This is a genomic window from Pseudoalteromonas sp. SG45-3, assembly GCF_014164075.1.
Taxonomy (GTDB): domain Bacteria; phylum Pseudomonadota; class Gammaproteobacteria; order Enterobacterales; family Alteromonadaceae; genus Pseudoalteromonas; species Pseudoalteromonas distincta.
Map to the genome: position 1 here is coordinate 13,179 of NZ_JACJEN010000007.1, position 220,639 is coordinate 233,817.

Annotated in this window: 190 protein-coding genes, 1 tRNA gene and 1 rRNA gene; 63 read left to right on the forward strand and 129 right to left on the reverse strand. The window is 38.4% G+C overall.

All coding sequences use genetic code 11. The annotated features are described in order from the left end of the window. Positions 1-111: 111 nt before the first annotated feature. The 21 genes from H5126_RS10070 to H5126_RS10170 all read right to left on the reverse strand — a co-directional run bounded on the left by H5126_RS10070 (position 112) and on the right by H5126_RS10170 (position 22,992). Positions 112-255 carry a hypothetical protein gene (locus H5126_RS10070; RefSeq protein ID WP_182720577.1) on the reverse strand — a complete coding sequence of 48 codons (144 nt, stop codon included), beginning with the start codon at positions 253-255 and terminating at the stop codon, positions 112-114. Between the two features lie 49 nt (positions 256-304). Next, positions 305-2,239, reverse strand: a complete 1,935-nt coding sequence (locus H5126_RS10075; protein WP_182720576.1) for a nucleoside-diphosphate sugar epimerase/dehydratase — start codon at positions 2,237-2,239, stop codon at positions 305-307. 170 nt (positions 2,240-2,409) lie between these two features. Then, entirely contained in the window at positions 2,410-3,588 is a 1,179-nt protein-coding gene (locus tag H5126_RS10080) for a DegT/DnrJ/EryC1/StrS aminotransferase family protein (protein WP_024596605.1), read from the reverse strand. A gap of 24 nt (positions 3,589-3,612) precedes the next feature. After that, complete coding sequence (locus tag H5126_RS10085) at positions 3,613-4,254, reverse strand: acetyltransferase (RefSeq protein WP_182712109.1); 642 nt, start codon at positions 4,252-4,254, stop codon at positions 3,613-3,615. Beyond that, positions 4,247-4,846 (reverse strand): sugar transferase, encoded by a 600-nt coding sequence (locus H5126_RS10090; protein WP_310735805.1) that lies wholly within the window; start codon positions 4,844-4,846, stop codon positions 4,247-4,249. The genes H5126_RS10085 and H5126_RS10090 overlap by 8 nt, the downstream gene beginning before the upstream one ends. Next, positions 4,839-6,065 carry a glycosyltransferase family 4 protein gene (locus H5126_RS10095; protein WP_182712111.1) on the reverse strand — a complete coding sequence of 409 codons (1,227 nt, stop codon included), beginning with the start codon at positions 6,063-6,065 and terminating at the stop codon, positions 4,839-4,841. Before H5126_RS10095 ends, H5126_RS10090 begins: the two co-directional genes overlap by 8 nt. Positions 6,066-6,090: 25 nt before the next feature. Continuing rightward, positions 6,091-6,930, reverse strand: a complete 840-nt coding sequence (locus tag H5126_RS10100; RefSeq protein ID WP_182720575.1) for a hypothetical protein — start codon at positions 6,928-6,930, stop codon at positions 6,091-6,093. 702 nt (positions 6,931-7,632) lie between these two features. Further along, a complete protein-coding gene (locus tag H5126_RS10105; RefSeq protein ID WP_310736032.1) occupies positions 7,633-7,902 on the reverse strand; it encodes a glycosyltransferase in 270 nt (89 codons plus the stop codon). 418 nt (positions 7,903-8,320) lie between these two features. Further along, a complete protein-coding gene (locus H5126_RS21720) occupies positions 8,321-8,494 on the reverse strand; it encodes a glycosyltransferase (RefSeq protein ID WP_182720588.1) in 174 nt (57 codons plus the stop codon). Between the two features lies 1 nt (position 8,495). Next, complete coding sequence (locus H5126_RS10115) at positions 8,496-9,632, reverse strand: glycosyltransferase (RefSeq protein WP_182758527.1); 1,137 nt, start codon at positions 9,630-9,632, stop codon at positions 8,496-8,498. Positions 9,633-9,644: 12 nt separating this feature from the next. Then, complete coding sequence (locus H5126_RS10120) at positions 9,645-10,778, reverse strand: O-antigen ligase family protein (RefSeq protein WP_182720572.1); 1,134 nt, start codon at positions 10,776-10,778, stop codon at positions 9,645-9,647. A 70-nt stretch (positions 10,779-10,848) separates the two neighbouring features. After that, a complete protein-coding gene (locus tag H5126_RS10125) occupies positions 10,849-12,261 on the reverse strand; it encodes a lipopolysaccharide biosynthesis protein (RefSeq protein ID WP_182720571.1) in 1,413 nt (470 codons plus the stop codon). Continuing rightward, positions 12,248-13,435 (reverse strand): glycosyltransferase, encoded by a 1,188-nt coding sequence (locus H5126_RS10130; protein WP_182720570.1) that lies wholly within the window; start codon positions 13,433-13,435, stop codon positions 12,248-12,250. The genes H5126_RS10125 and H5126_RS10130 overlap by 14 nt, the downstream gene beginning before the upstream one ends. A gap of 22 nt (positions 13,436-13,457) precedes the next feature. Then, positions 13,458-14,522, reverse strand: coding sequence for a DegT/DnrJ/EryC1/StrS aminotransferase family protein (locus H5126_RS10135; RefSeq protein WP_182720569.1), 1,065 nt, complete (start codon positions 14,520-14,522; stop codon positions 13,458-13,460). Between the two features lie 7 nt (positions 14,523-14,529). Beyond that, on the reverse strand, positions 14,530-15,111 hold the full coding sequence (locus H5126_RS10140) for an acyltransferase (RefSeq protein WP_182720568.1): 582 nt from the start codon (positions 15,109-15,111) through the stop codon (positions 14,530-14,532). A gap of 2 nt (positions 15,112-15,113) precedes the next feature. Then, positions 15,114-16,070 carry a Gfo/Idh/MocA family oxidoreductase gene (locus H5126_RS10145; RefSeq protein ID WP_182720567.1) on the reverse strand — a complete coding sequence of 319 codons (957 nt, stop codon included), beginning with the start codon at positions 16,068-16,070 and terminating at the stop codon, positions 15,114-15,116. A gap of 11 nt (positions 16,071-16,081) precedes the next feature. After that, positions 16,082-17,362, reverse strand: coding sequence for a Vi polysaccharide biosynthesis UDP-N-acetylglucosamine C-6 dehydrogenase TviB (gene tviB, locus H5126_RS10150; protein WP_310736031.1), 1,281 nt, complete (start codon positions 17,360-17,362; stop codon positions 16,082-16,084). A 40-nt stretch (positions 17,363-17,402) separates the two neighbouring features. Beyond that, on the reverse strand, positions 17,403-18,380 hold the full coding sequence (locus H5126_RS10155) for a Wzz/FepE/Etk N-terminal domain-containing protein (RefSeq protein ID WP_182720566.1): 978 nt from the start codon (positions 18,378-18,380) through the stop codon (positions 17,403-17,405). A 23-nt stretch (positions 18,381-18,403) separates the two neighbouring features. After that, positions 18,404-21,082 carry an SLBB domain-containing protein gene (locus tag H5126_RS10160; RefSeq protein WP_182720565.1) on the reverse strand — a complete coding sequence of 893 codons (2,679 nt, stop codon included), beginning with the start codon at positions 21,080-21,082 and terminating at the stop codon, positions 18,404-18,406. 122 nt (positions 21,083-21,204) lie between these two features. Beyond that, complete coding sequence (locus H5126_RS10165) at positions 21,205-21,987, reverse strand: YdiY family protein (protein WP_024596589.1); 783 nt, start codon at positions 21,985-21,987, stop codon at positions 21,205-21,207. Between the two features lie 186 nt (positions 21,988-22,173). Further along, complete coding sequence (locus H5126_RS10170; RefSeq protein WP_002958438.1) at positions 22,174-22,992, reverse strand: mechanosensitive ion channel family protein; 819 nt, start codon at positions 22,990-22,992, stop codon at positions 22,174-22,176. Positions 22,993-23,276: 284 nt separating this feature from the next. On the opposite strand from H5126_RS10170, the gene H5126_RS10175 reads away from it, so the two are divergent. From H5126_RS10175 to H5126_RS10205, 7 genes are all read left to right on the forward strand, one after another. After that, a tRNA-His gene (locus H5126_RS10175) sits at positions 23,277-23,352 on the forward strand. A gap of 569 nt (positions 23,353-23,921) precedes the next feature. Then, the gene (locus H5126_RS10180; RefSeq protein ID WP_182720564.1) at positions 23,922-25,247 is read left to right on the forward strand and encodes a surface lipoprotein assembly modifier; all 1,326 of its coding nucleotides are present in this window, start codon (positions 23,922-23,924) and stop codon (positions 25,245-25,247) included. A gap of 12 nt (positions 25,248-25,259) precedes the next feature. Then, positions 25,260-26,381: a FecR domain-containing protein gene (locus tag H5126_RS10185; protein ID WP_182720563.1), complete on the forward strand. Its 1,122-nt coding sequence runs from the start codon at positions 25,260-25,262 to the stop codon at positions 26,379-26,381. 39 nt (positions 26,382-26,420) lie between these two features. Then, positions 26,421-32,549 carry an S-layer family protein gene (locus H5126_RS10190; protein ID WP_182720562.1) on the forward strand — a complete coding sequence of 2,043 codons (6,129 nt, stop codon included), beginning with the start codon at positions 26,421-26,423 and terminating at the stop codon, positions 32,547-32,549. Between the two features lie 9 nt (positions 32,550-32,558). Further along, positions 32,559-33,392, forward strand: a complete 834-nt coding sequence (locus tag H5126_RS10195; RefSeq protein WP_182720561.1) for an MBL fold metallo-hydrolase — start codon at positions 32,559-32,561, stop codon at positions 33,390-33,392. 20 nt (positions 33,393-33,412) lie between these two features. Continuing rightward, positions 33,413-35,632 carry an adenylate/guanylate cyclase domain-containing protein gene (locus tag H5126_RS21640; protein ID WP_310736033.1) on the forward strand — a complete coding sequence of 740 codons (2,220 nt, stop codon included), beginning with the start codon at positions 33,413-33,415 and terminating at the stop codon, positions 35,630-35,632. After that, the gene (locus H5126_RS10205) at positions 35,604-37,265 is read left to right on the forward strand and encodes an HD domain-containing phosphohydrolase (RefSeq protein ID WP_182720560.1); all 1,662 of its coding nucleotides are present in this window, start codon (positions 35,604-35,606) and stop codon (positions 37,263-37,265) included. The genes H5126_RS21640 and H5126_RS10205 overlap by 29 nt, the downstream gene beginning before the upstream one ends. 288 nt (positions 37,266-37,553) lie before the next feature. Here H5126_RS10205 and H5126_RS10210 read toward each other — a convergent pair whose 3' ends face one another. The 13 genes from H5126_RS10210 to H5126_RS10270 form a co-directional block, all read right to left on the reverse strand. Next, entirely contained in the window at positions 37,554-38,981 is a 1,428-nt protein-coding gene (locus H5126_RS10210) for an NAD-dependent succinate-semialdehyde dehydrogenase (protein ID WP_182720559.1), read from the reverse strand. Between the two features lie 252 nt (positions 38,982-39,233). Continuing rightward, positions 39,234-39,572, reverse strand: a complete 339-nt coding sequence (gene fdx, locus H5126_RS10215) for an ISC system 2Fe-2S type ferredoxin (RefSeq protein ID WP_002958430.1) — start codon at positions 39,570-39,572, stop codon at positions 39,234-39,236. Positions 39,573-39,583: 11 nt separating this feature from the next. Continuing rightward, the gene (gene hscA / locus H5126_RS10220) at positions 39,584-41,446 is read right to left on the reverse strand and encodes a Fe-S protein assembly chaperone HscA (protein WP_002958429.1); all 1,863 of its coding nucleotides are present in this window, start codon (positions 41,444-41,446) and stop codon (positions 39,584-39,586) included. 41 nt (positions 41,447-41,487) lie between these two features. Then, positions 41,488-42,015, reverse strand: coding sequence for a co-chaperone HscB (gene hscB, locus H5126_RS10225; RefSeq protein WP_002958428.1), 528 nt, complete (start codon positions 42,013-42,015; stop codon positions 41,488-41,490). 82 nt (positions 42,016-42,097) lie between these two features. Continuing rightward, complete coding sequence (gene iscA, locus H5126_RS10230; RefSeq protein WP_002958427.1) at positions 42,098-42,421, reverse strand: iron-sulfur cluster assembly protein IscA; 324 nt, start codon at positions 42,419-42,421, stop codon at positions 42,098-42,100. A gap of 12 nt (positions 42,422-42,433) precedes the next feature. Continuing rightward, the gene (iscU, locus tag H5126_RS10235) at positions 42,434-42,817 is read right to left on the reverse strand and encodes a Fe-S cluster assembly scaffold IscU (RefSeq protein WP_002958426.1); all 384 of its coding nucleotides are present in this window, start codon (positions 42,815-42,817) and stop codon (positions 42,434-42,436) included. A 41-nt stretch (positions 42,818-42,858) separates the two neighbouring features. After that, positions 42,859-44,076, reverse strand: coding sequence for an IscS subfamily cysteine desulfurase (locus tag H5126_RS10240; RefSeq protein WP_182720558.1), 1,218 nt, complete (start codon positions 44,074-44,076; stop codon positions 42,859-42,861). A 24-nt stretch (positions 44,077-44,100) separates the two neighbouring features. Continuing rightward, positions 44,101-44,592, reverse strand: coding sequence for a Fe-S cluster assembly transcriptional regulator IscR (gene iscR / locus H5126_RS10245; RefSeq protein ID WP_007586371.1), 492 nt, complete (start codon positions 44,590-44,592; stop codon positions 44,101-44,103). Between the two features lie 237 nt (positions 44,593-44,829). Further along, positions 44,830-45,555, reverse strand: coding sequence for a tRNA (cytosine(32)/uridine(32)-2'-O)-methyltransferase TrmJ (gene trmJ / locus H5126_RS10250; protein WP_002958423.1), 726 nt, complete (start codon positions 45,553-45,555; stop codon positions 44,830-44,832). Between the two features lie 157 nt (positions 45,556-45,712). After that, entirely contained in the window at positions 45,713-46,468 is a 756-nt protein-coding gene (locus H5126_RS10255) for a class I SAM-dependent methyltransferase (RefSeq protein ID WP_010554084.1), read from the reverse strand. Positions 46,469-46,525: 57 nt separating this feature from the next. Next, positions 46,526-47,704: a response regulator transcription factor gene (locus H5126_RS10260; protein ID WP_182720557.1), complete on the reverse strand. Its 1,179-nt coding sequence runs from the start codon at positions 47,702-47,704 to the stop codon at positions 46,526-46,528. Positions 47,705-47,843: 139 nt separating this feature from the next. Beyond that, the gene (gene prlC, locus H5126_RS10265) at positions 47,844-49,883 is read right to left on the reverse strand and encodes an oligopeptidase A (RefSeq protein ID WP_182720203.1); all 2,040 of its coding nucleotides are present in this window, start codon (positions 49,881-49,883) and stop codon (positions 47,844-47,846) included. Positions 49,884-49,969: 86 nt separating this feature from the next. Beyond that, positions 49,970-50,644: a DUF2461 domain-containing protein gene (locus H5126_RS10270; protein ID WP_138488457.1), complete on the reverse strand. Its 675-nt coding sequence runs from the start codon at positions 50,642-50,644 to the stop codon at positions 49,970-49,972. Positions 50,645-50,722: 78 nt separating this feature from the next. On the opposite strand from H5126_RS10270, the gene gorA reads away from it, so the two are divergent. From gorA to H5126_RS10285, 3 genes are all read left to right on the forward strand, one after another. Further along, positions 50,723-52,084, forward strand: coding sequence for a glutathione-disulfide reductase (gene gorA / locus H5126_RS10275; RefSeq protein WP_039485720.1), 1,362 nt, complete (start codon positions 50,723-50,725; stop codon positions 52,082-52,084). Between the two features lie 265 nt (positions 52,085-52,349). Further along, positions 52,350-52,982 (forward strand): hypothetical protein, encoded by a 633-nt coding sequence (locus H5126_RS10280; protein WP_182720204.1) that lies wholly within the window; start codon positions 52,350-52,352, stop codon positions 52,980-52,982. Between the two features lie 107 nt (positions 52,983-53,089). Beyond that, complete coding sequence (locus H5126_RS10285; RefSeq protein WP_024597410.1) at positions 53,090-53,926, forward strand: mechanosensitive ion channel family protein; 837 nt, start codon at positions 53,090-53,092, stop codon at positions 53,924-53,926. A 153-nt stretch (positions 53,927-54,079) separates the two neighbouring features. On the opposite strand, the gene tldD is transcribed toward H5126_RS10285, so the two are convergent. The 25 genes from tldD to H5126_RS10410 all read right to left on the reverse strand — a co-directional run bounded on the left by tldD (position 54,080) and on the right by H5126_RS10410 (position 83,264). Next, on the reverse strand, positions 54,080-55,519 hold the full coding sequence (gene tldD / locus H5126_RS10290; RefSeq protein WP_182720205.1) for a metalloprotease TldD: 1,440 nt from the start codon (positions 55,517-55,519) through the stop codon (positions 54,080-54,082). After that, the gene (locus H5126_RS10295; protein WP_182720206.1) at positions 55,516-56,355 is read right to left on the reverse strand and encodes a carbon-nitrogen hydrolase family protein; all 840 of its coding nucleotides are present in this window, start codon (positions 56,353-56,355) and stop codon (positions 55,516-55,518) included. Before H5126_RS10295 ends, tldD begins: the two co-directional genes overlap by 4 nt. Then, the gene (locus H5126_RS10300; RefSeq protein ID WP_182720207.1) at positions 56,352-60,209 is read right to left on the reverse strand and encodes a YhdP family protein; all 3,858 of its coding nucleotides are present in this window, start codon (positions 60,207-60,209) and stop codon (positions 56,352-56,354) included. Before H5126_RS10300 ends, H5126_RS10295 begins: the two co-directional genes overlap by 4 nt. Next, positions 60,209-61,681, reverse strand: coding sequence for a ribonuclease G (gene rng / locus H5126_RS10305; protein ID WP_002958405.1), 1,473 nt, complete (start codon positions 61,679-61,681; stop codon positions 60,209-60,211). Before rng ends, H5126_RS10300 begins: the two co-directional genes overlap by 1 nt. Before the next feature lies 1 nt (position 61,682). After that, positions 61,683-62,252: a nucleoside triphosphate pyrophosphatase gene (locus H5126_RS10310; protein ID WP_182720208.1), complete on the reverse strand. Its 570-nt coding sequence runs from the start codon at positions 62,250-62,252 to the stop codon at positions 61,683-61,685. Continuing rightward, positions 62,252-62,731 (reverse strand): rod shape-determining protein MreD, encoded by a 480-nt coding sequence (mreD, locus tag H5126_RS10315; protein WP_002958403.1) that lies wholly within the window; start codon positions 62,729-62,731, stop codon positions 62,252-62,254. Before mreD ends, H5126_RS10310 begins: the two co-directional genes overlap by 1 nt. Continuing rightward, complete coding sequence (gene mreC / locus H5126_RS10320) at positions 62,724-63,566, reverse strand: rod shape-determining protein MreC (RefSeq protein WP_173400216.1); 843 nt, start codon at positions 63,564-63,566, stop codon at positions 62,724-62,726. Before mreC ends, mreD begins: the two co-directional genes overlap by 8 nt. Further along, on the reverse strand, positions 63,566-64,609 hold the full coding sequence (locus H5126_RS10325; protein WP_002958401.1) for a rod shape-determining protein: 1,044 nt from the start codon (positions 64,607-64,609) through the stop codon (positions 63,566-63,568). Before H5126_RS10325 ends, mreC begins: the two co-directional genes overlap by 1 nt. 133 nt (positions 64,610-64,742) lie before the next feature. Next, complete coding sequence (locus H5126_RS10330) at positions 64,743-66,791, reverse strand: formylglycine-generating enzyme family protein (RefSeq protein ID WP_182720209.1); 2,049 nt, start codon at positions 66,789-66,791, stop codon at positions 64,743-64,745. 121 nt (positions 66,792-66,912) lie between these two features. After that, positions 66,913-70,653: an H-type lectin domain-containing protein gene (locus tag H5126_RS10335; RefSeq protein WP_182720210.1), complete on the reverse strand. Its 3,741-nt coding sequence runs from the start codon at positions 70,651-70,653 to the stop codon at positions 66,913-66,915. After that, positions 70,650-71,141 carry an agglutinin biogenesis protein MshP gene (locus tag H5126_RS10340; RefSeq protein WP_182720211.1) on the reverse strand — a complete coding sequence of 164 codons (492 nt, stop codon included), beginning with the start codon at positions 71,139-71,141 and terminating at the stop codon, positions 70,650-70,652. The genes H5126_RS10335 and H5126_RS10340 overlap by 4 nt, the downstream gene beginning before the upstream one ends. After that, on the reverse strand, positions 71,131-71,970 hold the full coding sequence (locus tag H5126_RS10345; protein WP_121953561.1) for a type II secretion system protein J: 840 nt from the start codon (positions 71,968-71,970) through the stop codon (positions 71,131-71,133). The genes H5126_RS10340 and H5126_RS10345 overlap by 11 nt, the downstream gene beginning before the upstream one ends. Continuing rightward, a complete protein-coding gene (locus H5126_RS10350) occupies positions 71,970-72,509 on the reverse strand; it encodes a prepilin-type N-terminal cleavage/methylation domain-containing protein (RefSeq protein ID WP_182720212.1) in 540 nt (179 codons plus the stop codon). Before H5126_RS10350 ends, H5126_RS10345 begins: the two co-directional genes overlap by 1 nt. Continuing rightward, entirely contained in the window at positions 72,496-72,987 is a 492-nt protein-coding gene (locus tag H5126_RS10355; RefSeq protein WP_182694811.1) for a type II secretion system protein, read from the reverse strand. Before H5126_RS10355 ends, H5126_RS10350 begins: the two co-directional genes overlap by 14 nt. 8 nt (positions 72,988-72,995) lie before the next feature. After that, positions 72,996-73,538, reverse strand: a complete 543-nt coding sequence (locus tag H5126_RS10360) for a prepilin-type N-terminal cleavage/methylation domain-containing protein (RefSeq protein WP_182720213.1) — start codon at positions 73,536-73,538, stop codon at positions 72,996-72,998. Between the two features lie 22 nt (positions 73,539-73,560). Next, on the reverse strand, positions 73,561-74,145 hold the full coding sequence (locus H5126_RS10365; protein ID WP_182720214.1) for a prepilin-type N-terminal cleavage/methylation domain-containing protein: 585 nt from the start codon (positions 74,143-74,145) through the stop codon (positions 73,561-73,563). Positions 74,146-74,149: 4 nt separating this feature from the next. Further along, entirely contained in the window at positions 74,150-75,370 is a 1,221-nt protein-coding gene (locus tag H5126_RS10370; protein ID WP_024594535.1) for a type II secretion system F family protein, read from the reverse strand. Beyond that, a complete protein-coding gene (locus H5126_RS10375) occupies positions 75,357-77,084 on the reverse strand; it encodes a GspE/PulE family protein (protein WP_024594536.1) in 1,728 nt (575 codons plus the stop codon). The genes H5126_RS10370 and H5126_RS10375 overlap by 14 nt, the downstream gene beginning before the upstream one ends. Continuing rightward, positions 77,081-78,223, reverse strand: coding sequence for a tetratricopeptide repeat protein (locus H5126_RS10380; RefSeq protein WP_182720215.1), 1,143 nt, complete (start codon positions 78,221-78,223; stop codon positions 77,081-77,083). The genes H5126_RS10375 and H5126_RS10380 overlap by 4 nt, the downstream gene beginning before the upstream one ends. Beyond that, complete coding sequence (locus H5126_RS10385) at positions 78,220-79,122, reverse strand: ExeA family protein (RefSeq protein ID WP_024598054.1); 903 nt, start codon at positions 79,120-79,122, stop codon at positions 78,220-78,222. The genes H5126_RS10380 and H5126_RS10385 overlap by 4 nt, the downstream gene beginning before the upstream one ends. Before the next feature lie 2 nt (positions 79,123-79,124). Beyond that, a complete protein-coding gene (mshL, locus tag H5126_RS10390; RefSeq protein WP_182720229.1) occupies positions 79,125-80,783 on the reverse strand; it encodes a pilus (MSHA type) biogenesis protein MshL in 1,659 nt (552 codons plus the stop codon). After that, positions 80,767-81,093: an agglutinin biogenesis protein MshK gene (locus H5126_RS10395; RefSeq protein WP_182720216.1), complete on the reverse strand. Its 327-nt coding sequence runs from the start codon at positions 81,091-81,093 to the stop codon at positions 80,767-80,769. Before H5126_RS10395 ends, mshL begins: the two co-directional genes overlap by 17 nt. Beyond that, positions 81,071-81,748, reverse strand: coding sequence for a hypothetical protein (locus H5126_RS10400; protein ID WP_024598056.1), 678 nt, complete (start codon positions 81,746-81,748; stop codon positions 81,071-81,073). The genes H5126_RS10395 and H5126_RS10400 overlap by 23 nt, the downstream gene beginning before the upstream one ends. Continuing rightward, positions 81,745-82,344: a PilN domain-containing protein gene (locus tag H5126_RS10405; protein WP_024594795.1), complete on the reverse strand. Its 600-nt coding sequence runs from the start codon at positions 82,342-82,344 to the stop codon at positions 81,745-81,747. The genes H5126_RS10400 and H5126_RS10405 overlap by 4 nt, the downstream gene beginning before the upstream one ends. Beyond that, a complete protein-coding gene (locus tag H5126_RS10410; protein WP_165723724.1) occupies positions 82,341-83,264 on the reverse strand; it encodes an MSHA biogenesis protein MshI in 924 nt (307 codons plus the stop codon). The genes H5126_RS10405 and H5126_RS10410 overlap by 4 nt, the downstream gene beginning before the upstream one ends. 76 nt (positions 83,265-83,340) lie before the next feature. Between H5126_RS10410 and H5126_RS10415 the strand changes: the two genes are divergently transcribed. Further along, positions 83,341-84,249: a 1-aminocyclopropane-1-carboxylate deaminase/D-cysteine desulfhydrase gene (locus H5126_RS10415; protein WP_182720217.1), complete on the forward strand. Its 909-nt coding sequence runs from the start codon at positions 83,341-83,343 to the stop codon at positions 84,247-84,249. 3 nt (positions 84,250-84,252) lie between these two features. On the opposite strand, the gene H5126_RS10420 is transcribed toward H5126_RS10415, so the two are convergent. From H5126_RS10420 to H5126_RS10435, 4 genes are all read right to left on the reverse strand, one after another. Then, positions 84,253-85,941 (reverse strand): EAL domain-containing protein, encoded by a 1,689-nt coding sequence (locus tag H5126_RS10420; RefSeq protein WP_182758529.1) that lies wholly within the window; start codon positions 85,939-85,941, stop codon positions 84,253-84,255. A gap of 226 nt (positions 85,942-86,167) precedes the next feature. Beyond that, the gene (gene arsB, locus H5126_RS10425) at positions 86,168-87,184 is read right to left on the reverse strand and encodes an ACR3 family arsenite efflux transporter (protein ID WP_182720218.1); all 1,017 of its coding nucleotides are present in this window, start codon (positions 87,182-87,184) and stop codon (positions 86,168-86,170) included. 9 nt (positions 87,185-87,193) lie between these two features. Further along, complete coding sequence (arsH, locus tag H5126_RS10430; RefSeq protein ID WP_182720219.1) at positions 87,194-87,910, reverse strand: arsenical resistance protein ArsH; 717 nt, start codon at positions 87,908-87,910, stop codon at positions 87,194-87,196. Between the two features lie 184 nt (positions 87,911-88,094). Then, positions 88,095-90,824, reverse strand: coding sequence for a response regulator (locus H5126_RS10435; protein ID WP_182720220.1), 2,730 nt, complete (start codon positions 90,822-90,824; stop codon positions 88,095-88,097). A 1,046-nt stretch (positions 90,825-91,870) separates the two neighbouring features. Between H5126_RS10435 and H5126_RS10440 the strand changes: the two genes are divergently transcribed. Continuing rightward, on the forward strand, positions 91,871-92,062 hold the full coding sequence (locus H5126_RS10440) for a hypothetical protein (protein ID WP_154904223.1): 192 nt from the start codon (positions 91,871-91,873) through the stop codon (positions 92,060-92,062). A 13-nt stretch (positions 92,063-92,075) separates the two neighbouring features. On the opposite strand, the gene H5126_RS10445 is transcribed toward H5126_RS10440, so the two are convergent. After that, positions 92,076-92,714 carry a recombinase family protein gene (locus tag H5126_RS10445; RefSeq protein ID WP_370626178.1) on the reverse strand — a complete coding sequence of 213 codons (639 nt, stop codon included), beginning with the start codon at positions 92,712-92,714 and terminating at the stop codon, positions 92,076-92,078. Between the two features lie 618 nt (positions 92,715-93,332). Here H5126_RS10445 and H5126_RS10450 point away from each other — a divergent pair. The 6 genes from H5126_RS10450 (at position 93,333) to H5126_RS10475 (ending at position 96,930) form a co-directional block, all read left to right on the forward strand. Beyond that, a complete protein-coding gene (locus H5126_RS10450; protein ID WP_154904224.1) occupies positions 93,333-93,668 on the forward strand; it encodes a metalloregulator ArsR/SmtB family transcription factor in 336 nt (111 codons plus the stop codon). A 14-nt stretch (positions 93,669-93,682) separates the two neighbouring features. Next, positions 93,683-94,153 (forward strand): arsenate reductase ArsC, encoded by a 471-nt coding sequence (locus tag H5126_RS10455; protein WP_154904225.1) that lies wholly within the window; start codon positions 93,683-93,685, stop codon positions 94,151-94,153. A gap of 20 nt (positions 94,154-94,173) precedes the next feature. After that, positions 94,174-94,872 carry an arsenical resistance protein ArsH gene (gene arsH / locus H5126_RS10460; protein ID WP_370626179.1) on the forward strand — a complete coding sequence of 233 codons (699 nt, stop codon included), beginning with the start codon at positions 94,174-94,176 and terminating at the stop codon, positions 94,870-94,872. 10 nt (positions 94,873-94,882) lie between these two features. Then, complete coding sequence (arsB, locus tag H5126_RS10465; protein ID WP_154904227.1) at positions 94,883-95,899, forward strand: ACR3 family arsenite efflux transporter; 1,017 nt, start codon at positions 94,883-94,885, stop codon at positions 95,897-95,899. A 24-nt stretch (positions 95,900-95,923) separates the two neighbouring features. Then, positions 95,924-96,343, forward strand: a complete 420-nt coding sequence (locus tag H5126_RS10470) for an arsenate reductase family protein (protein ID WP_154904228.1) — start codon at positions 95,924-95,926, stop codon at positions 96,341-96,343. Between the two features lie 80 nt (positions 96,344-96,423). Beyond that, positions 96,424-96,930 carry a tyrosine-protein phosphatase gene (locus tag H5126_RS10475; protein ID WP_154904229.1) on the forward strand — a complete coding sequence of 169 codons (507 nt, stop codon included), beginning with the start codon at positions 96,424-96,426 and terminating at the stop codon, positions 96,928-96,930. A gap of 150 nt (positions 96,931-97,080) precedes the next feature. On the opposite strand, the gene H5126_RS21725 is transcribed toward H5126_RS10475, so the two are convergent. After that, a complete protein-coding gene (locus H5126_RS21725; RefSeq protein ID WP_154904230.1) occupies positions 97,081-97,182 on the reverse strand; it encodes a helix-turn-helix domain-containing protein in 102 nt (33 codons plus the stop codon). A gap of 172 nt (positions 97,183-97,354) precedes the next feature. On the opposite strand from H5126_RS21725, the gene H5126_RS10485 reads away from it, so the two are divergent. From H5126_RS10485 to arsJ, 5 genes are read left to right on the forward strand one after another with little or no spacing between them, the layout of a single operon-like run. Next, positions 97,355-98,173 carry a metalloregulator ArsR/SmtB family transcription factor gene (locus H5126_RS10485; protein ID WP_154904231.1) on the forward strand — a complete coding sequence of 273 codons (819 nt, stop codon included), beginning with the start codon at positions 97,355-97,357 and terminating at the stop codon, positions 98,171-98,173. Between the two features lie 12 nt (positions 98,174-98,185). Then, a complete protein-coding gene (locus tag H5126_RS10490; RefSeq protein ID WP_154904232.1) occupies positions 98,186-98,710 on the forward strand; it encodes a cation transporter in 525 nt (174 codons plus the stop codon). Between the two features lie 14 nt (positions 98,711-98,724). Continuing rightward, positions 98,725-99,213: a tyrosine-protein phosphatase gene (locus tag H5126_RS10495; RefSeq protein WP_154904233.1), complete on the forward strand. Its 489-nt coding sequence runs from the start codon at positions 98,725-98,727 to the stop codon at positions 99,211-99,213. A gap of 15 nt (positions 99,214-99,228) precedes the next feature. Further along, the gene (locus tag H5126_RS10500; RefSeq protein ID WP_182720221.1) at positions 99,229-100,239 is read left to right on the forward strand and encodes an ArsJ-associated glyceraldehyde-3-phosphate dehydrogenase; all 1,011 of its coding nucleotides are present in this window, start codon (positions 99,229-99,231) and stop codon (positions 100,237-100,239) included. Between the two features lie 2 nt (positions 100,240-100,241). Then, positions 100,242-101,462: an organoarsenical effux MFS transporter ArsJ gene (arsJ, locus tag H5126_RS10505; RefSeq protein WP_182720222.1), complete on the forward strand. Its 1,221-nt coding sequence runs from the start codon at positions 100,242-100,244 to the stop codon at positions 101,460-101,462. A gap of 76 nt (positions 101,463-101,538) precedes the next feature. On the opposite strand, the gene H5126_RS10510 is transcribed toward arsJ, so the two are convergent. From H5126_RS10510 to H5126_RS10550, 8 genes are all read right to left on the reverse strand, one after another. Beyond that, a complete protein-coding gene (locus H5126_RS10510; RefSeq protein WP_154904236.1) occupies positions 101,539-101,979 on the reverse strand; it encodes a MerR family transcriptional regulator in 441 nt (146 codons plus the stop codon). Between the two features lie 627 nt (positions 101,980-102,606). Further along, complete coding sequence (gene merA, locus H5126_RS10520) at positions 102,607-104,058, reverse strand: mercury(II) reductase (RefSeq protein ID WP_154904237.1); 1,452 nt, start codon at positions 104,056-104,058, stop codon at positions 102,607-102,609. 29 nt (positions 104,059-104,087) lie between these two features. After that, complete coding sequence (gene merC, locus H5126_RS10525; protein ID WP_154904238.1) at positions 104,088-104,507, reverse strand: organomercurial transporter MerC; 420 nt, start codon at positions 104,505-104,507, stop codon at positions 104,088-104,090. Positions 104,508-104,516: 9 nt separating this feature from the next. Beyond that, positions 104,517-104,792, reverse strand: a complete 276-nt coding sequence (merP, locus tag H5126_RS10530) for a mercury resistance system periplasmic binding protein MerP (protein WP_154904239.1) — start codon at positions 104,790-104,792, stop codon at positions 104,517-104,519. Positions 104,793-104,842: 50 nt separating this feature from the next. Next, entirely contained in the window at positions 104,843-105,190 is a 348-nt protein-coding gene (locus H5126_RS10535; protein WP_154904240.1) for a mercuric transporter MerT family protein, read from the reverse strand. A gap of 274 nt (positions 105,191-105,464) precedes the next feature. Next, positions 105,465-105,851: an Hg(II)-responsive transcriptional regulator gene (merR, locus tag H5126_RS10540; RefSeq protein ID WP_154904241.1), complete on the reverse strand. Its 387-nt coding sequence runs from the start codon at positions 105,849-105,851 to the stop codon at positions 105,465-105,467. A gap of 57 nt (positions 105,852-105,908) precedes the next feature. Next, the gene (locus H5126_RS10545) at positions 105,909-106,337 is read right to left on the reverse strand and encodes a Tn3 family transposase (protein WP_154904242.1); all 429 of its coding nucleotides are present in this window, start codon (positions 106,335-106,337) and stop codon (positions 105,909-105,911) included. 119 nt (positions 106,338-106,456) lie between these two features. Beyond that, on the reverse strand, positions 106,457-106,987 hold the full coding sequence (locus H5126_RS10550; RefSeq protein ID WP_154904243.1) for a hypothetical protein: 531 nt from the start codon (positions 106,985-106,987) through the stop codon (positions 106,457-106,459). A 110-nt stretch (positions 106,988-107,097) separates the two neighbouring features. Here H5126_RS10550 and H5126_RS10555 point away from each other — a divergent pair, with 110 nt between their 5' ends. Both H5126_RS10555 and H5126_RS10560 read left to right on the forward strand, forming a co-directional pair. Beyond that, positions 107,098-107,334 carry a helix-turn-helix domain-containing protein gene (locus tag H5126_RS10555; protein WP_154904244.1) on the forward strand — a complete coding sequence of 79 codons (237 nt, stop codon included), beginning with the start codon at positions 107,098-107,100 and terminating at the stop codon, positions 107,332-107,334. A gap of 45 nt (positions 107,335-107,379) precedes the next feature. Next, on the forward strand, positions 107,380-107,745 hold the full coding sequence (locus H5126_RS10560; protein WP_154904245.1) for an antitoxin Xre/MbcA/ParS toxin-binding domain-containing protein: 366 nt from the start codon (positions 107,380-107,382) through the stop codon (positions 107,743-107,745). 96 nt (positions 107,746-107,841) lie between these two features. Here the strand turns inward: H5126_RS10560 and H5126_RS10565 are convergent, their stop codons facing one another. Beyond that, positions 107,842-108,348 carry an excalibur calcium-binding domain-containing protein gene (locus tag H5126_RS10565; RefSeq protein ID WP_154904251.1) on the reverse strand — a complete coding sequence of 169 codons (507 nt, stop codon included), beginning with the start codon at positions 108,346-108,348 and terminating at the stop codon, positions 107,842-107,844. Between the two features lie 451 nt (positions 108,349-108,799). Here H5126_RS10565 and H5126_RS10570 point away from each other — a divergent pair, with 451 nt between their 5' ends. From H5126_RS10570 to H5126_RS10580, 3 genes are all read left to right on the forward strand, one after another. Next, positions 108,800-109,012 (forward strand): hypothetical protein, encoded by a 213-nt coding sequence (locus H5126_RS10570; RefSeq protein WP_154904246.1) that lies wholly within the window; start codon positions 108,800-108,802, stop codon positions 109,010-109,012. A 302-nt stretch (positions 109,013-109,314) separates the two neighbouring features. Then, positions 109,315-109,773 carry a DUF6932 family protein gene (locus H5126_RS10575; protein WP_154904247.1) on the forward strand — a complete coding sequence of 153 codons (459 nt, stop codon included), beginning with the start codon at positions 109,315-109,317 and terminating at the stop codon, positions 109,771-109,773. Then, entirely contained in the window at positions 109,770-110,693 is a 924-nt protein-coding gene (locus H5126_RS10580) for a hypothetical protein (RefSeq protein WP_154904248.1), read from the forward strand. Before H5126_RS10575 ends, H5126_RS10580 begins: the two co-directional genes overlap by 4 nt. Positions 110,694-111,008: 315 nt before the next feature. Here H5126_RS10580 and H5126_RS10585 read toward each other — a convergent pair whose 3' ends face one another. The 8 genes from H5126_RS10585 to H5126_RS10620 all read right to left on the reverse strand — a co-directional run bounded on the left by H5126_RS10585 (position 111,009) and on the right by H5126_RS10620 (position 121,155). Then, complete coding sequence (locus H5126_RS10585; RefSeq protein ID WP_182253881.1) at positions 111,009-113,213, reverse strand: AAA family ATPase; 2,205 nt, start codon at positions 113,211-113,213, stop codon at positions 111,009-111,011. After that, positions 113,210-113,731: a hypothetical protein gene (locus H5126_RS10590; RefSeq protein WP_154903937.1), complete on the reverse strand. Its 522-nt coding sequence runs from the start codon at positions 113,729-113,731 to the stop codon at positions 113,210-113,212. The genes H5126_RS10585 and H5126_RS10590 overlap by 4 nt, the downstream gene beginning before the upstream one ends. Continuing rightward, positions 113,731-114,141 carry a hypothetical protein gene (locus tag H5126_RS10595; protein ID WP_154903936.1) on the reverse strand — a complete coding sequence of 137 codons (411 nt, stop codon included), beginning with the start codon at positions 114,139-114,141 and terminating at the stop codon, positions 113,731-113,733. Before H5126_RS10595 ends, H5126_RS10590 begins: the two co-directional genes overlap by 1 nt. Then, positions 114,138-116,210, reverse strand: coding sequence for an integrase (locus H5126_RS10600; RefSeq protein WP_154903935.1), 2,073 nt, complete (start codon positions 116,208-116,210; stop codon positions 114,138-114,140). Before H5126_RS10600 ends, H5126_RS10595 begins: the two co-directional genes overlap by 4 nt. After that, positions 116,207-117,697: a site-specific integrase gene (locus tag H5126_RS10605; protein ID WP_154903934.1), complete on the reverse strand. Its 1,491-nt coding sequence runs from the start codon at positions 117,695-117,697 to the stop codon at positions 116,207-116,209. The genes H5126_RS10600 and H5126_RS10605 overlap by 4 nt, the downstream gene beginning before the upstream one ends. A gap of 18 nt (positions 117,698-117,715) precedes the next feature. Then, positions 117,716-118,903, reverse strand: a complete 1,188-nt coding sequence (locus H5126_RS10610) for a site-specific integrase (RefSeq protein WP_154903933.1) — start codon at positions 118,901-118,903, stop codon at positions 117,716-117,718. Positions 118,904-119,047: 144 nt separating this feature from the next. Beyond that, positions 119,048-119,767, reverse strand: a complete 720-nt coding sequence (ssb, locus tag H5126_RS10615) for a single-stranded DNA-binding protein (protein ID WP_182720223.1) — start codon at positions 119,765-119,767, stop codon at positions 119,048-119,050. A 20-nt stretch (positions 119,768-119,787) separates the two neighbouring features. Further along, a complete protein-coding gene (locus tag H5126_RS10620) occupies positions 119,788-121,155 on the reverse strand; it encodes an MFS transporter (protein WP_182720224.1) in 1,368 nt (455 codons plus the stop codon). Positions 121,156-121,317: 162 nt separating this feature from the next. Between H5126_RS10620 and uvrA the strand changes: the two genes are divergently transcribed. Beyond that, positions 121,318-124,143, forward strand: a complete 2,826-nt coding sequence (gene uvrA / locus H5126_RS10625) for an excinuclease ABC subunit UvrA (RefSeq protein ID WP_182720225.1) — start codon at positions 121,318-121,320, stop codon at positions 124,141-124,143. Between the two features lie 195 nt (positions 124,144-124,338). On the opposite strand, the gene H5126_RS10630 is transcribed toward uvrA, so the two are convergent. Beyond that, entirely contained in the window at positions 124,339-126,480 is a 2,142-nt protein-coding gene (locus H5126_RS10630; RefSeq protein ID WP_182720226.1) for a transcriptional regulator, read from the reverse strand. 282 nt (positions 126,481-126,762) lie between these two features. On the opposite strand from H5126_RS10630, the gene H5126_RS10635 reads away from it, so the two are divergent. Continuing rightward, entirely contained in the window at positions 126,763-127,128 is a 366-nt protein-coding gene (locus H5126_RS10635; protein ID WP_182692805.1) for a hypothetical protein, read from the forward strand. 36 nt (positions 127,129-127,164) lie between these two features. Further along, entirely contained in the window at positions 127,165-128,085 is a 921-nt protein-coding gene (locus tag H5126_RS10640) for a TraB/GumN family protein (protein ID WP_182712146.1), read from the forward strand. A gap of 114 nt (positions 128,086-128,199) precedes the next feature. On the opposite strand, the gene trpS is transcribed toward H5126_RS10640, so the two are convergent. Genes trpS through rpe form a run of 3 tightly spaced genes read right to left on the reverse strand, consistent with a single transcriptional unit; the run spans position 128,200 to position 130,585 of the window. Next, entirely contained in the window at positions 128,200-129,204 is a 1,005-nt protein-coding gene (gene trpS / locus H5126_RS10645; RefSeq protein WP_002958388.1) for a tryptophan--tRNA ligase, read from the reverse strand. A 32-nt stretch (positions 129,205-129,236) separates the two neighbouring features. Next, positions 129,237-129,902 carry a phosphoglycolate phosphatase gene (locus tag H5126_RS10650; protein WP_024595274.1) on the reverse strand — a complete coding sequence of 222 codons (666 nt, stop codon included), beginning with the start codon at positions 129,900-129,902 and terminating at the stop codon, positions 129,237-129,239. Beyond that, the gene (gene rpe, locus H5126_RS10655) at positions 129,902-130,585 is read right to left on the reverse strand and encodes a ribulose-phosphate 3-epimerase (RefSeq protein ID WP_002958386.1); all 684 of its coding nucleotides are present in this window, start codon (positions 130,583-130,585) and stop codon (positions 129,902-129,904) included. Before rpe ends, H5126_RS10650 begins: the two co-directional genes overlap by 1 nt. A 161-nt stretch (positions 130,586-130,746) precedes the next feature. Here rpe and H5126_RS10660 point away from each other — a divergent pair, with 161 nt between their 5' ends. Together H5126_RS10660 and H5126_RS10665 are read left to right on the forward strand one after the other, a co-directional pair. Then, entirely contained in the window at positions 130,747-131,043 is a 297-nt protein-coding gene (locus tag H5126_RS10660) for a hypothetical protein (RefSeq protein ID WP_024596024.1), read from the forward strand. A 3-nt stretch (positions 131,044-131,046) separates the two neighbouring features. After that, positions 131,047-131,232, forward strand: coding sequence for a DUF2970 domain-containing protein (locus tag H5126_RS10665; protein ID WP_002958384.1), 186 nt, complete (start codon positions 131,047-131,049; stop codon positions 131,230-131,232). On the opposite strand, the gene H5126_RS10670 is transcribed toward H5126_RS10665, so the two are convergent. The 9 genes from H5126_RS10670 to H5126_RS10710 form a co-directional block, all read right to left on the reverse strand. Then, a complete protein-coding gene (locus H5126_RS10670) occupies positions 131,189-132,046 on the reverse strand; it encodes a Dam family site-specific DNA-(adenine-N6)-methyltransferase (RefSeq protein WP_002958383.1) in 858 nt (285 codons plus the stop codon). The genes H5126_RS10665 and H5126_RS10670 overlap by 44 nt on opposite strands. A gap of 53 nt (positions 132,047-132,099) precedes the next feature. Next, positions 132,100-133,452 carry an SPOR domain-containing protein gene (locus tag H5126_RS10675; protein WP_024596025.1) on the reverse strand — a complete coding sequence of 451 codons (1,353 nt, stop codon included), beginning with the start codon at positions 133,450-133,452 and terminating at the stop codon, positions 132,100-132,102. Continuing rightward, on the reverse strand, positions 133,453-134,523 hold the full coding sequence (gene aroB / locus H5126_RS10680) for a 3-dehydroquinate synthase (RefSeq protein WP_024596026.1): 1,071 nt from the start codon (positions 134,521-134,523) through the stop codon (positions 133,453-133,455). It abuts the gene before it with no gap. A 27-nt stretch (positions 134,524-134,550) separates the two neighbouring features. Further along, positions 134,551-135,069 (reverse strand): shikimate kinase AroK, encoded by a 519-nt coding sequence (gene aroK, locus H5126_RS10685; RefSeq protein ID WP_004589350.1) that lies wholly within the window; start codon positions 135,067-135,069, stop codon positions 134,551-134,553. Between the two features lie 184 nt (positions 135,070-135,253). Continuing rightward, entirely contained in the window at positions 135,254-137,359 is a 2,106-nt protein-coding gene (locus H5126_RS10690; protein WP_024596027.1) for a type IV pilus secretin PilQ, read from the reverse strand. Next, positions 137,346-137,885, reverse strand: coding sequence for a pilus assembly protein PilP (locus H5126_RS10695; RefSeq protein WP_182720227.1), 540 nt, complete (start codon positions 137,883-137,885; stop codon positions 137,346-137,348). Before H5126_RS10695 ends, H5126_RS10690 begins: the two co-directional genes overlap by 14 nt. Further along, positions 137,882-138,487, reverse strand: coding sequence for a type 4a pilus biogenesis protein PilO (locus H5126_RS10700; protein ID WP_024596028.1), 606 nt, complete (start codon positions 138,485-138,487; stop codon positions 137,882-137,884). Before H5126_RS10700 ends, H5126_RS10695 begins: the two co-directional genes overlap by 4 nt. After that, positions 138,477-139,049: a PilN domain-containing protein gene (locus H5126_RS10705; RefSeq protein WP_002958376.1), complete on the reverse strand. Its 573-nt coding sequence runs from the start codon at positions 139,047-139,049 to the stop codon at positions 138,477-138,479. Before H5126_RS10705 ends, H5126_RS10700 begins: the two co-directional genes overlap by 11 nt. Next, positions 139,037-140,116, reverse strand: a complete 1,080-nt coding sequence (locus H5126_RS10710) for a pilus assembly protein PilM (protein ID WP_024596029.1) — start codon at positions 140,114-140,116, stop codon at positions 139,037-139,039. The genes H5126_RS10705 and H5126_RS10710 overlap by 13 nt, the downstream gene beginning before the upstream one ends. Before the next feature lie 130 nt (positions 140,117-140,246). Here H5126_RS10710 and H5126_RS10715 point away from each other — a divergent pair, with 130 nt between their 5' ends. After that, positions 140,247-142,739: a penicillin-binding protein 1A gene (locus H5126_RS10715; protein ID WP_182720228.1), complete on the forward strand. Its 2,493-nt coding sequence runs from the start codon at positions 140,247-140,249 to the stop codon at positions 142,737-142,739. Positions 142,740-142,803: 64 nt separating this feature from the next. On the opposite strand, the gene metL is transcribed toward H5126_RS10715, so the two are convergent. Continuing rightward, positions 142,804-145,149 (reverse strand): bifunctional aspartate kinase/homoserine dehydrogenase II, encoded by a 2,346-nt coding sequence (gene metL / locus H5126_RS10720; protein WP_182720963.1) that lies wholly within the window; start codon positions 145,147-145,149, stop codon positions 142,804-142,806. Between the two features lie 169 nt (positions 145,150-145,318). Beyond that, positions 145,319-146,566 (reverse strand): cystathionine gamma-synthase, encoded by a 1,248-nt coding sequence (gene metB / locus H5126_RS10725; protein WP_039485856.1) that lies wholly within the window; start codon positions 146,564-146,566, stop codon positions 145,319-145,321. 289 nt (positions 146,567-146,855) lie between these two features. Here metB and metJ point away from each other — a divergent pair, with 289 nt between their 5' ends. Then, positions 146,856-147,176: a met regulon transcriptional regulator MetJ gene (metJ, locus tag H5126_RS10730; RefSeq protein ID WP_002958371.1), complete on the forward strand. Its 321-nt coding sequence runs from the start codon at positions 146,856-146,858 to the stop codon at positions 147,174-147,176. Between the two features lie 64 nt (positions 147,177-147,240). Here the strand turns inward: metJ and H5126_RS10735 are convergent, their stop codons facing one another. Together H5126_RS10735 and rpmE are read right to left on the reverse strand one after the other, a co-directional pair. Continuing rightward, positions 147,241-148,482 carry a malic enzyme-like NAD(P)-binding protein gene (locus H5126_RS10735; protein ID WP_002958370.1) on the reverse strand — a complete coding sequence of 414 codons (1,242 nt, stop codon included), beginning with the start codon at positions 148,480-148,482 and terminating at the stop codon, positions 147,241-147,243. Positions 148,483-149,008: 526 nt separating this feature from the next. After that, on the reverse strand, positions 149,009-149,224 hold the full coding sequence (gene rpmE / locus H5126_RS10740; RefSeq protein WP_002958369.1) for a 50S ribosomal protein L31: 216 nt from the start codon (positions 149,222-149,224) through the stop codon (positions 149,009-149,011). A gap of 230 nt (positions 149,225-149,454) precedes the next feature. Between rpmE and priA the strand changes: the two genes are divergently transcribed. The 5 genes from priA (at position 149,455) to H5126_RS10765 (ending at position 154,565) form a co-directional block, all read left to right on the forward strand. Next, positions 149,455-151,641: a primosomal protein N' gene (priA, locus tag H5126_RS10745; protein WP_182720964.1), complete on the forward strand. Its 2,187-nt coding sequence runs from the start codon at positions 149,455-149,457 to the stop codon at positions 151,639-151,641. Positions 151,642-151,661: 20 nt separating this feature from the next. Next, positions 151,662-152,189, forward strand: coding sequence for an SPOR domain-containing protein (locus H5126_RS10750; RefSeq protein WP_024596311.1), 528 nt, complete (start codon positions 151,662-151,664; stop codon positions 152,187-152,189). Positions 152,190-152,269: 80 nt separating this feature from the next. After that, a complete protein-coding gene (gene hslV, locus H5126_RS10755; protein ID WP_002958366.1) occupies positions 152,270-152,788 on the forward strand; it encodes an ATP-dependent protease subunit HslV in 519 nt (172 codons plus the stop codon). An 11-nt stretch (positions 152,789-152,799) separates the two neighbouring features. Beyond that, positions 152,800-154,128: an HslU--HslV peptidase ATPase subunit gene (gene hslU, locus H5126_RS10760; protein ID WP_002958365.1), complete on the forward strand. Its 1,329-nt coding sequence runs from the start codon at positions 152,800-152,802 to the stop codon at positions 154,126-154,128. A gap of 62 nt (positions 154,129-154,190) precedes the next feature. Beyond that, on the forward strand, positions 154,191-154,565 hold the full coding sequence (locus H5126_RS10765) for a gamma-butyrobetaine hydroxylase-like domain-containing protein (RefSeq protein ID WP_002958364.1): 375 nt from the start codon (positions 154,191-154,193) through the stop codon (positions 154,563-154,565). Between the two features lie 29 nt (positions 154,566-154,594). Here the strand turns inward: H5126_RS10765 and H5126_RS10770 are convergent, their stop codons facing one another. The 3 genes from H5126_RS10770 to H5126_RS10780 all read right to left on the reverse strand — a co-directional run bounded on the left by H5126_RS10770 (position 154,595) and on the right by H5126_RS10780 (position 158,152). Then, on the reverse strand, positions 154,595-156,475 hold the full coding sequence (locus tag H5126_RS10770) for a methyl-accepting chemotaxis protein (protein ID WP_182720965.1): 1,881 nt from the start codon (positions 156,473-156,475) through the stop codon (positions 154,595-154,597). Between the two features lie 109 nt (positions 156,476-156,584). Next, positions 156,585-157,616, reverse strand: coding sequence for an MJ1255/VC2487 family glycosyltransferase (locus tag H5126_RS10775; RefSeq protein ID WP_182720966.1), 1,032 nt, complete (start codon positions 157,614-157,616; stop codon positions 156,585-156,587). Then, entirely contained in the window at positions 157,613-158,152 is a 540-nt protein-coding gene (locus H5126_RS10780; protein ID WP_024596307.1) for a phosphatase PAP2 family protein, read from the reverse strand. Before H5126_RS10780 ends, H5126_RS10775 begins: the two co-directional genes overlap by 4 nt. Before the next feature lie 201 nt (positions 158,153-158,353). Between H5126_RS10780 and rraA the strand changes: the two genes are divergently transcribed. Beyond that, positions 158,354-158,851: a ribonuclease E activity regulator RraA gene (rraA, locus tag H5126_RS10785; protein WP_002959955.1), complete on the forward strand. Its 498-nt coding sequence runs from the start codon at positions 158,354-158,356 to the stop codon at positions 158,849-158,851. Position 158,852: 1 nt separating this feature from the next. Beyond that, a complete protein-coding gene (locus H5126_RS10790; protein ID WP_165723716.1) occupies positions 158,853-159,902 on the forward strand; it encodes a formimidoylglutamase in 1,050 nt (349 codons plus the stop codon). Here H5126_RS10790 and H5126_RS10795 read toward each other — a convergent pair. Both H5126_RS10795 and hutI read right to left on the reverse strand, forming a co-directional pair. After that, entirely contained in the window at positions 159,899-161,563 is a 1,665-nt protein-coding gene (locus H5126_RS10795; RefSeq protein ID WP_182720974.1) for an EAL domain-containing protein, read from the reverse strand. The genes H5126_RS10790 and H5126_RS10795 overlap by 4 nt on opposite strands. Before the next feature lie 120 nt (positions 161,564-161,683). Then, on the reverse strand, positions 161,684-162,931 hold the full coding sequence (hutI, locus tag H5126_RS10800) for an imidazolonepropionase (protein ID WP_182696196.1): 1,248 nt from the start codon (positions 162,929-162,931) through the stop codon (positions 161,684-161,686). A 119-nt stretch (positions 162,932-163,050) separates the two neighbouring features. Here hutI and hutC point away from each other — a divergent pair, with 119 nt between their 5' ends. The 3 genes from hutC (at position 163,051) to hutH (ending at position 167,036) form a co-directional block, all read left to right on the forward strand. Next, positions 163,051-163,758 carry a histidine utilization repressor gene (gene hutC / locus H5126_RS10805; RefSeq protein ID WP_024596303.1) on the forward strand — a complete coding sequence of 236 codons (708 nt, stop codon included), beginning with the start codon at positions 163,051-163,053 and terminating at the stop codon, positions 163,756-163,758. 66 nt (positions 163,759-163,824) lie between these two features. Beyond that, positions 163,825-165,498: a urocanate hydratase gene (gene hutU, locus H5126_RS10810; protein ID WP_182720967.1), complete on the forward strand. Its 1,674-nt coding sequence runs from the start codon at positions 163,825-163,827 to the stop codon at positions 165,496-165,498. A gap of 2 nt (positions 165,499-165,500) precedes the next feature. Further along, entirely contained in the window at positions 165,501-167,036 is a 1,536-nt protein-coding gene (hutH, locus tag H5126_RS10815) for a histidine ammonia-lyase (protein WP_182197460.1), read from the forward strand. Here hutH and H5126_RS10820 read toward each other — a convergent pair. Then, positions 167,033-167,803 carry an NADP-binding protein gene (locus tag H5126_RS10820; protein ID WP_182720968.1) on the reverse strand — a complete coding sequence of 257 codons (771 nt, stop codon included), beginning with the start codon at positions 167,801-167,803 and terminating at the stop codon, positions 167,033-167,035. The genes hutH and H5126_RS10820 overlap by 4 nt on opposite strands. 116 nt (positions 167,804-167,919) lie before the next feature. On the opposite strand from H5126_RS10820, the gene H5126_RS10825 reads away from it, so the two are divergent. The 4 genes from H5126_RS10825 (at position 167,920) to H5126_RS10840 (ending at position 174,617) form a co-directional block, all read left to right on the forward strand. Then, on the forward strand, positions 167,920-169,947 hold the full coding sequence (locus tag H5126_RS10825; RefSeq protein WP_182720969.1) for a methyl-accepting chemotaxis protein: 2,028 nt from the start codon (positions 167,920-167,922) through the stop codon (positions 169,945-169,947). 371 nt (positions 169,948-170,318) lie between these two features. Continuing rightward, positions 170,319-173,027 carry a preprotein translocase subunit SecA gene (gene secA / locus H5126_RS10830; protein ID WP_182720970.1) on the forward strand — a complete coding sequence of 903 codons (2,709 nt, stop codon included), beginning with the start codon at positions 170,319-170,321 and terminating at the stop codon, positions 173,025-173,027. Between the two features lie 68 nt (positions 173,028-173,095). Further along, on the forward strand, positions 173,096-173,494 hold the full coding sequence (mutT, locus tag H5126_RS10835; protein ID WP_007377262.1) for an 8-oxo-dGTP diphosphatase MutT: 399 nt from the start codon (positions 173,096-173,098) through the stop codon (positions 173,492-173,494). Positions 173,495-173,516: 22 nt separating this feature from the next. Beyond that, positions 173,517-174,617 carry a phosphotransferase enzyme family protein gene (locus H5126_RS10840; RefSeq protein ID WP_182720971.1) on the forward strand — a complete coding sequence of 367 codons (1,101 nt, stop codon included), beginning with the start codon at positions 173,517-173,519 and terminating at the stop codon, positions 174,615-174,617. Positions 174,618-174,653: 36 nt separating this feature from the next. Here H5126_RS10840 and H5126_RS10845 read toward each other — a convergent pair whose 3' ends face one another. The 3 genes from H5126_RS10845 to pmbA form a co-directional block, all read right to left on the reverse strand. Then, positions 174,654-176,729, reverse strand: coding sequence for a M13 family metallopeptidase (locus tag H5126_RS10845; RefSeq protein ID WP_154903909.1), 2,076 nt, complete (start codon positions 176,727-176,729; stop codon positions 174,654-174,656). A gap of 422 nt (positions 176,730-177,151) precedes the next feature. Next, the gene (locus H5126_RS10850) at positions 177,152-177,631 is read right to left on the reverse strand and encodes a DUF721 domain-containing protein (RefSeq protein ID WP_002959934.1); all 480 of its coding nucleotides are present in this window, start codon (positions 177,629-177,631) and stop codon (positions 177,152-177,154) included. Between the two features lie 72 nt (positions 177,632-177,703). Beyond that, positions 177,704-179,053 (reverse strand): metalloprotease PmbA, encoded by a 1,350-nt coding sequence (gene pmbA / locus H5126_RS10855; protein ID WP_002959932.1) that lies wholly within the window; start codon positions 179,051-179,053, stop codon positions 177,704-177,706. A 144-nt stretch (positions 179,054-179,197) separates the two neighbouring features. Between pmbA and yjgA the strand changes: the two genes are divergently transcribed. Both yjgA and hemN read left to right on the forward strand, forming a co-directional pair. Continuing rightward, complete coding sequence (gene yjgA, locus H5126_RS10860; protein WP_002959930.1) at positions 179,198-179,731, forward strand: ribosome biogenesis factor YjgA; 534 nt, start codon at positions 179,198-179,200, stop codon at positions 179,729-179,731. Positions 179,732-179,854: 123 nt separating this feature from the next. Then, positions 179,855-181,228, forward strand: a complete 1,374-nt coding sequence (gene hemN, locus H5126_RS10865) for an oxygen-independent coproporphyrinogen III oxidase (protein WP_182720972.1) — start codon at positions 179,855-179,857, stop codon at positions 181,226-181,228. A 76-nt stretch (positions 181,229-181,304) separates the two neighbouring features. Here the strand turns inward: hemN and H5126_RS10870 are convergent, their stop codons facing one another. The 3 genes from H5126_RS10870 to H5126_RS10880 all read right to left on the reverse strand — a co-directional run bounded on the left by H5126_RS10870 (position 181,305) and on the right by H5126_RS10880 (position 183,803). Further along, positions 181,305-181,820, reverse strand: coding sequence for a DUF2489 domain-containing protein (locus H5126_RS10870; protein WP_182720973.1), 516 nt, complete (start codon positions 181,818-181,820; stop codon positions 181,305-181,307). A 12-nt stretch (positions 181,821-181,832) separates the two neighbouring features. Further along, on the reverse strand, positions 181,833-182,417 hold the full coding sequence (yihI, locus tag H5126_RS10875; RefSeq protein ID WP_002959924.1) for a Der GTPase-activating protein YihI: 585 nt from the start codon (positions 182,415-182,417) through the stop codon (positions 181,833-181,835). Between the two features lie 753 nt (positions 182,418-183,170). Continuing rightward, a complete protein-coding gene (locus H5126_RS10880) occupies positions 183,171-183,803 on the reverse strand; it encodes a cytochrome c (RefSeq protein ID WP_182682808.1) in 633 nt (210 codons plus the stop codon). 281 nt (positions 183,804-184,084) lie between these two features. Here H5126_RS10880 and yihA point away from each other — a divergent pair, with 281 nt between their 5' ends. Next, positions 184,085-184,753 (forward strand): ribosome biogenesis GTP-binding protein YihA/YsxC, encoded by a 669-nt coding sequence (yihA, locus tag H5126_RS10885; protein WP_007377272.1) that lies wholly within the window; start codon positions 184,085-184,087, stop codon positions 184,751-184,753. Between the two features lie 9 nt (positions 184,754-184,762). Here yihA and H5126_RS10890 read toward each other — a convergent pair whose 3' ends face one another. From H5126_RS10890 to polA, 3 genes are all read right to left on the reverse strand, one after another. Continuing rightward, positions 184,763-185,281 carry a DUF1285 domain-containing protein gene (locus tag H5126_RS10890; protein WP_182696383.1) on the reverse strand — a complete coding sequence of 173 codons (519 nt, stop codon included), beginning with the start codon at positions 185,279-185,281 and terminating at the stop codon, positions 184,763-184,765. After that, on the reverse strand, positions 185,278-185,865 hold the full coding sequence (locus tag H5126_RS10895; RefSeq protein ID WP_182721034.1) for a YceI family protein: 588 nt from the start codon (positions 185,863-185,865) through the stop codon (positions 185,278-185,280). The genes H5126_RS10890 and H5126_RS10895 overlap by 4 nt, the downstream gene beginning before the upstream one ends. A gap of 489 nt (positions 185,866-186,354) precedes the next feature. Next, entirely contained in the window at positions 186,355-189,090 is a 2,736-nt protein-coding gene (polA, locus tag H5126_RS10900) for a DNA polymerase I (RefSeq protein WP_138488411.1), read from the reverse strand. Between the two features lie 523 nt (positions 189,091-189,613). On the opposite strand from polA, the gene elbB reads away from it, so the two are divergent. The 3 genes from elbB (at position 189,614) to H5126_RS10915 (ending at position 193,619) form a co-directional block, all read left to right on the forward strand. Beyond that, complete coding sequence (gene elbB / locus H5126_RS10905; protein WP_182721033.1) at positions 189,614-190,261, forward strand: isoprenoid biosynthesis glyoxalase ElbB; 648 nt, start codon at positions 189,614-189,616, stop codon at positions 190,259-190,261. Between the two features lie 233 nt (positions 190,262-190,494). Further along, positions 190,495-190,890, forward strand: a complete 396-nt coding sequence (locus H5126_RS10910) for a cytochrome c5 family protein (RefSeq protein WP_182721032.1) — start codon at positions 190,495-190,497, stop codon at positions 190,888-190,890. A 164-nt stretch (positions 190,891-191,054) separates the two neighbouring features. Then, a complete protein-coding gene (locus tag H5126_RS10915; RefSeq protein ID WP_182721031.1) occupies positions 191,055-193,619 on the forward strand; it encodes a diguanylate cyclase domain-containing protein in 2,565 nt (854 codons plus the stop codon). 15 nt (positions 193,620-193,634) lie between these two features. On the opposite strand, the gene rep is transcribed toward H5126_RS10915, so the two are convergent. Then, a complete protein-coding gene (gene rep / locus H5126_RS10920) occupies positions 193,635-195,653 on the reverse strand; it encodes a DNA helicase Rep (protein WP_182721030.1) in 2,019 nt (672 codons plus the stop codon). A 161-nt stretch (positions 195,654-195,814) separates the two neighbouring features. On the opposite strand from rep, the gene H5126_RS10925 reads away from it, so the two are divergent. After that, complete coding sequence (locus H5126_RS10925; protein ID WP_002959905.1) at positions 195,815-196,078, forward strand: ubiquinone biosynthesis accessory factor UbiK; 264 nt, start codon at positions 195,815-195,817, stop codon at positions 196,076-196,078. Positions 196,079-196,295: 217 nt separating this feature from the next. Here the strand turns inward: H5126_RS10925 and H5126_RS10930 are convergent, their stop codons facing one another. The 8 genes from H5126_RS10930 to ilvG all read right to left on the reverse strand — a co-directional run bounded on the left by H5126_RS10930 (position 196,296) and on the right by ilvG (position 205,413). Beyond that, a complete protein-coding gene (locus tag H5126_RS10930) occupies positions 196,296-196,940 on the reverse strand; it encodes an NAD(P)H-binding protein (RefSeq protein ID WP_182721029.1) in 645 nt (214 codons plus the stop codon). 4 nt (positions 196,941-196,944) lie between these two features. Continuing rightward, positions 196,945-197,607 carry a carbonate dehydratase gene (can, locus tag H5126_RS10935; RefSeq protein ID WP_039485938.1) on the reverse strand — a complete coding sequence of 221 codons (663 nt, stop codon included), beginning with the start codon at positions 197,605-197,607 and terminating at the stop codon, positions 196,945-196,947. A 30-nt stretch (positions 197,608-197,637) separates the two neighbouring features. Next, entirely contained in the window at positions 197,638-198,813 is a 1,176-nt protein-coding gene (locus H5126_RS10940) for a methyltransferase (RefSeq protein WP_182721028.1), read from the reverse strand. A gap of 60 nt (positions 198,814-198,873) precedes the next feature. Continuing rightward, positions 198,874-199,908, reverse strand: coding sequence for an ABC transporter substrate-binding protein (locus H5126_RS10945; protein ID WP_182721027.1), 1,035 nt, complete (start codon positions 199,906-199,908; stop codon positions 198,874-198,876). Positions 199,909-200,005: 97 nt separating this feature from the next. Further along, complete coding sequence (gene ilvA, locus H5126_RS10950) at positions 200,006-201,559, reverse strand: threonine ammonia-lyase, biosynthetic (protein WP_039485942.1); 1,554 nt, start codon at positions 201,557-201,559, stop codon at positions 200,006-200,008. Between the two features lie 2 nt (positions 201,560-201,561). After that, positions 201,562-203,418, reverse strand: coding sequence for a dihydroxy-acid dehydratase (gene ilvD / locus H5126_RS10955; RefSeq protein WP_024596945.1), 1,857 nt, complete (start codon positions 203,416-203,418; stop codon positions 201,562-201,564). A 103-nt stretch (positions 203,419-203,521) separates the two neighbouring features. After that, positions 203,522-203,767 (reverse strand): acetolactate synthase 2 small subunit, encoded by a 246-nt coding sequence (gene ilvM, locus H5126_RS10960; RefSeq protein WP_002959893.1) that lies wholly within the window; start codon positions 203,765-203,767, stop codon positions 203,522-203,524. Continuing rightward, on the reverse strand, positions 203,764-205,413 hold the full coding sequence (ilvG, locus tag H5126_RS10965) for an acetolactate synthase 2 catalytic subunit (RefSeq protein WP_002959891.1): 1,650 nt from the start codon (positions 205,411-205,413) through the stop codon (positions 203,764-203,766). The genes ilvM and ilvG overlap by 4 nt, the downstream gene beginning before the upstream one ends. Positions 205,414-205,953: 540 nt before the next feature. On the opposite strand from ilvG, the gene H5126_RS10970 reads away from it, so the two are divergent. The 7 genes from H5126_RS10970 (at position 205,954) to H5126_RS11000 (ending at position 213,274) form a co-directional block, all read left to right on the forward strand. Continuing rightward, positions 205,954-207,624, forward strand: a complete 1,671-nt coding sequence (locus tag H5126_RS10970) for a phosphoethanolamine transferase (protein ID WP_182721026.1) — start codon at positions 205,954-205,956, stop codon at positions 207,622-207,624. Then, entirely contained in the window at positions 207,621-207,992 is a 372-nt protein-coding gene (locus H5126_RS10975) for a diacylglycerol kinase (protein WP_007582120.1), read from the forward strand. The genes H5126_RS10970 and H5126_RS10975 overlap by 4 nt, the downstream gene beginning before the upstream one ends. After that, positions 207,983-209,929 carry an LTA synthase family protein gene (locus H5126_RS10980; protein ID WP_182721025.1) on the forward strand — a complete coding sequence of 649 codons (1,947 nt, stop codon included), beginning with the start codon at positions 207,983-207,985 and terminating at the stop codon, positions 209,927-209,929. Before H5126_RS10975 ends, H5126_RS10980 begins: the two co-directional genes overlap by 10 nt. A gap of 63 nt (positions 209,930-209,992) precedes the next feature. Then, positions 209,993-210,667 (forward strand): response regulator transcription factor, encoded by a 675-nt coding sequence (locus tag H5126_RS10985; RefSeq protein WP_182721024.1) that lies wholly within the window; start codon positions 209,993-209,995, stop codon positions 210,665-210,667. Next, on the forward strand, positions 210,648-212,084 hold the full coding sequence (locus H5126_RS10990; protein ID WP_182721023.1) for a sensor histidine kinase KdpD: 1,437 nt from the start codon (positions 210,648-210,650) through the stop codon (positions 212,082-212,084). Before H5126_RS10985 ends, H5126_RS10990 begins: the two co-directional genes overlap by 20 nt. Positions 212,085-212,133: 49 nt before the next feature. After that, positions 212,134-213,012 (forward strand): TraB/GumN family protein, encoded by an 879-nt coding sequence (locus H5126_RS10995; protein WP_182672745.1) that lies wholly within the window; start codon positions 212,134-212,136, stop codon positions 213,010-213,012. Between the two features lie 70 nt (positions 213,013-213,082). Then, a complete protein-coding gene (locus H5126_RS11000; RefSeq protein WP_008166123.1) occupies positions 213,083-213,274 on the forward strand; it encodes a hypothetical protein in 192 nt (63 codons plus the stop codon). On the opposite strand, the gene H5126_RS11005 is transcribed toward H5126_RS11000, so the two are convergent. The 6 genes from H5126_RS11005 to rrf form a co-directional block, all read right to left on the reverse strand. Then, positions 213,264-214,676, reverse strand: coding sequence for an ATP-binding cassette domain-containing protein (locus H5126_RS11005; RefSeq protein WP_182721022.1), 1,413 nt, complete (start codon positions 214,674-214,676; stop codon positions 213,264-213,266). The two genes, H5126_RS11000 and H5126_RS11005, sit on opposite strands and share 11 nt — an antisense overlap. 76 nt (positions 214,677-214,752) lie before the next feature. Continuing rightward, the gene (locus H5126_RS11010; RefSeq protein ID WP_182721021.1) at positions 214,753-216,483 is read right to left on the reverse strand and encodes a response regulator; all 1,731 of its coding nucleotides are present in this window, start codon (positions 216,481-216,483) and stop codon (positions 214,753-214,755) included. 132 nt (positions 216,484-216,615) lie between these two features. Next, positions 216,616-218,949 (reverse strand): fatty acid cis/trans isomerase, encoded by a 2,334-nt coding sequence (locus H5126_RS11015; protein WP_182721020.1) that lies wholly within the window; start codon positions 218,947-218,949, stop codon positions 216,616-216,618. Then, entirely contained in the window at positions 218,946-219,311 is a 366-nt protein-coding gene (locus tag H5126_RS11020) for a hypothetical protein (RefSeq protein WP_002959878.1), read from the reverse strand. Before H5126_RS11020 ends, H5126_RS11015 begins: the two co-directional genes overlap by 4 nt. A gap of 88 nt (positions 219,312-219,399) precedes the next feature. Continuing rightward, the gene (locus H5126_RS11025) at positions 219,400-220,194 is read right to left on the reverse strand and encodes a VOC family protein (protein ID WP_182721019.1); all 795 of its coding nucleotides are present in this window, start codon (positions 220,192-220,194) and stop codon (positions 219,400-219,402) included. A 327-nt stretch (positions 220,195-220,521) separates the two neighbouring features. Continuing rightward, positions 220,522-220,636 (reverse strand): 5S ribosomal RNA (gene rrf, locus H5126_RS11030). Positions 220,637-220,639: the final 3 nt, after the last annotated feature.

The following is a 220,639-nucleotide window of genomic DNA, read 5'->3' on the forward strand; positions in this document are numbered from 1 at the left end:
GCGCCAGCAAGCAAGGCGCCTACATGGTCACTACACACCGAGGGGTAATCCACGTAGCAAGTTAATAAATATGTAAAAGCTGCGCTTTTAATGCGCCAGCAAGCAAGGCGCCTACATGGTCACTATACCGAGGATGAAAAATCCACGTAGGCGTGAAGCTTGCTCACGCAAGTTAATAAATACGTAAAGCTGCGCTTTTAGTGCGCCAGCAAGCAAGACGCTTACATGGTCACCATACACCGAGGGGTAATCCACGTAGGCATTTCATTCCCTAAAAACATCAAACTATTGAAATCTATTCGCTTTAGGAGCCACTTACGTTTGGTAAAACTGTAACATTCGTTTGATTATTAAATTTTTGTTTCCAGTTTAAATCACAAATACCGTCAGTTGGTGAAAAAGCAGTAGGTGCGGTTAAAAGTAATCTACGTATTTCTTGGTGATCGGTTTCGTCACAGGCTAATTTAAGCTTATCTAAAAATGGAGACAGTTCACTCCATGGCATTTTAATTTCTTGTGCACTTAGGATTCTTGGATGGTCGGTGCCAATAACGTTGTCTCCTATAAGGAGCTCTTCAAAAAGCTTTTCACCCGGGCGTAAACCTGTGCATTGTATTTCTATATCGCCATTTGGTCGTTTTGCGTGTTTAACTTCAAGCCCTGACAAGTGAACCATTTTAATAGCTAAATCTTTAATTTTAACAGGCTCACCCATATCGAGTACAAACACGTCACTTCCCACACCCATTGCGCCGGCTTGAATAACTAGCTGAGCTGCTTCTGGAATTGTCATAAAGTAGCGGGTTATGTCTTGGTGAGTTAGTGTTATTGGACCACCTGCTTTAATTTGCTTTCTAAACAGGGGTACAACAGATCCTGACGATCCTAAAACATTACCAAATCGAACCATGGTAAAACGTGTTGTGTCTTGGATTTCAGATAGCCCTTGCAATACTAATTCAGCCATGCGCTTAGTAGTACCCATTATATTTGTTGGGCGTACTGCTTTATCTGTTGATATAAGAACAAAAGTTTCTACCTTTGTATATATTGCCGCAGTTGCTAAGTTATACGTGCCGTAAACATTATTACGTACGCCTTCTACAACATTGTGTTCAACTAAAGGTACATGCTTATACGCTGCTGCATGGTAAACAGTTTGAACACTAAAAGTAGAAAATGTTGACTCAACTAATTTTTTATTTTGAATAGAGCCCAGTATTGGTAGTATTTCAATATTTAAGTCATTTTTTGCACAAAACTCTGATAGCTCTTTTTCAATTGCGTAAAGCGCGAACTCAGAAAGTTCGAATAACACTAATTTAGTCGGACTATTTTTTACTATTTGCCTACAAAGCTCAGAACCTATAGAGCCGCCGGCACCTGTAACCATAACAACTTTATCGGCTATATTTGCCGACATTAAATCTTGGCGAGGTTGAACTGAATCGCGGCCTAGCAGGTCGTCAATTTCAACATCTTTTACTTCATCAAGATTAGTTGTTCCTGCAACAATATCTGCCATACCGGGAACAGTCATAACTTGTAATTTAAATTTTTCTATTGCGTTAAGTACTTCTTTTCGACGACTGCGAGATGTACTTGGTAGTGCCAATAATATTTTATTTGCACACTTTTGCTTTGCAATTTCAGCAATTTGCGACGGTGCATGCACACAAATACCTTGAATTAACGATAAATGCTTTTTAGGGTCGTCGTCTATAAATGCGACTGGTGAGTATTCAGGGCCATTTGCTAAGGCAGTTGCTAATTGGCGGCCAGCAGAACCAGCCCCATAAATAATTACGCCTTCTTTGCGGCGCATAGTTATTTGGCCAACTACAGCTCGCACGGTTAGCCTTGCACCACCAACAAATAAAATACAAAAGCTGGCATAAATAAAAGGAACGGTGCGTGGTACTGGCGCACTAAGAAAAAAAGATAAAATAGTTAAATAAACAGTCGAAAGTACAACACCGGCAATAATGGCCCACATAGCCTGTGTGTTCATATAGCGCAGCACAGCTCTGTAGAGCCCAAGCTTTACAAAGCTTAATAAGCTAAGCGGCAATAATGCTGATAATAAAATCCAAGTATGTGTATTTTTTAAAACGACGGTGCTGTCTAGCCTTAATAAAAAAGCCAGCCAAAAAGCAACAATTATAAATACGCTATCGATGAGGAGAGAAATAATTCTTTTTTGAGGACGAGGTAAATTAACTAAAAATTTTAAAGACACAATACATTTCCCTGAAGCTAGCAGTAAGACTACTATTCTATTGATTACAATTTTACTACAAGATGAACAACTATTGCACTTAATAAATAAAGACTATATGTAAATATTTATATAGTCTTTATGTATTTGGTTATTTTTTGTTAGTAAACGTTATCGTTAGGTATATGTTTTTATTTTAAAGAAGCTAAAACAAGCACTTCGTTGATTATTTGAGCTGTTTTACCTATTTCGCTTTCAGTCAAAGTTGGATGGACCAAAAACATAATTGACGTTTCTCCTAATAGTACTGCATTAGGTAAACGTTTTTTAGGTCTCCAAGGGGTATCATCAAATGCTTTTTCAAGATAAACCTCTGCACAACTACCTTGGAGACACGGTACACCACGTTCCGTAATTTCGTTTACTATACGGTCGCGATCCCAATCATGAGCCAAACATTCTGGTTTTATAAACATATAGTGCTTATATTGAGCATGTTCGATATGTTCTGGTACATTAACTAATCTTATACACTCGAAATTCTCTGCTGCACTATCGAGCAATGTACTATATGCTTGGCGTTTTGCGGTCCAATCAGCCATACGCTTTAGCTGAATACGACCTATAGTAGCTTGCATTTCGGTCATACGCCAATTAGTGCCAAAGCTCTCATGTAGCCATCTAAAACCTGGTGGATGCTCTCTATTATAAATAGCATCAAAGCTTTTCCCGTGGTCTTTATAGCTCCACATGCTTGACCATAACTCTTTTGAGTTAGTCGTTACCATGCCGCCCTCGCCACCTGTGGTCATTATTTTATCTTGGCAGAAACTCCATGCACCTATGTGACCAATGCTTCCAACAGAACGACCTTTATATTTAGCACCGTGCGCTTGTGCACAGTCTTCAATTACATAAAAACCATGTTCTTTGCTGAGCGCCATTATTTCATCCATTTCCGCTGGCATACCTGCTAAATGAACAACAATAACTGCTTTAGTTTTTGATGTAAGTACTGCTTTTATAGATTCGGCGGTAATAGCTTGGCTATTCAGATCGACATCTGCAAATACAGGTGCTGCTCCTGATGTAACAATACTTGAAGCAGATGCTAAAAAGGTGCGTGGTGTAGTTATTACTTCATCACCAGCGCCGATGTTTAATGCCTTGAGTGCAAGATCAAGTGCTAATGTGCCATTACCTAACGCTATTGCGTATTTGCTGTCAGCCCAGCTTGCAAATTCTTTTTCAAATTCACGGCCTTCAGTACCCGTCCAATAATTTACTTTATTAGATAAAATAACACGGCTAACTGCATCGGCTTCTTCTTGTGTAAAGCTAGGCCATGGAGAGAATGGGGTATTTAACATGAAATTCCTATAAGATTTAAAAGCTTAACTATTTTCTGAAACTTTAATGCAGGGAGAGCCATAAGCAATTACACCTGATGGTATATCTTTAACAACCAAACTACCTGCACCAATTAATGTATTATCGCCAATATTAATAAGTTGTTTTACTTTACTTCCAATACCTACCCAACTACTACGCCCGACGTAAACTCCGCCAGCTAACGAAGTACCAGGACAAATATGGGTAAAGTCACCTATTTTACAATCATGCTCAATTATAGCTGAGGTATTAATTATACAGCCACGGCCTATTACTGCGAAAGCGTTAATAACAGCGTTGGCAGCTATAACAGATCCAGAATCTATTTGAGCATATTTACTTATAATTGCACTTGGGTGTATTAGGATAGGAAGTGTGTAGCCATTTTTGGCTAACGTTTTTATTTTTTCTTCTCGAGTATTATTGTGACCTATAGCAACAGCAACATTCATGTTGTTACTAGGTACATTCAGCAAATCTGAAAATGTACCTACAACAGACCAATGCTCTATATTTTTTTTATTAGGATAAGCATCATCATAAAAGCTAACACTAAAGCCTAGCTGCTCCGCAATATCAGCTATTATTTTACCGTGGCCGCTAGATCCTAAAATAGCCAGCGTTTTTAAAGCTGGCTTAGTCATTATTAGAACCTTTAAAAGGCTCAATAGTTACATGCCCATCAGCACTGATGCCCTCTCTTACAAAAACTTTTTTTACTGTTAACAGTAATATTTTTATATCGAGGAGGAAGCTTTGATTTTCTACATACCATACATCAAGCTTAAACTTTTCATCCCAGCCAATTGCATTACGACCATTTACTTGTGCCCAACCTGTTATACCAGGTCTTACATTATGGCGTTTAGCTTGTTCTGAGCTATACAGCGGTAAGTACTGCACTAGTAGTGGCCTTGGCCCAACTAAGCTCATGTCGCCTTTAATAACATTAAACAAGCCTGGTAGCTCGTCTAAACTGGTAGAACGTAAAAAAGCACCAAATTTAGTCATTCTCTCGTTATCTGGAAGCAGGTTACCGTGCTTATCTTTAGCATCGAGCATGCTTCTAAACTTCATCATTTTAAACACTTTACCGTTTAAGCCAGGGCGGTCTTGCGTAAACAAAATAGGTGAGCCCAATTTAAAACGAATAAATATAGCAACCACAAGTATTACTGGAAGTAAAATCAAAAATACAATTATTGAAACCGTTAAGTCAAAAAGATACTTAATCATTAATAGCATCCTGTAGCGTTTTTTCGACTCTTGTAGCCATCATGTCTCTAGAAAAATGTTCATAAGCTAGTGTTTTACAGCTATTCACGGCTGCTTCGTAATCAGATTTACTGTCAAGAAAGTCACTAATAAGCATACTAGATGCCTTGTAATCATCCGCCTCTAAAACTAAGCCACATTTGTGTTCTTTAATGAAGTCTTTTTGCCAACCACCGTAATTAATTGCGATGGGCGTTTTTGAAGCTAGTGCATCAAACAGCTTATTTGCAGAATTATGCCACATCTCTTTTACTGGACCGAATAATGACAAAGATAAGTCTGCGGCAGATAATAAACGAACTATTTCCGTTTTTGGTACTGGGTTAAGAAAGTATAGGTTTTTATTGTAAACACCTAGCGCTCTTGCTTCGCTTATTATCTTCTCTTTTTCCATCCCGTCTCCAATTGCAACAAAACATAAATTTGAATTTGAGTTCTGCGCAGCTTTTGCCAAGCCCACAATATAGCTCACATTATTAATTAAACCGAATGTACCCGTATATACAATAAGTTTTCTACCATTAACAAAACCTAACTTAGATTTTAAATAATCGATGCCAACATCTTCACTAACATCAAACAAACTCGTATCACAACTATTTGTAGCAAGGGTTACTTTGTCAGGTGAAATTCCATGCTTTATTATTCCATCACACATGCCTGGTGAAAGACCAATCAATCTAGTTGAATTTTTATAGGTATATTTTTCTAACCATGTTGCAAATTTTATTATTAATTTATTTTTTATCACGCCAGCAGCCACAGGCAATTCAGGCCAAAGATCACGCACCTCAAATACTAGAGGCCTTTTTTTGCACTTAGAGTAAATCACACCGGGTATTGCAATAGTTAAGGGTGTACTTGTAGCAAAAACCACATCGGCTTTGATAGAAAAAGATTTAACTGTTGAGCTTACTGAAAATCTAATAAATTTTAAAATTCGCTTAAAAAAACTATCTTTATTTGAATATGCTAGATGTAGAACGTGTAGTTTTATACCTTCAATATCTATAAGGTTCCAACCATGGTTTAGATTATAGTTTTCTGAAAAATAAGCCGAGCTAGTAATAAATGTAACATCATGACCACTTTTAACTAGTCGCTTGGCCATCTCATAAGATCGCGTTCCAGCATTTGACTCAGGCGTAGCAAAGTATTGATGTAGATATAATATTTTCAAAAAAACCTCAATTTATAATTTCATTTTAACGTTCAAAAGGTATATTAAAATATTTTAAACCTTTTTCTATTTGTATTGTATTTTTATTATCACCCACATTAATACTTTCAAGGCTGTCTGCATTGAAATAAAATACAGGAACAAAATGAATGCTTTCTTCTGATACTAACCTTGATGCAACTCCTTGCTCTAAACAGCATAACTTGTACCAGATATCGTCGGCTGTAGGGCAATAAGTCAAAAAAGCTTCTTGATCGAAAAAATGTTCATTTAATATTTTGATCGGATAACAAACACCTGAAACACCTGTGGGTAATATCCAATCTGACAGGTTATTCGACAATGGCCATTTTGAATAATCTAGTATTTTATTATCTGAATCAAACGATATAGTCTTGCCTCGGTAACATAAAACCTCATCATTACTCTCTTTAATATTATTTGAGAAGCCAGATAAGAAGTTTTTAGGGTAGAAAATATCATCGTCAACTGTTACTACAAAATTATAATCCTCGTAATCTTCAATCATATTGATACAAGATAATTTTTTATATGAGCGAATATTTTTTTCTACAACTTTTATCTCAAGTCCACGCGCTTCTAAACGAATTAAGCTCCTTGGCATTCCCTTAGTTGGGATGTCCTCTTCGCATAAAAAAAGAACAACTTTAGAAGCAGGCTCATCTTGATTAAATAAACTTTCGATAGTTAAATAAACTCGATTTACTCTTTTATTGTATGTAGTAAGAGACACTAAGAATTTGGAGTTGTTATCAGGCTGTCTTCTAACTACATTCGATAAACGATTAACTAAAAAATAATATATATTTTTAGTTAATGACAATATTAATTTTTTTATTCTCAAGCTAATACCTCTTTGCGTGATAATTTTTTAATAAAAGATAAATATAAATAAAATCAAAATATGTGAAAAATAAAACAGAATCTGTAGACGCCCTCAGCAGAAGGCCAAAAAATATGCATTTAAGTTCCAAAGGGGCGCGCATAATTAAGGCTATAATTAAATATATAATCGACATAACGCCTAAATTTGCATACAAGGAAATTAATGAGTTATGTGGTGCGTACTCACCTATAGCTAACGTTCCACAGTATTCACCATCAAATGCATTCACCCCAAAAGAAAATCTAAATAAATATTGCTTATATAACAATCAAGCACTAAATCTCTAGGTTCTATGCTCTAGCCCCTTCGAACCGCTGAATAATAGTTTCAATTAATATAATAACACTTAAAATACTTTATAATCTTTGCAATATTATTTTGCGCTTTCTGATAGTATTTACTACAATTTTAGTATCTATACTTAAATTTATATTCTTATCTAGCTCATCGCCAATAACATGAATTATATCATTAAGTTTAGATTGATATTGAAGAATATATAAGAGTAACCCATGGGCCTTATTGACCACAAAAAATTAGATTTTTCTTTATATTTTTTCATAAAAAATATTATTGAAAGATAATAGATACTATTTACTTTCAGTTTTATATAAATACAACCAAGGCATTTTTACTACTTTAAAACTGTCACATTATCTATTACAACCTCAGGTAAGCGCCAACATCTGAAACAACAACGGGTTTAGCTGCCTTACCTGCTTCAATAATAGCAATACCAAAACTTTCACTATCTAATCGACTCAAAGTAACATATACATCAAGCTTTAGAAGCACTTCAATGACCTTTGAGTGCTCCACAGGGCCAACAAATTTTGTTAATTTGTCAAAACCCTCTTTTTTTGCTAACAATTTCAGCTTATCGAGCTTTGGGCCTCCTCTTACTAATCTTAATTTCAATCTATTAGCTATTTCAGGAGACGTTTTTTAGCTGACAGACTAATAACGAAAATGCTTGTATAAATGTATCTATAGCGTACTTGCCAGCCATTGTTTTTACGTTACCTGCAACAATATTATCACTATGTGGCTCGATCTGCTGCTGTATGCACATTTTGTATCTCTGTGAATCGATATCAAGGAGTAATAAAATTTTCTTAGGTTTATTAAAAAACTGTTAGTTTGCACTGCCATACAATTAATTGTATAAGCAACTGAATCAAAGCAAATAATATTGCGCTTTACTAAGTATTAATGAAGTGATGAAGCATAGGGAAAGGCATATACATCACTCCCTCAAACCGACTATAACCAAGATTGATAACTTACAAGCCTTGCTGTCGTGCCATAGCCACTGCGTAATGCGCATTAACTAAATCGGGTTTAATTTCTACAAGTAATTTTTAACGGTTTGTATCACTAAAAAGTACAAAAAAGAACCTTGGTTTTTTAGTATATGGACAGTAATTCCTTGATAAATTGCTATAAGTAAAGGATGTTGTCTAATAACAAGAACCTCTACTCCGGCAGAATTTAAGCCATTTGCCCAGCGAACAGTATAAATACTAGAGGCTCTTGCTTATAAAACTACCTTCATTTTTTAAATCCTTTTGAACCTGTTTAGCACGCGCAACCCACGTATGCTGTTCAGCAACAGCATTCATCTCACCTTTTACTTTTACTAATTTTTGTCTATCGTTTACCAAATCAACAAAAAACTTAGTTAATGCTGAAGGTTTGTAATCAATAGCCCAACCTATTTTATTATTTTTGACAAAGTTCGCCGCTAAAGTACCGTTCGAAGCTAATATAGGTTTCCTGCTACCTAAATATTCATATAATTTCACAGGGGCGGCAAACTCCCAGTATTCATGAGGTTTTACAAAAACTGATACTATATCAGCCTGTTGCATCAACATTTTCATGTCTTCACCAACTTTGTGTACTATTTTTATATTATCGGTTAAAGCAGGATATGTATCCTTCACTGATAACCATTCATTTTCTCGAGTACAGATGGTTAAGATGATTTTTGGAAATTGTGATACGACTTTAAATAATAAATGCATTTGGTAATGCTCTGACATGCCGCCAACATAAAAAATATTTAATTTTTCATCTTCTGAACTACTTAGATTAGCATCAGCATCAAAATGATTATTACTATCACTCCCGGGTGGTAGAGCTTCAAAGATCTTGCCATTCACTATAGGTACATATTTCCCCATTTCAAGTGATGGCAAATAAAGCTTTGTTAGGTACTTATTGTAATTCTTTAAATCGTATTTATAAGCCAATTTTGCTGTTGCAATTTTTAATAAATTTAAATCGTTACCGTATCCTTCAAATGCCCAGTATATGTCCCTATAAAATAAACCAATCTTAATATTTTGCCTTTTACAGAATTTAAAAAAACCAAAGTCTAGCAATGGATTAAGTGGTAAGTGATATCGATCAGTTAAAATAGTGGGCATAGTAGAGCTCTCTGAGTAAACGAAATCGTACTCCAGCCCTTTTTCTATATTATTTTTTATTTTTTTTATACATTTTTTTCGCTCAGCACTATAACCAGTAACTAAATCAACCTTATAACCTAATGACTTAAAAGCGTTAAGCATCTTAATAGGCCTAATTCCACTTGCTGATGTTGCTTGATAATTTAGTGGTAGCGGATGATGAAATATCATATTTTTAGAGGTCATAAGGTTATTTACCTAACTTACTTTTTGAGTTGTATTTAGAGTTACTCTGTTTTTAGTATCAAAAAATGTCAGAGTAAAGAATAGAAAAAATATCAAGTTGCCCAGTACGCTAGATGAAATAACAGTAGAAACCATAGACAATATAAGCACGGATATTTTTCGGTTAGAAAACTTTGATAGATAAATAAATGCAATGGAAAATAAAAAAAGGCCAAACCAGCCAATCCAATACCCAAGCTCAACAATAATAGAATGAGGATTTTGGAACATAAGTGCAGGATTAAATTCTGCGCCTTTAGCAAACATGAAGTAGTTTCCAATTTCACCTGAGCCAATCCATAGGCTGTCAAAATTTTCAAAAAAATATAAATATGAATCTAGCCTAATTGACATTGAACCGTCTTTACTCAAACCTCCAGTAAGAACAAGATAAATGCTATCTATTCTGCTAATTAAACGCCCTAAAACACCATCACTGGCTGTGGAGAAATAATTATAAAAAAAAGCTAACAGCATACAAACCATAACTACATAGGTAATGTTTTTTAAATTATATCCTCGGCTAAAAATAAAAAATAAAAAGCCCAACATAAGTGCTGATCTGGAACCTGTTAAAAGTAATAGCAGTAAAGCAGAACCCCATACTAGCCGCTTTTTCCAAAGGGTAAAATTAGATTCAATACCAATAAACAAATAAACAATTAGTAAAACAACGCAAGCGAGATCGTTTGGGTTAATAAATGTACCTGTTATAGCAAAAAAAGCGCCATATTCTTCACTAACAGGAAGCCCGATACCAAACGTATATGTAGAAAACTGACCAAGGCATATAAGTACCTCAACAATCAAAAATATAATAATTAAGCTATATTTAAATTTTACTACGTTGAAGTCTTTGCTGTAATAATAGAGTCGGATAATTGATAATATTAAAAAAGGCAGAACTAGAATCACTAAAAAATGTGTAGTTAAAAACTTACCATTAAATGGCTTTAACACATAATAAAGAGCCGATATTATTGTGTAATTGAAGAAAAGGAGAACGCAAACCCAGTCAGTTACTTTGAGTTTAGTTTTCATTCTTATTTCTATAACAAATACTATGAACATCATTATTATTATAGGACCATATGCAATAGCCCCCATATTAAAAATGTATCCTAAGAAAGTTGATATAAAAATAGATACTATGAATACAACATATACATCGGTAACTCTAAGCAAATTTAATTACCACCTGTTCTAAAAGGGCTTTGCGCGATTGTTTAAAGAAAAACAGACCAAAAAACAAAAGTCCTCCCCAGATCAATAATATTTCTCTGCTTCCTCTCAAATATAGAGTGTTTAATATCGTAATAGATAGAATTAAGGTAATCGTTAAATAACTTTTTCCTGAAGGAATATTTCTCCAGACTCTTCTTGAAAGCTCTGTTCGGATAATATAGAAAAACCAAAACGATAAAGCTGTAGACACGGCTGCTCCAGCTGAACCGTAAATTGGAACTAAAAAATAATTTCCAACCCCATTAATAGTCATAGCTATTACGGAAGCAAACATAGCAAGATATGTCTTTCTAGCAATTGTAATTCCTACCGCCGTAGTCTCTGATAATGTATAGAACAATGGTCCAATCAAACATGTTGTAATTAAATATTCAACAGCATCGTACTCTTTTGGAAGTAATAGAGGTAACAACCAAGATAGCAGTCCCGATAAAACGACTATAAAGAAAATAGCTGCTAATAAATGCTCTGAGATCATGTCAATCTTGTTAAAACAAACGCTTTTTTCGCTTACCCATTTAAAAACAAGTGGAGCCCAAATAATATTAAATACACTTGAGAATACAGTGGCAACAGCTGCAATACTTATAGTTACCGAATATACACCTAACTCTGAAAACGTAGACAAAGCTCTAAGGGACAATTTATCCATAACATTTAACCCCCAAGCAGCCAGTCCTCCTATGACTAAAGGAAGACCAAAATATAAGAGTTTTTTTAGTTCTTCTATATCAATCACCTGACTAAATGACCTAAGCCACTCTGAGCGAGTGTTCCATGCAAACACAAAGAAAACTACAGCAATGGATAGGGAATGAGCGAGAATTAAACTATAAAAATTTGTTTTGAACCCAAGCCAAACAATACAAAGCATGAAGGTTAAAAAAGAAATTTTCGGTAATAATTGACTCATTGAATATGCAAGCGCGCGTTCTTGCATTCTCAATATTAGAGACAAAAAACGTGAACAAAAGGCAAGTACAAAACAGAGCAAACTGAGAATAGTTAGGTATTTATTATTTTCTTTATACAATAGGTTAGACAGCAATACTTCATCTGAAAAATACAGCCCAAAAGTACATATCAATAATAAAGTAAAACCTGGTAAAAACGAGGCCTTGAATAATCTTGATTTTACTTTAGATTCATGATATTCGCGAACATATGATTGATCTAACCCCAAACAGAAAAATAAAATAATAAAACTGGCGAAAACCTGTAACATACTTATCTTACCAATATCTTCAACAGGGTAAAACCAAGTAATAATAGGTAAGCTGACTAATCCTAATATTCCAGAACCTACAGGGCCGAGCAGATAACTCAATATCTTACTTTTCTTCATTATAGTCCAAGGCAACACTATAAATTTTATTTAGTGATTCAATTACAACGGCTTCACTGAATGAGGATTTACAATAGTCTTTAATTTTTTTTGCTTTAAAAGAGCTTTGGTTTTTATAAAGCTGAGACATTCCTTCAGCTAATGAATCTACTGAATTTTTATCTACTAAATAACCTACATCTGCATTTATTATAGACTCAGGACCACCGCATTTTGTAGCAACAACAGGTTTACCAAGCGCTAAAGCTTCAACTAGTACTACACCAAATGTCTCGTATTCACTGGATAATACAAATGCATTTGACGATGAGACATGTTTTAATACTTCATTTCTTGATAATTTCCCCAAGAATATTACTTGCTCAGATACACCTAATTTTAAAGCTAAATCAACTAAGTTATTATACTCAGGACCATTACCCCCAATGTATAATTTGATATTTTTCAGCTCAAAATGCACTTTAGCGAAGGCTTTAATTAAAATATCAACACGTTTATTCTTATTTAGAAAACAGACATTTATATATTTATAGTGCCCATCTGATTTAAGCGTAGGCAACTCATTTGCTAAAAAATTATTACTTACTATATTTGGGATATAAATCCACTTTTTTGAATTAAATGTTTCGTTTAACAATGATCTAAACTTTTGACTAACAGCAATACAAGCCTTAGCGTTGTTGACTACTTTGTCTAATTTTTCCACAGTTTGTGGTTTAACTGAGCCCCTTGCAAAAAAAGAGCTATGCTCAGTTAGCACATAAGGAATTTTATACTTTTTATTAATTGTATGAGCTAAAAGACCACCATTAATTAATGAATGAGCGTGAAGTATGTCTGGCTCCCCATGCTCAGACACGTAGCGTTTAAATAATTGCATACCTCTATAAAGCCAAAGCTTTGTAATCAAACGATTTAACCTTGGCGTGAAGTTAATAAAATTATTTCGGTAAACATTTACATTGTTATCATTCTCCTTACTTATCCCAGCATTACTCTCTTTATTTCGAAAAGAAAAAACTGAGTTTATCTGCGGAAATATGATTCCAACATCATGACCGTAGTCCTTTAAGGCGACTGCTTGCTCTCTGAAAAAGCTGCCACCAATATCTCCTTCATACCTTGGGTACCATGAAGGTATAACTAAAATATGTAGTTTTTTAAAATTGTCCATAATAACTAGACTCCAAACTTAATCATAAATAACCATGCATAGGTAAACTAAAAACTGTTTCAGCTAACCTTTCAGCGATAGGGAATTCAAAGTTTTGTTGGCCTAAATCATTAAATGCTGTTTGCTGGTGCATACAAGTACCATAATATATCATGGTGGGGACACCTTGAGCCTTATATTGAGCCATAGCCTCGTCGCGATTATCAGAAACCAATGTATATTGCGCCCAAGAGCTAATATAGCCCTCTGGTATTTGAGGTGTTTTAAATTTACCTGCTAATGTTTTTTCGTAGTTAACAGCGGCTTTATTACGATTTATAAGCTCATTCGGAAACTCTGCTAACTTCTCAAGTAATATTGCTGCTTGTATTGTATCTAATCGAGAGTTCATACCTATCCGGATATTGTCGTACTTATCACTACCTTTGCCGTGAACACGATAAGATTTAATCAATTCCGCATATTCGTCATTATTGGTAAATACAGCACCGCCATCTCCATAGCAGCCCAAAGGTTTAGCAGGAAAAAAGCTTGTTGTTGCTATATCACCAAAACTTCCTGCTTTTTTACTGTTAATACTCCCACCAAAACCCTGCGCTGCATCCTCAACTAATTTTAAATTATATTTGTTCGCAATTTTTTGAATTTCAAGATAATTAGCTGGTAAACCAAATAAATCTACAGCGATTATTGCTTTAGGCACTAGCTTACCTTCAGCTATAGTTGTTTGAATACGCCTTTCAAGATCAATAGGGCAAATATTGAAAGTCGCCTCGTCTGAGTCGACAAAAACAGGCGTAGCTCCTTCGTAAGCAATAACCTCTGCAGTCGCAAAGAAAGTAAAAGTAGGACAGAAAACTGCGTCGCCTTTCTCAATATTAAGCACCATCATGGCAAGCGTAAGAGCATCAGTACCGTTCGCACATGTTATTGCATGTTTTACACCTACATATTCTGCAAGTTTTTCTTCTAGCTCCTGTACTTCAGGACCCATAATGTATTTGCCATGATCTAATACACCCTGAATTCGTTTATCTATTTTTGTTTTTAAGTGCTTATACTGTGCAGCTAAATCTATGAATTGCATTTAGTAATTACTCGTTAATTAAACTCAGTGTTGAACCTGAAAGCTGGTATATATCACCTGTATGCTTACACTTTTCGGTACCAGTCCCCTTAACAGGTAACTGGAGCTGTTCGCCGTATTTACTGATCCACCCAATCTGTTTAGCTGGTACACCTACCATAAGAGCAAATGCTGCTACATTTTTATTTATAACAGCACCAGCACCAACTAACGAATATTCGCCAATAGTTACACCACAAACAATTGTACAGTTAGCGCCAAGTGTTGCGCCTTTTTTTACTAATGTATCGCGGTACTCAGTTTTTCGCTCAATAAACGATCTAGGGTTGTATACATTAGTAAAAACCATACTAGGACCGCAAAAAACATCATCCTCGATATAAATATTGTCGTAAATAGATACGTTATTTTGTACTTTTACATTATTACCAATAATAGCCTTATTGCCTACAAACACGTTTTGACCTAAAGAACACCCTTCACCTATTATCGCCCCACTACAAACGTGCACAAAATGCCAAACACGCGTGTTATTGCCTATTTTTGCCCCATTATCAACAATGGCGCTTTCATGCACGTGATAATCCATAACTATAAAACCTTAGCAAGTGATGGATGTGCTTTGTCGCCAGCTTCGACTACTAGCATTTCACGAATTTTTTCTACAGTTTCAATGGCAACTCTATTTTCATCAATACCAAAGCCGTTACCTGCTAATATATTTTGATAACTTTGAGTATGTAAATCAGTAAATCCACCTGAAAACTCAAGCTCCTCTGTATTAACCCCGTCATTAATTGTGATACTACGATAGGTAAGTTTTTCACCCTTAACTGCATTGTCAGGTAAGTTGTTAGCATCAATTGATAAAAACCACTTCACACGTGCACGCTCGTAAACAAGGTAACCACTAGACGTTTTTTCATCACGATAATGAACTTCATTGTGCTTTAGTTCACCAAAAATAAAATGTAGCATGTCGTAAAAATGCACACCAATATTTGTGGCTACACCGCCTGATTTGTGGTCAAATCCTTTCCAAGATTTCATATACCACTTCCCGCGCGAGGTCATATAGGTTAAATCTACATCAAATACTTTCTCTGCTGGCGCAGCGGCTACTTTTTCTTTTAAAGCAATGATTGAAGGATGCAACCTTAATTGAAGTATTGAGTTAACATTTGCTCCATACTTAGTTTCATATTCTTTGAGAATATCCATATCTTCTGAATGTAATACAAGAGGCTTTTCGCAAATGACATCAATACCATTTTTCAGTGCATATTTCATATGAGGTGTATGTAAATAATTAGGGCTGCAAATAGCTATGTAGTCTAGTTTTTGGCCCTTCATCGCACAATCTTCAACATACGCGGTAAAATCTTCAAACTCTGTAAAAAACTCAGCATCTGGGAAGTGGCTGTCCATGATCCCAACTGAATCATTAATATCCATTGCCACTAGAAGGTTATGACCAGTTTCTTTAATAGCTTTCAAATGACGAGGCGCTATATATCCTGATGCGCCTATAAGTGCAAAATTTTTCATCGTATTCCTTATTATAATCTTAGGTCAGAATCACTAGTTCCAAAAACATGTTTGACATCATATAAGACATGCTTTGCTTTCCCATACTTACGGACAGCTGCAGCCCCCATTTTTTTGAACTCACTGTGATCAACTGCTAAAACAATTCCATCATAATTATTTTCTTGTAGTGTGCTTATTAAATCAATACTATATTCATGCTTAACTTCATCAGAGTTAGCCCAGCTGTCGTAAACATCAACTGTCATATTAAAGTCTTTAAGCTCATTAACTATATCGATTATTTTAGTATTTCTGACGTCGGGGCAATCACCTTTAAAAGTAAAACCAAGCACGAGCACTTTTGCTTCATCAATATGTATTTTTTGACTTGATAGTTTTTTTACTAATTGAGTTGCAACATATTCACCCATACCATCATTTATTCTTCGACCAGCAAGTATAACTTCTGGGCGATATCCTACTTCTTGTGCTTTATGAGTTAAATAATATGGGTCTACACTAATGCAGTGCCCACCTACTAAACCAGGTTTAAACTTTAAAAAGTTCCACTTTGTGCCAGCTGCATTTAGTACCTCTTCTGTATCAATACCTAAGCGGTTAAATATTTTTGCAAATTCATTGATTATTGCAATATTCAAATCTCTTTGTGTATTTTCAATCACTTTCGCAGCTTCTGCTACTTTTATTGAACCAGCTAAATGAGTACCTGCGGTTATTATCGAGCTATATAGACTATTTACGAACTCACCAACTTCAGGCGTAGAACCGGAGGTGATTTTCATAATTTTAGTGAGGGTATTAACTTTATCACCCGGATTTATTCGCTCAGGAGAGTATCCTGCAAAAAAATCTTTATTAAATACCAAACCCGAAACTTTTTCGATAATAGGCAAACATACTTCTTCAGTCGCACCTGGATATACTGTAGATTCGTAAATAACAATGTCACCTTTTTGAACAAACTCTCCTAATAACTCTGATGCTTTTCGAAGTGGGATTAAATCTGGCGCATTGCTTTCATCTATAGGGGTAGGGACCGTTACAATATATACATTACAACTGGCTAATTCTTGCTTATTACAAGAGAAGTTTAGCCGTTTAATATTTTGAAGTTCTTTATCACTGACTTCTAGCGTAGCATCATGCCCTGCACTTAGCTCATCTACCCTTTTCTGGTTTATATCAAAACCTAATACAGGATATTTTTTCCCAAACTCGACAGCTAGAGGCAATCCAACATAACCTAATCCAATGATGCCAATATTAGTATTCTCTAGTGATATATTCACTTTTAGACTCTCTTAAAAATTATCTGCTATATATTAAAGGCTAAATCTCATTACTGGTGTCACTTTCTTTAATATAATACTGGTATAAAACAAATAAGACGCTTAGCACTCCTCCAAGAAAAGTTCCTAAAATACATATCAAAGCTCTCTTAGGCTTAAATTTCAGTTCAGGTACAATTGCCGGATCTATCGTTTTAAAAACATACTCATCTCGAACTTCAGCAAACATGATAACTTTTGCTTGCTCTTCAATTAATTTATATAAAACAGATTTGATATCTGCAATATTTGTAACCTTTAATTGCTTAGTTAGAAATTGAGTGCTCTTCTTAGCTTCGATGACATCTCTTGTTTTCATATTTCTATTAATATCTTCGACTAGCCAATCGACCCACCTTTTAGCTATAAATGGAGATATATGTTCTATAGATACTTTAACCATACCCGTTTCCATATCTTTAGAAACATTCAGGATATCAGAAAAAACGATGAAAGCTTCTTGCATAGAAGGTTCTGGATTAAAAGGAGCAACAACATCCCTAACCCATTTCCCCCCGCTTTGTTCATATATATTTTCATCATATATAACTTTATTAGAAACACTGTTCCATGTTTTAACTGCCATTAAATCAGGGAGTATATTATGTACAGAGATAAACTCACTTATAAACTTTCTTGATTTAATTACTTCAATAGCAATTTGAACTTTATTTGAACTTCCTTGCCCACCAATATCTATACCAGCTATGCTCGCTAGCCCACCGAATTGATTAGCTAAAGAGGATAGACCGTTGGTATTATTTGAATCCGCCGGGGCTAATAATGCTTCCGACTTATAAACGTTCGGTAGTGTTATTGCATAAAGAACAGAAATTACTGCAAATATAATTGTCACTACTGTAATTAGTCGTTTTCTCTCATATAAAACCCCTAAGAATTGCCTTATATTGATGACGTCATCCGATGGATAAACACTAAAATTATTTTCAGTTTTTTCAATTTCCGTATTATCTAACATTGTATTTCTCACATATAGGCTAATTAAAGACTACCAATAGCAGCGACAGCCACACCTAACTGATAAAGGATCTGCGTTGCTGTGCTCCAAAGCGTTAACTTGTCCATATGTCCTGCATCCATTGGTATTACTATTGTGTCACCTGGTTCTAATTGCTCTGCATTATTTGCTGCAAACCAACCACCTGTACTTGGTATTTTCACTGAACCATTGGCTTTAATAATGTAAATTCGATCTTCAGCGGCACGCTCTTTAAGGCCACCACTTAGAGCAATATAATCATCAACACTCACCCCTGTTTTATATAGGTGTGATGTGGAGTAGTTAACTTCACCAATTACGCTAATTGAATCACGCTTGCTTGGTACATAAAGTGTATCACCATCTTGAAGTACTAAGTTTTGTTGATTATTTACAATTAAAGGTAAATCAATTACTAAACGCCCTACGGCTTCAACACTCGCGAGGTCGTTTAACAGCTTGTTCATTTCTTCATAAGAAAGTGTGTTGCTACTTACAGAGTTTTGGAAGCTCTTAGAGGCGATGTCGCGGCGAAGCTCTGTAGATAAACGCGCTAACTGCTTTTCCTCTTGTTCTTTAATTGATGTACGGGTAAATACAGCTGCTTTTTGTTCTGCAAATTGTGAAAAACCACCCGCGCGTTCAAGTAATTCAGTTAGCGTTTCACCGCGGCGTATAGTGTAAGTGCCTGGAAATTTAAGCTCACCTTTTAATTCTACTTTTACATTTTCTTGCCAATTTGGAATTGCAAAAACGTTGATGCTGTCTTTACTTTGTAATGTAATATTACTTTGAAGGTCGCCTTTCATGGCGCTTTCAAGGTCAAATCGTAAGTGTTCTATTTTAGAACCATCGCTGGCTACAATACGTGTAATTTCAGCTTGTTTTACGTAGGCAGACTCTAACAGGCCACCGGCTGCTGTTATTAAATCACTTACCTCACCACCAATCATTAGTGGATAAATACCAGGGAAAGTTACATTCCCGCTGATTTCAACTAATTGCATTGCTTGTTGCACTGATGCTTGCTGTTTAAATTTAGCAATAATCGGCGCTAATAAGTTATAGCGGCTAAATAATGCGTAATCTTCAGGTTTGAGTTCTTGGTCTTCTGCTTCTTTTGCTTTGCGTTTAGAAATTTCAGCAATTGTTAGTATTTTATTGTCTTCAAGAACAAGCTCTTCGTCTTCTTGATTAACACCAATGTATTTTTCGAACTCTTTTTGCTCAAACTTGTGCCATTGCTCTGCTTTTTGTTGCTGCTCTTGTTGCTCTTGGCTAAGGGCCATATTTGCTAGAGCTGATAGCTCTGCTTCTTTTTCTTCAAAACGACTAAATACAACTATCTTGTCATTAGCTTTAAGTTGTAAGTTGTTTTCAGGATTTTTAATAATCGCTTGAGCAACGTCGAACTGATGCGCTTCTATATCGCCGTTTACATTTATTTCGCGGATGACGAGGCCATAGCTTAAATCGGCTTGCGGTAGTAGGTCACCGCGTATAGATTTAAGTACATCTGAAATACGCTTGCCTTGGTGCCATTGATAATTACCTGGGCGTGCTACTGCACCAATTAAGCTAATTGAATTTTGATATTGCGAGCTAACTAAATTAAAGCGAATGCGGTCGCCATCTTGTGGGATATAGTTAATTTGTGGTTTTGAAAAATCGACCGAGAGTACTTCTTTACGATCGAAATTAAAGCGCTCTACAATTGCGCTTTTAGCGTATGCATTTGGTTTAAGGCCTCCGGCCATCGCTAATAACTGCTTAGCAGACTCGCCTTTTTTAAGTTCAAAAATAGCGGGACGTTTAACTGCACCTTCAACTGTTACTTGAGCGCCAACTGAAGGTATAAATACAGCGTCGCCCGGTTTTAATACGATGTCGTTGCTGCTATCGCCATTAATAAGTAAGTCGTAAAGGTCAAAGTTTGCAACTACGTTGCCTGCGCGTTTAACTTGAATATTACGAAGAGAAGCAATGTCAGACACGCCACCGCTTACGAATAATGCGTGCGAAACGGTTGTTAATGAAGAAACACTGTAGCTACCAGGCTTGTAGGCCTCTCCTAGCACTAAAATACGCATGCTACGAAGCTGACCAAGCGATACAAACGCTTTTACACCTATTACCTCTTGCTCTACTTTTACTTTTACTAATTCTTTAATTTCAGCAAAAGTTAAACCGGCCACTTCTACAGGGCTTAAATCTGGAATACTAATACGTCCTTCACGGTCAACTATAACTTCAAAACTGTCACTTTCTTTACCATAAAAGTTTATTTTTAATTGATCGCCAGGGCCCACAATATATGTATCTGGTACTGCGGCATTTTCGCTTGGCATAAATGTAGTTGGTTCACCTGCAAACAATTCGTAACCGTACGGCTTTAATTCGTCTGTTTTTGGTTTAAAGCGCTCTTCATCTGTAAGCTTTTCTTTTTCGGGTTCTGCGCGCTCACCAATACTATTTTGCTGCTGTGTATTATTTTGATTATTAGATTGGTTTGTACCAGTGATCGTTGATACATCGACACCGTATTGTTTTGCGAGGGTTTCTTGTTGAGCTTTAGGTAACTTTTTAAATTGCTCAATTTGAGACGCTGTTGGCGTAAAAGCCAAAGTACTAAAACTACAAAGTAGAATAAAAGCACTAATAAATTGTGTAAAAACTTTCACGAGTAGGTATATCCCTAGGTCTACAACCAAAATTGGCCGCTATAATACCTTAATTTTAAGCAAATAAAAAAGGGACTTTCGTCCCTTTTGTCACTTTAGTGTAATTAACTTAACTACATTGGTTAAAAACTGTAAACCAACGTGAATGACGTTTCTGTGTCAGTGCTTTCTTTGTCGTCAGCAACATCTGAGTTGTTAGTGACATTAAAAGCGACTTTCATTTGTAACGAGCCGTTTATTTTTGCAAGTAATGCAGTTTCAGAACGAGTTTTAGTGTTTGTATCACCGTACTCAACAGCAACTAATTGAGTAAAACGTGCATTCTCAGAAATTTGCCAGTTGTAATCTAACTTACCTAAGGCAATTACTTCGCCTTCAAATTCACCAGCAAGAGAGTTACCGTTGTCATCAACTTCAGTGCTGTCATCTGGGTATTCAAAGTATTTATAACCAGGACCAATTTCAGCACTTAACCACATAGTTTTTTCGTTTAATAAACGTAAACCGTAACCTGCAGAAATTACTGACTCACTTCTATACGCTCCAAAATAATCTGAAACGTGTGAACCATAAATGAATAAATGAGAATGATCTTCATTTAATTTGTAATTACCTTGTGCAGAAATTGAATACTTTTCGTTAGTGCGCTGCTTGTTTTTGTCACCATTTGCATCTTCAACTTCATCTTCTTTGTAGATGCCGTCTAGCTTGTATTCGTTGTTCCAGTGTTCAAGATTGTGCTGAACTTTGATGCCACCTTTAAGTGTGGTCGTTTCTGTATTACCACTTGTGACAATAGCACCTAATTCACTGGTAACTTCCCATGTTCTTTGTTCTGCGTCTGCAGCAAATGCGTTTGTTGCAGCAGAAGCCGCAACTAAAACTGATAAAAGCTTTAATTTCATTAAAAAATAACCTTTGTATAAATGTACATCTATTTTATTAAAGCATTACTTGTTAGAGCAAGCTAAACAGCTAAGTAATAATGTAAAAAATTTTCATGCGGCAGATCCCGCATGAAAATTTTATGTTTAATAGCTCTTTAGCACTATAACAATTAAAGATAACTTTAATTAAATAACTATTTAAAATTAGTCTTGCTTGTGAAAGTGAACATCCATTTGTGGAAATGGGATAGTAATATCTGCATCATCTAATGCGATTTTAATATTTTCCATTAATGACCAGTAAGTAGGCCAATAATCAGCAGCGTTAACCCAAGGACGAACAATAAAGTTAACACTTGAATCGCCTAACTCATTTACAGATACATTGTAAGCTGGATCTTTAAGTATGCGTGTTTCTGCATCTAATACAGATTTTAATACTTCTTTTGCGTGACGTAAATCAGCATCGTAGCCAACACCAATAACTAAATCGATACGACGAGTAGACTCTCGTGAGAAGTTAGTAATAGCACCAGACATTATTTGAGAGTTTGGTACGATAATTACTTTGTTATCTGGAGTACGTAGTTCAGTTGAGAATATTTCGATTTTTTTAACCGTACCCATTTTATTACCTGCTTCAACAAAGTCACCAGACTTAAATGGGCGAAGTAAAATAATTAGTACGCCTGATGCGAAGTTAGATAATGAACCTTGCAATGCTAAACCCACAGCTAAACCGGCAGCACCTAAAATAGCAATGAACGAAGTTGTTTCAATGCCAATTTGCGAAAGTGCCATTAAAATAGTTACAGCAAATACAAGTGTGTACACAATACTTGAAACAAATGAACCGACAGCTTTATCTACTTTCTTTTTAGCAAAACCTTTTTCAGTTAAGTTAGAACAAAACTTAGCAACACGACTACCAAGTAAAAAGATAACAAGCGCAACAACTGCTTGTATACCGTAGTGTAAAATTAGGCCTGAGTTATCGTTAAGCCAATTAAGTACTGAATCCATATTTACTCCAAATGTTTTTTATTAAGCGTTTTCGGGCATTATTATACATTAATTTACAATTTATTCTCATGAAATAATGAATTAATACTATTAAATGCAAGTATATTCGATTTTTTAGAGGTATTTATGCGATAAAACATAGCCTACCTTGAAAAAATATTAACGACTAAATACTAATTATATTTGCCTGATTTAAATTATTTTAATTTATTTCACTTTTGGGCTTCACAACAATTATTATTTTATGTATTATGCGCGCCACACCAAACAAGGTGTGTGTAGTGGCGGTTGTAGCTCAGTTGGTAGAGCCCCGGATTGTGATTCCGGTTGTCGCGGGTTCAAGCCCCGTCAATCGCCCCACTTTTTTCCTAGAAAGCCTCATATTTATACCCTATTAATTATTCTATTATATAAATTCTAAAACCTCTTACTATATTAGCCTTGCAACACAATTATTAATACTCTAGTTAAACCCACTAATTTACAAATCTCACGCAGCGATTAAATCATCCCTAGATAAAAAATTTCAATCCACAAAGATCAACACACCCTAATTAGTAATAATATTTAATAAACAAGTATTTAATACCAATTCGCTTAATTAAGTGATCTATTTTGAGGATGGAAAAACATGTTGATAGCTTGGCAAAAAATTCGCTATTTATTTGTTCTCGGCAATTGCTCCTGCATTGCTCTACCTTCTGCATCCATGCAGTCGTATATGAGAATTTTTTAACACAGGTAGCGACACGTTTAGCCCCGCAAAATGATTAAGTATTATCGCGGATTGGTATAACTCGTTACTTATCTACAATTAATTAACTAATGTGACTGTATTAACTATACTTAGCTACAAAGAGTGGTAGGTTTCTAATGTTGGCATCACTTTTTACTAAACATCAAACTTCTACTGGGATATAAAATTAAGCATGATTAAACAGGTTTTAGGAAATTTACTGTGTAGTTGTTTAGCTGTAATGAGCTTTAACTCATTGGCTCAAAGCAATGATGAATACAATAAGCTATTGATTGAGATTCAAAAATTAGTTTCTGAAAAAAAATACACTCAGGCTTATCAAAAAAGTAATAGCGAATATCAGTACCTGGGCGAACCCGTATACGACTTTTTATTAGGGGTCAGTGCACTTAAAACAGGGCATGCGGCGCCAGCTGTATTTGCCTTTGAGCGCGTGGTTGAAAATAATCCTAGATGGTATGAAGCTCGCTTGTACTTAGTTCGTGCTTATTTAACAGTTAATAATTTACCTGCTGCCGATACTCAAGCTTTAATACTAATTAACTCACCTGACACACCTAATAATATAAAGTCTTCAGCACAGTCATTGCTAGAAACTGCAGCACTTAAGCAACAAGAGGCTGGACGCTCTTATAAACAAAATATTGAGCTTGCCCTTGGCGTAGATGGCAACGTAAACGCAGGTACTGCAGAAAATACGATTATAATTCCTAATATTGGTGAGTTTTTGTTATCGCCAGAAAGTAAAAGTACGCAGGACAACTATGCACGACTTAATTACAGAGGAAAGTACTCTCACCCTATTGATCAAAAAAGCTTAATCACTTTAAGTATTGATACCGGGTGGTACAAGTTTGAAGAACTCAGTCAATACGATCGTATAAATGCGCACATTAATGCCGCCTATCAATATAAACAAAATGACATAAGTTGGTTTGCACGAGTTGCTACCACTCCGTTGATGCTTGATGGCGAACTTTATCGTACTGAATCAGCTTTAACGGCCGGAGCTAATTTTACGCTAAATAAACAAGTTAATTTATTTAGCTCTTTGACTGCGGGTGTTTTAAACAATAGATTTGATGAAAAGCTCGATAACTCATTTTATGCGATGAATGCAGGTGCTAGCTATGCAGCTAAAAATTGGTTTCAAAGCTTAAGCATTAACGCTAAAAGCGAGGAAGCGGACATTACTGAAGGTGAATTTAATAGCCGTAATATTACGAGCTTGTACTACCAAGTGAACACTCAGTTGGCTCAACATTGGCAGTTGTTATCTCTTGCTGGATACCAATGGATTAATTATAAAGATGATCACCCTTTATTTTTACAAGAACGTGCCGATAACCTCTTTATATTCTCAACTTCTGTTCGCTACTTAGTTAATCGCGATTTAGCCATACAGTTGGCTGCCAACTATCAAGATAAATCCAGTAATATTTCTTTATTCGAATATGACCGTTTAGATATCAATTTAAGCGCTTCTTACTCATTTTAATTTAAGGTATTTATGAAACATTTACTCCCTGTAATTACCACTTTACTTTGTGTAAGTTTTTATACACAAGCAAACGACCCTGCTGGTAAAACTATTTTAGCACGAGGCTCTGTACTCGCGGTTGATGGAAGCAATGAACAACAACGACAATTGCAGCGCAGAGATACTGTTTTTGGCGTAGATCGCATTACGACTGGAGAGAAAAGCAAAGCGCAATTTTCGATGTTGGATGGTGGTTTAATAGCCTTAAAAGAAAACTCAGAATTAAATATTGCTAACTACGAATTTAATGACAATACCCAACAGGGCTCTGCTTCTATTGAGTTACTTAAAGGCGGTTTGCGCTCTATTTCCGGCGTAATTAAAAAAAATGGCGGCTCTTATAGTGTAAAAACTCCCGTAGGCTCTATTGGTATACGCGGAACGCATTTTGAAGTTCAACTGGTTAAAGGCGATGTATTTTTAGCGGTATGGGATGGCGCAATAGATTTAACGTTAGAAAATAATAACGTGGTTTCTTTGGGTGATAACGAAGCATTTTCGTTTGCACAAATTACAGCCACTGGTGAAGTCTTTAAAACAACACGTGCGGCACGTGTGTTTGATCAAAATATAGTAGCAATTGACTCTAAAGACGACAACGAAGAAGAAACTGAGCAAGCATCGGTAACTGAAGTTGAAGTAAATGCTTTTGAAGCAGATACAGGTGTTATGGATATATATTCTGAACAACAATTTCAAACTGTTAGCAGCGCATCTTTAGTCGATCAAATAGCTCAGCGCCAAGGTGTATTTAACTATGAAGTATCAAGCTTTAATGTAAATTCGAGTGTGGGTGCTGTTACTGACTTTGCTATGACTATGGCAGTTGATTTTGATAATGGCACCGTGCCTGATGGCGAAATTAGTTTTAATGACGCCGGTGGAAATTGGTATGCAGCTTACAGCGGCTTAATAAATTTAAGCGAACTTGAGCTGGCCGTTACATTTGCATCCCATGGTAACAATAAAGCCGAGGGCGATGTTGATGCAATATTTTTGAATGACTTAGACAATATTACTGGCAACTTTAATCTTAACGAAATAAATAATCCTGATGTAAATGCTAGCGGTTCTTTTAAATTAGAACCATAAACACATTGGATACAAAGCTTTTATTATGGAGTATTTAAAATGACAGCAAAAAATATATTTTTGCTTGGTTCTATGGTGTTTTTGTTAAGTGCCTGTGGAGGCTCAGAAGAAAGCCCCACTCAAGAGGCAATACAATCACCTACGGCTGAAGTAATACCGCCAACGGTGACTAGCTATATAAATTTGGCTGGTGTTATAGCGAGTAATCAAACCAAGAGTACAAAAGTTTTAGGTGCTGTCACTTCAAGTAGAGGAGTTGTTGGAGCAAGTTTAGCAAATACTCGCGCTAATATTGTTTTCTCACAAACAAACGACACCGTACAAGGTAATGTTTCTTTTTTACTTGAAGCTTCGGATACTGATGGCATTGCTGAAGTTAATTTAGTACTCCCTAGCGTTAATAAAAGCATATCACTTTGTTCTTCTGATTGTGGTGTTGGCTACGAAAAGTCAATTATAGGCCTCAGCCCTGCACTTTATGGCGTAATTCCTGGGGAAATACGTCTCGAAATATGGATAACTGACACTTTAAATAATCAAGTACTTGCTGATGCAATCACTTTTAACTGGCAACCATATCAAATTGAAGGTGTTACAGCACAACGAGACGAAGATAATATTAATCTTTCGTGGCAAGCTAACCCCGAACTTAATCGTTACAATGTTTATATTGCAACTCAAGCTGGAGTCACATCTACTAATATTAATGAATTAGAGAATGGGCAACAATTTTTAAGTATTCAAGATACTGCATTAAGCATTACCGAGTCACTTACAGATAAAAGTTACCAAGTACTTATTACCGGTGTTGATGGCAGTGGTGAAAGTGGTTTTGCTAATATAATAAACATAGCACCAGTGGGTGGAGAGCTTGCATTTGCACCAGAGGCAAATGTCGATCAGTTTCAGATAAATGAAGATCAAACTCTGCAAGGTAACGTGCTAACAAATGATACGAATCAATACAGTGGTGATTTACGTGTAAATGCAGATGCATTAATTCTACCGCAGCATGGCACTCTTAATATAAATGAAAATGGGGATTTTACTTATATCCCTATTGCAAACTTTAATGGTGAAGATGCATTTAGCTATCAAGTTGCTAACGAGCTAGGTATGACAGACACCGCAGTTGTAGAGATAACCATTTTAGCTATTAACGACGCTCCTATTGCGCTTGATAATACTTACAGCGTTACAAACAATGGAACCTTAGTTGTCCTATCGCCAGGCTTACTTATAAACGATAGCGATATAGACTTAGATGACTTAACTGTTGATACAACGCCGGTTAGCGAACCAACAAGAGGACAATTAACCCTTTTTGATAATGGTGGCTTTGAATACCAAGGCGAGCAAAATATGCAAGGCCAAGACAGCTTTCAATACAGAGTTGTTGATGCACAAGGTGCTCAGGCTATTGCAAATGTAACCATTGTAAGTTCAAACACTAACATAGCCCCTGTAACAAACAATGATAGCTATAGTTTAAGCGAAGATGAAACACTTGTGGTTACAGCAGCCAATGGTGTGCTTAGTAACGATACTGACCCAAATAATGACAGTTTTTCAGTTGATGAAACGTTTATGGTGGCACCAACACATGGCCAACTATTATTAGCAACTGATGGCAGCTTTAGTTATGTGCCGGATGCTAATTTTAATGGTGTTGATCAATTTCAATATCAAGCTATAGACTCATTAGGTGCAACCTCTACAGCCACCGTAACTTTAGTAATAAACAGCGAACCCGATAACCCTGTTGCACAAAATGATGCCTATCAATTTAACAAAAACAAACTATTTGAAGTAACAGTACAAAATGGCTTGTTAATTAACGACTTTAATATTGAGGCTGGCGATTTATCAGTTAATACCACGGCAATTAATGCAACTCAAAATGGCGAACTTACATTAAATGCTGATGGCTCGTTTACCTATCAGCCAGACTTAGGTTTTATTGGTGTAGATAGCTTTACCTATTCAATTTCAAATGAGCAAGGCTTAACTGCAACAGCTCAAGTAACCTTAAGTGAAAGCGGCGTTAATACTTTTCCAGAAGCCAATGACGATCAATATACGTTAGACGAAGACAGCTCTGCATCTTTATTAGATGTGCTAGCTAACGACACTGATGCAGATGGCGATACAATTACTATTTCTAATATAGAAAATACTGCTGGTGAAGCGACTATTGTCGCCGGAAAAATACAATTTACTCCACCAGCAAATTTTTCAGGTGAAATAGTACTAACTTACACCATTACTGATGGTTATAGCACTGGTAATGAAGGTATAAACGACAGAACAGCAAGTGTGACGATTACTGTTACACCCGTTAATGATGCCCCTAATGCAAATGCTGACTCAGCAACGATGAGCGAAGATGCTCCTGCTTTATTAGTTAACGTATTAGCTAACGACTCCGACATTGACGGCGATACTCTTACAATAACAGCTGCTACTGCAGATATAGGTTCTGCATCTGTTGTTGATAATAAAATCCAATACATGCCTGCTGCTAATACAAATGGAACAGCAATTATTAGCTACACAATAAGTGATGGGAACAGCGGTACTGCAACTACAAACTTAACAATTACTATACTACCAATAAATGATACTCCAATTGCAAACGCTGACTCAGCTATAATTGATGAAGATGCGGCACCAATACTAATAAACGTATTAGCAAATGACTCTGACGTGGATGGCGATAGCCTCACTATCAGCGCTGTCTCGGCAGATACTGGCTCGGTCTCAGTGGTTGGCAATCAAATTCAATATACACCGGCAGCCGACGACAACGGCTTAGCAACAGTTACTTATACTGTAAGCGATAGCAGCGGTGGTGCCAGTACAACAACGTTAACTATCACTATTACCCCCGTAAACGATGCTCCAATAGCAAACGCCGATTCGGCTACCATGGCTGAAGATGCAGCGCCGATACTAATAAACGTATTGGCAAATGACTCAGACGTGGATGCCGATAGCCTCACTATCAGTGCAGCCTCGGCAGATACTGGTTCGGTCTCAGTAGTTGGCAATCAAATTCAATATACACCGGCAGCCAATGTAAATGGACTCGCAACTGTTGTTTATACGGCAATTGATAGCAACGGTGGTGCCAGTACAGCAACACTATCTATTACTATTACTCCCGTAAACGATGAACCCATTGCAAATGCCGACACCGCGACTATGGATGAAGATGCTGCGCCGCTACTCATTGATGTGCTGATTAATGATACAGACGCTGATAGTGATAGCCTAAGCATAACAGCAGCGTCAGTCGATAGCGGTTCAGTATTCGTTGTCGATAACAAACTACAGTACACACCGGCTGTAAATACCAACGGTATTGTTGTTGTCAGTTATACTGTTGATGATGGGAATAACGCTACAGATACTGGTAGTTTGTCAATTACGATTGCTCCTATTAACGATGCTCCAGTTGCGTCAAACCAAGGTTTTAATATTAGCGAAAACGCAACCGATGGCGACACTATTGGGACTGTCAGTGCCTCAGACATTGAGAACCAAAATTTAAGTTACACCATACTCAGTGGTGCCCCCATATTCGAAATAAATAATGATTCTGGCTTATTAACTGTAAAAGGTGAAAGCCCGTTTGATTTTGAAACAACTCCTCAGTACATATTGAGCCTAGCTATTACTGATGATGGTACGCCTAACGAAACAACTCCTATTAATATAATAATTGATATCACTGATGATATGGAGCCCCTAGTTCCTGTTGAAGATGAAACATTTGGTCGCCCTATAACAGGTGAACTTGAGCTTTCTGGAGTTTTTTCAAGCGGTGAATTTAATGACAGTATTGAGCTAAATAATAACCTTTACTTTGTAGGTTTTAGTAATAACAGCGACAAAGATATTGTTATTGCATCGTATACAACGAGTGGTGTGATAAATACAGCATTTAATAGTGATGGCGTTAAAGTATTAGATTTAGAAAATGATGAACAAGCAACAGCTATCATCTCTGATGGTACAAGCCTCTTTGTTGCTTACACTAGTTTTGATGGCACAAATACCGAAGCATGTTTGTTGAAAATGAATACCGCTGGCGTATTAAGTAATAACTCTGGAGATAATAATTCAGGTATTCACTGTACCGCATTAGCAAGCACCCTCGTGATTAATGACCTTGAATTTAGCGACAATAAAATTCAGGCTGTTGGTAAGTCATTTAATGGTAACGACAGCGATAGCTTATGGATAAAATACGATATATCTACGCTCGCTTATGAAGCCGGAAGCCCTAAAATTGTCGATGTGAGCGGCGCTAGTAGAGATGACGAAGCGTTTGCTATTAAAAACTTTAATAGCTCTGATCTTATGGTTGTTGGCAGTGTCACAAGTGCAACTGGCGATAAAGACATACTTATACGTTATTTAATTTCTGATGGTGAAAACAATGGAAGTTTTAATGGTAGCGCAGCATTATCGCTCGACTTGTCCAAGAATAATAAAGATGACGAACTATTTGCAATTGGCGGCGCTAAAAACACCGACTTTACAGCTTTTGTAGGTGGTTACATAACTCGTAATAGTGGTGAAAAAGAAGCCGTGGTTTTGGCTATTGATAAAACGGGTACTCTTATAACGAGTTTTGGTGATGCAGGTACTGCTATTTACGATATTGATGGTAATGGCGGAAGTGGAAATGGTGGGGCGGATATAACCGGCATAAAATACGAACCTATAAAAAATGAAATTATTTTGTCAGGCACAACTGGGATTTCAGCTACTGAAAAGTTATTTTCTGCTCGAATTCTAACTGCTGATGGTTCACTTGATAGTGCTTATGGCACATCTGGAATTAATATTATTTCGGGTATTAATGGCAAACAATTTGCAAAAGCAGCAACTATAGATGCGAATGATACAGTATGGGTATCGGGTGTTATTGACGACTCAACCACTAAACCATTTGTTGCAGCAATTGACGAGCAAGCCACATTATTCAGTAACTTTGCAGACGTTGGTTATCTTGCTTTTGATACTATAAGCGCAGAATCTGACGATCAATCAATGCACGTTTTACAACTGAGCAATGGCCCTCATGCCGGTAAGTATATTCTTGCATCAACGGCTAAATCGAACTCAATTACTAAGTTAGTATTAACACGCTTTACGAGTACGGGTGCTATAGATACTAGCTTTAGCGAAAGTGGTCATAAAGAAATTGCCATAGATTTGAGCGTACCTAATATAGCGTTGGTTGAACACAATAGCGGCAGCTTATTAATTGCGGGATCTAAAAGCAAAACTGACGGTGAAGAGGGCTTTATAGCTAAAGTTGATCAAAATGGTGATTTAGATACCTCATTCGCCAGTGATGGTATTTACTCTACTTCTATTTCAGGTGCTGAAAAGCTTAACTTAACTGATTTAGCACTACATGATGGCAACGTTGTAGCAGTTGGCTCTGTAGTTATAGCCGATACTCCTAGTTCGTTTATCATGATGCTAGATTCTGACGGTACACTTGACGATGACTTTGGTAGCAATGGAAAAATTATAGGAACACCTTTTGAATATTATGAAAGTGTTTTTATCAGTGATAATAGTATTTTTATTGGTGGTAAATCTGTATCAGGTGCCAGTTCAGAATTAATAGCATTAAAGCTCGACTCTGACGGTGAGCAAACCTACAAATACATAGGTGAAACAACCATTGATTCCGAGAATAAAATGGTAAAAGTATTAGTCGACGAATCAAATAAATTATATTTAATTGCAAACGTTGTAGATACGCCTAATAAAGCTAGTATTACGCGATTACTCGCATCTGGAGTAATTGATGACAGCTACCCTTTAGACCAATATACATTAGCTTCAACGGGGGATACCGAAGTAAAAAGTGCCGTTTTTGATAGCAACAACAATATTGTTTTAGTTGGTATGGGCAATAATAAAGGCATGTTAGCGCGCATTTTAACTGACGGTACTTTAGATAATACGTTTGGAGCCAGTGGTGCCGGATTTTATGAAGCGAGCCAATGTGTCAGTACGCATGTGTTTACTTCAATCATTCTGCAAAATGATACCCAAGTTGTTGTAAGTACCACCTGTAATGACACTAACTCTAACAATGTTAGTATTTCTAAATTCAATTTTGAAGCAGATGGAGCTTAGCCTTAAATTATGAAAGTTGAATTTTTTGGTGTTAGAGGCTCGATGCCTTCAGCTGGAAGTAATACACACATTTTTGGGGGAAATACCTCATGTGTGTACATTGAACAAAACAACGGTAAAGATCTTATTTTAGACTCTGGTACCGGTATTGTAGAACTCGGTACACGTTTACTAGAAACACAAAGTCCTATCAATATTTTGCTAACGCACAATCATTGGGATCATATTCAAGGGTTTCCTTTTTTTAAACCTATCTACCAGCCCAACCGCAATATAACCATTGTAGCTGGCAACGTTGATGATAAAAAAAGCCAAGATGCCATATTAAAGCAAATGAGTGGTTCGTACTTTCCTGTGTGTTATCAGAATTTACCTGCCAATATTACGCTTAATACTGATTTATCGTCTCAAAAGCAATTTACACTTAACGGTTTTTTGGTTTCGACTGCTCCACTGAATCACCCTGGTGGCGGTACTGCTTATTGCATTAAAGCAGATGAAAAAAAGATAGCTTACGTTACCGACAATGAGCTAAACCCACCAGACAAGCTAAACACAAGTATTTGCGAATGGAGTAATTTTATTGAAGGCGCTGATTTACTAATTCACGATGCTCAATTTATAGATGCAGACTTGCCTCTTAAGCATGGTTGGGGTCATAGCACCATAGATCAGGTTGCTGAGCTTGCTATAAAAGCGAGTATTAAAAATGTGATTATTATTAGCCACGATCCATCAAGAACCGATGAACAGTTGTTGGCTATAGAAAAATATTTACACACGCAGTACGCTCAACAGGTAAAAATAGAATGCGGCCGAGAAGGACGAGTTTTTGATTTTTAGTCTATCAAGGAGCGTTACTCATTAGCTTCTTAAAACCCATTACCTCAAAGCACTTTCTTATTGGCGCTGTTATTACGTTAATAATTGCATCAATAGAGTTATTTTCAACTGGGTCGCTTGCAAAGTTAGTTAACCGTGTAGAAGGTATAATATACGACTCTCGATTATTACTGACGCTTTCAGAGACGCCTAGGCGCATAGATGAAACCGTTGTAATAATTGATATCGATGAAAAGAGCATGCAAGAACAAGGACGCTTTCCTTGGAGTCGCTCAAAATTAGCAGACCTTGTTACAAAGCTTAGTGATGCAGGTGTTATTGTTATTGCATTCGATATATTTTTTTCTGAACAGGAAGAAAACCCTGTTACAAAAATTATGTCTGAAATTCCTGATTTATCAAAAAAGTACACCATCCCCTTTGCTGAAATTACTAAACAAGTCGATGCAGACACAAAACTAGCAAGCGCATTATCTAAAAATGATACTGTTCTTGGTTTTTTACTAATTGATGAACAACTGACTAATCAAAACTTGCCAGCTAAAAACAGTGTTGTATGGGCAAGCGAAGAGCACACTAATTCACAAATAAACCAGTTTCCTGGTGCTATTGTAAATATTCCACAGTTACAAAATGCTGCAACGGGCACCGGCTTTATTAATGCACATATTGACGAAGATGGCTTTATACGTAAAGCAGCTCTTATAAATCGAGTTGGCGATAAGCTTTATCCTTCTTTAGCACTTGAAGTTGCTCGACTTTATACCCTTGCTGAAAACATAGAAACCCGTTCCAATAGGTTAGATGGTATAACCTTATTCGAAGGTATAAAGTTTCAAGATAAGTGGATTCAAACTGATGAGTATGGGCAAATATTAATTCCTTACAAAGGGCGTGCGCATAGCTTCCCCTATTATTCGGCTACCGATATTTTGACCAAAAAAATTGGTTTAGATGAATTAGAAGGCACAGTAGCCTTTATTGGTACTTCCGCCGTAGGGCTTGCTGATTTAAGATCAACACCTGTTGGTTTGCAATACCCGGGTGTGGAGGTTCATGCCAATATATTTGAAGGGTTAATGCACCCAGAGCTACTGCCATCTAAACCTAATTGGTCACAGGGAGCAAGCTTACTCATCATTGCATTGACGGGTTGCGTACTGTCGTTTTTTAGCCACGCTAAGAGCGCACGTTTTATTATTGTTTTGTCTCTTACAGTCACAAGTGTCGTTATATTTTTAAACGTTTATTTATGGTCAGTACAAAAAATTAGTTTACCTTTATTAATGCCTCTTTTACTTATCATTATATTAGCCGGTTATTACATCATTGTAGGCTCTATCGCTGAAATGAAACACAGCCGAAAAATAAAATCTATGTTTGACCAATATGTTCCTCCTGAGCGAATAAACCAAATGATACTTCAAGGTAAAAGTTTATCTCAAAAAAGTGAGCGAAAAAATATGACGGTGTTGTTTGCCGACATTCGTAGTTTCACTTCACTATCAGAAAGTATGTCGCCTCATCAGTTAAGTGAATATTTAAACGAATATCTTACAGCTATTACCAAAATCATATTTGATCATCACGGAACTATTGATAAGTACGTAGGCGATATGGTGATGGCATTTTGGAATGCCCCACTGAAAGATGAAAACCACGCTCGCCATGGTGTTGAAGCCGCAATGTCTATGATCAACGGGTTAACGAAAATAAATCAGTTATTTGCAGAAAACAACCAGCCTGCAATAAAAATAGGTATCGGTTTAAGTACTGGCGACATGAATGTAGGTGATATGGGTTCGGTTTATCGTAAAGCCTATACAGTTCTTGGTGATACTGTTAATTTAGGTGCTAGAGTAGAAAGCTTGACCAAATTTTATGGCGTAGCTATTCTTGTTACAGAAGAGACGATGAAAAAATGCCCTCATATTTCATTTCGTTTAATAGATAAAGTGCAAGTTGTTGGTAAAACAGCCGCTGTACAGTTGTTTGAACCTATAAACTTTACAGATAAGCTCGATGAAGAGCAGTTAAATGAAGTTAAAAAGTCGCAGCAGGCCATGACGCTTTTTTATAATAAAAACTGGCCACAAGCACTTAGCTTATTTAAAGAACTACGCAGTACAACCGTATTTAGCCCCAACATTTATGCCATTTTTATTGAACGTATTAAGGGCACTGATTTGCAAACACTAGCTAAGGATTGGAATGGTGCCTTCAAACATACTCAAAAGTAGTAAACATATGCGACAGCACATTAAAGACAAAACAAATCTTCAGCACTTTATCGATATTAGCATTAGACTAACAACCGAAAAAAACTCGTCTAAGTTACTTGATGAAATACTGCAAGTTGTAATGTCGATAGCACATTCTGATGCTGGCAGCATTTACTCTATTACCCCAAACAAACAACTCAAGTTTGAAACGGTAATAAACAAGTCATTAAATCTTTATTTAGGTGGCACGTTAGGTGGTCCTGTTGATTTTCCTAATATAGATCTTTTTATTGATGGCAAACCAAATGACACTGCTATTGTTGCGCATTCTGTTAATACAGGGGAAGTGATTAACATTCCTGACGTGTATGATGCCTTGCCTTTTGATATGAGCGCTGCACGCAAAATGGATGCACGCACGGGTTATCGTTCTGAGTCCATGCTAACAATTCCTTTAAAAGATCATGGAGATGACATTATTGGCGTAATCCAGCTTATAAATGTAAAAGATGCGCAAAATAAAAACATTCCTTTTAGTGAAGAGCTCGTCACTCTAATTCGATCTTTTGCCTCTTTAGGCGCTATTTCGCTAACTAACTCAACACTAATTAAGGGAATGGAAGATCTCTTTTCGACCTTTGCTGAAACAATTGCGATGGCAATAGATGAAAAGTCTCCTCATACCGGTGGCCATTGTAAACGAGTGCCAGCACTCACGTTAATGCTAGCTGATGCCGTTAATGATATAAATAAAGGTCCTTTGGCTTCATTTTCGATGACTGAAGCTGACCGACATGAGCTTGATATAGCTGGCTGGTTACATGACTGTGGGAAAATAGCGACCCCAGATCACATCATGGAAAAGTCGACAAAACTAGAAACTATTTTTGATCGAATAAAATATGTAGATGCTAAATTTGAAATAATTAGCCGAGATTTAAAAATAGCGTATCAGCAAAAGATCATCTGTTCGATGAAGCTGCAAAAACCTATCGAAGTTCAACAATTTGAACGCCTACTTGATACCGAGCTTAAACAGTTGGCATTAGACCGTGCATTATTACAGCGTGTGAATGTAGGGGGCGAGTTTTTAGGTGATGCAGAACTTGAGCACATTGAACGCATTGCAAACAAATACCAACTCGTTATTAATGATATTAATACACCATTGCTCTCAGCTGATGAAGTTGAAAACTTAACAATACGAAGAGGCACGCTAACCGAAGCCGAACGTGAAGTAATGAAGCGTCATATGGATGTAACTAAAAATATTTTAGATGCCCTGCCGTTTCCTAAACACTTAAGCAATGTTACTGAATATGCTTTAGGTCATCATGAAAAACTTGATGGTACTGGTTACCCTAGAGGTTTAACCAAAGAGCAAATGTCGGTGCCTGCAAGGTTAATGGCTATTACGGATATTTTTGAAGCGCTATCTGCAGTAGACAGACCCTACAAAAAAGCAAAACCGGTCAGTGAGTGTTTATTTATTTTAGGGTCAATGGTTGCTAAAAACCATCTTGATGGTGATATTTTTGCTATTTTTATTGAGTCAGAGGTTTATAAAAATTATATCAACGAGTATGCAGATCCAGAGCAGTTAGATGAGATAGATTTTGATAATTTACCCGGTTACACACCTATAAGTTAGCACCTATAAGCCATGCCTTTATTCAAAATGCGCTTATTACAGTCTATAACTATTCAAACAAAAAAATGCCACCATACGGTGGCATTTACACACGGGGTTATTTCTACTTATAGAAATCCTTTTACTTTTTATTTGTTTTTTTATGTTGTTTTATTAACAAAAAATATGGCTCCAAAGGTAGCATTTAGTGCTCTGTGTAGCAACAGTAAAAGATAAAGTTCATATATCTGCCATATTAACGTCATAAAAAAGCGCGAAGTAAATTCGCGCTCATAAACTTAACGGGCGTTATATTTTAATACACACGTACTTTTCTTCTAAGTACTCATCAAGCCCTTGATGACCGCCTTCTCGGCCTAAACCAGATTGCTTAACACCACCAAATGGCGCTACTGGGTTTGATATAACACCTTCATTAACGCCGACCATACCAAATTCAAGCCCTTCACTAACTCGGTAAATTTGCTTAATATTTTGGCTGTAAAAATAGGCTGCTAGACCAAATGGTACATCGTTAGCAAGTGCAAGCACTTCACTTTCTTCATCAAAAGGAATAACCGTTAATACCGGACCAAATACCTCTTCGTGATAAATATCCATTTCTGTGGTGACATTGTTTACTATTAATGGATTTTGAAAGCTGCCACCTAAGTCACTATTATCGCCAATCAGCGTCGCGCCTTTATCGAGTGCGTCTTGTACTAACTGCTGTACTTTCTCTTTGGCTTTAGGGTAAATAAGCGGACCAATATCAACCCCGTCTTCAAAACCATTTGCCACTTTTAACGCTGCAACCTTAGGCGTGATTTTTGACAGTACTTTGTCGAGAATATTACGTTGTATAAAAATACGGTTTGCAGCAACACATGCCTGCCCACTATTTCTAAATTTAGCCGCCATTAGCCCTTCAATAGCTTCATCTAAGTCGGCATTATCAAAAATAATAAAAGGCGCATTACCGCCAAGCTCCATCGAGGTGCGTTTAATTGTGTCTGCACATTGCGATAGCAACTGCTTACCAACACCGGTAGAACCGGTAAATGTAAACTTACGCACGACTTCTGAGTCAGTCAGCATTTTACCTACTGTTTTGGCATCTCGAGAAACCAGTACATTAAATGCACCTTTAACAAAACCAGCTTGATCGGCTAGATGAGCAAGCGCAATAGCACAAAGTGGCGTGTGTTCAGAAGGTTTAAGTATAAAGCTGCAGCCCGCAGCGTAAGCTGGCGCTACTTTACGAGTAACCATAGCAATAGGAAAGTTCCACGGCGTTATACCAGCTACAACACCGACAGGCTGCTTAAAGCTAGTTAAACGATGCGAGTCATCTGTTGGCGGAATTACATCTCCGTAACTACGTTTGGCTTCTTCTGCAAACCATTTGATAAAACCTGCACCGTAATCAATCTCACCAAGAGATTCTTTGAGTGGCTTGCCTTGCTCTTTGGTCATTAGCTCTGCAAGTGTTTGCTTGTGTTTTATTACTAGCTCATACCAGCGCATCAAGGTTTCGCTTCGCTCAGTGGCATTCGTCGTTTTTAACTTAACAAAAGCCCCTTGAGCTGCGGTTATTGCGCTATTTACACCCTGCTCGTCAATATCGCTTACTTCAACAATACTTTTTTCGGTAGCGGGATCGTTAACGCTAAAGCGCGTATCAGTTTTATAAAATTCGCCGTTAATAAATGAGTCAGAAAAAATAAGATTACTCAAAATAAACCTCCAAAATTACGTTTTAAGGTGTTAGCTTTTAATGCGTAGCATAGAGCCAAGGCTAACATTTTAGGATCTTTGCTCACGTGAGAAGCGCAGCTTCTATATTTATAACCTAGAGTTAAAACACATAACGCCAGCAAGCTTTGCGTCTACAAAATAACATACGAGCTTTGCTTGTCACGCCTACAATTCACAAACAAAAAAGCCGCTGTATCAAACAGCGGCTTTTAATATATACATCGTTAAAAACTAGTGCTCTTCATTAACGATATTGAGATTGTACTTAGGTATTTCAACCACTAGGTCTTCATCTCTTATAATTGCTTGGCAACCAAGGCGTGACTCAGGCTCTAAGCCCCATGCTTTATCTAGCATGTCGTCTTCTAGCTCATCACTTTCTTCAAGTGAGTCAAATCCTTCACGAATCACTAAGTGACACGTAGTACATGCACAAGACTTTTCACAAGCATGCGCAATGCTAATACCATTTTTAAGCGCAGCGTCGAGTACCGTTTGACCTGTAGGAGCTTCAATTGCAGCGCCGTCAGGACATAATTCAGGATGTGGAAGAAAAACAATTTGTGGCATTCTAATCTCTCTTAAATGTTGTCTACTGACTGCCCTGTAAGGGCCTTTTTAATTGATGCATCCATTCTACGCGATGCAAAGTCGCTACTCGCATTATCGACTTTTTCGATAGCTGCTTTAATTTCGCCAGGCTCTTGTGCATTTTCGCGCACTTTTACCAGTTCTGCAATTTCAGCGCGTAAGTTAGCTAGTTGCATATCGTCAAGTAATGCACCATCGGCTTCAAGTGATGCGTTAAGCGCTTCTATAACACGCAACGCTTCTACTTGTTGCTCTTTAAGCATACGCGCTTGCATGTCGCCTTTAGCGTTGCTCATTGATTCTTTTAGCATGTTAGCTACTTGGTCATCAGATAAACCAAACGAAGGCTTAACTTGAATCTCAGCTTGTACACCTGTTGATTTTTCCATAGCTGAAACACTTAATAGGCCATCAGCATCAACTTTAAAGGTTACACGAATATGCGCAGCGCCTGCCGCCATTGGTGGAATACCTTTTAAGCTAAACTTAGCAAGCGATCGACAATCATCAACAAGCTCACGCTCACCTTGCAGCACATGTAATGACATGGCTGTTTGACCGTCTTTAAACGTTGTAAATTCTTGTGCGCGTGCTACCGGAATCGTTGTATTACGCGGAATGATTTTTTCAACCAAACCACCCATCGTTTCAAGGCCTAGCGATAACGGTAATACATCAAGCAATAACATGTCAGAATCGGGCTTATTGCCAATTAACACGTCGGCTTGAAGCGCGGCACCTAAGGCTACAACACGATCAGGATCGATTGAAGTTAGCGGCTCTTTATCAAAAAAGCTTTGTACTTGGCTACGTACCAATGGCATACGGGTTGAACCGCCTACCATAATAACTTGCAGCACTTCTTCATTTTCAATGCCAGCATCTTTTACAGCACGACGACACGAGCGCAGCGTTTTTTTAATTAGTGGCATAGCCATTTCATCAAACGTTTCGCGCGTTACTTCAACGGTGTATTTTTGATCGTCAAACTCAAGGCCCACGTTTACTTTAGCGTATTGGCTTAATGCTTCTTTACACGCTTTTGCTTTATTGATAAATAAACGTAAAACTGAAGGTGATAATGCTGACACACCTGTTTGCTGCTTAAAGTAATCAACAAGGAGCGAATCAAAGTCATCGCCGCCGAGGCTAGAGTCGCCACCGGTTGCCATTACTTCAAACACACCTTGGTGTAATCTAAGTACTGATATATCGAACGTACCACCGCCTAAATCATAAACAGCAATAATACCTTCTTGGCCAGAGTCTAAACCATAAGCGACTGCTGCTGCTGTTGGTTCATTTAATAAACGTAGTACGTTAATACCAGCAAGCTCTGCGGCATCTTTAGTACTTTGGCGCTGTGCGTCATCAAAGTACGCTGGTACTGTGATTACAGCCCCTAAAATTTCTTGGTTGCCAAAACTTTGCTCAGCTCGTGCTTTTAATGCAGCTAAAATATGGCTTGATGCTTTAATTGGACTAATTTTACCTGCCGCAGTTTCTATTGCTAGCGCACCATTGTGCTCACAAAATTCATACGGTAGTTGCCCATAACTTTGCTCTATTTCAGCCTGAGTTTTACCTAAAAAACGCTTAACCGAAATAAGTGTGTTAGCAGGGTCTTGCGTTGCTGCTTGTGCAGCTTCTGCGCCAACAGTAATACCGCCTGCTTGATAACGAACAACCGACGGTAACATAGCCGCGCCAAGATCATCAGTTAACGTGCGGGCTTCGCCGCTTTGCACTGTTGCAACTAATGAATTAGTTGTACCAAGGTCAATACCAATTGCTAGTTTATGTTCGTGTGGTGCCGCGCTTTGCCCCGGCTCAGCAATTTGCAATAATGCCATAATGCTCTTTAAACTCGTGTTGCTCGCTTTGCAGCAAGTAATTAATCGTCAAATAAACTGTCTTCGATACGCTCTAGTTCTTCACGTAACTTATAAACAAACTTCAGTTTACGAATATTATCTGCGGCAAGTTGATATTGCTGCTCATCGTTACTTGCTAATTGCTCAGCAAGTTGTGCACTGTATTGCGCGTTTAATTGCTTAATTTGTTTTTCAAAATTTGCAATGGCGGTATCAGGATCGCTAGCTGATGTTAGCTCTTCAAGTTCTTCGCGAAGTTCCATTTGCTGCATTAAAAACATTGGATCTTGCAAGGTTTGCTGCTCTGCACGAATATCAACGCCTAGCTCGCTCAACATATATTCGGCACGTTTTACTGGGTGCTTTAACGTTTGTAGCGCATCGTTAATTTCGGCAGTGCTTTGCACAGCCATTAACTTATCGCGGCTGCTCGCATTCGCGTGGCGATCGGGATGTACAGTACGCTGTAATTCCAAGTAGTGCTTGTTAACCGTTGCTAAATCAATATTGTAATCAACGGGGACTGCAAATAATTCAAAGTAACGCATAACTTCAACCAATAATATTCAGAAATAACAAAGCCCTACATTAACTGGCAGGGCTTATTTATACTACAAAGATATTTAAAGCTTAAACGGTAAAGCTTTCGCCACAACCACACTCATCTGCTTGATTCGGGTTATTAAATTTAAACCCTTCATTTAAGCCTTCTTTAGTGTAGTCGAGCTCTGTGCCGTCAATGTAAACTAAGCTTTTAGCGTCAACAATTAATGTAACACCTTTAGCCGCAAAAGTTTCATCGTCTTCGTTTAAATCGTCAACAAACTCAAGTACATAAGCAAGACCTGAACAGCCCGTCGTTTTAATGCCAACGCGCAGGCCTAAACCTTTACCGCGGTTTGCTAAAAATGATTGTACGCGGTTTGCTGCCGCATCTGTCAATGTCACTGCCATGAGTTTCTCTTCTTACTTCGCTTGTTTGCTTTTGTAGTCTGCAATTGCTGCTTGAATTGCGTCTTCGGCTAAAATTGAACAGTGAATTTTCACTGGTGGCAACTCAAGCTCTGCACTGATATCAGTGTTTTTAATTGTCGCTGCTTCGTCTAGCGTTTTGCCTTTAACCCACTCTGTTACAAGTGAAGATGAAGCAATTGCGCTACCACAACCGTAGGTTTTGAATTTTGCATCTTCAATAACGCCAGTGGCAGATACTTTAATTTGCAGTTTCATTACGTCACCACATGCTGGTGCGCCTACCATACCCGTTGCCACTGACGGATCGTTCTTATCTAGAGTACCTACGTTACGTGGGTTTTCTACGTGGTCGATTACTTTATCACTATAAGCCATTATTCTATCCTCATTACCTGCTAGGGTATGTGCTCACACTATTAGTGGTGAGCCCATTCAACTGAATCTAAATCAATACCTTCTTGATGCATCTCCCAAAGTGGAGACATCTCACGTAGGCGACCGATAGAGTTTTTCATTAATTCGACGGTGTAATCAATCTCTTCTTCGGTAGTAAAGCGACCAATACTAAAACGAATTGAGCTATGTGCTAATTCGTCGTTACGGCCAAGTGCACGTAATACATAAGAAGGCTCTAAGCTTGCAGATGTACAGGCTGAACCTGACGATACTGCAATGTCTTTTACTGCCATAAGTAACGACTCACCTTCAACAAAGTTAAAGCTGATGTTTACAATACCCGGTACTGATTGGTCTTGTGTGCCGTTAAAGTATACTTCGTCCATATCAGCCATAATGCCGTCGATTAAACGATTACGTAAGGCGCTGATGTGTGCGTGATCTTTTTCGAAATCTTGCTTAGCAATTTTAAACGCAGTACCCATACCCACTAATTGGTGAGTTGCTAGTGTACCAGAGCGCATACCGCGTTCATGTCCGCCACCGTGCATTTGCGCTTCGAGGCGAGCACGTGGTTTACGACGAACGTAAAGTGCACCAATACCTTTAGGGCCATACACTTTATGTGCAGAGAACGACATAAAATCAACTTTAAGCTGTTGCACGTCGATTAATACTTTGCCCGCGCTTTGCGCTGCATCTACGTGGAACATAATTTTACGTTCGCGACACATTTCGCCAATAGTCGCGATATCTTGAATCACACCTAGCTCGTTATTAACGTGCATGATGCTTACAAGTACTGTGTCGTCACGCATTGTGTCGGCAAGTTTTTGTAAATCAAGTAGGCCGTTTTCTTCAACGTCCATGTAAGTTACTTCAAAACCTTGGCGCTCAAGCTCACGACATGTGTCGATTACAGCTTTATGCTCAGTTTTAGCGGTAATAACGTGCTTACCTTTTTTCTTGTAAAACTGTGCTGCACCTTTAATAGCAAGGTTATTTGATTCTGTTGCACCCGATGTGAAAACAATTTCACGTGGGTCTGCATTAATTAAATCAGCAATATCTGTACGCGCTTGGTCAACAGCTTCTTCTGCTTGCCAACCAAAACGGTGTGAGCGTGACGCAGGATTACCAAACTTACCGTCCATTGTCAGGCACTGCATCATTTCTTTAGCAACACGTTCATCAACAGGCGTGGTCGCTGCGTAATCTAAATAAATCGGTAACTTCATTTCTCTCTCCGCTGCAGGTCAACCTTAAAGTTGACAGCTTACTTGAATGTTTTCCAACTGCTTAATTGCATTATTGATACTGTTATCTTGGCGCGATGCTATTTCTTTCACATCTGATTTTTCCACCAATTCAGCAAGGGTAATATTATTCAAAAATTCTTCTATGCGTGCGCTTAAGTCTGACCACAAATTATGTGTTAAGCAACGCATACCACTCTGACAGCCGGTATCGGCACCTTGGCAACGTGTTGCATCGACCGATTCGTCTACGGCGCTAATAATATCGCCAACAGAGATAACGCTCGCTTCACGCCCTAGTAAATAACCACCACCAGGTCCACGAACAGAACTTACTAGGCCATTTTTACGTAAACGAGCAAATAATTGTTCAAGGTAAGACAAAGAAATTTCTTGTCTTTGTGAAATATCAGCAAGGGCTACAGGACCTACACCTGTGTGTAGTGCAACATCCAGCATAGCTGTAACGGCATATCTGCCTTTTGATGTTAACTTCATAACGCCCCCTGCACAAAAGAGTGCAAATTTTAATTACCAGAGTAAATTAGTCAAGTATTATCACTTGATAAAAATTTGATTTATAAACTCTTACTTTTTAAATTGTAGAGTTAACAAACTTTCAATACTTGACCTCTTTGGTCAAGTATTACAGCCATTGTAATTACCTGAGTATTTTAGTCAAGTATTAGCTAGTTATTTACCCATTGGTTTTTATAACTAATAGCTATACCTAAGTTACTTAGGGATAGACTTATTAATTGAAGTGAGAATACCGCGTAAAATATTCATTTCGGCATCTTCAGGGTGAGCTCGGTTAAATAAACGACGTAATTTAGTCATAACTAACCCAGGGTGCTGTTTGATAATAAAACCGGTTTTGAAAAGCGTCTCTTCAAGGTGCTCATAAAACAGTTCTGTTTGTTTTGAGCTTGGGTAAACTGCATCGTCTTCTTCAACCTTTTTAGGTTGTTGATTTAAAAACGCCATACGTGTTTCGTAACTAAGTGTTTGTACGGCCATAGCTAAATTAAGCGAGCTGTACTCTGGATTAGCAGGAATACATACGTGGTAATTACAAAGCTGTAATTCTTCATTAGTTAAGCCGCTGTTTTCACGACCAAATACTAGCGCTACAGGACCATTTACAGCTTCAGCAACGAGTTTTTCACCACATTCACGTGGTTCAACCATTGGCCACGAAAGCGTACGAGAACGCGCACTTGTTCCAATTGTTAATGTACAGTCAGCGATAGCTTCTTCAACAGTACCTACAATAACTGCATTGCCTAAAACATCAGTTGCGCCTGCAGCTAAAGCACTTGCTTGGCTGTCTATTTCACAAGCAGGATCAACTAAATAAAGCTTTGATAAACCCATGGTTTTCATGGCGCGAGCCGCCGAACCAATATTGCCCGAATGTGACGTGTTAACTAAAACAATGCGAATATCATCTAAGATCATTACTGTGCTACTTTGCTATGCCAAAAAATTGCGCAAATTCTAACATGAAAATGTAATAAGATCCTAGATTCAAAAGGCTAGATCCTAAGATCCAAGCCAATATAACGATTCTTACATGGGTAAATTCTAGGGATATACCACCAATTTGTTTTGATGTTTAAACCATTGCCGCCTTTACATAAACATCAAAACGGTTCTTTTTGGTTTTGATCTGCATACTTGGGGTTTTTTCGTTTAAGAATGGCGCGTAATCGGGGCGTTTTACAACGACACGCTTACTGGCAAGTGGATAGGCAAAATCAAGTAGGTCGTCTGCGTCGTTGTCTGCACCAACTAGCTCTTGAAATACGCGCATTTCTTTTTTAACTAATGCTGATTTTTCGCGATGCGGAAACATGGGATCTAAATAAACAACATCGGGCATGCTTTCACATTGCGATAGTAGGGTATGGCTTGAGCCAAATATTAGGCTCATGTTTTCTTTCATCCACAAACCAATTTCAATATCGCTATAGGCTCGCTTTAACCCATCGTATAAAAGGGCTGCAACAACCGGATGACGTTCATGTAATATGACTTTGCACCCTAGCGAGGCAAGTACAAAGCCGTCTCGCCCAAGGCCTGCGGTAGCATCAAGTACAACAGGCGTTGCACCTTTATTTAAACCAACCGCTTTAGCAATAGCTTGCCCTTTACCACCGCCAAACTTGCGCCTATGGGCAGCAGCACCGGTTACAAAATCAACATTAATTGCACCTAGTTTAGGCTCGTCGGTTTTAAATAGGCTTAACCCTTTATCATCGTAATGTAAGCTAAAGCCACTGCAATTTTGCGCCCATTGGGCTAAACCAAAGCGTGTTTCTAATTCATTTAAATAAGGACGTAACTCTTTAAAAGCACACTGAATAACCACAATAAACTCCGACGATAAAATACGCCTGTAGTATATCAACCGCTTTACTTTAAAGCACTAAAATAGCTCTATATCACTATGATGATTAGTATTAACCTTTACTGCTTCCGCTTTAGTACGTAAATTAGATATAAGTTCATTGCGGCTTTCGACAACTTGTTTAAGCTGATATTTGATAAAGGCTAAATCGCTATTAGCCGATACAAATAACTGCATTGTTTGATCTAATTGAGATATATATAAAGTGAGATCGGCAGGATTTGCTTGTGTTTGTTGTAGCTTAATGGCGCAGTCAAGCTCATGTAGCTGCTCTATAAACACTTTAGTACTTTTGTTTTGCTCTATATTTTGTGTAGTTAACTGCTTAACAATATCTTGAAGGGCTGTACTTATTTGAGCTGCCTGCTCATAACTGCTTTCACTTCTTTCCATGGTAATAACCTTCTCGTTAGTTACTTCTAATATATGCGGGAACAGATCTTTATAGCGCCCGTACAAAGCATCGTTATCAACTGGCATATTTTTTATTAAAAGGGATACTTTGGGGTAATTAATTATAGTACTACTACCAATATCAACAAATCGTTGAGCTTGTCTGTGTTGCTCCAACAGCTCTTGCTCTAACGGGCAAACACCGCTTTGCTGGCTATAAAAAACACCTGTTCCTTGATACCAAAACACAACCACAACATCTAAATTTAAAGGAGCAAAAAAAGCAAAAAAGTGTTCACTCAACGATTGAAAGTTATTAGCGTGATAGCTTTGTCCAACGTAGCGCATTATACGGCCCATATCGCCCGACTCTGTCATCGCTATTTCCGCTGTTTTATTCGCTTTTGCTATATCCAGTTTTAGCTTTGCACATTGCTGTCGATATTCGTAAAGCACTTTTATACGCGCTATTAACTCTTCTGCGTTAAAGGGTTTAGTAATGTAATCAGATGCGCCAACACTATAACCTTTTACCCGATCGCTTAACTCTATTTTAGATGAGAGAAACATAACGGGAATATCTTGAGTGCTTTCACTTTGCTTTATCGTTTTACATACGTCATAGCCTGACATACCTGGCATTTCAATATCGAGTAAAATAATATCAGGGTTATATTTATTGGTTAGCCTTAATCCTTCATCGCCATCTTTTGCATGAATTATTTTACAAAACCCTGCTAAAGACTCTTCAATTATATGATGAACATATTTGTCGTCATCAATTGCTAATACCAACTTTGCCATGCCTTAATCCATTTTAATAGGTGTGCTAAAAGCATAGTACGACAGGATGAAATTACTAAAAATTATTAGATAATAATTTACAAATAATAAAAAAGCGCCATTTAGGCGCTTTATTTTGGTTTGTGCTAAATATTAGTTTTTAAGCTGCAATACCGCTGTGGCGTAGTAACGCGTCAACATTAGGCTCACGACCACGGAACTTTTTAAATAATTCCATTGGCTCTTCACTGCCGCCTTTTTCTAAAATATTTTGCATGAAGGCTTGACCGGTTTGCGGGTTAAAAATACCTTCTTCTTCAAATTTAGAATAAGCGTCAGCAGAGAGTACTTCAGCCCATTTATACGAGTAATAACCAGCGCTGTAACCGCCTGCAAAAATGTGGCTAAAGCCATGTTGAAAACGGTTAAACTCAGGAGGCTTAACGACCGAGGTACGGCTGCGTACGTCATCAAGTACTGCTTGAATTTGACACTCTTCACCTGCTTTATAATCATTATGGATTTTAAAGTCGAATAACGAGAACTCAATTTGACGTAGCATCTGCATGCCTGAGTTGTAGTTTTTAGCCGCTAGTAGCTTATCAAGTAGCTCTTTAGGTAACGCCTCACCCGTTTCATAATGACCTGAAATAAAGCTCAGTGCTTCTTCTTCATAACACCAGTTTTCTAAAAACTGACTAGGAAGCTCTACCGCATCCCACGCCACACCATTAATACCCGCAACAGGGGCAGCATCAACTTGTGTAAGCATGTGGTGAATACCATGACCAAACTCGTGGAATAAGGTTGTCACTTCGTCATGAGTAAACAATGCAGGTTTATCGCCAACCGCTTTATTAAAGTTACACACTAAATAAGCCACTGGAGTTTGTAGTTCGCCGTTAGCACGTACTTTACGACCCATACAGTCATCCATCCACGCCCCACCGCGTTTACGGTCGCGTGCATATAAATCGAGATAAAATCGTCCGCGTAGAGTATTGCTGCTATCTACAATTTCAAAAAAGCGTACATCTTTGTGGTAAGTATCAAAGTCAGTAACTTCTTTTACGCTAATACCAAATAAGCGGTTAACGGTTTCGAATAAGCCACTTAATACTTTATTTGCTGGGAAGTAAGGACGCAGTACTTCATCTGAAATTGCGTATTTTTCTTGCTTAAGTTTTTCGCTGTAGTAACCAAAATCCCATGCCTGTAATTCAGAAATACCATGTTTTTGCTCAGCATAGGCTTTTAACTCTGCCACTTCTTGTTCTGCTTGTGGTTTTGATTTAGCAGCAAGGTCTTCTAAAAACGAGAATACTTGCGCCGGTGTTTCGGCCATTTTAGTTGCCAGTGACTTTTCAGCGTAGCTGTTAAATCCTAGTAACTGTGCAAGTTCATGGCGAAGCGCAAGCTCCTCTCTCATAATATCTGAGTTATCAAACTCACCGGCATTAGGGCCTTGATCTGATGCGCGCGTTGAAAACGCAGTGTAAGTTTCTCTGCGAAGTTCGCGGTTATCTGCATAGGTCATAATTGGTAAATACGACGGGAAATCAAGGGTAAATACCCAACCGTCTAACTCTTTACTTTTTGCAGTATCAGCTGCAAGCGCTAAAGCAGATTCTGGCAAGCCAGCTAAGTCGCTTTCATCAGTAATATGTTTGTGCCAAGCAAGTGTGGCATCCATTACGTTGTTGCCAAATTTTGAGGCAAGTTCTGATAAACGCGCGCTAATTTCGCCGTAGCGTTTTTGCTGCTTTGGCGCTAATGCAATACCCGATAATTTAAAGTCACGAAGCGCATTAGTAATTGTTTTTTGCTGTGCTGTAGTCAGCGTTTTAAATTCGTCGCTGTTATAAAGCGTATTATGCGCGTTGTATAATCCTTGATGCTGACCTACAAATGTTGAATATTCAGATATTAACGGTAAGCACTGCTCGTAAGCTTCACGTAATTCGTCGTTATTCATTACTGAATTTAAATGCGATACAGGGGAGAACATGCGCGATAATTTATCGTCCGCTTCTTCAAGGGGTAATACTAAGTCATCCCACGTGTACGAGCCTTTCGCTAGCACGTCATCAATGGCTTTACGACAAAGCTCAATACCGTCTTTTAGTGCTGGTACTACGTACTCAGGCTTTATTTTTGAAAATGGTGGTAAGCCTTCAAGGCCAATTAGTGGGTTGCTCATAAATACTCTCTTTGCGTTAATGCATTACGTTTTAAATTGGGTCTAAAAGTAAAAAAACAACTCAGCCGCTTCTAAGTTGTTTAATTTTAATAGGGTTGCTCTAAAGCAAAACACAAATAACCCATTAATGAGTCGGCCACTTTATAACGTTCTAGTACCGTATCAACTAGGTTATTACTGCATATTTGCTTTTGAGTAAGTGGGCTAATGGCTATAAAGTCTTTTCGTTTGAGCTCATCTATTAAGGGATGATCTTTTTCAAAACCCCTTGGTGGGCGTTTTAGCGACTCTCCTGACATTTCAAATATAGATTTAAATTGCTCATCATAAATTGCTTTTTTATAGCTATTTGGGTTTTCATCTATGCAGGTTCTAATTGCATTAAGCGCCTTTGATTCTGGTCGCCAAATACCAGCACCTACAAAACATTCGTCATTTGCTAAGTGAAAATAAAAACCAGGGGCGTGTACGTCTTTTCCCATAAAATGGCGAAATTGAATCCCTACATTAATTTTATATGGGGTTTTATCTTTACTAAAACGCGCGTCTTTATGGATTCTCATTAAACTACCGCCGACTTTTTTATCTGATGCGACAAAATGGCTAGAAACCTCAGCAAGTGGTGCTTGCATTTGCCTAATGAAATCTAAAGCGGGCTCTCTTACGTATTCCTCATACTGTGATTTATGGTCGTTAAACCAGTCTCTATTATTGTTTTGATCAAGCTGAGCAAGAAATTCGAATGTTTTTTTACTAAACATAGGTCACCTAAACACTCTTTATTTTTAAAACTTAATGTTATGCTAATGCGCATAAAACTCAACGCCTAAGGACATAAAATGACACAACACTTTGATTATATTGCAATCGGTGGTGGCAGTGGTGGTATTGCCTCTGCAAATAGAGCGGCAATGCGTGGCGCTAAAGTAGCACTTATAGAAGCAAAACACATGGGCGGCACGTGTGTAAACGTGGGCTGTGTACCTAAAAAAGTAATGTGGCACGGTGCTCAGGTTGCTGAAGCAATTAATTTATATGCCCCAGATTACGGCTTTAATGTTGAAGTTAAAGGCTTTGATTGGAGCAAGTTAGTAGAAAGCCGTGAAGCCTACATAGGCCGAATTCATAAAGGTTACGACAGTGGTCTTGCTAGCAATGGCGTTACTGTAATTAAAGGTTTTGCTAAATTTGTAGATAATAAAACAGTTGAAGTAAACGGCGAGCACTACACAGCCGACCATATATTAATTGCAGTAGGCGGCCGCCCAAGCATTCCGCATATTGAAGGTGCTGAACACGGTATCGATTCAAATGGTTTTTTTGAGCTAAAAGAGCAACCTAAGCGCGTTGCAGTTATTGGCGCAGGCTACATAGCCGTCGAGCTTGCTGGTGTATTACATGGTTTAGGTACTGAAACACATTTATTTGTTCGTAAGCATTCTCCACTTCGTAACTTTGACCCATACATAGTTGAAACACTTGTTGATGTTATGGCTGCTGAAGGCCCTACTCTTCATACAGAATCTGTACCTCATAAATTAGTTAAAGAAGATGATGGCTCTGTAACGCTACATTTAGATAATGGCAAAACTCATAACGTTGACCAAGTAATTTGGGCCATTGGCCGCCAGCCAACAACAGATGCAATTAATGTAGCTGCTGCCGGCGTAGAAGTTAACAGCGATGGTTTTGTTAAAGTTGATGAGTTTCAAAATACCACAGCTAAAAACGTTTATGCTGTTGGTGATATTATCGAAAACGGTATTGAACTTACGCCTGTAGCAGTTAAAGCAGGGCGTACTTTATCAGAACGCTTATTTAATAAAGAACTACCTGATGATTTAAAAATGGATTACAGCCTAGTTCCTACTGTTGTATTTAGTCACCCACCAATTGGTACTATTGGCCTTACTGAACAAGAAGCTATTTCTCAGTATGGCGAAGAAAACGTTAAAATTTACCAATCTGGTTTTACAGCTATGTACACAGCGGTAACTAAACATCGCCAACCTTGTAAAATGAAGCTTGTATGTGCCGGCCCAGACGAAAAAGTAGTTGGCCTACATGGTATTGGTTTTGCGGTTGATGAAATGATTCAAGGTTTTGCAGTTGCCATGAAAATGGGCGCTACTAAAGCTGACTTTGATGCCGTTGTTGCGATTCACCCAACAGGTTCTGAAGAGTTTGTAACGATGCGCTAGACGCTAAACTCTAAGCGCTCAATTATAAAAAGCCCTTGTTAAGTAATTAGTAAGGGCTTTTTTAATGCTTGTTATATTTTGCACAACAAACCACTTAAAACGTCACATTAAAAACATCCATTCAACATTAAAAAAACATCTAAGCCATTATTTTAACAGAAAAAATTTTAGACCAATAAAAAGGTTAAAAGTTTAAATTTTGTTTTGGCTTTAAAGCATTTTAACGATTAGAATCCCGCGCATTTATAGTTTCTCTTGGTTATTTATGTTTTTACTGCGATCTTTTATTTATTTATTATGCCTAGCGGGTGTTGCTCATTTAATTCAACTTGAAGGGTTTGAATTAAAACAGGATGCACTTTACAGTGAAGAAACTCTTACCGAACATATGCAAGATATTTTAACTTTTTTAAGCTGTATTTTATTTTTTTACTCTTCGCGAATTAACTTTCAACTCAAAATACCGGCTGTATTACTAGCTGCGTTATCGGCAATGATGTTTGTGAGAGAGTTTGATACCTACCTCGACTTATACTTTTTTGATGGCGCTTGGCAAAGTATCGTCTATTCAATTTTAGCTGGCGTGTTTGTTTATTTAATAACAAACAGAGGAAGTATATTTAACGCTTTAAAAGCCTATAGCCTCACTCCTAGTTATGGAATTTGCTTATCAGGCATGGTTACTTTACTCGCATTTTCGCGAATGATGGGCAAAGGCGCATTTTGGCATTCAGTAATGGGTGATGACTATGTACGTGCGGTAAAAAACATTGTTGAAGAAGGTATAGAAACGCTTGGCTATACTTTGATTTTTATTTCAGCCATTGAGCTTGTAATCATATGCCGAAAAAGAATGGCTAAAAATCACAAGCATTGCACTGATCAAGTAACTCAATAACGTAGCTACATTTTTTATTGGTTACTTTTTTACACTAAATTTGCTAATTGGTTTAATAAATCAATATACTGAGCCTGTTTTTATCAACTCACGTTTAATTGGATACCATGACTAAAGATATATTGCTGCATCCGTTTCTTCTTTCAATTGTAATGATCACAATTGCATTTGTACTAAAAGTGCTTGTTGATAAGCTTGCTAAAAGTCGCGCAGAAAAAAAAGAAAAAGACATCCGTTACATCGCACACAATATTAAGCACTTTATTAATTTTGTAATGATGATATCGCTGCTATTTGTGTGGTCTACTGAAATTCAAAACTTTGCACTTTCTATTGCTGCTTTTGCCGTGGCGATTGTACTTGCAACGCGTGAGTTTATTCAGTGTGTAATAGGCTTTTTTTATCTCGTAACAACTCGCCCGTTTAGAGTGGGTGACTGGATACAAGTAGGTGATTACTTTGGTGAAGTAGCTGAAACGGATTGGATAAAAACAACCATGCATGAAATTGATATACATACTTATCAATTTTCTAGAAAAACCATATACATACCTAATAATAAGCTGATCACCAGCTCTATTAAAAACTTAAACTTTGTAAAACGCTTTGTTACACATCATTTTATTATTGTCCGAAGAGAGAGCTTTAACCCGTACCCTATTCACGACACACTCACTGAGCAAGCTAAACTGTACTGCGAAGAGTTTCAAGAAGTAGCAAGCCGTTATAATTCGATGATTGAGCGTAAACTTGATGCAAAAATATCTGGCCCAGAGCCGGTAATTCACTTTGGTACAACCGATTTAGGTGAATTTAAAGCAAGCTTTACCTTGTTTTGCCCGACAGAAAAAGCGCTTGAGATAGAGCACAAATTAACAGAGTGCTTTTTTGCGTTATGGTACAAAGAGGCTGAAAAAAATAAAGAAGGTGAAGGAGAGGCATAAACCTCGCCTACACAAAGTAAAAATACAAATCGTAGGTGCGAATTTATTTCGCGCTCTATTTCTAAGTCTGTATTTAAAAAGCGAGGTATAAAACCTCACCTACAATAAACATCAAGCATGTAGGTACGAATTCACTTCGCGCTTGAGTAATATTTAAGCTGTACCACCGACCGTTAACTGATCAATCTTAAGGCTTGGTTGGCCTACGCCTACCGGTACGCTTTGACCATCTTTACCACAAACACCAACACCTTTATCAAGTGCTAAGTCGTTACCAACCATAGATATTTGCTGCATTACTTCTGGTCCATTACCAATAAGCGTTGCGCCTTTAATTGGTTGGGTAATTTTACCATTTTCGATTAAATACGCTTCTGATGCACTAAATACAAACTTACCTGAGGTTATATCAACTTGTCCGCCGCCAAAGTTAGGCGCGAATACCCCTTTTTTAACTGAGCTGATAATATCGGCTTGGCTGTGCTCACCACCTAACATGTAGGTGTTAGTCATGCGAGGCATTGGTAAATGCGCATAAGACTCACGACGTGCGTTACCGGTAGGATTTACACCCATTAAACGCGCGTTTAGCTTATCTTGCATATAGCCTTTTAAAATACCGTTTTCGATAAGTACGTTGTAAGCGGCTGGTGTGCCTTCATCATCAACATTAAGTGACCCACGGCGATCGGCCATGGTGCCATCATCAACAACAGTACACAGCTCAGATGCTACTTTTTGGCCTACTTTACCACTAAACGCAGACGCGCCTTTGCGGTTAAAGTCGCCTTCAAGTCCATGCCCTACTGCTTCGTGTAAAAGCACGCCAGGCCAACCATTACCAAGTACAACTTCCATCGTGCCTGCAGGTGCATCAATAGCTTCAAGGTTTACTTTAGCTTGGCGTACAGCTTCTTCAGCAAATTCCATCCAACGTGGTTTACCATCAACAAGCTCTTTAAAGTAACCATAATCTAAACGTGCACCACCACCTGCGCCACCGCGTTCACGGCGACCATTTTTTTCAAGCAGTACTGAGCAGTTTAAGCGAATAAGCGGGCGAATATCGGTGGCAAACGTACCATCACTTGCTGCGATTAATACTTCTTCGTATACCGCTGACATTGAGCTAATTACTTGCTCTGCATCGGGTGCTAGTTCTCGAATGTAGTTTTCAAGTTCGCGTAATAAATTAACCTTGTCGGTATCGCTCATACTCGAAATTGGTTGATGCGGTGCAAACTGCTCTTTAGCTTTAACATCGCTAAATACTTTAATTGCTCTATCTTCGCCAGCATCGGCAATGCTACGCGCTGCTGTTGCCGCTTTATTTAGCGCTTCAAGGTTTATTGCATCAGAGTAAGAAAAACCTGTTTTTTCGCCGCTTACAGCACGTACACCAACACCACGTTCAACGTTATAAGAACCTTCTTTAACTAAGCCGTCTTCAAGCACCCATGATTCGTGGTGGCTTGATTGAAAATATAAATCGGCGTAATCCACTTTATGCTGATGTATGTAAGCGAGCGTTTTTTCGAGCTCTTCTCTATTTAGCTGGCTGTCTTGTAGTAAATGCTGTTCAACCGAATTCATAATAAATGCTCTCTAAATCGTTGATGAGACTGCACGGGCATATCTCGTCTAATTTTTTGTAACTGGTCTAAATCTGCGTTGCAGCTTATAAAACCGGTGCCTGTTGGCAATTCACTCAGGGTATTGCCCCAAGGCGAAATAATAATACTGTGGCCATATGTTTGTCGGCCATTTTCATGTGTACCGTACTGAGCAGCTGCAACTACATAACATTGTGTTTCTATTGCGCGAGCTGCTAATAGCGGTTGCCAATGCGCTTGCCCTGTAGGGACTGTAAATGCACTGGGTACTAAAATAATATCGGCGCCTTGGCGTACTAGTTCGTTAAATAAGCCACTAAAGCGCAGATCATAACATACTGTTAAGCCAATTTTACCAAAGGGAGAATCAACAACCACTACATCGCTTCCAGCTTGGGTAAAATCTGACTCTCGATAGCTACCTGTTTTATCATCAACGGTTACATCAAATAAATGTATTTTGTTATACGTTGCAATCAGCTCGCCTTGATTATTATATAAGTGCGATGCTGCGTAATACTTATGTTCGTTAAATGGCTCAGGCATTGTGCCTGCATTTAACCAAATATTATGGTGTTGGCACAATTCACTAAGTTGTAATTTGTATTGCTCAACTTGCTTAGCAACACGTAACGTATCGTTACCAGTTTTACTAAACACTAAAAAAGCCTCAGGCAAGCAAACAAGTAATGGCCTTGTTGCTGGCAGAGTTTTAAGTGCGCGCTTTAAGCTTATTATGTTCTCATCAGGGCTTAGCCCTGAACACATTTGTAGGGCAACTATTGCGGGTGTGCTTATGCTTGCTGTTTTGTTCATTGCGTTACTGTTACTTGTGCATCTTTAAGTTTTAAATCGACTGATGCTTGTGGCTGATTTTGCGCAGCTTGGGGTAGTGTAACTTCACGACTTTTTCTGTCGAGTTCTTGAACAATAGGATCGTTCATTTTACCCGTTACTTTAAAATTGATCTCTGAGATGACGCGCGCAGAATGAATAACTTTATCAAGTGCTAAAGCAGCAAGCCCTGTTACTGGATTAACCATCCACGCAACTATAACCGGAATGCTTGAGGTTACTTGTGGCGCTACAGCAAGGTCGTAATCTATATCTAGCGTGTTTAAATTTGCATAACCTTTAATGGTTAAATCGGCGGGTACGCCGTCCATTTTAGTATCTTTAGTATAAGCGATACCGTTTTCTAACTGCATAGAGCCTTGCATGCTGTTATAAAAAAAGCCCTTTGAAAATACATCTCTAAAATCAAGTTTCAGTTTGCGTACGAGTGAATCAAGGCTCAACAGCGAAAATACGCGTGCACCACCATCACTTATTTCAGTTAAGTGACCTTCCCCTAAATCCCAAGTAACCTCACCACTTAAAGTTTTCACATCAAAATCATAAGGTGCTGCTTGCCAAGTAAGATCATAATTTAGATCAGCTTTAGAGTCCTTAATTGCAGAGGTAATATCAAACTCGCCAAACAATGCGCCTATATCATCACTTTTAAGCTCACCACTTAGCGTTGTTAAACCATTTTGCCACTGCCCTTTAGTGCGCAGTACATGATCTCCTTTATCGATTACAAGTTCTGATATCGATAAGCGCTCGCCATCACCTAATAATGACGCACTCACTTTATCAAGCTGATAGCGATCAATTTTGCAGTCACTACATTCAAACTCAATGGCAGGTATTTTAGTAAGCCAGCTCAAGTCTTCCTCAGGAAGTACATCTGTTATTTCAATTAATTGCTCGCTAGGCTGTGCAAAATTAAGCCTTAAGTAATCGGCATTAATTCGTATAGGCTGGCTAGGCTGTGATGTAGGAATAAAAACCCCAGCTCTAAGTTCTTTAGCATTTAGCTTTAGGTATAAATCGTCTTTTGATGGTGCTAAACGCATTTCAAAATCATTAAAGATGATGTTACTCGCATCAAGCATACCTATATTTGCGACCACCTCATTAAGCGGTGGCATAATCCCTTTTGATTCTTTATCTGGATTTGCTTTACCTGCTTTAATTATTTGATCAATCAGATCAAACCAAGGCACTAATTCACTCTGCTCAAGATTTATATTTACGCTTAAGTCTTTTTGGTTTAATCCTAAATCTTGTTTTCCGAGCACAAAATGGGCATTACTAAACTGTGATTTTCCATTTTCTAAAATAGCATTAAAGTAAAACTGTTGATTAGCGTTTGCTGTAATGAGATTAGAAATATCATCACCTTGAACTACTGCATCAAGCGCCCACATTTGTTCGCTATTTTTATTATAAGGTGCGGGTAAGTTACTCGTTAAGCCAAGTAGTTCTGAGTTTACCTGTGCACGATAATTAAAGCCTTGTTCGGTAAAATTAAGTACTAAACCAATATCAACATCGCTTTGCCCGCTTAAATAATTTTTTAATATACCTTGCCCACTATCAATTAGTGTATCGGCGTCAATTTTGGCGCTTATATCTATGTTTGCTTGGTAGTTTTTAGCATCACTTTTACTGCTGTAATTAATATTTAGTGGCATACCCAACCACTTCGCAGTCGCATTTTTAAGTGTAATATTGTCGTTTTTAAAATTAAGCTCGCCAGTTAAGTTTTTAAGCTCAATGCCTGGCGTTGCTATAAATACTGGTAAGTCATTTAAATTAACTTTGCCGCTAACACTGGCTCCGCCTTTAAACTTAGAGCCTACTAAAAGCTCAATACTGGCATCGGCTTCGCCTTTGCCCTGTACAACTTTAAAAATTTCAGCAAGAGGTTTGGCAATAGGTGTCGCTACAAAAAAGTCATGTAACTTTTCCATCTCTGCTTTTTTATCAATTTGCACAATAAGTTCATCAGCATTCATTAAATCTGCAATGCTCACCTGTACACTATTACCAATATCTAAATTAACCAACTTGCCTTGCTGGCTATATATGTCCATCCGCTCATTAGCAAAATGTAGCTGTACATTAGCATTAGTGACCGCTGGCCAATCAGAGTCAAACTCATAGGTTGCATTGTCTATTTGTGCTAATACATCAAACTGACCACTACCATCAGTAAATGGAAAACCAGACAAAGGCCCTGCAAATAAGACCTGTGCTTTAGATACTTCTCCGCCTTTAATTGCACCATTTAAATAGCTAACAAGTTCAGGGCTCATCGCTTTTAATGGGAAGTAATGATCTGCAATATTGGCATCTGGAGCGAACGCTTCTGCGTAAAGATCTAATCGAGGATCATCTATTAGGCTAATTTGTAATTCTGCAGCAAGAGTAACTTCATCATTATCAAACCAGATATTGTCACTACTTATATGCCAGCCATCATCTCGCTTAGCTAAATCTAGCTCTACATTTAGCTGATTATAATTTATGTCGTTACTAAAGCTTTCGCCTGTAACTAATGTGCCGTTTTCACCAAATAAATTTATTCGACCACTACTTTGATTAAGTAAACCACTTACTCTAAGTGCTTGTGCTGCAGGTACCGACCTTAATTCTTGCCAACCAATATTGTCAGCCTCAAACCATAATTGCCATTGCTGTGCATTAGAAAAATTTAAATAAGCTTGATCTATTTGCCCGCTAGGTTGGCGCTCTAAAAATGGTTCAAGTGCATTAAAATTACTTAGCCCTGCGAGGTTACTCAGTAATTCAAAATCAACTTGATGGAGCCACACTTTATTTTGCAGCCCTAGTTGGGCTTCAAACTCTAAACTTGGCCATGCTTTATCGTTACTATTAAATGTTAAACCGGTGCTTTTTAAGTGCCAGCTATTTTGTTCTGGATATAGATGGAATCCACCTTCACTCAAACTAACTTGGTGGCTTTGCTCTTCTCGCTGCCAGCGTACAAAGCTTGGTAACCACTGCATTTTCACATCGCTTACAAAACCTTTATCTAGTTTTAGCCATGCTTGTAAATTAATATCGCTATGCAGTTGCTGCTTTTGCGTATTTATATATTGCGCTAACCAGTTAGATACATCGACCTTATTAGCCTGTACATAAATGTCGCCCGCAACCTGCTCTAGAGTATCCCCGGTAAGTGCTATGCGCGCGTCAAAGTCTCCGACCGAAATTCCCGGTAGTGCTAAGCTTCCACTGCCAAGGTGCTGCTCATCTTCATTTTGCCAAACAATGTTTTGAAGAAGTAATTTACGTTCTTTACCATCTTCTAAAATAAAGTTAATACTGGAATTTTCTATTGCAAAATGACCCGTTTTACCCAAAAACAGTTCTTCAATTAGCTCTTTTTGCTCAAAAGAAACTTCGTCGTTATCACCGGTTTTAAATAAGTTGGTGATATTTACACTGGTATGAAAACCATTAATAACAAAATAATTAGATCTAAGTTGCAGTGCTTTTAAGCTTTCCCATAGGTTTAGCTCTAAGCTGGTTTTAGCAATGGTGAGTGATATTGGCGCGGTTTCGTTATCTTTAAACGATAAATTTTCTAGCACTAATGCAGGACCACTGCCCTGCCAACTAGCTGATATTTCGCCAATAGATAAGCTTATTTCAAACTTTTCGTGTAAATAGCTTTCTATGTCACCTTTGTATTCGTTTGCATACGGGAGGGTATATTTTAAAATTGAAACAATAACGGCCAGTAATACCAAAATTATGGCGCAGGTCTGCCATAACTTTCTAAAACAAAAAAAACAGACCGCTTTTGCTTTCATTACATCATTACCACATCAAACTGTTCTTGGCTGTATAAGCTCTCGGTTTGAATATTGACTTGCTTACCAATAAATAGTTCAAGCTCAGCAAGGTTATGATACTCATCGTTTAGTAGGGCCTCACTTACAGCCGGCGCTGCATACACCATAAACTTGTCTGCTGCGTATGCTCGGTTAACACGCACTATTTCACGTAGTATTTCGTAGCAAACCGTTTCAACTGTTTTTTGTGAACCACGACCGGAGCATGCAGGGCATACATCACATAAAATATGTTCTAAGCTTTCGCGTGTACGTTTACGCGTCATTTCAACAAGGCCAAGCGCTGAAAGCCCATTAATATTCGTTTTAGTGCGATCTTTTGCAAGGGCTGATTCAAGTGAATGAAGCACCCGCCTTTTATGATCCTCACTTACCATATCGATAAAGTCGATAATGATAATACCGCCTAAGTTACGCAGCCTGAGCTGGCGGGCAATTGCAGAGGTTGCTTCTACGTTGGTATTAAAAATGGTTTCTTCTAAATTACGATGTCCTACAAATGCACCAGTATTAACATCAACAGTCGTCATTGCTTCTGTTTGGTCAATAATTATATAACCACCCGATTTTAGCGTAACTTTACGATGTAGTGCTTTTTGAATTTCGTTTTCAACATCAAACAAATCAAATATAGGTCGCTCGCCTGGGTAGTATTCAAGCACTTGAGAAAGCTGTGGAACAAACTCTTCAGTAAATAACTTTAGTTCTTCATAGCTGAGTTTAGAGTCAACGCGAATGCGCTCCATATCTTCGCCTACATAGTCACGCAGGGTTCTAAAGGCAAGCGTTAAATCTTCGTGTAGGATACTGGCTTTACTCGTTTTTCTACGACGTGATGTTATTTTTTCCCATAATTTTCTTAAAAAGCCGGCATCGTGTCGTAATTCAGCTTCGCTAGCACCTTCAGCTGCTGTACGTACGATAAAGCTGCCATTTTCATCGCCATATTCTGCGACTATTTTTTTAAGACGTGAGCGCTCTTCTTCAGTTTCTATACGCTGACTAACCCCTACATGGGTCGCATCAGGCATAAACACTAAATAGCGAGAAGGGATAGTTATATCAGTGGTGAGTCTTGCGCCTTTAGTGCCTAGCGGATCTTTTACCACTTGCACCATAATGTATTGGCCTTGACGAACTAACTCTCTAATATCTTGTACTTTTTTTATTGGTACGTCGTCTACGCCTTCAACAATAGAGGCACTATTTACAATATCGGATGCATGCAAAAATGCTGCTTTTTCAAGGCCGATATCAACAAAAGCAGCCTGCATACCCGGAAGTACACGGCTTATTTTTCCTAAGTAAATATTGCCTACAATACCTAGATTACCGATTCGCTCTAGCTGTATTTCTTGCAGTACACCGTTTTCTATTAGGGCAACACGACTTTCGCTCGGTGTGACATTGATCAGTAATTCTGTACTCATGTTACCTTCTTAAGAATGTTTTTAGTAATTGTTCGGTTTCATATAAAGGTAAGCCTACAACAGAAAAATAGCTACCCACAATGTGAGTTACAAAGCGGCCGCCTAAACCTTGGATACCGTAGCCACCGGCTTTATCTTGTGGCTCACCTGACTCCCAATAAGCATTAATTTCTTCATCTGTTAAGGTTTTAAAAGTAACATCTGTGCTTACAACACAGCTAAGCACATCATTTTTCGTCGCAAATGCAACTGCGGTAAGAACTTGATGCGTGTTACCCGATAGGCGTTTTAACGTGTGTGTAAAATCGTTTTTATCGCGAGGTTTACCCAATGACTCGTTGTCTATAACAACCACGGTATCACTACCAAGTACAGGGCGATCGGTATATCCAAGCTCTACACCGCTTTGGGCTTTCAAGCGCGCTAAACGCTCAACAAGTGCTCTAGGTTGCTCGTTTGGAAGTGGGCTTTCATCTGCATCAACACTAAATTGTGTAAATTCGACACCTAATTGGCTTAATAACTCTTTACGACGGGGAGAGGCTGATGCCAAATATACTGCGGTAGTCATTACCTGATCCTAAAATGTCTGCGATATTTACGAAGTAGTAAAAAGACCCAAAACCAGCTAACCATTCCGGTTGCTACTGGCCATAAGTACTGTGGATTAAAATAAACCCCTAACAAAAAGTGATTTAGCCAAAACTGCATTAAGTGATACAACGTTAAAAATAAACCAATTAGTAGGCTTTGTTGCCAAAGCGAAAAGTTACGAATTTTTTGAAAGTTGCTCGCGGTTACAAAAATACATACCGAGAATGTAAGCGAGTTCACGCCCAGCGGTGAGCCAGACGCTAAATCTATTAATAAACCAACGACCCAAGCAGTACCAATATTTAAACGATGCGGTACTGCTAGCGACCAATACATAAGTACAAGTAAAACCCAGTCAGGTCTAAATGGCTCAAACGAAAATGGAAGTGGCATTAGTGCCATTATTAACGCAAAAAAGATGCTTAGCGCAATTAACAATGAATAACGGTTAATCATCGCTGATTTGCTCCTGTTGATTACGCCATAAAATAACCAGCAAGCGAATGCGATCTAGTTGCGCAATAGGTTCTGCAAAAACTTGTGCAAACGGTCGCCCTTCATCACGATTTATTTCAGTTACTACTGCCACCGGGTATCCTTCAGGGAATGTGCCCCCTAAACCCGATGTAACAAGTACATCGCCAATTCGCACATCTAAACTGTGTGGAACGTGAGAGAGCTTAACGACGTTAATTTTACCTATGCCTTCAACAACCGTTCGTACATCGTTACGAAGTATACGCACAGGTGTGGCATGTGTGGTGTCGGTCATTAGTAGCACGCGTGAAGTTGTTGAACCAACCTTTGTAAGCTGCCCTACTACACCCATTTCATCAATTACAGCTTGGCCTTCACTAAGCCCGTCAGTTGTACCACGGTTAATAACAACCTGATGACTATACGGGTTTGAATGTACAGAAAGTACCTGAGCAATAATTTTACGATTTGATTGCTTTGCAGATGAGCCTAATAAGGCGCGCAGTTTTTGATTTTCTCTGGCTAGAAATTGATACTGCTGAAGTTGCTCGCTTTGTAGCATTTGCTTTTTTTTCAGCGCTTCGTTTTCAGTAAGAAGTTGATCCCGCGTATGCAGGCTTTTAGCACTTAAGCTAAATAATTCGTAGGGTAAATTAGCAACATAGATTAGTGGGCTAACTAGAGTATTAAGGCTGGTACGAACAACGGTACCACCTTGCGTATATCTGTCTCCAACTATGAGTACGATACTCAAAAGCACTGCGACAAAAAGTCGCAGTTGCAAAGAGACTGTGCGTCCAAACATTAATTTCATTAGTCGTAACTAAAAACGTCACCACCATGAACATCGATCATTTCTAATGCTTTACCACCACCACGCGCAACACACGTAAGTGGATCATCAGCTACAACAACCGGAATACCCGTTTCTTCCATTAATAAACGGTCTAAATCTTTTAACAATGCACCACCGCCAGTAAGTACCATGCCGTGCGCAGAGATATCTGATGCCAGCTCAGGTGGTGATTGCTCAAGTGCAACCATTACTGCACTCACAATACCCATTAACGGCTCTTGTAGAGCTTCTAGGATTTCGTGTGAGTTAAGCGTGAATGAACGCGGAACACCTTCGGCAAGGTTACGACCGCGCACTTCAATTTCGATTGGCTCATCAGTTTTGAACGCAGAGCCAATTTGATGCTTAATATTTTCAGCTGTCGCTTCACCAATTAAGCTACCAAAGTTACGGCGTACATAATTAATAATAGCTTCGTCAAACTTATCACCACCAATACGAACAGATGATGAGTAAACAACACCGTTAAGTGAAATAATAGCCACTTCAGTTGTACCACCACCAATATCAACAACCATAGAACCTGTTGCTTCTGATACTGGTAAACCGGCCCCAATAGCTGCTGCCATTGGTTCTTCAATTAGGTAAACTTCACGAGCACCAGCACCCATTGCAGATTCACGTATTGCACGTTTTTCTACTTGAGTAGCACCACACGGTACACAAATTAGTACACGCGGACTTGGGCGCATAAAGTTATTGTTATGCACTTGCTTAATGAAGTGTTGTAACATTTTTTCAGTTACATAAAAATCAGCAATTACACCGTCTTTCATTGGACGGATTGCTTTAATATTTCCCGGTGTACGGCCTAGCATTTGTTTTGCTTCTGTACCTACAGATGCAACACTTTTAGGTCCACCAGCGCGTTCTTGGCGAATAGCAACAACAGAAGGTTCGTTTAATACAATACCTTCTTCTTTTACATAAATTAGGGTATTGGCTGTACCCAAGTCGATCGATAGATCGTTAGAAAAAATACCACGGAGTTTTTTAAACATGAGGCTGGATGACCTTTGAAATACGTTCTTATATTAGCTGCCTCACTTTAACATGCTCAACTATATGAGCAATATAAAGCGCAGCGCCTTTGTGAATTTGTGAAAAAAGGAAGCAAAGCTTCCTTAATTGAGTTTATCGTTCGCGAACTAAGCGAAAACCAATGTAGTTAGATCTAAAATCAGGCGCTAAAATTAAACGCGTAGATGCACGAGCAAGGCTTGGTGCAAAATTCCACGCTCCGCCTCTTACTGCTACATCAGACTCACCTGATTCTTGATCGGTCCATTCCCATACATTGCCTACGGTATCGTATAATCCAAATGCATTTGGAGAAAAAGAACCTACTGGTGATGCACGTCTATTTGACCATTCACTACCACACCAACCACAGTTAGCTAGGTTTTTACCAATTTCGTTACCCCAAGGGTATTCTGTTTCGGTTCCTGCACGTGCTGCGTATTCCCACTCAACTTCGTTAGGTAAACGAAATTGCTGCCCTGTTTGACCCGATAACCACTCAGCGTAAGCTTTTGCATCGTTATAAGTTAAACATACAGCAGGAAAGTCACTGCCTTGCTCAAAACCAGGATTACGCCAATTTAAATTTGCTTCCCATACTGGTTCGCCATTTAAATAATACGCACACCCTTTATTTTTTTCCGCTTGAGTTTTATAACCTGTATTTGCTACAAATTTTTCGTAGGCACCTACGGTTACTTCTTTACTTTGCATAGCGAAAGAATTTGCTATTACTTTTTCAATTACTGGACGTTCATTAGCTAAACCATTGCCGTTGATATCGCCCATTTTAAATTTGCCTGCAGGAATAACGACAACCGGCGTTTCAACGTTTGCATTTAATACATTAACGTTTTCACTAACCTGGCGTGTTGTTACTTCTGGTTGCTCTCGAGTATAGGTCGGTGCAGCAATCGACTTAGGCTTTTTTACCAAATTTGCATTAATTGTTTGTGCTTTATTCAAATCAACACGAACTTGATAAGGCTTATAGCCAAGTTTACGTATTTCAATGTTGTGAATACCCGGCGGTAAACGTGTGATCAAGCGTGTTGAGCCAAAGCTTACACCATCGATAAACACTTCATCGTCGTATACGTTTGATCGTAATGTCAGCTCTATTGATTGATCCTTCTTCTTATTAAGGATAGAAGGGTAATCTTTTTTCGCCGATGCAGGTTTAACTGAATAATCACGTACTGGCTGCTTTTCTAAACGAGAAACCGACACCGTGTTACTATTATCCGCGCTATTACTGAATGTTAACTGACTATCAGTAAATGTATTGTTATACGCGGGTTGATAAGCAGCAGTAAGTGGCGTGCCGTACTCAGAACAATAACGGTTATCAATGCTTAATAAGCTACATAAACGGCTACTGTTTACTTCGCCGCGCATGGTTACGCTTAAGTTAACGTTGTAGTTACCTTGGCCGCTAAATGCACTGTTAACTACATGGCTACTTAATATTTGTACTTGAGCGCCCGCCAAATTACGTTTTGGCTCAACAATGCGCTCTTCTGTTAAGTTTGCAAATATTTGATCTACAAAGCGTTTAGTTGCTTTTTGTAGCCCCATTTGCTGACCGCGTTGCTCACACGCCGCTAGCGTTTCTGTTCGCTTACAGTTAATCGTATGGTTAACTTCAAGCGTGCCTTCACGTGTAAACTCGTTACGTAAACGCTCTACTCTGGCTGTAGTTAACTGCTCTTTTAAACTTTCTAAAGTATTTAAAAGCGTATGCTTAGCAACACGAATTTGCTCTATATCTTTACGGTGGGATGCAATTGCCGCCAACTGCATAGAAATATCATCTTTGTTTTGCTTATGATCAATCACCGCTTTTTGATAGCGTGATTGAGCCGCACTAATATTAATAGTGGGATCGTCAATTAAACGACGGTACATTTCGTTCATCGCATCGAGCGCTTGGTTTTTTTCTTTATCTAGCTCTGTAGAACGAGAACGAAGTAGCTCTAGTTGATTTTGTAACTGACTTTCTTCTTTAAGATGTTTTTCAAGTATTCTTGTCGAGTTATCGTATTCTGTCTGTTTAACACTAATCTCTGACTCAATTCCAGTTACTGTAGCTGTGTCTTGTGCAAATGCACTACTAGCTAACAAACTAGCTGAAATTAACAGAGATAAAGGAGTAATTCGCATATATTCCAGTCCCAAAAAGCGGCAATTATTTGGTCGTTATTATTTTTTATAATTAAAGCCTTATGCTATGTACTTGCAGCACAAAACACAAGCTTTGTTCAATTATTATCTTAGTTTACAACTATTCGCGTGTTTCACGCCAGTAAATAACCCGATCATTTCCTCGAAAGCGTCCAAATTGTAAAATAGTACGAGGATCAAGCTGTGTTTCATCCCCCTGCCAATCCCACTTTAACCAATCATAAGTATTATATTCTAAGGTAAATTCACCCAAACCATTTGGCTGTGCATAAATACCATTGTTTGCCGGATACACTCCCGCCTCTAACTGGCCAGATACACCCGTTCCATATTCATAGGCTAACTGCGGGCTGTTAGGTGATATTTGAGTGATTTGGGTATGATCAAATACACTACAGTTATCTTCTGCGTTATTTACAAATCCATTGCCGTTGTAATACTGAGCCTGCATAGGAATAAGTAAAGGGTCGAGATCGGAGCCTGCGTTATTACCAAGGACTAAGCGTCCAAATTTAAACTCTATTGGTAATGTATTTAGTCTTACGCTATTACAGCCACCCGAGCATGCTGCTTGTGTATTAGGTTTATCATTTGCATCAATGAGCGTTGCTCCTTCTATGTTAGAAAGCGTTGCCATTAAACTCACCATAGCAAACGGTCCATCTGCTTGCCCTACACCTAATCTTTCGAGTGTCGTGTTAAGTTGGCTCATTTGCCACTGGCCGTCACTTATATCTCCCCAGTTATTATTTCCTAGGTTTACTAATCGGCTAGCAAAATTATTTGCGGGTACATAGTTAGCTACTTCATTATTTTCGGCATTAATGGCTACACTGGACTTATCAAAGCCCTCTTTATAATTAGCCATTAGCTCACCATTTTGATTTAGCGCTTGTACTGTAAAGCCAAGTTCAAAAGGTTGATCAAGGTAAGTTAAATTACTGCCGTATTGCGTGCATTGTGCGGCAGCTTGAACCCCCACTACCTGAAACTGCGAAGGTGCAAAACGACCAATATTATATAATTCACCTTTTACATCTCCCTCGCCAAAGTAATCTGCATCTTGCAGACCTGCTGTTAAATCAATGATGCCAACTTGGTCGTAATTATACTGCGATATAGATTCACTCAAACTGCCTGTGTCACTAAAGGCAACAGTGCTCATCGCTTCAAGCGTACCTTGAACGCCTGGCGTAGGCGCTTTAAGTAATGCCTCTACAAGTGGTTGCTCTGTAATAAAGTGCTTGGCAATGGTGTTATTTGTTATATTGCTGTAGTTATCTGGGTAACCATCGTTGTTAGTGTCTTGCCCTGTTTGCCATTGCACCGCATTCATCTTTAAATCAAATGCTTCGCCAGTTAATCTAAATAAACTCCCATTGGCATCTGCTGCATAGCCATCACTTGCAACTTCCATCGCTAATCCAAATGGCTTTACAACATACTCATTTGAACTCCCCGTTAAATTTACTGATAAATTAGTGACTGGGTCTAAAATTAAATTGGTATTTACATTTAAACTCAACTTTCCTGCATCGGGATAATTTATAACAATCGGAGCTTTAGACTCACTATCAAAGTTTAGCGTGAACGATTTAGCTGCTTGCTCGACCGCAAAGGTATTATTGTTGTTACTAAGTGAAACCGTATCAGAGCAACTTGCACCAGCACTGCATGTATACGATAAATCTAAGCTTACATCACCACCAGCGGGAAATGCAGCTTCGCATACGCCCGTAGTGGTATTTGTTTTTACCGCCTGAATAGATAGCGCTTTTGCATTAAATCCAGTATTTGAAGGCTTTGCTGATAACTGAGTAGGAATTGTAGTATTTCCATCTGTATCATTATTAAAAATAAATCCAGCATCAGAAAACGTAACTTTACAGCCACTCAAACCAACATTATTACCACCGATATAACAACGAAGAGGTGCAGAAGGATCAGCAGTGTTATATCCAAATGTAACACTGCCTGTGGTGCGTTTAGCAAATTCGACAACCGCTGATCCTGTAAAATTAATATTCTCCCCCGTAACCCAACTTTGCTGACCACTATTATCTGGAGAAAGGTTTAAACTAGAGGGTTCCGCAAATAATAAATCGCAGGCATCATTAGCGCAGGCTGTGAGTGTCATCTCTTTAGCTTCACACGTTAGAGCATTGTTATCGCTTATTGTTAAACGATAATGATCCAGTGTTTCTGGTGTATAAATGCCACAAAAACCAGGGATACTTTCGGGTACTGGTAGAGCGTCAAACGTTGAGCTCCCTTCGGTAATAATTTGAGTAGCCGATGTAATTGACCCCTGATACGTTACATTTTGTGCGATTCTTACCTCACCAGTGGCAACAATATAGCCCGCAATATTTGCATCGGCTGCAATAGCAACCGCACCATCGACATAAATAGCCAAGTACGCGCCAGTTTCTACTACTATATTTGTTTTACCTATATTCAAAAATGAAGTTGATAGAAGTGAGGTTGTGTCTTTTAAAAAAATACGTGTAGGCGCTGTTACTCTGTATTGTGTTTCCAGCATACTTAACTGCAACTCATCGTAATAATAGTCGCCAGCTAAAGAAGTAGGTACGGGCCCTGTTGAGCTACCATCATTTGTAACCGTTGGCACCTGCGCCGCTTGATTCGGTTCTAAAGAGTTATAGCCACCAGCAACACACGCCTGACCATTACACAAAGGAGGGCTCGTCAGCGCTGTAGAAATTAAATTTGTGGTGGTGACAAACTGCGCATTGCCATCTGTTATTTCTACCCCCTGAACTAACTGCACCTCACCATTGTTATAAGTAGAAATAGCGCCAGGGAACAAGGTATCACAATCTAAAATATCACCGTTAAACACAAAGGTACTGGTCATGGCGAGTATTGATGCTTCCTCGTTTACGTGACGGCGCTCGTTATCGCCATCACGATCTTCGTCAACAACAAGTCCTAGCCTGTCAGTCCTTAGGTTACAGCTGCGTAGCCACCCGCCATCATCTTCTTGGCGTGAGTTTTTACTTGCAACCACCAAAGGAGCCACACTAAAGTTATTAGTAAAACTAAAGTAATTACAGCCATCGCTCCAACCGTCAATTTCAAAGCCTGTGAAAAAAGTTTCCCACGATACCTCAACGCCATTATCGTCAGTAAATGTGCGGTTACTTCCTGGCTCCACTGCCATGTAAGCAACAGTTTCGTTTTTTATGAGCCCAAGTGCTGTTTCAGATGCCTCTAAAGCAATATTAACGCCGCTGGCAGATAGAGAATTACTTTCTACTGCAACTGTTAAAAACGGAATTAATGCCTCAGAAGGTGGATTGCTGTCTATGCTATTGAGTGTTTGTAACGAATGGAAAAAGTTTGGCCTTTGAGTAAACGGTTCAGCAAATGTTAAAGACTTATAGCCTTTAGGTGTCAGTGGAGCAAAGCCAGACTTAGAGCCATACTGTAATTCGAGTAATAAGTCTGTACTGCCCACTTCCATAATTGTGCCGTCTGGAAATTGATGCACACCATACTCAACAGCTAAATAGTGCGCCCCCATACTAATATGTCCACCATCCTCTCCTGAAGGTTCAAGCGGTAAGGCCTCAAAGCTAGTTGTGGTTATATTACGTATTCTTATTATTGCAGGGTTTCCACCTTGGTTTGTTGAGAGCATAAATACAGCAGGAGGCGTTATATATTGCTGTTGAAAATTTACTTTTGTCCAAACAGGCGATGTGTATGTATCTTGCAGCTCTATATAACGGCCCTCGATTTTTGGAGGCACTGCATTTGCGTGATTACAAAGTAACACGCAGCTAAAAAATATAATGACTAATGCACTTTTTATCATGGTAAAGTTTTAGCCTCCACACTGAGTGTTCTTTGTGTTTCCCAATAATCCTTTCTGCAATCATTTCCTGCAGGGCAATCAATTGCGGCGCACGTTGCACTACTTTGTAAGTAATAAATATTAACAAGCCCGTTTTTTGTGCTGCTGTCGGGTAGGTCTATATATTCATCGCAACTCACCAGCACGTTACAGTTAGCTAAATATGCAGTTTGAAAGGTTAAATTAGTTGTAACTGATGCACAGCTTTGCACTGAGCTATTTATTGGAAAGAGTTGTGTTAAGCCACTTTCTAATCCACTTTGCGCCGCCATAAAAGCGCGAGCGCCGTAATACTCAATGGTATTTTGTTGAGATGCACCAGAAAGCACTTTAACTAATGCTAATCCTAGTGCTAATAAAGCAACAATAATAACCAAAGAAACAATTATTAAGTTCCCTTTTTGTTTACTGGGTAAGGCTTTTCCGTGATGATTTTTTTTAAGGTACATTAGGAATATGCACCTCATGGTTAAAATTCATTACTTCAGTATCGTTAAATTGCATTTGCGCATTCACATTAAGCACAGCGTTTCTTTGTAGGGAGAGCGCATCAAGAGTAAAAAATAAATCGCTCGCTAAATTATTGGCAATGTAAATACCTAATAAATCACGTTTAACACCACTGCTTATTTGTAAGCTCACGGCATCTAATTGATTAACAATAAAACCGTAATTGGTATATCTATATAAATACTGCCCTTCAACGCAAAAACTTACAGGTTGAGAGAGTAAATAAAGGCGTTTACTCGGCGACTCTTGGGCAAATGCTTTACTAAATTGCCACTCATCAATTTCGCTCGCTGAACTATTAAATGCTGATACTTGCAAGCGCTTACTATTATTTTCATCATATATATCAGCACTGCTTAATGGGTAAATAGTTGCCCAATCTCCAGCTTGCGGCTGCGTTAAATTATTAAGTTCAAAATCAACAGCGCTAACATTAAAAGGCGCTACGGTAGGTAGGTAATTTGTATAGTGAGTCGCCGATAAAAACGGCGTAAATTCTAAGCACTGCTGAGCACTGCACGCTCCGCTAGTGCTGTTATCGCAAGAAAGCCTTAACGAATTTGGCGTAGCGTGGCGAAGCTCTTTACTAAGTCGCGTTATTAAAAAGCGGGCCTGAGCTACTGCTTCTTGGCGCTCAACCCCTTGTGAGTAAATACTGACTCCAGCACCAATAAATGAAAATGCACTTACGGCTAAAATACCAATAATAACCATGACAAGTAATAGTTCTATAAGGGTAAATGCATTTTGGTATTTAGCTCTTTGCATTAGTAATTCCCTTTATATGCACTAAATCCGTAAACTTCGCCTAAGGGTGATGTTACTTCAATAGTAATACGCTTAAAGGTTGTGCCATCGTTGGTGGTCGATTCGTTAAAGTCGCTATCGTACTCAACAGTAACAACTAAATTAAAGTCGCTGTACTCCCTTAACACCTCACCTAAGCTATTAGTAATAGGCTGGTTAGACAGTGCAATATAGTCATCTACATCGTTATAACTGGTTCTGGTTTCTGAGTTATCTACTCCGAAGTCAGCAGGTGCGGTACAAGCCTCAGCACCTATAGATATTTCGCCACACCGCCTAAAAGGTGCGCTTCTATCACTGTGTTCATCAAATGATTTACTTTGAATCTCGTTCATTAGTGATTGACCAAATTCAGAGGCCCTTAAAGCAATAATTGGCTCTGCACTTTTTTTTGCTTGCGGGGCAATGAGCGCGGTAATAATGCTCAATGCAATCGCAAACATGACGATGCCAATAATAAGCTCTATTAGAGTAAAACCTTTTACTTTAAGGGCACGCATATATAAGCCCTTCACCACTTATGCATACGCCAGCTAATCCAACATCGATTCGACATTGCGTAGTGCAGGTTTGATTTGATTTGCCTAAAGCATCAAAACTAATTTGGGTGAATATATTCGCGTTACTATCTAAAGCACTAAATGTTATATCACTTCTTTGTGTGTCTATTTGCACCACTAAATGATCGGTGTTGTTGGTATCAACGCCACCGTTACATGTATCAGGTGCGGGGGGAGCAATAAGTGTGGAGGTAATATAAAGGGTATGACAACTTGAAATGGCTGTATTTTGCATTGCACGTAGCTGCACTGTTCTCAGTGCATTTAAAGTACGATCTCTATACGAATAGGCGTCTTCTGTTGAGCTGCCCAGAAATTTAGGAACTGCCGTTACCGACAGTATTCCCAATATCACTAGAGTAATAATTAACTCAATGAGTGTGAAGCCACGCAATCGTTGCTTACTACTGCTTATCATTTATGTAATTAACAACCCGTAGTAACAAGTGTAATCACTGGAGGAGTTACAACTACAGGGCCTGTCGTCGCAGTAGCTTGCGTGTATTCAATTCGACAATCATCAACAGTAGTTGCATCCACAGTGTAACTATTAGGAAAAATAGTTACTGTTGTATCGTTTACAAATAAATTGAAATCAGCTGAATCAATTGCATTTGGTGTTCCATCTGCAAAGTTGACATCTAAAAATGCTTCAAAGGCTTCTTCTGTTGCTGCTGGATAACCATAAACAGTAGGTACTGCTACACCAGTATCTACTGTAACTGTAGCCTCATCCTTTTTGTGATCACTAGCAATAATAGATTTGCCATTCACAATATTCATACCACTGCGAATCGACCCTTGTAAGCCTTCAAGTGTTGAAGCATTTGCATCACCTTGCAAGTTTAAAAAGCGAGGTGCTGCGGTAACTGCTAAAATGCCTAAAATAACAATTACGATGATCAATTCAACAAGTGTAAAACCTGCTTGTTTATTTATTGGTAAACTTTTTAACGATTGCGTTTTCATAAGTAAGCCTCTTTTTAATTACTTAATTTTTAAATATTTTTACTTTGCCTGTTTTAGCAAAGTATGAAAAACCTGTTAAACCTGATATTTCACTCGTATTAGTAGGTATACTTTTAATATCAATGGTATGAGTTAAATAGTAGTCGCATTGCGTACTTTCTGCATTGTACCTAACTAAAAAACTTACACTTTTTATTCTTGATATTTCATTACTTAACGTACTACTGGGTGCGTCTTGTAAAATTACATTTAAAACTTGGCGACATTTATTAGCATTTATAGCTTCTGCACGAGTATCTTTTTTTTCTGTTTCATCACTTGTTGGTGTACCTAACATTCCATCAACACCAACTATTACACCTCCATAATTAACAAATGTTTTGTTTGACCTGCTGTTTGGCCTACCTTCTAATTCCCATTGACCCCTAACCATGCCAACGGCCGATGAGAAACTACCTGCTATAACGTCAACGCTTGCATTATGCGCTTGATTTTTAATACCTATATATTGAGGTATAGCAAAGCTCAAAATTACTGCCAGTAAAATCACAACAATAACTAACTCAAATAATGAGAAACCTTTTGAGTAAGCCTTTGATGCAATCACTTGGTTAATTACCTTTAATCGCGGACATCATGTTCCACATCGGCATAAAAATACCCAACGCTAAAATCAGCACCATAATGGCAACAAACACAGTTAAAATAGGTTCTATTTTTGCAGTTAAGCTCCGTAAGTCGTAATCAACTTCACGCTCATAATAATCAGCAGCCTCTTGTAAGAGCTCATCAACCCGACCTGTCTCTTCACCTACCGCCACCATCTGTAATACAAGCTGAGAAAACAGCTGAGAACTTTTTGAGGCTCTGAGTAAACTATCGCCCTTTTCTATATCTTGGCGCATAGTAATAATCGCTTTTTCCATATAGCTGTTATCTACGGCATGCGCTGTTAGTGATAAACCAGTGGTCATAGGCACACCGGAGCGCAATACCATAGCTAAACTTTGACTGTAGCGCGCAAGCAATGTCCGTTTTAAAATATCCCCAATAAATGGAATTTTTAATTTATATTGATCCCACTTAAAGCGTCCAGGCTCTGTATTTAAATAACGCCTCCAAGCAAAAACAGAACCAATAACCATCACCAATAATAACCACCAGTAGTTAACAAAAAAGCTGCTAGTGCCAATTAATATTTGAGTCATTAATGGCAATTCGGCATCAAATTTTTCGAACATACTGGCAAAGGTAGGAATAACAAAAATATTCAAAATAATCATAGCCGCTACTAGAGCCAAAATAACAAAAGTAGGGTAGCGCATAGCTGCTTTTATACGCTTTCGGGTTTCTTGTTCTTTCTCAAAATAAATAGCGAGTTGATAAAACGCATCTTCTAATCGTCCAGAGCCTTCACCAACCATTACCATGGATACTGTTAAACGGCTAAATACCTCGTTATGTATCGCCATTGCACTGGATAAGTCGCGGCCTTGTTCGAGCTGCTTGGTAACTTCTATTAGTACATTTTTAAATTTTTTATTTTGTGTTGTTTCTGCCAACCCAACCATTGCTCGTATAATTGGTATACCTGCTTTTAATAGCGAATACATTTGCCTAGAAAACATAATCATGTCGTCTAGCGTTATTTTTTCGACAAATAAATTATCAAAAATTTTGATGTTATTTTTTGTTTCAACTAAAGAGATTGATATTGGTATAAATTGACGCTTCATTAAACTATCAGCTACGCCAGCTTGGTTACTCGCTTCTAATTGGCCTTTAACCAACATACCTTTGCTGTCTTTCGCTTTGTAGCTATATAGTTGCATCAATATCCCCTACTATTTCTGGGATATATTCAGCCACTTTAAATACTTCATCTAAAGAGGTAACACCTTGCTTAGCGTAATTTAGTGCCATTGTTGAAAGTGGTGAAAAGTTAGCACTATTTTTAGCTGCCTTTGCAAAACCTTGTGTGTCGTTAACCCGTAATGCATCCATCATTGCATCATCCATTTCGAGTAACTCAAAAATACCTACACGCCCTTTATAGCCACTGTGATTACATGCGGTGCAACCTTGCCCTTTAGAAAATTGAGCATCTGTAATCTCTTCGCCTAAATATTTTAACCAACTTAATTCTTGGCGATCTGGCAAGTACGGTACTCTGCAGTCATTACATACTCGTCTTACTAATCGCTGAGCAATAATCGCGCGCAGTGAACTTGCCACTAAGTAAGCCGGTGCCCCCATGTCGATTAAACGCATAGCACTGGTAATTGCATCATTGGTATGTAACGTTGATAGTACGAGGTGGCCTGTTAAAGCGGCCCTTAATCCAATATCTACGGTTTCTTGGTCACGCATTTCACCAACCATTATAATGTCAGGATCTTGCCTTAGAGCGGTCCGTAAAATACTTGCAAAGCTCAGCCCTATTTTATTATTTATTTGTACCTGGTTAATACGGCCAATACGATACTCAACGGGATCCTCTACTGTAATAATTTTACTTTCTTGTTGGTTTAACTCACTTAATGCACCGTATAGTGTGGTTGTTTTACCCGAGCCTGTTGGCCCAGTAACTAAAACCATGCCATGCGGACGTTTTATAATGCTGCGTACACGTTTTAATATGTGTACTGGCATGCCTGTCTCATCTAACGATAATAATCCGGCTGATTGATCAAGCAAACGCATTACAACTGATTCGCCATGCTGAACGGGCATAGTAGATAGGCGCACATCAATACTATGGCTGCGCACTTTTATATTAAAGCGACCATCCTGAGGGAGGCGTTTTTCAGATATATCTAATCCCGACATAAGCTTTAAACGTAGCACGAGTGCCGATGCTATTTTTACTTGGTTAAGAGTGTGCTCTTGTAATATGCCATCTACACGTTGACGAATGCGAAGCAAACCTTCATCAGGCTCAATGTGAATATCAGATGCGCGAACTTGCACAGCATCTTCAAATATTGATTGCAGTAGCTTTACAACGGTTGCATCAGATGTTTCATCACCTAAAGAGTTTAAATCAAACTCTTCTACGTCTTGATATTCTTCATGGAGTTGTGCTGCAAAGTTAGTAATTTCATCTGTACGACGATATACGTTGTCAAACGCAGCCATTATTTGACTTTCTTGTACAACAGCTAAATCTATTCGTTTAGGAGCAAGCATAGTTGCAAGTTGATCAAGCCCCCTTAGATCAGCAGGATCGCTCATCCCGACTAAAACAGAGTCACCATTGTCTTCAATTACTAATGCTCTGTAGCGACGTGCATAAACCTCAGATAAAAGCTTAGATACATCAGCTGATATTTTTCGCTGTGATATATCTAAAAAAGGTACTTGTAATTGCTGCGCTAAAAAACGTAATAGTTGTGGTTCACTAATAAACTCAAGTGTAATAAGCGTCGAACCTAATTTACGACCCGTCGCAGCTTGAACGTTTAGCGCTTCGCTTAGTTGCGCTTCGGTGATCATGTGCTCATGAACAAGTAAGTCCCCTAAGCGCATTTTTAAACTAGGTCTCATACGGCCTCCTTTAGCGCAACTAAACGCTGTAATGCATGCTGCGTCATAGCTGTATTTAATCCACCTAAATCTAGAGCCACTTTGTAAAGCTGTTTAGCATCGAGGTACTCTCCTAATGCATCTTTTGAGGTTGCAAGTGCCAGCCACCACTTAGCTTGACTAGGCTGTAGTTGTGTAAGATGTTTAAAGCTTTCAAGTGCTTTATGGTGCTTACTCGCACTTTGCGCAGCAGTACCTTGTAGCACCCAAAAATCAAGATTCGCTTGAGCCTCAAATTCATCACTTAAAAGCAGCAATACTCCTTCATACTGTTGTTGCATAATGAGTATTTTGCTTAGCATTACACGCCATTCAAGTACGTTAGGGTTTTGGCGAATACCTGCTTGCAAAACCTGTTGCGCAGAATTTATATCTTGTTGTTTAAAGTAAGTTGCAGCGAGTAAATTTCGAGCTTCAACGTGCAAAGGCAATTGCGCTAAAATAATATTTAAATCACTAATGGCTTCATTGTATAAGCCAAACTGTATTGCTTGTTTAGCTGCGGCTAATTGCTCAATCAATAAAGCCTGTGGCGACTTAGCTTCTGCCACGCTTTTAGTCATAGTATTTTGAGACTTAGTTTTAATCATTGGAGTAATTTTTGGTTTGCTGACAATAGCTTCGCTAGTTACCAGTACATTATCTTTAGCTAGTGCAGGGCCTTGTTTAACCTCGGCAATTACAACTGGCTCAGCCGTTGGTTGAGAAACCAGTAATGTTGCTTCACTCAACTTGGATTCAGCTAAATCATTCACTTCTGGTTTTATTTGCTCAACTTGCACAACCGTTTTCACAACATCTTGCTCAACTAAAGGTTCTACATTGCTTTTTTCATCTTGGGAGTCAGATAAATTAGAGGTTATAACCGCAACCATTTTTTGCTGTGGTAACACAGACTCACGTTGAGTCTCTTTTTTGTCGGCGGTCGGTAAATATAGGTATGCTAAAAAAATGACACTTAGCATAATAAGTAAAATTACGGCTTTAAATGCAATATTTTTTACATCATATATCGGCTTTAAACTTATACCTTCTTGAATACTTACTTGTTTAGCTTCTCGTTGCTCAATATTTTTAAGCATATTATTTATAACGCTCATAACAACTGCCTCCATACCCATATGGCAGCAATAGCTAAAACACTAAACATTAAAGCACTGTAGCTCCAATATTGTCCGGTTCGATACTTTGCGCAGTCTTCGGTATCTTTTATGGCAAGTTGAATATGGCGATTTGTTATTATATTTAACCCTTCACCGTAAGCTTGTAATAGTGCTTTGTGGCATAAAATATTAACTAACCTAGGAATTCCACGGCTAGCTCTAGCAATTTTGAGCCCCATACTATTATTAAATAAAGGAGGCCTATTAAACCCTGCAACTTGTAAGCGGTGATTAATATAATAAACAACCTCAGCGCCAGTCATCGCCCGTAATTTATACGAAAAACTGATACGTTGGCGTAATTGCCTTACTTTGTTGTTTGCCAGCTTTTCATCAAGTTCAGGTTGCCCAAATAACACAACTTGAATTAGTTTTTCACTTTCTGTTTCTAAGTTTGTAAATAATCTCAGCGCCTCTAGAGTCTCCCAACTCAAGCATTGCGCCTCATCTATCAAGAGCACTACACGCTCATTATCTTCTTGTAAGTCGAGTAAGTGATGATTTATAAGCTGCCCTAGTGCTTGCTGATCTAATGCTTTATCTACATCCATACCCAGCTCAATGGCAATCGCCCATCTAAGCTCTTCTGGGCTTAAATAAGAGTTAGGTAAATAAGCCACAATGTAATCTGGCTCAAGTTGGTTTAATAGCTTTCTACAAAGTAGCGTTTTACCAGTCCCAACTTCACCAGTGACTTTAATAAACCCTTCACCCATTTCAATAGCTGTTGTTAACACTTGCATCGCTTCATGGTGCGGTTCAAGTGCACAAAAAAACTCTGTGTTAGGGGTTAACGTGAAAGGCATTTCACTTAAATTAAAAAAGCTTAAATACATAGTTAGTTTTCATACCATGTTTTTAAAAGCTGACGGCTTTCACCTTGTTGTTTTTTCCAAGTATCTGGCATAACAACCGTTGGTTTGATTAGAATAATCAGTTCTTTTTTCTCTTGGCGTTTACGAATACTTTTAAATAAATTGCCAAATAGTGGGATATCACCCAACACGGGGGTTTTTGATTCTTCATCCTGAGTTGACGTTTGCATCAAGCCACCAATAACCACTATTTCGCCACTTTGAGCGCGAATAACAGTATCTGATTCTCGAATGTTACTTTGTGCTAGAGGCAACTCAAAACGTTGATCGTCTAATGTAATTACTTTTAGCTGCTCTTCTGTTTCAGTTACTGAAGGGTGAACATGCAAAATAACTGAGCCGTACTTGTCAATTTGCGGCGTTACATCAAGGGCAATACCAGAAAAGAACGGCGTTAAATCAATTTCAGGCGAGGTCGTTGTAGCAGTACCCGTTACCGTCGTACTTGATACATTAGTAACAAAATATTCGTCTTGCCCTACTTTTATAACTGCTTTTTGATTGTTTGTAGCGGTAACTCGAGGGTTAGATAGCATTTGCACATCACCTTGCGTTTCAAGCAAATTAATAACCCCGTTAAAGTCTCCTTTTTGAATGGTTAGCGATGACGCTCCACCAATTGCGGCTGAAATACTATTACTAATAGTAGAACCCGCTGTTGTAGCAAACGAAATACCGCCTTCTAAACCACTCGCTATACGCTCCCAGTTAACTCCCTGTTGGTACTCATCTTTTAAAGTTACTTCTATTATTTTTGCTTCTAGAATAACTTGGCGTTGCAGGTTTTCTTGGCTTTGACGCAAAAACTCTTTTAGCTGACTAATTTCGCTTGGTAATGCATTTACGGTTACCAAACTAGCTTGTGGGCTTGCAACAACATAGCGCCCATCGCTTGCGCCAATTAAAGACTTAAGGGCGACTTCTAATTCTTTCCAAAAGTCATTTTTATTAATTGTTTGGATTCGAGAACCGTTTAAATCTAAGCTTTGATTATCGCCGCCAAACTCATTATTTTGCTGGTTACTACTACCTGAACTTGAACCATTCGAACTACTGCCACTTTGTGCAAATTGACTAACCCCACCAGCAACCACACTCACTGTAGACTGACCATGGCGCTGCATCATTAAATAATTTACAGGTATTGTTTCTGTGCGCATTTTGGCTGGCAGTACTTGTACTATTCGTCCTTCATTAACAATATCTAAAGGATACATACGCTTAATAACAGCAATGACTTCATTAAAAGTAACGCTTTTAAGATTTAAACTAATTGTGCCATTTACCTCAGGATGCACAGCAACACTAAAAGGCGTATCGTCTGTTAAGCCTGCAAAAAAGGCGCCTATTTCAACGTCATTAGCGGCTACATCAAAACGCTTTATAGATAAATCATCACTTATAGTTTGCTCATTATTTATTGATGATAGTAGGCTTTGGGTAAGCTCACTCGGCATCTGTAAAGGCGCAATCGCTTTAGTATCTACAGGCTTTTCAGCCAGCTCTTGTTCTATATGAGTTTTAACCTCTTTACCTGGTTTAAAGCTATGGCACGCAGTTAAAAATGTAGGTAACAATAGAAGAACAAGCCACGGATGAGATAAATTATTTTTTAATTTCATAGTCATATAATTCTAATTTTATTTGTTTATCATCATTTGCTAACACAACCTGTTTTGAGTTAATGCTTAGCACCCGAAAATCGTCTACAGCATCACCGACTCGATAAATATGGCCTGAAATAATGGCCTTAAATGCTGTACTTTTTTTAATAATAGATTGCAATTTAAGTTCTGTGTTTTGAGTTACACTCTTGTTGTTATTTACATACATATTTGGTTGAGTAGGATCGCGTAATTGCGCTAATGCACTGGGTGCGAAAGTGAACAAAAGTAATAAAAAACATAAATTATAATGCGATAAATTTTTCATTAGCGCTCACTGTAGCAATTTGTAAAGTTAATTCAGCTTGAGGGTACTCTAGTACCTGATAACTAAACTCCTGTATTAATAACTTATCTTGATTATTTTTTAATGCGGCTAAATATTTTTGTAAGCTAAAGTAGCTACCTTCTAAAGTAACGACCATCTGATGCTCAAAAAATAATGTTTGCGTATCATGTTCACCTAGTTTTTCTACATCGATAGCCTGTGCTGGTTTGACATTAAAGCTACTCACTTTTACGTCGCTACTATCTACGAGCAAATCTTTTAAAACGGCAGGTACATTTTTAGCCGCTACAAAGCCTTGGCTAAAACTATTAAGTTGATTATTTATTTCTGCTAACTCATCTCTGGTTTGTGCAATTTGACTGCGTAAAACCTTAGTGTAGTCGTAGTTTAGTGCTTGATTTAACATGGAGAGTTGCGCATTTATCTGCTGTAACTCCTGCAATGCTGCATTTTGTTCAGAGCGAATATGAGCAACTTCATCTTGCTGTGGAAAAATAACAAACCACAGGCCGAGGTAAATCACCATGAATAAGCCTACAAATACAGTGGAATACTTCTCACGCTTTTGCAGCGATGCAAATTGAGCTCGATACTTTGCCCAAATAGGCCAACCTTTGTCTTTCTTGTTGTTCATGGTTTAGCGCCTTTATCTGCAAGGTCGGTCGCCACATTAAATTCACTCAGACCATCTTTTGTTGACAGTTCTAAAACTGAAAATTCTTTATCAATAAAAAAAGGTGACTGCTTTAAATTATTAAACCACATAGGTAAAAATTTTGACTGCGATACTTGCCCTTGAAACGTGACACTTTGCCCTACAAATTTAATATGGGTAAGCCAGATATTAGGCTCGTGATACTTGGCTAAATCTTGCATAACCTGCGCATAGTCGGTTGCGGATTGATCTGAGCTTTGCTCTAAATAACTAAATATTTGCTGCTTATGCAAAACCTCTTGCTGAAGTGTTTTTAGCTCATTAATAAAAATTGTTTTATTTTGCTTCTCTGCTAGCTGCTGTTTTACAACTTCTAACTGAGCTTTTCCTTGTTTGAGATATTTCTTTTTTTGTTCTAAATCAAGCTCACTTGAATAAGTTTTATAACTGTAAAAAGCCCACGTGATTGCAATAATTAATAGCGCACCTAACCACAGTGTAATCATTCCCGATAAAGGGACTGGGTCTCGGCGTACTCGTAAGGTTTTTTGATAAAAATTAATCCGGGTTTTCATAGCACAGACTCCGGATCTGTTAATTGATAGGCTGCTCCGAGCGCATAATAAAAGTTTGCCTCTAATTGCTGCGCTAATTCTAAGTTAGGCGCAAAATCTACAACTTTTACTTGTAAAAACTCTGCAAGACCGGCTCTAAGAGTTAATGAAGATAAATCATCGCACTGTAGCTGTATGCTGCGAATTGGCGGTTGCTTGAGCTGGCTTTCAAAAAAGTCCATCGAACGCTGAATTTCTAACCCTAACGCCTCTACTAGTTCTTGGTTTTGATCCTTGTCTGAAATACCTAAAAAACCATTTAATCGCCTAGCTAATACTAATTGTCCATCACGAATAATTAAGATTCGAGGTTCATGATTAGCATGCTGCACAATCAGCATATGCGCCTCTTTGTATGAGCCAAATAAAGTTACTAAAACCATTTCTTCAGAGGTCATTGCACGCAAAACTGGTTTAGTTTGTTCAAAACTGTCTATAAACGGAAGTAGCTGCAGCTTATTGGTAATAAATACATTCATTTTGCTGCTTTGCATTGGTAACGTTATTGGATAATCGATAAAGTCAGCTACAATGTTTTCAGAAGCTATATCAACTAAATCTTTTGTAGTCCAAGGCAGCGACTGAATGATTTCTTCATCACTAAGGTTTGGTTTATCCATTTGCACTATTTGATAAAAGTAGTGCGGTATGACTAAATTAACTGCACAAATATCAGTAGACACCTCATTTGTACAAGCAACAATTGCAGCGGTATAATCGGTTTGCTCAGACACATTTACACTGTGAGAACTGTGAACCATCCATTGGTCGCGTTGTTTTTTTAAACATACCGCGTTAACAGTATCTGCGTAAGTTGCAACACCAATAGCTGTATTTGGATCTAAACTACGATTTAACCATGAAAACAGCTTTTCTTTCATATAGCTACTATTGTTAATTGAGTATGAAATAAGTGTCGTACATTTTAACTACTTTGCCAAATTGAAAACCAATAAAATGCGTGAAAAATTCAAAATAGATGAAAATAACTATATTCAACAATTAGATAGCTCGTTTCTAAAAAAGAGAAATATTTGTTTAGGTATAAAACGTGATGATTTACTCCATCCGCTAATAAGTGGCAATAAATGGCGTAAATTAAAATACAATTTAGCGTATATGCAAAAGATAAATAAAACAGAGCTTCTGACTTTTGGTGGTGCGTTTTCAAACCATATTCATGCCTGCGCAGCTGCGGGAAAAGAATTTAATATAAAAACTCACGCGATTATCCGCGGACCAGAACTTGATAACAACAATCCGACAATTCAGTTTGCAAAACATTGTGGTATGAACCTACATGTTGTTAATCGTATAGAATATCGAAAACGTCACGACACCGAATACCTTAATGCTCTACAAGAGCGTTTTCCAAACGCTTATATCATCCCTGAAGGTGGTACAAATGAACATGCTTTATTAGGGTGTAAAGAATTAGTACAAAGCTTACCCGAACATAGCTACTTAGTTTGTCCTACAGGTAGTGGTGGCACACTTGCTGGACTAATAGAAGGCAGTGCTTCAACAACACAAGTTATTGGTATAGCGGTATTAAAACAAGCTGATTATTTAAATGAAGAAATAAAAAAGCTGAGCGCTAAAGCTAATAATCAAACTAACTGGCAGTTACTCACAGAGTTTCATGGTGGTGGTTATGGAAAATTTTCACCTGAGTTATGGCAGTTCTGCCAAGATATAGGCCGCACACACAACCTACCGCTTGAGCCTATTTATAGCGGAAAAATGATGTATGCATTGTGGCAACTCATTGAGCAAGATTATTTCCCATCTGGGAGTAAAATTATTGCTGTTCATACTGGCGGGCTTCAAGGCTTAAATGGGCTTAAATATAGAGGGTTAATCTAGACCTTAATTAAATACCGCTTGCGTAAACTCTTGAAGTGGCTCTGAAAAGTAAAAACCTTGAGCTCCTACCACTCCCAATTTGGTAAGCGTAAGTAGCTCTTTTTGAGTCTCTACGCCCACCGCGTATACGGGTAGATTCAAAAGACTAGCGGCTTCGACTATCCTTTTTATTTTCTTTTGACTTTGAGTTTTTTCATCTAATAAATGAACCAGTTCGTAAGATAACTTAAGCCCACATACTTGGTTATAATCAACTAGCATGGCTACTTTCTCACTGCTTTTTACATTATCAATCACAATATGTGAATGCCCTTTTTTAATAACATTGAGTGCATTAGTTATCGACTCTCTATGAGTAAAAAATTCTGCCTCACTTATTTCAAATTGTAATTTAGTATTTAACTTAAGCTCTGCCATTTGATTGGCTAACCACTCCCAAAATACAGTATTAAACCAATTTTTAGGGTGTAGATTTACACTAACTGTTAAAGCCGAAGACTCACTGAGCATTAGCTTTTTGACTTGTGTTATTACAGCTTTATCTAATATTAAAGCGTCTTGATCACTATAAACCTGCTTAATAAAATAACGAGCGGCCAGTAAACCAAGTTGGCTATGCCTAACCCGAATAAGAGCTTCATGCTGCAGGATATCTCCACTAGAGAGTTCAAATACAGGCTGAAAGAATAATATAAATTTATTCTTTTTAATGTTTTCTATAACCTGTTTGCTAGAGAGGTGTTTTTCTTGGCAGTGATTTAACGTTAAACGGTGGCAATGCTGCAATAGGCTGCTTTGTGATAGCGCGAGTGCTGATTTTGCTAGCTTATAAACCGCCACTTGATCAGCGCCTAATTGATAATCACACGCACCTATTTTAATATTTTTATGAGTAATATTTTTTTGATGATTTTGACATATTAAAAACACATTTTTATGAAGCTTTTCAACGTAGCTATTCAACTCGCTAATAGAAATGTTTGGTAAGGTAACCGCTAAGTAACTAGAGTTTAGTATTTTTACCGACACATCCTTAAGTTCGGCTAATTTTTTAGTAATTAAGACTTTAAAATTGGCTTCTATATCCGTTTTTTTATCAAAGCTACAATCACACTCAATAAGTAAAAATAAGTTATGTGATGCAGTATTAACTCCATACAAAGAACTTAAATCACATTTTTTTGCCTGTTCGATTAGTTGAGTATTTTTATGCCTTTGTTGAATAATTTTAGTCGGCTGTATAACTGTATTTTTAAGCATTACTTTACGGTTTACTTTTAACAGGCTCCACCAGCGATAAGACCAATTAGCAGCGCCTAATATAATCAGATTCAAAAATATAAATAAGTAGCTTTGTGTTACCCACACTGGATAGTGATAAAGGCTCAAACTTAACGTTTTAAAAGTAAAAACTTCGCGTTCTAAATTTACTAAGTTCCTAAAGTGATCAGAAGAATTTTGCAGCTCTAACTTAAAGCCTTCATTTTTAGCTAATGCGACCAACACTTCATTATTTATAGAGGGAGATAAATTTAATTCATAAACGCGTTTAACAAACTGCTGCCCAGAAACATGTGCTTTTTGATGTAATGCATCATTTAAAATGAAATTAAAACTAATAAGTATCATCAAAAACAAAACAAAAGAGATACCTTTGAAGTACTTTAAAAGCCAGAGTTTACTCTTTTGCATAGCCTGCCACTCGTTATATTGATAACTAAAGTGTTGTTCAATATCTATAGAAGCACAAGGCTGCAAACTAAGTTTAAACGTTTATTAATAGTACTAAACAAAAAACACTCAGATAAACGAGAACTTACAAAAATAAACAGCTATGCCCTTTATTCTGTAAATAGATGAAAGCCATCGACAGATCATTTTAAAAAGTATGCCAGCAGAGATTATGCTGCATACCGCCTTAATTAAACCAATGGCGGGTTTTATTTGCAAAGTATACCAAGCTTAGCATTACGGGGACTTCTACCAACACTCCCACCACAGTGGCAAGTGCAGCCCCAGAATGTAAACCAAATAATGAAATAGCAACCGCAACAGCTAGCTCAAAAAAGTTTGAAGTGGCAATCATACATGCAGGCGCCGCTATGTTATGTGCAAGCCCCATTTTTTTAGCTGCAATATAAGCAATCGCAAAAATACCGTAAGTTTGAATTAAAAGCGGGATTGCAATAAGAACTATTGCCTCTGGTTTTTCTATTAATATCTGCGATTGGAAACCAAACAATAGCGCTACTGTCGCGAGTAAGCCAATAATAGAATAAGGTTTCATTACCTTTAAAAAGTTATTTAAACACGTATGGTCATCTTCTTTATCAAGCTTTTTACGGGTAGCAGCACCGGCTACCAGCGGGATAAGTACATACAATACCACCGATAATAACAGTGTATCCCAAGGTACAGTAATATCAGTCACACCAAGTAATAGCACTGCAATAGGTGCGAAGGCAAAAATCATAATGATGTCATTTATTGATACCTGCACTAAGGTGTAATTAGCATCGCCTTTTGTCAATTGACTCCACACAAACACCATAGCGGTACAAGGCGCAACACCCAACAAAATCATACCAGCTATATATTCTGTAGCTGTTTGTGGGTCAACAAAATCGGCAAAAATACCCTTAAAAAATAACCAGCCTAGTAGCGCCATAGTAAAGGGCTTTATAAGCCAATTAATAACGATAGTGAGCACTAACCCTTTTGGTTTTTTACCTACATCTTTAATTGATGAAAAATCAATTTGCACCATCATTGGGTAAATCATCAACCAAATAAGTACTGCGATTACAATATTTACATGGGCATATTCAAAACCAGCAATTAAGCTAAATGCACTTGGCATTATAGAACCAGCTACAATACCAAAAGTAATAGCTAAGGCTACCCACACAGAAAGATAACGTTCAAATAATCCCATTGTTCTGTCCTAAATAGAGCTTTGATTAACGCGTTGGCTAAGTTCTTCTGCAGATTTCACACGTTCAGAATAACGATCTACAAAGTAATCTTTTTGATCTCGTAATAACAAAGTAAATTTTATCAACTCCTCCATAACATCAACAATCCGATTATAAAGTGGAGAGGGTTTCATGCGCCCATTTTCTTCAAATTCTAAATGAGCTTGTGGCACTGAGGACTGATTTGGTATTGTTACCATACACATCCAACGCCCTAATACTCGTAGTTGATTCACTACATTAAATGATTGCGATCCACCACAAACTTGCAGCACTGCGAGTGTTTTACCTTGCGTTGGCCTTACACCACCTAAATTGAGTGGTATCCAATCAATTTGGTTTTTGAATATACTCGTCATTGACCCATGACGTTCTGGAGAGCACCATACTTGCCCTTCTGACCAAAGCATTAAATCTCGTAACTCTTGTACTTTAGGGTGTGATTCATCTTCACTATCGGTTTGAGGTAAACCTTCAGGATTAAAAATTTTAACCTCAGCACCAAAATACGTTAATAAACGTGCACTCTCCTCTATTACCAACTTACTATAAGAACGCGCTCTTAATGATCCATATAACAATAAAATTTTAGGTTTGTGCTCAGAAAAACTAACATTAAAATTTTTAGTATGTGGAACAACGCTGTGTATTTTATTTGTATTTGGTAACCCATTAACTTCTGACATTTATAACTCAACCTTTACCAAGTGAATATACGAAAAATCGAATATGTGGAATTTCACATGCAAACACGCGTGAGTCAAATTCTATTTTATAAATTTTTTTAAGTTATTAAAAAATCGGCTCAAGCCAATGGAAGGGATTGCGGAAGGTATTTGATAAAAATATTAAGTTACTTATATAGCGCAACTATTTATTTAAACAGCGAATTATAGTTTCACGTAGTTTTTGTGTTTTAATGGGTTTTGCAACATGAGCATTCATGCCAATAGATAAGTATCGTGTAATATCATCTTTCATAACATTAGCTGTTAAGGCAATTATTGGAATATTTGCGATAGTTTCATCACTATCATTACGAATAATTTGAGTCGCCTCAACACCGTCCATGATAGGCATATGAATATCCATTAAAATTATATCAAACGGCTCTAATTTTACTGTTTGGATGCACTCTAATCCATTATCAACTAAGTAAACCTGAGCGCCGCTATTTTCTAGTATGTTGGTAACTATGAGTCGATTGATTGAATTATCTTCCACAACTAATACTTTAATACCCGCCAGCGACTGTTCACTCACAGTATTTACTTTAGGCACTTCATTAAAAAAACCTAACACTCTACTGCTCACCTCCTTATACAAGACACTCGAATAAACAGGTTTTTGCAAAATTGTGTTTATATTTATTTTGTTAGCCACATCATTAAGTAAAACCTCATGATCCCTTGTAAGTACAATTATATTACTGCAAAGCTGGGGATTAATATTATAAATACGCGTTAAAAATGTTTCACTACTCATCGCTGGCATTATCCAATCGACAATAATGACTTTAAATTTTTCTTTATTCTGTTCAATAATATTAATAGCTTGCTTAGCAGACGAGCACGCAGTACATGCTAAACCCATAGCTGTAAACTGATTTTCAATTACTTTAAGGTCCTCTTCATTATCATCTATAATTAATACATCAAACGGATCAGTAAAGATTAGGTTAGGCGTATCATCAATCAACGCTTGGTTGTTCAATTTAACTTCCACCGAAGCTACAAACTCACTACCCACACCTTGAGTGCTGTGTACTGTTATATCACCACCCATCAATTGGCATAAACGCTTACTAATTGTTAAACCTAACCCTGTACCACCAAACTTCCTAGTTGTAGAACTATCTGCCTGAGTAAATGATTCAAATAAATTACTAAGATTATCCTCAGCGATGCCAATACCTGAGTCTTTAACTGTAAAATATAAGCAAACACTTTGCGGATCGTCTAATAACTTTCTTGACTCAATTAAAACCGATACAGTGCCGTGAGGGGTGAATTTAATTGCGTTAGAGCATAAATTTAACAGCACCTGATTTATTCGCACTACATCGCCGATTAAGTCCAGTTTAACTGCCTCATCAATGACAATATCAAATGTGACCCCTTTACTTTGGGCCAATTCATTGAAGGTTGCTTTGATATAATCAACAATCGAATTTACAGAAAAAGGAAATTCCTCAAGGTTAATGTTTCCAGACTCAATTTTTGAAAAGTCTAAAATATCGTTAATAACCACCAGGAGTTGATCTGAGGAGTATTTAATTTTATCTAAATAATACTCATACTCACCAGGTAAACCTTTTTCGAGCAAAATATTAGTCAAACCAATAATCCCACTCATAGGGGTTCTAATTTCATGACTCATATTTGCTAAAAACTCAGACTTAGCGGATGTCAGATGCTCTGCTTCTTCCTTGGCGTGCAAAAGCTCTTCAGTGCGCTCTTCAACGCGCGACTCTAATCTTTGCTTTTCTTCATCAAGCTCTTTTAAAAGTTGAATGCGGCGTTGGTTTAAAAACAAAACAAAAACTAAAAAACTGCTAAGAATAAAAATAATTACAGTAGCGCTGTAAATTAATATTTTATTTTTCTCAAAGTAAGTTGGCTCGTAATAAGAGATAATTGACTCTTCTGGCAAGCTCTGCGGAGCAATATTAAACTTACTTAATTGTCGCCAATCATATGAGTATGTACTAAGCCCTTCACCACTAATTTCATTTAACGCTTTATTTTCATTATAAAAAACTATTGAATCGGCAATACGTTTACCTATTTTTTCACCCGACAATACATACCCACCAACAACACCTGAACCTAATAGTACCTCCCAATAACTAAAAACGGGCGCTGAACTTGCTTCAGCTAATCGCTCTACTAGCTGATAAGGGCTAAGTGATTTATTATCGTAACGCCTAAAAATGGGGGTAAATAAAATAATTGAATCTGCTGGGGCATTTCTTACTTTGGTGAGTAATTCTGGTAATGGAAGATCAAACCACTTTTCTACACTTAAATACGAAAAATCACGGTTAATAACCGAAAATAGTCCTCGATGAAAGCTCATACCAATATCGTTTTTTGTATCTAAAATCACGATCAATTTTTTAGGCTTCATTAAATTAACAGCATTTGCTGTTGCTTGCGCATAATCTAATTTAGCTTGGATCACAGCTCCGCTGGTCTTTTTTGGTAGATTAAACTGGGCGCCTGGCTCTAAGTATATTCGTGGAGCATTTATAAAAAAATCATCTAATTGAGATAGTAACGTCGCTGCAGAAGGCGACTGAGTAACGATGATATCGATGTGCTTATTTTTATATTTTTGTTTGAGGTAGTCTTTCATTAACTGTTTTTGATTAACTTCATCAAAGCGATTTACATCCATATTTTCGACAAATAGTTCATAACTAAAAGAACGTTTTGTAAGCTCTGTACGCAGTCCAAGCTCAACACTTTTATACCAAGGCATATCTTGATTTGTTGAATTTATAAATAAAATATGAGTAACATTTGAAGGAGTTTGAGCGTGTGAACTAGGGCTCAAGAATTGAAAAACAAGAAATAAAAATAAGATATTAGTTTTCATGTTTCTCATTGTGTAATCAGAGGAAAGTAGTTTAATGGTAAGTGTTAACGATATATATATCAATTAAATACAAGATAAAATTTACTGTAATTTAACATTACCAACAATACTATTTCACTTTACAGCCTAATGAGGTCTTATATTGATAGTTTTTGGATTATCATCACAGCGCAATACGCATAAAAAACCCAGTACGAATACTGGGTTTAGAGTAAAAAGTGTAAAGAATCTAATTATCTTTACACTAATAACTTTATATCATTTAGAATGGTAATCACCCAAAAAAAGTGTAAACTTAGTGTGTGTGTGTGACAAGCTATCTCCAAGGGTATATTTTATCGGAGTATGAAAATCAATGTATTATATTTTAATACATTAAAAGCATTTTTCTTATAAAAAAATAAACTCTGTAAATTTAATACTATAAAATAGTATTATTCTTTACACTTTTCAAAATTCACTAAGAGTAAACCTACCCAAAAGTCAGGCGTTAAAAAATTAAAACGTACTCAAAACATTAAAGTAACATCATGATTCTCATAATAATACAGCTGCATATTGAAACATTAAAATGAATAGAATTAGCATCTCATTATGGCACCTATAGCAAATGAATCAATGCCTGAACGACTGAAGAAACCTTATCATATTCCCCAAATATTAAAACGACTATTTTTGTTTTTATAGAGTACCTTACAAAAAGCAATAACTGACGACATTACTGTAGAGGGTCTATCATTAGTAACAGTAAGAAAATCTGTAAATTTTCTTAATTATCATTCTGCCTTTATTAATCTATTTATAGGTTTTGTAGCCGTTCCTTTCTAGGCTAACTCGTGCAATTTAGCACTTGCCATACACTAGTATTTATCGCTTAATAACAGTATGTTGTTAAGCTGATGCTCTTCCAATAGAAGATTTTCACTTCTTAAATCAGTGTCCGTGTCGGGAGTAAAAAACTATTAATTCGGACTCGTAATAGTTTAACTGATTCAAGCTATTACTCACCGTTACTGTAACGTTGAGTATATTTTAGAGGTATATGTATGGATGATAGTTTTGTAAAAGATTTGGATTCGTCTTTAGAAGTATTTAACACTTATTTTCCGAATGACAGAGATGATATAGTCATACTGCGTGGTCATCAAATAGCGGAAACAATGCTTTATAGTTTTATTCGTAAAACAGTTTCTAATCCGAAGCATATTGGGGTTTTGTGCCCATCCCCTCGAAATTAACCTTAGGTGATATTTAGAGTTTCAGATTATTTAATTTTAGTCTTTTCGAAACTTTAGAAATTGTTGAGCGAGAACAACCTAAAATGTTCTGAATATAGTCATAGGATTTTTTATCCGACAACATGCCTTCAACCTTTTGTTGTAATTCTATATCTATTGGTCGTCCACGATATCGACCTTCGGACCTAGCTTTAAGAATACCTTCTTTTTGTCGTCGTCTTCGATCTTCATAGTCCTTTCTTGCAATAGCTGCAAGCATGTCGAGCATCAAGTCATTTATAGCTGACAACATTCTTCCTGTGAATTCATCATTTACTACTGCAAATTGGTGACTTGTAGGTAAATCTAATGATACCACTTTTAAACCTTTTTCTTTTATGATGGATTTGAGCGAGTCCCAATCGTCATCTTTTAATCTAGATATCCGATCTATTTGTTCGACAAGTACTACATCACCTTTCTGGGCTATTTCTAGTAATCTAAATAATTCAGGTCTTTGAAGCGTGGCTCCAGATTCGTTTTCTGCAAAGAACGCAGAGATTAACAAATCATGATCGTTTGCAAATCGTAACAATGCGCTTTTTGCACGTTCCGCATCTTGCTCTTTGGTTGAGGCTCTTAAATATGCGTAAGTTCGAAAATTGATCAACAAGGAGATAGTCCATTTTACATAGTCTTATTATTATAGTCCATTATACATAGTTTCCGACATTTAATGGACTATTATATTACTTGACTTTAAACGGTCTCTTTGAAGTATACCCAAAATAAACCAAAGATTCTTATTAATGATTAACAGAAATAGTAGCATTAGGTACACCATTTCAAAAAGACAGTTCTATTGCATTATCGGATTTTGAACTAAGCGAATTATTATGGGGTTTTGTGCCTATCCCCTCGAAATCGGCATCAGTCGCGACAAAGTACAGTATCAATGTAACAATCTAATTTGCATTAGCAAATATCAGATTGGACTATCGTCGTTTCATAGTTTGAGCAAAGCTTACCGTCCTCTGTACTTTTATACCGGACCTTCTCGACATAAATTTTTAGTGATAATTTTGTGTCAATTCTACATACTCAATAGGCGGTGAATGACTACCATCGCAAGCATTACTCATTTTCTCACAGTGAACAAAAATATAATGGCTTAGGTAAGTTCTCAGTTACAACAAATGATCGCTTAAACCCTTCAAATTTCAGATTACACTTGACCACTTCATATTTATATGTGATATTTCACATATGTTAAATTTCACATGTATAAATTATGAATCCATGTACGTTTTTTAAATGCTTAGCTGATGACACGCGACTCAAGTCACTCCTATTAATCGCCAAGACTGGCGAGGCCTGTGTTTGCGATTTAATGGAAGCACTGGCGCTAGACCAACCAAAAACATCACGCCATTTAGCACAATTGCGAAAATGCGGCATTCTTACGGATGAAAGACGCGGCAAATGGGTGTTCTACAAACTACACCCAACGCTTCCTGCGTGGGCACACGATGTCATTGTGAATGCCGCTGAGCACAACGATACATACTTTGGTGATGCACTAAAAAAATTGGTGTCGTCGCAATCTTCAACACTCTCTTGCTGTTAATTTAAGGCCAACACATGAAAATTCTCTATATTTGTACGCATAATCGATGCAGAAGCATTTTATCTGAAGCCATCACTAACCAGATTGCGGGGGGTGTGATTGAAGCGAAAAGTGCAGGTAGTCAACCCGTTGGTGAGGTGCATCCTTTATCGCTTAAGTTTCTTGCGCAAACAGGCTATGCCATTGAGGGTTTACAAAGCCAATCATGGGATGACTTTGCAGATTTTCAGCCTGATGTCGTGGTCACGGTATGTGACTCTGCCGCAGGTGAAACGTGTCCACTGTATTTTGGTAATAGCCTGAAAGTGCATTGGGGCTTGAGCAACCCATCCAAAATCGAAGGTTATGTGGCACAAATGGAAGAAACATTTTTAGCCTGTATCGATGAAATAGCGCAGCGAGTGCAAAAACTCAAGAGTATTGCCGAGCAAAAATTAGATAAAGACGCGCTTAAGCAAGCCCTTGCTGAAATAGGTGTGCGCTAATGACAATGCAAGATACCACTATGCCTAATATTGAAAAGCATCTTTTAGATACGCCCAGCACCGACAAAATGAATATCAATACATCAGTGCATAAGCCTAGAATATTGCTGTTATACGGCTCGCTAAGAGAGCGCTCTTTCAGCCGATTAGCCGTTGAAGAAAGTGCACGCTTGCTGACGGCATTTGGTGCCGAAACGCGTATTTTTGACCCCAAAGGCTTACCACAGCCTGATACGGAGGATGAAACACATCCCAAAGTCAAAGAGCTGCGAGAGTTAATGGTATGGTCTGAAGGCCAAGTGTGGTGCTCACCTGAGCGTCATGGCGCGATGACGGGCATTATCAAAAGCCAAATTGACTGGGTGCCACTTAACATGGGCGGTGTGCGCCCAACACAAGGAAAAACCCTTGCCATCATGCAAGTATGTGGCGGCTCACAATCCTTTAATGCGGTGAATCAAATGCGCATTTTAGGACGATGGATGCGCATGGTTACAATTCCTAATCAATCCTCGGTTGCCAAAGCCTTTTTAGAATTCGATGACGATGGTCGCATGAAACCGTCTCCGTATTACAACCGCATTGTGGATGTGATGGAAGAGCTGATGAAGTTCACGCTATTACTGAGAGATAGTAAAGATTATTTTGTTGAACGTTATTCGGAGCGTGTTGAAACAGCTGAGCAAGTGAGTCAACGCGTTAGCCAAAAGTCATTATAAGGAGTAAATCATGGGATTGTTCGAACGTTACTTATCGGTATGGGTTGGCCTTGCCATCATAGTAGGCATAATAGCTGGCACCACTGTGCCCGACGCTTTTGCTGTGATTGCGCAACTTGAATATGCGCATGTAAATATTGTGATTGCAGTGCTCATTTGGTTAATGATTTACCCAATGATGGTGCAAATTGACTTTACATCTATCAAAGATGTCGGCAAAAAACCCAAAGGCCTGATCTTAACCCTAGTTATCAATTGGTTAATCAAGCCTTTCACAATGGCCTTTCTTGGCTGGCTGTTTTTTAAAGTGTTGTTTGCTGATTGGGTTGACCCAGCCACTGCCACTGAATACATCGCTGGAATGATTTTACTGGGCGTTGCCCCCTGTACAGCCATGGTATTCGTGTGGAGCCAATTGACGAAAGGTGATGCTAATTACACCTTAGTTCAGGTGTCCATAAATGACATTGTTATGATTTTTGCCTTTGCACCTATTGCTGGTTTACTCCTTGGGGTGACGGATATTACTGTGCCATGGGACACCTTGCTGTTGTCGGTGGTGCTTTATGTACTTGTTCCCTTAATAGCGGGAGCGTTAACCCGTAAAAAGCTGGACAACGGTAATGACCACTCAAAAATAGACTCATTTCTTGCCAAAATGAAACCATGGTCAATTATTGGTTTACTGACAACAGTGGCATTACTATTTGGTTTTCAGGCCGAAACCATTTTATCCAAGCCTGAAGCCATCGTGTTAATTGCTATTCCTTTGTTGATACAAACTTACGGTATTTTTGCGATTACCTACTACATGGCAAAGCGTATGAAACTACCTCACAATGTGGCCGCACCCGCAGGTATGGTTGGCTCCTCTAACTTTTTTGAGCTTGCAGTTGCTGTGGCGATTTCACTCTTTGGTCTTCACTCAGGGGCTGCGCTTGCCACCGTTGTTGGCGTGTTGGTAGAAGTGCCCGTGATGCTATCGCTTGTATGGTTTGCTAACCGCACTAGGCATTGGTTTGCGTAATTGGGCTTTAACTAAGGAATAAACATGATTGTTATTTATCACAATGAAGCATGCGGCACGTCGCGAAACGTACTAAACATTATTCGCGACGCAGGCTACGAGCCTATTGTTATCGACTACCAGAAGGAAGGTTGGACAAAACCGCAATTGCTTGGCTTATTTGCAGCAGCAAATTTGACACCTCGCAAGGCGCTTCGTACGAGCAAGTCACCAGCGGAAGCGCTTGGACTGCTGTCTGAAGATGTAAGCGATGAAGCACTCATTGAAGCCATGCTAGAACATCCGATTTTGGTCAATCGCCCCATAGTATGCACCGCAAAGGGCGTAAAGTTATGCAGGCCAAGTGAGCAGGTATTAGATGTCTTAGAGAATTGGCCGCAAGGCCCTTATCACAAGGAAGATGGGCAATTGATATTAGATGAACTAGGCAACGTGGTGAAATGATAGCTTGCGTTGATTGTGGCGCTCAAGGCTTTCAACCTAACTCGGCACATCACGCAGCAATTCAATGATAGGCAAATATAATGTCACATCCTTATGATATTTTAACGCTTGATAGCGGCGCACAGCTCATTTTTACCCCGTGTTCTGGCACGAAGGGTGCTAATTTAGTTGAATCTATTTCAACACTCAAGCGAGCCGGGGCGGACATGCTGATAACATTGATGTTTGATGAAGAAATGGAAAGAAACAATGTCTCTTCGTTATCTTCCGAATGCGAAAAACAGGGTGTTAAATGGATTCAACTCCCCATTATTGATGATGAAGCACCGAATAAACTATTTGAGCCTCTATGGGATGCTCAAAAACCCAATATTCTATCCATAATAAAAAGCAAAGGGACTATTGCAGTTCACTGCAAAGGTGGTACTGACAGAACAGGGTTGGTCATTGGCCTTATTCTTCTATCGTTAGGCTGGCCTTGTGAAAGAGTGATTGAAACAGTTCAAAAAATACGCCCCAAGGCGCTGAAAAATAATGTTCAACTTGATTATTTAAATACGTTCGCCGCAAGCAATAATAGCAGTTAACGTGTCTTGAAAGGCGACATGTGTAAGACCGTATACGTCAGGCTAAAATATCGGCAGAAATCTAAAGAGTAGCGAATGAAAAAGATTATCAAAAAACATGATTGTATTGCTTGTTTTAGGGATTTTGTGCCCATCCCCTCGAAATCGGCATTAGGATGAAATATTAACTTTTTTAGGATTATCTTCATTTAGAATTTTATAAACTGTAGATCTGCCTATTCCTAATTCCTTAGCTATATCAGTGGCTCCCATATTATGAATTAATGTTGCATTAATCGCGAATAGTCTATTTCTAATTGTTCAAGCTCTACTGGCACGTAAAGTTTCCCTAAGAAAATTCTAATCATACTTTCAGATAAAAAATCATTTACATATAGATATTTGTATATATAATATTTCATATATACAAATATTAGGATTTACTATGAAAAGCCTGAAAAAGAAAAAAATCCTTTTCCTTTGCACTGCTAACTCGGCTAGATCTCAAATGGCTGAAGCTTTAATGAGACATAAAGCTGGTGACATATTTGATGTTTATAGTGCAGGAACTCAACCAGAGAAGGTTGATTATCGTACATTTGATGCATTAGATAAATTTGGATTAGATGCAAACGATTTGGTGTCTAAAAATGTAAATGTCTTTGAAGGTCAAACTTTTGATTACGTTATTACCTTATGCGATAAAGCCAATAATGAATGTCGCAGCTACCCTAATGCCGTTAAGCAATTAGCTTGGGATTTTCCCGATCCAAAAGAGCGTTCGGGTAGTAACCCTTTTTCTACAACATTAAACGAGCTTAACAACCGTCTATCGATGTTTCTTTTGGTTGAAGAAAAGGACGCTAAGATCAGTTGTGGTGATACAAAAACCTCAATTGATGTCGAAAGTGACGAATTTGAACCCATCTCCTTTTATAAAAGCCTAACCGATGATATCCGACTGAAAACGTTAATGTTGACGCATTATCATGGTGAACTTTGTGTTTGCGAATTAATGGAGGCGTTGGAAGAAAATAGCCAGCCTAAGGTATCACGTAATTTAGCTGTTTTGAAAAAAGCTAAGGTGATAACTGATAGAAAGCATGGTCAGTGGGTGTTTTATCGTATTAACTCTGAGCTGCCATTATGGGCTAAATCTGTTATTGCACAAACCACAGAGAATAATGTTCCTCTGATTAGTAACGAACTTCAGCGTTTAGCTAACATGCAAAATAGACCTGATAGAGCGAGTTTCAGTAAATAATTATTTAAAGGATTGAACAATGGTATTTTTGAGCGTTATTTATCAGTTTGGGTTGGCTTAAGCATTATGCTTGGTGTGGTATTAGGCTTATGGCAACCTGATGCTTTAGTCTCTTTAGCTGTAGTCGTTTCAGGGATAGTTTATTTTAAATGGCAATTGCCTTGGCTCGACCCGATGATGAGTTTACTCGTTGCTTTAGTTGTTGTAATTGGAACTTGGTCATTATTTAAAAGTACTGTCCACCTTATGTTTGATGGAGTTTCCGATGGTGTTGATGTGAAAGCAATTACCGCTTACTTAAAAAGTCACTCAGATATAGCGAGCTTCCATGATTTACATATTACCGCAATTTCAACCAGTGAAAATTCATTTAGTGTTCATATAGTCAAACATGAGGACTGGATAATTGATGGGAATTTACTCGATGAGATAACGTCTACTATTCAACATGACTTTAATCTTTCACACGTCACCATTCAAATAGAAAGTAAGTCTTACTCTAACGCCTGTAAATCAATACATTGCACAGATAATTAACGATAGGAAAAATAATGTCACATCCTTTTGATATTTTGCCTCTTAAAAACGGTAGCCAACTTATTTTTACCCCGTGCCCTGGCACGAAAGACTCTATTTTAGTTGAGTCTATTTCAACACTTAAACAAGCAGGTACTAGCATGCTTATTACGTTGATGTTTGATGAAGAAATGGAAAAACACAATGCACACTCTCTGCCCGTTGAATGCGAGAAACAAGGGGTTGAGTGGGTTCAATTACCCATTTTAGATGATGCTGCCCCAAGCCAAGCCTTTGAATCTCAGTGGGATGCTCACAAAGCTAACATTTTAGATGTGATAAATAATAAAGGCACCATTGCCGTTCATTGCAAAGGTGGCTCAGGCAGAACAGGGTTAGTGATTGGGCTTATTCTTTTAGCTTTTGGGTGGTCTGGTGAAAAGGTAATTGAAGCAGTACAGGGAATACGACCTAAAGCACTAAAACATCCAGTTCAACTCGATTACTTTAATTCATATTTATAATTTTAGGACACACTTATGACGATTAAAATTGGTATTAACGGCTTTGGCCGTATGGGACGTTTATCAATGCGTGCAGCATTTGATTGGGATGATATAGAGATTATTCAAATCAATGATCCTGCGGGAAATGCTGAAACACTAGCGCACTTAATGACGTTTGATTCAGTACATGGGCGTTGGCATCATGAGGCTACTCATGAAGGGGATTCAATAGTTATCAATGGTAACCTTATACCTTGTACGCAAAACAAAGCCACCCAAGATACTGATTGGTCTGGTTGCGATGTGGTTATTGAGGCATCAGGAAAAATAAAAACTAAAGCCCTGTTACAAGCCTATTTAGATCAAGGTGTAAAACGTGTGGTGGTTACAGCCCCTGTGAAGGAAGATGGTGTATTGAATATCGTTATGGGAGTGAATGATGAACTATACGATAAAGCTATTCATCCTATCGTTACGGCAGCTTCATGTACTACTAACTGTTTAGCACCAGTGGTCAAAGTTATTCATGAAAAAATTGGCATTAAACATGGTTCAATGACAACTATTCATAGCATAACCAATACACAAACCATTTTAGATGCTCCTCATAAAGATTTACGCAGAGCACGCTCTTGTGGCACAAGTTTAATACCAACAACAACAGGTTCTGCTACGGCAATTACGCATATTTTTCCTGAACTTAAAGGGAAGCTTAATGGTCATGCGATACGAGTCCCTTTAACCAATGCATCAATTACAGATTGTGTATTTGAAGTAGCTCGCGGTACAACGATTGAAGAAGTAAACCAATTACTTAAACAAGCATCAATAAGTGAGTTAAAAGACATCATGGGATTCGAAGAACGTCCACTAGTATCTATTGATTATAAAACTGACCCTCGTTCAAGCATTATTGATGCATTATCAACGATGGTAGTAAATGATACCCAAGTAAAGCTTTATGTCTGGTATGACAATGAATGGGGTTATGCCAATAGAACGGCTGAGCTAGCACGTATGGTTGGTTTGGCGGACAAAGGTTAATCATGGGGCTTTTATCACTCAAAGCGTTATCACCACAAATTAAACAATATTTGGTGATAACGGGTAATTATTGGGCGTTTACTTTAACCGATGGCGCACTACGCATGCTCGTAGTGCTGTATTTTCATCAGTTAGGATATAGCCCTTTAAATATTGCCATGCTGTTTTTATTTTATGAAATATTTGGTGTTATCACTAACCTTGTTGGGGGTTGGTTAGGCGCAAGGCTTGGTCTCAACAAAACCATGAACATCGGCCTAGCCATACAAATAATTGCTCTTGGCATGCTCGCTGTCCCTGCTGAAATGTTAACAGTTATCTACGTAATGGCGGCACAGGCATTATCAGGTATCGCCAAAGATTTAAATAAAATGAGTGCGAAAAGCTCGATAAAATTACTTGTGCCAGAAGGCGCTGAAGGTAAGCTTTATCAGTGGGTTGCACTTCTTACAGGGTCTAAAAATGCGCTAAAAGGTGTAGGGTTCTTTCTTGGAGGTTTGTTACTCACCTTGCTTGAATTTAAAGGTGCAATCATCTTAATGGCTTCACTATTAGCCATCGTATGGGTATTTAGTTTAATCGCATTAAAAGATGATATGGGCAAGGCGACAAATAAACCTAAATTTAATGATATTTTCTCTAAGAGTTCGTCAATAAACATTCTTTCTGCTGCTCGAATGTTTTTATTTGGTGCAAGAGATGTTTGGTTTGTCGTAGCGTTGCCCGTCTTTTTAGCTGTAACCTTTAATTGGGATCATTGGTGGGTCGGTGGCTTTATGGCAAGCTGGGTCATTGGTTATGGCATAGTACAATCTATTGCCCCTTATTTTACAGGAAAAAAGCAGGGTAAAGTGCCAACGGGTAGAGCCGCATTTGTATGGGCAAGCTATTTAACATTAATACCTGCTGTGATTGCTTTGGCCTTACATTTTAATTTTCACATTCAAGCTTCAATCATTATAGGGCTACTGATTTTCGGGGCTGTTTTCGCCATTAACTCTTCTTTACATAGCTATCTCATCGTCAGCTATGCAGGTAGTGACGGTGTATCGCTTGATGTTGGTTTTTACTATATGGCTAATGCGATGGGGAGATTAATTGGTACCGTACTTTCAGGTTGGGTATATCAAGAATATGGTCTTGAAGCCTGCCTGTGGATATCAAGTTCATTTGTGGCTATGGCATCCTTGTTATCGTTAAAGCTTCCAATCGAATCAGAGTAAAACGAATTTTGTTAATTCGGGGAGGCACTGAATAATGTACAAATGAATATGGGAAGATTTAAATGGAATTGCATTATCAAATTTGAACTAATTGTTCAATTTGCTTAGTAACTAGCTCTAAGTAGGCTTTCTTATGTTGGATTTTAATATTCAGTAGATTAAGTGTTTCGTCTGGAATGTTATTGTTGTCAGCATTTATAGCCATTAATAAAGGCTTAATATCAAGAAGCAGGAGACCTGCTGCTCTAGCTGTACGAATAAACCGAAGACGTTTCAATGCACATAAATTATAACGACCGTAGCCTGATTTGGTTTGCTCATTGCAGTGTAATAAGTTTTCAAGCACATAGTTCCTGACAGTGTGCACCGTAGTTTGAGCGGCATTTGCTAATTGAGAAATACTTAATGGAAAGTCTAATAATTCATCGTCTGCTCGGATAAAACCATTAAAGTCCGGGATTTTATTTAGAAAAGAGGCATGTTCAATAGGGATATTTTCAATTTTTTGGCTGTTCATTATCGTTTCCTTATTTGAAATAAATGTTGATACTAAATTTTATAGCAATAAATATGTAATTTATTGATAAGCCTTTTGACCTTAAAGAAGTGGTAACTAAAAAACCAAATAGTTACCACCTAAAACAATAAATTATAAATTATTGGTAATATCGAATATGAAACGTTAATACTCGATATAACAAAGGAGTATTCGACACCTTATAGTGACGTTATTTCATCAATGACAACACGCTTTTTCGTCATTGGAAAACAGTCCTTTGAAGTCTGTTTTTCCTGACATTCTGTCGATATAAAACTGAGGATCATTTTGGAATGTATCTAAACAATAAGGACAGCGACAAAAGTGCAATTCATGGTCGTTAAACTTAAAAGGTACGGTTAGCCCCACTGGTTTTTCTGCCAAACACGTAGGGCAAACTTTTATATCCAATGTTTCCCTCAGATATTTATCTGTTTTTTTTTGAAAAATGGCTAAACATCCCTGACAACAAAAACAATATTCAACAGATTTGTACTCTATCTTTGGTGCTTGCGAAATATTGATCCCTAATCTGATTAGCGAACAGCCACAGGTTGAGCATATCATCATTGATATTTCCTATTGGTTGTTTAAAAACAAAATGGTTTAACCCGCGCAACACGATAAATCTTTAACATCTTTGCTAAACGTTTGCGCACATAGTTTTAAACCCTCAACCATCGTTAAATAAGGGAATAGTTGCCCTGCAAGGTCATCTACCGTCATCTTATTATGAATAGCAAGTACAGCACTTTGGATTAATTCCCCACCTTCATGAGCGAGTATTTGTGCGCCAAGAATTTTACCTGTCGGTTTGTCAGCGACGAGTTTAATAAACCCATCCGTTTCAAAATTAGCTAATGCTCTCGGTACGTTCTCCATATCTAGCACACGGCTAATAACATCAAATCCCTCTGTTATGGCTTGCTCTTGGGTTAATCCCACCGTTGCTACTTGTGGATCTGTGAAGATAACAGCAGGCATCGTCGACAGATCAAGCCTAGCATCACCACCCGTCATATTTATACCTGCTCTACTACCGGCAGCGGCTGCTACGTAAACAAATTGTGGCATGTTAGAGCAGTCACCTGCGGCATAAATATTAGCCGTTGATGTTTCCATTTTATCATTGACAACGATGGCACCATTCTTCTGTGTTTCAACACTAATATTTTCTAAACCAAGCTGAGCCGTATTCGCATGGCGACCTGTACTAACAAGTAATTTATCAGCTGTTAATATTCCCTCATTAGTCTCTAATGAGAACAACTTACCATCATAGGTTACGCTATTTGCTTGGGTATTTTTTAACACTTGAATGCCTTCTTTTTCAAAACACTCGGTCAACCTCTCCCCCAATAAAGGATCCTCTGCATACAATAACGTATGGCGCGCTAACACTGTGACATTACTTCCTAAACGGCGATATGCCTGTGCGATTTCCAATGCAACTACCGATGAACCTATCACTATTAGATGTTCAGGTAATTCTTCTGAAAACAATGATTCAGTCGATGTCCAATAAGGAGTATCAGTTAGACCATTAATCGCTGGGATCGTAGGTGTAGAACCCGTAGCAATTAATATGCGATCAGCAATAAGTTCTTCTTCAGAGCCGTCTGCTTTGTTGACTATTAAAGTATTTTCATTTTTGAAACGCGCATAACCTTTTAATAAGGTTAATGCAGGGTTTGACTCTAAAATACTGATGTATTTAGCACCACGTAATTCATCAACGCGCGCTGTTTGTTGATGTGCTAGCAGAGAACGGTTTATTTGAGGGTTATTGTTTTCAAGTCCATCAAATGGGTTTTCTCGTTGTTGATGCGCTAATTGCGCAGCACGAATAAGTATTTTTGAAGGGACACAACCGACATTGACGCAGCAACCACCAATGACCTCTGCACCTTCAATAATGGTTACTCTAGCCCCACCTTCTGCCGCCTTAATCGCACTAGCAAAAGCACCCGAGCCACTACCTATAATAGCGATGTGCAATTGCTTCTTTTGCTCTAAAGAGTTAGACGAACAACAATCTTTTTCATTAATATCTGACATTTATATTTCCTTAATTCTTTATTTTCAATTTAAGCAGGACACGTTTCATCATCACAGCGACGACTTACAGGAGAAACCATATCCCATATTGAAACCGCAACCATTAACCCTAGCCCTGTATAAGTAGCGTATGAACTCCATTCATATTCAAACCAAGGGTATAAGGACAATAAAACTAAAATCGGGCCAATTGAACCGAGTAAACTACGGTGCCACTGGCGATGACTAAGCCAACCTAAAAGATTCATTGCTAAGGCTAATGAGGCAAATAATGGAAATAAAGTATTGACGAATAATCCTTCCCATTGACCTAAAAACCCCATACCTAATGCCGCTGCAATGTTGGCAATAGCAGGGAAGCACATGGCACAGCCCATTGCCGAAACAACCGCGCCTAAAGATCCTGTTTTATCGCCAAGGCGTGTTAAAAGCTTTAAAGGATTAAACATAACTTACCTCTATTTTTTCAATGTAGACGGATAACCCGCATTGGTTGTTGCTTTTATTAAGGCATCAACATTGGTTTTGGCATCATCATAAGAAACCACGGCTAACTTGGTTCCGTAAGTGACTTCGGCTTTTTCTACACCCTCGACATTTTTTAGTGAATGTTTAACCGTTATTGGGCATGTAGCACAATTCATCGTGGGTACGTCAAGCGTAACCGTTTGCGTTTCAGCAAAAGCACTGATGCTTGAAAGAGAAAGTAAACAGCTTAATAGTAATTTTTTCATAGGTGATCCCAAATTTTAAGTAGTGTAAAAGTAAGTGGTTTGATAAAAAGTTAAGCGAACCAAAGTATCCAGTAATTGCTAGTGACCAAAATAAGTGCAGTTAATGCACTAAGCCAAAAGATAACTTTACGGCGCTGTTGTGTTGCTGGTACCGCACAGGCGGTATCAGGTTTACATTCTTCTACAGGACGGTAAATCTTCCAGCCTGAGTAACTAAATAACAGCACCACAAACAGAACAAATACGGGTCTGTAAGGTTCAAATGCGGTTAAATTACCTATCCAAGAGCCGCTTATGCCAAGTAGTAATAACACTAGAGGCCCGACACAACATACCCCTGCGCCTATGGCTGCTAAAATGCCGCCTATCATTGGAAAGTTTGATGTTTTCTGATTCATATGGATACCTCATTAAGTTATGATATCAATGTAATCCATGTACCTAGGTACGGAGTCAAGAGCCTTTTTTATTAAAGTAATAAAATGTATTTTGACCATGCTCAATATGACCTTGATTTTGATCAGGCTCTTTCATGTAGCGCAATAGTGATATGCAATTTGAGGATAAAACGAAGCCGATAGTTCGACATAGGAACAATGGGTAGGTTTGGCCGTGCTGATAACTTTTTTTAAGTGACAGGCAGTATAGAAAAGTTAGCTGATATTAGACACGTTATGGCTGTAAAGAATCGATAATAGGGCAACACGTATCATCCTCGTTACTTTGACATTGGCCTATATGCTCTAATAATGCTTTTTCTAAAAGTAATAAATCGGCTTGTTTGGTTTGAATAGCCACTAATTTTTTTTTCGCTAACTCTTCTACTTGGTTACAGGGACTATCATTAAGTGAAAGTAATCCCTCTATTTCACTTAAGGTGAACCCTAACTCCTGAGAACGCCTAATGAAACGAATTCTATTTACCGTTTCTGTTGAATATTGTCTATAACCCTGTAAAGGTTTAACGGGTTGTTTTATTAGTCCCTTACGTTCATAAAAACGCACGGTTTCAATATTTATCCCGATTTTCTTTGCTATTTTACTGATGGTTCTAGACATTAATTGTCCTTACTGAAAATATCATAGTGTTAAATACATTTATTATTGTAACTTGTTTTATCCGTTCTTTGTGTTGCTAATTGACTCGATACCGTTGAGTAAACCAACTAAATCTATTTCTTTACGATCTTTATTAAAGGCATATTCGCCATTCAGATTAATATGCTGCCAAGCAACAGGCGATAGTCTAGAAATAAGTTCAACCACGTCTTGCCTGCCGTTTCTTTCTTGTATTTGCAAAAATGCCGAAAGTAACGCTGAATTATAATAAATGATGCAATTAGAAATGAGCCTAGCGCAGTCGTTCCATTGAGATACTTGGTAATCATTCCCTCCACGGAATTTGTTACCATTAACTGAAGTAATTGCCCGTTTTAATTGATGGTATGCTTCACCTCTGTTCAATGCTTGTTGAACATAATGGCGCAGTGTTGAATTATCAACATACTCCAGAACATAGATGGACTTAATTAAACGGTCGTTTATTTACATAAAAATAAGAAAGGCTTAAATCCCAGACGAGGATATCCGAGAGTACTATTATGCTAGAGGCTTAGCCGAACTTAGTATCTATCAATTAAAGTACTCATAAAAATTATTACAAACTAATAGTCACACTTAAGTACTAAGCGGACTTCTTTATTATATATCTCAAGTAGTTGATCAATAATTTTTATCTTTTTCTTGAGGAGGCTGCATTTGTCTTCTAAAAGGGCATGAGCAGGCTTCATTATACCTTCTAAATTATGGCTATTTTTATATGATTTAGAATACGCTTTAAGTGCCTTATCATATTCTAACATTTCAAAAATAAATCTTGATCGTTGTGCACGGCAATCTTTTATGAATTCGACCTGTAACCAAGCTCTTGTCTTAATAATGTCATAGCTGTCGTAAAATAAATGTGTTTTTTTATAAATCTTGAACTTATTATTTATAACTATTGATTCTTCTAACTGACCTTTTTTAGTCAACTGCTTAACATAGCTAGACACTTTTCTCTGTATCTCTGAGAGTTCAAAGTGTTCTGTTTTTGTTAAACAACAAAAACCAACACTTATCTCTTTCAAAGTAAAGTTGTCTACATTACTCATACTAATAACAGTGTGAAAAAATGAATCCAGATTTAAATCCATGTATACCCTTAAATTATGATATATAGTACATATTATATGTACTATAGTACATATGTGAGATACTAACAATATGGGATCATTATCTTTTTTAAGATTCGGATCCTAGTTAAATGCGATCAGTTATAGAGATCATTGGTAAAAATATAAAACTAGCTCGTGTAAAGAAAGATTGGAGCCAAGCCGAACTAGCACATTTATTAAATGTGGAACAGAGCTATGTTAGCAGGGTTGAATCAGGAGCTGTGGCAATCTCATGTGAGAGAATATATGAAATAATGCACTTATTAGAATGTGATACAGACGATATATTTCCATCAATATCTACAATAAAGAACAAAACTAATTAAAAAGGCTATACAAAATTCCGGTATATCCCCTGAAGTGGAGCTAGCATGAAACAGGAATTAAGTAAGTCGAACAGAGTGGCTTTTGAGACCTTTTTTAAAATTATGGAAACTTGGGCAGTCCCTCAAGACACTCAATTAATCTTACTAGGAAACTTACCCTTATCAAATTTTTTAAATGCTAAAAAGGGAAAGTTTACAGAAATAAATTTAGATGTAATCAGAAAAATTGCATGTTTAATCGGCATATATAAATTTTTGAGAATATTATTTCACTCTAAAACTCAAGCCGATACCTGGATACATAGACCTAATAAGGCTTTTGAAAACCTCTCGGCTTTAGAGTTTATGTTAAAGGATGACAAAAAAAATATCGATCAAGTTTATATATACCTCCGTGCACAACTAGTTTAGATATAAAGGTTTCTATTTACTAATGATGATTTCGGACCTAATGACTCGTCGACTTACTGAATACAGATAATAAAGGTTCTGTAATGCTGCGAAGCCTTACTCACAAGCAGTCCCATCCCCGTCTCTGTCATTCATATACTCGTAGGCAGGATGATCAAAGGAAACGGGGAAAATTCCATGTTCTCTTGCTTCGGAACAATTAATTCGACCATTATTATTTGTATCATATAATGTGAGCACGTCGTTTTTTTTAGATGAATACTTATTACTAGATCCTTCATCTGGATAAAAAATCATTTCAACACTATCATATTTAGATAATATAGATTCTAAAGCGTCAGCTTCATCTTTATCTACACCTAGCCCATACTTCTTTTTTACTTCTATAATTCGGTTTGCAAACCAGCACTTATTTCTTTTCAGCAACCATTCAGAAGCGTCAAAATCGCACTTTCCTCCTTTGCCACATCGATTGTTCTTCGGTGACGCAAGAGTTAAATTTAAAGGATCAGTTGCAAACTGTATCCGTCTTTTTTTCGTCGCACTGCATAGACCGCTATCATGACCTTCAGATGCTGCAACAATGTGTTCAATGTCTGTCATTCTATCATTATAAAAATACTTTCCTGAATATGGTCCATATCCAGCCCTCCCATGCTTCTCACGATCTTATCCTCTAAACTCTGAGTATAAGGGTATTGGTCTCTTTTATTATAGGGTGAACATCTGTGTTCAGGCTTAACAACAAGACCATTCAAAATGCTTTGACCTGCATATGAATAAACTGAAAATATAATTATAAAAGTGAGTGTTACTAAGTACTTCATAGTTATACCCTGTATAAATATCTGAATTATCAACCTGCGATGAGCTCAATTGAAGGGATTCACGCCTAATAACTGTTGCGTAGCCGGAAGCACAAAGTTTATCGTAATCTGTTAAGTCTCATTCAAAATAAACCTAGAGCTTAGAACTGTATACTCAACCAGTATTAGTATGCAAAAAGTACATTTTTTGGTACGATATATAAACAAAACCATCCTAAAGGTGACATATGGGTAGAAAACGAGTGACGACAACAGGCGAAAACTCCACTGGTCGTAATACGACTTTCCACGATAATTACACTAATAACGACATGACAAGAAGTCAGTTTGTTAAGAAAATTGAACATGGTAATTATAGTAACTACCATGTTCGTAAAATCAATGGTATCAAAACACCTGTATCTAACCCTGATAAAAACGTTAACAATAATCTAGATTAGTTAAAAGAAAGAAAGGACTCTTAACTCCCATTCTTGCAGCTATACCCCATTAGCACATTGTACTAGTAGAATGATAGCTTAGATTACGCTCTACTACCTGCTGATAGAGAATTGCGGACAGTCTATCTGAAGTTATATTTGAACCTTTTACAGTGACTTATTCTAATTTATTACTCATTTTATATTTTGTAATTTAGTTAAACCTAATAAAATTAGGTTAAATTTTAATATGTACAAGCATATGTAAAATGAGTTAAATTGCATCTAAATAACATGGAAAGTATTGCGGTAATCTAGAAAATATGAAAATTTCTTATCCTTCTCTTTTTAAATCAACAGGATTTAATGATATCGATAAAGCAGATATCTACAAAATGTTTGCTGAACCATTCCCACACTCAAAACGTCGTATTATGCTTACAACAAAGCTCCGAGAATACATAGAGCAAGTAAATAGTTTGGCTAATAGGGCTGGTGTAAATATTGAAATTTGGATCGACGGTTCTTTTACTACAGAAAAACTTGAGCCTGATGATATTGATCTTGTTATATCTGCAAAAACTTGCGAATTAGAATCACTACCGATAGAGTTGAAGGATGCTTTTATTACTCTAGTCGATAACAACCATACAAAAGTGAACTATAATTGTGATGTGTACTTTTGTAGTGAAGATGACGTAGTAAACCGTAGTTATTGGAGAGGGTGGTTTTTGTTTGATAGAGATGAAAAGCCTAAGGGTATTGCGAGGATTTTCTTATGATTAAAGATATGAAATTTGATTGCTTGTCTTCCAGACAATCACATGTAGAAGAGTTAATTGATACTCTAAATAAGAGTGACTCATTTTCTTCGAAACTTGCCAGTAAGTCATTGGACTATCATCTTAGTGATTTAAGAAATCAACAACAAGAGTCTTTAGATACTCAAAGCTTAAAAGAAGTATTAGAGGTTAGATTAATAGGTGCTTCTGTTAACTCTGGTTCAGCTCCTATTGAATTTATTTCGAAGCTACTAAAAGAGATCTCACTATCTATACACAGAGCAGCCAACAAAATTACTACAGGTAAAAACTCCAGTAAAACAACGAGTACAGTCAAAGATTTACTAAACCTAAGATTTGCAGGGACATCACCGGGCTCTACAAGAGTTGTAATGACAGCCGACTCAGTTGGTGATTTAGCTGGCAATATAACTCATGATACTTTTAAAGAACTTTTTAGCATTTTAGGTTCATCTGATGAAACTGACTTTATTGAGCATGCATCTAATATCGGTTCACACTCTTTAGCATCAATTCATACATTAATAACCGATATTAATAAACAAGGCTTATCCGTTAAGCTAAGCTGGCCTGACTCATTAAATGGTAGGGTTAGGGTATGGGACGGATCAAAAAAGAATATACATTCATTTCAGGAAAGATTTTCTTCTATTGATATACGTAGAACTGAAACGGCCAACATTTCTGGAAAAATAACGTTACTATCCCAACATGGTAAATTTAGTCTTCTCCAAGATAATGGCGAGGAGATAAAATCTACATACTCAAATGATTTACTTGCTCACGTTCAAGCCTTAAATATAGGCAATAGAGTATCAGCCACATTTCAAAAGAACTATATTGGAAACTCAAAGCTAAAAGTGGAAAAGGTTTCATATAGACTTTTAAGGTTTAAATAGTACTTCTAATAGCTCTATGCCTATTATTGCTACTAAGACTTTTCGTTATAGGCTAAATATGATAGCCCGCCGAGTATTCACTTTGCGGGTTAATTCATGGCCAAAGTACATATAACTTTTTGAATAAAGCTTCACCAGATTCTGGATAACAAAATGACAAGCAAATAGCTTTCTCATTTTTCCTGAACATATTATAAATAAAAATTATTCAAACGTTTAATCTTCTAACTGTAATTGTATTAAGTCGCTCTGTATATATTATGATTACCTTACTTACAGCAAGCTCGCAGTGAACTTAAGAGTGTTATTTTCATTCTATTCCTTTAAAAAACACTTTAGTTTAGCACCTAAATGAACAGATCGAGATTTGGAAAAATCTTTACTCAATGCATCTGAAAAAACACTTAATTTGCCAATAAAAATGACTTCTTTTTTTGCTCGTGTTATTGCAGTATAAAGCATTGTTCGATCTAAATTTAAAGTCCTATCTAAAGGAATAATGACACGATCAAATTGAGAACCTTGGCTTTTATGAATTGTCATGGCATATGCCAACTTTAATTCATTAATGAGTTCTATTGTTACTTCTCGCTCTGAACCATCGTCCCATAAAATCCGCCCAAAGCTCAAGGGAGTATTATCTTCCAAAGAGCGTAGTGCATGCCTTTTATATACTTTAATTACTTCCCCTAAAGAGCCATTCATTAAATCTAGATTATAAAAATTCTTGCAGCACATCACTTTATCACCTAGGCGAAAACCTGTTCTAAGAAAGTGATCAAACTCTTCTGTGACGATATGTATCTCAGGTCTATTATTAACAGATGAGCACAACTCATTAATAGAGTCCGCCATTTTATTAGTTGGGCAAATAATCTGTGTGATATTTGGTGATTCCCAATAAAACTCAGCTGCCAAAGCTTTGATTTTGCCAAAACCATTTACTTCAGTATATTTCACATCGAAGTGCTCTAATTCGGGCATAATACCTTGACGTACGGAGTTTGCCACAGATGGTATATTAGAGTTCTCCCCCTGACGTTTCACCTCAGTTAAAGTAGCCTTAGCAATGAGCTTCAATTGAATAAGTTCATGAAAGACTAGACCAAAATCTATCGGTGGTAATTGCCCCGTATCACCAAGCATTACTATTCGGGTTTTACTAGGGATAAACTTCAAGAGGCGATACATATTTGGTAAGTCCACCATAGAGCTTTCATCAATTACAACCGCAAATTCTGTATTTTGATTAAAATCAAATTTTCGTAAGAATCTAGCTATAGTAAAAGATTTATGACCTGTCGCCTCACTCATTCGTTTAGCTGCTTTCCCGGAAATAGCTAATTGAATTGGAGCTATATCCATGCTATCAAATACACGATACAGCACATCTAACAATGTTGTTTTTCCTACACCGGCACCACCATTAATAATACAAAATCGATTTTTATGCGCTTTATCTAAGGCGTTAATTTGACATGTCGTCAATGAAAAACCTTTCTCCCTCTCATACTTAAGTAATATGTCTGAAATACTAGTCTTTGCAATTAAGCTCTGAGAGGGAGTTTGAATCAATTTAGCTAGGGTCTCAGCAATAAAAGACTCCATCAAGAATGCACCATTACTTTGAAAAGCGCCTTCTTTTAAAAGAACGTAATTATCACAATCAATCTCTAGTACCTTTGATAATAGGCTTTCTTTTTCTATAGCTTCAATATTACCTGATGCCAGATACCGCCCCAGTGCCTCTACAATAGATTCATATGTTGCAACCGTGCTTCCACTATTCAATATATCGTAAAGCGCCGCTTCAATAGCTGCGGATACCCTAACCTGCGAATCTTCAGTAAAACCTAGTTTTTTAGCTATCCCATCGCATACAATAAAAGATAATCCAAAAGCAAGAAGCAGATATGGATCTTTATTCAATTTTTCGATAGTCTCATTCTGATAAAACTCAATTACCCTGAGCGATACTGAAACATCTAATCCTAGAGTTATATTACAATAGCGCATAGCATCAAGATTTAGATAGATCTGCCACGCATCAATAGCTCGAACAGCTGTTTCATAAGAAAGTACTTGAGTTAAAGCTTCAATGTCACCTTGAGTTAATAAATCACTCAGGCGCTCACCAAATACAGCCCAAAGCTTCTGCGCTTTGACAGGACCAATGCCTTTAAACCGACTACCAGTACCAATTAAATCTGCGATTAATGCGCCTTGAGGAGACAAAAAATCAATCTTTTTAGTTGTGACTAAGAATCGCTTCAATACTGAATCTGTAGTGATTGTAAGCTTTGCTTTAGGAGTAACATCCAGTAACATACCCTTTGTTATTGTAGAAACAATAACATCTTGATCAGAGTCTTCAATAAGAACAATAAAATGCTCTAGTTTATTAATTTTCTTGAAAGTTAACGGATCAATTTCAACACCATTAAATATAGCCCCATCTCTGCTGTGACAAGCACTACGTGTAACACGAATAGTAATAGGCCGTGCATATTGCATCATCATCGAATGAAACGTCCAAATCGTGTTAAATAATCAGAGCGAACATCTACTTTTGCTAACTGATTTTTTGCTGTTCGTAATTCAGTTTTCAAATTGTCAATTTTGGCTGATAATTCTGAAACTTGTAATTGGAGACTTTTAATTTCAGCATTTTCTACCTTAATTACTTCATCTCTTTTTACACTATTGAAATAATTAATATTACTATTATTCTTAGTTAATTTATCTCGTGATTGGTAAGGCAATTCAAGTATATACCCCTGAACTTTAAGTGCTTTAGCTTTTAAAATTATATAGCTTTTAATATGTTCATTTTGATATAAACTTGAACGGGCAATTTTTAACTCTTTGGCTATTGCATTTAAATCCAGAGATCCATTATCGATGTAACTCATCCAAGCTGCTGTATCTAATACTCCTATCAACCCAGCAACTTTAATAAGGTTTGCTTTACCTGATGGGTGCATACGATCTAAGTTAAAATCGGAAAGCTCGGCTTCTACATCAAATAAATTACTCATTAGCGACTCTTTTTTCTACCAGCTGTTTTAATTGATTCAGGTATCCGTGCGTTGAGCTCATCAATACTCAAATTAGCATTAGTGGCGTTGTACAACCAACGTGCATATTTTTTGTCATACTCCTTAAGTATGCTTTTAAGACGCTCACACTCACCTTTTCGTTTTATTAACTGAGCTTCCAAGTTTTCAATACGTTTTTCCGCAGTGACAACCTCTTTCTGCGTACCATTAATTTCAGAATAAGCATTAGAAATCACCTGATTGGCTGATAATGCCTGACGTGTAAAGCCACTCATTTCAGCCAATTTAGCCCATGTTACTTTGCCATTTTTAGAGCGAGAGGCAAGTAAGACAATTTGACTACAAATTTCTTTCTCTAACTCTGAGTTTAACCTAGCTTGTTTTTTCATATAGCCTCACACTTCGTTTTTCCTTCAGGGAAAACCTGTACACGCTCTCCGACAGCGATGCTATCATTACCCTCAATATCTAATGCTATCTTACACCCATTGAGAAGTTCTTCATGAGAAGCTAACCAGTTATTTGCATTATGATACTTCTCTTCGACTGAATCTTTAGCCGCTTCAACATGAAGCTTTTGCTGTTCAAAAATACGCTTTACTTCATGAATTTCTTTCTCACGTCCTTTAACGCGATAATACTCAGCGCATCCACGTAAACAAGCGTAATGCTTACCACAAGGACTATCGTTATAGTCATGCTTACATAGCCCTATCGCTGTTGTTAGTGTTGTCGTTAAGTCATCTATTGTGTCAATTGCTTCTTCTCGATCTACAAGCGTAAATAATATTGAAGCTTCTTTTGCTTGCTCACTTGAAATGCCTGATGAAGCAATAATATTATGCGCATGATCCATGACTACTTTAGCTTTATTAGTATGATCATATGCCTCGTTATCACCAATATATTTTCTCCCAAAATACCTAGCAACTTCAATTTCCGAAACCGTATCGCATAATTCCAACATTGTACTAAGGAAATGTCTGAACTGATGTGATGTGAGGCGTATAGGTGTATCTTCATATACCAAATTTCTACGTTCAAAAATACTTTTTACACCTAGCTCGGGACGACCTGAAATATAATCAGATATCTGTGTGTGTGTGATGAGAGTGAACTTCCATGCTTCTGTAGATTTCAGTGCATGGTGACGTTGGTGTTGTGTTACAAAAATCATACGATGTAACTTATCTGCCACTGTTGTATTCTTAACGACTGACCAGAGTTCTTTTATTGACTGTGAAGCCAAAGCAGCCGTCACACCTTTGACGTCTATAGGCGATATTGTAGCTACCTTTATTGGTTTTCCTTGAGCGCCTTCTACAACTCTAGCGTTAATTGTGATATTTCTTTTTCGCAGAAAAGTTTGAAAATTTGAATTACTGGACCACGCAAGTAGACGACATGCCTCAGAGGCAGGGATTTCATGTTGAAAATCAAGCTCAGGGAAAAAGTCATATTCTTTTTCCTCAAGCTGTTCTATACAGTTCCTAACTGGGGAGAGTAAATCAATGGCAGTCTGTAAACCTTTTACCAAAATTGGTACTAAGCAATCAACAACTGTTTTTGAGCTATATCCGCCTCCTTTTTTCGCTTTGTAACGTATTTCATGGACATTGAAAATTTCCAGCTTTCCAGTTAAAACATTACGTTCCTCAATTTCTCTTTCATATAAACAATCCACATCTAATGAAATAACCTCATCAAACCTAAAGCCCGTCGCAAACATTATTTCAACAATAGCTTGAAACAATGCATCATCGCCTTTCAGATCTGTATTGGACAGTGTGGCGACACAAATCAAGCTATACTTGGATGGTAATTTTTTAGCTCTTTCATCTATAGATGCTGAATCTATTTTTGTGTCACTATTAGTATGTGTTTTTCCACGTTTAGCCGTCTTTCTGAAAATTATTTTATACTTAGCTAATTTCATTCGATTTATAAACTTACAAATACCCTCTAGTTTGCTTCCGATACGATAAAATGTTGAAGCCGCCAGTCTCTTTTCTGCATCAAGCTCTGCTAATCTGAAGTCATTAGTGGAAAGCTCTGCTATTTTTTTGTTTGTTTGAGACAATACGTTGTCTAAATAACGATACGCATTAACCCAAATTTGTAATGTGCCAACATCTTTTTGTGACTCAATCTGAATTGCTGTAATATGACATTTTAGAACATTAGACAATTCAGCATGGTGAAAAGGTCGCATTTCCTTTCGTGAAGTTTTAACATTTACAGCTTTTTGGTTGTCTCGATTAAAATATATGTATTGTTCGTACCCAGCCTTCCGAGCTTGTGTTTTGCAAATTCCTTTAACATCCCAATATAAACCAGCCCAATCAAAGGAATCTTTGGATTTGAAAGGTGAGTTTTTTTTGTAAAACGTAACCAAATTATCGAGATTTGATTGGACGTCCTCTCCAGTACGGGGTAATAATGAGACAACATTACTCATATTTCACCTCGCTCAAATTTTTGTACAAACTGTGATGCAGCTAAAAAATCTTTATGCTTTAGTATTTCTATTGCATGGGATTCACCAAATGTACTTTTGGTCTCTTCAACAAATAGCTCAACCACTCCCTTATGATCAGCATCGTCAAAAGCTTCTAAAGACTGACATCCATAGCAACTTAGAGGAGGGTTAAGTCCACATGGCAAGATGCTGCCACAGCTACCAATGAGATGTAATGACTGATCTTTTGTAGGTGCAAATATTTGCTGACCTGATTGCGAAGCTTGGTCTGATGCAATAACTTTTCCTTTGAAGGCATCAAGAATATCACTTGCCTCTGTATTTAAAATATCTCCGAGTTTTCTTGCAACATGGTGAGTATGTCGGTAATAAACTTCCAGCTGCTGCAAATCGCTATGATCCATTAGTTCAGCAACAACCTTCAATGGAGTACCTTTAGCAATCAACTGCGTACAAAATGTTTTTCGTAAACGCCGATTAGTAACTTTGAAAGTAATAGAGAGCTTTTTATTTATAGCTTTTATTCGCTGATAAAAAGTTACTGGTCTAAGTCTTAAACTTCCATAATTATGTGTTTCTTTTGTTGCGGGGCATAATATGAAATGCTCAGGGTTTTCAGTGTAATTCTCTTTTTCTAAATAACGTTTTTTGAGGTCTTGAATCATTTTATATAGGGTCAATGTTATAGGTCTTTTTTTATATGTATTATTATTTTTAAATCCGCGCTGTTTTGCTCTGGGTAAAAAAATAAATGGAGCATTACCTTCTTCCATCATCACATGCTTAAATTGAAGCCTAATAACCTGAATATTACGAGCTCCTAATACTTGACCAATTTTTAGTGCAACTAATCCTTGATGTTCTTCAATTGAAAGCTCATTCAGCTTAACTTTAGATAGTTTTTCCCTAAATATCCTTTGCTCTTTAAGCATCAAAGGACCTCTATTTGGAAGCACCATTAAAACGTCTTTTCCTTTACCCTCATCAGACCCAAATCGAAGTGTATCTAAGTAGAGATCAAAGAAATCTTCATCAAAAAAAGGAAAATCTTCTTCTACAAACCAACCATAAATTATTCTCAACATGGATTTAGGGTTAGCGCTACGACTTTGTGTCATTACATCTCGAACTTGTTCATCAATGTGATCGTTAATCTCATCTTCATTTTTAAAAGCTTTGTTAAAGTGAAATGCCCTTAAAAGTAAAAATTGATTATATATCGTTTCATTTGCGTACTTTTTACAGGCAAATGAAATCCATGCTTTCGCGTGTTCAATAATTAAAGGATCAACTAATTTGAAATTAATAAGTATTCGCTCAGGAAGTAATCGGCAATCATCTCCAGTTAAATCAAGATGTTGCCCACTTTGAGTTATTGGATAAGGGTCATAAACTATCTCTTTATCTGAATAATCAAAAGTAGCAGTTGTTATCTGCTCATGACTCAGAACTACATTAGGTTTCATAAACTATAACTTCCTTTACTATTGAGTATTCTCTAATTCATCGTGGTAACTACTTAGGGCTTCAATACTTTGCTCTAAAGTAGCAAGCTTTTCATAATTTTCACTTTGTCTAGAATTCGGTCTCCAGCCACCTATAGAGTTTTTTATTTTTGTTTTTAGATCATCACTATATCCTTTCGAATACATCAAACGATCTAGGTTTTCAAAAAATGTGTGGCGCAAACGATGAGGCCCAAAAGTACCAAGGTCTGGTATCTTTACTTTTATGGCTTCAAAGATTGATGTTAATGCGGATAATGATAAAGGGTTATGTGGGTGGTGACTTGACAAGAAAAGAAAAGGTGGCTGTTTCATGGCTGCTTTAGGGATATTTCTGATAACCTTATATTCATTGACCAAATCAGCTAAATTAGATGAAATTGGAATAATCCGACTTTCAGTTTTTTCATGTGGAACTTCTGAACGAGGATCTTCATACATAACGTTTTGCGTAGTATAAATATATGGTCGTTCACCGTGTCCTAGTTTTGTTGTATGGCAATTATCGATTGTCAAAGAAAGAAGTTCACCTCGACGTATCCCAGTTTCATAACATAAACGAATAATAAGTTTATTTCGTAATGCGGTACTTCTAGACCAACCAAAATAACTTGGATTTTCAAGCCCTTTGTAAAGTGAAGATTGAAGTAAAGGAGAAAGTCCTGTAACGGATGATGATTTTGAATTTACCCTTTTACGACCCTTTAACTTTTTAAAAAGCCTTCTGGAAAGAACCTCAATACGTCTTATTACTGGATCACCAATACGACGTCGACTTATAGCTCTGCCAACTAAATAGTCAAAGTAATCTATGCATGCATCTACACGTTGATTGAAGTATTCTGGCTCGACTGTTCCACTAATGATAGGTGTAACTTTTCCTAACTCCTTGGAATACCTTTCAAGATGGCGAATAAAAGATATAAATAACTCACCTCTACTCAGTCCATAAAGCGAAACTTCTTCCTCTAGATCAATATCCATACGCTCAGCCCATCGTTCAATATGAATAATGTGTCGCGTAATGTTTAACTGCGTGCTGTCGGCTCGACCTGAAAGCTCTATTAGACTGTAGCGGCATATTCTATCTATAGGAACTCCGTTCTGATCTACGACAAGACAACCAATCTCATTAACACCATCCTTTCTGACTTTACGTATCTGCATAAATCAAATCTTTACAATATTAATTTGGTATATTTATAGCATACAAAAACACACTGTCAATTTAATTTTACAATGAAAATAAAAAAAGCCCTTTAAAAAAAGGGCCTTATCATAAAAGTTCTTTACACTTTAAAAGTTCCAGAACTAGAACGGGATATCGTCATCAAAATCAATGGTTGGTTCCATTGGGTTTGATGCACCACCTTGCGGAGCACTTTGTGGTTTAGGAGCGAAACCACCTTGCTGCTGCGGTGCACTATTTTGTTGTGGTGCAAAGCCGCCTTGCGGCTGGTATTGATTACTTTGCTGCTGTGGTGCTGGAGCCGGTTTTGGCTGCGCTGCAGGTGCTGCTTGCTGTTGTGGAGCATAACCACCTTGTTGCTGGTTATTTTGGCCTTGATTATTTTGACCGTAACCACCACTTTGTTGACCACCTTGCGGCTGATTACCTTGGTAACCACCACCTTGTTGGCCGCCTTGATTACCTTGGTAACCACCACTTTGTTGATCGCCACCACGTGCGCCTAACATTTGCATTTGACCAGTAAAGCCATCTACAACTATTTCTGTAGTGTACTTTTCTTGGCCTTGTTGATCGGTCCACTTACGTGTTTGAAGTTTACCTTCAACATAAATTTGTGAACCTTTACGACAATATTCACCAACAATTTCAGCTAACTTGCCAAAAAATACAACACGGTGCCACTCAGTTTTATCAACCATTTGGCCAGTGTTCTTATCTTTATAGCTATCCGAAGTTGCTAGGGTAATATTTGCTACACCGTTGCCGTTAGGCATATAACGAACTTCAGGATCTTGCCCTAAATTACCAACCAAAATTACTTTGTTCACACCGCGTGCCATGGAACCATCTCCTATAAATGTTAGATTAAACCAGCGACTTTACGCGCTTGGTCTAGGTCAAATTCTTTATCATTAATCTTTAAATAGCTGCGACTTTCATCGCGAACTACAGTTGCTTCTATTACACCTGGTAAAGCAACTAACTGAGAAGCAAGTACTTGAGCATGCTCTTCAGAATCTAATTTGGTCATTAAACTAATAACTTTACTTTTGGGTGGGACTTGCATTTTCCACGCAATAATAAGCCATATTAACCCAACAAGTGCCGCTGCCGCAAACACAGCTTGCGTCGTTGTAGTTTGTGCTACATAGCCACCTAACATACCGCCTAAAAAGGCCCCTAAAAACTGACTAGATGAGTAGCCACCCATTGCTGAACCTTTTTGGCTTGCAGGTGCTATTCGCGATACAAGCGCAGGCATAGTGGCTTCTAAAAAGTTAAACGCCACAAAATAAAGCAGCATACACACAGCAATGCCTACTACACTATTAACCCATACCGACATTGCTAACATACTAATAGTTAACAAGGCTACTGAGCCAATAAATGCTTGTTTTTCTTTCTCTTTTTTAATGGCCACAATCATTATTGGTACCATTAATAAAAATGCTAAAAATAGCACTGGAATATACAAATACCAGTGATGGTCAGCAACCAAACCATCTCTAATTAATTGACTCGGCAGTACCACAAAAATTGTGGTTAGCGTTAAATGCAATAACAATACACCTGCATTTAATCGTGCTAACTGAGGGTGTTTAATTAATTTTTTAATGTCGCTGAAGCTTGCTAATGTATCGCCTTTGGGCGCTTTATTTACCGCCTTTGGCACTAGCATGGTCACTATAAATATACCTAAGACTGCTAAAATAGCAGTCAACCAAAATACACCAGCAATACCCCACGAAGCGGCGACAATTGGCCCAAGTAACATAGCAAAGGCAAAGCTCATTCCTATGCTCATACCAATAACGGCCATTACTTTTGGTCGTTGCTCATCGCGGCTTAAATCTGAAGCAAACGCGAGTAGCGCACTGGCTATTGCGCCCATACCTTGTAAAGCACGGCCTACGGTAACCATTTGGATAGAGTCAGCTAATGCAGCAACTACAGAGCCAATAGCAAATACAACTAAGCCACCAACAATAACCTTTTTACGACCAATCTTATCGGATAATCGACCCATAGGTATTTGTAGTACAGCTTGCGTTAAACCATACGCACCAATGGCAAAACCAATCCAAATAGGCGAAAAACCTTCAAGCGATTGTCCATAAATAGCCAATACAGGCATCAGCATAAACAAGCCGAGCATTCTAAATGCAAACACACTCGCCAGTGATACAGCGGCGCGTTTTTCTCGTGAATTAAGTGAAGATGCGGTCATTATCTGCGTGATCTTACTCTATGAAAAATTGAGGTTGGGATTCTACCATAAGCTTGGCAATAATTAATCGCCTATAAGTAAGGATTTTTCATTGATCAAGGATTAATATTGCTTCGTATTATGCGATACTGAGTAAATAATTTTGGTAACAAACGAGATAGCATGGAAAACATTGAAGTCCGAGGCGCCCGAACGCACAATTTAAAAGACATCAGCCTAACCATCCCACGTGATAAATTAATAGTTATTACGGGTCTATCTGGTTCGGGGAAGTCATCACTTGCATTTGATACGCTTTATGCAGAAGGACAACGCCGATATGTTGAATCACTCTCTGCGTACGCAAGACAATTTTTATCGCTCATGGAAAAGCCTGATGTGGATCACATCGAAGGCCTCTCTCCTGCCATTTCTATTGAGCAAAAGTCAACGTCTCATAACCCGCGTTCAACCGTAGGTACTATTACCGAAATTTACGATTATTTACGACTTATGTTTGCCCGCGTCGGCGAACCACGATGTCCTACACATGATTTACCACTTGCTGCGCAAACCGTTAGCCAAATGGTAGATACTGTTTTGGCTCTACCTGAGGGCAGTAAATTAATGCTGCTTGCGCCAATAGTAAAAGAGCGTAAAGGTGAGCATGTTAAGTTATTAGAACAGCTATCTAGCCAAGGTTACATTCGCGCCCGTATAGACGGTGAAGTATGTGACTTGTCTGATCCACCAACGCTTGAGCTTCATAAAAAACATACAATAGAAGTTGTTGTAGACAGATTTAAAGTAAAAGATGGCTTACAACAACGCTTAGCAGAATCGTTCGAAACTGCACTTGAAATGTCTAATGGTGTTGCACATGTAGCATACATGGACGATAGCAGCGCTGAAGAGATTCTATTTTCAGCAAATTTTGCCTGCCCTACTTGTGGCTATGCAATGACTGAACTTGAGCCGCGTTTGTTTTCGTTTAATAACCCAGCTGGTGCTTGTCAAGCCTGTGATGGCTTAGGTATACGCCAATATTTTGATCCTAATCGCGTAGTGCATAACCCAGAGTTAAGCCTTGCTGGCGGTGCAATTAAAGGCTGGGATAAACGCAGCTTTTATTACTATCAAATGCTGCAAGCGGTTGCAGATCATTACAATTTTGATTTAGACGTGCCTTATCAAGATTTAGACAGCGACTCGAAAAAAATTATTTTAGATGGCTCTGGTAGCACTAAGATTGGGTTTAATTACCGTAACGACCGTGGCGATTTAATTACGCGTAACCATGAGTTTGAAGGCGTTTTAAACAACATGAATCGCCGCTACCGCGAGACCGAGTCAAACTCTGTACGCGAAGAACTTGCTAAATACCAAACAAGCCAAGCGTGTCCTAGCTGTCATGGCTCGCGCTTACGCGAAGAATCTCGAAATGTATTTATTGGACAAACCAACTTACCTGCAATCACATGCATGAGTATTGGTGAAGCCATGGAATTTTTTGAAGGTTTAGAGTTAACCGGACAAAAAGGCCAAATAGCTGAAAAAATATTAAAAGAAATTCGCGACCGCTTATCGTTTTTAATTAACGTTGGCCTAAATTATTTATCACTTGAACGTAGCGCCGATACATTATCAGGTGGTGAGGCTCAACGTATCCGCTTAGCCAGTCAAATTGGTGCCGGTCTTGTAGGTGTAATGTACGTACTAGATGAGCCATCTATTGGATTACATCAACGCGATAACGACCGTTTATTACAAACATTGGTCCATTTGCGCGACTTAGGTAACACCGTTATTGTGGTAGAGCACGATGAAGATGCTATTCGTGCTGCAGATCATATTATTGATATTGGCCCAGGTGCGGGTGTTCATGGTGGGCATATTATTGCTCAAGGTACGCGCGACGATATTTTAGCAAGCAAAGAGTCTGTTACGGGCCAATTTTTATCAGGCGTACGTAAAATAGAAATACCAAAAGAGCGTCACCCAACGAACGACAAATGGCTAGAGCTATTTGGCGCAACGGGTAATAACCTTAAAAATGTGGATTTAAAAATCCCATTTGGTTTAATGACCTGTGTGACAGGTGTATCGGGCTCAGGTAAATCAACGCTAATAAACGATACTTTATTTAAACTTGCTCATACAGAGCTAAATGGCGCAACCACTGCCGAAGCGGCACCGTATAAATCAATTAGCGGTTTAGATCATTTTGATAAAGTGATCGATATTGATCAAAGCCCAATTGGTCGTACTCCTCGTTCAAATCCGGCAACCTACACAGGTATATTTACCGGTATTCGTGAGTTATTTGCAGGCACACAAGAAGCGCGCTCACGTGGCTACAAAGTAGGTCGCTTTAGCTTTAACGTTAAAGGCGGACGCTGTGAAGCGTGCCAAGGTGACGGCTTAATTAAAGTTGAAATGCACTTTTTACCTGATGTGTATGTACCGTGTGATGTATGTAAGAGCAAACGCTATAACCGCGAAACGCTCGAAGTCCAATACAAAGGTAAAAACATACACCAAGTACTTGAGATGACTGTTGAAGACGCGCATGAGTATTTTGACAAAATACCGGCTATTGCCCGCAAGCTTAAAACCTTAATGGACGTTGGTTTATCGTATGTCCGCTTAGGTCAAGCCGCTACCACGCTTTCAGGTGGTGAGGCGCAACGTGTAAAACTAGCACGCGAGCTATCAAAGCGTGATACTGGTAAAACACTCTACATATTAGATGAGCCTACAACAGGCTTACACTTTGCTGATATTGAACAGCTGCTTGTTGTATTACATCGCCTGCGCGATCACGGTAACACCATTGTGGTTATTGAGCACAACCTCGATGTTATTAAAACAGCAGATTGGGTTATTGATTTAGGACCTGAAGGCGGAGCTGGCGGCGGTGAAATACTCATTGCAGGTACACCAGAAGAAGTGGCCGAATGTGAGCGTTCACATACTGGGCATTACTTAAAACCTCTATTAAATAAATAGAGGTTCAGTTGTGACAAATTAATCGGCTTTGAGGTTATTTAACTGTCGAGATTACACTTAATTAAAAATGGCGAGAAGATTCACTTCTCGCTATTTTTTGGCTCTAATTTTTCTTTTATCAACATAACAATCGAAAATGTTATTAAAGAAAAGCAACACACTGCTGCAAATTTAACCTTGAAAGATCAACAGACCCTAGTTATTCCAACTTATCTGTATTATTTGCATGTCTTTATATTTTGATTCTGTAAAGAAAATTTGATTGTTATCACTAATAAAAAATGCGATGGGTTTAAAATCCACGTGCACATCTTTTACTGTCTTATCTTCTAAATTAAGCCGAGCAACTCTTGAAATCGCATCAGAGTAGTAAAGGTAATTACCATTAATAGCAAAAAGTTGTGCTTGTCGCGCGTCTTTGGGTAATTCCCAACTCTGTTTATTTGATAGTTTAATTAACTGATTATTAGTAATTGCATAATTAGTACCGTCAGCGCCTGAAATTAATTTGTTGGCTTTAATATCCTCTAATATAGTTGTGTCTCGCGTTAATAAATTAAACTGAGCAAATAGGTTTTCTGAACCACTTCGCTCTAAATAAATTATACTTTCATTATCTTTAGACCATACATAGTTTAGTATTTGTCGCCCTTTAAACTCAGCTATGGTATAGAGTTTGTTCGACATAACGTCAAAAAATGCAATATCGCTATTAACTCTTAATAAAACACGATCTTGCTTACTCGATACTCTTAGCCCGCCAATAGCAAAGGTAGATTTCCCTTCATAAGTAAAGTTACTAAGTTGCTTTGTAAGCCCATTTTGAGATAACCACAACTGACTGCTGCCAGAGCGCTCGGATACAAAAATATGCGCTGGTCCTTTCTCATTAATGACTTCTACAATGTGGTAGTCGTCTTCATCACTTTTGTAGAGTGCTTCATACTCAGGAGCATCGCTAAAAAGATTAGTCGCTTTAATTAACGAAAAGGTTTGTGTTTTATTTGCTGAGTAAAAGAGGCTATTAGCAGATTGAACTGCAATATAATAAGGTGAAATTGCTGGGGTAACCGTTAGTGTGCGTTTAATAATATTATTTTCATCAAACACAATGGTTGAAAGGTCAGAGTCTTCAAAAACAATCACGCCTTTATCGTCTGCAAGCCAGTCAAACGCGAAGCTAATTATGCTTTTCTTTGCTTTAAATAATCGCTTGGTTTCATGGGTCTCAAAGTTATAGCTAAATACAGAAAAAGGCTTACCCTTTTGACTAAGTATATATGCTATTTTATTACCTGAAGAAGATAAGCGCGGCATTATTACGCCATACATTACACCTGGTGGTGGAATAACAATGGACTCTTTTTGTAACTCTAAATCAAATTTATATAAACCTGAGCCATCTTGCTCATTTTTATATTCAGTGTAATAAATATATTCACTATTTTCGTCTACTTGTGCGTAGCCGGTGTATCTAAGGTCACACTTTTTAATTAATGTAGCCTCACCAACAATAGGAAACTGGCTTAAATCAACCAGTACCATTTCGCACTGCTGTTGTTTTAAGTTTGTAGCTTGTATAAGCACTGCGTGCTGATTTAACTGCCACGATAAAATAGATACTTGAAAGCCAGGATAGGTAATTTCAACTTCCCTTTGATCAGATAGTCGCTTTACAAATGCATGCATTACGTCATTTTCAGGTTCAACATTTGTATAAGCTAAATATTGTTTATCTGAGGACATCTCAGGGTGAACCTCACTGCCTATATTCCACGTGCTTGCTACCTTATTAACCGTGATCTGTTTAATCTTTTCACTAGAAGGTGCATTAATAAAAAACAACCCAAACCATACTAAAGAGCACAGGCAAATAATGACGAGTAAAGAATAAATCAAAAAATTTTTACTATTCTTTTTTTGAACTGGTTGAGAAGTAGTTGCAGTAGCTATCTCTTCATTTTTGGCAGAAATACCTGGTGAGTCAGGCAAAATGTTTACAGGCTCTTTCAAAACGTTTGCTTGCGTTAAACGCTCAGGTATTACTGTTAGGCTATATCCTTTACGGTAATGCGTTTTTAAAAGCGGCGCTTTTTCAATTGGGTGGGCAAGCTGCTTTCTTAACTCTGAGATTGCACGGTTAATCGCATTATCATCAACAAAGCTCTGTTGCCACACACTCTCAATAAGCTCTTGGCGGGAAACAATTTGTTGAGGCTTGTCTATAAAGTGAAGTAATAGCTTTACTAAAAGTGGATCTAATTCCCTTTCTAAATGGTTTGAAGTAATCACACAGCGATTACTAATAAATTGCCAAGGTCCGATTTGATAATTCATAGTTTTTACGTATTTTTATTTTTATAAACCGTATCACATCTACACTTTCTTTTATAGAAAAAGCATTTTAAACCTTATATTAGCATTATAAGGTTTAAGGCTAACCCTCTAAATTAAAACAATTATTTAATTTAAAAACCTTATCTATTAATTGCTCATAACTAGATAAGCGACTCTCAATAAATTCAGCGATATTCTTTAAACCGTCATCAACAAGCAGCTTAGTAAAAAATCATTTGTGATTCTAAATTGGCTGCAATTAAAAATATAAAAGGTTTAATTATGAATAGCACAATGAAAAAAGTACTACCGGCTTTACTACTAGCAACTGCTTTTAATACAACTTCAGTTATTGCAGCTGACGCTAAACAACACACCGTTCAAAGTAATTTTAATCAATGCATAATTGGTGAAAGCGTAGAGGCGATTAACCCAGTTAATAAAAAGCAGCAAGAAACAAACAACATAGACGCCACTGAGTCTTTAAAAAGTAATGTTGATACACAAACGTTACTTTCTTCGATAGATGAAAAAATATCAGCTGAGCTTGACTCTTCAATGAGCAAAATAAACTCGCAAATTGATAAAAACCTTTCAAAGTTAACATCCTCAATCACTGCATATTTCAGCACTGTGTTATCGAACTAAAAACAATAAAATTAAAAGTTACATAAAGGAATTATCATGAAAAAATTCACAAAAAAATTAGTATCTGCCAGCGTATTACTTAGCTGTAGTCTTTTAGCAAATACAGCACAGGCCCAAAGCTCTGTATGGCAAGTAAGCAATGGTAATGACTCACTATTTATTGGCGGTACAGTTCACATACTACCTAAAGCTGAAATGCCACTACCCGCTGAGTTTAACCATGCTTATGAACAAGCGGATACAATTATTTTAGAAGCACCGATAACTGACCCAGCCGACACTAATGCGCAAATGCAAATGTTAGGCGCACTATCGTATACAAATAACGAAACGTTAAGTCAAAAACTAGAACCCGAGATTAAGGCATCACTTGAAAATAAGCTTAACGAGTTTGGCGCTAATCTCGCTAAGTTAGATGGCTTTCGCCCTGCTATGGTTGGTATTGTTTTAATGTCGATGGAGCTTCAAAAGCAAAATTTAATGGGTGAAGGTGTTGATGCTTATTTTACTAAAAAAGCGACTGAAGATAACAAAACAAAAAATTACTTAGAAACAATGGAATTTCAGTTAGAGCTTTTTAAAAAAATGGGTCAAGGCAACGAAAACGACTTCATTAAACACAACTTAGCCGAGCTGCACAACTATGGCGATATGTTTAAAGGACTTTTAGCTGCCTGGCGCAAAGGTGATACAGACACACTGAATAAAGTGGCACTTGAAGATATGCAGAAAAATGATCCGAATAGTTATAAACAACTCATTACAGATAGAAATAATGATTGGTTACCAAAAGTAGAAGCCATGTTTAACAACGATAAAAATGAGTTTGTACTTGTTGGAGTTGCCCATCTTGCAGGACAAGATAGTTTACTTACCTTACTTGAAAATAAGGGCTATAAAGTTTCTCTAGTTGATATTGATAGCACGGCAGATATAACAGTAAGAGGGGCTGAATAATGGATAAAACAGACAAACTAGCTATATCGCTACTGTTTCTATTTGGGTCCATCATGTTGATATGTGCTATATAAAAAATGCCGCTAACAAGCGGCATTTTCTATTTTAATAAACTTACCCGCGAGGAATAAAACCAAGCGCATCGTATACCGATTTCAATGTTTTCTCAGCACGTACACTTGCTTTTTCAGCACCTGACTTCATTATGCCATCAAGTAGGTTTTGATCTTCTCTGATCTCTTTAAAGCGTGCTTGAATTGGCTCAATCATATTTACAACTGCATCTGCTGTATCTTTCTTTAAATGGCCATACATTTTATCTTCATACTCAGGAACTAGGTCTTCAATTGAGCGCTTAGTTGCAACACTCAATAAAGTAAGCAAGTTTGATACGCCAGGCTTTTCTGTGCGATCAAAATATATACGTGCTTGTTCATCTGAATCAGTTACTGCTTTTTTAAGCTTTTTCACAATTTGCTTAGGCTCATCTAATAACATGATGTAACCATTTGGGTTTTCGTCAGACTTAGACATTTTTTTAAGTGGATCTTGCAAGCTCATTACGCGTGCACCAAACTCAGGGATGTACGGCTCTGGTAATTTAAATACGTCGCCATATAAATTATTAAAGCGTGTGGCTATATCGCGAGTCAGCTCTAAGTGTTGCTTTTGATCATCCCCTACTGGTACTTGATCAGCTTGGTATAATAAAATATCCGCAGCTTGCAATACTGGATATGAAAATAAGCCCACGTTTACGTTATTTGCGTGCTTAGATGACTTGTCTTTAAACTGAGTCATTCGATTAAGCTCACCCATTTGCGCGTAACAATTTAATACCCACGCCAATTGTGCGTGCTCAGGTACTTGCGATTGTACAAATAACGCAGATTTTTCAGGATCAATGCCACATGCCGCGTAAAGAGCAATACCATCTAACACTCGAGAGCGCAGTAATTCAGGCTCTTGGCGAACCGTAATAGCGTGTAAGTCTACTAACATAAAGAAACTTTCGTGGTCTTCCTGTAACTTTAGCCACTGGTTAATAGCGCCAACATAGTTGCCTATTGTCATACCACCGGTTGGCTGAATGCCGCTTAAAACTACTGGTTTACTCATGATTTTCCTTTATTTTGCTTAATGAATAATATTTAACGCTGCGTTAGAACAGGTATTATATCTAAGAAGTTATCGCATAGGTACTGCGGATTATAATCCTCAAGACTTTCACCTTGGTTATAGCCATAACTAAGTGCAATTACGTCTATATTAGCGGCTTTAGCTGCAAGTATATCGCTTTTAGAATCACCTATCATTATTGCTTTATTAGGTTCCGCATTTAGTTTTTTGCAGGCAAATAGCAATGGTTCTGGCGATGGTTTTTTTGCCATATCGTCACCGCATACAACCACATCAAAATGACTCGTTAGTGCCAGTTTATCGAGTAATTTCTCTGTAAAAATTCGAGACTTATTAGTGATTAATGCTTTAGGCATACCGCGAAGTGCTGCAAGCCCTGTTTCTACATGTTGGTACAAAACACTATACTCACCAACTTGTTGTTCATAATACTTATAGAACTGTAATATTGCTTTGCCACTAAGTGACTCATCTAAATTTTCACTCACTTGCATATCGCCACTCAAAGCGCGTTTTACAAGGACTTCAACACCATTACCAACCCAACTTTCAACCAAGCGTTGACTAACAATAGGAAAAGCAAAATCGCTCAAGGTTAAATTAATAGCGATATACAAGTCGTAAACGCTATCAACCAAAGTACCATCTAAATCAAATAAGGCGACATCGTACTTCATTACTTAACACTTCCAAGCTGCTCACGCATTTGATCAATCACCACTTTGTAATCAGGTTGATTAAAAATAGCTGAGCCTGCAACAAACATATCAGCACCCGCTCGAGCCGCTGCTGCAATATTATCGACCTTAATACCACCATCAACCTCTAAGCGAATATCTCGGCCTGATTCAATAATACGCTGTTTGGCTTGGCGTAATTTTTCAAGCGTATGAGGGATAAAGCTTTGCCCGCCAAACCCAGGATTTACCGACATTAGTAAAATGGTATCTAGCTTATCAATAACATGATCTAAATAACTTAGGCTTGTTGCTGGGTTAAACACTAAGCCTGCTTTACAGCCGTGATCTTTAATTAACTGTATTGTACGATCGACGTGCTCACTGGCTTCAGGGTGAAAAGTAATAATAGAAGCACCAGCCTCAGCAAATAAAGGTATTATGCTATCTACAGGCTTAACCATTAAATGTACGTCGATAGGTGCTGTAATACCGTAATCTCTTAGTGCTTTACACACCATAGGACCAATTGTGAGATTAGGTACATAGTGATTATCCATTACATCAAAGTGAACCACATCAGCACCCGCTTCGAGAACTTTATCAACATCTTCGCCTAGCTTTGCAAAATCAGCAGACAAAATAGAAGGGGCTATTAAATATTTTTGCTCTGGGTTAAACATGATTAACTCCATCAATAAATAGTGTATTGCGTTAATGTAACTTAATTGAAGATGTTACCCAAGTAATATGGCGTAATAGCCCCCATTTTAGGTAACTTTAAGTTTGATATTTAACCAGTATTTGCTATGATTAAAAAAGTAACAAATTATTGGATTTCATCATGCGTGCTTTTAAAATTGGGATATTAATTGCGTCGGCATTACTGCTTATCGGGGCGTTTAGCTTTGGTTCAAGCTCTGAGCAAGAATTAAGCTCAGTGAGTAATTGTCATAATACACAAGTGGTAAGTGCTCAAAACACTTTAACTGCGTGTATTAAAGCTGAAGAAGAGTCATCATGGTTTTCGTGGTTAACTGGCGATAGCCGTAGTGCTCAGTTTCATTACCTTGATTTACTGGAACTACTTACTAGTTCTGAAGATTCTAAAAACACTCCTTCTTTAAAACCTTTATTTTAAATAATGCTACAATTTTTTAGCGCGTTGCAAAGTGTGCTAGCTGCATTTTTTGGTGTTCAGTCTGAAAATAAACGCCAAGTCGATTTTAAACAACATTCCCCTTTATCCATCATTTTAATTGCGATTGTACTATTTGTTGCTTTTGTTATCGCAATTTACGCAGTGGTTGCTTGGGTGCTAAATACATAGCCATCAACTCGTCAACTTTATTTCTAGAGCCACCTTTGGGGCTAATAGTGCGCTTTACTTGAATTTGTTCAAGCGATGCTTGGCTATAAATTTTACGCGTCCACACGGTATCGTGGTTTGAAATAAGCACAGGTGTGTTATTTTCAAATGCGGCTTGTTCTGCCAAATTAGCTAAGTTAGCCTGATCATCTAAATTAAACCCCCCTTTTGCGTAAGACGTAAAAGAAGCCGTTTTACTTAATGGTACATAAGGTGGGTCGCAATAAATAACAGCATTGTTAGGCACTAACTTAAAAACGTCATCGTAATCTAAACAAGTGAACGTTGCTTTTTGTGCTTTTTCAGCAAAAAAATACATTTCTTTTTCAGGAAAGTAAGGCTTTTTATACTTACCAAAAGGCACATTAAAAATGCCTTTTAAATTATACCTACACAGTCCGTTGTAACCATGGCGGTTCATGTATAAAAACAAGATTGAACGTTCGTATACATCACGGCTTTGATTAAACTGCACACGATATTCGTAATACGCATCTGCGTGATTATTCAAATCAACAAATAGCTTTTTAGCGTCACTAATAAGCTCATCTGGAGAGCTTTTAAGCTCTTTATATAAGTTAATTAAGTCTGCATTGATATCATTGAGGATATAGTGCTTAAAGTCACTATTTAAAAACACAGAGCCTGCACCAACAAAAGGTTCAACCAAAGTATCAGCATGCTTGCTAGCTTGGTTTAATCGCGCATTAATGTTTTCAACTAGGCTGTATTTTCCGCCGGCCCATTTAAGGAAGGCTCTACTTTTTTGCTGCATTGGCTCTTTACTTCAATCTGGTGTTGCGCGATTTTACACTAAAGCAGTGTGTTTTACTGATCAACGACTGCTATTTCTTGCTTTATTTTACTAATTTTTTTATAGAAAGGTTTATTTTTTCTAACCCCAGGGGGTAAAGTATCCATTGCTGATTTTGCCTCGTTTATACTCTCAAAGCTGCCAAATGTAACAACCCACCATATTTGATTATTTCGCTTCGTTTGGTAAGAATGTGCTTGCTGCTGTAGATTGAATTGAGCAATGAAATTATCGCGAACTTCCTGCTGAGTTACCGCTAATAATTGAATAACACTATTTGTATCTGCTTGCTGCATGTACCAAATATTATCTTGGCTGATCTGAGTTTGCTCTGCTGTATTTACTTTCTCTACTTTTAGAGCTTTAGATACAACTTCACCTGCTTCACTGCTTTTGTTTTTAACGCTATTATCAATAGCATTGTCTAATACCTTGACGGTATTTGCAGGTTCGGTAAGACTTTGCATGATAGCAGGCACATCATTAATGTGTACGCTCTCGGGCTCAATATCTGGCTCAACTACTTCAGGGTCATTTAGAGTAACTACTGACTCATTTTGCTTTATAACCGGCTCACTTACTTGCTCTACAGATATTGCTGTATTTAGGACTTGCGCTTCTTCCTGCTGATAATATTGTTGCCACCACTGCGTCATATCAGACTTATAAAGCAGACCAATAATTAAAAGCATAATTAACAACATCAAAATCAATAAGTGCAATCGCCAAGATACTTTATCTTTAACGATAATATCGGCTATGTGCTCACTAGGTTGCCAAGCAAGCAATAAGCTGGGATTACCATGAGCCTCGGCTAAAAAAGTACTAAAAACAGGGTCTTCATCATAAGGTAAATCAGTAAAGTACCACTGCAATAACATCTTGCTTTCTCGAAGCGTCAGTGGCTCCAAGTAAATTTCGACAGCATCATTTAAAGCAAGTTTAGACTGTGATGCAATTATGATATACAACGTATTAGGGCTATTTTTAGAAAGCAGCTCAAGCTCAATTAGTATCTCTTCAGATAATTGCCTACCGCCATCAAGCACCCATAAACAAGGTCCGCACTGCTGTTGCTCAAGCAGCTGGTAATAGTTTTCAGGTAAACTTAAATTATGATCAACTAAAGGGGAATTAAAGCTTTGCTCTAATAAATCGCTCATTAGCTGAGCGTCAGTCATTTGTGCACTTACTTGCACAAACGCTTTATTAAAGTCATTGTATTTATCTGTAATGAAGGTTTCGAGCATATAACTTTTACCTAGCCCCGATGTGCCAAGTAAAACTATTAAATTTTGTCCGTACTCAAATTGCAGTGCGATTCTATCCACCAAAGCCGCACGGCTTGGTAAAATTTGTGACTGCATTTACTGCTCGATTAAGTCTCTAACTTGGTCATCAGAAACATCATCAACTAATGCACACTGGCCAAATTGGGTAGGTAGAATAAAGCGTATAGTGCCTCTTTTATTCTTTTTGTCTTTACGCATATGCGTTAGGAACTGCTCACTAGTCATTTGCTTTGGAATTTCTGTTGGTAAATTATATAGCTCAAGCAGCTTAATAATTCGATCAACTTCACTTGCGCTTAAATCTTGGCGTGTCTTGGCAAGTTTAGCTGCTAATACCATGCCTGTTGCAACAGCTTCGCCATGTAACCAAACGCCGTAGCCCATTTCTGCCTCAATTGCATGGGCAAATGTATGACCTAAGTTTAATAAAGCACGTAAACCATGCTCTTTTTCATCTTGCGCAACTATAAGCGCTTTTATTTCACAACATCTAAAAATAATATGCTGTAAGCACGTTTCATCTAGTTGCTGCAAATTAGCTACGTTTCGCTCTAAGTATGCAAATAATTCGGTATCGTAAATCAGACCATACTTAATTACTTCAGCCATACCTGCTGCAAACTCTCTTGCTGGTAGGGTGTGTAATGTTTGTGTATCAATAAAAACCGCTTGAGGCTGATAAAATGCCCCTATCATATTTTTACCTAAAGGATGATTTACTGCCGTTTTACCACCTACCGATGAATCAACCTGTGAAAGCACTGTCGTTGGTATTTGAATAAACGGTACGCCGCGCTGATAACACGCTGCTACAAAACCAGTTAGATCACCTATAACACCGCCACCTAACGCAATTAAACACGTATCTCGGCCACAGTTATTTTGTAGTAAAAATGCTGATATTTTTTCAAACCATTCAAGTGATTTATATTGTTCACCGTCAGGAATAATAAAAGATAGCGGATTTTGATCTGCTAATGAGTCAAGTAACGCTTGTAAATATAAAGGCGCTATTGTGTCATTAGTAATGATGATAGGCCGACAATCACCAATGTGGTGAACCAGGCGGCCATTATCTTGAAGTGCAGATTGCCCAATATAAATAGGATAACTTCGCTCGTCCAAATTAACTGTTAATTTAAGCATGCTTAGTTATTTCCTTATTATTGGTTTTTAAAAATCTAATTTCTCGATGATTTGGTTAGCAACAACTTTAGCGCTTTGCTCATCGGTACGTACAACAAAATCGGCAACTTCTTTGTATAGGGGCTCGCGTTCTTCTGCTAAGCGCTCTAGTACGTTACGAGGTGCTTCTTCAGTTTGCAGTAATGGGCGACGCTTGTCGCGTTGCGTGCGTGCAACTTGCTTTTCTATAGGTGTCTCTAGGTATACAACGATACCTCGAGCCGAAAGCTTGTTTCGAACTTCTTTGCTCATTACTGAACCACCACCGGTAGCAAGTACAATACCTTGCATCTCGGTTAAATCGCCAATAACAGACTCTTCTCGAAGTCTAAAGCCTTCTTCACCTTCAAGATCGAATACCCATGCAATATCTGCACCTGTGCGGCGTTCGATTTCTTGATCAGAATCAACAAATTCAAGGTGTAATTGGTCAGCGATGTGACGACCAATCGTGCTTTTGCCAGCCCCCATGGGGCCAACTAGAAATATATTACGTTTCTCAGCCATATCTTTTAGTACAAACAAACTCTAAAATTTGAAATAAAACCCCGCCTAACGACCTGGCCCCAAAATTAAGGAGGGGATTATCTCAGTAATTGTAGGGGTATTTCAAGTCAATTAGAATAAAAAGCCATATAACGAGCAATTAATCTAAATAATCACCCGTTGGTTAACATAAAACCACTGTATTTTAATCAATTTGTATTTTCGGTGTCACGAAAATAAGTAATTCACGCTTTTCATTAAACTCACTTGTGGTTTTAAATAGTCTTCCTACGTAAGGAATGTCACCTAAAATTGGCACTTTACTCGTAGTATTAATGATTTGCTGTTGGAAAATACCACCGAGTACTACGGTTTGGCCATTCTCGACTAACACTTGTGTTTGAATTTCTTGAGTATCAATAGACACCGCTTCACCAGTACCTGTTTGTACAGTATCACCACGTGTATCTTGAGTAATAATTAAATCTAGAATTACTTTATTATCAGGTGTGATATGAGGTGTAACTTCTAAGCTCAGTACCGCTTTTTTAAAGCTTACGGTAGTAGCACCGCTTGAAGCTGACTCAGTATAAGGAATTTCAGTACCTTGCTCTATTCGGGCTTTTTGCTGATTAGCCGCTATTATACGTGGACTAGCAATAATCTCGCCTTTATTCTCTTCCTCAAGCGCACTTAGCTCTAAATCAATCAGCGTGCCGTTAGCCAGTTTTGCTATGTGTAAGCCAATGCTAGCCGCAGGGTTAGTGATAGGTAAATTTACATTTAATCGGTCTGAAATACTTGGTGCATCTGAAGTAGATGTCGCATTATAAATACCTTCTGCGCCTTCAAGAGAGCCTGAAATACCAACACTACTGCCTTGGTCACTAAAGCCCCAACGTACGCCTAAGTCTTCAGTAACGTTATCGCGCACAGTTACCATTCGAGATTCTATTACAACCTGCTGCACTGGAATATCAAGCGTTTCAATCATGCGGCGAATGTTTTCTATACTCTTAACAGTATCTTTTACTAACAAAGTATTTGTACGTTGATCAACAGATACACTACCACGGGCAGTTATAATACTGTTTGTATCTGTTTTTAATAGATCAGCAAAATTTTCGGCTTTAGCATAGTTTAATCGGATGTATTCACTATATAGAGGCTCTAAGTCTTCAACTTGCTGTTTAGCTTTTAAATCTTTGGCTTCACGTGCTGCAAGTTCTTCTGCAGGCGCTACCATTAATATAGAGCCATCCATGCGCTTATCTAGCCCTTTAATACGTAGTACTACGTCAAGCGCTTGATCCCACGGTACACCATCTAGGCGCAGCGTTATATTGCCCGTTACTGAATCACTGGTTACTAAGTTAAAGTCGTTGTAACCCGCGATAATTTGCAGTGCTGCACGCACAGAGATATCTTGAAAATTTAAGGTCATAGGGCGACCTTGATACTCAACACCACCATCTAAGTACGCATTTTGCGTTTCATCTTTTTCTACTGTCAACGTTAAAATATTATCTATTTGCTGATACGTAAACGTGAACTGAGCATTAGGTTCGATAACAACACGACTTAAACCATCTTCTTTAAAAGTCTCGATATTACTTACAACAGTTCCAAAATCTAATACATCTAATTCATAAAGTAGATCGTCTAAAATATCGGTGTGATGAAAGTCAGCGTAAATTTTCCCGCCACTTTCATGGACTTCAATTGCAGCTTGAGTGTCTTGTAAAAATACAAGTACTTTTGCTTCACCCTTCTCACCACGTCTAAAATCAATTGACTGGATACGGTTAATGTAATTTCCACTTTCATCACCTGAGTCCATCACTACATCTTCATTTTCAGGTTCTGTAAGAGGGTTATCAGAGACACGTATCGATACTAAATTGTTATGAACTTCAGTCTCATAAATTTTTAATCTATCTAAGTTTACCGTTACCTTTAAACCACTGTTAGTTAAAACATTAGTAACACTGCTAATTCCAGCTTGATTAACTTCAACATCATTTAAACCAACTTCTAACTCTGCAGAATCAAAAAACATTTCGATTCGGGCTGGGCTATTAAACACTTGAACTTTTGGTTCAAAGGTTAACTCTTCATCAAAAACAAGCTGTAATTCAGTTTCGCCTTTAAGTAATGGATTATAACGAACATCATAAAGCAATGGCCCAGCTATGGCTGAGTTTACAGTGACTAAAGCAACAGCAGCCAGTAATGTCCGTGAAATACGATGAAGCCAAAGTACATCCTTATGCATCCTATTTTTACCTTTTTTATTATTAATTTGCGCCATCTGTTGCCGCCTCTAACATTTCTAATTTCGTCAGGCGCTCTTTCCAACAGCCAGACCCATCAGGGATTAATTCCACTAATTCTATATAGTCGTTGCTTACTCTTTTTACTTTGCCATCATAACTTCCAAGATAATTCCCTACCGTTACGCGGTGCAAAGTGTCATCTGTAGCTGTAATTAATGCCCATATTTGTCCACTAGAGCCAATTGTGCCTTTCATTGCTAAATTATCTAGCGGGTATTTCTCTAACGGTTCGCGGCGACGCTCTTGATCTGGGTGCAAACAGTTTTTTACCTGCGTTAGTTTATTTTGAATAATCTCAGGCTGAGGCGCTACAAACGGGCTACGTAGCTGACCAGCACTGTACTCAAATATTTCAAACTTTGTCAGTTCAGGAATCGTCTCAACCTTTGGTGTGGTGCTTGCTTTTACCTGATCAATAAATTCTTTTTGCTCAGAAGTGTCATCATTACAACCAGCTAAAACAAATGCTATAGCTAAAGGTACTACGCGAAGGGGTTTCATTTTTTAACCCCTTCTTCATAACGATATGTTTTTGCAACAACACTGAATGTTAACTGTTTATCGCCCGATGATAAAATAGAAAAGTCATGTAAGCTTACAATTCGGGGTAACTGGGCCACTTTACCTACAAACTCACCAAACTCATGGTAGCTACCTATTACTTCGATTTTAATAGGCAGCTCGGTATAAAATTCTTTTTCAACTTCTGGCAGCCAACCTATTTTTAAAAAAGTCAGACCACTCGTTGTCCCAACATATGATAAATCATCAAGTAAACCAGGAGTTTCATTCGAAGTGGGTAGACGCTTTAATAGCTGTGAAAACTTATCTTCCATTTCAATCATTTGTTGACGATATATTTCAAGCTTGCTCGCTACTGCATACTTAGTTCGATAAGTTGTTCGTAGTTCAACTTCTTTTGCCACGGCACTATGGTAGCTGTCAATTTCATCAGAAACTAATAGGCTATAACTAAAAAACAATACAAGGCCCGCAACAAATGTGCAGCAAATTGCTTTAACAGCAATTGGCCAATCACCAATGTTATCAAGCTCTATTTCATTCCAATCAATTTCACTCAGTGCTTTAAAATCAAGGTTCATCGCTAACCTCACCAATTTTATCAAATGGTTTTACATAAAATTCCATATTAAAATCACTAAGTAAACGCGAAGATTGATCGCCTGCAACAATGCCCTGCATTGAAGGATTCTCTAGTAAATATGAGCTTTGTACTTGGCGGAGCATTGTTGATAGACGATTATTAGATTCACTACGTCCTAAAACATGTATTTGGCTGCCTTTGCGCTCCAGTTTTGTTAAATAAACACCACCTGGCACTATTTTGGCAACTTCATCCATTATTTGCGTACCCAAGTTACGGCTGCTTTGCAATTCTTCAATGAGCCTCATACGCTGTTGTAAATTTTCCTTTCTTTTATCTAAGCTTCGTATTTCACTTATTTTTTTATCTAGCATGCTAATTTCTGAGCTTAAATAATTATTCTTTAAGTTTTGACCGTCTTTTAAGGCACTATAAAAAGAGCTTAATAAATACATACTTGCAAAACAAAGTATAACGACACCAACAAGTATAGTTACAAATTTCTTTTTCGATTCTTCGCGTTGTGATTCACGCCAAGGCAGTAGATTTATATGTGGCATGTTGAAAAACTCCTTAATGCCAACCCTGTTGCAATTGCAAACTGCGTTTTGTGACGCTGCATTATATTACGGTCTACCTTTGGGGAAATTTCCATATTTACAAAAGGCTCTGCAACAACTGAGTGGATACCGAGTTCTTCAATAAGCAATCGGTCGATACCTTTTATCATCGATGTACCGCCCGTTAATACAATATAATCTATTTGCTCTTTACCACTGGTTGTTAAAAACATTTGCACAGCTCTGCGAACTTGTTGAAGTAACGAAGTTTGAAAAGGGGCTAATACTTCAAAGGTATAGTTTGGCGGTAAATCACCTGATGTTTTGCCTATTTCGGCTTCATCAAAGCCTTTATTATAATAAGCAACAATACTATTTGTATATTGATCGCCACCAAAAACTTGGTCACGGGTATAAATGGTTTCCCCAGCTTGCACAACACTCACAAGCATTAAAACTGCGCCAATATCGACCACAGCCACACACTTATTAAATGCATCGCTAGGTAATTGTTGATAGTAAACGTCCATAGCACGGCTCAATGCGTAGCTTTCTACATCTACTATTTTGGCCTCTAAATTTGCGGCTTCTAAAGCGCCCACCCGTGCTTCAACACTCTCAGTACGAGCAGCCGAAAGCAAAACATTCATTTTGCTAGGATCGGCCTCATTCGTCGAAAGCTTCTCAAAATCGAGGCTCACTTCATCAAGTGGGTAAGGGATTAAACTATCAGCTTCAATTTCAATTTGCGATTCAAGTTCAGCATCTGTTAACGATACATCCATGAAGATCACTTTTGTAATAACTGTTTGGCCAGAAACAGCCACTGCAGCAGATTTTAACGACTTCGGTAATTTTTTTCTTAATTTTGTAATAACGTTACCAATCGCTTCAATATCTTGGATTGTGCGCTCACTCATCGCACCTTTTGGCATCGGCTCAATTGCAAGTGCTTCTAGTCGAAATCCAGTTTCAATTTCACGTAAAAGCACCGCTTTGATAGAGTGCGATCCAATATCAATTCCTACCATCATCGGGGACGGTTTTTGAAATAGTTGACTTAGCATGTTTCAACTTGGCCTTTGTTTTAATAATAAACAAGTTATAATTTTTATCTGAAAAAATATTATTCATTTTTTAATCAATATATACTAGCAGTCAAAACTCGCAATTGGGAGTCCATTTAGGGAAATATAAGTGATTTTATTAAAACGAACTTTACAATTTTTTATCATTTGTGTGTTAATTGGTCTGATCACTTTGGTCAGTCTTTATTACTACGTTAAACCTGATATCCCCAGTGTGCAAGTTTTAAAAGACGTGCAATTACAAACTCCTATGCAAGTATTCACAAAAGATGGGCTTTTAATCAATCAATTTGGTGAAAAGCGTCGTATTCCAGTGACTATTGATGAAATTCCTCAAACACTCATTAATGCATTTTTAGCGACAGAAGATAATCGATTTTACGATCATATAGGCATAGATCCTATAGGTATTGTGCGTTCGGCTATTGTTCTTATATCTACCGGCGAGAAAAAACAAGGCGCAAGTACTATTACTATGCAGCTTGCTCGTAATTTCTTTTTAACTCGCGAAAAAGCATATATTCGTAAAGTTAAAGAAATATTTATAGCGCTACATATTGAAGGTGTATTAACAAAAGACGAAATTTTAGAGCTTTACCTTAATAAAATAGAATTAGGTAATCGCGCTTTTGGTATTGGTGCTGCAGCACAAGTTTATTACGGTAAGGAGTTAAAAGATTTAACACTTGCACAAATGGCGATGATTGCAGGTTTACCGAAGGCCCCTTCAGCTTTAAACCCAATTCGTAACCCAACGCGTGCAAAAGCACGCCGAAATGTTGTTTTAGGGCGTTTATTAACTGAAAATTATATTACTCAAGAAGAATATAACGAAGCAACGAGCCAACCTATCACCGCTTATTTTCATGGTGCTGAAATAAATTTATACGCCCCGTATATTTCTGAAATGGTGCGCGCTGAAATGGTCTCGCGTTATGGAATAGATAAAGCTTACAACTCAGGTTTTAAAATTTTCACCTCGGTAGAGTCTAAAGTTCAAAAAGCAGCGCAAAACGCACTTGTAAATAACTTACATAATTACGATATGCGCCATGGTTTTAGAGGACCAACAGATGTTTTATGGGACCCTGAAACACAACCTTCTTTAACTGAGCAACAAATACTCAATAAATTACAAAGCGTAAATGAGTTGGGTACTTTGAAAGCAGCAGCCGTGCTTAGTGTTAATGATAAAACAGCGTCGGTATTACTTAAAAGTGGCGAGCGCACAACTCTTACTTGGGATAACTTAAAATGGGCGCGTAAATATATTACTCGTTACCGCCAAAGTTTTGCTCCAAAAGCAGCTACAGATATTTTAACGCCAGGAATGCAAATATGGGTGCGTAAAAATGAAGATGACAGCTACTTACTAAGCCAAATACCAGAAGCATCAAGTGCTATTGTGTCACTCGACCCACAAGATGGCAGAATTAAAGCTATTGTAGGTGGTTACAGCTTTGAGCAAAGTCAATATAACCGAGCGGTACAAGCAAAGCGTCAAGTAGGTTCTAATATAAAACCTTTTATATATTCAGCAGCACTTGAAAAAGGTTACACGCTTGCGTCTATATTAAACGATGCTCCTATAAACCAATGGGATAAAAGCCAAGGCGTAGCATGGCGTCCCAAAAACAGTCCTGCTGTATATAATGGTCCGATAAGAATTCGCCGTGCTTTAGCACAATCTAAAAACGTTATTTCGGTGCGCTTACTACGCGGCGTTGGATTACAACGTACAGCTGATCATTTATTAAAGTTTGGCTTTAAAGATTCAGACATTAATCGCAGTGAATCACTAGCACTGGGTAGTGCTTCCATTACTCCACTTGAACTTGCTCGTGGCATGAGCGCATTTGCCAATGGTGGCCACTTAATTGAACCTTACTTTATTTCAGAAATTCAAGATGCTTACGGTAATGTATTGTTCAAAGCAAACCCTGCCCTTGCCTGTGACGAAGAGTCTTTACCAACACATAATGAATTCTCACTTCATAATAGTAGTGATGAAGTGAAGCCAACAAAAAAATGTGCACCGAGAATTATTTCTAAGCAGAATGCTTTTTTAATTGCTGATGCAATGCACAGTGGTATTTGGGGCGGCGGTAGTTGGGCCCATAAAACGGGTTGGAGTGGTACAGGTTGGCGCGCACAAGCTTTAGAACGTCGTGATCTTTCGGGTAAAACAGGCACAACTAACGATTCTGTAGACACCTGGTTTAGTGGCTTTAACAGTAAAGTAATGACTTCTGTGTGGGTGGGCTTTGATAACCCAGGTAACGCTCTTGGCCGTTCTACGTACAATAACAACTTAGATAGCAACCAAATATCTGGTGCTGAATCGGGGGCTAAAACAGCGCAGCCTGCATGGATTGAATTTATGAAAGCCGCACTTGAGGGAACACCTGAAGCGCCAATTGAGCCACCTGAGGGGCTTGTTTCGATTCGTATTGATTTAGCCACTGGTTTGCTAAGCCACAAAAATGACTACACCAGCCGCTTTGAATACTTCGAAAAAGGCACTGCACCGACAAAGTATGTGCTATCTCAGCCAAACGATATATTTGAAGAAGACACAAAAACCGAAGAAGAGCTATTTTAATAATATCTCTGTAATACAAAAAACGGCAGCTTATTTAAGCTGCCGTTTTAATTTAAATAATGGCTTATTTTAAGTTTTGAACAAGCCAATATAAGTCAGAGTGTACACCCGCAGCGGTTACTTCTTTCCCAGCCCCAGGCCCCTGAATCACAAGCGCGTTATCACTATACCATTTGCTATTAATTACAAAAATATTATCGCCAGGTGTAAGGTTTGCTAACACATCTCCATTGGTCACATACGTAATTCCTACTTTAGCGATAACTTCAGTTTTTGTTATATCTAATAGGCCTGTGTATCTCAGTACTGAGTTATTAGCTTTTGCTGTATCAGCATGCTCTTCAATGAACGCATCTAGCTGGGCTTTATTGTTTAGAAAGTCTTCCCAGCTTCCTAGCGCAAGATCGCCGGGCATTAATGCCGATAAGCTAATATCATCAAGCTCAAGCTCTATACCTAACTCTCGGGCTAAAATAAGTAACTTACGCTGCATATCTCGTCCAGATAAATCCTCCCGAGGGTCAGGCTCTGTGAACCCCATTTTCTGAGCTTCTAATACCAACTCAGAAAAAGCAGTGGTACCATCATACTTACTACATAACCACGAAAGCGTACCCGAGAACACGCCTTCAATACGCGTAATTTTATCACCACTATTTTGCAAATCAGCCAAAGCAAAATTGATAGGTAAGCCTGCGCCTACACTTGTATTATATCGCCAATGTAAATTACGTTCGCCAAGGTTACTACGAAGTGCTTTATACCAAGAAGTCGGTGCTGTACCTGCATATTTGTTAGCACTAATTAAATGACAATCTCTGTCTACAAAATCTGTATATAAAAAGCTAAACTGCTCACTTGCAGTAATATCAATTAAAACTTTATGTTCGTAGTCAAGCTCGCTTATCGCATTAAGTAAATCCGCAGTTTCATAGCTATTCGCCTCATGCTGCCATTGAGTTTTCCATTGCGATATATTTATGCCACTTGCATTAAATAACATATGTTTAGAGCGAACCAGCGCTACCAATTTAATACTAAAGTCGCCTGATAAACGCTCAAATTGTGCCGATAACTGCTCAATAAAAGCATCGCCTACATTGCCAAGGCCCGCAACTATAACGGCTATTTCTTGGCCTTTATTGATTAGCTTATCGTGTAAGACGCTTTGTATATCGCTATCTATAAATTGGTCTGTTAGTAATAAAACATAACCATTATCTTGATGCACAAAACGCGGTTTTATAGTCTGCTCAGCTAATACCTCTAAAGCTTGCAGTTTTAGTACGCTAACGTCTTGCTCAGGGGCAACAATTGCACAGCCATTTAAATTTGACTCACTAATATTAGCTCTACCAGCAAAGTAATTAATAACTTGATATGTTTGTGCAGCCGGTACTACTAAATACACTTCACCATTATGGTTAAAATGATGAAGGCTATGCTGAATAAGCTGACTAACGCTTGCGACCTCACCTTCACTTAATCCTTCAACCATTAACAAATCAACATTTTGCAGCGTGGTTATAAAGCGCTTTTTCTTTGCTGAACCTTCTTTTACTATATCTGTTGGGCTTGCTTGCACATCAAAACTACTACGAACAGCTAGCTTAATATCGCTGTTTTTAAGTGGCGATAGTGTTTTTGCATGTAATACAGGGTTACCCAAACGAGCTAATAAATTAGCTTGTCCGCGACAAATTTTGCCGTACTTAATCGCCTTTTTTACCTTTCGAGGATCAGTGCTAAACACACCCTGTGTATCGGTCCAAATACATACCTGCTTAGCATCACAGTAATTTGCAAGTAGTGTTGCACTATAATCGCTACCGTTGCGTCCAAGTGTTACGGTCTCACCTTTCGTATCGGCGGCAATAAACCCAGTAACAACATTTATCGTATTAGGTAAAATTGACTGTCGACATTGCTGCGCATTTTGCGCATGCATTAATTCACCATCGTTTAAGGTAAAAAGACTACGGGCATCTTGAGCACACGCCTCAATATTTAGCTGCTGTAAATAAGTAGCGAGTAAACGTGCTGACCACAGTTCCCCGTGCGCGAGTAACGCAGCCTCTTTTAGCTGCTCAGCTTGAGCAAGTTCTGCAATATTACTAAGCTCGGTATTTAGTGTTCTAAGTGCGCAGCGCTTTAAATCAGCTTGTAATAACTGCTCAATTAAATCGCTTTGATGGTTATTTAACTGCAGTAAAATATCAGCGACAGCTTGCGTGTCTTGCAGCTGATAACTTTGCCACAACGACACAAGTGTATCTGTAGTTTTACCTGCAGCAGACACCACAACACAGTCGCCCGGCTGAGTATGCCCAATAATTATTTTAGCTACGCTTTGATAGCGCTCACTAGAGCTTAAGCTTGAACCACCAAATTTATGTACACAATTGACCATATTTATACCAATTCGCTTAATTAAGTTGTCTATTTTGAGGTAAGAAAACCGTATCGATAACAAGGCAAAAATTTCGCTATTTAGTTGTTCTATATTAGGAATTTTTAACGATGTTATCGTGCGGTTTAATCCCTCAAATTGATTAGGTATTATTGCGGATTGGTATTAATTACCAAAGCGCTGGACGGGCTGCACTTAATTTAACGTTTCCACCAGAAGTGCCAGCACCTTTGCCTACACGGCCAACATTTTTATTTTGCCCTGGTTTTACAAGTTCAAATACTCGTTCAAAGTCAGCTATTAAATCGTGTATATCTTCAATCCCAACCGAAATACGAATAAGCGTATCGCCCACACCCGCTTCTAAACGTGCCTTTGCCTCCATACCTGCGTGCGTCATAGTTGCAGGGTGACAAATTAAGCTCTCTACGCCACCTAGTGACTCAGCTAAACTAAACGTTTTAAGGCTAGTTAAAAATGCTGCCGCGTCGTTTATATCGCCTTTAATATCAAAACTAACCATGCCACCAAAGCCAAGTTGTTGTGCTTTAGCAAGTTCATGTTGAGGATGCGACTCAAGTCCAGGATAGTAAACTTGGCTTACAAAATTGGAACTTTCAAGGTACTTAGCTATTGCTAGCGCATTTTCTTGGTGCTGCCTTAAGCGCACATTTAAAGTACGTAGACCACGAAGCGTTAAATAACTATCAAAAGGAGCGCCCGTAATACCAATATTATTTGCCCACCAAGCAAGCTCATCACCAAGCTCTTGTGTTGCAGCAATAACAGCGCCGCCCACTACATCTGAGTGCCCGTTAATATATTTAGTAGTTGAATGCACCACAATATCTACACCAAACTTAATAGGGTTTTGTAAGGCAGGAGACAAAAACGTGTTATCTGCGGCAACCAATGCACCGCATTGCTTAGCAACATCGGTAACCGCTTTAATATCGGTTAAACGAAGTACTGGGTTACTTGGAGTCTCTATCCAAATAAGCTTAGGTTTAATTGCTAAAATTTGTTGAAGGCTTTCTTCTTTTGTTAAATCTAATACTTCAAGCTTCAATAGTCCGCGTTTTTGTAACGATGTAAATAAACGATAGCTACCACCATAACAATCATGTGGAATTACTAACGTGTCGTCACTGTTAAGTAGCTGAGTAGCTAAATGCACGGCTGCCATACCAGTGGCCGTAATTATGCCGCGAGCGCCGCCTTCAAGCTTAGCAAGCGTCTCTGCTAAAATATCACGATTAGGGTTACCACTGCGGCCATAATCATACTCACGCTTGGTATCAAAGTCGGCAAACGAATAAGTCGTTGATAAATAAATTGGCGGCACCACTGCACCATGATGTTTATCAGCATCAACGCCGTTACGTACAGCAATGGTCGCTTTGTTTTTTTCGCTCATATTCGTCACCTGATTAATTTGGATGTTTAGACGTCTAAAAGAGTAAGTTATCCGTTTTAATAAGTCAAAGTATTTTAAAGCTCTAGATGGCTAAAGTTAGGAAAGGCGTTTGCTAGTACCACATTTTAGCTCACAAAAGTGAGCTTATTTTTACATCCCAAATAGGCTTATTAAGATAGATCGGTATCTATTATTTGACTATCTTTTTTAAATCGATAGAATTTCACGCATATTTACACGCTTTTTATACCGTGTGAGAAATTAATAATCTGAGGCAACGATACATCTTATGGCTAAATGGAATGGTGAGTATATTCACCCATACGCAGAACACGGGAAAAAATCAGAGCAAGTTAAAAAGATCACCGTTTCGATCCCGCTAAATGTATTAAAAGTTTTAACGGATGAGCGTACGCGTCGTCAAATCAACAACCTTCGCCATGCAACAAATAGTGAATTGCTATGTGAGGCGTTTTTGCATGCATTTACTGGCCAACCTTTACCAAATGACGATGACCTACGTAAAGACAACGCAGAAAAAGTACCAGAAGAAGTTAAAAAGATAATGCAAGAAATGGGTTTAGAAGTGCCTATTTTAAACGAAGAATAAATCGTTACCTTTTTAATCAAAAAACCTCAGCATTGCTGAGGTTTTTTTGTTTAAGCGTTATATATTACGCCATATAGTTTTCAGGCAAGTCAATTTGCGCAACACCCGACTCTACCGCAGCAAGTGCTACAGCTTTAGCTATACGCGGTAGTAAACGCGGATCCATTGGTTTTGGAATAATATACTGCGCACCAAACTCTAGCTTATCTACGCCTGCGGCTTTTAAAACTTCTGCAGGTACAGGCTCTTTGGCAATACTACGAATAGCCTCAACTGCAGCAATTTTCATTTCATCGTTAATCGCGCTTGCACGTACATCAAGTGCACCACGGAAAATAAACGGAAAACATAAAACATTATTTACTTGGTTAGGGTAATCAGAGCGCCCTGTTGCCATAATTAAATCATTGCGTGCGCCGTGTGCAAGTGCAGGATCGATCTCTGGATCTGGGTTTGAACATGCAAACACGACCGGCTTTTCTGCCATTAGTTTTAAATCTTCGGCAGCTAACAAGTTAGGACCCGAAACACCAACAAACACATCAGCATCTGCAATTACATCTTGCAATGTGCGTTTATCGGTATTGTTAGCAAAAAGCTGTTTATATTCATTTAAATCATCGCGACGAGTATGAATAACACCTTTGCGGTCAAGCATATAAATGTGTTCACGCAGTGCACCACACTTAATTAACAGTTCCATACACGCAACTGCAGCAGCGCCTGCACCTAAACATACAATTATTGCATCTTCAATTGATTTACCTTGTACTTCTAGTGCATTTAACATGCCGGCAGCCGTAACAATGGCGGTGCCGTGTTGATCATCATGAAAAACAGGAATGCTACAACGCTCTATTAATGCTTTTTCAATTTCAAAACACTCTGGTGCTTTAATATCTTCAAGGTTAATACCACCGAATGTGTCAGCAATATTGGCAACCGTGTTAATAAAGTCTTCTGTTGTTTTGTGCTTTACTTCAATATCAATAGAATCAAGCCCTGCAAAACGTTTAAACAATAACGCCTTGCCTTCCATTACTGGTTTAGACGCTAAAGGACCTAAATTACCCAAGCCCAAAATTGCAGTACCATTAGTGATAACCGCAACCATGTTACCCTTACCGGTATATTTATATGCATTTGCAGGATCTGCGGCAATTTCACGTACAGGCTCAGCGACACCTGGGCTATAAGCTAGGGCTAAGTCTTGAACTGTTTCAGCTGGTTTTGTTAGCTCAATGCTAATTTTACCAGGTACGGGATGTGAGTGATAATGTAGTGCTTGTTCACGAAAGTCAGACATAACGCGATGGTATCCTGCAATTTAAGTTAAAGTGAGAGGTGGAGTCTTGGGGTACGATACCCTTATTATTTTTAAATTCCAAGCAATATCAGGTCTATCCTGTTATATGCTATATCCTTTAATTTTAAGAGGTTTTTCAGTAACTTTGCAGGATTATATAAACATTTGATAAATAAAAATTCACCAAAAAAGTAAGTTTTGAGGTGCGTTTATGTCTATTAAAATATTAAAAAAATGTATGTTTAACGTATCATCATAAACTTAAAATAACAGCCTACTACACTACTTTAAAAACAGATAAGCCCACGTTAGCTACTTTTATCAACCTAGTTAAAATTTGTACTATTTAAAATATAGAGAATATCTATCAATTTGTCTGCAAAGGTTTATGCATACTCAGAATAAGAATAGGAAATAGTTATGCAAGGTGTGATGTAGCTCGAGCAAGCTAAATAAGATAAGAAGTGGTAAATTTTAGACACAAAAAAAGCACCCTAAGGTGCTTTTTTTAACTAAACAGCAATAATTACTTCTTGCTGCTAAGTGCACCGAAGCGCTTGTTGAAGCGATCAACACGGCCGCCAGTGTCTAAAATCTTTTGCTTACCAGTGTAAAACGGGTGACACGCAGAACATACGTCTAAGTGAATGTCTTTACAAAGAGTTGAGCTAGTTTCGAATTTGTTTCCGCATGAACATGTTGCAGAAATTACTTCGTACTTAGGGTGAATACCTTCTTTCATAGGAACCTCTAGTTAAGGCCGCATCGCTCTCCAAACCCGAAGTCTGGCACCATACGTCGTTAAAACAAATTTGTTGGTGGCGGATTTTATCCAACAACCTTCCCCTGCACAAGTATTTATTTATCTTTTCGCTAAAAAAGTGAACAATCTCTTTCTCAAGTACTATTGCTAGTAGGTTTTTAGCGGTATTTTTAGTACATTACAGCATTAATTTTACGGGTTGAGTTGTTATGAGTTTTGTTGAAGTTGCTATTAAAGTCCCGCTTCCACGCACCTTTGATTATAAAATAGAAGAGCAGCTCAGTGGCTTATCAACACCCATACTACCGGGCATGCGGGTTTTAGTACCTTTTGGTAATCAAAAAAAAGTAGCTGTTGTTCTGGGCATTAAAAACAGTACCGACGTCCCTTTAGATAAAATTAAGAATATTATAGAGGTAATAGACGACACCCCTATTTTAAGCGCCCAACATTTAGAACTCCTTAGCTTTACTGCCCGCTATTATTGCTATCCCTTAGGCGAAACTATTCACATAGCGCTACCGAGTGCACTTCGCCAAGGTGAATCGCCAGATAAAACCAGTATTAACATGGTTGCTCTGACAGAAAAAGGCTCAAAAGTACCGTCATTAAAAGCCAAAACACAACTCAATTTATTAAAGCAGTTGTCGCAATCGGGGAAATCATCGTTAACCGAATTAAAAGCTCTTGGCTTTAGTAAAAAAACAATCGATAGCCTAATAGATAAAGAACTCATAACACAAACTATTGAGCACGATAACCAATGGCAAAGTGTTGCTCCAACTGTCGGTAGTAAACCAGTACTTAATAAAGAACAAGCGGTTGCCTGTACGGCAATAAATCAAAGTAGTGGATTTAGCAGCTTTTTATTAGAAGGCGTAACTGGCAGTGGTAAAACAGAAGTGTATTTACAGTGCCTAGAAGAAGTACTCAAACGTGGCGAGCAAGCATTAGTATTAGTGCCAGAAATAGGCTTAACGCCACAAACTGTAAACCGTTTTCGTCGCCGCTTTCCTGATACACCCATTATGCTTTGGCATTCAGCCCTTACCGACAACGAGCGATTGCAAACATGGCGTTTTTGCGAAAAAGGCAGTTGTGCAATAGTTATAGGCACACGTTCGAGTATTTTTCTGCCATTTTTAAAACTCGGTATGATAGTTGTCGATGAAGAGCACGATTCATCATTTAAGCAACAAGATACCCTTCGTTACCATGCTCGTGATTTGGCCGCATACAGAGCTTTTCAGCATAAAATACCACTAATATTAGGCAGTGCTACACCCGCACTTGAAACACTTCACAAAGCAATTAATAACAAATATCAGCTACTAAGTTTAACCGAGCGCGCGCAAACTGCGACAGATAACCAATTTAAGTTACTCGATATGAAAGGCCAACCCGACCAAGCAGGTATTGCACATGCAAGCCTTGCAACTATGCGCCAACACTTAAATCGCGGTAAACAGGTTATGGTTTTTTTAAATCGCCGAGGTTTTTCACCCACTCTTATTTGCCATGAATGTGGCTGGCTAAGTGAATGTAAACGCTGCAGTACCAGCGCCACATTTCATAAAGCGATTGGGCAAATGATTTGTCATCACTGTGGCGATCAATACCCTGTTCCTCACCAATGTCCTGATTGTGGAAGTACGCAAATATTTCCAAATGGCAAAGGTACAGAGCAAATTGAAGAGTTTTTATCGACCGAGTTTCCAGATACACCCGTTACTCGCATAGACCGCGATTCAACTCGCCGTAAAGGCAGCCTTGAAAAAGCACTAGATGAAATAAACCTAGGCGGTGCACGCATTTTAGTAGGCACACAAATGCTTGCCAAAGGCCATCACTTTGCAGATGTAAGCCTTGTTATAATTTTAGACGTAGATAGCGGTTTATACTCATGCGACTTTAGGGCAACAGAGCATTTAGCACAGTTAGTTACTCAAGTCGCGGGCCGAGCTGGGCGTTCAGGGGAACCTGGCCAAGTATTATTACAAACACACTTTCCAGAACACCCGCTTTTACAAGACTTAGTTAATAATGGTTACCAAGACTTTGCTCGCTTTGCACTGAGTGAACGCGATGATGCAGACTTACCACCCATTACAAATATGGCTATTGTCCGTGCACAAGGACACAGCATTAAGCTAGTCGTCGATTTTTTGACGGATTTGGTTCCTGTGAATGGGGTATCTGGTATACAATTGCTCGGTCCGATCCCTGCTCCACTTGAAAAAGTCGCAGGTATGTATCGTTTTCAATTACATATTCAAGCGCAAGATCGTCGCATATTACATCAGTACCTTGCGCAAATGGTTGATTATTTAAGTTCAAGTAAACTTGCACAAAAAGTACGCTGGAGCTTAGACGTAGACCCTATAGACATGATTTAGGTTAAGGCCAAAATAACACCATGGCACAGCACGATTATATTAACAAAAAGCCTGCAGGCAGAAACAGTAAAAAAAACGCACCCGCTAAAAAACCATTTCCTATTCTTTTAGCTGTCATAGCCATCTTACTCGTCGGTGGTTTTGCTTATACATTATGGTTTATTAAAAGTAATGCAGATCCAAAACTTGTCGAAAAACAAGCAAACCCCACTGCGCCCGCAAAAGTAGAAGTGGTTATTCCACGCACACCAGAGTTTATTAAAGAAATTAGAAACCACGAGATTCAAGTTGAAGTGAAAGAACTTGAGCAAAAAGGTCCTTACGTTATGCAGTGTGGTTCGTTTAAAACCCACGCACAAGCGGAATCGCTAAAAGCTAAAATAGCATTTGCAGGCCTCATTTCTGAAATAAAACAGGCTGAAGGCAGCAATGGTACTTGGTATAAAGTGCGCTTAGGCCCATATAAAACCAAACGCCAAGCCGAAAGTGATAAAAACAAACTTAAACGTGTAAAAATAGTCGGCTGCGGAATTTGGGGCTGGACTTGAAAATAAACCATTCACCCATATAACCTCTTCATAATCGTTTTTTTACGAGTTGCCTCTGCAGCTCGATGATGAGGAATAACATGACTACTATCGTAAGTGTACGCCGTGGCGACAAGGTTGTAATTGGCGGCGATGGCCAAGTGTCTCTTGGTAATACCGTAATGAAGGGCAACGCCCGTAAAGTTCGACGTCTTTATAATGGCAAAGTAATCGCTGGTTTTGCCGGCGGTACTGCTGATGCCTTCACTCTTTTCGAACGCTTTGAAAGCAAATTAGAAATGCACCAAGGAAACCTAACTAAAGCCGCAGTAGAAATGGCTAAAGATTGGCGCAGCGACCGTGCACTTCGAAAACTCGAAGCGCTGCTCGCTGTAGCAGACGAAACAGCCTCTTTAATTATTACCGGTAATGGCGATGTGGTTCAACCTGAAAACGACCTAATTGCAATTGGCAGTGGTGGTAACTTTGCACAATCAGCTGCAACCGCCCTTTTAGAAAATACAGATTTAAGCGCTCGTGAAATAGTAGAGAAAAGCTTAACTATTGCAGGCAACATCTGCGTATTTACTAATAACTTCCAAACAATCGAAGAATTATAATAGGAACTATCATGTCTGATATGACCCCAAGAGAAATTGTTCACGAGCTAGATCAGCACATTATAGGTCAGGCTAAAGCAAAAAAAGCAGTGGCTATCGCACTTCGTAACCGCTGGCGCCGCATGCAACTCAAAGAAGATTTACGCAGCGAAGTAACACCAAAAAACATTTTAATGATTGGTCCAACCGGTGTAGGTAAAACAGAAATTGCCCGCCGATTAGCAAAACTTGCTAACGCACCCTTTATTAAAGTAGAAGCGACTAAGTTCACTGAAGTTGGCTATGTTGGTAAAGAAGTTGAGACTATCATCCGCGATTTAGTCGATGTATCAATTAAAATGACTCGCGAACAGCAGACTAAGAAATTTAAACATCGCGCCGAAGAAGCAGCAGAAGAGCGCATTTTAGATGCCCTTTTACCACCAGCGAAAGATCAATACGGCGAAACGCAGCGTGATGATAACTCATCAACTCGCCAAGCGTTCCGTAAAAAGCTACGTGAAGGTCAGCTAGATGATAAAGAAATTGAAATCGATTTAGCACAAGCACAACCAAACGTAGAAATTATGGCGCCTCCTGGTATGGAAGATATGACCAACCAGCTACAAAGCATGTTTCAAAACATGGGCGGCGATAAGCGCACTAAGCGTAAACTAAAAATCAAAGAAGCCTTCAAACTATTAACGGAAGAAGAAGCCGCTAAATTAGTAAATCCTGAAGAGCTAAAAGAACAAGCTATTTTTGCAGTAGAGCAAAACGGTATTGTGTTTATTGATGAAATAGACAAAATTTGTAAGCGCGGCGATTCTTCAGGTCCAGATGTGAGCCGAGAAGGTGTTCAGCGCGACTTACTACCGCTAATTGAAGGTTCAACTGTAAATACTAAGCACGGAATGGTTAAAACTGACCATATGCTGTTTATTGCCTCTGGTGCGTTTCAGATGGCAAAGCCATCAGATATGATCCCAGAGCTACAGGGCCGCTTACCGATTCGAGTAGAACTTGAAGCACTTACTGCAGATGACTTTAAACGCATCCTTACAGAGCCTCATGCATCGCTTACCGAGCAACAACGAGAGCTGCTTAAAACTGAGCAGGTATCGATTGAGTTTAGCGACGATGCAATTGAACGTATTGCCAAAGCAGCTTGGCAAGTTAACGAGAAAACCGAAAACATCGGTGCTCGTCGTTTACACACTGTAATGGAAAGATTGATGGAAGAAATTTCATACGACGCTTCTGAAAAAGCAGGCTCGTCATTAGTAATCGACGCCGCTTATGTTGAGAAACACTTAGGTGCACTTGTTGAAGATGAAGACTTAAGCCGCTTTATTCTATAAAACGAATATAAACGTTATACTAAAAGCCTCCAGATTGGGGGCTTTTTAATGGGATATATTAAATGAAACACGTAACAAAAGTGCATTACCACAGTGTAAGTAAAAATCTAGATGTTTACTTTGATGATGACAGTAAAGCTGTATTTAGCTGTGAGTTTTTACGTGTACACTCCCCTTCAGCTGAAGTGCAGGGCCATGGCTCTGGCCCAATGAAGCTAGTACTTAATAAGCAAGCTGTAGGAATAAAAAGTATTGTACCTGTTGGGCATTACGCACTTCGTTTAGATTTTGACGATGGCCATAACAGCGGACTATTTAGCTGGCGCTACTTTGAAAAACTACAACAGCAACAAGATACATTGTGGAGTGAATATTTAGCGCGGGTAACTGAACACGAAAAAAGTAAAGATAGCGTGCCTATAAAATTTGTTCCTTAAACTTTATAGGCCCGTTCTATTAAGCGTTATTAAACCTTAAATTTATCAATTGCAGTGAACAGAACGCGAGCCTGCTCAGAGACCTCTTCACTTGTTTGCGCATTGTTAGCAGCATGTTCAGTTGCGTCTTGTGCAATATCGCGAATTCTTACTACATTTTTATTAACCTCTGATGCCACTTGGCTTTGCTCATCAATAGCAACTGCTATTTGAGAGCTCATTTCCATTATTGTTTGTACATCTTCAGTAATTGCGCCTAATAGCTCACCTGCTTTAATTGCTTGCGAGGCACTTTCATCACCTTGAGAGCGACATTTGTGCATAATACTCACCACTTCTTGAGTACGCTGCTGTAAGGTACTTATAATACCTTCAATCTCACTTGTAGACTCTTGAGTACGCTTTGCTAATGAACGAACCTCATCTGCAACAACAGCAAAACCACGACCATACTCACCAGCACGGGCCGCTTCTATTGCCGCATTAAGTGCAAGTAAATTTGTTTGATCTGCAATCCCTCGAATTACATCAAGCACTGAACCAATTGTTTCACCATCTTTTTCAAGTTGCGACACTACATTTGATGCATTCCCCAGCGAATCAGATAGGGCCCTAATGTGCTTAACGGTAGAATCTACTTCACTACGCCCTTGTTGTGCACTTAAATTTGTTGACTCTGCTTTTTTCGCAGCCGCCTCAGTATTATGTGAAATATCCTGAATCGTCGCCTGCATTTCGGTGGCTGCCGTTGCAACCATGTCGGCTTCATGTAGTTGCTCTTGCATACCAGAGCTTGTTGCTGCGGTACTTTGTGATAAATGCTCTGTTGCTACATTAAGCGTGTTTAAAGCACCATTAACTTCGTTAATTAAGTTCTTAAAATCGCCTATTAAGCTATTAAAGTCGACCGTCATGGTGGTAATTTCGTCTTTACCAGTTTGCTCTATCATCACGCTCAAATCATTATTACGACGAATATCGTTAATGGTGTGATAAACCCGCTCAATAGGTACAATAATGGAGTGGCTTGTAAAATAAACGAGTGCTAATACAATCACACCTGCAATCACAAATACCAAAATAGCTAAAAATTGAGCCTGCTCTACACTTTGCTCTACTTGTAACTTAGTGTCTTTAACGATTTTAGAAACAATGGCGTCGCTTTTATCTACACTGTCACGCATTACTCCAAGTGCGCCTGACTCAAGATCTAGCCCTAGCTTAGTTTGCGCCTGCACAAGTGTTTGAAATTCGCTTTGGTATATATCAATCAAAGGATTAATTTGTGCTTTATAGTCGCTTGGCAGCTGTGCTGCAGCTACCTGCTGCTTAAATGTATTAATTCCCTCATTAAAACGCCCTAGGTACTTAATATCAAATCTCAGCATGAAGTCTTTTTCTGAGCGTCTTAGTTGCAGCATTGACGACAGCAGTTGGTAATTTTGCTGCTCTTTTAATAGTTGCTCAACTTCATGAACCGAGCTTCTAAGCTTGCCATATAACCCGTCGGTCGGGGTTAAACCAATCTCTTTTTGAAGCTTAACAACAGTTTCAAAATCATTATTATAGCTATTTATTAGTTGCTCAAAGCGCTGGACCTGCTCCTGTGCAATACCTTGGTTAGCCATTAACTGTTGTAACTTTTTTACTTTATCACTTAACTGCTCAAAATCCGTTTCAAATGCAGTTAACGCATCTTCTTGTTTATAAAACAAAAAGTTTTTTTCATGTTTACGCAATGCTAATGCATGTACGTTGAGCTCTTCTGCTAATTGAATAGTCTTGTTTAAGCTCAAGGTTGTACGTGATTCAAAAATAATCACGCATAAAAGGACCACCATTGCTAAACCAACAACGACTGCGTTTAGTTGTAAACGTCGTTTAATTGTTAAGTTTTGTAAAAAATTCATCGCTAACGCCTTTTTTAAATATGCATTTGTATTATAGCTAATAGATCAACAGCGACTAATTAATTTAACTTTTTATTATTGGTAATTCTAAACAGTTTAAATGTGATGGCTATAAGGCGACACTATCCCACAAACCTTTATGTAACGATTGTGTGTTATTCCATTGTTGTTTAACCAACCAATCAATTAAAGGCGCGGGATCGCTGGGGTAATTTATTTGCTTGTTTTGCGGCGCGCTATTCCAATCATCAAGGGCTTGTGGGTTTAAATAGTTCATAACATGCGCCATGCCCATGGCAAATAAAGTTTGTGCATTTGCTGCTTGCTCAAACTGACCATCTAAAGGCTTTAATAGTAACTTTTTACCTAACTTAAGCGCTTCACTGGCAAGCTCAAATCCCGCGTTACCAACAACACCACTTGTGTTTGCTAAGTCGTTTAAAAAGCCAGAACGTGAAGGGGCTCGTAAATGTATATGTCCAAAAGACTGATTGCTGGCATTTGGGTGATAGCAATAAAATTCTTTTTCGGGAAAGTCTTTTAAATAATCAACAACGCTATCTAAGTTTTCGAAAGGTAAATATACCAATACCTTGTTCATTACTGCTACAGGGTTGTCGTGATTATGATGAGCAATAAAAGGCGGTATTATATTATTTGCAAATGGTTGCCAGTGCACGCCTAAGTAGGTAGTTGCTGGTGCATAATGCTTGATAAGTGATTTTCTCAGGACGCCACGACCAAACATAGGTACGTTATCTGACAAAAATGCTGCTTGGTGACTAATGCCAATAACGGGTATACCTGCCCGTTTTGCAGCCCATGCTGTAACAGGCTCAAAGTCGTTAAGTACAAAATCGTACTGTTTTATCTCAAGCGATTTTATATCACTCACCAACTTACAAATTCGCATGTTTTTAAGTGTTTTTAAATTTTTAACTTGCCCATTTTCAGTGCTAAACGACAAACCACGATACGCTTTATAATCTGAGAATTCGTGCATATCAAAGTAATCTTTATTTGCGCGCCCTGAAAACACATAATCAACATCAATACCGAGCTTATTAAAGCAGCTTGCCATAACCCGAGCGCGCGTTATATGACCATTACCGGTACCTTGTACTCCATACAATATTTTCATGCAGGCACCACGAGTGCTAACGCAAATAAACCACAAAAACTACCAATCGTTGCGCCTATTATAATATCAGCAGGAAAGTGCACACCCAATACCACACGAGACATAGCAACGCCGGTAGCCCAACTAAATAGTAGTAATGCATATTCTGGGAAAAAATGGCTTAATATAATTGCCACTAAAAAGGCTGCAGCACTGTGACCCGATGGTAAACTAAATTTATCGCTTGGTACTATATAGGCATTTGTTACTAAGCAGTCGCATGGACGGATCCGAGCAAATCTATTTTTAGCTAGTAGGTAAATAGGTCTTTCTATAGCAAAACCAATTAATATAGTGACAGGCAATAATTGGTGCTGTTCATTATTACTAAGCCACCACACTGCTAAGCATATTAATATATAAAGCCCACCATCACCGCTTTTAGACAAACCAAAGGCCATTGTTTTAAACCACCTCGGTGAATTGCAATTAAACAAAGTTAAAAATAATTGCTCATCTATCTGAGTTACCTTTTTAAGCATATTATTATTCATCACCATCCCTCATCGCATAACATATGAACACCGATTTAGCTTATGTGTTGTAAATAACAATTGAGTGACGCTTTTAATACACTATTATTGCGATTAATGATTTAGCGCTTGTTTTGCCTAAATTTACTGCGATTAAGTCGTTGTTATTGCTTATAAGGAGGGTATACTGAGATATAAATTAATGTACCTTTTGAGGATAAAATAATGGATTACAGCACTTCTGATTTATGCGACCACTTTGCTGACGTGGTTGACGTGCTAGAGCCTATGTTCATCAACTTTGGTGGTCGACACAGCTTTGGTGGCCGCATTAAAACGGTTAAATGTTTTGAAAATAATGAACTCATCCGCGAATTACTTTCTCAAGATGGTACAGACCTAGTACTTCTTATTGATGGTGGCGGCTCAACTCGTCGCGCACTAATCGACATTGAACTGGCTGAGCTAGCACTTGAAAACAACTGGAATGGTATTGTTGTTTACGGCGCAGTACGCCACGTTGATGAGCTTGAAGAGCTTGATTTAGGCATTCAAGCAATTGCTTCAATCCCTGTTGCAGCCGACAGCGAAGGTGCTGGTGAAGATGCTATAGGCGTTAACTTTGCTGGGGTATCATTTTTTGATGACGACTTTATTTATGCTGATAGCACAGGCATTGTTTTATCTGCAGAAGAATTAGAGTTGGAAGTTGTAGAAGTATAACGTGACTTCCCATTTAAAAGTATATGATGAAAGCGCGGTTAGAACACTTTGCTCTACCCGCGCAAATGAGAAAAAAGCATGGCAATCAATGGCCTTGCTCGACACCCAAGTAAACCTGCAACAAGCACTTGTTGACGCTGCTCAATTTGGTATCCGCTATGTACTTCTGGGTATTTGCGAAGATATCGGCCCAAAAGCAAACTTAGGAAATGGCGGTGCAAACGAAGCATGGCCGGCTTTTTTAAAACGCTTTTTAAACCAACCTCACAATCAATTTATTGCCACTCAAAAAGTGCTTTTATTGGGTGAAGTTAATACTGATGATTTAATGGCGCAAAGCAACCAGCTTAATAATCAGCAAGGCCAGCAGTTAACTCAATTACGAGATTTATGCCAACAGCTTGATGAACGCGTAGAGTCGGTATTGAGCCTTATTTTTAAAGCGGGGCTTGAGCCAATCGTTATTGGCGGAGGTCATAACAATTGCTTGGGAATTATCCGTGCCCTGAGTAAGTCAAAAAATACACCTATTAATGCTATCAACTTTGACCCTCATGCCGACTTTAGAGAATGTGAAGGTCGCCATAGCGGCAATGGCTTTCGCTACGCTTATAACGAGCAACATCTAAGTAATTACCACGTTATTGGCTTACATGAGATAAAAAACAATCAAGCAATTATAGATGCAATGAGTGAAGCTAACTTTACGTTTGATAGCTATCAATCAATACAAGTTAAGCGAAAAACTACACTCACGCAGGCAATTGAAAACGCATTAAGTAATTTTAACGATTTACCACTGGGTATTGAAGTTGATTTAGATAGTATTACTTACATGCCGGTGAGTGCGTACACATGTTGCGGATTTAGTGTGAATGACACTGAGCACTTTGTGCATTTAGCAGCAAACCATCGCGACTCTAAGTACTTACATTTATGTGAAGCAGCGCCTAGCCAGCACCCTAACGGAGTTGAGGCCGGTGCTGCCCATGTAGGACAAGTGATCAGTGCACTTGTGAATAGCTATCTACAAGCCAAAGAAAACACTTAGCGCTGTTGAACTAATCGCCACTCTTTTAGCCAGCTCATTAAACCAATACTACTTAGCGGGTGACCAAAGTAATAACCTTGGGCAGCATAACCTTTTAAGCTTTTTACAAACTTAAGTTGCTCAAGTGTTTCTACCCCTTCAAAAATCACTTTTGTTTTTTGTTGGTTATGCATTTCAACCATTCCGCTAACTAAACTGCGTATATTATTTTGATTACTAAAGTCAGCAGTGAGTGAAGGTGAAACCTTAATATACTCTACCGCTAAGCTTGGTAACTTAGAAAGCAGTACCGGGTTATCACCAAGTCCATCAACACATACTTTTAAGCCTATGTTATTAAGCCTTGCGATCATGCCTCTGCCTTTATCATCTAGTCCCGCAAAAATATGCAAAGGGCATTCAACAATTAAATCGCCAGCTTCCAAGTGATGCTCACTTAAAACAACATCAACAAATTCAATAAACTCTTCGTTAAGCATTTCAGGACCAAATACGTTAATGCTAAGCGGTATAGAAATACCTTCTATTCTAAGCGCCATTGCAAGCTCAGCAGCTCTCTCTATTACAAATTTAGCGAGTGGATAACCAAGCCCTGCAATTCTAATGTCGTCGATAAACCTGTTAGCGGATAAAATCCCTTGCTTAGGGTGCTGCCAACGCAGTAGTAATTCTAAAAACTCAATTTGACCGTTTTCGTTACAAATAATAGGCTGAAAATAAAGCTCTAACTCGCTCGAAAAATCAATATTTGCTAATTCCTTTAGTCGCGCTTGTTGCTCTCGCAATTCAATCATCATTTGTTGATGATAAGGCACAACCTTGCGATCTGGGTGGCTATCGAGTGCCAGATATGCGTACGATATTAAATTATCAAAGTTGTTATCTTGCTCATTACAATCAACATAACTCGCTCTCGCTTTTACTTCTACAGTGCAGTTAGCAACATTAAATGGCTTAAGCGTTGCACCCAGTATTTGGTCAATAACTAATTCATGTAAGTGTTTTTGATTCGCGAAACTACAAATAAATGCAAAGTTAAGACCCCCTAAGTGGGCTAGCTTTTCTTGTCCAGTTAAAGTCACTATTTCGTCACTTGAAAGTAGCTCTTTTATTCGATTAGCCGATTGCGCTAACAGTATATCGCCAAAGTCGCGTCCAATATGCTGGTTAACTTGCTCAAAGCCTTCAAGGCGAATAACGATTAACGCTGCGCTTATTTGTTTGTTGTCGCACCATGCATAGTAACCTTGGCGTAACTGTTTTCTATCTGCAAAAACTGAAAGCGGAGACTCTTCAACAAATGCATCACCTTCAGGTTCTGGCTCTATAACGACTTCTATTTCAGCGCTTTCATCATTTAAAAAGCCAACAATAGCTAATAATAATATTGCTAACACAACCCAAAATAGCGGAACTTCCAATAATAAATGAGCTGAAAATAGAACAACAAATAAAAGACCAGCCATTGAGCTGGTAATTATCATGCTCCAATTATTTCGCTCAAATGCTTGCCATAAGTGAAAACAAAACCCAAAGGCTAGTAAAATAGCAAGCCAAGCCGCACCGCTGCTTAAAATAGCTAAACCAACAGCAGCTGTGCATAAATAACTAAATTTAATACTGGTATTTTTAACAGCAAATAAAGTGGCGATCATCGCCATTAATAGTGCACCACTAAAAAATATTGGGAAATTACTGTCGGTTAGTATGTTCAAATTAACGGCATCCGTATTCGCTAAAAAAGTTTAAACCAAGTTATATGTGGGTAAAAATAATACAAACTAATTAATTCTACCCAAAATCCATAAATTTAACAGTTTATTTACGCCAAATTGGTAACTTAATTGTGATGGATGACTTATTTGCCAATGCGCAATATCAGCTCTTGCGCCAACCTTTAAAATACCACGGTCGTCTAAACCTAGTGCTTTAGCTGCATTTCGAGTAACACCAGCTAATGCTTGCTCAGGTGTTAATCTAAACAATGTGCATGCCATGTTCATCATCAAGTGCACTGAGCATAGTGGTGAAGTACCTGGGTTAAAATCACTCGCAATAGCTATAGGTACTTTATATTGATTAAGTAATTCAATAGGTGGGAATTTAGTTTCTCTTAAAAAATAAAATGCACCTGGCAATAATACCGCTACCGTCCCAGCGTCTGCCATGGCTTTTACACCCTCTTCATCTAGATGCTCAATATGATCCGCCGAAAGGCCATTAAACTGCGCCACCAGCTTAGCACCCTGTTGATTAGATAGCTGCTCAGCATGGCATTTTACTGGGAGGTTATGCTTTTTAGCCGCCTGGAAAACACGTTTGGTTTGCGAATAACTAAACCCAACATTTTCACAAAATACATCGACTGCATCAGCAAGATTATTAGCCACTACCTGATCAAGCATGTCAGTACACACTAAATCAATATATTCATCAGCACGGCCTTTGTATTCAGGCGGTAGAGCATGCGCCCCTAAAAAAGTAGTTTTAATATCAATAGGGTGATGTTGACCTAATAAACGAGCGACTTCTAATATTTTTATCTCATTTTCAGTATCTAGCCCATAACCAGACTTTATTTCAACGGTGGTTACACCTTCTTTTAATAACGTATTTAAGCGATCTTTTGCATCAACAAACAATTGTTCACGGTCGGCTGCTCTTGTGGCTTTAACCGTGCTTGCTATGCCACCGCCTTGTGCTGCGATTTGCTCATAGCTTACGCCTTGCAAACGCTGTTCAAACTCTTGCGATCTTGAACCTGCAAATACTAAGTGAGTATGGCAATCTACTAAGCCCGGCGTTAACCACTGTCCTTTTACACTCAATGTCGGCGTTGCAAACACATCAAAACTAGGCAATGTTGATTGCTCTCCAATCCACGCAATTTTACCATTTTTAATGGCTATAGCAGCATTTTCGATTGCGCCATAAGGGGCATTTATATTGCTATCCATAGTGGCAATATTGGCATCAGTTAAAAGTAAGTCGATTTCTTCTAACTCATAATTTTGTGTTGTGCTTTGCATTTTTTAGCCCTTTTTACGCCCAGAGTGATGAAAATATAGTCTAACAACCCATCTTGTATATACAAGATAATTGTGTCATCTTATTTATATAGTTTATTTTTAATGTAACCATAAATTTAATGACGACACCTAAATTTGCGCAAATAAAACAATTCATTGTTGATAAAATTCGCAGCGGTACGTGGCAAGAAAACCAACGTGTTCCCTCTGAAAACGAACTAAGTAGTCAATTTAGTGTAAGCAGGATGACAGCCCGCAGAGCACTAAGCGAATTAACCGAGGCAGGTATTTTAACCCGCAGCCAAGGGCTTGGTACATTTGTAGCTACATTTAAATCGCAGTCATCGTTACTTGAAATAAAAAATATTGCTGATGAAGTAAAAGAGCGTAACGGCAACTACACCTGTAGTGTACTCATACTCGAATCAATAAATGCAGTAGCACCTATTGCCATTGCACTTGGTGTTGAGGTTGACAGTGTTGTATATCGAAGTGTACTTGTGCATAACGAAAATGACAGCCCTTTGCAGCTAGAAGAGCGTTTTGTAAATCCTGCCCTTGCGACTGGCTACTTACAACAAGACTTCAGCACGCTTACACCACATGAATATCTATCTAGTGTTGCCCCACTTACCCAAGCAAGGCATACAGTAGAGGCCATTATGCCAAACAGCGAAATGTGCCAATGGTTAAATTTATATAATGAAGAGCCATGCTTACAAGTGATCCGACGCACCTGGTCTGTTAAAGGCATTGTAAGCTTTGCGCGCCTTGTATCACCTGGCAGTAAATATCGCTTAGGCGGCCACTTAACATTTAAAAAATAACAAACAATAGCGCTTACTGCGCTTTTTTTATAACAAATCACCTTGTATATACAACAGGAGCAAAACATGAACAACCGACTCGACACAAGTCGCGTAATACGTGCACCTCTCGGAGATAAAATAAGTGCTAAAAGCTGGCAAACAGAAGCTGCCAAGCGCATGCTAATGAATAATTTAGACCCTGAAGTTGCAGAGCATCCTCATGCACTTGTTGTATATGGTGGTATTGGCCGAGCAGCTCGTGATTGGCCAAGTTATGACAAAATTATAGAAACCCTCGATAGGCTCGAAAGCGACGAAACCCTGCTTGTACAATCAGGAAAACCCGTTGGTGTATTTAAAACCCACAGTAATGCTCCTCGCGTGCTTATTGCTAACTCAAATCTTGTTCCACACTGGGCAAATTGGGAGCACTTTAACGAGCTCGATAAAAAAGGCTTGATGATGTACGGGCAAATGACGGCGGGTTCTTGGATCTATATTGGCTCGCAAGGCATAGTACAAGGAACTTACGAAACCTTTGTAGCTATGGCAAAGCAACATTTTGCAGGTAGCGCTAGTGGTAAATGGGTATTAACAGGTGGTCTTGGTGGTATGGGCGGTGCGCAACCACTTGCAGCTACAATGGCTGGGTTTAGTGCACTGGTTGTTGAATGTGATGAAAGCCGTATCGATTTTCGTATAAAAACAGGCTACGTTGATGTAAAAGCAACAAATCTTGAACACGCACTGCAATTAATAACCGATGCATGTGTTAAAGGTAAAGCCCTCTCAGTGGGTTTACTAGGTAACGCTGCCGATGTATTTAGTACACTGGTTAAAACAGGCATTACCCCTGATGTAGTCACAGATCAAACATCTGCTCACGATCCATTAAATGGTTACTTACCACAAGGCTGGACAATGGAGTACGCAGCAAAAATGCGTGAGCAAGATCCAAAAGCCGTAGTAAAAGCCGCTAAACAATCAATGGCAGTCCAAGTTAAAGCTATGCTAGCACTACAAAAAGCCGGTGCCGCCACTACTGATTACGGTAATAATATTCGTCAAATGGCGTTTGATGAGGGTGTTACCAACGCGTTTGATTTTCCTGGATTTGTGCCTGCATATATTCGCCCTTTATTTTGTGAAGGGATTGGACCATTTAGATGGGTAGCATTATCAGGCGACCCTGAAGATATATATAAAACCGACGCTAAAGTAAAAGAGCTTATTCCTGATGATGCACATTTACATAACTGGCTTGATATGGCGCGGGAACGCATACAATTCCAAGGTTTACCTGCACGCATTTGCTGGGTTGGCCTAAAAGATAGAGCACGCCTTGCACTGGCCTTTAATGAAATGGTTAAAAATGGCGAACTTAAAGCCCCTATAGTTATTGGTCGCGATCACCTCGACTCTGGCTCAGTTGCCAGCCCTAACCGCGAAACAGAGAGCATGAAAGATGGCTCAGATGCAGTATCAGATTGGCCATTACTCAACGCACTGCTTAATACCGCAAGTGGCGCTACTTGGGTGTCGCTTCATCATGGTGGCGGTGTAGGAATGGGATTTAGTCAGCACTCTGGTGTAGTTATTGTTGCCGATGGTACTGATGAAGCTAAAGAGCGTATTGCTCGCGTACTGTGGAACGACCCTGCAACAGGTGTAATGCGCCATGTTGATGCCGGATACGACATAGCAAAAAACTGCGCTAAAGAACAAAATTTAGACCTACCTATGTTAAACGAGGAATGATCATGTTCGAACTTACTCTCACACCCGGATCACTTGATTTAAACACACTAAGAAAAATTAATAATTCACCGGTAAAGCTGAGCCTTGCAAAGCATGCCGAGTCGCAAATAGCAGCCAGCGCGCAAACCGTTCAAAATGTTATTAATGAACACCGCACTGTATATGGAATTAACACCGGCTTTGGATTATTAGCCAATACTAAAATTGCCGACGACCAACTTGAATTATTACAGCGCTCCATTGTGCTTTCACACGCTGCGGGTATTGGCGAATACATGGATGACAGCACAGTAAGGTTAATGATCACCTTAAAAGTAAACTCGCTTTCACGTGGCTATTCGGGCATTCGCCTGCAAGTAATCCAATTTTTTATGCAGCTGCTTAGTAGCGAAGTATATCCATGCGTGCCTAAAAAAGGCTCCGTGGGGGCATCGGGAGATTTAGCCCCTCTTGCGCATATGTGTCTACCTTTATTAGCTGAAGGTCAAATGCGACATAAAGGAGAAATAATTAGCGCAGCACAAGGGTTAAAAATAGCGGGACTTGAACCCCTAACACTTGCAGCCAAAGAAGGCTTAGCATTATTAAATGGCACACAAGCGTCGACTGCGTTTGCACTACAAGGCCTATTTAGAAGCGAGAACTTATATGCACAAAGCTGCGTTATCGGATCAATAAGCATAGAAGCTGCAATGGGCAGTCGCGCGCCATTTGATGCACGTATTCATGAAATTCGTGGACAGCGCGGACAAATAGACACCGCTCAAGTATTTAGAGAGCTACTCGATACGCACTCTCAAATTAGTAACTCCCACGTCAATTGTGAAAAAGTACAAGATCCATACTGCCTTCGCTGCCAGCCTCAAGTGCTAGGTGCTTGCCTAACTCAGATACGCCAAGCTGCAGAAGTGTTACTATGCGAGTCGAACGGTGTAACCGATAATCCGCTAGTTTTTGCCGATGTAGGCGACATAATATCGGGAGGAAACTTTCATGCAGAGCCCGTTGCAATGGCCGCTGACAACTTAGCAATCGCAATTGCCGAAATTGGCGCATTAGCAGAAAGGCGAATTGCATTACTTATCGATTCAAACCTATCCAAATTGCCGCCATTTCTAGTTGAAAACGGCGGGGTAAATTCTGGATTTATGATTGCCCAAGTTACCGCAGCAGCGCTTGCATCAGAAAACAAATCATTAGCGCATCCGGCTTCGGTCGATAGCTTGCCTACATCTGCAAATCAAGAAGATCATGTTTCTATGGCAACCTTTGCAGCAAGGCGCTTAGATGAAATGGCCAATAATACCCAAGGTGTTTTGGCAATAGAATGGTTAGCATCGGTTCAAGGGCTAGAATTTAGAAAGCCGCTTGAACCATCAGATAAAGTGCAAAGCGCTAAAGCATTGTTACGCGAGCATGTAAGTTATTATGATAAAGACCGCTACTTTGCTCCCGATATCGAAGCTGCTAATACATTACTAAGTGAAGGTAAGCTATGCGACTTTATAGAGAGCAGTCCCCTGCCTTCAGCATATTAAATACCGTGCTGATAGCTAAACCCTAAGGCTTCAATGGCTGAGCCTAATATTTTTCGCTCAGCCGAATCAGTTCCTGTAAACGTTGGCATTTCACCACCATGTTGCTGACACTTCATAGCGTAGTATTCAGCTTTTGTGGGGTGCGCAGGATTAACCACATTATAAATATTTTGCCCTACTTGCCAGTGCTCTATCACCGCAAAAATAGCATTAATTACATCTTGTTGATGCACCATATTTACCACTTGCTCACTTGATGTATTGAGCTCTTTACCTGCCACAAAACGCCCCGGTTCTCTATTAGGCCCTAGTAAGCCAGCTAAACGAAGTATTTTGCCATCTTGTTCGAGCACTTGCTCTTCAGCTTCGTAAAGCTTTATTTGGCGCTCGTTTGTGCATGAAATATCGCTACTTTCACTATATACACCAGGCTCTTGATCGTACACCCCGGTTGATGAGCACAATAAAAAGCCCTTTGCGTTTAGCTCCTTTGAAAGCTTAAGCGCTGCGGTGAGTGTTTCAGGATAATTACTTTCACTGTGCCTGCTACGTGGTGGAATAGCACATACCCAATAAGCACCTTGTAAATCAACTTGATGCCTTAATTGTCCATCTTCAAGTGTAAACTGACGCTCAAAGTCAAACTCGTGTCTATCTGTTCTATGCGTTCCTTGTACTTGCCAGTCAGCTTTTTGTGCACTTACGCATAAAGCATGTCCTAACCAGCCTGCACCTAATACTACTAATTTATTACTTTTATTTGTCATTTTTGTATAAGCCTTTATTTTAAACGCATAATTAGTTCTTTCTATCTAACTTTATAGAGATTTTAAGTAAGATATGATTAGATATAATTTCATAAATAATAAAAATATGTGTACTCATGCTAAATAATTTATCATTACGGAAGAAAATATTATTATTGATTGGTGGAACAATTACCGTTTTACTAATTATCGCCTCAACATTTTTTGTTAAACACATTGCCAATCTCTCTAGAGAAAACATAGAAAACGAAGCACAAAGTTATCTACAGACCGAGCAACTTTCAATGCAAAGTTACTTCGTGATGTACGGTAAAATGGTATCAACCTTTGTTAATAACCCACATTTAATCAACTTTTTTGAAAATTGGGATACACGCGATCAAGCACTCGAAAGCGCGCCAGGTTACAACGAAGTAAACCAAGACTTTGTGCGTTTAAGCTCAAATGACGAAAACATTTTATCGGCCTTTTTTGCCTCAGCAACCACCGGTGAATACTTTAAAGAAAACGAGCGTACAAGTCACTACAACGGCCAGCCTTATTACGCTTACAAGCGTGGGTGGTGGCAAGAAGCCATGCAAGTTAACAAGCTTTACGTAGGTCCAATCTCTGTTGATTTAACCACAGGCGTAGCATCCGCAGTAGTACAACAACCTGTTTATAACGCTCAGCGAAAACTCATTGGTATGGGCGGTGTTGATTTACAATTAAACAAAATTAACGACATGGTCGAAAATATTCGCTTTAACGGCCAAGGTTATGGATTTTTACTCGATGGTAATCAAAAAGTAGTTCATTTTTCAAAGGCCACTGGGCATAAACTTTCAATTACAGATGAAGGTGCAAACGGTAAAGAAGGGCTCGATGCGCTTGAGCAACAATTTACAAATACAGCAGGCTTTAAAGAGTTAAATACACAAATGCGAAATAACCTTGAAGGCAGCCAAATGGTTACTTTTAAAGGTGAGCAGTTTTATGTGGTTTACCATCGCCTGCAGCTAGAGCAGCCTTATATAGATTGGTATGTAGGTCTACTTATCCCAACTACTATGATTGAAGAGCCCGTAAATGCTGCAGTAACCGCTACAACAACGGCGGTAATTATTATCTTAATCATTATATTAGCCATGATTTTATGGGCTACCCACATGATTTCAAAACCCATTACAACGCTTACGCACATTATGCGTGATATAGCATCGGGCGAAGGCGATCTTACTCAAAAAATTTATATTAATAGTCAAGATGAAGTGGGACAGCTGGCCAACCACATGAACACTTTTATTGATAAGTTGCACGCCATGATGCTTGATACCGCAGCGCAAGCAGAACAACTAAGTAATGCAGCGGCCCAGCTAAGAAGTGTTTCTGAGAAAACAAATTCTGAAATTCAGCAAGAGAAGCAGCAAGTTGATAGCGTGAGCGCAGCGGTAACTGAAATGGCGACTACTGTGCTTGAAATATCACGTAACGCACAACACACAAATAACGCAGCTGAAGAAGTACAAGCAATTACAGCTGAAGGAGCTAGCCGTTCTACACAGGCGCAAACAGTAATGACTGAACTGGCATTACATATTGGCGAAGCATCTAAAGTGGTTGCAGGTCTTGAGCAAGAAAGTAATAACATTGGTGCATTAGTCGATGTAATTAATTCCATTGCTGATCAAACCAACTTACTTGCACTTAATGCGGCTATAGAGGCTGCTCGTGCCGGTGAACACGGTAGAGGCTTTGCCGTTGTTGCTGATGAAGTACGTTCACTAGCAAGTCGCACACAAGAATCAACAGACGATATTCGAAATATGATTTCGCGCTTGCAGCAAATAGCTCAACAAGCCTCAGTAATGATGCAACAAGGACAAGATCAAACCGAGGGCTCAGTGCTTCAAACTAAAGAAGTGCTTAGCTCACTTCACAATATTGCGCAGTCGGTTACTAAAGTACAAGACCAAAGTCATCAAATAGCCACATCTACCGAGGAGCAAACTGTTGTTGCTGAGGATATTAATACGAGCCTTTCGGCAATTAATAACTTAGTGAACAGTACCGCTGACCATGCGCACACCCTCGCTGACGAAGCTCGTGACTTAAGTGATTTAGCTGCGGCGCTTAACAAAACGGTTAATCAATTTAAATTATAAAACATGTATTTAATAGTTGTGTTTAAGCGTAAAACTTAAGCGCAACTATAACCCTTGTTTTTAATTTATTTAGCACCATATCTTTACAGTTCGCTGCTATTTTTACTGTAATTGAGTAATACAAAGTGATTTTTACGAACCAGATCAAATTTTTCGATTTTATACACCGATCTTTTTATTGAGATAGTTTGTTGTTTGGCAGAGTCTGGTATAGTAGCGCACGTAATAAACAGTGCTTTTTGAACGGTTTAATACAAAATTGCTAATTAATATGTTCTAAGTGTTACTTAAAAGCACATATTAATTACCAATTGTTAAAAATGGGTTAGCCGATACTCGGCTGACAAAGAATACATTGTAACGGTTTTATCATGATATCTAATTTATTTACCAAGCTTTTTGGTAGTCGCAATGACCGCACTATTAAAAACTTAAGAAAGACGGTCGCGCTAATCAATGCGCTAGAAACGCAACTTGAAGCGCTTTCTGATGAAGATTTAAGAGCTAAAACAGCTGAGTTTAGAGAACGTTACGATAACGGACAAAGCCTTGACGACATTCTACCAGAGGCTTTTGCTGTGGTACGTGAAGCGTCAAAGCGTGTAAATGGCATGCGTCATTTCGACGTGCAGTTATTAGGTGGTATGGTTTTACATCAAGGTCGCATTGCAGAAATGCGTACCGGTGAAGGTAAAACACTTACAGCTACTCTACCAGCTTATCTAAACGGCTTAACAGGCAAAGGTGTTCACGTAATTACCGTGAATGACTACCTTGCTAAACGTGATGCTGAAACCAACCGTGCGTTATTTGAATTTTTAGGCCTTACAGTAGGCTGTAACGTACCAGGTATGATGCCGCAGCAAAAGAAGCTAGCTTATACTGCCGACATTACATACGGTACTAATAACGAATTTGGTTTTGACTACCTTCGTGACAACATGGCTTTTAGCATTGATGAACGAGTTCAACGTCCATTATTTTATGCTGTAGTCGATGAAGTGGATTCAATCTTAATTGATGAAGCACGTACCCCGCTTATTATTTCAGGCCCAGCTGAGGATAGCTCTGAGCTATACACTGAAATAAACACCATCGTTCCTTTACTTGAGCTTCAAGAAAAAGAAGACGAAGAAGGCATTGAAGGCGATGGCGATTACACGATTGATGAAAAGTCTAAGCAAGTTCATTTAACAGAACGTGGTCAAATTAAAGTAGAAGAGCTACTTACTGAGCGCGGCTTAATTGAAGAAGGCGATTCGCTTTATTCAGCAGCAAGCATTACGCTACTAAGCCATGTTTATGCCGCCCTTCGTGCTCATAAGCTATACCAAAAAGATGTTGATTACGTTGTAAAAGAAAACGAAGTAATTATTATCGATGAGCATACTGGTCGTTCAATGGAAGGTCGTCGTTGGTCAGAAGGTTTACACCAAGCTGTTGAAGCAAAAGAAGGTGTAAAAATTCAAAACGAGAACCAAACACTTGCCTCTATTACGTTCCAAAACTACTTCCGTTTATACGAAACGTTAGCAGGTATGACAGGTACAGCCGATACTGAAGCATTTGAATTTCAGTCAATCTACGGCCTTGATACCGTTGTTATGCCAACTAATAAGCCGATGATTCGTGATGATCGCGCCGATTTAGTTTACCTAACGCAAGAAGAAAAATACGAAGCTATTTTAATTGATATTAAAGACTGCCAAGACCGTGGACAACCGGTGCTTGTTGGTACTATTTCAATTGAAAGTTCTGAGTATTTATCGCAGTTTTTACGCAAAGAAAAAATTAAGCACAATGTACTTAATGCTAAATTTCATGCGCAAGAAGCTGACATCGTTTCAGATGCTGGCCTACCAGGAACAGTAACAATTGCAACAAACATGGCCGGTCGTGGTACCGATATCGTGTTAGGTGGTAACTGGAACAGTGAAGTTGAAAAACTTGAAAACCCAACTGATGAGCAAATTGCTGAAATTAAAGCAGCTTGGAAAATTCGCCATGATGCAGTAATTGATGCCGGCGGTTTACATATCATTGGTACTGAACGTCACGAATCTCGTCGTATAGACAACCAATTACGTGGTCGTTCTGGTCGTCAAGGTGATGCTGGTTCAAGCCGTTTTTACTTATCGATGGACGATGCGCTAATGCGTATATTTGCCGGTGAGCGCATGACTAACATGATGCGTAAATTAGGCATGCAACGCGGTGAAGCAATTGAACATCCATGGGTTAACCGTGCGATTGAAAATGCACAGCGTAAAGTAGAAGCACGTAACTTCGACGTTCGTAAGCAACTACTTGAGTACGATGATGTAGCAAACGATCAACGTCGTGTTGTTTACTCTCAGCGTAACGAACTACTTGAAGAAGGCGATATTTCAGAAACTATTACTGCAATTCGTGGTGACGTACTTAGCAATACAATTGATCAGTACATTGCACCGCAAAGCCTTGCTGAAATGTGGGACATTCCTGGCCTTGAAGAGCGTTTAAAACAAGACTTCTTAATTGAGTTACCTATTACTCAGTGGTTAGCAGATGACAATAAACTATACGAAGAAAAGCTTCGTGAGCGTATTGAGCAGGCGGTTGAGCAGTCATACAAGCAAAAAGAAGAGCAAGTTGGCGATTCTGTATTACGTCAATTCGAAAAAGCGATTATGCTTCAGAGCCTTGATCAGCATTGGAAAGATCACCTTGCTGCAATGGATCATTTACGCCAAGGTATTCATTTACGTGGTTACGCGCAAAAGAATCCTAAGCAAGAGTACAAGCGTGAATCGTTTGAGCTGTTCTCCGAAATGCTTGAAAACTTGAAAGTAGATGTTGTAAGCATTCTAAGTAAAGTACAAGTACGCGCAGAAGAAGATGTTGAAAAAGTAGAAGAGCAATACCGTAAAAGTGAAAATGCTCCTCGCGAATACCAACATGAAGAAGCTGAGCACGTAGGTGGCGAAGCGCCAGAAACAGCGACAGTAATGGCTCGTACAGAACCAAAAGTAGGTCGTAATGACCCTTGTCCTTGTAAATCAGGTCAAAAATTCAAACAGTGTTGCGGTAAATTAAAGTAACCCAATATTGTCAGTAGCTTATTAAAAAGCGGCGCTAGCGTCGCTTTTTTTTATGGAGTTTTAAAGTAATGACTATAGAAATTGTACATGTAGCTGTTGGTGTTATTAAGAAAAATAACGCTATATTCATTTGTAAACGTGCAGATGAACAACATCAAGGCGGTTTATGGGAATTTCCTGGTGGTAAAGTTGAAGCTGGAGAAAGTGTGTTTGTTGCACTTAAACGCGAGCTTATTGAAGAAGTTGGACTAACCATTCACAGCTCTAGCCAATTGATGGTGATTGAACATGACTACGGCGATAAATGCGTTAAATTAGATGTACACGTAGTAAGTAACTTTAGCGGTGAAGCACATGGCGCTGAAGGGCAACCTAGCGAATGGGTAGCAATTACTGAATTAGAAAATTATGATTTTCCTGAAGCGAATGCTGAAATTATCGAAAAAATAGTTGCCCGATACGCATAAAAAAAGGGCATAAGTGAGCACAATGAATATCTCAATACAAAATAAGCTAAGCGAACTGTTAGCACTGCCCCCTGAGTTAACTCAAGTTAGTGCGATTGGTAGCGGTCATATAAATAGTACATGGCTACTTACAAGTATTGATAAACAATTTATTGTGCAAAAACTTAATACTGAGGTATTTAAAAACCCTGCTCAGTTAGTGAGTAATGCAAAACTGATTGAGCAGCATTTAAATGCTAAACAACTGCAAAATAATTACCCGCTTGAAATAATCAAACATATAGCTACACAAAACGATGAACACTTAATAAAAATTGATAATGCGTATTATCGCGTCCTTAACTATATTAGTGATAGCTACAGCGAAGACGTTGTTAAAAATACCCAGCAGAGCGAGCAAGCGGCTTACGCCTTTGGCGTATTTGCTCATGCATTACAAGATTTTGATGCGCAACAGCTGCACACTGTAATTCCTGATTTTCATAACTTAGCGATGCGCTTTGAGCAATTAGATACCGCAATCACTAACAACGTAGTTAATAGAGTAAAGCACTGCGCTGACGAAATAGAATATTGCTTAACGCAGCAGCATTTAATTACTGAGCTTAGTCAGGTAGCTAAACACATACCCCTTAGAGTGTGTCATAACGATACAAAAATAAATAATATGCTGTTTTGTAATACAACTCACAAAGCAAAAGCAGTTATTGATTTAGACACCTGCATGGCAGGATTTTGGCTTTATGACTTTGGCGACATGGTACGTACATTTTGCTCCCCCGAAGCCGAGGATTCAACAAACTTACACAACATTGTTATTCGAAAAGATATATTTTCAGCCATTGTAAAAGGCTATGTAACGCCATTAAAAAATAGCATGAGTATACTAGAGCAAGAAAGCTTATTATTAGGCGCTAAAATAATGCCGCTCATGTTAAGTGTGCGCTTTTTAACTGATTACTTAAATAACGATGTGTACTTTAAAGTATCTCATGCAGAGCATAATTTAGAGCGAGCACAAAACCAACTCGCGCTTTATAAAAACATACTGAGTAACGAAGAATGGATGCACGCGTGCTTAGTCGATAAACAAATTCAAGATACAAAAAAACCAGTAAGCTAAAAACTTATTGGTTTTTTGTTATTTATAGCAATGCAATTACCAGATTTTTACGCGATCTTCTGGTTTGATATACATTTTATCACCTTCTTTTACGTCAAACGCTTCGTAAAACTCAGGCATGTTCGACAAGATACCGATTACACGGTAGTGGCTTGGTGAATGAGGGTCTGTTAATAAACGATTACGCAACTCTTCATCGCGGTAGTTACGACGCCAGATTTGTGACCAACCCATAAAGAAACGTTGATCGCCTGTGTAACCATCTATCACGGGTGCTTTTTTATCACCTAAAGATAGCATATACGCTTTATGCGCAACGGTTAAACCACCTAAGTCACCAATGTTTTCGCCAAGCGTTAGCTCACCATTAACACTTGCATCTTCAAATGGTTTATATTCGTTATACTGTGCAACTAAAGCCGCTGTACGCTCTTCAAATTGCTTAAGGTCAGTCTCACTCCACCAGTTACGTAAGTTACCGTCACCGTCGTATTTAGCACCTTGGTCGTCAAAACCGTGGCCAAGCTCATGCCCAATTACCGCGCCAATTGCGCCGTAGTTTACAGCATCATCCGCTTCTAAATTAAAGAATGGTGGTTGTAATATAGCGGCTGGAAATACAATTTCATTGTTTACTGGGTTGTAATACGCATTTACCGTTTGCGGAGTCATGTGCCACTCAGAGCGATCAACTGGTTTACCCAATTTAGCAATCATATCTGCGTATGCCCATTCGCTATAACGAATGTAATTACCTACTAGCTCGTCTGAGTTAATCTCTAGCTCTGAGTAATCTTTCCACGTGTCTGGGTAACCAATCTTAGGCGTAAATTTGTCTAATTTTTCTTTCGCTGCAAGCTTTGTTTCAGGGCTCATCCACTCAAGATTTTCGATAGCAACGCCATAACCTTTAATTACGTTATCAACTAACTCTTCCATGCGTGCTTTAGCTTCTGGCGGGAAGTTATCTTTAACGTATACCTTACCTAAAATTTCACCAAGTACACTGTTAGATGCATCAACCGCTTGCTTCCAAAGAGGTGCTTGTTCTTCTACGCCACGAAGTGTTGTGCTGTAAAAGTCAAAGTTAAGGTTAACTAAATCTTCGCTAAGTAGCTCTGCATAACCACTTACAAAATGAAATTTTAAGTAGTTTTTCCACGTTGCTAAATCAGTGTCTTTGTAAATAGTAGCAAGTGCTTCTAAGTAGCTTGGTTGACGTACAATAATGTCACTTGCACTCACGCCTGCATCTTTAAAGAATGCAGCTAAATCAAGCTCCCCCATCAACTTGCTTGCGTCTGCTACTGTCATCTTGTTGTAAGATTTAGTTGCGTCACGGCTTTGCACACGGCTCCATTGAGCATCAGCTAGTGTTTTTTCAAATGCAAGTACGCTCTTGGCAGCTTCTGCTGCATTTTTAACGCCTGATTTTGCTAAAACATCTGTGATGTATTGCTCGTAAGAAGCGCGAATTTTAGTGAATTTTTCGTCATCGTTTAAGTAATAATCACGATCTGGTAAACCTAGGCCCGACTGAGATAAATACAATGCATACTCGCTCGAGTTTTTAGCATCGTTATTTACAAACCAACCAAACGGTAAAGTACCGCCTTGTTTTTGAATTTTAGCCATTAAACCCACTAAGTCAGCTTTAGATTTAACGCTATCAATCGTATCTAATGACGGTTGTAATGGCGTAATACCTAGCTCATTACGCGCAGATTGATTCATGTAGCTTTTATAAAATGCGCCAATTTTATACTCATCACTGCCTTTTTTAGCGGCCTTATTCGCGGCTGCGTTTTCAAGGGCAATTTTCATCGCTTTTTGTGACTCATCATATAGCTGCGAAAAAGAACCGTAGTTAGACTTATCACCTGGTATTTCAGTTTTTGCTAACCACTGTCCATTTACATGATAATAAAAATCGTCTTGTGCGCGTACTGAACTATCCATATTCGCTAGTTCAATACCAAGCTCTAGTGGCTTTTCAGCGGGTGCTGTTACTACAGGAGTATCGGTTACTTTAGCTTCTTGTTGTTTTTCACCACAACCTACTAGACCAAGTGCAAGCGCTATGCTCGCAGCGGCCATTGTTACTTTATTCATAATGATTCCGTTTGTTAGTTAGAATTAAATCATACCAATCTGCTTATGTATGGGGTCTAATTAACGTTAAGAAAATTACGCTAGAACTAGGCAAAAGTTTTTGTATCTAGTTGTTCTAAATAAAAAATTTTTAACGACGTTATAGTGCAATTTAATTCGTTAAATTGATCAAAGATTTATGCAGGTTGGTATCACATACCAACTCCATTAAATTCTTGAATATAGCAGGAGTAAAAATAGCACTGCCTGTACGCTTTTACTTAATGGAATGGGTATCAAGGGAGCTTTAAATAATAAAGCACACCACGCAGTATCATAAACCTCATTAGACCAACAATAAAATGGAATATGTAACAAAGTATTTTGAATGCGGTGAGCTGCAAAAATAGCCCTACCAATAACAATATAGTGGGTGGCTAAGGCTAACTTTTATTCTTACCGTGGAGCGCTAAACGCTCTAGTTTTTCTTTTAATGAAGGGGGGGCAGAAGCCGCTATCGCATTTAAGTAATTAGCGGTTTGCTCACTCATTTTCCGAGAGTTGGTAACTGTAGGGCTGCCCGATTTATTCGCGGTACTTAATCGCTGAGTTGCTTGAGGATTTGCAGTTATTTTTATTTGTCCAAGCTCTGCCATTCCAGCAGCTCTAAAGTGTGAAAGCATATCCATTTTTAAATAATTAAGCCTAAGCGCGATAGGCGCAGATACCGCCTCTATCATTAGCGTGCCGTCTCGGTAATTACTAACTCGGCATTTATCACCCAATTTAGGGCCTAAAAAATCTTTTAATAAGGTTTGCTGTGTATCAAGTGCTTGGCTTTTGCCTGCATAAGCCGATAAACGATTATTTAACCCCGCCATAATATCGGTTAGCGGTTTTGGTGCATATCTATCTTTAGCCATTTTACACCTCGTAAAAACTCACTTAGACCCAAAGATAATACTCTGGGTCTAAGTATACACTGCGTATTAATACTACGCGCCGGCTATTTGCATTTGCTCGATTAATACTGAGCCTGTTTGAATACCACCACGGCGTTCTATATCACCACCAATGGCGGAAATACCTTTAAACATGTCTTTTAAATTACCAGCAATAGTAATTTCACTTACCGGATATTGAATTTCACCATTTTCAACCCAAAAACCTGCAGCACCACGAGAGTAGTCACCCGTTACGGTATTTACGCCCTGCCCCATTAGCTCTGTAACTAATAAGCCAGTACCCATGGTTTTTAATAGTGCAGTTAAATCGTTATGAGTTTGCTCAACGAGCCAGTTATGTATACCGCCAGCATGTCCTGTTGGGGTCATGTTCATTTTACGCGCAGCATAACTTGCTAATAAATAAGTTTGTAACTCGCCGCCTTGAATTATTTCTCTATCGAATGTTTTAACACCTTCGCTATCAAACGGTGACGATGCCAACCCTTTTAAAATATGTGGGCGCTCAGCAATATTCACACAATTACTAAATACCTGAGTACCTAAGCTATCAAGTAAAAAACTTGATTTACGATAAAGCGCGCCACCACCAATTGCCGACACCAAGTGACCAAACAATGAATTTGCAATATCGGCTCTAAAAATAACAGGCACTTTCATTGTGCCTAACTTTTGGCTGTTTAATTTAGCTAAGGTTTCAGCTGCCGCTTCAAGACCCACTGCCGCAGCATCATTTAAACCAGCCTGATCGCGAGCAACTGTATAAGCAGAGTCGCGCTGCATGTGTTCGCCATCTTTACCTATTACCATAGTACTAATACTATGACGAGTGCGCGGAAAACCTGCAATTAAACCGTGGCTGTTACCATAAACACGTAATCCCTGATGCGATGAAAAACTCGCACCATCAGAGTTAACAATACGCTCGTCCGCATTTAATGCAGCTTGCTCAGCAGCATGACAAAGCTCAATGCCTTCCTCAGGACTTACATCCCAAGGATGATATAAATCTAAATCTTTAGGATTAAATTCAAGTAACTCTTTATCAGCAACGCCGTTAAATGGATCATCAGATGTAAATTTGGCTATATCAATCGCTTTTTCGACTACCGTGCGCAATGTTTTTGGATTTAAGTCAGCAGTTGACGCCGAGCCTTTATTATTACCAACATATACACTAATGCCTAAGCCGCCGTCTTGGTTGAACTCAATGGTTTCTACTTCACCCATTCGTGTACTAACCGATAAACCAGACGTGCTAGACATCGCAGCTTCTGCAGCTGTAGCGCCTAATTTTTTAGCATGTTCGAGTACTTCTGCTACCGCATCTTTAACTTGCGATATTTGAGAATAAATTGGATCGTTTTGTTGGCTTTTCATAAATTAAGTCCTGAGCCTTAGAGGCATAATGCACGCATTTCTTATATTTAAATGCTAACACACTCAATGCATCACATCAGCTAATATTCCTAAGTATCATATTCATGTATAATGGCAAAAGTTATTTTTATTTAAGAGCACCCCATGGCAAAGAAAAAAGGCAAGCCTGCTGAAATTGAAGAAGAAATTGAATATGTATCAAGAACGGAGCTTAAACGCGAAGCGCAAGAGTTTCATCAGTTAGGTACTGAAATTGCCAAAATGGGTAAAAAACAGCGCGAACGCCTGCCATTAAATGACGATTTAAAAGAAGCGATGGTTGTTGCTGATAAAATAAGTAACAAAAGCGACGCGTATCGCCGCCACTTAAATTACATCGCTAAAACACTGCGTACTGTAGAAAACATTGATGATATTAAAGCGATTATCGATGTGATGCTTAATAAAAATAACCAAGCTGAAGTATTGGTCAAAAAAATTGAGCAATTACGTTCAGATTTAATTGAGCAAGGTGATGACCTTATCAATGAGACTATTGAGCAGTTTCCATCTCTTGATCGTCAACAAATGCGCCAATTGGTTCGAAATGCGGCAAAAGAAGCGAAAGCTGAAAAGCCGGGTAAAGGTTATAAAGAATTATTTCAATACCTTAAAGATGCTCATACTATTACGTATTAATTAGGTCGTATTAAGTTATATTTTATTAAAAAAGGTGCTTCGGCACCTTTTTTGTTATAGATCAAACCGCCTTCCTGAGTACTTTTTTATAATCCCCAATAAATAAATACTTAGGTGTGCGTGATGATTAAACTTCCACAATGGGATGAAACCCTAATAAACAAATATAATGTGTCTGGTCCGCGTTATACCTCTTATCCCACGGCTTTATCACTGCGTGACGGATATCAGCAACAAGACCTACTAAGCGCTATAGAATCGTCAACAAGTCGCTCTCTTTCTTTATATATTCACATCCCGTTTTGTAGTCAGCTTTGCTACTACTGTGGCTGTAATAAAATAATTACCCGTCATCAATCTAAGGCAGATACGTATCTCGACTTTTTAGCAAAAGAAATTACTGCCCAAGCGCCTTTATTTAAAAGCTACACGGTTGAGCAATTGCATTTAGGTGGCGGTACTCCCACCTTTTTAACCGCAAAACAAATGACCCGTTTAATTAAACTTTTAGAACAACACTTTAATTTTACACGCACAACAGAGCGCGGTATTGAAATAGACCCACGCTCACTTGCCGATAATATGCTTGTTGATTTAAGAATGCTTGGCTTTAACCGTGTCTCATTTGGGATTCAAGACTTTAACGACGACGTGCAACTTGCTGTTAATCGCCCGCAAAATGCAGATACCGTTAAGCAATTAATTACACAAGCTCGCGAGCTAGGATTTCAATCTATTAATGCAGATATGATTTACGGGCTACCTCTGCAAACGCCAGAGAGCTTTAAGAAAACTATAGAGCAACTTATTGAGTTAAGCCCTGACAGAGTATCAGTGTTTAACTACGCGCATTTACCAGAGCGCTTTGCTGCACAGCGTAAGATTAAAGATGCAGATTTACCCAGTGCTCATAATAAGCTCACCATGTTTAAAAATATGCTGGAGCAGATGACGCAAGCAGGCTATCAATTTATTGGTATGGACCATTTTGCAAAAACTGATAATGAACTAGCTGTTGCGCAAAATGAAGGCAAGTTACATCGTAACTTTCAAGGTTATACAACCCATGGAAATTGTGATTTATTAGGTTTAGGCGTGTCATCAATTTCACAAATTGGCACCGCCATTTTACAAAATCAAAAAGAATTAAAACATTATTACCACAACGTAGAAACACAAAGCGGTAGTGCTCTTAATAAAGGAATGCACTTAACACATGATGATGTAATTCGTGCTGATGCAATTAAACAACTCATTTGCCAATTTGAATTAGATATACAAGACTTTAGTGAAAAACACGCGCTTATATTTAATGACTACTTTGAGGATGCATTAGTAGCGCTGGCGCCACTTATAAAAGATGAACTAGTCACTATAATTGATAATAAAATTAGCGTAACACCACGCGGGAACTTATTCATTCGTATTATTTGTATGTGCTTCGATGCTCACTTACAAAAACAAATTAACGCAACGCGCTTTTCAAGGGTGATTTAGCCTGAACTCTGGATAATAAATACATCGGCACAAAAAAAGCAGACCTAGGTCTGCTTTTTGTATTTAAGTTGTAGCTTTAATTAAAAACGACTTTATCGCTACCTGGAGCGGCTTTAAACTCGATAATAATTTTAGCGCAATCCACTTTAACTTCATCTTTAAGTGTTTTTTCAGCTTGCCAGCGAGCCTTATCTAGCTTAAAAATCTCTTTTTTAGAGTATTTTTTACGTGCATCGTGCGTCGGCATTTCTTTAACTACCTGATACATTTTATAAATACCAGGATACTGCGTCGTTAAATCACGCTCGCTTTCAAAGGCATACTGAGACATAAGTACCCAAATACGTAAACAGCCTTCAGAAAACTCACACTGCTCTTCATTCATTGCACGTGCGATTAAATGAATACTATCGGCTAGTTTTGCGTTTCGCTTTAAACGCGACTTTTCAAGCTTTTGCTTTTGTTCAGCCTGCGTTTTCGCAATTAACTTTTTTTGCGCATTTAACTTATACAGCAACTGACCCGCATAAAATGCCAAACCAGCTATGATAGCAGCGCCTAAAAGTAAGGCTAAAATTACCGAGGTACTCATTATTTATCCTTACTATTTGTCGTCTTCATCTAACCATTCGTTGGCTAAATCATCAGATAAGTATTGATCGAAATCAGAATTGCCTTGGCTTTCAAGGTCATCTTCAAACTCGTCTTCGTCCTCATCTTCAATACCAAGAATTTCACATAACGCCTGATGACGGGCAATGCGACTATTAAAGTACTTAGCATCTTTACCTGTTAGCATTTCACCTTTTTCATGACGCTCTACTAATTTAAGTAAACGTTCATCATTCTCAAGTGCTTCTAGCTCTTGTTCAGGTGTAAATTCAGGCTCGATTACTTTTTTCAGCTCAATAGTTGGCTTTAAGTTGCGTTTCATTTCAACTTTAGGCTCTGGCGCGGTTGCGATTAACGGCACAGGCTTTTTACTGCCTACACGCTTATCTTTAGGCGCGTGATTACTATTTTGGCTTTCGCTATCTAGTAAATCTGGCGCATTACGAGAACCGGGCTTTGCGCCTTTGGTTTTTTTAACTCGCTGCTCTTTTAATGCGCGCATTTCTTTAAGCTTATCTTGGCTTAAACGAACAGGTCCGTTTGCTGGGCTTTTGCGTGACTTTTTAGTTCTACTCATATCTTGATCATCTCACTTAAGAGGTTTTGAGCGAAGCGCAAATTAATGGGCATCGCAGTGCTGGCCTAGCCAGAAGAATTCAGTTTGCGCTATAGAGGTTGGGTTTCTCATTTAAAAGCGCCTTAGCTAATTAATCGCTAATTTTAAACGGTGGTTATTGTAACAGGACAAATAAAAAGGCGGTAGAGAAAACATCTCTACCGCCTGCTAATCTGAGCGCCATTATCTGGACACTTCTCCCTTCGACTTTTTTTAGTCTTTATTATTTTTATTATTATCAGTCCGTATTGTTATTATTTTTACGTTCCTTGTTACATTCCATTTTGTTTTTGTTATTAAACTTCCATGAGTATTTTATTATTTTCGGTCATCGTGACACTTTTTTATTATTTCCTTTAGTAGCACCAATCTTGTGCTATGTAGTCATGCCGCGCCACTTTCCTTATAGCTTGTTTCCGTTTTGTTATTGTTCTTTTGCGACAGTGGTTAATTTACTCGTTAATGATTTTGTTACAACTGGTTTATATAACTTTTATTATACTTATTACATTTTAAAACAAAATAAACAATAAAATACAATAGGTTAATGATGAATAAAAAATAAAAAGGAGACTTTTCTCACACTAACGCATGGTCAATGTCTTACATTTAAACGGGTGATATCGTTAATTTTGCACACAAAAAAAGCAGCCTGGGCTGCTTTTTGTAAAACATTGTAGTGTATTTATTATTAATTGCTAAATAAATACGACTTTAGTGTAAACCACCTAAGTACTGAGAAAGTACTTCAATATCTTTATCTGTTAATTTCTTCGCTATATCGCCCATCATGCCATTTAAGTCATTGTGACGAGTTCCATCACGGAATTTTTCAAGTTGAGACTTGATATATCCAGGATGCTGAAAAGAAATTTTTGGAAACTTAGCAAGTGATGAACCGTTACCACGTGGACCATGACATGCTGCACATGATGGAATCCCACGCTCCGCATCGCCTGCTTTAAAGAGCATTTCGCCAACTTCAACAACATCTTTAGGTGTAGCACCTTCAGTCATGTTGATTGAAGAAAAATAAGCAGCTAGATCTTTCATGTCTTGCTCGCTAAGTGGCATAGCCATAGCGCTCATTACTGGATCCATACGCCCTTCTTTGCCGCCTGACGTCATACCTAATTTTAAATCCTGAAGTTGCTTAAGGATATAATCTGGATGTTGACCTGCAATTTTAGGGTAAATATTAACCGGCGCATTACCGTCTGGGCCGTGACAAGCCGCACACGTTGCTGATTTTTCTTTACCTGCGTTTACATCGCCATCAAATGCTGTTGCGTTGCTTGCTGACAACGCACCAAGCAATATTGTTAAAGATAGTGCTATTTTTTTCATGGTGAATTCTCTGTTTCCGACCCTGTATCATCTACAATCGTGATGTTGTAATACATATATTCTACACGATAATAAATTCTCTGGCACGTTTTCTACACATATTAAGCTTATAATTTACAGGGTTTTGACTTAGATTAAGCTTTAACATGTTTTAAATGTACCATAGGTGCTGTTTTTAGGTGGTTAAATACGCTTTTTAATACATCCTTTATAGTATAAAATACGCGCCCTGAGTGAATTTGGTTTACTCAATGTTATTTTTTTAAGTTTTAGGAGAGCCTGTGCTCAAATCTCGTATCAAATATAATACTGCGTCTTTCGTAACAAGCGCTCCCGACATTACTAAATTACCTGCTGATACGGGAATTGAAGTTGCGTTTGCCGGTCGCTCCAATGCAGGTAAGTCGAGTGCATTAAATGCATTAACCGATCAGAAGCTAGCACGTACAAGTAAAACACCTGGACGTACTCAGCTAATCAATACATTCGATTTAGCGGATGTTGACGATATGCGCCTTATCGATTTACCAGGCTATGGCTTTGCTAAAGTACCAATCGAAATGAAAAAGAAATGGCAAAAGTCGTTAGGTGAATATCTGCAAAAGCGTCAAAGCTTAAAAGGTATTGTTATTTTAATGGATATTCGTCATCCATTAAAAGATTTAGACCGTGATTTAATTAACTGGGCAATTGGTAGTGAGATTCCAGTATTGGCACTATTAACAAAAGCCGACAAACTAAAGCAAGGCCCTCGTAAATCACAAGTACTGCAAGTTCGCCGTGAATTAAGCACGCTTGATGGGGATATTACAGTTCATGCGTTTTCATCATTAAAGGGCACCGGTTTACCAGAAGTAGCTAAAAAGCTAGATGAATGGTTTTTAGGTCCTGTTATTGCTGTACCACCTACCGATGAAACAATCACAGACGAAACCAACCCAGAGGCTTAAACGCTGGCGTTACGATAAATAAAACTGCTTTCCTGCAGATTTAATAAAATAGCCGAGCTTATCAGACTCGGCTTTTTCAGCCCACTGATAAAATACACTGCGTGAAACTCGCGCACTACAACCATACGGTAGCTTTAAATAAGGCACCTTTGAACCATTGTAGTCTTTTATATGCAAGGGCTGCTGAGCGCTCACTAACCACTGCCTAGCTAAATTATCAATACAACACAACACTTGCCCTTGCGCTGTATTTTCAAAGCGCCAATCAACAATAATAAACGGCGCATCTTCAACCGTTATTGTTATTTTTTCGACAGGGGTTTTTAAATAAAATTGCTCACCTTCTTTACACAATACAGAAGCAAACAGCTTCACCATGGCTGGGCGTGTTATTTCGCTGCCATCGTAAAACCATTTCCCTTCATTATTAATAACAATTGGCAGCTCCCCACAATGGTTAGGCTGCCAACTATCAAAAGGTTTGCTTGGCTCGCTTAATCGCTTGCTAAGCTCACTTAAAGAAATCACTGTTTTTTAAGTGTTATTGCAAATGTAACAGGCACAGCTGTTGCAATTGAAGGCAAGCCCGCTAACTCTTGCAGCTTTTTAACGCCTTCGGTTACACCAAAATCATCACTATTAATAATAATAGGTGTTAATGATGATACCGTTAAATCACCACTTTGCGTGCTGTTAACGAGTACATCAATTGCCAATGGTTTTTTATTACCATGAAAATCAAGCTCAGCTGTAATACCCTTCAATACATATTGACCAGGCTTTTTGATATTACTTAGCTCTTTAGTTAAATTTGCAGTTAAAACAGCATTGGGGAATTTAGCCGCTTCGAATAAAAATGTAGCTAAACGCTCATTACGAATAGGGATTAGAGTTTCGGCTGATGTTAAATCAACATTAACGCTAAACTCACCTTTATCAGAAAGCATACCTTCAAGGTTAGTAAAATGGTGAACTTCAGCAATCGAATCTTTTTTAATTGAAACAAAGCTTAGTTGGCTTTTATCATTCACTAGCTGCCAATTAGCCTGAGCAACATTAGAAATAACTAAACTTGATAAAGAAAAACCTGCAATAGCTAATGCTTTAAACATAACGCACTCCTTAGTAATAAAATGAAAAGAATAAAAATGATAGCACTTCGATGGTATCACCTGCGATGTACCCAAACCACCTCGAAGTGACGAATGCACAATACAATTGGTATAGCGCAAAAAAGAATTAATTAGATAGGATTTTTAGGCGTAAAACAAAAAACGGCCCACCAAACAAGTTGGTAGGCCGGTATAGCAAACTGGGGAGAAGCTATCAATTTGTTGCACCCTTTCAGATGCATCATCAACAGGATGTCCTACAGGATAGGACAGGCGGGACTTTAACAAAAGCACGCATTAAAATACAATCATATTCCTGTAAAACAGCTCGAATTGACGAACATATAACTATTTAATACAAATAGTTGCTTAAATTAACCTTATTTTAACTAAAGCTTGCATATAGCTAATTAAATAGCTGTTATTCGCCATTTTTATTAAACATAAAAAAGCGCCAAAAGGCGCTTTAATTAAAATGCTCAAATTGCATTAATGGGCTTGTTCCCAGTTGTCACCTTCGTCGGCTTCAACAATAAGCGGCACATCAAGCGCTGCAGCTTGCGACATCAGCTCACAAATATGTTTTGTGTATTCAGGTGCGCAGTCTGTTTTAATTTCAAATACCAATTCATCGTGTACTTGCATTAGTAGCTTAATCGTATTTGGCGCCTGTTCGTGTACCCAGCGGTTAACGCTCAGCATTGCTTTTTTAATAATATCAGCAGCAGTACCTTGCATTGGTGCGTTTATAGCAGCACGTTCGGCTCCTTTTCTGCGCGCGCCATTACGTGCGTTTATTTCTGGTAAATGTAGGCGGCGACCAAATATTGTTTCAACGTAGCCATTTTCAGCTGCTTTTTCGCGTGTTGTTTCCATGTACTCTAATACACCAGGAAAACGCTCAAAGTATTTATCTATGTAATGCTGCGCTTCGTGGCGCGGCACATCTAGTTGACGTGCTAAACCAAATGCAGACATACCGTAAATTAAGCCAAAGTTTACTGCTTTCGCCTTGCGGCGCATATCGGTAGTTACATCATCAAGCTCTACACCAAATACTTCCGCGGCAGTTGCACTGTGTACATCTAAGCCGTTAGCAAATGCATTTAATAAACCTTTGTCTTGTGAAAGGTGCGCCATAATACGCAGCTCAATTTGGCTGTAATCGGCAGCAACAATTTTATAACCATCTGCAGCTATAAACGCTTCACGAATTCGACGCCCTTCTTCTGAACGAATAGGAATATTTTGTAAATTAGGATCGGTTGAACTCAAGCGCCCCGTTGCTGTAATTGCCTGATGATATGACGTATGTACACGCTGGGTTTTCTCATTCACCATTAATGGTAATTTATCAGTATAAGTCGATTTAAGCTTTGATAAACCACGATGCTCTATAATTACTTTAGGTAGTGGATAATCATGAGCAAGCTCTTGCAATACTTCTTCTGCGGTAGAAGGTGCACCTTTAGGTGTTTTTTTGATAATAGGCAGGCCAAGCTTTTCAAACAACAATACTTGTAGTTGCTTAGGAGAGCTTAAATTAAATGGTTCGCCTGCTATTTCAAATGCTTCTTTTTCAAGCTCAATTAAACGCTCGCCTAATCGTTGGCTATGTGCTGCAAGCATATTGCTATCAATTGCAACACCGGTTCGTTCAATATCAGAAATCACACTAACAAGTGGCATTTCTATATCTTCGAATACAGATTTTAGCTTTTCATCAGCCGCTATTTTTGGCCAAAGCACTTCATGTAGGCGTAAAGTAATATCGGCATCTTCTGCAGCGTAAGGCGCAGCTTTTTCAAGTTCAATTTGGTTAAAGGTAAGTTGCTTTTTACCTTTGCCAGCAATATCTTCAAAGCTAATATTTTTATGACCTAGATATTTAAGTGCTAGCGAGTCCATATCGTGGCGTGTACCCACACTATTAAATACGTATGACTCAAGCATGGTGTCAAACTTAATACCATTTAGCGCAAAACCTGCATTCGCTAATACACTTTTGTCGTATTTAAGGTTTTGCCCTACTTTAGCTTTGTTTTCATCGGCCAAAATTGGACCTAGCTTTTGCATTACAAATTCCAGACTTAATTGCTCAGGCGCACCCGGGTAGTCATGCGCTAGAGGTAAATACACAGCTTCACCCGCTTTTACGGCAAAACTCATACCCACTAATTGCGCTTTCATGTAATCAAGGCTGGTAGTTTCTGTATCAAATGCAAATAACTCGGCACTATTTAATTGCTCTATTAACGTATCAAATTGCGCTTGCGTTAAAATAGTTTCGTAATGGGCATCTTCTACTTTTGGTAATTCAGTGGCTTCGGTAGGTACAGCTAGATGTGTTTCTGCATCTTTAGGGTTATCTAGTAACTCAGCTAACCAACGACGAAATTCACACTCACCATATAGTGCAATTAATTCGTCTTTATTTGGCTCTTGTAATTTGAACGTATCAAGATCTGATTCGACTTCAACATCGCACTTAATTGTTGCAAGCTCGTAGCTTAAAGGCAGATGATCGAGAGCTGCAGCTAACTTTTCACCTATTTTACCCTTAATCTCACTTGCGTGATCCATTACACCTTGCAACGAGCCATATTTCTCTAACCACTTAACGGCCGTTTTTGGACCACAGCCTTCAACACCTGGGATATTGTCGACCTTATCGCCCATTAGTGCCAAGTAATCGATAATAAGTTCGGGGCCTACACCAAACTTTTCCACTACGGTAACAGGATCTGAAATACTGTCGGTCATCGTGTTTATTAATGTAACGTGTTCATTTACAAGTTGCGCCATATCTTTATCACCAGTGGAGACAAGGACATGCCGTTTTTGCTCAGTTGCAATGCGTGCAAATGTGCCAATAACATCATCAGCTTCAACGCCTTCGATACTAATTAGCGGAAAACCCATCGCTTTGATAATGCTATGTATTGGTGCTATTTGCGTACGTAAGTCATCCGGCATCGGCGGGCGATTTGCCTTATATTCGCTATACATATCGTTACGGAACGTTTTGCCTTTAGCATCAAATATAACCACCATGTGTGAGGGATCATATTGTCTGATCAAGCTTTTAAGCATGTTGATCACGCCATAAATAGCGCCCGTAGCCTCACCTTTAGAATTAGTTAAATGCGGCGGAGAATGATAAGCACGAAATAAATATGACGAGCCATCAACTAAAATAAGTGGGTTTTCGGGGATCTGAGCCATGGTGAATTTGGATCCTAAATGCAAAAAATTAAGGTAATTATAAGCATGCCATAAGGTAGTAAATAAAACGACTGTGAATTACTGTTTATCGTGTTATTAAAACTAGAGCAAGCTGTGGATAAGTGTGTAGATAACAGCCACGAGCTATTCTTCCAAAGCATTATAAAATGCCTAGAAAATACTTTAACTGTATGTTTTAATTTAAAAAAGATAATACGAGGTTCTTTTTTTATTATTTTAAACCAATGTGGAAAAAGGTTTTCTAACGACTGCTTCTGTTGTTATTCACTTTGATTATTCGCGTCCATTTAAATAACCGGAGGAGTATTCTAGCACAATGGATCGAAGATCATAGCGATCCTTTATAATTTTTTTAAAGGCAAAGTGATCGCAAATGGCATAAACCGCAAAACGACTTGCACTGCGAATGATTTTTGTACTAAAAATTTATTTTCGCGAGAAATTTTGAGCATGTTAAACTTCATCCGATCGACTTATAAAAAAGACTTTAGGGGACAAAAGCATGAAAAACGTAGCAGTAATATTAGCAGGGTCTGGTGTGTACGATGGTAGTGAAATTAATGAAGCAATTTTAACTTTATTACATATAGCCAAAAATGGCGCAACGTATCAGTGTTTTGCACCAGATATTGAACAACTTCATACCATTAACCATTTAACAGGTGAAGTAATGCCTGATAAACGCAATGTATTAACAGAAGCTGCTCGCATTGCACGAGGTGACATTAAATCGCTGATTGAACTAGACGTGACTCAGTTTGACGCATTAATTGTACCTGGCGGTTTCGGTGCTGCAAAAAACTTATGCGATTTTGCAATTAAAGGCGCAAAAGCAAATATCAATCAGGACGTCCTTAATGCTTGTAAATCATTTGCAAAAGCAAATAAGCCTGCAGGTTATATGTGTATTGCACCCGCATTGATCCCATTTATTTACGATAACGCCGCACTTACTATTGGTAACGATGTAGAGACAGCACAAGCGCTAAGCACATTAGGCGCTAAACATATAGATTGTGCGGTTGACGGTGTAGTTATCGATGAACCAAATAAGTTAGTTACCACCCCTGCTTACATGTTGGCAGAATCGATTCTTGAAGCCGACGCAGGGATCGCAAAACTAGTTAGTAGCGTATTAACAATAAATTGATTTTGATCTTAGGATCTAAAAAGTTAATTGTATGACTGATTACGCTTATTAAATTGCTTAACAAAAAACAGTAAATAATTAAATTTTATTGCGTTAACGCAAAAAGTAGTCAGTTTTATTAATAAAAACGGCTCTTAGCATTTTATAAATTGGCCCAGAGAGTTATAATCGGTTTAATTTCCGTCATCTTTAATCGTGATTGATCACGTTCAAATCGAAGTGAGCAAGGCAAAATGAAAAAATTAACAGCTGCAGCATTATTATTGCTAGCAACCACTGCATACGCACAGCCATATGATAACTCTATGACTGAAGATGCAATTAAAGCACGTCTCGCGCCGGTTGGTGCTGTATACCTTGAAGGCGATAAAGCTGCAGTTGCAGCGGCGCCTACTGGTCCTCGCTCTGGTGAGCAAGTATATCAAGGTGCATGTTTTGCATGTCACGGCACTGGTGCACTAGGCGCGCCTAAATCGGCTGACGATTGGGCTCCACGTATTGCTAAAGGTAAAGACACTTTACTTGAGCATGCACTAAATGGCTTTAATGCTATGCCTCCAAAAGGCACGTGTATGGATTGTTCTGATAATGAGATTAGCGCTGCTATCGACTTTATGACATCTAAATAAGCTCGATTGAAATATACAAAAAAGGTTTACTTCTGTAAGCCTTTTTTAATGCCTAAAATAGTGTGTCTAGCTACTGCTTTAGTAGGAATATCAACTTGACGATAAGCACTAAAAGTGAAAGTATAAGGCTAATAACTATACAATAAAAATAGCCGGTTAGATCATTGGAAGATAAACTATCAGTATCGAGTAAATTGGCGTATCAAAATAAACGCCTTAGAGCGCTTCTCGAAAAATACAAACAATCACATCACTTACAAAATGCCCTGATCCAATTATCAGAGCAGGCAAGTACTGTGGCCGAGCTAACCCTGCTATACCCCGCCATCCATGACATTTTACAAAAGTACGTACCTAGTAAAAGTTTTTATGTGGTGCTGCTAAATCAATACAGCCAATCACTAGAACTTTCTTACTTTTCAGATGAAAAAGATGGTATTGCCGTCGCCCTTAACCAATCAAATAGCTTTGATGAAGGCGCCACGGGTTATGTATTTAAACAGGGTAAAACCACATGTTTTACCAAGCAGCAAATGCAAGATGCTGCAGCAGAAGGTTTATTTAAAGCATTAGGCACTCCTGCCGAACATTGGGTAGGCGTACCTGTTTACCAAGAACACAATATTATCGGTGTATTAGCAGCGCAAAGTTACGATACAAAACAAGGCTATAGCTCACAGCAAATACAATTACTCGAGTTTATGTCGCTTTATTTGGCAACAGCAATAGAGCGTGTAAAAAAACGAGAGCTTCTTGAGTCAGAAGTTAAAATTCGCACCCGCGCACTCACTCAAAGTAACGATGCACTAAACCTTGAAATAGAGCAGCGTAAACGTGCACTTCTACGCCAACAAATTCTATTTAAAATATCTGAGATAGCAACACAAGCTAAAAACCTTGATGACGCTTATTTTAAGATACACGAAATAATAAAAACAATTACCTACGCAGAAAACTTATATATTGCGCTTTATGATAAAGAAACAGGGTGGATTAGTTTTCCTTATTGCGTAGATGAATTTAAAGAAAATACACAGCCAAGACGCTTTGCTAAAGGTTATAGCGAACTGGTAATAAGCACCGAAGAAACACAACTAATACACCCATGTAGAGCAAAAGAATTAATAGTAAGCGGTGTGGTACAACGTTCAGCACCTGTACCAAAAGAGCAAATGGCCACTAGCTGGTTAGGCGCTCCACTTAAAACAGCTCAAGGTGTTATCGGCCTTATTGTTTGCCAAGCCTACGATAACAAACATATTTTCAGCCGAGATGATTGCGAGTTAATTACCTTTGTATCGCATCAAATTGCAGCTGTTTTACAAACAAAGCTCGTCAATCAAGCAATTGCAAAAAGCCATCAAGAACTCGAATTTAGAGTAAACGAAAAAACCAAAGAATTGCGTCAAACTAATCTGCACTTACAAATGCAAATAGATGAGCGAAAAAAAATAGAGCAGCAGCTTTATCATGATGCACATCACGATTCACTTACGAGCTTGCCTAATCGTAGTCTATTTTTAACTCAGCTCGAAAAAACGCTACAACATTATCAACGTTTTCCTGAGCACCACTTTGCTGTTTTGTTTATCGATTTAGATAAATTTAAAGATATTAACGATCAGCTTGGCCACCAGGCAGGCGATCAATTTTTAATTAACGTAAGTGAGTTATTTGCTCAATGTATACGCGAGCATGATTTACTAGCACGTTTAGGCGGGGATGAATTTGTTATTTTATTAACCCATTTAACTGAACCTCAACAAGCAGAAGATGTTGCAAATCGTATTATAGATTTAATGAAAAAACCCTTTTATCTCAAAGGTGAGTCTTTACAAAGTGGCGCAAGTATAGGGATAACCTACTCAAAGAAAAGCTATACGCATACAGATGAAATTATTCGTGATGCCGATGCCGCCATGTATCACGCCAAAAACTCAGGAAAAAATCGTTACGAGTTATTTCATCCGCTATTAACGCAATCAATACCTGCGCAGACTCTAAAAGCACAACATCACCTTGATATATTACCTATGAGTTTTAGAAGCTCAGAAATAATTACGCTTGATGAGCAACAACAGTCTGAATCTTTATTTGAAGCATTTGGTGAACACCCAATACTTGGCTTTACTAGCTTTGATATTTTGAAAAAGTTTGCATCAGATAAAGAGCAGCATCTGCAAGTAGAGTTACAACTATTACAACGCGCCTATGCACAAGCAATTACTGCAAATGTAGCTATGGCATTGGTTCCTTGCTCTGGTTTGCTACTTGAGGAACACGAATTTGTTTTATTTACCGATACGCTAAATAAACAACAAGGACAAAGCCAACTCTGTTTATTGTTTGATGAACAAGAAATTCGCCACGCATGTGCAACGCAAATAAAAAACCTCAAAACGCTATCACAACTTGGTTATTCAATTGGTTTAAACAATTTTGCTAAAGACAGGTGCGAACTTAATTTACTAACCGATATTAATTTTGATTATTTACTACTTAGCTCGACCTTTAGTAAACGTGTTTTACAACAAGAAAGTTACGATTTTCAGCTACAGGGCGTGCTTGCAATTACAAAGCTCAAAGCAATGAAGGTCATTGCTAAAGGCCCATCAATACTTAATTTTAGAGCTTTATTAGATAAACACGGTTTGGCATTTTTTGTAGGTAAACAACACGCTTTAGTATGCTCTGAGTTACCTGAAGTGCAAGCAACCCAGTCTTTATAAAGTTAGCCTGAGGTATTACTCAGGCTTTTTAAACATCGCTCGTAAGTTAGCGACTCTTGCTTGGCCTTTTTCCATGCGCTCTGCTTGGGTATTTGGCGCCTTTTTGTTTTCGAACGCAAGATCGTCCTGCGGTAACTCTTGTACAAATCGGCTTAATTCAGTTTGTGAAGTTTCACCAAATTGACGACGTATCTTTGCATAAGTAAGTGTTAACTCCTGCTGTGCGCGAGTAATACCAACATAAGCTAAGCGACGTTCTTCATCTACGTTGTCCTCATCAATACTTACCTGATGCGGAAGTAAACCCTCTTCCATACCCACCATAAATACATACGGGTACTCTAAGCCCTTTGATGCATGTAGTGTTGATAAGTGCACTGCATCGGTTTCATCTTCTTCTTCGTTACGCTCAAGCATATCGCGAAGGGTTAGCTTGCTAACAACCTCGGCTAATGTCATTGGTTCGTTGTCGGCATCACCGGTCAACATATCTGTTATCCAACGATACAGCTCTGATACGTTTTTCATACGCATTTCAGCCGCTTTTGCACTCGGTGACGACTCGTACAAATATGCCTCGTAATTAATATTACGTACTAAGTCTTTAACAGCTTCGAGCGTATCACCGCGTACTGTGTTATCAGATAGCTCAACAACCCAGCGTGCAAATCCAGCAAGCGCATTAAAGCCACGCCCTTTTAGTCTGTAGCCTAAATCGTTATCAAAACAGGTAGCAAACAAGCTCGCGTGCTTTTCATTAGCAAGCGTACCAAGCTTTTCAAGGGTAACCGTGCCTATTTCGCGTCGCGGTGTATTTACGATACGTAAAAATGCATTGTCATCATCTTGATTAACTAGCAAACGTAAATACGCCATAATATCTTTAATTTCTGAGCGAGCGAAAAACGACATACCGCCACTAATTTTATAAGGGATACGGTTACTCATTAGTGATTTTTCAAAGCCACGTGCTTGATGATTACCACGATATAAAATCGCGTAATCTTTATAGCTGGTTCGCTTCATAAACTTATGTGAAATTATTTCAGCAACCACACGCTCAGATTCATGCTCTTCATCGCGGCACCCTATTACTTTAATCGGCTCTCCATAACCTAGTTCACTAAATAACTTTTTCTCTATGTCATGTGGGTTATTGGCAATTAAAATGTTAGCTGCTTTTAGTATTCGCCCTGCACTTCGATAGTTTTGTTCAAGCTTTATAAGTCTAAGCCCTGGGTAGTCTTTACCTAATAACACTAAGTTTTGCGGGCGAGCACCACGCCATGAGTAAATTGATTGATCGTCATCACCTACCACAGTAAAACGGGCACGCTCGCCTACTAGCAATTTAACAAGTTGATATTGGCTTGTATTGGTATCTTGATACTCATCCACCAGCAAGTATTTAAAGCGTTGCTGCCAGCGCTCACGAGATGTGGCGTTATTTGTAAGTAACAAAGTAGGGATCATAATTAAATCATCAAAATCCAGTGCATTATAAGCACGCAGCTGGTTTTGATATCGAGCATACAACTGTGCAAACAATGCCTTTTGCGCATCACGCGCTTCGCGTATTGCTTGCTCTGGCAGTACTAATTCGTTTTTCCAACTACCAATTTCCATTTTAAGTAGTTTGAGTAAGTCCTTGTCTTTTTTTAGCTCATCTTCGGTGAGTTCACTAAGAAGCTGATTGGTATCTTGATCATCAAATAACGAAAAGCCGGGCTTAAACCCTAATGTACTCAACTCTTTTTTTATTATTTCTAAACCGAGTGTATGAAACGTTGATACCCATAAACCTTTAGCGTCTTGCTTACCGAGCGTTTGCAGTACTCGCTCACGCATTTCTTTGGCTGCTTTATTGGTAAAAGTAACAGCGGCTATATTTCGCGCTTTGTACTCACATTTTTTCACTAAATAAGCGATTTTATTCGTAATAACACGGGTTTTACCAGAGCCTGCGCCCGCGAGTACTAAGCAGGGACCACTAATATATTTTACGGCTTCATCTTGTTTAGGATTGAGTTTCATAACGACCAAAGAAATTTAAAAGACGCGCAATTTTAACGTAACCATTACAGCGAGCATAGCAATTGCCTTAATTAATTAAGGTAAAGATGATCATGTGTTAAATGCCGTGGGTATAAGGTAATATTAGTTATTATCATTTAGGCAATGCCGAAGGGACAAATATGATCAACCCAGCAAAACTTGAAGAAATTGCTAAGCAAATTACTAGCAATATGCCGCAAGGTGTAAAAAACCTAGCAGACACACTCGAAGGTAAAACAAAGCAAGTTCTACAAAACAAGCTTGCTGAGATGGACTTTGTGAGCCGTGAAGAATTTGATGTGCAAAGCCAAGTACTTATTCGTACTCGCGAAAAGTTAACCGAACTTGAAGCTAAAGTTTCATTGCTTGAGCAACAACTTAGCGCTAAAACTGACGCTGAATAATTATACCAATTGCATTAAATTAGTGTTCTATTATAGCGATAAGAAAATAGCTCAATAACAAGGCTAAAATTATGGTACGTAGTTGTGCTATATAAATAATTTTTAACGTAGTTAGTGAGTTATTTAATACACAAGGATGATCATTTTTTTAATAAGATTGGTATTAATTTAATGTACAAAAAAGGCAGCTTAGGCTGCCTTTTGCATTTTACCAAGTTTATTCAAATAGCCCATCAAGTACATAATAAGACAACTTAGCCTGCTGAGCTAAACTCACACTCAGCATTTTTTGCGCAACTTGTTCGCCAGTTATTGGTTTGTAACGCTTTAAAAACGCAAACCGTGTAATAACAGGAAAAATAATACTGCCTATCTTTTCTGCCACTCTAAATTGCTCACGATCACCTAATAATAAAGATGGTTGTAAAATACTTATTTTATCAAATGGGAGTGCTTTAATATGTTGCTCAAGCTCTCCCTTCATTTTCAAATAAGCACTATTACTGTGTGTATTTGCCCCGCTTGATGACACTAAGCAATAATGTGTAACGCCATTACATGCCGCTAACTGCGCCGCTATAAACTGATAATCAAAATCTACTTTACGCTGAGCGTGTATCGAGCCCGCTCGTTTACGGGTTGTGCCCAAACACGAAAACAATACATCACCTTTAAAAAGCTCAACATATTGAGTTAATTTTTCAAAATCAATAACGTGATTAACTAGCTTTGCATGTGTGACAGGCAGAACTCGACGGCTTAACGTAACTACTTTTGTATAACGATCGCTATTAAGTAACTTATGGAGCAACTCATTACCGACCAAGCCTGTAGCACCTATTAACACCGCCGTTTTAGTCATGGATTTATTTATTTTCACCCACTTTTTTAAGTACGTACTGTACTGCTTTTTTGTAGCTTTGTGTTTCTTCACTCGCGCACGTTACTACAGATTCTAAATCATGAAGATGGCCGTTTTCTAAACCATAAACCCAACCATGAACGCTTAGTTCTTGGCCTCGCTCCCAGGCATCTTGCACAATGTTAGTACGACACACATTACGTACTTGCTCAATTACATTTAGCTCAATAAGGCGGCTTAAGCGTTCGCTTTCTGGCATTGCGTCAAGTTGTTCAAGATGCTTTTCTTTTACATCTCCTACATGGCGTAGCCAATTATCAATAAAGCCAAATTTAGCATTGTTTAAAACGGCTTGTACGCCACCACAACCATAGTGACCGACTACCATTATATGTTTTACTTTTAAAACCTCTACAGCGTACTGCATAACCGATAAGCAGTTATGGTCAGTGTGTACAACCACGTTAGCAACGTTACGATGTACAAATAATTCGCCTGGTAATAAATCAACTATTTGATTTGCAGGTACACGAGAGTCTGAACAACCAATCCATAAATACTCTGGATTTTGTTGCATAGATAAAATTTTAAAAAACTCAGGGTCTGCTTCACTTGTACGAGCAGCCCAACGTTTGTTGTTATCGAATAAATTTTTTAACTTTCTCATTGCATCTCTTATTAAGTCGAGGACGGAAATTTAATGGACATTAGCAAGAATCAAAATATTACGAGGCGTTAACTGCTTTTCACAAAACGTTTTAACGCTTACTTGATAACCTTGCTGTTGCAAATATAAAGCACGATCGAGCACAAGCCAAACTTCAATTGCCCTTCTGAACACATGTCGAACCAGTTCAACTCGGTCAGTTATTTTTTTTCGAGCCACCCCAACCTCTAAATACTTAACATAATCAGTATCTTGAGGTAATTTTAATGCCTTTTTATCTGCAGCCCATGCACAAAACGATTTAAACGAATCTGAGAATATAGCTTTGTTGACCGAAGGTACGCTTACGTAATATTGCTCGCCAGTGATCGACTTTCTTAGTGCATCAAAACCAAGTCGCCACTCAAGTTCTGTTTTACGTACTTTTTCCAGACGAGAAGGCGCTGTGACAGTTTCTTGTAATGCGAGCTTTAAATCACGATGCGTTAGATTAAGCTCACTTTTATTTGCATCCTCACTCATTGCACGGTACTCATTAGCCGTGAATAAATGGTAGCAACAAGGTGAAAAGCTAATTTGCTGTACTTTCGCTAAACTTGCTTGGCGCATAAATGCTTGGTGTAAGCCACCGCATGCGTGAAGTGCTACAGCATGCATGTCTGTATTAAAAAATTGAGTGATATCGTCTTTTAATACATCTGCTTGGCTAAAGTGCATTGCTAAGCCTTGTTGCTGTGCACTTTTTTGTCCTTGCTCGCATAAGCTTTGTTGCAGTTCAATACTATGCACATTACTTGCGCCATTAAACGCAAGCATTCGACCTAAGTGCCCTTTACCCGCGCACCACTCTAAAACAGGTTGCTTGGTATTAGGTAGTGCTGATACAAAATCTTGTAACTGTTCAAACTTACGACCTTTAATGCCGTTACTTATCCAAAATGGATAATCAGCTTGAGAGTGGGCTGTGCTAGGTAACTCGCATAACTTTGCAAGTTCATCAAGTTGGTTTATGTGCTGGCTAAAAAATTGGTATAGCTGGTTTTGATCGTTATCAAGAACGCTTACCTGATCATCTGTTAGTTCGCTAAGTATGCCTTGTAGCTCTGGCCAAGGTATAGTGTCAAAATCAAATGCAGTGCACTGCCAATACTGACGATGATGCATTAAAAGTGAATCAAGTGCTAAAAATTGCTCAGCTAAAGTCATAACAGCTTAGAAAATAAAAAAGACAATTAATTATATCAGTTTCGTGAATTACCTAAGCAGTTAATTTTTACTAAAAATCAGCCGTAAATACAAAGGTATTGAAATAATACTTACAAAAATAGCTGCCATGAGCATCCACGATAACTGCATCTTTTCAGGTTCTTGATATTTATAAATAAAGTGAGATTTCACTTCGTCAAATTCGTTTTGCGGTATGCCATATAAGTCCGCAATTAAGCGCCACTTTGCTATCGACATATGCCCTAAACTGGTGGTGGGTGGGGTTATATAACTTTTTAGTACTTCAGCCTCAAAAGCGAGCTGATAAAAGCTTTTACCCGGTGCATAGTTTTGCTGGGTGACTGCAATGGCTTCATCCATGTTCATCATTGCATAACGCCACCCTTTTAGGCTCGCTTGGTAGAATTTTTCGACCGTTTGAGGATTTTTCTTAAGCATGTTTTCGCTGGTAAATAAAATGTCGCTGTATACGTCCATACCATAACGCTGTGGGCAAACAAGTCGATGAGCTACGCCTTGTTGGGTCATATAATAAGGCTCTGTAGTAACATATACTTGCATAGCATCTAGCTTGTTTTCAATCCAAGCCTGGCCTGGATTTTCGCCATCGTAAACTTTGAGTTTATCTACATCAACGCCACTGCGTTTAAGCATAATAAGTAGTTCGGCGCCATCATTTTTGCTTACCGCAGTAATACGTTTATTAACAAAGTCACGTGGATGAAAAATATCAGACGTGTCTTTAACCATCCAGCAGTAAGGTGAAAATTGCAATAAGGCAGCCATAGCAACAAGAGGTTGTCCATTTATACGTTGCTGTAAAATACCAGAGTGCCCTACACCAAATTGTGCTTCACCACTGGCGACAGGAGCAAAGGTATCAGGTTTCATTGGATTAGCTTGTTTAATAGTTACATCAAGGCCCGCTTCATTATAAAAGCCTTTTTGCTTTGCCATATAGTAGCCAGCAAACTGAAACTGATGTGTCCATTTTAGCTGTAATGTGACTGATTCTTGCGCCGCGATATGGCTACAAAAAAAGCACAATCCAATGATTAATCCTTTAAATAGCAACTAGGTGCCCTCAAAAAGTATGACGATTACCTGTAACTATATGTAAAACGTGCGATAAAGCAAGCACCCTAGTTAGGTGCCTGCCTTTAAAGAAGGATTATACTGAGGCGAGTTTTTCGGCTTTTTCTGCTTGGGGCTTTGATGTTAAAAATTGGCTAAAGCACGGATTTTGTGTTTCATCTTGTACACTGTAACCTAAACGGTTTAAGTGCTCGTTAAACATCTCATACTGACTCGGCTCAATAGCAAAACCTGCCAGTACATTCCCCATCGAACCACCGTGATTACGATAATGAAATAAGGTAATGTTCCAATTACTACCTAAAGTATCTAAAAAGCGTGCAAGCGCACCTGGATACTCTGGAAATTCAAAGCGAAGTAAGCGCTCATGTAATTGCTCGGGTGCTTTTCCGCCAACCATGTAGCGCACATGTAATTTAGCGAGTTCGTTATCCGACAGATCGCAAAATTGGTAGTCATTATTTGTTAAGTCTTGCTTTAGCTCATTAAGCTCTTGCTCGCCTTGGCGCAGGGCAATACCTACAAATATTTGTGCTTCACCAGGTCCTGCATAACGGTAGTTAAACTCAGTAATAGCACGGCCACCTAAAGAAGCACAAAACTGTTTAAAGCTGCCTTTTTCTTCTTTAATAGTAACCGCTAATAACGCTTCGTTTTTTTCACCCAGCGCAGTGCGCTCTGCAACATAACGCAGGCGATCAAAGTTTAAATTAGCACCGGATAAAACAGCCGCTAAATGTAACCCTTTTAAACCCGACTGCTGGCTCCACTTTTTAAGCCCTGCCGTTGCAAGTGCACCTGAAGGCTCTGCTATTGCACGGGTAGATACAAAAATATCCTGCATGGCAGCACATATTTCGTCGCTGGTGACGGTTATAACTTCATCACAAAACTTTTGCGCTAAGCGAAATGTTTCAGTGCCAATAATTTTAACCGCTACGCCATCAGCAAAACTACCAACGCGTTCAAGCTCTACCGGTTTGCCTGCTTTAAGTGCCGCTTGTAAACATGCACTTTCGTCGGCTTCTACACCAATTACTTTTATATCTGGACGCAGCGATTTAATATAAACCGCCATCCCAGCAAGTAAACCGCCGCCGCCAACAGGAATAAACACCGCATCGAGCTCGTTTAATTGCTGCATAAGCTCACGTGCTACAGTACCTTGACCAACAATGACGTCTGGGTCATCAAATGGTGGAACAAATATACCGTTTCGTTGCTCTGTAAGCTCAAGCGCATGTGCTTTTGCGGCATCAAAATGATGTCCATGTAGCACAACTTCACCGCCAAGCGCACGTACCGCACTGACTTTTATTTCAGGCGTTGTTACTGGCATTACAATTGTAGCTTGATGCCCTAAGTGAGAAGCACTTAGTGCAACCCCTTGAGCGTGATTACCCGCTGAAGCAGTGATAACCACTGAGCCTTTAGGTAATTTATTTAATTTGTTATACGCACCGCGTAATTTAAATGAATACACGGGCTGTTGGTCTTCACGCTTTAACCAAACATGGTTACCTAATTTAGCACCGAGCTCAGCCATTTCGCTGACCTCGGTAACTTTAGCCAAAGGCTCCATGTTTGCTTGAATAATAGCGCGAAAATAATCGAGCTCTTGAGAGACCATAATTAACTAAGCGCCTCCAATTTAGCTAAGTCACGCACTGCGCCTTTATCAGCACTTGTTGCAAGTAATGCATAAGCCTTTAAAGCAGACGATACATAGCGCTCACGATCAACTGGTTTGTACGCCAGTTTTCCGCGTGCTAATTGTTTTTGTTTACGTGCTTCAAGCTCTTCATCACTTAACGCTAATGTGATTTCACGTGTTGCGATATCAATAATGATTTTGTCGCCATTTTCAACATAAGCAATTGCACCACCACTTGCCGCCTCTGGCGACACATGACCAATTGATAAACCCGAAGTACCACCCGAAAAGCGACCATCAGTAATAAGTGCACATTTTTCAGCTAGGCCTTTTGATTTTAAGTAGCTAGTTGGGTATAGCATTTCTTGCATACCAGGGCCTCCTCTAGGGCCTTCGTAACGAATAACCACGATATCACCGGCTTTTACTTCATCGTTTAAAATACCTTCTACAGAATCATCTTGTGACTCGTACACGACTGCAGTACCTTCAAAATGTAGCATTTCATCAACAACGCCAGCGCTTTTAACAATACAGCCATCAACTGCTAAATTACCCGAAAGTACAGCTAAGCCACCATCTTGACGAAAAGCATGTTCGACACTTCGGATACACCCATTAACACGGTCATTATCGCCCTCGTCCCAACGACACTCTTGGCTCATTGCTTTAGTGGTACGAATGCCCGCAGGGCCAGCACGGTAAAATTTGCGCGCCGCTTCGTTAGTGGGATCTGTTGCATCCCATTTTTTAACGAGCTCAGCCATAGTTGACCCTGCAACATGATTAACTGACATATCAACTAAGCCTGCTTTGCCAAGTTCACGTACGATTGCCATCATGCCGCCTGCGCGGTGCACATCTTCAATGTGATATTCAGGTGTCGCTGGTGCAACTTTACATAAAAATGGTGTTTTACGAGAGAGCGCATCAATGTGCGACATATCAAAATCAACGCCCGCTTCTTGCGCTGCAGCAAGTAAATGCAATACCGTATTTGACGAGCCACCCATTGCAATATCAACAACCATTGCATTCATAAAGGCTGTTTTGTTAGCAATAGCACGTGGCAATACATCTTGATTATCTTTTTGATAATACTCACGACATAAATCAACAATACGAGCCCCCGCTTCAACATACAGTTGTTTACGGTCTTTATGAGTCGCAAGCGTCGTACCGTTACCTGGCAATGCTAAACCAATCGCTTCTAGCAGACAGTTCATTGAGTTTGCAGTAAACATGCCTGAACACGAGCCACATGTTGGACACGCAGAGCGCTCTACTTGCTCTGAATCTGCATCACTTACCGATTCATCAGCGCCTTTAACCATGGCATCTACTAAATCAAGTTTAATATCGATGTTAGCAAGCTTAGTTTTACCTGCTTCCATTGGGCCGCCTGATACAAATATTACCGGAATATTTAAGCGTAGTGCTGCAAGCATCATTCCTGGAGTAATTTTGTCGCAGTTTGAAATACAAATCATCGCATCAGCACAATGACCATTTACCATATACTCAACTGAGTCAGCAATTAAGTCGCGTGAAGGCAGCGAATAAAGCATGCCGCCGTGACCCATTGCAATACCATCATCAATCGCAATAGTATTAAATTCTTTAGGGACGCCACCGGCTTGTGTAATGGTTTCAGCCATAAGTTCACTTAACTGATTAAGGTGAACATGCCCTGGTACAAATTGTGTAAACGAGTTAACTACGGCAATAATCGGCTTACCAAAATCGGTGTCGGTCATACCTGTTGCGCGCCATAATGCACGAGCGCCTGCGCGTTTACGCCCTTCAGTTGTTGTTGCACTTCTTAATTTAGCCATAGTTACCTCAGTTTTTGCCGCAAAATAAGCGGGCATTCCTCATTCTAAAATTGGTGAGTAACCGAGTGATTCAGTTACTCGTAAATTGTTTTTCAGTTCGTAATTACACAGCCTGTTGTTGCTGTAAATTTTGTAAAGTGACTTCTTTGACATCCACCAGCTTATTTAACTGGCTGGTTAAAAGGTGAATTGGTTTATCACTATCTACCGTCATGTCTACATTATAAAAACCATCGTCCATATTGAGCTGAAAATGCGTAAGGTCAAAACCACGATGACGCACCACTCGTAAAAAGCGCTCTACCGCTATACTTTGGCTTTTTAATGCAATAGTTAGGCTGTGTTTCATTTTGCTTTCTCCGTCATCATTTCGTCGTTAGCAGCCCCAGGTGGTACAAGTGGCCAAACATTTTCTTTATCATCAATACAGGCATGTACTATGTACGGCCCTTTACTATTAACTAATGCAGTTATCGCATCATCAACTTGGTTAGCGTGAGTTATTGTTTGCCCAGGAATACCAAATACAGCGGCTAATTGCACAAAGTCTGGGTTATCCGACAGGTTAGTTTCAGAATAACGCCCTTCAAAAAATAGTTCCTGCCATTGGCGAACCATCCCTAAACGTTGGTTATCTAAAATTAATATTTTTACAGGTAAATTGTTACGACGAATAGTGGCCAGCTCTTGAATATTCATCATTATAGAACCATCGCCCGATACAGTGATAACAAAGTCATCAGGGCGTGCTACTTGTGCACCAATAGCCGCAGGTAGACCAAAGCCCATTGTCCCTGCACCACCACTGCTTAAATGATTACTCGGATGAGTAAACTTCATGTGTTGTGCTACCCACATTTGGTGCTGACCTACATCGCAGCACACAACCCCTGTTTTTGGCATGCGTTGGCTTAGTTGGTTTAATAAGTACGGTGCAAAAACCTTCTCACCTGGGTAGTCGTAACGCCACGCATGCTTAATATTCATTTCTTTATTTGTGTCACACCAAGCTTTAGGTGTTACAAAGCACTCAAGTGCGGGTAACGACGTTTTTAAATCGGCAATTAATGAAGCCTTAGCAGGTTTTCGCTTACCAACTTCAGCAGCATCTATATCTAAATGGATTACTTTAGCTTTAGCTGCAAATTTAGCTAAGTTGCCTGTTACGCGGTCATCAAAGCGTGCCCCTATACATACAAGTACATCACATTCTTGCACTGCGATATTAGCAGCTTGACCACCATGCATACCCAACATACCTAAGTAATGTTCGTAATCTGGTAATACACTGCCTAGCGCTTTAAGTGTTGATACAGCTGGCATCTGAGTTTTATTTAAAAATTGCATTAGTTCGTCTTGCGCATCAGCGGCTTGTACACCACCACCTACATACGCTACAGGCTGTTTAGCCTCACTCAACAATTGATTAGCAATAGCAACTTGCTTTAAATCTAACTCTGGTAAGTATTCATCAGCTGCTAGCCAAGGTTTAAAAGGGACTTGAGCCATTTGAATATCTTTTGGGATATCGACAAGTACAGGACCTGGGCGGCCGCTTTGCGCTAAATGAATTGCTTCTTGTAATATCTCTGCTAAGTCTTCAGCTCGTTCTACCATGTAGCTGTGCTTAGTACACGAAAGCGACATACCTAGTACATCTATTTCTTGAAACGCATCTGAACCAATAGCTGCAGTAGGCACTTGGCCGGTGATCGCCAATAATGGTACTGAGTCCATCATCGCATCAGCAAGAGCGGTTATTAAATTAGTTGCACCTGGGCCCGATGTTGCAAAACATACGCCTAATTTACGTGTGCTACGAGCATAACCAACAGCTGCAAACCCTGCACCTTGCTCATGGCGAGTTAGGTAGTGTTTGACTGGCGCGCCATACAGCGCATCGTAAATTGGCATAATAGCTCCGCCTGGGTAGCCAAATACTTCATTTACGCCGTGTTTGGCCAATAAGTCGATTGTTAGTTCTGCGCCTGTCATTAATAAACCCTCATTCCTCAGTGACAACCCAATTACAAATTTTACCCTTAAAACTAAAAAGCCCTCCGAACGGTTAAGTGCGGAGGGCTTTTTTAATGCTTAAGTTTTTAAAGCACTACGAAGCCCTCGCGGGAATAATCACCACGATAATAATCAGGACTAGGTTAAGTGCGTTTGTAAGCATGTAATTAATACCAAATTTTGTTCAATTATCGCGAAGGTTATTCCTTCGCTCTCTTTTTATATTAGTACCGCGCTAGGCCCTTTAAGTCAACACCAAAGTTAATCTAACAAAAAGACTAAAATGCAATTTATCAGGTTTTAAAATTCATTATACAAGCTGGTAGTGGTTTTTTTATGCTCTAATTTTAATCTCAGAAATTCACTATTCTTATATCCCTTATTTAAGGTTTGATTAATTTTTGAGAATATTTTTATAAATAAAATTATTTATCACCTTCAGGTAATGCGTAGGTTCTCTTAAGCGACTCTTAAGTGTTGTTGCATAGCATGGCGTTGTTATTTTAAACGAGCCTAAATATGAACATAACTAGCCAAACACCAGCACAAAAAAAGCCAAATCGTAGTAAGCGGTTTTACATTCACTGTAGTGCAAATGCCTTTGTAGTGATGATTGCCTGTTATTACTGTTTAGTTATAAACATTCCTTTTATTCAAGGTTCGTTTAACGCCATCACCTCCCTTGCATCTTTTTCATGGCTATTTTTACTTTCAGTGCCACTGCTTTTGTTATGCCTTTTAATTATTTTCTTTTCAATAGTGTCGGTTAGGTGGTTACTAAAACCAATTAACTACCTTTTACTGATAATTTCGAGTGCCGTACTTTACGGCTCATTAAATTACGGCGTCGTGTTTGACTATTCAATGATTCAAAACACGTTCGAAACTGATTCAAGCGAAGCACTGAGCTATTTAAATCCGCAGCTCATAGGCTTTCTACTACTGTTTTGTGCGCTACCTGTTTTTATATTAAGCAAAGTAAAAATACACTTTACCCGTCCTCACGAAGAAGCGATTAGTCGTATAAAACTTATTGTAGCGTGCTGCTCATTAATTGCTTTAGTGGTCGTAAACTTTTACGCCGACTACGCAGCCACTGGCCGCAATAACCGCATTTTGAAAAAAGAACTCATCCCATTTCAGTATCTCTCTAGCGGTTATAAATATATGCGCGATCAGCTGCTGTATACCAATATAGAATTTAAAGATATAGATGCAACACCTACCTTAATTGCGCCTAACACCACCAGCGTAACAGTTATGGTTGTTGGCGAAACCGCACGAGCAGAAAACTTTTCTTATCAAGGTTATAAGCGCAACACCAATCCTTATACACAAAAGTATAATGTGACGTATTTTAATAATGTGGCGTCTTGTGGCACCGCTACTGCAGTGTCTGTGCCGTGTATGTTTTCACTGCAAACACAAGATAACTTTGATCGATTAGCAGCCGACAACCAACAAAACCTGGTTGACTTAGCACAACAAGCTGGCAGCGACGTACTGTGGGTTGATAACAACAGCGGCTGTAAAAACGTATGCACCCGTGTTGTTAACATTGATATCCCAACCACCCCATCAGCGCTTTGCGATGGAAAATATTGTTTTGATGAAGCACTGCTTGCTCCACTTAAGCGCAAACTCGCTAATTTAAACCAAGCTAATACCGTTATCGTCCTACACATGATGGGCTCACACGGACCAACCTACTTTAAACGCTACCCAGAAAAATTTAAGCAATTTACGCCCACGTGCGACAGAAGCGACATTCAAAACTGCTCACTCGATGAATTAGTTAATACCTACGACAACACAATTGCGTACAGCGACTTTGTTAACGCCCAGGTAATTGAGCAATTAAAAGCGCTGCCAAACAACATAGATAAGCAGTTTTTATATGTCTCTGATCATGGTGAATCACTTGGCGAAGCCGGTGCTTATTTACATGGTTTTCCGTATAGCTTTGCACCTAGCACACAAACGCACGTTCCTCTTTATATGTGGGCTGATGAGCATAATCAGCGCATTACTAATACCTGTTTAGCTAATTTAGACACCCGCGCTGCACGCTCACACAACAATATTTTTCACACCCTTTTAAATTTAATTGGCATTAAAAGCAAAACGTATCAGGCATCACTTGATTTACTTGCTAACTGCCAAACAACACCAAGCGAAATAAAACTATGAGTAATAAAACCGTTATAAAACGCCAAGGCTTAATGCGCCTTATTTTTACCTTAAGCCATTCTTTTAACGGCTTAAAATGGATGAGTCGATTTGAAGCGGCGTTTCAACAAGAGCTAGCACTGTTTTCATTACTCGGTGTGTTTGTGTGGCTACAAGAAATTGCACTAAGGGATAAATTACTGCTTATAGCTAGCCTGCTTTTTGTATTGTTTGCTGAGCTGGTAAATACGGCAGTTGAGGTTGTAGTTGATAGAATTGGCAGTGAATACCATGAGCTTTCGGGGCTAGCTAAAGATATAGCCTCTGCAAGCGTGTTTATAGCTATGCTAATTGCCGCTCTTATTTGGTGGGCTGTGTTATGGGCATAAAGCTAACTTTTATACCTAAAATACAAAATGCACTTGGCCCTGTATGGATTTTTGTTGTATTTGCTGTTTTGGCACTTAGCTTTTTAACACTTGCTCGCTTTGGATTAAGTGTATGGCAAGGGGAGCGTGTATTTGGATTGCATGCGTGGTTATCTATATTTATAGGTGGTTTAAGAGTTGATATAGCCACTCTAAGCTACATTATTATGCCCGCATTACTACTTACTTTACTGATGCAAAGCGTAGGTTGGCAAAATAAAGTACGCGGCCTCATTAAAATTTATTTAGTGACGATGTCTGCTTTACTTGTTTTTTTTGAAGTGATTACGCCTACGTTTATAAACGAGTACGATTTACGCCCAAACCGCTTATTTATAGAATATTTAATTTATCCTAAAGAAGTCTCAAAAATGATTTTTTCAGGCTATAAGGTAGAAGTATTTATTGCTGTTATAGCACTTATTTTAAGCTGTAAATTTGCAAGTAAAATATTTAGCAATCAATGGCAAAGCAAGTCATCACTAACAGGTTTAAATCAATCAATTTTAGCGCTTGTTTTAGTATGCTTAACTATTTTTGGCGCCCGCAGCTCATTAGGACACAGACCACTTAACCCCGCCATGGTCTCGTTTTCTACCGATCATTTACTTAACGACTTAACCCTTAACTCACTTTATAGCGTCGCGTTTGCAGTTAAGCAACTTTCTAATGAGCAATCGAGCCAAGACTATTACGGTAAAATGCCCACCGATGAATTACTTAGTATTGTGCGTAGTAACATGCAAAATACGCAAGGCACATTTAGTGATGTAACCGCCCCTACAAAAACGTTTCATGGCGCAAGTAATACAGGTAAACCAAAAAATTTAGTCATTATTTTACAAGAAAGTTTAGGTGCTCGTTATGTAGGCACGCTTGGCGGTTTACCGCTTACACCTAATATAGACGCCCTTTATAAACAAGGCTGGGGGTTTGATAATTTATACGCCACGGGTACACGTTCAGTACGTGGAATTGAGGCGGTAATTACAGGATTTACACCAACGCCTTCGCGTGCAGTTGTTAAACTTGATAAATCACAACGTGACTTTTTTACCATTGCTGATTTTTTAGCGAAGCAAAATTACAACACGCAGTTCATTTATGGTGGCGAAAGCCATTTTGATAACATGCGCAGCTTCTTTTTAGGCAACGGTTTTAAAAGTATCGTAGATACAAATAACTTTAAAAAAATAGACTTTAATGGCTCGTGGGGCGCATCAGACGAAGACTTGTACGACCAAGCCGATATAGAACTTACTAAGCTTAAAAATCAAAACAAACCCTTTTTTAGCCTTATATTTTCAAGCTCTAATCATAGCCCGTATGACTTTCCTGACGATAAAATAACGCTGTACGATAAACAAAAACAAACCCGTAATAATGCTGCCAAGTATGCCGATTACGCACTAGGCACCTTTATCGAAAAAGCTAAAAAATCGAGCTACTGGGATGATACTGTATTTATAGTTATTGCCGATCACGACTCGCGCGTATCGGGTTCGAATTTAGTACCGGTGGATCACTTTAAAATTCCGGCCGTTATTTTTGGAAAAGGTATTACCCATAAACGAGATAGCCAACTAGCCAGTCAGCTCGATATTCCTGTTACTCTACTGTCTTTAATTGGCGCAAGTGGTAAGCACCCAATGATAGGTCATGATTTATCAAAGCCAATTAGCGACAACAAACAACGCGCAATGATGCAATACGACAAAAACTTTGCCTACATGCACGATAATAAAGTGGTGGTATTACAACCACAAAAACCAGCAACCACCTATACGTATAGCAATAACCAGCTTGTGCCATGTGAAAACGATGAGCAACTAGTTAAAAAAGCCCTAGCCCACGCGAACTTAGGTAATCTAGCTTATACAAATGGTTGGTATCATTAACCAAGTGACTTGATAATAAAGCCTTGTTAAAGTAACAAGGCTATTTTTATAAACCGAGTAAACATGAAAATCCTCGTTATTGAAGACTCTGAAGCACTAAGACGCAGCTTGCAAGTTGGCCTTAGCAACCTTGGTTTTACCGTAGATGAAACTGGTGATGGCTCAGAAGGGTTGAGTATGGCACTGAGTGGAAACTACGACCTCCTCGTACTTGATTTAATGCTACCGAGCGTTGATGGCATGAGTATTTTACAAGCACTGCGCAGCAGTAATAGCCAAAGCCGTGTGCTAATTTTATCGGCACGAAGTGAGCCTCAAGATAAAATTAACGGCCTTATGAAAGGCGCTGACGATTATTTAACTAAGCCATTTTCGTTTGAAGAACTCCATGCTCGTGTCCTTGCATTACTTCGTCGTGGTTCACTGCAAAATCAACAAAATACCCTTACCGTAGGTGATTGCGTATTAGATCTCTCCCTTAAAACTCTTCACTACAAGCAATATGCCATTGAGCTCACGCGTAATGAATACAAAATAATAGAATGCTTATTTAACGCCCCAGAGCGAGTATTGGGGCTCGAGCTTATAAGTGAAGCGGTGGTAGGTCAGTTTGATATGCTCTCTAAAAATGCGCTTGAAGCACACATCTCAACCATACGTAAAAAAGTAAGACAGTTTGATGGCGAGCTCCCGATAAAAAATAAACGTGGATTTGGTTATGTCGCAACAACAAAATAAAAATCACTCAATAAAACGTAAACTCGTTAATAATATTAGCGCTGTGATCTCAGTTATTTTATTCACCATATTTTTAACCGTTGATTTAAGTGTTGATACTTGGGTGGAAGATCAGTTCAATCAGTCTTTAACTAATAAAGCTAACTACTTAAAAACCTTAGTTGAAGATGACAACAACGTGGTTGAATTTGATTTTGCTGGTGAGTTTATGTCGGAGTATGAAGCTGCAGATGCCACGGAGTTTTACCAGTTATGGCATGGCAGTGATGTTTTTGAGCGCTCGGACTCATTAGCGCTTTATGAAAATGCTAACCTGCCTTTTTTAGAAATGCCGATAAATGAATCTAAAATTATAGATTACGAGCTTCCTAACGGGCGTGATGGCCGCGCACTTATAAGTCACTTTGTAGCCCAAAAAGATGATAGAAATCCCACTCACTCTGCTGTTTTTAATACCATGACACTTGCAATCGCAGCGCCGACAGCCGAACTTAATAAAGTACTGATTATTATTGATGTGGTCTTTATTTTAACCTGTGTACTTGGTGTGTTTGGTGTGCGCTATTTAGTGACACGTATTGTAAATAAAGGCCTGCACCCACTACACAATTTAAACGACCAAATTAAGTTACTCGATATTACCGGTGTTGCGCAAACAATAGAAAGCGACTTTAAAGTAGAAGAAATAGAACCTATACGTAATGAACTAAATAAGTTTATTACCGTTAATCAGCAACTCTATAGTAATGAAAAACGCCTAACAAGCGACATTGCACACGAGCTTAAAACCCCAATAGCTGAACTAATAAGCCTCTCAGAGGTGGCTATTCGCTACCCTGACGATAAACGCATTAGCGACACCTATACCAGTGATGTGCTTAATATTTCACAGCGTATGAAAACAATTGTTAGCAACCTCTTATTATTGCAGCGCTCAAGTAGTAGTGCTATGCAATTGAATGCACAAAATATCATGCTAAATAACTTAGTAAATCAAATTATTGATGAGCTGACCTTTAAGCATCCAAGTATCAAAACGCGTTTAAATAACGAAATAAGTGACGAGATTACACTTAATGTTGACGAATTTAGTTTAAATACCATTTTGTGTAACTTAATCGATAACGCACTATTTTATGAACTTCCTGAGGCGCCAATTAAATTAACTGCCGTAAATAACAGCACAAACATGAGCATCTCTGTTAGTAACAAAGTAAATAAACCACTAAGTGGTGAACAGCTAATTGCTATTTTTGACCCGCTCTATCAGCTAGATTCATCTAGAACTAATAATCAGCGCCATGGTTTAGGATTATCAATTGTACAGAGCTTATGTAACTTAAATGGCTTTACTATTACGGCCAGTAATACCGAAAACAATACGTTAACGTTTATATTAACGTTACCTCTGAAGTAAATTTAGGTTAGTATTTACACTACTAATTTTGAGATTTTAAGGACAAACCATGAATGCTCTTACCCGTGTTAGCCACTTTTTTATTGTGGCATTACTTATAACATTTAGCTTTAACAGCTATGCAGCACCTGCCTTATATAAAATAGAAAAAAATGGCGTCAGCTCATACCTATTTGGCACTGTACACGTTGGTGATGCCAGCATGAAAGGCTTACCTAAAAATGTAACCGATGCAATTAGTGCAAGCAAAGAAGTCATTGTTGAAGTTGATATAAGCAAACTTACTCCACTTGAAATGCAGCAGCGCTCAATGCCATTTATGATGCTAAGTGACGGTAAAACATTACAAACTGAGCTTTCAAAGCAAAATTATACCAAGCTAAAAGATTACTTTGCTAAAAAGTCGATTGATATTGCTATGTTTAATGGCTTAAAGCCTTGGGCTGTTATGGTGACTATGATGCAAATTGAATTTCAAAATGCAGGATATTCAGATAAAACCGGCATAGACAAGCAAGTGCTTAGTTATGCTAAAGAGCATAATATTAAAATTGGCGAGCTTGAAACCCTAGAGCAACAACTACAAATGTTTGATGGTATGGCGCTATTAAGCAATGAAATGATTGAAGAAACCTTTGAGCAACTAGCCGATATTAATACTTACTTTATCAAGTTAGTTAATGCATGGAAAAGCGGTGACATGGACACACTAACCGATTACTACAACATGAGTTTTGATGACAGTAATTACGGTGAAATTAGCGAGCAAGTAATGCTAACTAACCGCAATAATAATTGGGTTAAACAACTCACACCGCGTTTAGCAAACGAGCAGCTATTTATTGCTGTAGGCGCTCTGCATTTACCTGAAAAACACGGGTTACTTAAACAACTTCGAGATAAAGGCTTTAGCGTTACTCGTCTTTAAAATAAAAATGACCCCAATAGAGCTTACGTAAACAAACTCGCTAAGTAAGCTCATAATGTTTAGGTAAATTATGAAACGTTTTCAATTTGAGATTTTATTTTTTCTCACGATGCTTTTTATCAATGGAGTATATTACTACCAAGAGGGGTATTTTAAACCAAGTGGTGGGTTAATCCTTGCCTCTATTTTTATTGCGATTGAAATTGTTATTTACTTAATAGAAAGCATTAATAAAAAATATAAAAAACGAACTAACAACTAAAGTCTTCCATTTTTAAGTAATTCTCTATTCCTTTAATTTTGTCTGCCGCATGATGATTTACATAAATCACAGTACTTGTATTGGCAGCACAAATTTTCTCTATTAGTAGCAGTACACGTTGCCTGTTTGCTTCATCCAAGCCTAAGCAAGGCTCATCTAAAATAAGTAACGTTGGATGTTTTACCATAGCTCGCACAATTAAAAGCATACGTTGATCGCCGTACGATAGCTGGGTGAATGAGGTATTTTGTTTATCACTTAAACCAATAAATGCCAGCCACTGCTTAGCAATATTAATTTGTGCGTCGCTCGGTTTTTGATATAAACCTATGCTGTCGTATAATCCTGAAATAACAGTATTTAAAGCCGATATACTTACGCGGTAATCCATATGTAGCGCGTTAGATATAAAACCAATATGCTGTTTTATATCCCAAATACTCTCCCCTGTCCCACGTTTAAAACCGAACACTTCAATGTCATTGTTATAACACTGTGGGTTATCACCTGTTATTAAATTTAATAGGCATGTTTTGCCTGAACCGTTCGCTCCACTAAGCTGCCAATGCTGATGCTTTTTTATAGTCCAATTGAGATTTTTGAATATGCTTACATCACTGTAACTAACTTTAGCATTACTCAATTTAACTAAGGTATTACCGGTGAATGCCTTTTGCTCTTGTTCAGTATCCGGAGATGGCACATCCAATGAGGTATGTTCTAAATGAAGTAGTTTTAGTAAATCACTCAATTGTTCACTGTCTGGCTTTGCCAAAGTATGTAACAAGCAACCTTGGTTTACATAGCCATAGTGAGTGATGAATGAAGGGATTTCGTCTAGGCGGTTTAGTACAAAAACAAAAGTAATAATTTGGCTAAGTTCTATGAGTATTTTATTAAGCTGCTGGCAAGATTGTACGTCGAGTCCATGAAATGGCTCATCAAGCACGACTAACTCACTATGGGAGCTGAGTCCTTTTATAAGTAGGAGTTTACGAGTTTCACCCGTTGAAAGGTCTCTAAAATGCCTATTTAGTAATGAGCTAAATTTAAATAATTCTATTAGCTGCGCTAATAATTCATCATTATTACTATGCCCTGTAAAAATAAGGTCTTTAACGAGAGTGTGCTTTTCATGCTCTAATTCTTGAGCTAGTAACTGTTTATGTGAATCTGAAGACACGAGCATAAGCTTATTAATACTACTTATACGCTTACCACTTTCGCACTTAGCCTCACCGATTAACGCAGCTGTCAGAGCAGATTTACCAGCTCCATTAGCACCTAAAAGTAACCAATGTTCTCCTAGGTTTACTTGCCAATCTAGGTTGCATATATCGTAACGGCTTTTACCTTGCCCTTGTAAGTAACCATTAAATTGCTCAAGCGTAATTGACTGCACTAACTTTTCCTAATAAACCTTAAAACAGCAAGTTAACGTATATTAAAAGTGCTTAGCAAGCTTGTTATCCGCAAAATTAATTTATTTCACTAACAACGCTAATACTATTTAATGCGTCTTTAATTGCTTGCTGGCTTATTGGCTTATGAATATGGAGGTTAGCTCCGTATTCATAAACTCGCTCTATATCATTTTGTGAGGTATTTGCTGTTATAACAATAATTGGCATTACTTTATTAAGATCGGAACGTATTTTTTTAATAGCCTCAAACCCATCCATTACAGGCATATTTAGGTCCATAAAAACAATATCGTACTGATTTTCACTCACCATATCACACGCGACTTTACCATTTTCTGCGCAATCATAGCTTAAACCTAATAAACTAAGTATGCGGGTTAATAACATAGTGTTTAATGGGTTATCTTCAACGACTAAACACGTTAGCTTGTCGTTTACTTTAAGAGGTGTTGGGAGGGCTTTACTTATAGTCACTGGTAAATACAAAGACACCAAAGCACCATGAGTTTTATTATTTGTAAAAGTAATTTCACCATGCAGTGCTTTTACAACGTATTGAACCCGGGTTAGGCCAGTTCTTAACCCTTGAAAGTGATTGGTTTGTTTAAATGAGTCAAATTCAAGACTGGTAATCTTCTTCGAAAAGCCACTGCCAGTGTCACTCACCGTTAAATGAAATTCATCATTTAAAAGCTTAGCTGAAACAGTAATTTCACCTTTTTGTGTAAACTTAATAGCGTTACTAATTAACTCTGTAAGTGTGTGCTGCAAACGTTGATGATCCAGTTTACATACACAATTTAACGATTCATCTAAACGACTAACTAGTTTTAGGCCTTTTTGCTTACACGCATGCTTGTAAGCTATTACTACTTTATTACACGACTCTAAAAGGTTTTCATCATTTAAATGCGGTACCCATTTACCTGCACTTAAAGCCTGCAAGTCTTGTAATTCATCTAATATGGCTATTAACCTAAGCGCGCAATAGTTAGCTTGGGTTTTAACGCTTTGCTGTTTATCAGAAACCTCTAGCTCCTCAATAGACGTAATAAGTCCCTGCAAAGGTGTTCTAAATTCGTGACTCGCTCTGGCAATAAAATGCTCTTTATTTTGACTTGTTTGATAAACAAAATCTTTTTGTTTTTGTAGCTCTAAAAGCGTGTCTGAAACCTCTTTTTCCATTGGTATAAAAACAAATCTTAACTCAATAAGTAATAATGTCATTGCCAATAACCAACATAGTATCTCTAGGTTGGCGACCCAATTTACTTTTTTAACAGCTTGAGATTCAAATAAGCTCACTGCCTTATCAAGCTTTGTTAATAAAGTTTCAACATGCTTAATAGAAAATACTGAGTGGTTTATCTCTCCTTGCTGATACAAAAGCCGCTCTGTTTGTTCTATATAGTCAAATACCGCTTTATCTAACCCTATCGTTTCACCAAAATATAAGTCTACTAACGCTGGATTTAAGTAAATGTATTCGTCATCAGAGTTTTTAGTTAATAATGTTTGATGGGACTTTTTAAATGTATTGAGGGACTTCTCAAGTGACTCAGTATGAGCTGGCGAGTAATTACTGATGTTAAGCATAGCATTACTGTGCCAAGCAATTTTCTGTGAGAGCATGCGCTGGCTACCAGCGATGTTAATAATTTTTGCATCAAACTTTTGAACAGAAAAACTATGCTGCATTAATAAAGCAGAGCCACTTATTAATAGCGCTATTGCAATTAGTGCCCATCGGTAACGTGTTCTCACGCTTTTAATAATATTGAACATGTATAAACCAGTTTTTTTATATAAGTGTAGACTAATTTTTTAAAACGAAGAATCAGTCAAAATAATTAAGCGAATTATTAATACCCAATAAAAAAGCCCAGCATCAAGCTGGGCCATTGTAGTAAAATTATATTAGCGATTCTCTAATCGATTATAATCGAACATTCCATATTCTATCCCACGATACTTTTTAGCTGTATCGTGCAATATATCGCTGTATTGCCAAAACTGTGGATGAGTACGTCGAATACCAAACTTAGATTTCAAAGCACCATAATCGGCTTCTATTTGCATCATAGGCAATTGCTCGGCAAAAGCATTTACTTGCTGCTCGTTATTTAAATACCAAATAGCTGCTGGGTAATCACCGATAAAGCCAGGAACAATCGTTGCGGTATCTTCATCATAAGCACGTTGGCCATCTTCGTTTAATAAACTAGAAATATTGTAGTGCGCATTATGATGAATAATAGTGTAGCCCTTATGACTATTATCTTTTTGCTTTACAAGTACAAAAGAAAGCTGAGGTAACAAGTTTACCGCTTTTGCTGGCATAGAACTTACTACATTTAACGGCTTTGGTACTTCAGTGTAGTTGTATCTTTCACTTAAAACTGGCGCTAAGGCTTCTTTCATCAAAGTATATAGCTCATGCTGTGGATCATCAGTTTTATAGTTAATACCGCTTGGCTGACTAAATTCTCGGTTATTTTTAAAGAACTTAGATAAGTCAGGTGGTGAATTACGATACCACTGCTTTTTGATTTGATTACGCTTAGCCTCAGGTAACAATGCTAAAAAGTTTTGCTCTCCCTCTAAACGTAAAAAATCCATATATAGGCGTGTCACTAATTGGTGGCCTATATTTCCGTACACATCAAAGCCTGCTACAAGCAAATAGTGAATACGCTCAAACAAAGCATAATCTAATATCCAGGTGGTTTTAGGCTCTTGACCAATAAAACCTTTAACTACAGTTGCACTATCAAAATGGCGGAAAATAGTTAGTGCCGCATTTTTATTATGCTCATCACCTTTCCAAAGTAAGTCTGTTGTAAGGTGCTCACCACCTTTGAACATTTTGTTAGCCAACTCTACTTTCGCCTGTAAATACTTTTTCTCGCGAACTGAATATTTAACCCAGCTAGAAATGGGTAAGGCATTACTCTCCTCAGCGGCAGGAAGTTCTAATGCCTCTTCATGTTGCATTAGCATTTCCCCTACAGCCGGAGTCGCTACTTTATTAGGATCAGCAAAAGCCACCCAAAAATGATCGTTTATAACATTTAAAGCAATCTGACCACGACAAACAGGCCCTTTTATAAAGCCCATAATAATTAACTCTGCCTCATCAAGCATAAATTGATACTTAGAATTAATTGGAATAACTTCGAAAGTTTTAAAAGGGTTAGATGCTGCCTTAGCCTCATAACTAGGCATTTTCGTAACAGTATAATCTGGCGCAATAAACTGCTCATATAAACGCAGTAATTTAGCTTCATTAAGCTCAAGTGGTAAATGTGTTTTAGAAAGTATGGTTGTACGTTCTTGCATAAAACGATAATAAACACGGCTAACTTTAGGGTCATCGTATGGGCGGCGCGTGTTAATTAACTTTATTTCCTCACCAGGAGGCGTACTTGAGCGAACTAATTTGAAAAAGCTTTGTGGGTTTTCTGAAGTAAAATAAATATGTGCTAAAAACCAATGCTCATAAATATACCGTGCTGATAACTGATACTTTAAGCTATCTTGATTTAAAAATGCTTCCCAGCCCGCTATTTTATTCTGATCATATTTACTTGGTGGCTGAATATGTGACATTTTACCACCACCTTTAAGCCAGTTCTGTAAGTGATTAAACTCTTCACGCGAAACACCAGGTAAACCATAAGGCATGCCGCCATGAGGTTGATCACTTGCCAATCGATCGAACTCACCCATTGTTGCGCAGGTTTGCGAACGCGCTAACGAAAAGTCAAACTCATCACCTAACACTTCATTTACTGGCAATTCATGGCTTTGCTTTAACACTAAGCTATTAAATAACACACTGCCCGCTAAGTTAGCTTCTTCACTTTGCACGCGCTCATTTAGCACTGGCGTAAAGTTTTTCTTTCGCCATTGCTGAGTATTAGTTGCATCAAATAATAAACGGCTTGGGGTTGTTGCCAATAAACGAGTTCCATCGTAAACGAGCTCTTTACTCAAACCTCGGTCAATACCTTCAGGGGATGAGAGCTTCAGTTGACATGGTGCATCGTAACAACCATGACAAACTACGCAGCGGGTATCGAGTACAGGTTTTACATTTTGTAAAAAATCAGCACCAGCACCTGTTGTATGAGGCACCATTCTCTCTTGTGTTTGTTCAGGTCCAAAAAGATCATCGTAGTGAGCATTTCCCAAATATGCACAACCACTTAAAATAATGAGTACTATCGTACTTATTAGTATTTTTCTCATTCGTCGTCCTCATCACCTAAATCAAAGGTGGGCATCATATCCATTTGAGGAGAAACGAATGTATTCTGACCTTCAGTATTCAAAACAATACTTAAAAGAGGGCCATGCGTTAATGTTATCTGCGCATCGTGCTCTTGATCTAATATAGCTAAGTACAGAGGATTAGTTATAAGCAACTCATAACCGCTAACAGTAATAGCGACACTGCTATCTTCACTTGGGTTCTGGCAAATTTGAGCAAGTAACTCATCATCAAGTCCAATTGATATTTCAAAATCAGGCTGCTCTAAGTCTCTATTACTTAATGATTCATCTAATAGAAATAAAGGGAGGGTTAAATTACTATCTTGTTCAAATTCCATTGCGTTCTCTGCACTTTCTGACGATTTAATTGACGAGTATTATATCAAACTAGCGAGCAAATTAACGCTAAAGCTAATTTAACTGTGTTTAAACGTCATCCATAACAGATTCGATCACCGAAAATACAGCACCTTGAGGGTCGCATATAACACTAAAACGACCAACATCGGGGATATCTATTGCAGGAACACATACTTGTCCACCTAAGCTAGCGGCCTTACTAACAATTACATCGCAACTCTCTACTGCAAAATAAATCATCCAATGAGCAGGGGTATCATCAGGCCATTCACTTGTCATTTCAAGCATACCGGCAATTGGTTGTCCATCGACTAAAAATAAAATGTAGTCCATCCCTTCCATAGGCTTTATTTTGCTTTCCCAGCCTAGTAAAGCACAGTAAAAGTCTCGACTTACTTTACTATCTCTTGTTGCTAACTCATGCCAATAAGGCGTATTTAATTCACCTAAGTGCTTACAACCTTTATGCTCATTCCCCTGCCATAGTGCAACAGTTGCGCCTACTGGATCTTTTAGCATCAACATTCGTCCTGCATTCATAACATCATGAGGACCGGCAATAACCTCAGCACCTAGTTCTTTTGCTTTTAGCGCACAATCATCAATATTATCGACGGCAATGTAAGCCAACCAATGACTTGGGATACCTGCACTAATTTGCTCTTTAGGCATTTCGTACATTGCAGCGATATCATCACCTTGCTTTTGTAGCATGGTGTAGTATATGTTCTCTCCAATAGGTTGATCGTCATGCCCCCAATCAAATAAAGATGTATAAAACGCCTTACCGTCTTTCCAATTGTGCGTACAAAGCTCTGACCAACAAAAAACACCATGCGGGTGGTTTTCAACTTTACTCATGATTAAGCCCTTATTATTCTAATTTTACCTAAACGAACTCTGTCACATTTTATAAACTACATAATTGAACAGATCATAAATTGAGATTAGAGCAATAACTAAGCGGAGTCGATAAAAGAAGGACAAAAATTCGTTATCCAGTTGTTTCATATTTGAGGTTTTTAACGCAGTTAGGGTCAGATTTAATCCCTCAAATTGATTAAATATTATTGCTGATTGATACAAATTATTCGCCAAGAAGCGCTTCGCTTAGAGGAATACCTAAATCACTTTTCTGCAGACGTAAAAAAGCCCGACTATTTCTAGTCGGGCTCTCTACCATTTGAAGCCTGGTAATGTCCTACTTTCACATAGCAAATGCTACACTATCATCGGCGCTGTTTCGTTTCACTACTGAGTTCGGCATGGAGTCAGGTGGGTCCAAAACGCTATTGTCACCAAGCAA

Bases quoted from the DNA above. Each gene is read 5' to 3' on its own strand.
- H5126_RS10270 (WP_138488457.1), bottom strand. From the start codon at position 50,644: ATGTTTAGTAAAAAAACATTCGAATTTCTTGCTCAGCTTGATCAAAAC.
- merR (WP_154904241.1), bottom strand. From the start codon at position 105,851: ATGTCTAGAACCATCAGTAAAATAGCAAAGAAAATCGGGATAAATATT.
- H5126_RS10495 (WP_154904233.1), top strand. From the start codon at position 98,725: ATGTCACATCCTTTTGATATTTTGCCTCTTAAAAACGGTAGCCAACTT.
- H5126_RS10190 (WP_182720562.1), top strand. From the start codon at position 26,421: ATGACAGCAAAAAATATATTTTTGCTTGGTTCTATGGTGTTTTTGTTA.
- H5126_RS10260 (WP_182720557.1), bottom strand. From the start codon at position 47,704: ATGGCAAAGTTGGTATTAGCAATTGATGACGACAAATATGTTCATCAT.
- can (WP_039485938.1), bottom strand. From the start codon at position 197,607: ATGAGAAAGTTAAAAAATTTATTCGATAACAACAAACGTTGGGCTGCT.
- H5126_RS11000 (WP_008166123.1), top strand. From the start codon at position 213,083: ATGAAACGTTTTCAATTTGAGATTTTATTTTTTCTCACGATGCTTTTT.
- aroK (WP_004589350.1), bottom strand. From the start codon at position 135,069: ATGGCTGAGAAACGTAATATATTTCTAGTTGGCCCCATGGGGGCTGGC.
- hslU (WP_002958365.1), top strand. From the start codon at position 152,800: ATGTCTGATATGACCCCAAGAGAAATTGTTCACGAGCTAGATCAGCAC.
- H5126_RS10405 (WP_024594795.1), bottom strand. From the start codon at position 82,344: ATGAAAACCCGGATTAATTTTTATCAAAAAACCTTACGAGTACGCCGA.
- H5126_RS10370 (WP_024594535.1), bottom strand. From the start codon at position 75,370: ATGCAACTATATAGCTACAAAGCGAAAGACAGCAAAGGTATGTTGGTT.
- H5126_RS10335 (WP_182720210.1), bottom strand. From the start codon at position 70,653: ATGATAAAAAGTGCATTAGTCATTATATTTTTTAGCTGCGTGTTACTT.
- H5126_RS10180 (WP_182720564.1), top strand. From the start codon at position 23,922: ATGATTAAACAGGTTTTAGGAAATTTACTGTGTAGTTGTTTAGCTGTA.
- H5126_RS10090 (WP_310735805.1), bottom strand. From the start codon at position 4,846: ATGATTAAGTATCTTTTTGACTTAACGGTTTCAATAATTGTATTTTTG.
- H5126_RS10820 (WP_182720968.1), bottom strand. From the start codon at position 167,803: ATGACAAATAAAAGTAATAAATTAGTAGTATTAGGTGCAGGCTGGTTA.
- H5126_RS10340 (WP_182720211.1), bottom strand. From the start codon at position 71,141: ATGTACCTTAAAAAAAATCATCACGGAAAAGCCTTACCCAGTAAACAA.
- iscR (WP_007586371.1), bottom strand. From the start codon at position 44,592: ATGAAGTTAACATCAAAAGGCAGATATGCCGTTACAGCTATGCTGGAT.
- H5126_RS10120 (WP_182720572.1), bottom strand. From the start codon at position 10,778: ATGGGGGCTATTGCATATGGTCCTATAATAATAATGATGTTCATAGTA.
- H5126_RS10280 (WP_182720204.1), top strand. From the start codon at position 52,350: ATGTTTTTACTGCGATCTTTTATTTATTTATTATGCCTAGCGGGTGTT.
- yihI (WP_002959924.1), bottom strand. From the start codon at position 182,417: ATGAGTAGAACTAAAAAGTCACGCAAAAGCCCAGCAAACGGACCTGTT.
- H5126_RS10650 (WP_024595274.1), bottom strand. From the start codon at position 129,902: ATGAAGTACGATGTCGCCTTATTTGATTTAGATGGTACTTTGGTTGAT.
- ilvA (WP_039485942.1), bottom strand. From the start codon at position 201,559: ATGGTCTCTCAAGAGCTCGATTATTTTCGCGCTATTATTCAAGCAAAC.
- ilvD (WP_024596945.1), bottom strand. From the start codon at position 203,418: ATGGCTAAATTAAGAAGTGCAACAACAACTGAAGGGCGTAAACGCGCA.
- H5126_RS10850 (WP_002959934.1), bottom strand. From the start codon at position 177,631: ATGGCTAAAGATAGATATGCACCAAAACCGCTAACCGATATTATGGCG.
- rep (WP_182721030.1), bottom strand. From the start codon at position 195,653: ATGAAACTCAATCCTAAACAAGATGAAGCCGTAAAATATATTAGTGGT.
- H5126_RS10330 (WP_182720209.1), bottom strand. From the start codon at position 66,791: ATGCGAATTACTCCTTTATCTCTGTTAATTTCAGCTAGTTTGTTAGCT.
- H5126_RS10385 (WP_024598054.1), bottom strand. From the start codon at position 79,122: ATGTATTTAAGCTTTTTTAATTTAAGTGAAATGCCTTTCACGTTAACC.
- elbB (WP_182721033.1), top strand. From the start codon at position 189,614: ATGAAAAACGTAGCAGTAATATTAGCAGGGTCTGGTGTGTACGATGGT.
- fdx (WP_002958430.1), bottom strand. From the start codon at position 39,572: ATGCCACAAATTGTTTTTCTTCCACATCCTGAATTATGTCCTGACGGC.
- H5126_RS10975 (WP_007582120.1), top strand. From the start codon at position 207,621: ATGAGTAATAAAACCGTTATAAAACGCCAAGGCTTAATGCGCCTTATT.
- H5126_RS10435 (WP_182720220.1), bottom strand. From the start codon at position 90,824: ATGAAAACTAATATCTTATTTTTATTTCTTGTTTTTCAATTCTTGAGC.
- H5126_RS10135 (WP_182720569.1), bottom strand. From the start codon at position 14,522: ATGCAATTCATAGATTTAGCTGCACAGTATAAGCACTTAAAAACAAAA.
- H5126_RS10400 (WP_024598056.1), bottom strand. From the start codon at position 81,748: ATGAACAACAAGAAAGACAAAGGTTGGCCTATTTGGGCAAAGTATCGA.
- H5126_RS10910 (WP_182721032.1), top strand. From the start codon at position 190,495: ATGAAAAAATTAACAGCTGCAGCATTATTATTGCTAGCAACCACTGCA.
- metJ (WP_002958371.1), top strand. From the start codon at position 146,856: ATGGCTAAATGGAATGGTGAGTATATTCACCCATACGCAGAACACGGG.
- H5126_RS10420 (WP_182758529.1), bottom strand. From the start codon at position 85,941: ATGCAAAAGAGTAAACTCTGGCTTTTAAAGTACTTCAAAGGTATCTCT.
- H5126_RS10970 (WP_182721026.1), top strand. From the start codon at position 205,954: ATGAACATAACTAGCCAAACACCAGCACAAAAAAAGCCAAATCGTAGT.
- H5126_RS10345 (WP_121953561.1), bottom strand. From the start codon at position 71,970: ATGCAAAGAGCTAAATACCAAAATGCATTTACCCTTATAGAACTATTA.
- H5126_RS10555 (WP_154904244.1), top strand. From the start codon at position 107,098: ATGCGATCAGTTATAGAGATCATTGGTAAAAATATAAAACTAGCTCGT.
- H5126_RS10350 (WP_182720212.1), bottom strand. From the start codon at position 72,509: ATGCGTGCCCTTAAAGTAAAAGGTTTTACTCTAATAGAGCTTATTATT.
- hutC (WP_024596303.1), top strand. From the start codon at position 163,051: ATGACGACACCTAAATTTGCGCAAATAAAACAATTCATTGTTGATAAA.
- H5126_RS11020 (WP_002959878.1), bottom strand. From the start codon at position 219,311: ATGGAATTTGAACAAGATAGTAATTTAACCCTCCCTTTATTTCTATTA.
- metB (WP_039485856.1), bottom strand. From the start codon at position 146,566: ATGAGCGAAAAAAACAAAGCGACCATTGCTGTACGTAACGGCGTTGAT.
- H5126_RS10575 (WP_154904247.1), top strand. From the start codon at position 109,315: ATGAAAATTTCTTATCCTTCTCTTTTTAAATCAACAGGATTTAATGAT.
- H5126_RS10475 (WP_154904229.1), top strand. From the start codon at position 96,424: ATGTCACATCCTTATGATATTTTAACGCTTGATAGCGGCGCACAGCTC.
- trpS (WP_002958388.1), bottom strand. From the start codon at position 129,204: ATGAGTAAACCAGTAGTTTTAAGCGGCATTCAGCCAACCGGTGGTATG.
- H5126_RS10750 (WP_024596311.1), top strand. From the start codon at position 151,662: ATGGCACAGCACGATTATATTAACAAAAAGCCTGCAGGCAGAAACAGT.
- H5126_RS10560 (WP_154904245.1), top strand. From the start codon at position 107,380: ATGAAACAGGAATTAAGTAAGTCGAACAGAGTGGCTTTTGAGACCTTT.
- hemN (WP_182720972.1), top strand. From the start codon at position 179,855: ATGATTAAACTTCCACAATGGGATGAAACCCTAATAAACAAATATAAT.
- merC (WP_154904238.1), bottom strand. From the start codon at position 104,507: ATGTTTAATCCTTTAAAGCTTTTAACACGCCTTGGCGATAAAACAGGA.
- H5126_RS10355 (WP_182694811.1), bottom strand. From the start codon at position 72,987: ATGATAAGCAGTAGTAAGCAACGATTGCGTGGCTTCACACTCATTGAG.
- H5126_RS10585 (WP_182253881.1), bottom strand. From the start codon at position 113,213: ATGATGATGCAATATGCACGGCCTATTACTATTCGTGTTACACGTAGT.
- H5126_RS10670 (WP_002958383.1), bottom strand. From the start codon at position 132,046: ATGCAGCAAAAAAGTAGAGCCTTCCTTAAATGGGCCGGCGGAAAATAC.
- H5126_RS10895 (WP_182721034.1), bottom strand. From the start codon at position 185,865: ATGTTTAAAGCATTAGCTATTGCAGGTTTTTCTTTATCAAGTTTAGTT.
- H5126_RS10700 (WP_024596028.1), bottom strand. From the start codon at position 138,487: ATGAACCTTGATTTTAAAGCACTGAGTGAAATTGATTGGAATGAAATA.
- hscA (WP_002958429.1), bottom strand. From the start codon at position 41,446: ATGGCATTATTGCAAATTGCTGAGCCGGGGCAAAGCGCGGCACCACAC.
- H5126_RS10550 (WP_154904243.1), bottom strand. From the start codon at position 106,987: ATGGATTTAAATCTGGATTCATTTTTTCACACTGTTATTAGTATGAGT.
- rpe (WP_002958386.1), bottom strand. From the start codon at position 130,585: ATGTTTAACCCAGAGCAAAAATATTTAATAGCCCCTTCTATTTTGTCT.
- H5126_RS10440 (WP_154904223.1), top strand. From the start codon at position 91,871: ATGGATGATAGTTTTGTAAAAGATTTGGATTCGTCTTTAGAAGTATTT.
- H5126_RS10705 (WP_002958376.1), bottom strand. From the start codon at position 139,049: ATGCCACATATAAATCTACTGCCTTGGCGTGAATCACAACGCGAAGAA.
- H5126_RS10600 (WP_154903935.1), bottom strand. From the start codon at position 116,210: ATGAGTAATGTTGTCTCATTATTACCCCGTACTGGAGAGGACGTCCAA.
- yjgA (WP_002959930.1), top strand. From the start codon at position 179,198: ATGGCAAAGAAAAAAGGCAAGCCTGCTGAAATTGAAGAAGAAATTGAA.
- H5126_RS10660 (WP_024596024.1), top strand. From the start codon at position 130,747: ATGCGTGCTTTTAAAATTGGGATATTAATTGCGTCGGCATTACTGCTT.
- H5126_RS10485 (WP_154904231.1), top strand. From the start codon at position 97,355: ATGAAAAGCCTGAAAAAGAAAAAAATCCTTTTCCTTTGCACTGCTAAC.
- H5126_RS10500 (WP_182720221.1), top strand. From the start codon at position 99,229: ATGACGATTAAAATTGGTATTAACGGCTTTGGCCGTATGGGACGTTTA.
- H5126_RS10770 (WP_182720965.1), bottom strand. From the start codon at position 156,475: ATGAATTTTTTACAAAACTTAACAATTAAACGACGTTTACAACTAAAC.
- H5126_RS10145 (WP_182720567.1), bottom strand. From the start codon at position 16,070: ATGAAAAATTTTGCACTTATAGGCGCATCAGGATATATAGCGCCTCGT.
- H5126_RS10870 (WP_182720973.1), bottom strand. From the start codon at position 181,820: ATGAGTACCTCGGTAATTTTAGCCTTACTTTTAGGCGCTGCTATCATA.
- iscU (WP_002958426.1), bottom strand. From the start codon at position 42,817: ATGGCTTATAGTGATAAAGTAATCGACCACGTAGAAAACCCACGTAAC.
- merA (WP_154904237.1), bottom strand. From the start codon at position 104,058: ATGTCAGATATTAATGAAAAAGATTGTTGTTCGTCTAACTCTTTAGAG.
- H5126_RS10510 (WP_154904236.1), bottom strand. From the start codon at position 101,979: ATGAACAGCCAAAAAATTGAAAATATCCCTATTGAACATGCCTCTTTT.
- mshL (WP_182720229.1), bottom strand. From the start codon at position 80,783: ATGAAATTAAAAAATAATTTATCTCATCCGTGGCTTGTTCTTCTATTG.
- H5126_RS11010 (WP_182721021.1), bottom strand. From the start codon at position 216,483: ATGTTCAATATTATTAAAAGCGTGAGAACACGTTACCGATGGGCACTA.
- H5126_RS10980 (WP_182721025.1), top strand. From the start codon at position 207,983: ATGGGCATAAAGCTAACTTTTATACCTAAAATACAAAATGCACTTGGC.
- H5126_RS10985 (WP_182721024.1), top strand. From the start codon at position 209,993: ATGAAAATCCTCGTTATTGAAGACTCTGAAGCACTAAGACGCAGCTTG.
- H5126_RS10710 (WP_024596029.1), bottom strand. From the start codon at position 140,116: ATGCTAAGTCAACTATTTCAAAAACCGTCCCCGATGATGGTAGGAATT.
- H5126_RS10690 (WP_024596027.1), bottom strand. From the start codon at position 137,359: ATGGCGCAAATTAATAATAAAAAAGGTAAAAATAGGATGCATAAGGAT.
- H5126_RS10165 (WP_024596589.1), bottom strand. From the start codon at position 21,987: ATGAAATTAAAGCTTTTATCAGTTTTAGTTGCGGCTTCTGCTGCAACA.
- H5126_RS10130 (WP_182720570.1), bottom strand. From the start codon at position 13,435: ATGGACAATTTTAAAAAACTACATATTTTAGTTATACCTTCATGGTAC.
- H5126_RS10125 (WP_182720571.1), bottom strand. From the start codon at position 12,261: ATGAAGAAAAGTAAGATATTGAGTTATCTGCTCGGCCCTGTAGGTTCT.
- H5126_RS10695 (WP_182720227.1), bottom strand. From the start codon at position 137,885: ATGAAACCCCTTCGCGTAGTACCTTTAGCTATAGCATTTGTTTTAGCT.
- H5126_RS11015 (WP_182721020.1), bottom strand. From the start codon at position 218,949: ATGAGAAAAATACTAATAAGTACGATAGTACTCATTATTTTAAGTGGT.
- H5126_RS10325 (WP_002958401.1), bottom strand. From the start codon at position 64,609: ATGTTTAAAAAACTCCGTGGTATTTTTTCTAACGATCTATCGATCGAC.
- H5126_RS10635 (WP_182692805.1), top strand. From the start codon at position 126,763: ATGAATAGCACAATGAAAAAAGTACTACCGGCTTTACTACTAGCAACT.
- hslV (WP_002958366.1), top strand. From the start codon at position 152,270: ATGACTACTATCGTAAGTGTACGCCGTGGCGACAAGGTTGTAATTGGC.
- H5126_RS11025 (WP_182721019.1), bottom strand. From the start codon at position 220,194: ATGAGTAAAGTTGAAAACCACCCGCATGGTGTTTTTTGTTGGTCAGAG.
- H5126_RS10765 (WP_002958364.1), top strand. From the start codon at position 154,191: ATGAAACACGTAACAAAAGTGCATTACCACAGTGTAAGTAAAAATCTA.
- hutU (WP_182720967.1), top strand. From the start codon at position 163,825: ATGAACAACCGACTCGACACAAGTCGCGTAATACGTGCACCTCTCGGA.
- H5126_RS10925 (WP_002959905.1), top strand. From the start codon at position 195,815: ATGATCAACCCAGCAAAACTTGAAGAAATTGCTAAGCAAATTACTAGC.
- iscA (WP_002958427.1), bottom strand. From the start codon at position 42,421: ATGGCAGTGACATTGACAGATGCGGCAGCAAACCGCGTACAATCATTT.
- H5126_RS10675 (WP_024596025.1), bottom strand. From the start codon at position 133,452: ATGCAGTCACAAATTTTACCAAGCCGTGCGGCTTTGGTGGATAGAATC.
- H5126_RS10195 (WP_182720561.1), top strand. From the start codon at position 32,559: ATGAAAGTTGAATTTTTTGGTGTTAGAGGCTCGATGCCTTCAGCTGGA.
- priA (WP_182720964.1), top strand. From the start codon at position 149,455: ATGAGTTTTGTTGAAGTTGCTATTAAAGTCCCGCTTCCACGCACCTTT.
- H5126_RS10140 (WP_182720568.1), bottom strand. From the start codon at position 15,111: ATGGATTATCACGTGCATGAAAGCGCCATTGTTGATAATGGGGCAAAA.
- rng (WP_002958405.1), bottom strand. From the start codon at position 61,681: ATGAGTACAGAATTACTGATCAATGTCACACCGAGCGAAAGTCGTGTT.
- polA (WP_138488411.1), bottom strand. From the start codon at position 189,090: ATGGCTCAGATCCCCGAAAACCCACTTATTTTAGTTGATGGCTCGTCA.
- ilvG (WP_002959891.1), bottom strand. From the start codon at position 205,413: ATGACAGGCGCAGAACTAACAATCGACTTATTGGCCAAACACGGCGTA.
- aroB (WP_024596026.1), bottom strand. From the start codon at position 134,523: ATGCTTAAATTAACAGTTAATTTGGACGAGCGAAGTTATCCTATTTAT.
- rraA (WP_002959955.1), top strand. From the start codon at position 158,354: ATGGATTACAGCACTTCTGATTTATGCGACCACTTTGCTGACGTGGTT.
- H5126_RS10775 (WP_182720966.1), bottom strand. From the start codon at position 157,616: ATGAAAATATTGTATGGAGTACAAGGTACCGGTAATGGTCATATAACG.
- H5126_RS10360 (WP_182720213.1), bottom strand. From the start codon at position 73,538: ATGAAAACGCAATCGTTAAAAAGTTTACCAATAAATAAACAAGCAGGT.
- hutH (WP_182197460.1), top strand. From the start codon at position 165,501: ATGTTCGAACTTACTCTCACACCCGGATCACTTGATTTAAACACACTA.
- H5126_RS10570 (WP_154904246.1), top strand. From the start codon at position 108,800: ATGGGTAGAAAACGAGTGACGACAACAGGCGAAAACTCCACTGGTCGT.
- H5126_RS10410 (WP_165723724.1), bottom strand. From the start codon at position 83,264: ATGAAAGAAAAGCTGTTTTCATGGTTAAATCGTAGTTTAGATCCAAAT.
- H5126_RS10450 (WP_154904224.1), top strand. From the start codon at position 93,333: ATGAATCCATGTACGTTTTTTAAATGCTTAGCTGATGACACGCGACTC.
- ssb (WP_182720223.1), bottom strand. From the start codon at position 119,767: ATGGCACGCGGTGTGAACAAAGTAATTTTGGTTGGTAATTTAGGGCAA.
- hscB (WP_002958428.1), bottom strand. From the start codon at position 42,015: ATGCGTTACTTTGAATTATTTGCAGTCCCCGTTGATTACAATATTGAT.
- H5126_RS10630 (WP_182720226.1), bottom strand. From the start codon at position 126,480: ATGAATTATCAAATCGGACCTTGGCAATTTATTAGTAATCGCTGTGTG.
- H5126_RS10285 (WP_024597410.1), top strand. From the start codon at position 53,090: ATGACTAAAGATATATTGCTGCATCCGTTTCTTCTTTCAATTGTAATG.
- arsB (WP_182720218.1), bottom strand. From the start codon at position 87,184: ATGGGATTATTTGAACGTTATCTTTCTGTGTGGGTAGCCTTAGCTATT.
- H5126_RS10610 (WP_154903933.1), bottom strand. From the start codon at position 118,903: ATGCAGATACGTAAAGTCAGAAAGGATGGTGTTAATGAGATTGGTTGT.
- H5126_RS10840 (WP_182720971.1), top strand. From the start codon at position 173,517: ATGAATATCTCAATACAAAATAAGCTAAGCGAACTGTTAGCACTGCCC.
- H5126_RS10845 (WP_154903909.1), bottom strand. From the start codon at position 176,729: ATGAATAAAGTAACAATGGCCGCTGCGAGCATAGCGCTTGCACTTGGT.
- H5126_RS10300 (WP_182720207.1), bottom strand. From the start codon at position 60,209: ATGAAAGCAAAAGCGGTCTGTTTTTTTTGTTTTAGAAAGTTATGGCAG.
- secA (WP_182720970.1), top strand. From the start codon at position 170,319: ATGATATCTAATTTATTTACCAAGCTTTTTGGTAGTCGCAATGACCGC.
- metL (WP_182720963.1), bottom strand. From the start codon at position 145,149: ATGGTCAATTGTGTACATAAATTTGGTGGTTCAAGCTTAAGCTCTAGT.
- H5126_RS10640 (WP_182712146.1), top strand. From the start codon at position 127,165: ATGAAAAAATTCACAAAAAAATTAGTATCTGCCAGCGTATTACTTAGC.
- H5126_RS10085 (WP_182712109.1), bottom strand. From the start codon at position 4,254: ATGACTAAGCCAGCTTTAAAAACGCTGGCTATTTTAGGATCTAGCGGC.
- H5126_RS10580 (WP_154904248.1), top strand. From the start codon at position 109,770: ATGATTAAAGATATGAAATTTGATTGCTTGTCTTCCAGACAATCACAT.
- H5126_RS10115 (WP_182758527.1), bottom strand. From the start codon at position 9,632: ATGACCTCTAAAAATATGATATTTCATCATCCGCTACCACTAAATTAT.
- arsB (WP_154904227.1), top strand. From the start codon at position 94,883: ATGGGATTGTTCGAACGTTACTTATCGGTATGGGTTGGCCTTGCCATC.
- H5126_RS10240 (WP_182720558.1), bottom strand. From the start codon at position 44,076: ATGAAGTTACCGATTTATTTAGATTACGCAGCGACCACGCCTGTTGAT.
- H5126_RS10380 (WP_182720215.1), bottom strand. From the start codon at position 78,223: ATGAGCGTTATAAATAATATGCTTAAAAATATTGAGCAACGAGAAGCT.
- H5126_RS10415 (WP_182720217.1), top strand. From the start codon at position 83,341: ATGCGTGAAAAATTCAAAATAGATGAAAATAACTATATTCAACAATTA.
- H5126_RS10170 (WP_002958438.1), bottom strand. From the start codon at position 22,992: ATGGATTCAGTACTTAATTGGCTTAACGATAACTCAGGCCTAATTTTA.
- H5126_RS10825 (WP_182720969.1), top strand. From the start codon at position 167,920: ATGCTAAATAATTTATCATTACGGAAGAAAATATTATTATTGATTGGT.
- H5126_RS10155 (WP_182720566.1), bottom strand. From the start codon at position 18,380: ATGTTAGATAATACGGAAATTGAAAAAACTGAAAATAATTTTAGTGTT.
- H5126_RS21725 (WP_154904230.1), bottom strand. From the start codon at position 97,182: ATGGGAGCCACTGATATAGCTAAGGAATTAGGAATAGGCAGATCTACA.
- H5126_RS10295 (WP_182720206.1), bottom strand. From the start codon at position 56,355: ATGAACAAAACAGCAAGCATAAGCACACCCGCAATAGTTGCCCTACAA.
- uvrA (WP_182720225.1), top strand. From the start codon at position 121,318: ATGGAAAACATTGAAGTCCGAGGCGCCCGAACGCACAATTTAAAAGAC.
- H5126_RS10665 (WP_002958384.1), top strand. From the start codon at position 131,047: ATGCTACAATTTTTTAGCGCGTTGCAAAGTGTGCTAGCTGCATTTTTT.
- H5126_RS10080 (WP_024596605.1), bottom strand. From the start codon at position 3,588: ATGTTAAATACCCCATTCTCTCCATGGCCTAGCTTTACACAAGAAGAA.
- arsJ (WP_182720222.1), top strand. From the start codon at position 100,242: ATGGGGCTTTTATCACTCAAAGCGTTATCACCACAAATTAAACAATAT.
- H5126_RS10565 (WP_154904251.1), bottom strand. From the start codon at position 108,348: ATGACAGACATTGAACACATTGTTGCAGCATCTGAAGGTCATGATAGC.
- H5126_RS10605 (WP_154903934.1), bottom strand. From the start codon at position 117,697: ATGAAACCTAATGTAGTTCTGAGTCATGAGCAGATAACAACTGCTACT.
- H5126_RS10375 (WP_024594536.1), bottom strand. From the start codon at position 77,084: ATGAGACCTAGTTTAAAAATGCGCTTAGGGGACTTACTTGTTCATGAG.
- H5126_RS10735 (WP_002958370.1), bottom strand. From the start codon at position 148,482: ATGTCTGACTTTCGTGAACAAGCACTACATTATCACTCACATCCCGTA.
- H5126_RS10470 (WP_154904228.1), top strand. From the start codon at position 95,924: ATGATTGTTATTTATCACAATGAAGCATGCGGCACGTCGCGAAACGTA.
- H5126_RS10620 (WP_182720224.1), bottom strand. From the start codon at position 121,155: ATGACCGCATCTTCACTTAATTCACGAGAAAAACGCGCCGCTGTATCA.
- H5126_RS10990 (WP_182721023.1), top strand. From the start codon at position 210,648: ATGTCGCAACAACAAAATAAAAATCACTCAATAAAACGTAAACTCGTT.
- mreD (WP_002958403.1), bottom strand. From the start codon at position 62,731: ATGATTAACCGTTATTCATTGTTAATTGCGCTAAGCATCTTTTTTGCG.
- H5126_RS10590 (WP_154903937.1), bottom strand. From the start codon at position 113,731: ATGAGTAATTTATTTGATGTAGAAGCCGAGCTTTCCGATTTTAACTTA.
- H5126_RS10205 (WP_182720560.1), top strand. From the start codon at position 35,604: ATGGTGCCTTCAAACATACTCAAAAGTAGTAAACATATGCGACAGCAC.
- H5126_RS10995 (WP_182672745.1), top strand. From the start codon at position 212,134: ATGAATGCTCTTACCCGTGTTAGCCACTTTTTTATTGTGGCATTACTT.
- H5126_RS10930 (WP_182721029.1), bottom strand. From the start codon at position 196,940: ATGACTAAAACGGCGGTGTTAATAGGTGCTACAGGCTTGGTCGGTAAT.
- rpmE (WP_002958369.1), bottom strand. From the start codon at position 149,224: ATGAAAGAAGGTATTCACCCTAAGTACGAAGTAATTTCTGCAACATGT.
- tldD (WP_182720205.1), bottom strand. From the start codon at position 55,519: ATGAATTCGGTTGAACAGCATTTACTACAAGACAGCCAGCTAAATAGA.
- trmJ (WP_002958423.1), bottom strand. From the start codon at position 45,555: ATGATCTTAGATGATATTCGCATTGTTTTAGTTAACACGTCACATTCG.
- H5126_RS10795 (WP_182720974.1), bottom strand. From the start codon at position 161,563: ATGGCGATGATCGCCACTTTATTTGCTGTTAAAAATACCAGTATTAAA.
- H5126_RS10395 (WP_182720216.1), bottom strand. From the start codon at position 81,093: ATGAAAAATTTATCGCATTATAATTTATGTTTTTTATTACTTTTGTTC.
- H5126_RS10940 (WP_182721028.1), bottom strand. From the start codon at position 198,813: ATGACTTTAGCTGAGCAATTTTTAGCACTTGATTCACTTTTAATGCAT.
- H5126_RS10535 (WP_154904240.1), bottom strand. From the start codon at position 105,190: ATGAATCAGAAAACATCAAACTTTCCAATGATAGGCGGCATTTTAGCA.
- ilvM (WP_002959893.1), bottom strand. From the start codon at position 203,767: ATGAAACACAGCCTAACTATTGCATTAAAAAGCCAAAGTATAGCGGTA.
- H5126_RS10880 (WP_182682808.1), bottom strand. From the start codon at position 183,803: ATGAAAAAAATAGCACTATCTTTAACAATATTGCTTGGTGCGTTGTCA.
- H5126_RS10310 (WP_182720208.1), bottom strand. From the start codon at position 62,252: ATGACTACCGCAGTATATTTGGCATCAGCCTCTCCCCGTCGTAAAGAG.
- mreC (WP_173400216.1), bottom strand. From the start codon at position 63,566: ATGAAATTAATGTTTGGACGCACAGTCTCTTTGCAACTGCGACTTTTT.
- H5126_RS10595 (WP_154903936.1), bottom strand. From the start codon at position 114,141: ATGAAAAAACAAGCTAGGTTAAACTCAGAGTTAGAGAAAGAAATTTGT.
- hutI (WP_182696196.1), bottom strand. From the start codon at position 162,931: ATGCAAAGCACAACACAAAATTATGAGTTAGAAGAAATCGACTTACTT.
- pmbA (WP_002959932.1), bottom strand. From the start codon at position 179,053: ATGAAAAGCCAACAAAACGATCCAATTTATTCTCAAATATCGCAAGTT.
- mutT (WP_007377262.1), top strand. From the start codon at position 173,096: ATGACTATAGAAATTGTACATGTAGCTGTTGGTGTTATTAAGAAAAAT.
- H5126_RS10185 (WP_182720563.1), top strand. From the start codon at position 25,260: ATGAAACATTTACTCCCTGTAATTACCACTTTACTTTGTGTAAGTTTT.
- prlC (WP_182720203.1), bottom strand. From the start codon at position 49,883: ATGAGCAACCCACTAATTGGCCTTGAAGGCTTACCACCATTTTCAAAA.
- merP (WP_154904239.1), bottom strand. From the start codon at position 104,792: ATGAAAAAATTACTATTAAGCTGTTTACTTTCTCTTTCAAGCATCAGT.
- arsH (WP_182720219.1), bottom strand. From the start codon at position 87,910: ATGTCAGAAGTTAATGGGTTACCAAATACAAATAAAATACACAGCGTT.
- H5126_RS10455 (WP_154904225.1), top strand. From the start codon at position 93,683: ATGAAAATTCTCTATATTTGTACGCATAATCGATGCAGAAGCATTTTA.
- gorA (WP_039485720.1), top strand. From the start codon at position 50,723: ATGACACAACACTTTGATTATATTGCAATCGGTGGTGGCAGTGGTGGT.
- arsH (WP_370626179.1), top strand. From the start codon at position 94,174: ATGCCTAATATTGAAAAGCATCTTTTAGATACGCCCAGCACCGACAAA.